Annotated in this window: 227 protein-coding genes, 5 tRNA genes and 1 pseudogene (2 of these 233 running past the window's edge); 89 read left to right on the plus strand and 144 right to left on the minus strand. The window is 70.6% G+C overall.

What is annotated here, in order from left to right; translation table 11 throughout:
- Nucleotides 1-919 carry the 5' portion of a sugar ABC transporter ATP-binding protein gene (locus tag KV097_RS14920; RefSeq protein WP_220366310.1) on the minus strand. 632 nt of this gene lie to the left of the window's left edge, so 919 of the gene's 1,551 nt are visible here — the first part of the coding sequence; the start codon lies at nt 917-919; its stop codon lies off the left edge, out of view.
- A gap of 110 nt (nt 920-1,029) precedes the next feature.
- Here KV097_RS14920 and KV097_RS14925 point away from each other — a divergent pair, with 110 nt between their 5' ends.
- Nucleotides 1,030-2,235, plus strand: a complete 1,206-nt coding sequence (locus tag KV097_RS14925) for an ROK family protein (protein ID WP_220346009.1) — start codon at nt 1,030-1,032, stop codon at nt 2,233-2,235.
- A gap of 27 nt (nt 2,236-2,262) precedes the next feature.
- Here the strand turns inward: KV097_RS14925 and KV097_RS14930 are convergent, their stop codons facing one another.
- The 3 genes from KV097_RS14930 to xylB are packed head-to-tail and all read right to left on the minus strand — an operon-like array spanning nt 2,263 to nt 5,994.
- Entirely contained in the window at nt 2,263-3,420 is a 1,158-nt protein-coding gene (locus KV097_RS14930; RefSeq protein ID WP_220366311.1) for an ROK family transcriptional regulator, read from the minus strand.
- Nucleotides 3,417-4,580 carry a xylose isomerase gene (gene xylA, locus KV097_RS14935; RefSeq protein WP_220366312.1) on the minus strand — a complete coding sequence of 388 codons (1,164 nt, stop codon included), beginning with the start codon at nt 4,578-4,580 and terminating at the stop codon, nt 3,417-3,419. Before xylA ends, KV097_RS14930 begins: the two co-directional genes overlap by 4 nt.
- 28 nt (nt 4,581-4,608) lie before the next feature.
- Entirely contained in the window at nt 4,609-5,994 is a 1,386-nt protein-coding gene (gene xylB / locus KV097_RS14940) for a xylulokinase (protein WP_220366313.1), read from the minus strand.
- A 105-nt stretch (nt 5,995-6,099) separates the two neighbouring features.
- Between xylB and menB the strand changes: the two genes are divergently transcribed.
- Together menB and KV097_RS14950 are read left to right on the plus strand one after the other, a co-directional pair.
- Nucleotides 6,100-6,936: a 1,4-dihydroxy-2-naphthoyl-CoA synthase gene (menB, locus tag KV097_RS14945; RefSeq protein ID WP_220346006.1), complete on the plus strand. Its 837-nt coding sequence runs from the start codon at nt 6,100-6,102 to the stop codon at nt 6,934-6,936.
- Entirely contained in the window at nt 6,933-7,427 is a 495-nt protein-coding gene (locus KV097_RS14950; RefSeq protein ID WP_220366314.1) for a thioesterase family protein, read from the plus strand. Before menB ends, KV097_RS14950 begins: the two co-directional genes overlap by 4 nt.
- A gap of 17 nt (nt 7,428-7,444) precedes the next feature.
- On the opposite strand, the gene KV097_RS14955 is transcribed toward KV097_RS14950, so the two are convergent.
- Together KV097_RS14955 and KV097_RS14960 are read right to left on the minus strand one after the other, a co-directional pair.
- On the minus strand, nt 7,445-8,839 hold the full coding sequence (locus tag KV097_RS14955) for an NAD-dependent malic enzyme (protein WP_220366315.1): 1,395 nt from the start codon (nt 8,837-8,839) through the stop codon (nt 7,445-7,447).
- A 69-nt stretch (nt 8,840-8,908) separates the two neighbouring features.
- Complete coding sequence (locus KV097_RS14960) at nt 8,909-9,301, minus strand: pyridoxamine 5'-phosphate oxidase family protein (protein ID WP_220343303.1); 393 nt, start codon at nt 9,299-9,301, stop codon at nt 8,909-8,911.
- Nucleotides 9,302-9,494: 193 nt separating this feature from the next.
- Between KV097_RS14960 and KV097_RS14965 the strand changes: the two genes are divergently transcribed.
- Nucleotides 9,495-10,340 carry an alpha/beta fold hydrolase gene (locus KV097_RS14965; RefSeq protein WP_220366316.1) on the plus strand — a complete coding sequence of 282 codons (846 nt, stop codon included), beginning with the start codon at nt 9,495-9,497 and terminating at the stop codon, nt 10,338-10,340.
- A gap of 9 nt (nt 10,341-10,349) precedes the next feature.
- On the opposite strand, the gene KV097_RS14970 is transcribed toward KV097_RS14965, so the two are convergent.
- Entirely contained in the window at nt 10,350-10,967 is a 618-nt protein-coding gene (locus tag KV097_RS14970; protein ID WP_220366317.1) for a hypothetical protein, read from the minus strand.
- 124 nt (nt 10,968-11,091) lie between these two features.
- On the opposite strand from KV097_RS14970, the gene KV097_RS14975 reads away from it, so the two are divergent.
- Nucleotides 11,092-12,195 carry an alpha/beta hydrolase gene (locus tag KV097_RS14975; protein ID WP_220366318.1) on the plus strand — a complete coding sequence of 368 codons (1,104 nt, stop codon included), beginning with the start codon at nt 11,092-11,094 and terminating at the stop codon, nt 12,193-12,195.
- On the opposite strand, the gene KV097_RS14980 is transcribed toward KV097_RS14975, so the two are convergent.
- The 5 genes from KV097_RS14980 to KV097_RS15000 all read right to left on the minus strand — a co-directional run bounded on the left by KV097_RS14980 (nt 12,184) and on the right by KV097_RS15000 (nt 18,146).
- Complete coding sequence (locus KV097_RS14980) at nt 12,184-12,717, minus strand: hypothetical protein (protein WP_220366319.1); 534 nt, start codon at nt 12,715-12,717, stop codon at nt 12,184-12,186. The genes KV097_RS14975 and KV097_RS14980 overlap by 12 nt on opposite strands.
- A 44-nt stretch (nt 12,718-12,761) precedes the next feature.
- On the minus strand, nt 12,762-14,648 hold the full coding sequence (locus tag KV097_RS19540; protein ID WP_220366320.1) for a glycosyltransferase family 39 protein: 1,887 nt from the start codon (nt 14,646-14,648) through the stop codon (nt 12,762-12,764).
- Nucleotides 14,645-15,904 carry a bifunctional glycosyltransferase family 2/GtrA family protein gene (locus KV097_RS14990; protein ID WP_220366321.1) on the minus strand — a complete coding sequence of 420 codons (1,260 nt, stop codon included), beginning with the start codon at nt 15,902-15,904 and terminating at the stop codon, nt 14,645-14,647. Before KV097_RS14990 ends, KV097_RS19540 begins: the two co-directional genes overlap by 4 nt.
- Nucleotides 15,905-15,990: 86 nt before the next feature.
- Complete coding sequence (locus KV097_RS14995; protein ID WP_220366322.1) at nt 15,991-17,448, minus strand: HAMP domain-containing sensor histidine kinase; 1,458 nt, start codon at nt 17,446-17,448, stop codon at nt 15,991-15,993.
- Complete coding sequence (locus tag KV097_RS15000; protein WP_220366323.1) at nt 17,445-18,146, minus strand: response regulator transcription factor; 702 nt, start codon at nt 18,144-18,146, stop codon at nt 17,445-17,447. Before KV097_RS15000 ends, KV097_RS14995 begins: the two co-directional genes overlap by 4 nt.
- Before the next feature lie 132 nt (nt 18,147-18,278).
- Here KV097_RS15000 and KV097_RS15005 point away from each other — a divergent pair, with 132 nt between their 5' ends.
- The 7 genes from KV097_RS15005 to mnhG are packed head-to-tail and all read left to right on the plus strand — an operon-like array spanning nt 18,279 to nt 24,808.
- Nucleotides 18,279-18,557, plus strand: coding sequence for a GlsB/YeaQ/YmgE family stress response membrane protein (locus KV097_RS15005; protein ID WP_220343294.1), 279 nt, complete (start codon nt 18,279-18,281; stop codon nt 18,555-18,557).
- A gap of 10 nt (nt 18,558-18,567) precedes the next feature.
- Complete coding sequence (locus tag KV097_RS15010) at nt 18,568-21,465, plus strand: Na+/H+ antiporter subunit A (RefSeq protein WP_220366324.1); 2,898 nt, start codon at nt 18,568-18,570, stop codon at nt 21,463-21,465.
- Nucleotides 21,462-21,902 (plus strand): Na(+)/H(+) antiporter subunit C, encoded by a 441-nt coding sequence (locus KV097_RS15015; protein ID WP_220343292.1) that lies wholly within the window; start codon nt 21,462-21,464, stop codon nt 21,900-21,902. Before KV097_RS15010 ends, KV097_RS15015 begins: the two co-directional genes overlap by 4 nt.
- A complete protein-coding gene (locus KV097_RS15020) occupies nt 21,899-23,518 on the plus strand; it encodes a Na+/H+ antiporter subunit D (protein ID WP_255559659.1) in 1,620 nt (539 codons plus the stop codon). The genes KV097_RS15015 and KV097_RS15020 overlap by 4 nt, the downstream gene beginning before the upstream one ends.
- Nucleotides 23,515-24,123 (plus strand): Na+/H+ antiporter subunit E, encoded by a 609-nt coding sequence (locus KV097_RS15025; protein ID WP_220343291.1) that lies wholly within the window; start codon nt 23,515-23,517, stop codon nt 24,121-24,123. The genes KV097_RS15020 and KV097_RS15025 overlap by 4 nt, the downstream gene beginning before the upstream one ends.
- Entirely contained in the window at nt 24,120-24,473 is a 354-nt protein-coding gene (locus KV097_RS15030) for a monovalent cation/H+ antiporter complex subunit F (RefSeq protein ID WP_220343290.1), read from the plus strand. The genes KV097_RS15025 and KV097_RS15030 overlap by 4 nt, the downstream gene beginning before the upstream one ends.
- The gene (gene mnhG, locus KV097_RS15035; RefSeq protein ID WP_220343289.1) at nt 24,470-24,808 is read left to right on the plus strand and encodes a monovalent cation/H(+) antiporter subunit G; all 339 of its coding nucleotides are present in this window, start codon (nt 24,470-24,472) and stop codon (nt 24,806-24,808) included. The genes KV097_RS15030 and mnhG overlap by 4 nt, the downstream gene beginning before the upstream one ends.
- A gap of 27 nt (nt 24,809-24,835) precedes the next feature.
- On the opposite strand, the gene KV097_RS15040 is transcribed toward mnhG, so the two are convergent.
- Nucleotides 24,836-25,189: a VOC family protein gene (locus KV097_RS15040; protein ID WP_220343288.1), complete on the minus strand. Its 354-nt coding sequence runs from the start codon at nt 25,187-25,189 to the stop codon at nt 24,836-24,838.
- 39 nt (nt 25,190-25,228) lie between these two features.
- Nucleotides 25,229-27,538, minus strand: coding sequence for an Orn/Lys/Arg decarboxylase N-terminal domain-containing protein (locus tag KV097_RS15045; RefSeq protein WP_220366325.1), 2,310 nt, complete (start codon nt 27,536-27,538; stop codon nt 25,229-25,231).
- Between the two features lie 145 nt (nt 27,539-27,683).
- On the opposite strand from KV097_RS15045, the gene KV097_RS15050 reads away from it, so the two are divergent.
- Nucleotides 27,684-28,472, plus strand: a complete 789-nt coding sequence (locus tag KV097_RS15050; protein ID WP_220343286.1) for an exodeoxyribonuclease III — start codon at nt 27,684-27,686, stop codon at nt 28,470-28,472.
- Nucleotides 28,473-28,568: 96 nt separating this feature from the next.
- On the opposite strand, the gene KV097_RS15055 is transcribed toward KV097_RS15050, so the two are convergent.
- From KV097_RS15055 to KV097_RS15065, 3 genes are all read right to left on the minus strand, one after another.
- Nucleotides 28,569-28,889 carry a DUF2812 domain-containing protein gene (locus KV097_RS15055; protein ID WP_220343285.1) on the minus strand — a complete coding sequence of 107 codons (321 nt, stop codon included), beginning with the start codon at nt 28,887-28,889 and terminating at the stop codon, nt 28,569-28,571.
- A gap of 99 nt (nt 28,890-28,988) precedes the next feature.
- A complete protein-coding gene (locus KV097_RS15060) occupies nt 28,989-29,633 on the minus strand; it encodes a response regulator transcription factor (protein ID WP_220366326.1) in 645 nt (214 codons plus the stop codon).
- Nucleotides 29,585-30,889: a sensor domain-containing protein gene (locus KV097_RS15065; RefSeq protein ID WP_220366327.1), complete on the minus strand. Its 1,305-nt coding sequence runs from the start codon at nt 30,887-30,889 to the stop codon at nt 29,585-29,587. The genes KV097_RS15060 and KV097_RS15065 overlap by 49 nt, the downstream gene beginning before the upstream one ends.
- A 167-nt stretch (nt 30,890-31,056) precedes the next feature.
- Between KV097_RS15065 and KV097_RS15070 the strand changes: the two genes are divergently transcribed.
- Nucleotides 31,057-33,243 carry an MMPL family transporter gene (locus KV097_RS15070; protein ID WP_220366328.1) on the plus strand — a complete coding sequence of 729 codons (2,187 nt, stop codon included), beginning with the start codon at nt 31,057-31,059 and terminating at the stop codon, nt 33,241-33,243.
- A 74-nt stretch (nt 33,244-33,317) separates the two neighbouring features.
- Here the strand turns inward: KV097_RS15070 and KV097_RS15075 are convergent, their stop codons facing one another.
- The 5 genes from KV097_RS15075 to KV097_RS15095 all read right to left on the minus strand — a co-directional run bounded on the left by KV097_RS15075 (nt 33,318) and on the right by KV097_RS15095 (nt 37,604).
- Entirely contained in the window at nt 33,318-34,610 is a 1,293-nt protein-coding gene (locus KV097_RS15075; RefSeq protein ID WP_220366329.1) for a cyclopropane-fatty-acyl-phospholipid synthase family protein, read from the minus strand.
- Nucleotides 34,607-36,013 carry an FAD-binding oxidoreductase gene (locus tag KV097_RS15080; protein ID WP_308289448.1) on the minus strand — a complete coding sequence of 469 codons (1,407 nt, stop codon included), beginning with the start codon at nt 36,011-36,013 and terminating at the stop codon, nt 34,607-34,609. Before KV097_RS15080 ends, KV097_RS15075 begins: the two co-directional genes overlap by 4 nt.
- A gap of 84 nt (nt 36,014-36,097) precedes the next feature.
- Entirely contained in the window at nt 36,098-36,520 is a 423-nt protein-coding gene (aroQ, locus tag KV097_RS15085; RefSeq protein ID WP_255559660.1) for a type II 3-dehydroquinate dehydratase, read from the minus strand.
- The gene (locus KV097_RS15090; RefSeq protein WP_220366330.1) at nt 36,520-37,260 is read right to left on the minus strand and encodes a pirin family protein; all 741 of its coding nucleotides are present in this window, start codon (nt 37,258-37,260) and stop codon (nt 36,520-36,522) included. The genes aroQ and KV097_RS15090 overlap by 1 nt, the downstream gene beginning before the upstream one ends.
- 2 nt (nt 37,261-37,262) lie before the next feature.
- Nucleotides 37,263-37,604 carry a metallopeptidase family protein gene (locus KV097_RS15095; protein ID WP_255559746.1) on the minus strand — a complete coding sequence of 114 codons (342 nt, stop codon included), beginning with the start codon at nt 37,602-37,604 and terminating at the stop codon, nt 37,263-37,265.
- Between the two features lie 108 nt (nt 37,605-37,712).
- On the opposite strand from KV097_RS15095, the gene KV097_RS15100 reads away from it, so the two are divergent.
- Both KV097_RS15100 and KV097_RS15105 read left to right on the plus strand, forming a co-directional pair.
- A tRNA-Glu gene (locus KV097_RS15100) sits at nt 37,713-37,788 on the plus strand.
- Between the two features lie 109 nt (nt 37,789-37,897).
- Nucleotides 37,898-37,974, plus strand: a tRNA-Asp gene (locus KV097_RS15105).
- A gap of 40 nt (nt 37,975-38,014) precedes the next feature.
- Here the strand turns inward: KV097_RS15105 and KV097_RS15110 are convergent.
- Nucleotides 38,015-38,878: an SDR family NAD(P)-dependent oxidoreductase gene (locus KV097_RS15110; protein WP_220343277.1), complete on the minus strand. Its 864-nt coding sequence runs from the start codon at nt 38,876-38,878 to the stop codon at nt 38,015-38,017.
- Between the two features lie 86 nt (nt 38,879-38,964).
- Between KV097_RS15110 and KV097_RS15115 the strand changes: the two genes are divergently transcribed.
- The 3 genes from KV097_RS15115 (at nt 38,965) to KV097_RS15125 (ending at nt 41,059) form a co-directional block, all read left to right on the plus strand.
- Entirely contained in the window at nt 38,965-39,573 is a 609-nt protein-coding gene (locus KV097_RS15115) for a malonic semialdehyde reductase (protein WP_220343276.1), read from the plus strand.
- A gap of 99 nt (nt 39,574-39,672) precedes the next feature.
- Nucleotides 39,673-39,746: transfer RNA gene (locus KV097_RS15120), tRNA-Phe, on the plus strand.
- A gap of 410 nt (nt 39,747-40,156) precedes the next feature.
- Nucleotides 40,157-41,059, plus strand: coding sequence for a universal stress protein (locus KV097_RS15125; RefSeq protein WP_220366331.1), 903 nt, complete (start codon nt 40,157-40,159; stop codon nt 41,057-41,059).
- A gap of 27 nt (nt 41,060-41,086) precedes the next feature.
- Here the strand turns inward: KV097_RS15125 and KV097_RS15130 are convergent, their stop codons facing one another.
- Together KV097_RS15130 and KV097_RS15135 are read right to left on the minus strand one after the other, a co-directional pair.
- Complete coding sequence (locus KV097_RS15130) at nt 41,087-41,539, minus strand: hypothetical protein (RefSeq protein ID WP_220366332.1); 453 nt, start codon at nt 41,537-41,539, stop codon at nt 41,087-41,089.
- 82 nt (nt 41,540-41,621) lie between these two features.
- Nucleotides 41,622-41,837, minus strand: a complete 216-nt coding sequence (locus tag KV097_RS15135) for a BldC family transcriptional regulator (protein WP_220343273.1) — start codon at nt 41,835-41,837, stop codon at nt 41,622-41,624.
- A gap of 157 nt (nt 41,838-41,994) precedes the next feature.
- Between KV097_RS15135 and KV097_RS15140 the strand changes: the two genes are divergently transcribed.
- Nucleotides 41,995-43,074: a Glu/Leu/Phe/Val dehydrogenase dimerization domain-containing protein gene (locus tag KV097_RS15140; RefSeq protein ID WP_308289449.1), complete on the plus strand. Its 1,080-nt coding sequence runs from the start codon at nt 41,995-41,997 to the stop codon at nt 43,072-43,074.
- Between the two features lie 12 nt (nt 43,075-43,086).
- Here KV097_RS15140 and KV097_RS15145 read toward each other — a convergent pair whose 3' ends face one another.
- Together KV097_RS15145 and KV097_RS15150 are read right to left on the minus strand one after the other, a co-directional pair.
- Entirely contained in the window at nt 43,087-43,959 is an 873-nt protein-coding gene (locus KV097_RS15145; protein ID WP_220366333.1) for a siderophore-interacting protein, read from the minus strand.
- Nucleotides 43,943-44,914: an ABC transporter substrate-binding protein gene (locus tag KV097_RS15150; protein ID WP_220366334.1), complete on the minus strand. Its 972-nt coding sequence runs from the start codon at nt 44,912-44,914 to the stop codon at nt 43,943-43,945. Before KV097_RS15150 ends, KV097_RS15145 begins: the two co-directional genes overlap by 17 nt.
- 74 nt (nt 44,915-44,988) lie before the next feature.
- Between KV097_RS15150 and KV097_RS15155 the strand changes: the two genes are divergently transcribed.
- The 5 genes from KV097_RS15155 to KV097_RS15175 are packed head-to-tail and all read left to right on the plus strand — an operon-like array spanning nt 44,989 to nt 51,342.
- Nucleotides 44,989-46,002 carry an iron ABC transporter permease gene (locus tag KV097_RS15155; protein WP_308289450.1) on the plus strand — a complete coding sequence of 338 codons (1,014 nt, stop codon included), beginning with the start codon at nt 44,989-44,991 and terminating at the stop codon, nt 46,000-46,002.
- A gap of 44 nt (nt 46,003-46,046) precedes the next feature.
- Entirely contained in the window at nt 46,047-47,105 is a 1,059-nt protein-coding gene (locus KV097_RS15160) for an iron chelate uptake ABC transporter family permease subunit (protein WP_220345986.1), read from the plus strand.
- Complete coding sequence (locus tag KV097_RS15165) at nt 47,098-47,883, plus strand: ABC transporter ATP-binding protein (protein ID WP_220366335.1); 786 nt, start codon at nt 47,098-47,100, stop codon at nt 47,881-47,883. The genes KV097_RS15160 and KV097_RS15165 overlap by 8 nt, the downstream gene beginning before the upstream one ends.
- Nucleotides 47,876-49,573: an ABC transporter ATP-binding protein gene (locus KV097_RS15170; RefSeq protein ID WP_220366336.1), complete on the plus strand. Its 1,698-nt coding sequence runs from the start codon at nt 47,876-47,878 to the stop codon at nt 49,571-49,573. The genes KV097_RS15165 and KV097_RS15170 overlap by 8 nt, the downstream gene beginning before the upstream one ends.
- Nucleotides 49,570-51,342: an ABC transporter ATP-binding protein gene (locus KV097_RS15175; protein ID WP_220366337.1), complete on the plus strand. Its 1,773-nt coding sequence runs from the start codon at nt 49,570-49,572 to the stop codon at nt 51,340-51,342. The genes KV097_RS15170 and KV097_RS15175 overlap by 4 nt, the downstream gene beginning before the upstream one ends.
- Nucleotides 51,343-51,391: 49 nt before the next feature.
- Here KV097_RS15175 and KV097_RS15180 read toward each other — a convergent pair whose 3' ends face one another.
- The 3 genes from KV097_RS15180 to purF form a co-directional block, all read right to left on the minus strand.
- On the minus strand, nt 51,392-51,586 hold the full coding sequence (locus KV097_RS15180) for a DUF3073 domain-containing protein (RefSeq protein WP_220343266.1): 195 nt from the start codon (nt 51,584-51,586) through the stop codon (nt 51,392-51,394).
- Between the two features lie 138 nt (nt 51,587-51,724).
- On the minus strand, nt 51,725-52,774 hold the full coding sequence (purM, locus tag KV097_RS15185) for a phosphoribosylformylglycinamidine cyclo-ligase (RefSeq protein WP_220343265.1): 1,050 nt from the start codon (nt 52,772-52,774) through the stop codon (nt 51,725-51,727).
- Between the two features lie 16 nt (nt 52,775-52,790).
- Complete coding sequence (gene purF / locus KV097_RS15190; RefSeq protein WP_220343264.1) at nt 52,791-54,302, minus strand: amidophosphoribosyltransferase; 1,512 nt, start codon at nt 54,300-54,302, stop codon at nt 52,791-52,793.
- Between the two features lie 61 nt (nt 54,303-54,363).
- Between purF and KV097_RS15195 the strand changes: the two genes are divergently transcribed.
- Nucleotides 54,364-54,822, plus strand: coding sequence for an SRPBCC family protein (locus KV097_RS15195; protein ID WP_220345981.1), 459 nt, complete (start codon nt 54,364-54,366; stop codon nt 54,820-54,822).
- 6 nt (nt 54,823-54,828) lie between these two features.
- Here KV097_RS15195 and KV097_RS19415 read toward each other — a convergent pair whose 3' ends face one another.
- Nucleotides 54,829-54,957: a hypothetical protein gene (locus KV097_RS19415; protein ID WP_255559662.1), complete on the minus strand. Its 129-nt coding sequence runs from the start codon at nt 54,955-54,957 to the stop codon at nt 54,829-54,831.
- Between the two features lie 122 nt (nt 54,958-55,079).
- On the opposite strand from KV097_RS19415, the gene KV097_RS15200 reads away from it, so the two are divergent.
- Nucleotides 55,080-56,651 (plus strand): long-chain-fatty-acid--CoA ligase, encoded by a 1,572-nt coding sequence (locus KV097_RS15200; protein WP_220366338.1) that lies wholly within the window; start codon nt 55,080-55,082, stop codon nt 56,649-56,651.
- 166 nt (nt 56,652-56,817) lie between these two features.
- Here the strand turns inward: KV097_RS15200 and KV097_RS15205 are convergent, their stop codons facing one another.
- Together KV097_RS15205 and KV097_RS15210 are read right to left on the minus strand one after the other, a co-directional pair.
- Nucleotides 56,818-57,936 carry a hypothetical protein gene (locus tag KV097_RS15205; protein ID WP_220366339.1) on the minus strand — a complete coding sequence of 373 codons (1,119 nt, stop codon included), beginning with the start codon at nt 57,934-57,936 and terminating at the stop codon, nt 56,818-56,820.
- Between the two features lie 92 nt (nt 57,937-58,028).
- Entirely contained in the window at nt 58,029-59,384 is a 1,356-nt protein-coding gene (locus KV097_RS15210; protein ID WP_220366340.1) for a dipeptidase, read from the minus strand.
- A gap of 21 nt (nt 59,385-59,405) precedes the next feature.
- Here KV097_RS15210 and KV097_RS15215 point away from each other — a divergent pair, with 21 nt between their 5' ends.
- Nucleotides 59,406-60,731 (plus strand): glycoside hydrolase domain-containing protein, encoded by a 1,326-nt coding sequence (locus tag KV097_RS15215; protein ID WP_220345973.1) that lies wholly within the window; start codon nt 59,406-59,408, stop codon nt 60,729-60,731.
- A gap of 3 nt (nt 60,732-60,734) precedes the next feature.
- Here KV097_RS15215 and KV097_RS15220 read toward each other — a convergent pair whose 3' ends face one another.
- Entirely contained in the window at nt 60,735-61,109 is a 375-nt protein-coding gene (locus KV097_RS15220; protein WP_220343258.1) for a sterol carrier family protein, read from the minus strand.
- A 4-nt stretch (nt 61,110-61,113) separates the two neighbouring features.
- Complete coding sequence (locus tag KV097_RS15225) at nt 61,114-61,965, minus strand: patatin-like phospholipase family protein (RefSeq protein ID WP_220366341.1); 852 nt, start codon at nt 61,963-61,965, stop codon at nt 61,114-61,116.
- Between the two features lie 73 nt (nt 61,966-62,038).
- Here KV097_RS15225 and KV097_RS15230 point away from each other — a divergent pair, with 73 nt between their 5' ends.
- Nucleotides 62,039-63,079 carry an NAD(P)-dependent alcohol dehydrogenase gene (locus KV097_RS15230; protein WP_220366342.1) on the plus strand — a complete coding sequence of 347 codons (1,041 nt, stop codon included), beginning with the start codon at nt 62,039-62,041 and terminating at the stop codon, nt 63,077-63,079.
- 5 nt (nt 63,080-63,084) lie between these two features.
- On the opposite strand, the gene KV097_RS19825 is transcribed toward KV097_RS15230, so the two are convergent.
- The 4 genes from KV097_RS19825 to KV097_RS15250 all read right to left on the minus strand — a co-directional run bounded on the left by KV097_RS19825 (nt 63,085) and on the right by KV097_RS15250 (nt 67,792).
- Entirely contained in the window at nt 63,085-64,008 is a 924-nt protein-coding gene (locus KV097_RS19825; RefSeq protein WP_220366343.1) for an AEC family transporter, read from the minus strand.
- Nucleotides 64,009-64,129: 121 nt separating this feature from the next.
- Nucleotides 64,130-65,782, minus strand: coding sequence for a cation acetate symporter (locus tag KV097_RS15240; protein WP_220343254.1), 1,653 nt, complete (start codon nt 65,780-65,782; stop codon nt 64,130-64,132).
- The gene (locus KV097_RS15245; protein ID WP_220343253.1) at nt 65,779-66,117 is read right to left on the minus strand and encodes a DUF485 domain-containing protein; all 339 of its coding nucleotides are present in this window, start codon (nt 66,115-66,117) and stop codon (nt 65,779-65,781) included. The genes KV097_RS15240 and KV097_RS15245 overlap by 4 nt, the downstream gene beginning before the upstream one ends.
- A gap of 169 nt (nt 66,118-66,286) precedes the next feature.
- A complete protein-coding gene (locus KV097_RS15250) occupies nt 66,287-67,792 on the minus strand; it encodes a glycosyltransferase family 39 protein (RefSeq protein ID WP_255559663.1) in 1,506 nt (501 codons plus the stop codon).
- Between the two features lie 207 nt (nt 67,793-67,999).
- Here KV097_RS15250 and KV097_RS15255 point away from each other — a divergent pair, with 207 nt between their 5' ends.
- Nucleotides 68,000-69,436: a DEAD/DEAH box helicase gene (locus tag KV097_RS15255; RefSeq protein WP_301021490.1), complete on the plus strand. Its 1,437-nt coding sequence runs from the start codon at nt 68,000-68,002 to the stop codon at nt 69,434-69,436.
- Nucleotides 69,437-69,560: 124 nt separating this feature from the next.
- Nucleotides 69,561-70,202: a TMEM175 family protein gene (locus tag KV097_RS15260; RefSeq protein ID WP_220343250.1), complete on the plus strand. Its 642-nt coding sequence runs from the start codon at nt 69,561-69,563 to the stop codon at nt 70,200-70,202.
- On the opposite strand, the gene KV097_RS15265 is transcribed toward KV097_RS15260, so the two are convergent.
- The 4 genes from KV097_RS15265 to KV097_RS15280 are packed head-to-tail and all read right to left on the minus strand — an operon-like array spanning nt 70,199 to nt 74,016.
- Entirely contained in the window at nt 70,199-71,713 is a 1,515-nt protein-coding gene (locus KV097_RS15265) for a cation acetate symporter (RefSeq protein WP_220366346.1), read from the minus strand. The two genes, KV097_RS15260 and KV097_RS15265, sit on opposite strands and share 4 nt — an antisense overlap.
- Nucleotides 71,714-71,734: 21 nt before the next feature.
- Nucleotides 71,735-72,112, minus strand: coding sequence for a hypothetical protein (locus KV097_RS15270; RefSeq protein WP_220343248.1), 378 nt, complete (start codon nt 72,110-72,112; stop codon nt 71,735-71,737).
- Complete coding sequence (locus KV097_RS15275) at nt 72,109-72,867, minus strand: LytTR family DNA-binding domain-containing protein (protein WP_220343247.1); 759 nt, start codon at nt 72,865-72,867, stop codon at nt 72,109-72,111. The genes KV097_RS15270 and KV097_RS15275 overlap by 4 nt, the downstream gene beginning before the upstream one ends.
- A gap of 57 nt (nt 72,868-72,924) precedes the next feature.
- Nucleotides 72,925-74,016, minus strand: coding sequence for a sensor histidine kinase (locus KV097_RS15280; protein WP_220343246.1), 1,092 nt, complete (start codon nt 74,014-74,016; stop codon nt 72,925-72,927).
- Nucleotides 74,017-74,080: 64 nt separating this feature from the next.
- On the opposite strand from KV097_RS15280, the gene KV097_RS15285 reads away from it, so the two are divergent.
- Complete coding sequence (locus KV097_RS15285; RefSeq protein WP_220343245.1) at nt 74,081-74,470, plus strand: nuclear transport factor 2 family protein; 390 nt, start codon at nt 74,081-74,083, stop codon at nt 74,468-74,470.
- Nucleotides 74,471-74,474: 4 nt separating this feature from the next.
- On the opposite strand, the gene KV097_RS15290 is transcribed toward KV097_RS15285, so the two are convergent.
- From KV097_RS15290 to KV097_RS15300, 3 genes are read right to left on the minus strand one after another with little or no spacing between them, the layout of a single operon-like run.
- Nucleotides 74,475-74,975 (minus strand): GNAT family N-acetyltransferase, encoded by a 501-nt coding sequence (locus tag KV097_RS15290; RefSeq protein WP_220343244.1) that lies wholly within the window; start codon nt 74,973-74,975, stop codon nt 74,475-74,477.
- A gap of 6 nt (nt 74,976-74,981) precedes the next feature.
- The gene (purL, locus tag KV097_RS15295) at nt 74,982-77,288 is read right to left on the minus strand and encodes a phosphoribosylformylglycinamidine synthase subunit PurL (protein ID WP_220366347.1); all 2,307 of its coding nucleotides are present in this window, start codon (nt 77,286-77,288) and stop codon (nt 74,982-74,984) included.
- Nucleotides 77,289-77,318: 30 nt separating this feature from the next.
- A complete protein-coding gene (locus tag KV097_RS15300; RefSeq protein WP_220345962.1) occupies nt 77,319-77,633 on the minus strand; it encodes a cupin domain-containing protein in 315 nt (104 codons plus the stop codon).
- A gap of 82 nt (nt 77,634-77,715) precedes the next feature.
- On the opposite strand from KV097_RS15300, the gene eis reads away from it, so the two are divergent.
- On the plus strand, nt 77,716-78,867 hold the full coding sequence (gene eis, locus KV097_RS15305; protein WP_220366348.1) for an enhanced intracellular survival protein Eis: 1,152 nt from the start codon (nt 77,716-77,718) through the stop codon (nt 78,865-78,867).
- A 25-nt stretch (nt 78,868-78,892) separates the two neighbouring features.
- On the opposite strand, the gene KV097_RS15310 is transcribed toward eis, so the two are convergent.
- The 11 genes from KV097_RS15310 to KV097_RS15360 all read right to left on the minus strand — a co-directional run bounded on the left by KV097_RS15310 (nt 78,893) and on the right by KV097_RS15360 (nt 87,007).
- Entirely contained in the window at nt 78,893-79,738 is an 846-nt protein-coding gene (locus tag KV097_RS15310) for a siderophore-interacting protein (protein WP_220366349.1), read from the minus strand.
- A gap of 35 nt (nt 79,739-79,773) precedes the next feature.
- Nucleotides 79,774-80,190 carry a VOC family protein gene (locus KV097_RS15315; RefSeq protein ID WP_220343239.1) on the minus strand — a complete coding sequence of 139 codons (417 nt, stop codon included), beginning with the start codon at nt 80,188-80,190 and terminating at the stop codon, nt 79,774-79,776.
- Between the two features lie 61 nt (nt 80,191-80,251).
- The gene (locus KV097_RS15320) at nt 80,252-81,472 is read right to left on the minus strand and encodes an Nramp family divalent metal transporter (RefSeq protein WP_220343238.1); all 1,221 of its coding nucleotides are present in this window, start codon (nt 81,470-81,472) and stop codon (nt 80,252-80,254) included.
- Between the two features lie 63 nt (nt 81,473-81,535).
- Nucleotides 81,536-82,024 (minus strand): hypothetical protein, encoded by a 489-nt coding sequence (locus KV097_RS15325; RefSeq protein ID WP_220345958.1) that lies wholly within the window; start codon nt 82,022-82,024, stop codon nt 81,536-81,538.
- Between the two features lies 1 nt (nt 82,025).
- Nucleotides 82,026-82,439 carry a hypothetical protein gene (locus tag KV097_RS15330; RefSeq protein ID WP_220366350.1) on the minus strand — a complete coding sequence of 138 codons (414 nt, stop codon included), beginning with the start codon at nt 82,437-82,439 and terminating at the stop codon, nt 82,026-82,028.
- Between the two features lie 109 nt (nt 82,440-82,548).
- Entirely contained in the window at nt 82,549-82,851 is a 303-nt protein-coding gene (locus tag KV097_RS15335) for a GNAT family N-acetyltransferase (RefSeq protein WP_220366351.1), read from the minus strand.
- 31 nt (nt 82,852-82,882) lie between these two features.
- The gene (gene purQ, locus KV097_RS15340; RefSeq protein WP_220343234.1) at nt 82,883-83,551 is read right to left on the minus strand and encodes a phosphoribosylformylglycinamidine synthase subunit PurQ; all 669 of its coding nucleotides are present in this window, start codon (nt 83,549-83,551) and stop codon (nt 82,883-82,885) included.
- Nucleotides 83,548-83,820 carry a phosphoribosylformylglycinamidine synthase subunit PurS gene (purS, locus tag KV097_RS15345; protein ID WP_220343233.1) on the minus strand — a complete coding sequence of 91 codons (273 nt, stop codon included), beginning with the start codon at nt 83,818-83,820 and terminating at the stop codon, nt 83,548-83,550. Before purS ends, purQ begins: the two co-directional genes overlap by 4 nt.
- A 164-nt stretch (nt 83,821-83,984) precedes the next feature.
- Nucleotides 83,985-85,535, minus strand: coding sequence for a long-chain fatty acid--CoA ligase (locus tag KV097_RS15350; RefSeq protein WP_220366352.1), 1,551 nt, complete (start codon nt 85,533-85,535; stop codon nt 83,985-83,987).
- 138 nt (nt 85,536-85,673) lie between these two features.
- Nucleotides 85,674-86,543, minus strand: coding sequence for a phosphoribosylaminoimidazolesuccinocarboxamide synthase (locus KV097_RS15355; RefSeq protein ID WP_220366353.1), 870 nt, complete (start codon nt 86,541-86,543; stop codon nt 85,674-85,676).
- Nucleotides 86,544-86,569: 26 nt separating this feature from the next.
- Complete coding sequence (locus tag KV097_RS15360; RefSeq protein WP_220366354.1) at nt 86,570-87,007, minus strand: nuclear transport factor 2 family protein; 438 nt, start codon at nt 87,005-87,007, stop codon at nt 86,570-86,572.
- An 85-nt stretch (nt 87,008-87,092) separates the two neighbouring features.
- On the opposite strand from KV097_RS15360, the gene KV097_RS15365 reads away from it, so the two are divergent.
- Complete coding sequence (locus tag KV097_RS15365) at nt 87,093-87,527, plus strand: MarR family winged helix-turn-helix transcriptional regulator (RefSeq protein ID WP_220366355.1); 435 nt, start codon at nt 87,093-87,095, stop codon at nt 87,525-87,527.
- 3 nt (nt 87,528-87,530) lie between these two features.
- Here the strand turns inward: KV097_RS15365 and KV097_RS15370 are convergent, their stop codons facing one another.
- Nucleotides 87,531-88,673, minus strand: a complete 1,143-nt coding sequence (locus tag KV097_RS15370; RefSeq protein WP_255559665.1) for a serine hydrolase — start codon at nt 88,671-88,673, stop codon at nt 87,531-87,533.
- A gap of 123 nt (nt 88,674-88,796) precedes the next feature.
- Here KV097_RS15370 and KV097_RS15375 point away from each other — a divergent pair, with 123 nt between their 5' ends.
- Together KV097_RS15375 and KV097_RS15380 are read left to right on the plus strand one after the other, a co-directional pair.
- Nucleotides 88,797-89,438, plus strand: coding sequence for an ABC transporter ATP-binding protein (locus KV097_RS15375; RefSeq protein WP_301021499.1), 642 nt, complete (start codon nt 88,797-88,799; stop codon nt 89,436-89,438).
- On the plus strand, nt 89,435-90,970 hold the full coding sequence (locus KV097_RS15380) for a DUF6297 family protein (protein ID WP_220366356.1): 1,536 nt from the start codon (nt 89,435-89,437) through the stop codon (nt 90,968-90,970). The genes KV097_RS15375 and KV097_RS15380 overlap by 4 nt, the downstream gene beginning before the upstream one ends.
- A 16-nt stretch (nt 90,971-90,986) precedes the next feature.
- On the opposite strand, the gene KV097_RS15385 is transcribed toward KV097_RS15380, so the two are convergent.
- The gene (locus tag KV097_RS15385; protein ID WP_220366357.1) at nt 90,987-91,934 is read right to left on the minus strand and encodes a YafY family protein; all 948 of its coding nucleotides are present in this window, start codon (nt 91,932-91,934) and stop codon (nt 90,987-90,989) included.
- A 63-nt stretch (nt 91,935-91,997) separates the two neighbouring features.
- On the opposite strand from KV097_RS15385, the gene KV097_RS15390 reads away from it, so the two are divergent.
- Both KV097_RS15390 and KV097_RS15395 read left to right on the plus strand, forming a co-directional pair.
- A complete protein-coding gene (locus KV097_RS15390; protein WP_308289451.1) occupies nt 91,998-93,011 on the plus strand; it encodes an ABC transporter ATP-binding protein in 1,014 nt (337 codons plus the stop codon).
- Nucleotides 93,008-93,817 (plus strand): ABC transporter permease, encoded by an 810-nt coding sequence (locus tag KV097_RS15395; protein WP_220366358.1) that lies wholly within the window; start codon nt 93,008-93,010, stop codon nt 93,815-93,817. The genes KV097_RS15390 and KV097_RS15395 overlap by 4 nt, the downstream gene beginning before the upstream one ends.
- A gap of 95 nt (nt 93,818-93,912) precedes the next feature.
- Here the strand turns inward: KV097_RS15395 and purB are convergent, their stop codons facing one another.
- The gene (gene purB, locus KV097_RS15400) at nt 93,913-95,334 is read right to left on the minus strand and encodes an adenylosuccinate lyase (protein ID WP_220366359.1); all 1,422 of its coding nucleotides are present in this window, start codon (nt 95,332-95,334) and stop codon (nt 93,913-93,915) included.
- 108 nt (nt 95,335-95,442) lie between these two features.
- Between purB and KV097_RS15405 the strand changes: the two genes are divergently transcribed.
- Nucleotides 95,443-95,919 carry a hypothetical protein gene (locus KV097_RS15405; RefSeq protein WP_220343222.1) on the plus strand — a complete coding sequence of 159 codons (477 nt, stop codon included), beginning with the start codon at nt 95,443-95,445 and terminating at the stop codon, nt 95,917-95,919.
- Entirely contained in the window at nt 95,916-96,203 is a 288-nt protein-coding gene (locus tag KV097_RS15410; RefSeq protein ID WP_308289452.1) for a transcriptional regulator, read from the plus strand. The genes KV097_RS15405 and KV097_RS15410 overlap by 4 nt, the downstream gene beginning before the upstream one ends.
- A 13-nt stretch (nt 96,204-96,216) precedes the next feature.
- Here the strand turns inward: KV097_RS15410 and KV097_RS15415 are convergent, their stop codons facing one another.
- Genes KV097_RS15415 through KV097_RS15425 form a run of 3 tightly spaced genes read right to left on the minus strand, consistent with a single transcriptional unit; the run spans nt 96,217 to nt 99,295 of the window.
- Nucleotides 96,217-96,654 (minus strand): nitroreductase family deazaflavin-dependent oxidoreductase, encoded by a 438-nt coding sequence (locus tag KV097_RS15415; RefSeq protein ID WP_220343221.1) that lies wholly within the window; start codon nt 96,652-96,654, stop codon nt 96,217-96,219.
- A gap of 46 nt (nt 96,655-96,700) precedes the next feature.
- Nucleotides 96,701-97,963: a phosphoribosylamine--glycine ligase gene (gene purD, locus KV097_RS15420; protein ID WP_220343220.1), complete on the minus strand. Its 1,263-nt coding sequence runs from the start codon at nt 97,961-97,963 to the stop codon at nt 96,701-96,703.
- A gap of 48 nt (nt 97,964-98,011) precedes the next feature.
- Complete coding sequence (locus KV097_RS15425; protein ID WP_220343219.1) at nt 98,012-99,295, minus strand: adenylosuccinate synthase; 1,284 nt, start codon at nt 99,293-99,295, stop codon at nt 98,012-98,014.
- A 114-nt stretch (nt 99,296-99,409) separates the two neighbouring features.
- Here KV097_RS15425 and KV097_RS15430 point away from each other — a divergent pair, with 114 nt between their 5' ends.
- Complete coding sequence (locus tag KV097_RS15430; protein ID WP_220366360.1) at nt 99,410-100,321, plus strand: diacylglycerol kinase family protein; 912 nt, start codon at nt 99,410-99,412, stop codon at nt 100,319-100,321.
- A 129-nt stretch (nt 100,322-100,450) separates the two neighbouring features.
- Here the strand turns inward: KV097_RS15430 and KV097_RS15435 are convergent, their stop codons facing one another.
- The 4 genes from KV097_RS15435 to KV097_RS15450 form a co-directional block, all read right to left on the minus strand.
- A complete protein-coding gene (locus KV097_RS15435; protein ID WP_220345950.1) occupies nt 100,451-100,867 on the minus strand; it encodes a DUF3151 domain-containing protein in 417 nt (138 codons plus the stop codon).
- Nucleotides 100,868-100,908: 41 nt separating this feature from the next.
- Nucleotides 100,909-101,931, minus strand: a complete 1,023-nt coding sequence (fbaA, locus tag KV097_RS15440; RefSeq protein WP_220343216.1) for a class II fructose-bisphosphate aldolase — start codon at nt 101,929-101,931, stop codon at nt 100,909-100,911.
- Nucleotides 101,932-102,009: 78 nt separating this feature from the next.
- Nucleotides 102,010-103,371 carry an FAD-dependent oxidoreductase gene (locus KV097_RS15445; protein WP_220366361.1) on the minus strand — a complete coding sequence of 454 codons (1,362 nt, stop codon included), beginning with the start codon at nt 103,369-103,371 and terminating at the stop codon, nt 102,010-102,012.
- A 48-nt stretch (nt 103,372-103,419) separates the two neighbouring features.
- Entirely contained in the window at nt 103,420-104,049 is a 630-nt protein-coding gene (locus KV097_RS15450) for a TrmH family RNA methyltransferase (RefSeq protein WP_308289453.1), read from the minus strand.
- 86 nt (nt 104,050-104,135) lie between these two features.
- Here KV097_RS15450 and KV097_RS15455 point away from each other — a divergent pair, with 86 nt between their 5' ends.
- Nucleotides 104,136-105,176, plus strand: a complete 1,041-nt coding sequence (locus KV097_RS15455) for a glycerophosphodiester phosphodiesterase (protein WP_220366363.1) — start codon at nt 104,136-104,138, stop codon at nt 105,174-105,176.
- On the opposite strand, the gene pyrE is transcribed toward KV097_RS15455, so the two are convergent.
- Together pyrE and KV097_RS15465 are read right to left on the minus strand one after the other, a co-directional pair.
- Nucleotides 105,137-105,676 (minus strand): orotate phosphoribosyltransferase, encoded by a 540-nt coding sequence (gene pyrE / locus KV097_RS15460; RefSeq protein WP_220343212.1) that lies wholly within the window; start codon nt 105,674-105,676, stop codon nt 105,137-105,139. The two genes, KV097_RS15455 and pyrE, sit on opposite strands and share 40 nt — an antisense overlap.
- Nucleotides 105,673-106,368, minus strand: a complete 696-nt coding sequence (locus tag KV097_RS15465; protein WP_308289454.1) for a class E sortase — start codon at nt 106,366-106,368, stop codon at nt 105,673-105,675. Before KV097_RS15465 ends, pyrE begins: the two co-directional genes overlap by 4 nt.
- 56 nt (nt 106,369-106,424) lie before the next feature.
- Between KV097_RS15465 and KV097_RS15470 the strand changes: the two genes are divergently transcribed.
- The 3 genes from KV097_RS15470 to KV097_RS15480 all read left to right on the plus strand — a co-directional run bounded on the left by KV097_RS15470 (nt 106,425) and on the right by KV097_RS15480 (nt 109,168).
- The gene (locus KV097_RS15470; RefSeq protein WP_220343211.1) at nt 106,425-107,591 is read left to right on the plus strand and encodes a pyridoxal phosphate-dependent aminotransferase; all 1,167 of its coding nucleotides are present in this window, start codon (nt 106,425-106,427) and stop codon (nt 107,589-107,591) included.
- On the plus strand, nt 107,588-108,097 hold the full coding sequence (locus tag KV097_RS15475) for a hypothetical protein (RefSeq protein WP_220366364.1): 510 nt from the start codon (nt 107,588-107,590) through the stop codon (nt 108,095-108,097). The genes KV097_RS15470 and KV097_RS15475 overlap by 4 nt, the downstream gene beginning before the upstream one ends.
- A 423-nt stretch (nt 108,098-108,520) precedes the next feature.
- Nucleotides 108,521-109,168, plus strand: a complete 648-nt coding sequence (locus tag KV097_RS15480; RefSeq protein ID WP_220343209.1) for a LysE family translocator — start codon at nt 108,521-108,523, stop codon at nt 109,166-109,168.
- 364 nt (nt 109,169-109,532) lie between these two features.
- Here the strand turns inward: KV097_RS15480 and KV097_RS15485 are convergent, their stop codons facing one another.
- The gene (locus tag KV097_RS15485; protein WP_374106994.1) at nt 109,533-110,747 is read right to left on the minus strand and encodes an MFS transporter; all 1,215 of its coding nucleotides are present in this window, start codon (nt 110,745-110,747) and stop codon (nt 109,533-109,535) included.
- A gap of 11 nt (nt 110,748-110,758) precedes the next feature.
- Between KV097_RS15485 and KV097_RS15490 the strand changes: the two genes are divergently transcribed.
- On the plus strand, nt 110,759-112,111 hold the full coding sequence (locus KV097_RS15490) for a GH1 family beta-glucosidase (RefSeq protein WP_220366366.1): 1,353 nt from the start codon (nt 110,759-110,761) through the stop codon (nt 112,109-112,111).
- A 7-nt stretch (nt 112,112-112,118) separates the two neighbouring features.
- On the opposite strand, the gene KV097_RS15495 is transcribed toward KV097_RS15490, so the two are convergent.
- The 4 genes from KV097_RS15495 to KV097_RS15510 all read right to left on the minus strand — a co-directional run bounded on the left by KV097_RS15495 (nt 112,119) and on the right by KV097_RS15510 (nt 115,019).
- Entirely contained in the window at nt 112,119-112,724 is a 606-nt protein-coding gene (locus KV097_RS15495) for a response regulator transcription factor (RefSeq protein ID WP_220343206.1), read from the minus strand.
- Nucleotides 112,721-113,785, minus strand: coding sequence for a sensor histidine kinase (locus KV097_RS15500; protein ID WP_220343205.1), 1,065 nt, complete (start codon nt 113,783-113,785; stop codon nt 112,721-112,723). The genes KV097_RS15495 and KV097_RS15500 overlap by 4 nt, the downstream gene beginning before the upstream one ends.
- Nucleotides 113,786-113,790: 5 nt before the next feature.
- Nucleotides 113,791-114,270 (minus strand): DUF6069 family protein, encoded by a 480-nt coding sequence (locus KV097_RS15505; protein ID WP_220343204.1) that lies wholly within the window; start codon nt 114,268-114,270, stop codon nt 113,791-113,793.
- A gap of 125 nt (nt 114,271-114,395) precedes the next feature.
- Nucleotides 114,396-115,019, minus strand: a complete 624-nt coding sequence (locus KV097_RS15510) for a vitamin K epoxide reductase family protein (protein WP_220343203.1) — start codon at nt 115,017-115,019, stop codon at nt 114,396-114,398.
- A gap of 146 nt (nt 115,020-115,165) precedes the next feature.
- Here KV097_RS15510 and KV097_RS15515 point away from each other — a divergent pair, with 146 nt between their 5' ends.
- Entirely contained in the window at nt 115,166-116,176 is a 1,011-nt protein-coding gene (locus KV097_RS15515) for a hypothetical protein (protein WP_220366367.1), read from the plus strand.
- A gap of 5 nt (nt 116,177-116,181) precedes the next feature.
- Here the strand turns inward: KV097_RS15515 and KV097_RS15520 are convergent, their stop codons facing one another.
- The 3 genes from KV097_RS15520 to KV097_RS15530 all read right to left on the minus strand — a co-directional run bounded on the left by KV097_RS15520 (nt 116,182) and on the right by KV097_RS15530 (nt 118,044).
- Entirely contained in the window at nt 116,182-116,637 is a 456-nt protein-coding gene (locus KV097_RS15520) for a hypothetical protein (protein ID WP_220343201.1), read from the minus strand.
- 73 nt (nt 116,638-116,710) lie between these two features.
- On the minus strand, nt 116,711-117,424 hold the full coding sequence (locus KV097_RS15525) for a ferredoxin reductase (protein ID WP_220366562.1): 714 nt from the start codon (nt 117,422-117,424) through the stop codon (nt 116,711-116,713).
- A 20-nt stretch (nt 117,425-117,444) separates the two neighbouring features.
- Nucleotides 117,445-118,044, minus strand: coding sequence for a sulfite oxidase-like oxidoreductase (locus KV097_RS15530; RefSeq protein ID WP_220366368.1), 600 nt, complete (start codon nt 118,042-118,044; stop codon nt 117,445-117,447).
- Between the two features lie 85 nt (nt 118,045-118,129).
- On the opposite strand from KV097_RS15530, the gene KV097_RS15535 reads away from it, so the two are divergent.
- The gene (locus KV097_RS15535) at nt 118,130-118,759 is read left to right on the plus strand and encodes a nucleoside/nucleotide kinase family protein (RefSeq protein WP_308289456.1); all 630 of its coding nucleotides are present in this window, start codon (nt 118,130-118,132) and stop codon (nt 118,757-118,759) included.
- On the opposite strand, the gene KV097_RS15540 is transcribed toward KV097_RS15535, so the two are convergent.
- From KV097_RS15540 to KV097_RS15550, 3 genes are read right to left on the minus strand one after another with little or no spacing between them, the layout of a single operon-like run.
- A complete protein-coding gene (locus KV097_RS15540) occupies nt 118,760-119,920 on the minus strand; it encodes an acyl-CoA dehydrogenase family protein (RefSeq protein ID WP_220366369.1) in 1,161 nt (386 codons plus the stop codon).
- A gap of 42 nt (nt 119,921-119,962) precedes the next feature.
- Complete coding sequence (locus KV097_RS15545) at nt 119,963-120,391, minus strand: pyridoxamine 5'-phosphate oxidase family protein (RefSeq protein WP_220345932.1); 429 nt, start codon at nt 120,389-120,391, stop codon at nt 119,963-119,965.
- 14 nt (nt 120,392-120,405) lie between these two features.
- Nucleotides 120,406-121,416, minus strand: a complete 1,011-nt coding sequence (locus KV097_RS15550) for an aldo/keto reductase family protein (RefSeq protein WP_220343197.1) — start codon at nt 121,414-121,416, stop codon at nt 120,406-120,408.
- Between the two features lie 69 nt (nt 121,417-121,485).
- Between KV097_RS15550 and KV097_RS15555 the strand changes: the two genes are divergently transcribed.
- Both KV097_RS15555 and KV097_RS15560 read left to right on the plus strand, forming a co-directional pair.
- Nucleotides 121,486-121,998, plus strand: a complete 513-nt coding sequence (locus KV097_RS15555; protein WP_220366370.1) for a hypothetical protein — start codon at nt 121,486-121,488, stop codon at nt 121,996-121,998.
- A gap of 43 nt (nt 121,999-122,041) precedes the next feature.
- Entirely contained in the window at nt 122,042-122,497 is a 456-nt protein-coding gene (locus KV097_RS15560) for a DUF421 domain-containing protein (RefSeq protein WP_220343195.1), read from the plus strand.
- A 6-nt stretch (nt 122,498-122,503) separates the two neighbouring features.
- Here the strand turns inward: KV097_RS15560 and ppgK are convergent, their stop codons facing one another.
- The 5 genes from ppgK to hppD form a co-directional block, all read right to left on the minus strand.
- Complete coding sequence (gene ppgK / locus KV097_RS15565) at nt 122,504-123,265, minus strand: polyphosphate--glucose phosphotransferase (RefSeq protein WP_220366371.1); 762 nt, start codon at nt 123,263-123,265, stop codon at nt 122,504-122,506.
- 38 nt (nt 123,266-123,303) lie between these two features.
- Entirely contained in the window at nt 123,304-124,560 is a 1,257-nt protein-coding gene (gene efeB, locus KV097_RS15570) for an iron uptake transporter deferrochelatase/peroxidase subunit (RefSeq protein WP_220366372.1), read from the minus strand.
- A gap of 31 nt (nt 124,561-124,591) precedes the next feature.
- Entirely contained in the window at nt 124,592-125,755 is a 1,164-nt protein-coding gene (gene efeO / locus KV097_RS15575) for an iron uptake system protein EfeO (protein ID WP_220366373.1), read from the minus strand.
- A 41-nt stretch (nt 125,756-125,796) separates the two neighbouring features.
- The gene (gene efeU / locus KV097_RS15580; protein WP_220366374.1) at nt 125,797-126,654 is read right to left on the minus strand and encodes an iron uptake transporter permease EfeU; all 858 of its coding nucleotides are present in this window, start codon (nt 126,652-126,654) and stop codon (nt 125,797-125,799) included.
- A 97-nt stretch (nt 126,655-126,751) separates the two neighbouring features.
- Nucleotides 126,752-127,957: a 4-hydroxyphenylpyruvate dioxygenase gene (hppD, locus tag KV097_RS15585; protein ID WP_220343190.1), complete on the minus strand. Its 1,206-nt coding sequence runs from the start codon at nt 127,955-127,957 to the stop codon at nt 126,752-126,754.
- A gap of 177 nt (nt 127,958-128,134) precedes the next feature.
- On the opposite strand from hppD, the gene KV097_RS15590 reads away from it, so the two are divergent.
- The 4 genes from KV097_RS15590 to KV097_RS15605 all read left to right on the plus strand — a co-directional run bounded on the left by KV097_RS15590 (nt 128,135) and on the right by KV097_RS15605 (nt 131,265).
- Nucleotides 128,135-128,638, plus strand: coding sequence for an Lrp/AsnC family transcriptional regulator (locus KV097_RS15590; protein ID WP_255559667.1), 504 nt, complete (start codon nt 128,135-128,137; stop codon nt 128,636-128,638).
- A 153-nt stretch (nt 128,639-128,791) separates the two neighbouring features.
- Nucleotides 128,792-129,883, plus strand: coding sequence for a Glu/Leu/Phe/Val dehydrogenase (locus KV097_RS15595; RefSeq protein ID WP_220343188.1), 1,092 nt, complete (start codon nt 128,792-128,794; stop codon nt 129,881-129,883).
- Between the two features lie 34 nt (nt 129,884-129,917).
- Nucleotides 129,918-130,847: an acetamidase/formamidase family protein gene (locus tag KV097_RS15600; RefSeq protein WP_220343187.1), complete on the plus strand. Its 930-nt coding sequence runs from the start codon at nt 129,918-129,920 to the stop codon at nt 130,845-130,847.
- Nucleotides 130,848-130,977: 130 nt separating this feature from the next.
- Entirely contained in the window at nt 130,978-131,265 is a 288-nt protein-coding gene (locus KV097_RS15605) for a hypothetical protein (protein WP_220343186.1), read from the plus strand.
- 81 nt (nt 131,266-131,346) lie between these two features.
- On the opposite strand, the gene KV097_RS15610 is transcribed toward KV097_RS15605, so the two are convergent.
- The gene (locus KV097_RS15610) at nt 131,347-132,546 is read right to left on the minus strand and encodes a homogentisate 1,2-dioxygenase domain-containing protein (protein ID WP_220366375.1); all 1,200 of its coding nucleotides are present in this window, start codon (nt 132,544-132,546) and stop codon (nt 131,347-131,349) included.
- Nucleotides 132,547-132,639: 93 nt separating this feature from the next.
- Between KV097_RS15610 and KV097_RS15615 the strand changes: the two genes are divergently transcribed.
- Genes KV097_RS15615 through KV097_RS15630 form a run of 4 tightly spaced genes read left to right on the plus strand, consistent with a single transcriptional unit; the run spans nt 132,640 to nt 135,696 of the window.
- On the plus strand, nt 132,640-133,494 hold the full coding sequence (locus KV097_RS15615) for a hypothetical protein (protein WP_220366376.1): 855 nt from the start codon (nt 132,640-132,642) through the stop codon (nt 133,492-133,494).
- On the plus strand, nt 133,491-134,798 hold the full coding sequence (fahA, locus tag KV097_RS15620; protein WP_220366377.1) for a fumarylacetoacetase: 1,308 nt from the start codon (nt 133,491-133,493) through the stop codon (nt 134,796-134,798). The genes KV097_RS15615 and fahA overlap by 4 nt, the downstream gene beginning before the upstream one ends.
- Entirely contained in the window at nt 134,795-135,496 is a 702-nt protein-coding gene (locus KV097_RS15625; RefSeq protein WP_220366378.1) for an IclR family transcriptional regulator, read from the plus strand. The genes fahA and KV097_RS15625 overlap by 4 nt, the downstream gene beginning before the upstream one ends.
- 38 nt (nt 135,497-135,534) lie before the next feature.
- Nucleotides 135,535-135,696, plus strand: coding sequence for a hypothetical protein (locus KV097_RS15630; RefSeq protein ID WP_220343181.1), 162 nt, complete (start codon nt 135,535-135,537; stop codon nt 135,694-135,696).
- A gap of 23 nt (nt 135,697-135,719) precedes the next feature.
- On the opposite strand, the gene KV097_RS15635 is transcribed toward KV097_RS15630, so the two are convergent.
- The 3 genes from KV097_RS15635 to KV097_RS15645 all read right to left on the minus strand — a co-directional run bounded on the left by KV097_RS15635 (nt 135,720) and on the right by KV097_RS15645 (nt 139,109).
- Nucleotides 135,720-136,565 (minus strand): 3-hydroxybutyryl-CoA dehydrogenase, encoded by an 846-nt coding sequence (locus KV097_RS15635; protein WP_255559668.1) that lies wholly within the window; start codon nt 136,563-136,565, stop codon nt 135,720-135,722.
- A 104-nt stretch (nt 136,566-136,669) separates the two neighbouring features.
- Nucleotides 136,670-138,301 carry a catalase gene (locus tag KV097_RS15640; protein WP_220343179.1) on the minus strand — a complete coding sequence of 544 codons (1,632 nt, stop codon included), beginning with the start codon at nt 138,299-138,301 and terminating at the stop codon, nt 136,670-136,672.
- Between the two features lie 88 nt (nt 138,302-138,389).
- On the minus strand, nt 138,390-139,109 hold the full coding sequence (locus KV097_RS15645; protein ID WP_220366380.1) for a YqjF family protein: 720 nt from the start codon (nt 139,107-139,109) through the stop codon (nt 138,390-138,392).
- 192 nt (nt 139,110-139,301) lie between these two features.
- Here KV097_RS15645 and KV097_RS15650 point away from each other — a divergent pair, with 192 nt between their 5' ends.
- Nucleotides 139,302-139,901 (plus strand): superoxide dismutase family protein, encoded by a 600-nt coding sequence (locus KV097_RS15650; protein WP_220343177.1) that lies wholly within the window; start codon nt 139,302-139,304, stop codon nt 139,899-139,901.
- 28 nt (nt 139,902-139,929) lie between these two features.
- Here the strand turns inward: KV097_RS15650 and KV097_RS15655 are convergent, their stop codons facing one another.
- Both KV097_RS15655 and KV097_RS15660 read right to left on the minus strand, forming a co-directional pair.
- Nucleotides 139,930-140,370, minus strand: a complete 441-nt coding sequence (locus tag KV097_RS15655) for a DUF4259 domain-containing protein (RefSeq protein ID WP_220366381.1) — start codon at nt 140,368-140,370, stop codon at nt 139,930-139,932.
- 3 nt (nt 140,371-140,373) lie between these two features.
- Nucleotides 140,374-141,624 carry a hypothetical protein gene (locus tag KV097_RS15660; protein WP_220366382.1) on the minus strand — a complete coding sequence of 417 codons (1,251 nt, stop codon included), beginning with the start codon at nt 141,622-141,624 and terminating at the stop codon, nt 140,374-140,376.
- Nucleotides 141,625-143,032: 1,408 nt separating this feature from the next.
- Between KV097_RS15660 and KV097_RS15665 the strand changes: the two genes are divergently transcribed.
- Nucleotides 143,033-143,809 (plus strand): DJ-1/PfpI family protein, encoded by a 777-nt coding sequence (locus tag KV097_RS15665; RefSeq protein ID WP_220366383.1) that lies wholly within the window; start codon nt 143,033-143,035, stop codon nt 143,807-143,809.
- A gap of 99 nt (nt 143,810-143,908) precedes the next feature.
- Here the strand turns inward: KV097_RS15665 and KV097_RS15670 are convergent.
- The 3 genes and pseudogenes from KV097_RS15670 to KV097_RS15680 all read right to left on the minus strand — a co-directional run bounded on the left by KV097_RS15670 (nt 143,909) and on the right by KV097_RS15680 (nt 146,800).
- Nucleotides 143,909-145,217 (minus strand): annotated as a pseudogene (locus KV097_RS15670) (ISL3 family transposase).
- A gap of 125 nt (nt 145,218-145,342) precedes the next feature.
- Nucleotides 145,343-146,476: a hypothetical protein gene (locus tag KV097_RS15675; RefSeq protein ID WP_220366384.1), complete on the minus strand. Its 1,134-nt coding sequence runs from the start codon at nt 146,474-146,476 to the stop codon at nt 145,343-145,345.
- 248 nt (nt 146,477-146,724) lie between these two features.
- Nucleotides 146,725-146,800, minus strand: a tRNA-Thr gene (locus KV097_RS15680).
- Nucleotides 146,801-146,942: 142 nt separating this feature from the next.
- Between KV097_RS15680 and KV097_RS15685 the strand changes: the two genes are divergently transcribed.
- Together KV097_RS15685 and KV097_RS15690 are read left to right on the plus strand one after the other, a co-directional pair.
- The gene (locus tag KV097_RS15685) at nt 146,943-147,215 is read left to right on the plus strand and encodes a chorismate mutase (protein ID WP_308289477.1); all 273 of its coding nucleotides are present in this window, start codon (nt 146,943-146,945) and stop codon (nt 147,213-147,215) included.
- A complete protein-coding gene (locus KV097_RS15690; protein WP_220343174.1) occupies nt 147,215-147,619 on the plus strand; it encodes a pyridoxamine 5'-phosphate oxidase family protein in 405 nt (134 codons plus the stop codon). Before KV097_RS15685 ends, KV097_RS15690 begins: the two co-directional genes overlap by 1 nt.
- 121 nt (nt 147,620-147,740) lie before the next feature.
- Here KV097_RS15690 and KV097_RS15695 read toward each other — a convergent pair whose 3' ends face one another.
- From KV097_RS15695 to KV097_RS15725, 7 genes are all read right to left on the minus strand, one after another.
- Nucleotides 147,741-149,276, minus strand: a complete 1,536-nt coding sequence (locus tag KV097_RS15695) for an alpha/beta hydrolase (RefSeq protein WP_308289457.1) — start codon at nt 149,274-149,276, stop codon at nt 147,741-147,743.
- A gap of 115 nt (nt 149,277-149,391) precedes the next feature.
- Nucleotides 149,392-150,549 (minus strand): DNA polymerase III subunit delta', encoded by a 1,158-nt coding sequence (locus tag KV097_RS15700; RefSeq protein WP_220366386.1) that lies wholly within the window; start codon nt 150,547-150,549, stop codon nt 149,392-149,394.
- Nucleotides 150,546-152,783, minus strand: a complete 2,238-nt coding sequence (gene tmk / locus KV097_RS15705; protein WP_308289458.1) for a dTMP kinase — start codon at nt 152,781-152,783, stop codon at nt 150,546-150,548. Before tmk ends, KV097_RS15700 begins: the two co-directional genes overlap by 4 nt.
- A gap of 25 nt (nt 152,784-152,808) precedes the next feature.
- Nucleotides 152,809-154,008: a low temperature requirement protein A gene (locus KV097_RS15710; protein WP_301022777.1), complete on the minus strand. Its 1,200-nt coding sequence runs from the start codon at nt 154,006-154,008 to the stop codon at nt 152,809-152,811.
- 3 nt (nt 154,009-154,011) lie between these two features.
- Nucleotides 154,012-155,271 carry an FAD-binding oxidoreductase gene (locus KV097_RS15715; RefSeq protein WP_220366387.1) on the minus strand — a complete coding sequence of 420 codons (1,260 nt, stop codon included), beginning with the start codon at nt 155,269-155,271 and terminating at the stop codon, nt 154,012-154,014.
- Nucleotides 155,268-156,092: an ABC transporter permease gene (locus KV097_RS15720; protein WP_220366388.1), complete on the minus strand. Its 825-nt coding sequence runs from the start codon at nt 156,090-156,092 to the stop codon at nt 155,268-155,270. Before KV097_RS15720 ends, KV097_RS15715 begins: the two co-directional genes overlap by 4 nt.
- Entirely contained in the window at nt 156,089-157,054 is a 966-nt protein-coding gene (locus KV097_RS15725; RefSeq protein ID WP_220366389.1) for an ATP-binding cassette domain-containing protein, read from the minus strand. The genes KV097_RS15720 and KV097_RS15725 overlap by 4 nt, the downstream gene beginning before the upstream one ends.
- A gap of 190 nt (nt 157,055-157,244) precedes the next feature.
- Between KV097_RS15725 and KV097_RS15730 the strand changes: the two genes are divergently transcribed.
- The 4 genes from KV097_RS15730 (at nt 157,245) to KV097_RS15745 (ending at nt 161,343) form a co-directional block, all read left to right on the plus strand.
- A complete protein-coding gene (locus tag KV097_RS15730; RefSeq protein WP_220366390.1) occupies nt 157,245-158,030 on the plus strand; it encodes a sensor histidine kinase in 786 nt (261 codons plus the stop codon).
- On the plus strand, nt 158,027-158,695 hold the full coding sequence (locus tag KV097_RS15735) for a response regulator transcription factor (RefSeq protein ID WP_220366391.1): 669 nt from the start codon (nt 158,027-158,029) through the stop codon (nt 158,693-158,695). Before KV097_RS15730 ends, KV097_RS15735 begins: the two co-directional genes overlap by 4 nt.
- Before the next feature lie 702 nt (nt 158,696-159,397).
- Entirely contained in the window at nt 159,398-159,802 is a 405-nt protein-coding gene (locus KV097_RS15740; protein ID WP_220366392.1) for a hypothetical protein, read from the plus strand.
- Between the two features lie 167 nt (nt 159,803-159,969).
- Nucleotides 159,970-161,343, plus strand: coding sequence for an FAD-dependent oxidoreductase (locus KV097_RS15745; protein WP_220343170.1), 1,374 nt, complete (start codon nt 159,970-159,972; stop codon nt 161,341-161,343).
- 28 nt (nt 161,344-161,371) lie between these two features.
- Here KV097_RS15745 and KV097_RS15750 read toward each other — a convergent pair whose 3' ends face one another.
- The 5 genes from KV097_RS15750 to KV097_RS15770 all read right to left on the minus strand — a co-directional run bounded on the left by KV097_RS15750 (nt 161,372) and on the right by KV097_RS15770 (nt 169,495).
- Nucleotides 161,372-162,037, minus strand: coding sequence for a hypothetical protein (locus tag KV097_RS15750; protein WP_220343169.1), 666 nt, complete (start codon nt 162,035-162,037; stop codon nt 161,372-161,374).
- 3 nt (nt 162,038-162,040) lie between these two features.
- Nucleotides 162,041-164,743: a type I DNA topoisomerase gene (gene topA / locus KV097_RS15755; protein WP_220366393.1), complete on the minus strand. Its 2,703-nt coding sequence runs from the start codon at nt 164,741-164,743 to the stop codon at nt 162,041-162,043.
- 146 nt (nt 164,744-164,889) lie between these two features.
- Nucleotides 164,890-166,386, minus strand: coding sequence for a methyltransferase (locus KV097_RS15760; RefSeq protein WP_220366394.1), 1,497 nt, complete (start codon nt 166,384-166,386; stop codon nt 164,890-164,892).
- 78 nt (nt 166,387-166,464) lie between these two features.
- Nucleotides 166,465-168,978, minus strand: a complete 2,514-nt coding sequence (locus KV097_RS15765; RefSeq protein WP_220366395.1) for a sodium-translocating pyrophosphatase — start codon at nt 168,976-168,978, stop codon at nt 166,465-166,467.
- A gap of 166 nt (nt 168,979-169,144) precedes the next feature.
- Entirely contained in the window at nt 169,145-169,495 is a 351-nt protein-coding gene (locus KV097_RS15770) for an STAS domain-containing protein (RefSeq protein WP_220345907.1), read from the minus strand.
- Between the two features lie 136 nt (nt 169,496-169,631).
- On the opposite strand from KV097_RS15770, the gene KV097_RS15775 reads away from it, so the two are divergent.
- Together KV097_RS15775 and KV097_RS15780 are read left to right on the plus strand one after the other, a co-directional pair.
- Entirely contained in the window at nt 169,632-171,995 is a 2,364-nt protein-coding gene (locus tag KV097_RS15775) for a DEAD/DEAH box helicase (RefSeq protein WP_301021794.1), read from the plus strand.
- Between the two features lie 75 nt (nt 171,996-172,070).
- Complete coding sequence (locus KV097_RS15780; RefSeq protein ID WP_220366396.1) at nt 172,071-172,607, plus strand: hypothetical protein; 537 nt, start codon at nt 172,071-172,073, stop codon at nt 172,605-172,607.
- Here the strand turns inward: KV097_RS15780 and KV097_RS15785 are convergent.
- From KV097_RS15785 to ssd, 7 genes are all read right to left on the minus strand, one after another.
- On the minus strand, nt 172,577-172,951 hold the full coding sequence (locus tag KV097_RS15785) for an Rv3654c family TadE-like protein (RefSeq protein WP_220343162.1): 375 nt from the start codon (nt 172,949-172,951) through the stop codon (nt 172,577-172,579). The two genes, KV097_RS15780 and KV097_RS15785, sit on opposite strands and share 31 nt — an antisense overlap.
- Nucleotides 172,951-173,286 carry a TadE/TadG family type IV pilus assembly protein gene (locus tag KV097_RS15790; protein ID WP_220343161.1) on the minus strand — a complete coding sequence of 112 codons (336 nt, stop codon included), beginning with the start codon at nt 173,284-173,286 and terminating at the stop codon, nt 172,951-172,953. The genes KV097_RS15785 and KV097_RS15790 overlap by 1 nt, the downstream gene beginning before the upstream one ends.
- Nucleotides 173,287-173,387: 101 nt before the next feature.
- Nucleotides 173,388-173,576 (minus strand): DUF4244 domain-containing protein, encoded by a 189-nt coding sequence (locus tag KV097_RS15795; RefSeq protein ID WP_220343160.1) that lies wholly within the window; start codon nt 173,574-173,576, stop codon nt 173,388-173,390.
- A gap of 142 nt (nt 173,577-173,718) precedes the next feature.
- Entirely contained in the window at nt 173,719-174,444 is a 726-nt protein-coding gene (locus KV097_RS15800; RefSeq protein WP_220343159.1) for a type II secretion system F family protein, read from the minus strand.
- Entirely contained in the window at nt 174,441-175,265 is an 825-nt protein-coding gene (locus KV097_RS19830; RefSeq protein WP_220366397.1) for a type II secretion system F family protein, read from the minus strand. Before KV097_RS19830 ends, KV097_RS15800 begins: the two co-directional genes overlap by 4 nt.
- 5 nt (nt 175,266-175,270) lie before the next feature.
- Nucleotides 175,271-176,467 carry a TadA family conjugal transfer-associated ATPase gene (locus KV097_RS15810; RefSeq protein WP_220366398.1) on the minus strand — a complete coding sequence of 399 codons (1,197 nt, stop codon included), beginning with the start codon at nt 176,465-176,467 and terminating at the stop codon, nt 175,271-175,273.
- 29 nt (nt 176,468-176,496) lie between these two features.
- Nucleotides 176,497-177,585 (minus strand): septum site-determining protein Ssd, encoded by a 1,089-nt coding sequence (ssd, locus tag KV097_RS15815; RefSeq protein ID WP_220366399.1) that lies wholly within the window; start codon nt 177,583-177,585, stop codon nt 176,497-176,499.
- A gap of 146 nt (nt 177,586-177,731) precedes the next feature.
- On the opposite strand from ssd, the gene KV097_RS15820 reads away from it, so the two are divergent.
- Nucleotides 177,732-178,565, plus strand: a complete 834-nt coding sequence (locus tag KV097_RS15820; protein WP_301021798.1) for an HAD family phosphatase — start codon at nt 177,732-177,734, stop codon at nt 178,563-178,565.
- A 288-nt stretch (nt 178,566-178,853) separates the two neighbouring features.
- On the opposite strand, the gene KV097_RS15825 is transcribed toward KV097_RS15820, so the two are convergent.
- A complete protein-coding gene (locus KV097_RS15825; protein WP_308289459.1) occupies nt 178,854-179,594 on the minus strand; it encodes an oxidoreductase in 741 nt (246 codons plus the stop codon).
- Between the two features lie 49 nt (nt 179,595-179,643).
- Between KV097_RS15825 and KV097_RS15830 the strand changes: the two genes are divergently transcribed.
- The 3 genes from KV097_RS15830 to KV097_RS15840 all read left to right on the plus strand — a co-directional run bounded on the left by KV097_RS15830 (nt 179,644) and on the right by KV097_RS15840 (nt 181,421).
- Nucleotides 179,644-180,426 (plus strand): class I SAM-dependent methyltransferase, encoded by a 783-nt coding sequence (locus tag KV097_RS15830; protein ID WP_220366401.1) that lies wholly within the window; start codon nt 179,644-179,646, stop codon nt 180,424-180,426.
- An 80-nt stretch (nt 180,427-180,506) separates the two neighbouring features.
- Nucleotides 180,507-180,839 (plus strand): helix-turn-helix domain-containing protein, encoded by a 333-nt coding sequence (locus KV097_RS15835; RefSeq protein ID WP_374106995.1) that lies wholly within the window; start codon nt 180,507-180,509, stop codon nt 180,837-180,839.
- A 72-nt stretch (nt 180,840-180,911) separates the two neighbouring features.
- Entirely contained in the window at nt 180,912-181,421 is a 510-nt protein-coding gene (locus KV097_RS15840) for a DUF402 domain-containing protein (protein WP_220343154.1), read from the plus strand.
- Between the two features lie 4 nt (nt 181,422-181,425).
- Here the strand turns inward: KV097_RS15840 and KV097_RS15845 are convergent, their stop codons facing one another.
- On the minus strand, nt 181,426-181,800 hold the full coding sequence (locus KV097_RS15845; protein WP_220366402.1) for a VOC family protein: 375 nt from the start codon (nt 181,798-181,800) through the stop codon (nt 181,426-181,428).
- A gap of 75 nt (nt 181,801-181,875) precedes the next feature.
- Between KV097_RS15845 and KV097_RS15850 the strand changes: the two genes are divergently transcribed.
- Nucleotides 181,876-183,336: a GuaB1 family IMP dehydrogenase-related protein gene (locus KV097_RS15850; protein WP_220366403.1), complete on the plus strand. Its 1,461-nt coding sequence runs from the start codon at nt 181,876-181,878 to the stop codon at nt 183,334-183,336.
- 3 nt (nt 183,337-183,339) lie between these two features.
- Here KV097_RS15850 and KV097_RS15855 read toward each other — a convergent pair whose 3' ends face one another.
- Genes KV097_RS15855 through KV097_RS15865 form a run of 3 tightly spaced genes read right to left on the minus strand, consistent with a single transcriptional unit; the run spans nt 183,340 to nt 185,314 of the window.
- The gene (locus KV097_RS15855) at nt 183,340-183,954 is read right to left on the minus strand and encodes a CbiQ family ECF transporter T component (protein ID WP_301021800.1); all 615 of its coding nucleotides are present in this window, start codon (nt 183,952-183,954) and stop codon (nt 183,340-183,342) included.
- On the minus strand, nt 183,951-184,664 hold the full coding sequence (locus KV097_RS15860) for an energy-coupling factor ABC transporter ATP-binding protein (RefSeq protein ID WP_220366404.1): 714 nt from the start codon (nt 184,662-184,664) through the stop codon (nt 183,951-183,953). Before KV097_RS15860 ends, KV097_RS15855 begins: the two co-directional genes overlap by 4 nt.
- Before the next feature lie 2 nt (nt 184,665-184,666).
- Complete coding sequence (locus KV097_RS15865) at nt 184,667-185,314, minus strand: biotin transporter BioY (RefSeq protein ID WP_308289460.1); 648 nt, start codon at nt 185,312-185,314, stop codon at nt 184,667-184,669.
- A 36-nt stretch (nt 185,315-185,350) separates the two neighbouring features.
- Between KV097_RS15865 and KV097_RS15870 the strand changes: the two genes are divergently transcribed.
- A complete protein-coding gene (locus KV097_RS15870) occupies nt 185,351-185,941 on the plus strand; it encodes a TetR/AcrR family transcriptional regulator C-terminal domain-containing protein (protein WP_220345898.1) in 591 nt (196 codons plus the stop codon).
- Here the strand turns inward: KV097_RS15870 and KV097_RS15875 are convergent.
- Nucleotides 185,922-186,275 carry a hypothetical protein gene (locus KV097_RS15875; RefSeq protein ID WP_220343149.1) on the minus strand — a complete coding sequence of 118 codons (354 nt, stop codon included), beginning with the start codon at nt 186,273-186,275 and terminating at the stop codon, nt 185,922-185,924. The two genes, KV097_RS15870 and KV097_RS15875, sit on opposite strands and share 20 nt — an antisense overlap.
- A gap of 390 nt (nt 186,276-186,665) precedes the next feature.
- On the opposite strand from KV097_RS15875, the gene acs reads away from it, so the two are divergent.
- The gene (gene acs, locus KV097_RS15880; RefSeq protein ID WP_220366567.1) at nt 186,666-188,612 is read left to right on the plus strand and encodes an acetate--CoA ligase; all 1,947 of its coding nucleotides are present in this window, start codon (nt 186,666-186,668) and stop codon (nt 188,610-188,612) included.
- 141 nt (nt 188,613-188,753) lie between these two features.
- Nucleotides 188,754-189,284 (plus strand): phage holin family protein, encoded by a 531-nt coding sequence (locus KV097_RS15885; RefSeq protein WP_220343148.1) that lies wholly within the window; start codon nt 188,754-188,756, stop codon nt 189,282-189,284.
- A gap of 12 nt (nt 189,285-189,296) precedes the next feature.
- Here KV097_RS15885 and KV097_RS15890 read toward each other — a convergent pair whose 3' ends face one another.
- The 6 genes from KV097_RS15890 to nth all read right to left on the minus strand — a co-directional run bounded on the left by KV097_RS15890 (nt 189,297) and on the right by nth (nt 194,102).
- The gene (locus KV097_RS15890; RefSeq protein WP_220366405.1) at nt 189,297-190,130 is read right to left on the minus strand and encodes a hypothetical protein; all 834 of its coding nucleotides are present in this window, start codon (nt 190,128-190,130) and stop codon (nt 189,297-189,299) included.
- 61 nt (nt 190,131-190,191) lie between these two features.
- Nucleotides 190,192-190,638: a hypothetical protein gene (locus KV097_RS15895; RefSeq protein WP_220343146.1), complete on the minus strand. Its 447-nt coding sequence runs from the start codon at nt 190,636-190,638 to the stop codon at nt 190,192-190,194.
- Between the two features lie 106 nt (nt 190,639-190,744).
- Entirely contained in the window at nt 190,745-191,917 is a 1,173-nt protein-coding gene (locus KV097_RS15900; protein ID WP_220366406.1) for a MarP family serine protease, read from the minus strand.
- Nucleotides 191,914-192,636 (minus strand): CoA pyrophosphatase, encoded by a 723-nt coding sequence (locus KV097_RS15905; RefSeq protein ID WP_220345895.1) that lies wholly within the window; start codon nt 192,634-192,636, stop codon nt 191,914-191,916. Before KV097_RS15905 ends, KV097_RS15900 begins: the two co-directional genes overlap by 4 nt.
- 9 nt (nt 192,637-192,645) lie before the next feature.
- Nucleotides 192,646-193,335, minus strand: a complete 690-nt coding sequence (locus tag KV097_RS15910) for a TlpA disulfide reductase family protein (protein ID WP_220366407.1) — start codon at nt 193,333-193,335, stop codon at nt 192,646-192,648.
- Complete coding sequence (gene nth, locus KV097_RS15915; protein WP_220366408.1) at nt 193,332-194,102, minus strand: endonuclease III; 771 nt, start codon at nt 194,100-194,102, stop codon at nt 193,332-193,334. Before nth ends, KV097_RS15910 begins: the two co-directional genes overlap by 4 nt.
- A 112-nt stretch (nt 194,103-194,214) precedes the next feature.
- Here nth and KV097_RS15920 point away from each other — a divergent pair, with 112 nt between their 5' ends.
- Together KV097_RS15920 and KV097_RS15925 are read left to right on the plus strand one after the other, a co-directional pair.
- Nucleotides 194,215-194,892: a Crp/Fnr family transcriptional regulator gene (locus KV097_RS15920; RefSeq protein ID WP_301022906.1), complete on the plus strand. Its 678-nt coding sequence runs from the start codon at nt 194,215-194,217 to the stop codon at nt 194,890-194,892.
- A 156-nt stretch (nt 194,893-195,048) separates the two neighbouring features.
- Nucleotides 195,049-195,966, plus strand: a complete 918-nt coding sequence (locus KV097_RS15925) for a hypothetical protein (protein ID WP_220366409.1) — start codon at nt 195,049-195,051, stop codon at nt 195,964-195,966.
- 128 nt (nt 195,967-196,094) lie between these two features.
- Here KV097_RS15925 and KV097_RS15930 read toward each other — a convergent pair whose 3' ends face one another.
- The 4 genes from KV097_RS15930 to KV097_RS15945 are packed head-to-tail and all read right to left on the minus strand — an operon-like array spanning nt 196,095 to nt 198,338.
- Nucleotides 196,095-196,898, minus strand: coding sequence for an MBL fold metallo-hydrolase (locus tag KV097_RS15930; RefSeq protein ID WP_308289463.1), 804 nt, complete (start codon nt 196,896-196,898; stop codon nt 196,095-196,097).
- Nucleotides 196,895-197,713, minus strand: a complete 819-nt coding sequence (locus KV097_RS15935; RefSeq protein WP_220345891.1) for an NUDIX domain-containing protein — start codon at nt 197,711-197,713, stop codon at nt 196,895-196,897. The genes KV097_RS15930 and KV097_RS15935 overlap by 4 nt, the downstream gene beginning before the upstream one ends.
- Nucleotides 197,710-198,177 (minus strand): RidA family protein, encoded by a 468-nt coding sequence (locus KV097_RS15940; protein ID WP_220343139.1) that lies wholly within the window; start codon nt 198,175-198,177, stop codon nt 197,710-197,712. Before KV097_RS15940 ends, KV097_RS15935 begins: the two co-directional genes overlap by 4 nt.
- Complete coding sequence (locus KV097_RS15945) at nt 198,177-198,338, minus strand: DUF4177 domain-containing protein (RefSeq protein ID WP_220343138.1); 162 nt, start codon at nt 198,336-198,338, stop codon at nt 198,177-198,179. The genes KV097_RS15940 and KV097_RS15945 overlap by 1 nt, the downstream gene beginning before the upstream one ends.
- A 51-nt stretch (nt 198,339-198,389) precedes the next feature.
- Here KV097_RS15945 and KV097_RS15950 point away from each other — a divergent pair, with 51 nt between their 5' ends.
- Both KV097_RS15950 and KV097_RS15955 read left to right on the plus strand, forming a co-directional pair.
- Nucleotides 198,390-199,361 (plus strand): ArsA-related P-loop ATPase, encoded by a 972-nt coding sequence (locus KV097_RS15950; RefSeq protein ID WP_220366410.1) that lies wholly within the window; start codon nt 198,390-198,392, stop codon nt 199,359-199,361.
- 122 nt (nt 199,362-199,483) lie between these two features.
- The gene (locus KV097_RS15955; RefSeq protein WP_220366568.1) at nt 199,484-200,680 is read left to right on the plus strand and encodes an ArsA-related P-loop ATPase; all 1,197 of its coding nucleotides are present in this window, start codon (nt 199,484-199,486) and stop codon (nt 200,678-200,680) included.
- A 45-nt stretch (nt 200,681-200,725) separates the two neighbouring features.
- On the opposite strand, the gene KV097_RS15960 is transcribed toward KV097_RS15955, so the two are convergent.
- Complete coding sequence (locus KV097_RS15960) at nt 200,726-201,019, minus strand: WhiB family transcriptional regulator (RefSeq protein WP_220345889.1); 294 nt, start codon at nt 201,017-201,019, stop codon at nt 200,726-200,728.
- Nucleotides 201,020-201,241: 222 nt separating this feature from the next.
- On the opposite strand from KV097_RS15960, the gene KV097_RS15965 reads away from it, so the two are divergent.
- On the plus strand, nt 201,242-203,368 hold the full coding sequence (locus KV097_RS15965; protein WP_220366411.1) for a transglycosylase domain-containing protein: 2,127 nt from the start codon (nt 201,242-201,244) through the stop codon (nt 203,366-203,368).
- Nucleotides 203,369-203,389: 21 nt separating this feature from the next.
- Here KV097_RS15965 and KV097_RS15970 read toward each other — a convergent pair whose 3' ends face one another.
- Nucleotides 203,390-203,851, minus strand: coding sequence for a GatB/YqeY domain-containing protein (locus KV097_RS15970; RefSeq protein ID WP_220366412.1), 462 nt, complete (start codon nt 203,849-203,851; stop codon nt 203,390-203,392).
- A 74-nt stretch (nt 203,852-203,925) separates the two neighbouring features.
- Between KV097_RS15970 and KV097_RS15975 the strand changes: the two genes are divergently transcribed.
- From KV097_RS15975 to KV097_RS15990, 4 genes are all read left to right on the plus strand, one after another.
- The gene (locus KV097_RS15975; RefSeq protein ID WP_220343133.1) at nt 203,926-204,840 is read left to right on the plus strand and encodes a metallophosphoesterase; all 915 of its coding nucleotides are present in this window, start codon (nt 203,926-203,928) and stop codon (nt 204,838-204,840) included.
- 51 nt (nt 204,841-204,891) lie between these two features.
- Nucleotides 204,892-204,965: transfer RNA gene (locus tag KV097_RS15980), tRNA-Pro, on the plus strand.
- Nucleotides 204,966-205,097: 132 nt separating this feature from the next.
- On the plus strand, nt 205,098-206,897 hold the full coding sequence (locus KV097_RS15985; RefSeq protein ID WP_220366413.1) for an alkyl/aryl-sulfatase: 1,800 nt from the start codon (nt 205,098-205,100) through the stop codon (nt 206,895-206,897).
- Between the two features lie 42 nt (nt 206,898-206,939).
- Nucleotides 206,940-208,946, plus strand: coding sequence for an acetoacetate--CoA ligase (locus KV097_RS15990; RefSeq protein WP_220366414.1), 2,007 nt, complete (start codon nt 206,940-206,942; stop codon nt 208,944-208,946).
- A 289-nt stretch (nt 208,947-209,235) separates the two neighbouring features.
- Here KV097_RS15990 and dinB read toward each other — a convergent pair whose 3' ends face one another.
- Nucleotides 209,236-210,426 (minus strand): DNA polymerase IV, encoded by a 1,191-nt coding sequence (dinB, locus tag KV097_RS15995; protein WP_220366415.1) that lies wholly within the window; start codon nt 210,424-210,426, stop codon nt 209,236-209,238.
- Nucleotides 210,427-210,562: 136 nt separating this feature from the next.
- Here dinB and KV097_RS16000 point away from each other — a divergent pair, with 136 nt between their 5' ends.
- The gene (locus KV097_RS16000; protein ID WP_220366416.1) at nt 210,563-211,348 is read left to right on the plus strand and encodes a glycerophosphodiester phosphodiesterase family protein; all 786 of its coding nucleotides are present in this window, start codon (nt 210,563-210,565) and stop codon (nt 211,346-211,348) included.
- Nucleotides 211,349-211,363: 15 nt separating this feature from the next.
- Here KV097_RS16000 and KV097_RS16005 read toward each other — a convergent pair whose 3' ends face one another.
- The 5 genes from KV097_RS16005 to KV097_RS16025 all read right to left on the minus strand — a co-directional run bounded on the left by KV097_RS16005 (nt 211,364) and on the right by KV097_RS16025 (nt 215,730).
- Nucleotides 211,364-211,927: a DUF1707 domain-containing protein gene (locus KV097_RS16005; RefSeq protein WP_220366417.1), complete on the minus strand. Its 564-nt coding sequence runs from the start codon at nt 211,925-211,927 to the stop codon at nt 211,364-211,366.
- The gene (locus KV097_RS16010) at nt 211,924-212,463 is read right to left on the minus strand and encodes a GNAT family N-acetyltransferase (protein ID WP_220366418.1); all 540 of its coding nucleotides are present in this window, start codon (nt 212,461-212,463) and stop codon (nt 211,924-211,926) included. Before KV097_RS16010 ends, KV097_RS16005 begins: the two co-directional genes overlap by 4 nt.
- A 1-nt stretch (nt 212,464) precedes the next feature.
- On the minus strand, nt 212,465-213,502 hold the full coding sequence (locus KV097_RS16015; RefSeq protein ID WP_220366419.1) for an aspartate-semialdehyde dehydrogenase: 1,038 nt from the start codon (nt 213,500-213,502) through the stop codon (nt 212,465-212,467).
- Between the two features lie 19 nt (nt 213,503-213,521).
- Nucleotides 213,522-214,838 (minus strand): aspartate kinase, encoded by a 1,317-nt coding sequence (locus KV097_RS16020; protein ID WP_220343125.1) that lies wholly within the window; start codon nt 214,836-214,838, stop codon nt 213,522-213,524.
- A gap of 109 nt (nt 214,839-214,947) precedes the next feature.
- Nucleotides 214,948-215,730: a TetR/AcrR family transcriptional regulator gene (locus tag KV097_RS16025; protein WP_220366420.1), complete on the minus strand. Its 783-nt coding sequence runs from the start codon at nt 215,728-215,730 to the stop codon at nt 214,948-214,950.
- Nucleotides 215,731-215,797: 67 nt separating this feature from the next.
- Between KV097_RS16025 and KV097_RS16030 the strand changes: the two genes are divergently transcribed.
- On the plus strand, nt 215,798-216,739 hold the full coding sequence (locus tag KV097_RS16030; protein ID WP_220366421.1) for an ATP-binding cassette domain-containing protein: 942 nt from the start codon (nt 215,798-215,800) through the stop codon (nt 216,737-216,739).
- The gene (locus KV097_RS16035; RefSeq protein ID WP_220345876.1) at nt 216,736-217,512 is read left to right on the plus strand and encodes an ABC transporter permease; all 777 of its coding nucleotides are present in this window, start codon (nt 216,736-216,738) and stop codon (nt 217,510-217,512) included. The genes KV097_RS16030 and KV097_RS16035 overlap by 4 nt, the downstream gene beginning before the upstream one ends.
- 20 nt (nt 217,513-217,532) lie before the next feature.
- On the opposite strand, the gene KV097_RS16040 is transcribed toward KV097_RS16035, so the two are convergent.
- From KV097_RS16040 to KV097_RS16055, 4 genes are read right to left on the minus strand one after another with little or no spacing between them, the layout of a single operon-like run.
- Nucleotides 217,533-218,153, minus strand: a complete 621-nt coding sequence (locus tag KV097_RS16040) for a TetR/AcrR family transcriptional regulator (RefSeq protein WP_220343121.1) — start codon at nt 218,151-218,153, stop codon at nt 217,533-217,535.
- Nucleotides 218,150-218,776, minus strand: a complete 627-nt coding sequence (locus KV097_RS16045) for a DUF2867 domain-containing protein (RefSeq protein WP_220366422.1) — start codon at nt 218,774-218,776, stop codon at nt 218,150-218,152. Before KV097_RS16045 ends, KV097_RS16040 begins: the two co-directional genes overlap by 4 nt.
- A 28-nt stretch (nt 218,777-218,804) precedes the next feature.
- Nucleotides 218,805-220,814 carry an MDR family MFS transporter gene (locus KV097_RS16050; RefSeq protein WP_220366423.1) on the minus strand — a complete coding sequence of 670 codons (2,010 nt, stop codon included), beginning with the start codon at nt 220,812-220,814 and terminating at the stop codon, nt 218,805-218,807.
- Between the two features lie 34 nt (nt 220,815-220,848).
- A complete protein-coding gene (locus KV097_RS16055; RefSeq protein WP_220366424.1) occupies nt 220,849-221,274 on the minus strand; it encodes a MerR family transcriptional regulator in 426 nt (141 codons plus the stop codon).
- Between the two features lie 193 nt (nt 221,275-221,467).
- Here KV097_RS16055 and KV097_RS16060 point away from each other — a divergent pair, with 193 nt between their 5' ends.
- Entirely contained in the window at nt 221,468-222,415 is a 948-nt protein-coding gene (locus tag KV097_RS16060) for an aldo/keto reductase (RefSeq protein WP_255559670.1), read from the plus strand.
- 11 nt (nt 222,416-222,426) lie between these two features.
- Here KV097_RS16060 and KV097_RS16065 read toward each other — a convergent pair whose 3' ends face one another.
- The 3 genes from KV097_RS16065 to recR form a co-directional block, all read right to left on the minus strand.
- On the minus strand, nt 222,427-224,487 hold the full coding sequence (locus KV097_RS16065; RefSeq protein WP_220366425.1) for a prolyl oligopeptidase family protein: 2,061 nt from the start codon (nt 224,485-224,487) through the stop codon (nt 222,427-222,429).
- A 90-nt stretch (nt 224,488-224,577) separates the two neighbouring features.
- Nucleotides 224,578-225,147 (minus strand): DUF5063 domain-containing protein, encoded by a 570-nt coding sequence (locus KV097_RS16070; protein ID WP_220345872.1) that lies wholly within the window; start codon nt 225,145-225,147, stop codon nt 224,578-224,580.
- 21 nt (nt 225,148-225,168) lie between these two features.
- On the minus strand, nt 225,169-225,593 hold the 3' portion of the coding sequence (gene recR / locus KV097_RS16075; RefSeq protein WP_220366426.1) for a recombination mediator RecR. It continues 172 nt past the right edge of the window; 425 of the gene's 597 nt are visible here — the last part of the coding sequence; its start codon lies beyond the right edge, outside the window; its stop codon occupies nt 225,169-225,171.

A 225,593-nucleotide genomic window follows, 5' to 3' on the forward strand; every position in this document is an offset into this window, starting at 1 on the left:
GTGCGCCGTACACGGTCTCGACGATCTCGCTGCGTCCCGCACCGACGAGCCCGGCGAAGCCGAGGATCTCGCCGGGCCGGACCTCGAACGAGACGTCCTCGAACTCACCCTCGCGACCGAGCCCTTCGACGACGAGCAGCGGGTCGGCGTCGGGCAACGGCGTCGTACGGCGGGGGAACTCGGCCGAGACGTCGCGGCCGGTCATCAGGGTGATCAGCTCGGCGGTCGGGGTCTCGCCTGCCGGCAGGTCGGAGGCGACCGTACGTCCGTCCTTCAGCACGGTGAGCCGGTCGCCGATGCGGCGGATCTCCTCGAGGCGGTGGGAGATGTAGATGATGGCCTGGCCGGACGCACGGAGCTCCTCGATGACCCGGAACAGCCCGTCGACCTCGTCGGGGTCGAGGACAGCGGACGGCTCGTCCATGACGATCACGCGCGCCTGACGTGAGAGCGCGCGTGCCATCGACACGATCTGCTTGCCTGCTGCCGACAGGCTGCCTGTCTCGCGGGACGGCCGGATCTCGGGGTGACCGAGTGAGGTCAGCAGGTCGCGTGCGGCCCGGTGCGAGTCACCGACGCGGGAGAAGCCGAGACGCGTCTTCTCGTGGCCGAGGAAGATGTTGTCGGCCACGCTCAGGCCGTCGACGAGGTCGAGCTCCTGATAGATCGTCGCGATGCCGGCCGCGAGCGCGGCTTGCGGGTCCCCGAAGGTGACGGCGTCCCCGTCCATCACGATCTCGCCCTCGTCGGGCGTGTAAGCACCCGCCAGGACCTTGATCAGCGTGGACTTGCCCGCGCCGTTCTGCCCGAGGAGGCAGTGGACCTCTCCCGCACGCACCACCAGGTCGACGCCGTCCAACGCGCGAACGCCAGGGAACTCCTTGACGATCCCGGTCAGCTGGAGCAGAGGCTGCGACATGCGCGTGATGCTAGTCACACCTAATGACGGCCGTCAACCAAAAGTCAGGGTTTTGCCGACAGGCTTCTGTCGGGCTTGACTACATAAGTCGACGTGGGAGACTACGGCCCATGGATTCGTTCGCGCCTCAGACGGGCTCGGCGTCTGCCGCCAGCGCGGTCTTCCAGCTCATGCGCGACGGGCAGGCACGGACGAAGGCCGAGATCGCGGAGGCCACCTCGTTGGCGCGCTCCACCGTCTCGGCGCGGCTCGACCTCCTCCTCGCGGCTGGGCTCCTGATGCCCGTCGGGGAGGCAGCCTCCACCGGAGGGCGTCCGCCGGCGCGCTTCGCCATGAACACCGACTCGTACGCCGTGCTGGCGGTCGATCTCGGCGCCAGCCACGCGACGGTCGCGCTGTCCGACCTCGCGGGCACGGTGCTGGGTGAGGCCACCGTCACCAGCGACATCACCGAAGGCCCCACGGTCGTGCTCGACAGGGTCGTCGAGCTCGCGAACGAGCTGCTCTCGACGCTCGGCATGAGGTCGTCCGCCCTCGCGGGCATCGGGGTCGGCGTCCCCGGCCCCGTCGAGCACTCGACCGGCCGACCCGCGAACCCGCCGATCATGCCGGGCTGGCACGGCTTCGACATCCCCGGCTACCTGGCCGCGGCCTTCCCCGTCCGTGTCCGGGTGGACAACGACGTCAACGTGATGGCGCTCGGCGAGCACACCGCTCACTGGCCGGAGACCGACGACCTCCTCTACGTCAAGGTCGCCACCGGCATCGGATCGGGCATCATCTCCAACCGTCGACTCGTCCGCGGCGCCCTGGGCACCGCGGGCGACCTGGGGCACGTCCAGGTCAGCGGCAGGGGTGAGGACGTCAGCTGCCGCTGCGGCAACCTCGGATGTCTCGAGGCAGTCGCCGCCGGCCCTGCGATCGCCAAGCAGCTCGCCGAGCTCGACATCGGGGTCGAGACCCCGCGTGACGTGGTCGCGGCCGTCGAGCGCGGCGAGATGGAGGCGGTGCGGGCCGTCCGCGAGGCCGGGCGCGCGATCGGCAGCGTCCTCGCCACCTGCGTGAGCCTGCTCAATCCCGCCGTGGTCGTGGTGGGCGGTTCCCTGTCGGCGACCGGGGAGTATCTCCTCGCCGGGATCCGCGAGGTCGTCTACCAGCGCTCCCTGCCGCTGGCCACGCACCAGCTGCGCATCGTCAGCTCGTCGCTGCACGGGCGGGAGGCCGTGCTGGGCGCAGCCGCCATGGTGCTCGAGGACGTGCTGTCACCGCAGTCGGTCGACGGGCTGGTCGAGCAGCGCAGCCGAGCCAGCGCCTGACCCGGCACCCGCCCGCGGGTGCTGGGGTCAGAGCGCGGTCGCGCCGCTGAAGACACCGGTGAGCGCATCCTCCGCGGCACCGGTCGCGGCGGCACGCAGCCCCAACGCGCTCAGCAGAAGGTCGAGAGACGCGTACGGCGCTGCCGTCACGCGCTCCTCGACCTCGCGCACCGCAGCAGGGAGCAGGTACGGCGCGAGCGGGACGAAGTAGCCACCGAGCACCACAGCATCGGGGTCGAGGATGTTCGCCACGGCGGCCACGCCCCTGCCGAGGACCGCACCCACGCCTTCGAGCGCCGCGGCCGTCGTCACGTCCGACTCGGCACGCCGCGAGATCAGCTCCGCCACCTGGAGCGGTGTCCCCTCGAAGGCGAGGCCGGTGGCCGACAGCACGGCGCGCAGCCCGACCGAGGCCTCCCAGCACCCCCGACGGCCACAGCCACAGCGTGCCGTCGGGTCGCCGAGCGGGATGTGGCCGACCTCGCCCGCGAACCCCGACGTCCCCCGTACGATCGCGCCGTCCCTGATCACGCCCGCGCCGATGCCGACGGTGCCGGTGACGTACACCGACTGCCCCAGCCCGACCGTCGCCCCGCGTCGCGCCTCGGCGAGGGCCGCACAGTTCGCGTCGTTCTCGACCACCACGGGAAGCCCGGTCACCGCCGCCATGTCGGCCGCGACCGAGCGGCCGCGCCACCCGAGGTTCGGCGCCATCGCGACGACGCCGGCGCGCCGGTCGACCAGACCGGGCACGGCGACCGTCGCGCCGACGACCCGAGCTCCAGAGCCGCCGAGCTCCGACGCTGCCTCGCGGGCGAGCGCGACAACGACGTCGTAGGGGTCGCTCGTGCCGACGGGGACGGTGCGCTCGAGACGGACGGCGCCGCCGAGGTCGATGGCGACGGCGGACACGTAGTCGACGTTCGCCTCGAGGCCGAGCCCGACGATCGTGGAACCGGTCAGCGCGACCGGTCGACCGGGTCTCCCTCGGGAGACCGAGACGGCCTCGGACTCGCTGACGTAGCCGCCGTCGACGAGCCCGCCCACGATCGCCCCGACCGTCGCCTTGGCCAACCCGGTCCTGCGCGCCAGCTCGGTCCGCGTCGCGACACCGTCGTGCCGCAGCGAGCGGAGCACGGCCGCGGTGTTCTGCCTCCGCAGATCCTCGGTCGCGACGAGGGTCACCCGCGGATCCCGTAGAGGTGCTCGAGGGCGAGCTGGTCGAGGTGCTCGAACGCTGCTCCACGCACGGCGAGCGCGTCCGGGTCGGCCAGCTCGGCCTGCTCGAGCTCGCGCCAGCCCTCGCCCTCCTCCAAGGTCGGGACCGCCAGCTCGGGCAGCCGCGCGGCTGCCAGGGCCTCGTGCACGTCGGGGTCGGCGCGGAAGGCGCGGACCTTGTCACGCAGCACGAGGTAGTTCGTCATGCATGCGGCCGCAGCGACCCAGACTCCGTCCTCGTCCTCGGTCCGTGGCGTCTTGAAGTCGAAGTGCACCGGCCCGTCGTACCCGCCGGTCTCCAGCGCGTCGACGACCCAGAACGCCCCGCGGGCGTTCCCCGCGCCGAAACGCAGGTCCTGGTCGTAGCGCGGCCCGTGCTGACCGTTGAGGTCGATGTGAAAGAGCTTGCCGTGCCACATCGCCTGGGCGTAGCCGTGGGCGGCGTTCATGCCCGCCATCTCCTCGTGGCCCACCTCCGGGTTCACACCGACGTTCTCGGACCGGTCGAGCGTCTCGATGAACGCGAGCGCGTGCCCGATGGTCGGGAGGAGGATGTCGCCGCGCGGCTCGTTCGGCTTGGGCTCGATCGCGAAGCGCAGGTCGTACCCGCGGTCGTGCACGAACTCGCCGAGCAGGTTGAACGCCTCGCGATAACGATCGAGCGCTGCGGCGACGTCCTTGGAGGCGCCCGACTCGGCACCCTCGCGGCCGCCCCAGCAGACGTAGACCTCGGCTCCGAGCTCGGCCGCGAGATCGATGTTGCGCATCACCTTGCGGATCGCGAAGCGACGGACGTCGCGGTCGTTGGAGGTGAAGGCGCCGTCCTTGAAGACCGGGTGGGAGAAGAGGTTGGTGGTGGCGGTGGTGACGGCCAGCCCTGTGTCGGCCAGGCCCTTCTTCCAGCGCTCGACGATGCGTGACCGGGTGTCGTCGTCGGACCCGAACGGGATCAGGTCGTCGTCGTGGAAGTTCACGCCGTACGCACCGAGTCCGGCCAGCTTCTCGAGGGCGTGCACCGGGTCCATCTCGGCTCGGGTGGGATCGCCGAACGGGTCGCGGCCCGGATAGGCGACGGTCCACAGGCCGAAGGAGAACTTGTCCGCTGGGGTGGGTGTCGGGATCGTCATGATGGCCTCTCGGGTCGGTCGGGATCGGTCAGGTCCACGCGGCCGTTCGGTCGCGCAGGAGGGCATACGTCTCGCGGACATGGGGGGTCGGGTCTGCTTCGAGCACGGCGGTCGTCCCGGGCTTCCAGTCCGGCGGCTGCGCGGCACCGCTGAGGGCCCAGGCCGCCTGTCGTGCGGCTCCGAGGGCGACGTACTCCGCGGGAGCGAGGACGTGCACCGGCCTGCCGAGGATCGCGGGGGCGAGCGCCTGGACCGCGGGGTTGCGCGCCGCGCCTCCGACGAGCAGGAGCCGACCGTCACCGCCACCCACGCGGGCGCAGAGGAGGTCGACGGCGTCGGCGAGCGAGCACAGCAGCGCCTCGACCGCCGCGCGTGCCAGGTCCTCGCGGGTCGTGTCCGGGCGCAGCCCGGCCCAGAGCCCTGTCGCGCGCGGGCGGTCGGGCGTGCGTTCTCCGCCGTAGTACGGCGAGAGCGTGACGCCGTGCGCGCCGGACGGCGCAGCGAGCGCGAGCCGGGCGAGCTCGGCGTGGTCGACGGCAAGGAGCCGCGTCTGAAGGTCGAGGATCCCGGCCGCGTTCATCGTGGTCGCCATCGGGAGGTAGCGGCCCGTCGCGTCCGCGAACCCGGTCACCGCACCGGTGCCGTCACCGACCGGAGTCTCGGTGACCGCCGACGCCACGCCGGACGTGCCGATCGAGACGACGACGTCTCCGGGCAGGAGACCGAGACCGAGCGCGGCACCCATGTTGTCGCCCGTCCCCCCGGCCACCACGGTCCCGTCCTCGTACGCCGCCGTTCCGTCGGGGACGACTGTCGGCAGGGCCACGTCGTGCCCGAGCGCCGCCGCCGCGAGGTCATGACGCCACCTGCTCGTCCGCGCGTCGAAGTAGCCCGTGCCCGAGGCGTCACCGCGGTCGGTGAAAGGTTCCGTACGCCGCCCGGTGAGGTGCCAGGAGACGTAGTCGTGCGGCAGCAGCACCGACTCGACCCGCGCAGCGTCGTCCGGCCGCTCGTCACGGAGCCAGCGCAGCTTGGTGGCGGTGAACGACGCGACGAGCACGCTGCCGACGGCGTCCGCGCACGCCTGCGCGCCGCCCATCTCCGCCACGAGCTCCGTCGCAGCGTCGGCGGACCGGGTGTCGTTCCACAGGAGGGCGTCATGGACGGGTGCACCCTCGGCGTCGAGCGCGACCATGCCGTGCTGCTGGCCGGCGACCGCCACCGCGGCAGCCGTTCCGAGCCAATCCCCGACCGCGTCGTCGCACGCCTCAAGCCAGAGGCGCGGGTCGACGGCGGTCCCGGCCGGGTGCGGCACGGAACGTTCCGCGAGGACCGCGCCGTCGTGGGCGTCGACGAGGACGGCCTTGGTGGACTGGGTCGAGGAGTCGACGCCGACGACGGTGCTGTGAGCCACGTCACCCTGTTTAGTATGAGTCGTGAACTAATGTCAAGGATCGCGTCCCCGGCTCCTTGTCGCGGGCGGAGACCAGGCCGGTCGGGCGTCGGTGAGAATGGAGCCATGACTGACTCGACCCCCACCGTCTGGAACACAGCCGGCGACTACACCGACATCCGGTACGAGACCACCGACGACGGCATCGCCAAGATCACGATCAACCGGCCCGAGGTCCACAACGCCTTCCGGCCGCAGACGATCATCGAGATCTCGGACGCCCTGACGGTGGCCCGGGAGGACGAGTCGGTCGGCGTCATCATCCTCACCGGCGCGGGCGACAAGGCGTTCTGCTCCGGAGGTGACCAGCGCGTCCGCGGCGACTCCGGCTACAAGTCCGACGCCGGCGCGACCGGCCGCTTCCACGTCACCGACCTGCACGTGCAGATGCGCCGGTGCCCCAAGCCGATCGTCGCGATGGTGGCCGGGTGGGCCATCGGTGGCGGACACGTGCTCCACGTCGTCGCCGACCTCACCATCGCCGCCGACAACGCCCGCTTCGGCCAGGTCGGCCCGAAGGTCGGCTCGTTCGACGGCGGCTTCGGCGCGAGCTCGCTCTCGCAGCTGGTCGGCATGAAGAAGGCCAAGGAGATCTGGTTCCTGTGCCGCCAGTACGACGCCCAGCAGGCCCTCGAGATGGGCATGATCAACACGGTCGTGCCGCTCGCCGACCTCGAGGCCGAGACCGTCCGCTGGTGCCGCGAGATGCTCGCACTCTCGCCGTACGCGCTGCGGCTGATGAAGGCCAGCTTCCACGCGGCCGAGGACGGCTACGCCGGCATCCAGCAGCTCGCCCACGACACCAACCTGCTCTTCTACGGCAACGACGAGGCCAAGGAGGGCCGCGAGGCGTACAAGGAGAAGCGCACGCCCGACTTCACCCAGTTCCCTCGCCGCGCATGAGCCCCTCAGTGCGCGTCGAGGACATGGCCGGTATCGAGCCCGCCGTCGCCCTCACCGTCCCGCCGGAGTTCGAGGACGAGAACGGTCACGTCAACATCCGCCACTACTTCGACCTGCACGTACGGGCTGCCGATCGCACGTTCGCGGCGTTCGGTGTCGACGACGGCTATCGGGCCGCGCGCGGCATGAGCGTGTTCAGCATCGACCACCGCGTCCGCTACCTGGACGAGGTGCTCGTGGGTCAGGACGTCGCGGTGTACGTCCTGTTCCTCGCACGCGCAGCCAAGACCGTGCACGGGGTCCAGGCCCTCTTCAACGCCAGCACGGGCGCGCTGGCCAACACCTTCGAGTTCGTGGAGGGCCATGTCGACCTCGCGCACCGCCGTACGGCGCCGTGGCCCGCCGACGTGGCCGCGCGCATCGACGCCGCGATCGCCGACGGCAAGGCGTGGCCGGCGCTCCCACACGAGCCGGGGCTCGGTCTGCGCTGAGGTCGGCGCGGAACCGCTCAGTCCGCGGTCTGCACAGCCGCCACGCGCACAGCCTCGGCGACCCGGGTGTGGACCTCGGGATGGAACACGCTCGGGATGATGTAGTTGGCGTTGAGCTCGTCGTCGGAGACGGTCGCGGCGATCGCCTCCGAGGCCGCGAGCAGCACGTCGGTGCCGATGCCATGGCTCTGCGCGTCGAGGAGCCCGCGGAACACCCCGGGGAACGCCAGCACGTTGTTGATCTGGTTGGGGTAGTCGGACCGACCGGTGGCGACGACCGTCGCGTGCGCCCGCGCGAGGGCCGGGTCGATCTCCGGCCTCGGGTTGGCCAGCGCGAACACGATCGCGCCGTCGGCCATCGACTCGACGTCGTGCACGGAGAGGACGTCGGCCGCCGAGACACCGATGAAGACGTCGGCGCCGCCGACGACGTCGCAGAGGGAGCCCGTCACCCCGCGAGGGTTCGTGTGAGAGCTGATCCAGCCCAGCTGTCCCACGAGCCCGGGGCGCCCGCGGTGCACGACGCCGTCGATGTCGCACACCACCACGTCCTCGGCACCGGCCTCCAGGACGAGCTTGAGGATCGCCGTCCCTGCGGCACCCGCCCCCGACATGACGATGCGGACCTGCGAGAGGTCCTTGTCGACCACGCGCAGCGCGTTGCGCAGCGCCGCCAGCACGACGATCGCCGTCCCGTGCTGGTCGTCGTGGAAGACGGGGATGTCGAGCCGCGCCCGCAGACGGTTCTCGATCTCGAAGCACTTCGGCGCGGCGATGTCCTCGAGATTGATTCCCGCGAACCCGGGGGCGATCGCGGCGACAGTCTCGACGATGGAGTCCACGTCGTGGGTGTCGAGGCACAACGGCCAGGCGTCGATGTCGGCGAACGTCTTGAAGAGCGCCGCCTTGCCCTCCATCACGGGCAGCGCGGCGTACGGGCCGATGTTGCCGAGGCCGAGCACCGCGGACCCGTCGGTCACGACCGCGACCGCGTTGCGCTTGACCGTGAGCCGCCGTGCGTCCTCCTTGTCGCGGGCGATCGCCTCGCTGATCCGCGCGACGCCGGGCGTGTAGATCATCGAGAGGTCGTCGCGGGTCCGCAGCGGGTGCTTCGTGGCGACCTCGATGACTCCGCCGAGGTGCATCAGGAACGTGCGGTCGGAGACCTTCTTGACATCGGCGTCACCGATCGACTCGAGGGCGGCGACGACCCGGTCGGCATGGTCGGTGTCCGACGTCGCGATCGTGAGATCGATGCGGAGGACCTCGGTATGGGAGCCCGTGACGTCCAGTGCTGTGACGACGCCGCCCGCCTTCTCGACGACGGTGGTGAGGTCACTGACCGCGGATCCCCCGGCCGGGACCTCGAGACGGACGGTGATCGAGTAGGAGACGCTCGGTGTGGATGCCACAGATCAAGATTCGCACACCGCCTCAGGAACCTGAGGAGCACCTCATGTTCGAGGCGGCTCGCCCGACGCTCAACCCACGCGACGACCCGTCATCTCCTCGATCGCCAGCCCTAACAGCACCGACTGGTGGATGCCGACCCACGGGTCCAGCTCCATCTCCGGCGGCATCGAGGCCTCGTCGACGCGCCACAGCGGCCCCCGCACCTTCACGCTCCAGCCCGTCTGCGACAGGCGGTCGAGGTACGTCACGAGGAACGCGACTCCCTGCGACCCGACCCCTCCCTCGGCCAGCGTGCCCTCCTCGCCCGTGCGGATGAAGATGGTGTCGCCGAGCAGCCGGTAGTTCACGGGAGTCATGTCGAGGCTGCCACGCGAGTGGTACGCGATGTGGCCAACCCGTGCCGTCCCGAGCAGCTCCCGCGTCTCTTCGGCGCCGAGCGTCGTGAGCGGTCCGTTGGTCATCAGGCCACCTCCTGGGAGTTGCCTCAGTCTACATCCGCGGGCGCGTCCAGAGGCCGGGCCGTACGCCGACCACCGACGCGACGGAAGGGGTCGGTCAGGCCGGAGTCGTGCGCATCGACATGGCGTCCAGCAGCGGCGCGGAGGCGTAGCCGTCACCTTCCACCACCGGCGCCGCGTCGGTAGTGTGCGAGACATGAGCGACCTGTGGGCAGAGCGGCGTCCGGTCGAGGTCGGCGGACTGACCTTCGACGTCGCGTTGACAGGCCCCGAAGACGGTGTGCCGGTGGTGCTCCTCCACGGCTTCCCGCAGACGGCCGACTCGTGGCGCTCGGTCGCTCCACGGCTCGCCCGGGCCGGCCTGCGCCTGATCGCCCCCGACCAGCGGGGATACTCCCCTGGCGCGAGACCCTCAGAGGTCGCGGCGTACGCCGTCCCTCACCTCGTCGACGACGTCATCGGCCTGATGGGCGAGCTTGGGTACGACTCCGCGCACGTGGTCGGCCACGACTGGGGAGCAGCGGTGGCGTGGTCGCTCACCGCGCACCATCCGGAGCGGGTGCGGAGCCTCGTCGCCCTGTCGGTCCCTCACCTCGCCGCCTACGGGTGGGCGCTGGTGAACGACGACGACCAGCGGGAGCGCGCGTCCTACATCGGGCTCTTCCGGCAGCCCGGCAAGGCCGAGGACCTGCTGCTGGAAGACGACGGGCGACGGTTGCGTGCGATGTTCGGCGACGCCATGCCGGAGGAGCACATCGCGACGTACGTCGGCGTGCTGAGCGAGCCGGCGGCCCTCACGGCCGCGCTCTCGTGGTACCGCGCGATGGGGCGCGATCTCGGCGCGACGCCTCCGGTCACGGTGCCCACCACCTACGTGTGGGGCGACGACGACTGGGCCCTCGGAGCGGCAGGGGCCCGGCGGTGCGGGGAGCACATCCACGCAGAGTACCGCTTCGTCCCGGTCGCGGGCGGCTCGCACTGGCTGCCCGAGGAGCAGCCCGAGCTGGTCGCCGACGAGATCGTGGCGCGCGTGCGGGCCTGACGCTCCGGATCAGGTCCGCTCGTCGCGGGCACGCTCGGCCGCGTCACGGTGGTCGATCTCGGACTTGAGGTCGCGGACGCGCCGGCCGCGCGTTCGGTTCTCGCGCGTCAACCAGGCCAGGCCGACGAACACGAGTGCGGCGATGATGGCGCCCCACAACGACGCCGCGCGGAACCCGGGACCGTCCACGTCCAGGATGCGTTCGCCGGCGTGGGCGCCGCTGCTGGTGCCCAGCACGATCGAGAGCGTCATGAGGTTGGGAAGCGCGAGCACGAGGGCGACCGCGATCACGACGGCCTTCCAGTAGCCCTTGATCCACCTCCGCGTGATCGCCTGCCAGGCGACGAGCAGGGGCACCAACGTGAACACGATCCCGAGGAAGAGGCCCCAGACCGTGCCGGCGGTCAGGCTGCCGTCGACCCGCCGTCCGATCCACTGCGCCCACCACCGCGGCACGAAGGCCGCGAGACCGTAGCCGACCGCGACCGCCAGCACCGCGACCGCAAGCACCAGGAGGACGTTGCGCAGGGTCTGCTGGCCGTATGACTTCCAGCCGTCGGTGCCCGTGCCTCGGCGGTCGGCCGATGCCTGAGTCGCCGAGGTCTCTCCGTCTCGCGAGGTCGCCACGTCTCCAGGATGGCACCGATCGACCCGGTCGGCCGGACGCTCGAACCAACCCGCGAGTAACATGACGTCACACGTGTGACGTACGGCACATCCTCGGGCGAGGTGCGTCACCGGGAAGGACACGATGAGCGCGCACGACACCGTCCCGGCCGCCCAGGTGGTCCCGCTGGGACGGGACGGCCTCACGGTGGTCGAGAAGCCCCGCCGCAGCAAGCGCGCACTCTTGCTCTCGAGTGCCCTGCGGGTCACCGTCAAGCCGGCGCTCTCGGTGTGGGCCCACGCGCCGGGTGCGCCGTGGCCGACGGGCCTTCTCGAGAGAGCCGCAGCGCTCCTGCCGAGCCCGCGGCACACGACTGTGGAGGAGGTACGGCTGCCGCGGTGCGACGCGGAGCTGATCCGGGCGGACGGCGCCGAGGACGACGAGCACGCGATCCTCTACCTCCACGGCGGCGCCTTCCTGGTGGGCGGACTCAACACCCACCGCGGACTGGCGGCCCGCCTCGCCGCCACGAGCGGCGGCGCCGTGCTCAACGTGGGCTACCGGATGATGCCGAAGCACCCAGTCAGCCACGCCGTGGAGGACGGGCTCGCCGGCTACACCTGGCTGCTCGACCAGGGCTACGCGCCCGAGCGGATCGTGATCGCCGGGGACTCGGCCGGCGGATACCTCGCCTTCGCCGTGGCGCTGGCCATCCTCGAGTCGGGCCTGGAGTCCCCCGCCGGCCTGGTCGCGATGTCACCCGTGACCGATCTCGACCCCGAACGCACGCTCGACCAGCCCGGCCGCCCGTCGTGCGCGCTGTTCTCGCAGTCGACGTGGCGGGGGTTCCTCCGGCTGGTCGACATGGTCGAGAACGCGCTGGTGTCGGACCTGCTGAAGCCGGCATCCTCCTTGGTCGACGCCGACCTGCGTGGACTCCCGTGCACTCTCATCCAGGTCGGGTCGGACGAGCTCGTGCTCCCCGACGCCCAGCTGATGGCGATCCGGCTCGCCGACTCCGACGTGGAGGTGGAGCTGCAGCTGTGGGAGGAGCAGGTCCACGTCTTCCAGGTCGCCGTGGGGCTGGTGCCTGAGGCCCGCGACGCCACCCGCGAGGTCGGTCGGTTCGTGCGGTCGGCCTGTCGGCAGGCTGAGGCCGCCACCACACCGGGGCGGCCGTCCGCACGGCGAAGCGGCGGCACCGCCGCAGGGCGGGCCGCCGCTGAACGCCAGCCGTCAGGCGCCTGAGTCGGCCGGCCCCGGAGTGGCGTCGTCGCCACCAGGAGCGGTCGGGCCACCCTCCGGAGCAGTGCCGCGGGGCGCGCCCCGGTCACCACGGGAGCCGCCGCCGTCGCGGTCCCCGTCGATGCAGCCTCCCTTCCCCGGGCCGTCCTCTCCATCAGGACGGGCTCCGTCAGGAGCGGTGCCGTCAGGAGCCGTGCCGTCAGGGCGGGCTCCGTCAGGAGCGGTGCCGGCCTGACCGTGGCCCTGGGGGCCGCCGTCACCGCGGAAGTCACCACGGTCCTGGTGCATCCCGTAGCCGTTGGCGACGCCCGGGTCGGCCTGGCCACCGTCGTCGGCGGACGCGCTCCCGATGGCCATCCCGCCGAGGAATCCGAAGCCGCACAGCGCAACCCCGGCGATCACCGCACCGATGCGCGTGCGGTTGTCCAGCTTCTTCCACCCGGTGGGCTTCGAGGTCGGGGTCGCGGCGGCCGTGGATCCCTCCTGGGGCTCCTCGGGGCCGAGTCGACGCGTGTCGTCGTTCATCGTTCTTCTCTCCTTCGTTCTCTATGAGGCCTGGACCGACTCGTTCAGTCCTGGCCGGTGGTGAGGTCGTAGACGGTCGTCCCGTCCACGCTCTGGGCGGCGAAGTTCTCGCTCACCCACGTCTCGATCTCCGTGTTCGCGCCACCGCCGTGGCCGGTGCCTGCGACGTAGTAGTGGATCTGTCCGTCGGCGACCCACTCCTGGAACTGGGCGAGCGTCGGGAAGCCGTCGGTCCCGTTGAACCCGCCGATCGCGAGCACCGGTTCGCCGGAGGCGAGCTGGAGCGGCGCGGCGCCGTTGGCGGTCTGCGCCGCGGCGGCCCACCGGTAGTCGCCGTCCTGCAGGAGCTCGACCAGCTCGTCGCTGACACCGGAGGTGCCCCCGCCACCCAGGAAGCTCGCGCCGCCCCCGCCGGGTCCACCGGGTGCACCGCCCGGTGGTGCACCGCCCGGCGCACCACCAGGCCCGCCACCAGGCCCGCCACCAGGTCCTCCGACGGTCGACGGCCCCGCTGCCACGATCGAGCCGGTGTGCGCGCTGCCGATGGTGGCGGCAGCCGACGCGGCGGGTGCCGCGAGAGAGGCCACCGCGACGAGGACCGCCGTGGTGAGGGCAAGCCGCCGCGCGGCGTCACTGGTGAGTGTGAGCTCGTACCCGACGAGGAGCAGCGTCGCGCCGAGCACCGCGGCTCCGACGACGACCCACCGCAGCCACGGCAGGAACGTCGGGGTGTCGACGAGCAGACGCCACTGCCAGAGACCGGTGAGGAGGACAGTCCCGGCGAGAACCGTGCGCGGCAGCAGCTCGGTACGGCGCCGCCACAGCAGGACGGTCCCGGCACCGACCAGCGCGGCGACGGCGGGCGCGAGCGCCACGGTGTAGTAGCTGTGGATGATGCCCTGCATGAGGCTGAACGTCAGCCCCGTGACGAGGAGCCAGCCGCCCCACACGGTGGCGAAGGCGCGGGTCCGATCGGTCCGGGCCGCCCGCCACGACACCGCCAGCAGGACGACCAGCGCCACGAGCGCAGCCGGAAGCAGCCAGCTCGCCTGGGTCTGCATCTCGGGGCTGAACAGCCGCCCGAGGCCAGGCGTGCCCCACATGGAGCCGACCGAGCCGGCTTCGTCACCGCTGAGCCGGCCGAGGCCGTTGTAGCCCAGCGTCAGCTCGAGGATGCTGTTGGTGGTCGACCCGCCGATGTACGGGCGTGCGGCCGCGGGCCAGAGCTCGACGGCGAGCACCCACCACCCGGCACCCACGACGACCGAGCCTGCTGCGGCGACGAGGTGGAGCAGCCGGGTGCGCAGCTGCGCCGACCCCGCGACGCCGTACGCGAGCGCGAGCCCCGGCAGGACGAGGAACGCCTGCAGCATCTTGGTCAAGAAGGCGAAGCCGATCAGCAGACCGGCGAGCACCAGCCAGCGCAGCGCCTTGTCGGCGTCGATCGCCCGCGTCACCGCCCAGGCGGCGGCGACCATCAGGAAGACGAGCAGGGCGTCGGGGTTGTTGAACCGGAACATCAGCGCCGCCACCGGCGTCGTCGCCAGCACGGCACCGGCGAGCAGGGCCGCCGAGGCACCGAACCAGCGCTTCACCGACGCGTACAGGACGGCGACGCTCGCAACGCCCAGCAGCGCCTGCGGGAGCAGCATGCTGAACGAGCTGAACCCGAGGAGGCGCACCGAGAGCCCCATCAACCACAGCGAGGCCGGCGTCTTGTCGACGGTGATGCCACCGGCGGCGTCGAGCGCGCCGAAGAACCACGCCTTCCAGCTCTCGGAGGCCGCCTGCACCGCCATCGAGTAGTACTCGTTGGCGTAGCCGTTGACCGAGAGGTTCCAGCAGTACGCCACCGCGGTCGCGACGAGCAGCAGGACCAGCAGCGCTCGGTCGCGGGTCCACCAGCGGCCCGGTCGGACGACCGTGCTCATGCGACGCTCCTCTCGTTCGTGAGGACGGCGCTCCCCGGACGCACCGGGGTGGGAGCCGTGTCGGGGTGAAGGTCGGACAGGTGCGTCGCCTCGGCCCGGCGACCGGTGCCGAAGACCCAGCGGTCCAGGAGGACGAAGCGCAGCACGGTCGCGCAGACGTTCGCGAGCGTGAGCACGCAGACCTCCATCAGCGGGGTGTGTGCCAGCCCTGCGGTCAGCGCGAGGGCCGACGCCGTGAGCGCCCATCCGCACGCGAAGGCGACCAGACCTTGGAGGTGGTGGCGAGCGAGCCCCACCGCGCCGACCACCTCGTACGTGAAGCGACGGTTGAGCGCCGTGTTGCCGATCGCCGTGGTGACGAGGGCGACGAGGTTCGCGACCTGCGCGGTGGTGATCTCGCGTGCCAGCAGGAAGAGGACCGCGTAGGCGATCGTGCTGATCACGCCCACGATGCCGAACCGGATCATGCGGATCCCGACCGGCGTGCCGACAGGCGGACGGGCGAAGCGGCGGCGGACCGGTTCGAGATCGAGCGCACCGGTCGTCAGGCCGCGGACCATGCGTCCGACGCCGAGGAGGTCGTCGCGGACGGTGGAACCGATCGCGACCCTGCTGTCGGAGTCGTCGACCCAGTCGACCGGCACCTCGGCGATCCGGAGACCGGCGCGCTCGGCGAGGACCAGCAGCTCGGTGTCGAAGAACCAGCCGGTGTCCTCGACGTACGGGAGCAGCGCCTGCGCCACGTCGGTGCGCACGGCCTTGAAGCCGCACTGCGCGTCGCTGAAACGGGCGCCCAGAACCGTCCGGAGGATCACGTTGTAGCCGCGCGAGAGCACCTCGCGCTTGACTCCGCGGACGACCCTCGCGCCGCGCCTGAGCCTCGTCCCGATGGCCACGTCGGAGTGGCCGGACAGCAGCGGCGCGACCAGCGGCATGAGCGCACCGAGATCGGTTGACAGGTCCACGTCCATGTACGCGACCACCGTCGCGCGACTCTGCGACCAGACCGTGGCCAGTGCCCGTCCACGACCCCGCTCGGGGATCCGGACGAGGTCGACGTCGTGGACCGTCGCCGCGAGGCGCTCGGCAACCTCCGCCGTACCGTCGGTGCTGCCGTTGTCGGCGATCACGACCCGGCTGGCGTACGGCACCTCCGCGTCGAGGTAGGTGCGCAGCCTGCGGACGCTCCGCTCGAGGACGTGGGCCTCGTTCAGCACCGGGACGACGATGTCGATCACGGGAGAGGTCTCGTTCATGTCTTCGACGATCGCGCCGCGACCTCACGATCGGCTGCGACCAGCCTGGGAGGTTCCTGTGAGACGAACGCTGAGCGGACGAGCGCTCAGCCAGCGAGCGGGATGCGGACGGTGAACGTCGCGCCCTCGCCCGGCGCGGTGTCGAGGCTGACCGTTCCGCCGTGCCCCGCGACCAGGGCGGAGACGATGGCGAGGCCGAGCCCTGAGCCGCCGGCTGCGCGACTGCGCGTCTCGTCGGCACGGTAGAAGCGGTCGAAGACGTGCGCCGCCTGGTCGGCGGTCAGTCCGGGCCCGTCGTCGGACACCGTGACGACGCCGTCGTCACCGTCCACCGCCGCGCCCAGGCGGAGGCCGGCCTCGGGAGGCGTGTGGACGAGCACGTTGCTGACGAGGTTGCCGACGACCTGACGGAGCCTGGCCTCGTCGCCCTCGACCACCACCGGCGGGCCGGGAGCGGGACCGGCGACGGCCCGGTCGGGCTGCACGGCCCGGGCGTCGACGGCCGCGTCGCGCACCAGCTCGCGCAGGTCGACCGGGTCGTGCCGCAACGGCCGTTCCTGGTCGAGCCTCGCCAGCAGCAGCAGGTCCTCGACGAGCACGCCCATCCGGTCCGCCTCCTGACGGATCCGGCTCATGAACCGGTCGGTCGTGGCCTGGTCGGCCGCCGCGCCCTGGCCGTACAGCTCGGCGAACCCGCGGATCGAGGTGAGCGGCGTCCGCAGCTCGTGGCTCGCGTCGGCGACGAAGCGTCGCATGCGTCGCTCGGACTCCTCGGCCCGCCGTGCCTCCTCCTCGCGGCTGCGTACGGCTGCCTCGATGTGGCCCAGCATGGTGTCCAGCGACGCCGAAAGAGCGCCCACCTCGGTGCGTGGGTCGAGTCCCGTGTCGACCCGGGCGGCCAGGTCTCCCGCGGCGATGGCCTGCGCGGTCGCCTCGACCTCGGCGAGCGGCCTCAGGCTGCGGCGTACGACCCACGAGCTGACGACGGCGAGCGCGAGGAGCACGACCCCTGCGATCGCGGCCTCGATCCAGCGCAGCTCCCTCAACGTCGCCGTCACCTCGTCCAGCCCCATAGCCACGGCCACGTAGCCGCCGTCGTCGGTGTCCTCGTACAGCACCCGCCACCGGTCCTTGCTCCCCCGCGACCCGACCGTCGTGGGCTCACCGGTCGTCACGTCACCGGGATCGGCGAGGTCCGGATAGTCGTCGGTGTCGAGACGCGGGTCGGCCAGGACCGTCACCGTTCCGTCGGCGTCCCACCGAGCCACGAAGAACTGCGACGGGAGGTTCCGTTCGACGCCGCCCTGAGGTGGCCGTCCGCCGGGGTCGCGGACATCGCTCATCCGCCGCGCCTCGCTCGTCAGCTGTTGGTCGACGCGGTCGGTGAGGGAGCGCTCGAGCACCAGGTTCGTCGCGAGCGCGCTGAGCGCCAGTGCCAGCAGCACCATCACGACCACCACGGCGACGAGCTGGACGCGCAGAGGCTGGTCGCGCCAGCGCAACGGGTTGCGCGCGCGGCGCTCGCGAGCCGAGACGGCCGTCATCTCGGGCGCCGCAGGACGTACCCCACCCCGCGGACCGTGTGGATCAGATGGGGCTCGGTGGTGTCGAGCTTGCGTCGCAGGTACGAGATGTAGGTCTCGACCACGTTGCCGTCACCACCGAAGTCGTAGTTCCAGACGTGGTCGAGGATCTGCTGCTTGCTGAGCACACGCCCCGGGTTCATGAGCAGGTAGCGCAGCAGCTTGAACTCGGTCGGGGACAGCTCGACGAGCTCCCCACCCTTGCGGACCTCGTGGCTGTCGGTGTCCATCTCGAGGTCGGCCATCCGGAGCAGCGAGTCCGGCGTCTGCCGACGGCGCGTACGGCGCAGCACCGCGCGGACCCGCGCCACGAGCTCGTCGAGGCTGAACGGCTTGGCGAGGTAGTCGTCGCCGCCTGCGGTCAGGCCGTTGACGCGGTCAGCGGGCGTGTCCCGTGCGGTGAGGAAGATCACCGGGACCTCGCGCCGGTCGGCCCGCAGCCGCCTGATGACCTCGAAACCGTCGACGTGCGGCATCATCACGTCGAGCACCACGAGGTCGATCGTCGGGTCGGCGGCCACCATCTCGAGCGCCTTCTGGCCGTCGGTCGCGGTGTCCACCGTGAAGCCCGCGAACCGCAGGCTGGAGGCGAGCAGGTCCAGGATGCTCTCGTCGTCATCGACGACGAGGAGCCGCGCCGGGGTCTCGTCTGGGGTCATCCCTCCCGAGTGTGACCCGACTCTCTTGGGCGTGCCTGGTGAGCCGCTGTGAGATCTCTGTGAGCGGCGCGCCGAGCCGGGACCTGGGACCGACCCTTAGAATTGGCCCCGAGGCGAAAGGAGGCGGGTCGGATGGGATTCATCGTGAGCATCATCGGGTTCTTGGTGATCGGCCTGGTCGCAGGCTTCCTGGCCCGGGCCATCGTCCCCGGCAAAGACTCCATGTCTCTCCTCCAGACGCTCCTGCTCGGCGTGGTCGGTTCCGTCGTGTTCGGCGTCATCCTCGGGCTCATCCCTCTCTGGGACCGCGACAAGGGCTTCGGCCCCGCCGGGTGGATCGGGTCGATCATCGGCGCCGTCCTGACGCTCATGGTCTACAACCGCGTCGTCAAGAAGAACGCGGCGAGCTGATCTCGTCCTGATGCTCGTCGTTCTCCTGGTCCACCTGGTCGCCGCGGCGTTGGCGCCTGCCCTCGTCCAGAGGACGGACCGCTACGCCTTCCCGGTTCTCGCCCTCGCGCCCGGGGGGACGTTCGTCTGGCTCCTCTTCCAGGCCCCCGAGGTCACCGGACCCGACCCGACGACGCTCACCGAGACCTACGAGTGGGTTCCGACGATGGGGCTCGAGATCGCCCTGCGCCTCGACACCCTCAGCTGGACCCTCGCCCTGCTGGTCACCGGCATCGGCGCGCTCGTCCTCGTCTACTGCACGTGGTACTTCAAGGCGTACGACCCGGCGCTGTGGCGGTTCTCCGGCGCGTTCACCGCCTTCGCCGGCTCGATGCTCGGCCTGGTGCTCTCCCGGGACGTCCTGCTCCTCTACGTGTTCTGGGAGCTCACGACCGTCTTCTCCTACATCCTCATCGGGCACAACCCCGAGCGCGTGGCCAACCGGCGTGCCGCGATGACCGCGTTGCTGGTCACGACCTTCGGCGGCCTGGCGATGCTCGTCGGCTTCATCATGCTCGGCCAGAGCGCCGACTCCTACCGCATCGACGAGATCATGACGCTCGCTCCCTCGGGAGCAGCCACGACGACTGCAATCGGGCTCGTTCTCGCCGGCGCCCTCAGCAAGTCCGCGCTCATCCCGTTCCACTTCTGGCTCCCCGGCGCGATGGCGGCCCCCACCCCGGTGAGCGCCTATCTGCACGCGGCCGCGATGGTCAAGGCCGGCGTCTTCCTGGTGGCCGTGATGGCACCGACCTTCGCCGACACGTCGTTGTGGCGGCCGACCCTTCTCGCCCTCGGCGTGCTGACGATGATCGTCGGCGGTGTCCGGGCGCTCGGGCAGCACGACGTCAAGCTGCTCCTCGCCTACGGCACCGTCAGTCAGCTGGGCTTCCTGGTCGCCGTCGTCGGACTCGGCACCCGCGCCGCGGCGCTCGCCGGAATCGCGATGGTCGTCGCCCACGCCCTCTTCAAGGCAGCGTTGTTCATGGTCGTCGGCATCGTCGACCACTCCGCGCACACCCGCGACCTGCGCAAGCTCTCTCAGCTGCGCTCGGCGATGCCGTGGCTCTTCGGCTTCACCGTGATCGCTGCGGCATCGATGGCGGGCATTCCGCCCATGCTCGGCTTCGTCGCCAAGGAGTCGATCTACGCGGCGTTCGTCGACGTGGTCGCGACCGGGGACGGCACCGGCATCGGGCCGTTCGCCGGCTCGGTCGTGCTCGCCGGACTCGTCGGCGGCTCCCTCCTGACGATGGCCTACTCCCTGCGGTTCGTCTGGGGTGTCTTCGGCGACAAGCCGGGCGTGGACCGGCCGGCCGACCTCGTACGCGTCCCAGTGGGCTTCGCGGCGCCGACCGCCCTGCTGGCCGTCGCCTCCGTCGTCCTCGCGTTCTTCGGACACCGCCTCACCGAGCTCTGGTCGGGCTACGACCACCTCTTTCCCGCCGGCGAGCACCACGCCGAGCTCGCACTGTGGCACGGCCTCAACCCCGCGCTCGGGCTCTCGGCAGTCGCCGTGCTCGGAGGTATCGCGCTCTTCGTGTGGCAGCAGCGCACCAGCGTCGTCCCCCGCGCGGCCTGGATGCCGTCGGCCGAACGCGCGTACGAGGCCGTCATGCGCGGCACCGACCGGCTGGCGGTCGAGGTCACGGGCCGTACGCAGCGAGGCTCGCTGCCGTTCTACCTGGGCTCCATCCTGGTGATCGTGCTTCTCGTGCCTGGGAGCCAGCTCCTCCTCAACCGCACCTGGACCGACGATCTCGTCTGGTTCGACTCCGCGGCCCAGGCGGTCGCCGCGGTCCTGATGGCCACGGCAGCGGTGCTCACGGTCCGGTCTCGCCGTCGGCTCAAGGCGGTCCTCCTCGCCGGGGTCTCCGGCTACTGCACGGCGATGCTCTTCCTTCTGCACGGAGCCCCGGACCTCGCTCTGACGCAGGTGCTCGTCGAGACGGTCACGCTCGTGGTGTTCGTCCTGGTGCTGCGGCGGATGGCGCCGTACTTCTCCGACCGTCCCTTCACGCGCGCGCGCTGGCTGCGTGTCAGCATCGGCGCTCTCTCGGGGATCTTCGCCTCCGCGATCGCACTCGCGGCAGCGGGAGTGCGGGTCGGCGCACCGGTCTCGGTGACGTTCCCGGAGGAGGCGGTGACCTACGGAGGCGGCAAGAACATCGTCAACGTCACCCTCGTCGACATCCGCGCCTGGGACACGATGGGCGAGCTGTCGGTCCTCGTGGTCGCCGCGACCGGCGTAGCGTCGCTGATCTTCCTCATCACCGGTCGCGGTGGCGCACAGAGCCCCGCCAACCCGCTGCCGTCGGACGAGTCCACCGGACGGTGGCTGCGCGCCGGCAAGACCCTGTCGGACGAGCGCCGCTCGGTCATCTTCGAGATCGTCACCCGGCTGGTGTTCCACACGATCATCCTGTTCTCGATCTGGCTCGTGTTCGCCGGCCACAACGGCCCTGGTGGTGGGTTCGCCGGTGGACTCATGGCCGGGCTGGCGCTGATGGTCCGCTACCTCGCCGGCGGCCGCTTCGAGCTGGACGAGGCGGCGCCCGTCGACGCCGGACGCGTCCTCGGGCTCGGACTCTCGACCGCGACCGCCGCCGCGCTCGCTCCCCTCCTCTTCGGTGGCCAGGTGCTCCAGAGCGCGATCGTCAAGTTCCACGTCTTCGCGATCGGCGACATCAAGCTGGTGACGTCCCTCTTCTTCGACATCGGCGTCTACCTCGTCGTGTTCGGTCTGATGCTCGACATCCTGCGCAGCCTCGGCGGCGGCGTCGACGCGGACGCGGAGGACGACCTCCCCGAGCTGCCCGGTTCGTACGCCGACAACGAGACCGCTCCGATGACGGGAGGTGTCCGATGACCGTCAACATCGTCCTCATCGTGGTCATCGGAGTGACCTTCGCGTGCGGTGTCACCCTGCTCCTCGAGCGGAGCCTCACCCGGATCGTCGTCGGCACGCTGCTCGTCGGCAACGCCGTCAACCTGATCTTCATCGTCGCCTCCGGGGCGCCCGGGCGGGCCCCGATCGTCGACGAGAGCGACCCCTCTCCGATGAGCGACCCGCTCCCGCAGGCCATGGTGCTGACGGCGATCGTGATCACGCTCGGGGTGGCGGCATTCCTGCTCGCGATGGCCTACAGGTCGTGGCAGCTCGAGGGCCACGACGAGGTGCAGGACGACGTGGAGGACCGCCTCATCATGCGGTTGGCCGACCTCGACGAGGCGTCGCAGTCGTACGAGGAAGGCACCGGCGACCCGGACGAGGAAGGCGCCGACACCGAGGGGGCGCAGCGATGACCGCCGACTCCGCGATGTCCTTCCTCATCCCGCTGCCCGTCGTGCTGGCGCTCTTCGGCGCCGGCCTCTGCCTCGCCCTCGGCCAGAACGCCCGCGCGCAGCGGGTGATCAGCTTCGTCGTCCTCTCGGCGATCGTCGTGATCGCCGGGACGCTGCTGTGGGCGGCCGACCGTGACGGCCCGCAGGTCGTGTACGTCGGGGGTTGGCCGGCACGGATGGGCATCGTCCTCGTCGCGGACCGGTTGTCGGCGCTGCTCCTGCTCGTCTCGGCGATCGTGACGCTGTCGGTCCTCGCGTACTCCGTCGGTCAGGGCATCATCGAGTTCGGGCGCGAGACTCCGCTCTCCGTCTTCTACCCCACCTACCTGGTCCTCGTCGCAGGCGTCTCCAACGCGTTCCTCTCCGGCGACCTCTTCAACCTCTACGTCGGCTTCGAGGTGCTGCTGGCGGCCAGCTACGTGCTCATCACGCTCGGGGGCACGGGTCCACGAGTGCGCGCCGGGACCACGTACGTCGTCGTGTCCGTGCTGTCGTCGATGCTCTTCCTCATCGCCATCGCCGGGGTCTACGCGGCGACGGGCACCGTCAACATGGCCGACCTCGCCGTCAAGCTCCAGCAGGTCCCGGAGGGTGTGCGGATCGTGCTGCAGCTGATGCTGCTCACGGCGTTCGCGATCAAGGCGGCGGTCTTCCCGCTGTCGGCGTGGCTTCCCGACTCCTACCCGACCGCTCCCGCTCCCGTCACGGCGGTGTTCGCCGGCCTGCTGACCAAGGTGGGCGTCTACGCGATCATGCGCGTGCAGACGCTGCTCTTCCCTGACAGCCCGCTGTCGGACCTGCTGCTGTGGGCGGCCCTGCTCACGATGCTGATCGGCATCCTCGGCGCGATCGCCCAGTCCGACATCAAACGTATGCTCTCGTTCACCTTGGTCAGCCACATCGGCTACATGGTGTTCGGTGTCGCGATCGCCTCCGACCTCGGGCTCGCCGGCGCGATCTTCTACATCGTCCACCACATCACCATCCAGACGACGCTCTTCCTCGTCACCGGTCTCATCGAGATCCGCGGAGGCTCGACGTCCCTCGAGCATCTCGGCGGGCTGGCCAAGGCGGCGCCGGTGCTCGCGCTGATGTTCTTCCTGCCCGCGATGAACCTCTCGGGGATACCTCCGTTCTCCGGGTTCCTCGGCAAGGTCGCACTCGTGCAGGCAGGCGTCGACCGCGCCGGCTGGCTGGCCTACCTGGTGGTCGCCGCGTCCATCGTGACGAGCCTGCTCACGCTGTACGCGATCGCCAAGACCTGGAACCGCGCCTTCTGGCGACCCCGCGCCGAGGAGCCCGACGACGTCGGCGAGTGGGTTCCCAGCACGGGCACGAAGTCGGGCGAGCCGTGGGGTGACACCGTCACCGTCACCTCCGTACGCTCCCTCCCGCGCGCCATGGTCGCGCCCACCCTGACGCTCGTCGCGCTCGGGACGGCGCTGACGCTGGTCGCCGGACCACTCTTCGGGATCACCGAGCGCGCGGCCTCCGAGCTGCGGGACCGGACGCCGTACATCCAGACGGTCCTCGACGACGGCAGCACCCCCGACGACGCGGCGGCGGTGACGCCGTGAGTCCTGACACCTCCCGTCGTCGGCAGGCCCGGATGGCGCTCGAGTGGCCGGTCATCTCGTGGTTGACCCTCGTCTGGGTCCTGCTGTGGGGCGAGTTCAGCGTCGGCAACATCCTCGCCGGGCTCGCGATCTCCGTGGCGATCATCCGGGTGTTCCCGCTGCCGCCCATCGACTTCGCCGGCCGGGTGCATCCCTGGCGTCTCGCCGTGCTGATCTATGCGTTCTTCCGAGATCTCGTGCTGTCGAGCATCCAGGTCGCGAGGGTCGTGCTGCGGTTCGGCCACCAACCGGTCAACTCCGTCCTCGTCGTGCCGATGCGTACCCGCAGCGAGCTCGCGCTCATGCTCACGTCCGAGATCGTGTCGCTGGTCCCCGGAAGCCTTCTCATCGAGATCGCCCGCGAGGACTGGACGATCCAGATCCACGTCCTCGAGACCCTGAGCCTCGACGACGTCGAGGCCGCACGCCAGCGGGTGTGGGCCGAGGAGGAGCGTGTCGTCCGGGCGCTGGGCAGCGCCGAGGACATCGCCCGCATCGAGCAGCCGCCGCCGGCTCTGCCCGCCCACATTCGCCGTGCCACGACTAACGGAGCTGAGCCGACATGACGTGGATGACCGTGGTCGCCTGGATCGCCGGCGGCATGCTCGGGCTCGCCGCGCTGCTCTGCGTCGTCCGCGCCGCACTCGGGCCGTCGATGCCCAACCGTGCGGTCGCGATCGACGTGCTCGTGGCCGTCCTCGTCGGAGGGCTCGGCGTGGAGGCTGCCTACAACCGTCACACCGACACGCTGCCGATCCTGGTCGTTCTCTCGCTCGTCGGCATGGTCGGCTCCGTGAGCATCGCGCGATTCGCCACCGGCGACGAGCCCGACGAATCTGACGACTCCGAGCGTTCGGACGGCACCGGCGGCGGAAGCGGCGGCGGTTTCGCCGGAGGGATGCCGGTGTCGCGATGAACCTCGATCTGATCCGCGACATTGCCTCGGCGTTCTGCCTGCTCGTCGGCGCCTTCATGGCACTCATCGCCGCGATCGGCATCATCCGCTTCAACAACCTGTTCAGCCGGATGCACGCCGCCACCAAGCCGCAGGTGCTCGGCCTGCTCCTCATCCTGATCGGCATCGCGCTGCGGATGGAGCACTGGAGCGACCTCGGCCTGCTCGTCCTCGTCGCGGCCTTCCAGCTGCTCACCGCCCCCGTCGCCGCGCACATGCTCGGCCGAGCCGTGTATCGCACCGGTGACAAGGAGCCCGACGAGCGGCTCGTCGACGAGCGCCTCTCCGAGGACTAGCCCGCGGCCAAGGGCTGAGGCGAGTCGTCAGCCCTCCGAGCGCGCGACGTCGAAGTAGTTGCCGTCCGGATCGGCCATCGTCACCCAGCCGAAGTCACCCATCGTGTGGGTGTCGACCTTCTCCGCACCGGCGGCCTCCAGTCGCGCCACCTCGGCGTCGACATCGTCGGCGACCAGGTCGAGGTGAAGCTTGTTCTGGCCGGGTGTCGGGCGCTCGACCTTCTGGAAGCCGAGCCGGGAGGGGTTGCCGGGCGCCGCCACGACCACGAACGAGCCGTCGTTGTCGGCTTCGATCTCTCCCCCGAGCTGCTCTGCCCACCAGCCTCCGAGGGCGAGGGCATCGGTCGTGTCGACGGTGATCATGGCCAGGTTCAGTGTCATGCACCCACGCTAGTGGGCGGCAGGGACATCGGCCGACGGTCAGGACGCGCGGACGCAGCGAGCGACGTACCGTCCGTCGACGATCTCGATCCCGTGGGTCTCGTGCTCGAACCCGGGGAATCGGCGGTCGAACTCCTCCAGCGCGCGCAGGTACGCGAGGAACGGACTGTCGTCGTGGCCTGCGGACTCACCCGGCATCACCAACGGGATCCCGGGCGGGTACGGGACGAGCCCGATGGCCAGCGTCCGTCCGGCCAACTGGTCGAGCGGGACGGCGTCCACCGTCCCGCGGACCACGTGGGCGTACGCCTGCGCGGGCGTCATCACCGGATCCGGGTGGGTGCCGAAGGCCTCGGACTGCACCGACAGCATCCCCGTCTGGACGATCGTGGCGTGCTGCTCCCTGGCCAGGTCGCTCAATCCCATGCCGGCGTAGCGGCGCGGGTCCTGGGCGTACGTCGCGGGCAGCACCTGCTCCAGCGGCCGGTTCGCGTCGAGATCCCGTTTGAAGGACATCAGCGTCGTGACGAGGGAGCCCCACTTGCCGCGCGTCACTCCGATCGAGAACAGCAGGAGGATCGAGTAGGACTGGGTCTTCTCGACCACGATCGACGCCTGCTGCTCGAGGTAGGCCGCCAGGATCGGCGCCGGGACCCCGAAGTCCGCCATGGTCCCGTCGGGCCGGACACCGGGCGTCACCACGGTGACCTTGATCGGGTCGAGCATCGCGTAGCGGTCGGGGAGGTCGAAGCCGTGCCAGTCCTCGCCCGCACGCAGCAGCCACGGCTCCGCCGATCCGCACAGCCACTCCTCGTCGGCGTCCTCGAAGCGGGCCTTCGACCCGTCCGACAACGTCACCGTCTCGGGCTGCCACGGCACCAGCGCCCAGTCGTCCTCCGGCGTCTCGGCGGCGACGCGCGCGAGCGTACGCCGGAACGAGACCGCCTCCTGGATCGAGATCCCGGTCAGCAACGGGCCGCCACGACCCGACATCATCGCTGCGGACACGTCGTTCGACGCGATGATCGCGTACAGCGGCGACGTGGAGGCGTGCATCATGTAGGCCTCGTTGAAGAGGTCGTGGTCCACCGGGTTGCGGCCGTTGCGGACGTGCAGGTACGACGCCTGCGACAGTGCGGCCAGGAGCTTGTGCGTGGACTGCGTCGCGAAGGTCGTCGGCGCGTCCGCGGCGCGCTCCCCGGTGTGCATCGCGAAGCGCTCGGCATAGATCGGGTGGAACGCCGCGTAGCCGTACCACGCCTCGTCGAAGTGGAGCCGGTCGATGTGCTCGCCGAGCGTCTGCTCGACGGTCGGCACGTGGTAGAGCAGGCCGTCGTACGTCGAGTTGGTGATCATCGCGATCGCCGGCCGCACCGACGCGTCCGCGACCAAGGGCGACTCCGCCAGCTTGGCGGCGACCGCCTCGCGGGTGAGCTCGCTCGGCGGAACGGGCCCGATGATGCCGAGGTGGTTGCGGGTGGTCGTGAGATAGACCGGCACGCCGTGGGTGAGCGTCGCGGCCTGCTCGATCGACTTGTGCGCGTTGCGGTCGAGGACCATCACGTCGCCAGCCACGACCGACGCCTGGTGCAGGACCCGGTTGGAGGTGGAGGTGCCGTTGGTGACGAAGTAGGTCATGTCCGCGCCGAAGATCGTGGCGGCCCGGCGCTCGGCCTCGCCGATCGGACCGGTGTGGTGGAGCAGCGACCCCAGCTCGTGGACGGACACCGAGAGGTCGGAACGGAACGTCTGCTCGCCGAAGAACTCCCAGAACGCCCGGCCCGCGGGCGAGCGGAGGAACGCGGCGCCGCCCTCGTGCCCCGGGGTGTGCCAGGAGTACTCGTGCTTGCGCGAGAACGCGACGAGCGCACCGAACATCGGAGGAAGGACGTCCTGCCGGTAGCGCTCGGCGGCGTTGCGGATGCGCCCGGCGATCCACGAGGGGGTGTCGTCGAGGAGATAGATCAGCTGGTCGACCTCGCGCAGGACGGCGGTGTCGAGCGAGTCGGCGCCGCGGGTCCCTGTCATCACGAACACGGGAAGGTCGCTGTTGCGTGCCCGGACCCCGGCCAGGAACGAGGTCAGGTGGTCGGGGTCGACGTGGGCCTCGTGCTGGTCGGAGTCACCGCCGGCGTCGGCGATCACGGCGCAGAGCGAGGCATCGGAGGCGATGCGGAGGACGGCGTCGTCGGGGCTCGGCGCGAACTCGGTCCGTACGTCGATCCGCTCGAGCTCCTGCACCACGCGGCGGAGCATCTCCTCGTGGGCGGTGGAGGTCTGGGGGCGTTCGTCCACGATGAGGACCTTCAGGGTCCGCGCGGTCATCGACCCCTCAGCCAGTTCCCTCACCGAAAATCCTCCCGCTCTGTGCCGTACCTCCGCAAAATACTACGTTCCGACCACGACAAATCGAACGACAGGGTCTCATATCCGTACGCGTCCAGACCGGGGCTCCGGCGTCGGCCTGTCCTCGCCGCCGGGTACGGTCGTCCTCATGCGGATCGCCACGTGGAACGTCAACTCCATCCGTTCGCGCATCGACCGCGTCACTGCGTGGCTCGAGCGCAGCGACGTGGACGTGCTGGCGATCCAGGAGACCAAGTGCCGTGACGACCAGTTCCCCGAGCTGCCGCTGCTGGCGGCCGGCTACGAGGTCGCGCACCACGGCCTGTCGCAGTGGAACGGCGTCGCGATCATCTCGCGCGTCGGCCTCGAGGACGTGCAGACCGGCTTCGCCGACATGCCGACGTGGGGTGACCCCGCTGCCGCCGAGGCGCGCGCGATCTCCGCGGTCTGCGGCGGCGTACGCGTGTGGTCGCTCTATGTGCCCAACGGTCGCAAGCTCGATGATCCCCACTACGTCTACAAGCTCGAGTGGCTCCGCCAGCTCCGCGACGACGCCGCCGGCTGGCTCGCGGACGATCCGCAGGCGCAGATCGCCCTGACCGGCGACTGGAACATCGCCCCCCACGACGACGACGTGTGGGACATGGCCAAGTTCGAGGGCAGCACGCACGTCTCCAAGCTCGAGCGAGAGGCGTTCGCCGCGATCGAGGACGCGGGCTACTCCGACGTCGTCCGCCCGCACACGCCCGGGCCTGGCGTCTACACCTACTGGGACTACACCCAGCTGCGCTTCCCCCGACGCGAAGGCATGCGGATCGACTTCGCCCTGTGCTCCCCGGCGCTCGCGGCTCGGGTCACCGGCGCGTCGATCGATCGGCAGGAGCGCAAGGGCAAGGGCGCGTCCGACCACGCCCCCGTGGTCGTCGACCTCGCCTGACCCGCCCACGGGTCACTCTCTTGCGCTCGCGGGTCACCCTCTGGGGCTCGCGGGTCACTATCTTGCGCCCGCGGGTCACTATCTTGCGCCCGCGGGTCAGTGTCCAAGCAGGTCGGGCCGCGCACCTTCGTACGGAGCACGCCAGACATCCTTGCCACCCAGGGTCCCGACCTCCTCCCAGCCAGCCGCACGGAGCAGGTCGTCTTCGACCACGTCGGGGAAGCGACGGGGGTCGATGACATAGCGGTAGCGCGGCGGATCCACGCGATGGTGCAGCACCAGGCGTACGGCGCTCAAGAATCCGAGGTGCTCGGCGACCCAACCGCGACTGGCCTGGTCCTCGAACCAGACCTCCAGCCGCTCAGTCCCGCGTACACGGAGGGGGACGAGCCACCATGCTCGCGTGTCACCAGTCATGGCTCCATGGTGACTCGCGAGCGCCAGACAGTGACCCGCGAGCGCCAGACAGTGACCCGCGAGCGCCAGGGAGTGACCCGCGGCCGCCCGAGGGGTCTGTCAGTCCTGCAGGTAGGCGAGGACGGCGAGGATGCGGCGGTTGTCGTCGGCGGAGACCGGGAGGTCGAGCTTGGCAAAAATGCTGTTGGTGTGCTTCGCGATCGCCTTCTCGGTCACGAACAGGCGCGCCGCGATCGCCGCGTTGGAGCGGCCCTCCGCCATCAGGCCCAGCACCTCGCGCTCCCGGTCGGTCAGACGGTCCACCGGCCGGTTGGCGGCGGCCTTGGACAGCAGGGTCGACACGACCTCCGGGTCGAGCACCGTGCCGCCGCCGGCCACCTGACGGACGGCGTCGACGAACCGATCGACATCGGCGATCCGGTCCTTCAGCAGATAACCCACGGCCCCCTCGCCCGACGACAGGAGCTCACGCGCGTACAGCTGCTCGACGTACTGCGACAGCACGAGCACCGGCAGCCCCGGCCGCGCCGCGCGCGCCTCGATCGCCGTCCGCAGCCCCTCGTCGGTGAACGTCGGAGGCATCCGTACGTCCACGACCGCGACGTCCACGTCGACCTCGCGCAGCGCCTTCGCCAGCGACGGGGCGTTGTCGACCGCGGCGACGACCGTGAAGTCGTTGGCCTCGAGCAGGCGCGTCAGGCCGTCCCTGAGGAGGGCGAGGTCTTCGGCGATGACAACGCGCACGGCAGCTCCATGGTGACGACGGTGGGTCCCCCGGCGGGGCTCTCGACCACCATGGTGCCGTCGAAGGCGGCCAAACGGCGAGCGATTCCGTCAAGCCCCGTGCCGCCGGCCGGGTCAGCACCGCCTCGGCCGTTGTCGGCCACGACCGTCCGCAGCCGCTCGCCGTCGTGCGCCAGGTCCACCGAAGCCGCGGTGGCACCGGAGTGCTTGACGACGTTGGCGAGCGCCTCGGCGATCGCGAAGTACATCGCCGACTCCACCGGCTCGGGCGCCCTTCCGGGCACCACCGCGGAGAACGACGTCGGGACCGCCAGATCGAGCATCAGCGCCTGCGCCGCTCCGACGAGCCCGCGGTCGGCCAGCACCGGCGGGTGGATCCCGCGGACGACCGAGCGCAGGTCACCGAGAGCCGACGTCGTGGTCAGCCGCGCCTCCTCGATCAGCCGGGAAGCCGCCTCCGGGTCGGTACGCATCAGCTGCTCGGCCAGCCCCAGGCTCATCCCGAGCGACACCAGCCGCGCCTGTGCACCGTCGTGCAGGTCGCGCTCGATGCGCCGCAGCTCGGCAGCGGAGTGGTCGATCGTCTCCGTACGAGACGCCGACACCTCGGCCAGCCTCTTCTCGAGCTCGGCGCGCGTCGGCGACAGCAGCGCGAGGTCCATCCGCACACGCAGGCGGCTCACCGGCGGCGTGACGAACCACCAGGCCAGGACGCACAGCGCAGCGGGCACCCACATCGCGAAGGACGACGCCACGTCGTGGACCTGCACGAGACGCCAGTCCATGTCGAAGACGCCAGCGGGAGTCACCGCGTAGATGAAGGGGAAGATCAGGAACCACACCACACCCAGCAGCAGCAGCACCGGGACCCACGAGAGGACCCATCCCACCGTCACCGAGGCGTACGACCAGCCGAGGTCACGCCATCGCGCGGGGTCTCGCGCCCAGTCCTTCACGACGACGTTGACGCCGTGCGACTCGCGCTGGTGGTACGGGCTGAGCACCGAGGTCCGGAGGACCTGGGTCGCGAAGTAGCGGTGCACGTTGGCGAGCTGTCGCAGGAACGGCACGAACGCGGCGAGGGCCGCGAGCCCGATGCCCAGGACGCCGAGCGGGATCGCGACGGTGATCACGATCAGCGTGATCAGCGTCGGGATCCCGAGCACCAGGTAGACGAGGGCGAGCCCGGTCAGCGCGAACCGTGACGTGCGCCGCGATCCGGCGTCCGACTCGGGTGCACCCGTGGGCAAGCTCATCATGACTCCTGGGTCCGCTGTCGTGGCCATGCTCCCACTGTCGGTCAGAGGGGCGCCGCAGACAGTGGACCTAGCACCACCATGGTCCGGGGTCTCGCACCCGTGATCGGGAGCACGCGAGGCGGAATCGTCGTCGACGAACGATCCGGACGATCCGAGAGGCCATCATGACGACCACCGCACCTCTTCCGCACAGGCGAGCAAGCAGCCCCACACGCCGCTCGCCGGTCGTGCGGGTCGCCCGTTGGAGCGCGACCCACCCGTGGCGCGCGCTCACCCTCTGGTTGACGCTGGTCGTCGGCGCGATGGCGCTGATGGCCGTCGTGCCGACGCAGAGCATGTCCGACGACGACTACGGCGTCGGGGAGTCGGGGCGTGCGGCGGAGATGATCCGCGACGCGAACCTGGAGAGCGCCCCGGGCGAGGTTGTCCTGATCACTGCCGAGAGCGGGGTGCTGGAGCGTACGGCCGCCGATCAGGCGTACGAGTCGCTGCGCGCCGGTGCCGAGGGCATCGCGCACGTCGACGCCGTCGGGCCACCGACGTGGTCCGAGGACCGCTCCGCGATGCTCGTGCCGCTGACGTTGGAGAAGGGTGTCGACGACCTCGACGCGACGGTGGAGGCGTTGCAGGCCTCCACCGCCGAGGTCGCGGAAGGCAACCCCGGGGTCGACATCGCCCAGACCGGTGGGGAGTCGATCGGCACCCAGATCGACGAGCGCGTCGGCGAGGATCTCGGGTCGGGCGAGGCACGCAGCCTCCCGATCACGCTGCTGATCATGATCGTGGCCTTCGGCGCCCTGACCGCTGCCCTGATCCCCGTGGCACTCGCGTTCTCGTGCGTGCTGACCGCGATGGGCCTGTACGCCGTAGCCTCCGCCCTGATCCCCGACTCAGGGACCGTCGCCAGCGTGATCCTCATGATCGGGATGGCGGTCGGCGTGGACTACTCGTTGTTCTACCTCAAGCGCGAGCGTGAGGAGCGTCGCAAGGGTGCGAGCACGATCGACGCGATCGAGATCGCTGCTGCGACCTCGGGGCGTGCCGTCGTGGTCGCCGGAGTCGCGGTGATCGTCGCGATGTCGGGTCTCTTCCTGACCCGTGACACCGTCTTCGCTGGACTCGCGGTCGGGGCCATCCTCGTGGTGGCTGTCGCGATGGTCGGCTCGGTGACGGTCCTGCCGGCGCTGCTGGCCAAGCTCGGCCGGTGGGTCGACCGACCACGGATCCCCCTGCTGTGGCGGCTGAACCGCCGTATCGGCGAAGGCGGGATCAGCAAGCGCCTCATCCGTCCCGTCCTCGCCCGCCCCAAGACCTCCCTGCTGGTCTCGGTCGGTCTTCTGCTCGCACTCTCCGCACCGGCGCTGGGGATGAAGCTGCACGAGGGGACGATCGACACCCTGCCTCAGGAGCTCCCTGCCGTGGCCACCTATCACGACGTGCAGCGCCACTTCCCTGCGGAACGGCCGACGATCGAGGTGGTGGCGCGGGCCGACGGGAACGCCACGGAGGTCGGCCGGGCACTCGACGATCTCGCGACTCGCGCCCAGGCGGAGGGGCTCGCCTCGGACGCCGAGCCGGTGGCGGTGGCCGCGGACGGACGGACCTCGGTCCTCCGACTGACCGCCGCCGGGGCCGACGGAGAGCAGGCGAACGAGGACGCGGTCTCTGAGCTCCGCGACACGGCCGGTCCCGCAGCCTTCGACGACCTCGGCCGGGTGGAGTGGGCGCTCGGGGGTGACGTGGCCGCCACGATGGACAGCCAGGACAACCAGCGTGGCGCCTTGCCGCTCGTGGTCGGGTTCGTGCTCCTGCTGACGCTGGTGATGATGGCTGTCGTGTTCCGCAGCGGGGCGGTCGCACTGCTCACGACGGGGCTCAACCTGTTGTCGGTGGGCGCTGCCTTCGGCGTGATGACGCTCGTCTTCCAGAACACGTGGGCCGAGGGCCTGCTCGACTTCACGTCACCGGGCTTCGTGGTGGACTGGGTGCCGCTCTTCTGCTTCGTGGTCCTGATCGGACTCTCGATGGACTACCACGTGTTCGTGATGAGCCGGGTCCGTGAAGGGATGCGGCGGGGACTGTCGACACGGCTCGCCGTCGAGTACGGCGTGCGCGAGACCGCGAGCGTCGTCACGAGTGCGGCGGCCGTGATGGTGTCGGTCTTCGCGGTGTTCGCGACGCTGTCGATGCTGGAGATGAAGCAGATGGGCGTCGGGCTCTCGGTGGCGATCCTGGTCGACGCCACGATCGTCCGGCTGGTCCTGCTCCCTGCGGCGCTCGTGCTGCTGGACAAGCACCTGGGCTCGCTGCGCCGCCCTGAGCGGACGCGGGAGGTGGTGCCCGCTGCATGACCCGATCGGCTGACACGCATCGACATCGCGACCATCGGGGGTCGCGATGTCGTTGCGTACGGCGTGGGTGCCGGTCAGCTCCCCCAGGTCGGCCGGAGCGGGAAGTCGATCTGCCCGGTCGGGGAGGTCTTGGTCGCGAGCACGTGGTGCAGCTGGATCGAGTTGCGGTCGAACCCGAGCCGGGATCCGGCCATGTAGAGACCCCACACCTTGGCGGTCGCGACACCGACCTCGGCGACCGCCTCGTCCCAGTTGTCGCGGAGGTTGTGGTTCCACTCACGCAGGGTCATCGCGTAGTGCAGCCGGAGGTTCTCCTCGTGCTGGACCTCGAGCCCGGCATCTTGCACCTCGGTGATGATGCGGCCGGACCCCGTCAGCTCGCCGTCGGGGAAGACGTAGCGGTCGATGAACTGCCCCGCCGTCGCTCGTGTGCGGTTGTCCGGTCGCGTGATGCAGTGGTTGAGCATCCGCCCGCCGACCTTGAGGTGGTCGCGGATGAAGCCGAAGTAGGAGGCGTAGTTGTGGACGCCGATGTGCTCGGTGAGACCGATCGAGCTGATCGCGTCGAAGCCGCCCTCGGGCACGTCGCGATAGTCGGAGAACCGCACCTCCGCGAGGTCGGAGAGGCCTTCACGGGCGATGGCCTGCTGCGCCCAGATCGCCTGCTGCTCCGACAGGGTCGCGCCGATGACCTTCACGCCGTAGTGCTTCGCCGCATGGCGCACCATGCCGCCCCACCCGCAGCCGATGTCGAGCAGACGCTGGCCCGGCCGGAGGTCGAGCTTGCGGCAGACCAGGTCGTACTTCTCGAACTGAGCCTCCTCGAGCGTCGAGTCGGGCTTGGGGAACACCGCGCACGTGTAGGTCATCGACGGGCCGAGCACCAGCTCGTAGAACCGGTTGGACACGTCGTAGTGGTGGTGGATCGCCGCCGCGTCGCGGCTCTTGGTGTGCCGCAGGCCCTCGACCGCTCGGCGCCACCGGGGCAGGTGCTCCTGGGGCGGCGCCGGCGGCGGGACCAGGTGCGAGAGGCCGAGCGCCTTGACGACGCGGAACGTCTCCGCGGCCGACGGTGCCCGCAGGCGCGTCTTGTTCTGCAGGTGGACCAGGGCGTCGTACGGGTCACCCGGGTGCACACCGTCGAGCTCGAGGTCACCGCTGACGTAGGCGCGCGCGAAGCCGAGGTCGCCGGGCGCGCTCATGATGTAGGACAGGCCCCGCTCGTTGACGATGCGGACGGTGATCGGCGCGTCTGCCGGGCCCGCGCTGCTGTCGTCGTAGCCTTCGAACCGGAACGAGAGCTCGCCGGGCACGAGGCGCTCCACGGCCTCGCCCAGTGTGATCGAGGACTTGGCAAGAGTGGTCATCGACGTTTCACCGCTTTCTCGTACAGGCCGGTCAACCGGTCCTTGGGGTCGTACACCGCCTTCACCTCGGTGAGATGGGGCACGTTGTAGAGGTCTGCGAAGGTCTCGGCGTCGTAGAACGCCTCCGAGTAGAGCGACTTGTGACCGCCGAGCGCGTGGACCTTCTCCTCGACGCGACGGTTGACCATGCCCGCCGGCGCGTCCGCGGGCACGGCGACGGTGCCCCAGAACCCGACGTTGACGTAGGTCGTGCCGGGCTCGAGCGGATAGAGCGGCCAGCGGGTCGCGCTGCCCGGGCCGTCTGGCTCACGGAGCCGCAGCGGGCACAACCAGACCGGGCGCATCCCCACCTCGGCGTCGAACCACGCGAGGAACTCCGCCAGCCGGTCCACGGGGACCTCGATGTCCTGGATGACCCGCTCTCGCTTCTCGACGCCGTTGCGCTTGAGACGGTCGAGCCGGTGCGCGAGGCCGTAGCGCGTGTCGAGCCCGACCATCTTCTGGTAGACGTCACTGCGCCGGCGATTGCGGGGCCACAGGCGCCGCAGCGTCGGGTTCTGGGCACCGAACGCGCCGCTGCACCAGAACCAGTCGGTGTCCCACCGCCACAGGTAGTCGTGGGCCGTGAGCGCGTCGCTGCTGCGCTCACGCACCGAGCGGTAGTAGATCTGCTGCCCGGTGTAGTCGCTGACCGCCTGCGGCTCGTCGGTCATCTCGGCCAGCGTCAGATAGATCTCGCCAGGGCTGAACGCGGTGCCGTCTATCGCGTCGACACGCACGCCGTCGTGGCTGCGCTCGCCGACGATGCGGCTGATCGCGGCCGCGGCCGACGTCGGGTCGTCGAAGCGGAGGTGCCGGAGCCGGACCCAGCCCGGGGCCTTCTCCAGCGGGATGCGGATGCGGGTGGCGTAGCCGAGCGTGCCGTAGGAGTTGGGGAAGGCGAGGAACAGGTCGCTGTGCTCCTCGCGGCTGCACGTGACGACCTCCCCCGCCCCGGTGAAGACGTCCATCTCCAGCACGGACTCGTGCGGGAGTCCGTGGCGGAACGACGTCGCCTCGATCCCGAGTCCGGTGACGGCACCGCCGAGGGTGATCGTGCGCAGCTGCGGCACGACGTACGGCATGAAGCCGCGCGCGAGCGTCACCGCGACGAGGTCCTCGTAGGTGCACATGCCCTGTACGTCGGCGGTTGCGACTCCCGTGGCGGCGTCGATGTCGACGCTGATCACCCCGCCGAGCCCGCTGACGTCGAGCCCGGGTGCGTCGGAGGCGTCACGAGGTCGGAAGAGGTTGGTCGTGCGCTTGGCCAGCCGGACGGGCGAACCGTCGGGGATGGAGCCGTATGAGGCCCTGAGCCTGCGCACCGCGTCGTCGTGGGCATGTTGTCCGACCAGATCGCTCACGGTGATCACCCTAGGCACGACCACGGACGGTCGCCACGTAAATGTCCGTAACGTCCGACCGGTGACACCGGCGGCGCCGTGCGCCTACGCGAGGAACCGCAGCGCGGCGACGTACCCCTCGAACCCGAGCCCGACGATGACGCCCGTCGCGACCGCGGAGAGGTACGAGTGGTGCCGGAACTCCTCGCGGGCGTGCACGTTCGTGATGTGCACCTCGACCATCGGGGCTGTGAGCATCGCCGCCGCGTCGCGGATCGCGACCGACGTGTGCGTCCAGGCGCCGGCGTTGATCACGACGGGGTGGCCGGCGTCGGCAGCGTCGTGCAACCACCCGATCATCTCGGCCTCGCTGGCGGTCTGGCGTACGTCGACGGTGAGGTCGAGCTCGGCCCCCGCCGCGTGGCACAGCGCGACGAGGTCGTCGTACGTGCGGTCGCCGTAGACGGCGGGCTCCCGCGTCCCGAGCCGGTCGAGGTTGGGGCCGTTGAGTACGAGGACGGTGGCCATCACGCTGCTCCTGGGTCGGTGCTGGGACGGAGGTGCCACGCCAGTATCTCCGACGGCGTGATCCCCTTCACACGCAGCGGCCCCTCGCCCGTCGCCCGGAGCACGTCACCGTGCTCCAACGTCTCGCCGTCCGCCTCGACCCGGCCACGGGTCACGTGCAGGTGGACGAGGCCGTCCTCGGGCAGGTCGACGACGTCACCGGCGTCCAGCAGCGCCGCGTGCAGCATCACGCCGTCACGCACCCAGAGCACGTCGAGGAGATACCCTCGCGCCCCCTGGAGGTCCCACTGCCGGTACGCCGGCGGTCCCGGACGAGGGTCGGCGAGCTCGGCGTCGGACGGGGCGAGCATCATCTGGAGGAAGTGCAGCGGCTCGGTCGTCGAGTGGTTGCGCTCGGTGTGCTCGACCCCGGCACGAGCGCTGATGTGCTGGACCTCGCCCGGTCGCAGCACGCCGCGGGCACCCGTGGAGTCCTCGTGGGCGAGGGCGCCGGCCAGGACCCAGGTCACGATCTCGACGTCGCTGTGGCGGTGGCTGTCGTAGCCGGCCCCGGGCTCGAGCCACTCCTCGTTCACCGCACGCAGCGGTCCGAACGCGACGTTGTCGGCGTCGTAGTGGTCTCCGTACGAGAAGCTGTGGCGTGTCGTGATGCCGTCGCGACGCGACGTGTAGCGCTCGTCGCAGCGGATCACACGCACGTCCCGTCCCGCCGCGCCACGGCGGCCGCGGCGGCGGAACATCCTCACGCGTACCCCAGCTCGTGCAGCCGGTCGTCGTCGATCCCGAAGTAGTGCGCGATCTCGTGCGCGACCGTGATGCCGACCTCCTCGACGACGTCCTGCTCGGTGTCGCAGATCGCGAGCGTCGGGTTCCGGTAGATCGTGATGCGGTCGGGCAGGACACCGCCGTATGCGCTGGTCCGCTCGGTGACCGGGATGCCGTCGTAGAGGCCGAGCAAGGTCGGGTCGTCGTCGGGCGCGTCGTCCTCGATGAGGAGCACGACGTTCTCGAGGAGCCCGGTGAGGTCCGGTGGCAGCTCGTCGAACGCCCGCTCGACGAGCTCGGCGAAGCGGTCCGGCGACATGTCGATCACGGGTCCAGTCTGCCTGAGGGCCCCAGGTCGACGTCACCGGCTTTGGCGGCCGGAGGACGCTGCCCGTACGATGAACCGTCCGCGCCGTCGTGCGCGTACGCCCTCATCGTCTAGTGGCCTAGGACGTCGCCCTTTCAAGGCGGTAGCACGGGTTCGAATCCCGTTGGGGGCACCATCGCTCGGAGTTCAGGCGGTGCGTGCGGGGAGTCCGACCCCGGTTTTGGAGTCGTCCGAACCGTCCGCTAAAGTGGTGCTCGCACCGCTGAGCGGTGACAACTGAAGATGGCCCTGTAGCGCAGTTGGTTAGCGCGCCGCCCTGTCACGGCGGAGGTCGCGAGTTCGAGTCTCGTCAGGGTCGCCAGCACGAAGGGTCCGAGCCGTCAGGTTCGGGCCCTTCGTCGTTATTCCGCGAGCGTACGGACCGTGATCGGCATGCGGCGGCTGCGGCGCAGGTTGCCCCGCAGCACAGAACGCAGCCCTCGGCCGAGGATCGTCGGGACCGTCAGGTCGACGTGGTCGTCGCGGTCCCCGACCACCAACGGCACGATCGGCGCCGCCGCCAGCTCCGGCACCTGCCCCCACAGGCCCACGACCCAGGGCAGTGCGGCGACTCGCTGTTCCATGCCCGGGGTGACGGTCACCTCGCTCAGCATCTCCGTCCTCACCAGACCGGGGTCGAACCCGTGCACCCGCACCCCGGCGCCCGCGATCTCCGAGCGCACCGTCCGGGTGTACTGACGGTTCCACGCCTTCGACGTGGCGTAGGCGTTCTGCCACGGCACCGGCTTGGTCGAGCCTTTGCCCCACACGTTGACCACGTGGCCGCGGCCCTGTTCGAGCATCGTGGTCACGGCCGTCCGGGTGCCGTGGTGGACCGCACGGATGTTGACGTCGACGATCCGGTCGAAGACGTCGACCGGCGTCAGGTGGGTCGGACCGTAGATCCCTGAGACACCTGCGTTGTTGACCCAGACGTCCAGGCCACCCCACTCCAGCGCTCGGTCGCGGATGCCCTCGACCGCGGCGAGATCGGTGACGTCGGCCTCGACGCCGACGGCCTCGACGCCGCTCTGTGCCAGACGGCTCACGGCTTCGGGGACACCGCTGCCCGGCAGGGACGCCACGACGACGCGAGCACCCGCCCGACCGAGGGCGTCGGCGAACCCGAACCCGAGACCGCGCGAACCGCCGGTCACGACCGCCACCTGACCACTGAGCGGCCGACCTGCGGACGCGCCCACGCTCTCCGTACGACGTCGTGGCATCTGACCTTCCTCACGCTTCAGCCGATGGTGGCACGAACCACACTGGTTTGAGGATGAAACTGAAAATGCCACTCGTTTCACGACACATGACCGTGACCCTCCCCGAGCTCGCGCTGCCCCGAGCCGCGCAGGACCTCCTCTTCCGCGAGGCCCGCACTGCCAACGCCTTCACCGACGAACCCGTCACCGTCGACGAGATCCGCGCCGTGTACGACCTGGTGAAGTTCGGGCCGACGGCGATGAACTGCCAGCCGCTGCGGATCACTCTGGTGACCGACGGCGAGGCCCGCCAGCGCCTGCTGCCGCACATGTCGGAGGGCAACCGAGCCAAGACCGGCGCCGCGCCTCTGGTCGCGATCCTCGCGGCCGACGTCGACTTCCACGAGACCCTTCCCGAGGTCTTCCCGCACGCGCCCGGCATGCGCGACGCGCTCGAGCCGGTCGCCGACCAGCGGGAGTCGATGGCCAGGCTGAGCGCCGGCCTCCAGATCGGCTACTTCATCGTGGGCGTGCGCGCCGCCGGCCTCTATGCCGGCCCGATGACAGGCTTCGACGCCGCGGGGGTCGACAAGGAGTTCTTCGACGGCACCGGTCTCAGGTCGCTCGTGATCGTCAACATCGGTCATCCCGCCGAGGACGCCTACCGCGATCGCCTGCCCCGCCTCGACGCGGCCAGCGTGGTCACTGTCGCGTGACCTGACCGGGTGATCCGGACCGCGCCTCGCCTTGTATAGTGGTGCGCGCCCGGGTCACGCCGGGCTGCTTCTTGAGGCGAGAGCCCCGAGGAGACAGACGGCCAGGTAGCTCAGTTGGTACGAGCGTCCGCCTGAAAAGCGGAAGGTCGCCGGTTCGACCCCGGCCCTGGCCACCCACGACCGCAGATCTCGCCCAGCGAGCTGCGGTCTTCTGTTTATCCGGGTGCGCGCACCGCTGCCTCGACGAGGATCCGCGCAGTGGCCTTCGCGTCGTCGGCCGTGGCTGGGGAGCCCGTGATGGGTGCCATCACCATCGCGCCGTTCGCGACGAGGGCGAGAAGGACCAGGCTCGTCTCGACCGCCCCGGGATCGACCAGATCCCGAGATCCATCTGCTCGACGCCGGCCACTTCGCGCTCGAGACGCATCTCGAGGAGATCGTGATGTTGACCCGTCCGTTCCTGCAGGAGGCGGCCGCGCGCGAGCGCTGAGCGTTCGTGGCGGTGGCAGGGCAGTCCTTCCGGGCGGACGATGGCGTCATCGGTGACATCCGCGCCGGTGCCGACCTTCGGGAGGACGAGACGATGACCACCACCACAGCGCCTGTCGTCGTAGGCGTCGCTGCGAGCACCATGGACGACGACGTGCTCCGCTTCGCCGTCGACGCCGCCGAGCGACGGGGCGTGCCGATCCTCCTCGTCCACGCGTACAACCCGGACTACCACGCCGCCAGCCCGGTGATCCCGGAGAACGATCGGCGCGAGGTCGCCAACCAGCTTCTCGCCGAGACCTTCGACCGGTTCAGCAAGATCGCCGGCGACCGGGTGGAGATCCTCACCCTGCTCGCCGAGGGCGGGACCGTGGGCGTGCTGCTGAGGGCGTCGTCGGATGCCTCGCTCCTCGTCCTCCGACGACGTGACATATCGGCGCTCGGCCGGGTCTTCACCGGCTCGATCATCAGCGGGGTCGCTGCCCGAGCCGCATGTCCCGTCGCGATGGTGCCGGCGGGCTGGCACGCGGGCGAGGCGCGCGGCCGGATCGTGGTCGGGATCGACGAGACCGCCATCTCCGCGGAGGCCCTCGACCTCGGGTTCGATCTTGCGCACGTGCGCGGCGCGAGGCTCACCGTGCTGCACGCCTGGCGGGCGCCGACGTTCTACGACGACGTGATCTTCGCCCGGACCAGCGAGCAGTCGTGGCGCGAGGCGGCACGGCTCCGACTGGAGGAGACGGTGGCGCCCTGGGTCCAACGCCACGGCGACGTCACGGTCGACGTGGTGGTCGAGTACGAGCGGCCCGCGACGGCACTGGCACGGGCGAGCGCCGAGAGCGACGTGCTCGTCGTCGGACGCCGGACCCGGCCTCTGCCTCGGGGGGTCGCCCTCGGATCGGTGACGGGGGCGCTGATCCGTACCACCGCATGCCCGCTCGTCGTGGCACCGCTCGCGGCAGACGCCGAGCCGACTGCCGCCGAGGGGACGTCCTGATCCCCGGCCCTGTGACAGCCCTCGCGATCAGGAAGGAGAGACGACGCGGGACGCGGCGTACGCCAGCCCGATGGACGCGGCGTCCTCGGCGAGCGCCGCCGGCAGGTCCGGCTTGCCGGTCCGCGCCCAGGCCTGGCGCCAGGCGTTGCCCGCGTACGACCCGGCGAGCGCCGCCGCGGCACCGGCCACGGTGGACGCGACTACAGGAGCCTTGCCGAGGCGTGCGATCTGGAATCCGGCGAGTCCGCCCGCCGCGACTCGGCCGGCCAACGGAGCGAGCCGGAGCCTGCTCGGTGTCTGCGGCAGCTTGTCGACGACCAGCTCGCTGGCGATGCCCGCCAGGACCAACCCGCGTGACCGTGCCGAGTGCTTGCTCGACAGGCGTGTCACGGCAGGGCCGAGCGTCGATCGCCCTCCGCTGGCCAATCCGGCGATACCGCTCGCGAGCAGCAGTGCACGGGAACTGGGTTGCTGAGACACGTCGGTTCTCCTCGCTCCTGCGGCAGCGGGTCCCCCGACCCCTCTGCCGCAACGGTGTGGCGCGGCTCTCCGGCCGCCCCGGCTAGCTGGCTTGGCTCTCGTCGTCGGGACCGAACCCCTCGGCGAGGAGGCGCCGAACCTCCGCCTCGCGGAAGCGGCGGTGTCCGCCTAGGGTACGGATTGAACTGATCTTGCCTGCTTGTGCCCAGCGGGTCACGGTCTTCGGGACCACGCGGAACAGCGCGGCAACTTCGGACGGCGTGAGAAGGCGTTCCGCATCGGGGGAGTGCGAATCCATGGCTGAATGATGCCAAAATGCACCCATCCATGCCGAGGGGTGTCGCCGAATCCGTACCGAGGTGTAACCGAACGGGCAACATCGGGACGTTTCGCACCCGCCCGGACGTCAACTCCGCGCCCTCCTACAGTGGAGAGCACAGCACGAGGAGGTTGGCGTGGACGGTCCACAGGTGATGTCCCCCTTCGGCGGTGGCCACGAGCAGGTCGTGTTCTGCCAGGACGAGGCGAGCGGGCTCCGCGCGATCGTGGCGCTGTCCTCGACCGCGCTCGGACCCGGACTCGGTGGCACCCGCTTCTACCCGTATGCCGATGAGCAGGCGGCGCTCGCCGACGTGCTCGCGCTCTCCAAGGCCATGGCGTACAAGGCCTCGTTGGCCGGGCTCGACCTCGGCGGCGGCAAGGCCGTGATCATCGGCGACCCGCACCGTGACAAGTCCGAGGCGCGACTCCGGGCGTACGGCCGGTTCGTCGAGTCGCTCAACGGCCGCTACTACACGGCCTGCGACGTGGGCACCTACCCCGAGGACATGGACGTCATCGCCCGCGAGACGTCGTACGTGACCGGACGGACCACCGAGCACGGCGGAGCGGGCGACTCGTCCGTGCTGACCGCCTTCGGCGTCTTCCAAGGCATGCGCGCGGGCGCCGAGTTCGTGTGGGACACGCCGTCGTTGTCGGGTCGCCGCGTCGGCGTCGCCGGTGTGGGCAAGGTCGGCCGACACCTCGTCGCTCACCTCGTCGAGGACGGCGCAGACGTCGTCGTCACCGACGTCGATCCGGCCGCCATCGAGGCCGTACGGTCGGCGCACCCGTCCGTGCGGGTGGCGGCGGACACCGCAGCGCTGGTCCGCGAGCCGCTCGACGTCTATGCCCCGTGCGCGCTCGGAGGAGCCCTCGACGACGAGACGGTCGCGACGCTCAGTGCGCGGCTCGTCTGCGGCGGCGCCAACAACCAGCTGGCCCACGCCGGGACCGAGGAGCTGCTCGCGCAGCGCGACATCGTGTACGCGCCGGACTACCTCGTCAACGCCGGCGGGCTGATCCAGGTCGCCGACGAGCTCGAGGGCTTCTCGTTCGACCGGGCCAGGGCACGAGCGGCCCGGATCTACGCGACCACGCTCGACGTCCTGCACCGGGCGAAGGCCGAGAGCGTCGCGCCGTCCACAGCGGCCGACCGCATCGCGGAGCAACGCATGCGCGAGATCTCCCGCCTGCGGGGCGTCTGGCTGCCCTGACGCCCCGCAGTCTCAGGCGTCGTCGTCGATGCGCAGGGCGTGCTTCACGCGGTGCGCCAGCCTCCGGCGGGGCGTGACCGCGTTGGAGCGACCGCGCTTCCAGTAGCCCGAGATGTCGGCCGTGGAGCCGTTGACCAACCCGTGCTCCTTCGCCCAGCGGCGTACCGGCTTGAGCAGTCCGGCCTCGCCTCCGGCCCACAACGTCCAGGGCTCGTCGGCAGGAAGGTCCAGCCCGGCGAGGAACGGCTCGAACCCCCGGTCGGACACCTCCGGGTCGTCCTCGTGCAGCCAGGTGACCTCGACGCCCTCACGGACAACGAGGTCCTGCTCCTCGGCGGCGTCGGGGACGAGGAGCGCCACCCGTGCGCGGACACCGTGCGGAAGCTCCTCCACGATGCGGGCCGCGGCCGGCAGCGCCGTGTGGTCGGCCAGCACGACTCGGTAGGCGAAGGCGGGCGGCGCCACGTAGCCGGCTCGCGGTCCAGCGACCCACAACCGGTCGCCGGGCTGGACGGACTCAGCCCAGTCGGAGGCCAGCCCGCCGGGGTGGACGACGAAGTCCATCCAGACCTCGCCGCGCTCGCGATCGAAGCGGCGGACGGTGTACTCGCGCGTCGGCGGGAAGGGCTTCGGCCAGTGCAGGTGGTCGCCGTCGGCCACGGGTGCACGGGTCATCCCGGTCTCGGGGTCGGGGAACACGAGCTTCACGTGCTCGTCGGGTGCCCGGGCCTCCCACCGCGCGAGATCGCCGCCGAGAACCAGGCGCACCATCCGTGGCGTGAGCTGGTCACGTCGAAGGACCTCGAGCTCCTGGATCCCGATCGGGTGGTCCAGCAGCGTCAGGGTCGGGCCGGCGAGCGTCGGGGTGTCACCGTGACGCGGCATAGGCCTTAGCCGCCTTCTCGATGTCCTCGGCCTGACGCTGGGCCGCCTCGAACGTGTAGATGGTGCCCGAGGTCAGCGGGTACGCGTGCCCTGCGCGGGCAGCCGGCAACCGGGTGAACGAGGGCATCGCGATCAGCTTCTGGTTCTCCGGGTTCAACGAGCCGTCGAGGTTCGCGTCGTAGAGCAGGACCTTGGACTCGGCAAGACTCGGCAGGTTCTCGGTCGCGAGCTCGGTGACGTAGCGGTCGGGGTTCTCGGTGTAGTCGGCGTTGTAGCCGAACCCGGCGGCCTGGAGACGTTCGTACGTCAGCGACTTGCTGGTCTCGACGAAGAGGACACCCTCGGAGAAGCCGAGCGACGTCGCGTTCGCGTCGGCGAGCGCGTCACCGTACTGCGTCTTCACGTCGGCGAGCGTGGCGTCGAGCTCCTTCTCACGCGCGTCGTAGTCGGACGACTTCCCGACGAGGTCGGCGACGGTGGGGTAGTTGTCCCAGACGTCGGTCGGCTCCGCGATCTCGAGGATCACCGTCGGTGCGATCTCCTCGAGGTCGCCGTAGTCGACGCCGAGTCCCCCGTTGTCCATGCCGATGATCAGGTCGGGATCGGCTTCGATGACCTTCTCGATGTCGATCCCGTCGAAGCTGCCGACGGCCGGGGTGTCCTTGACCTCGGCGAACTGCTCGGCCGGGATCTCCTCGGCCACCAGCTCGCCCTCGAGCTGTCCGACGGGCTTCACGCCGAGCTCGGCGAGCATCGCGCCGGTGCGCCACAGCGCGACGACCCTCTTGGGCTCGACCGGGATCTCGACCTTCTTGCCGGTGAAGGTCGACTCGACCGTCCGGGTCTCGCCCTCGTCCCCGCTGGCTTCCTCGTCGCTGCCACCACAGCCCGAGACGGTCAGGGCGGTAGCCGCCACCATCACGGCTGCTGTCCTGAGGGAAGACCTGACGCGCATGTTGCTCCTTCTGTCGACCAGCACGGCCCCGCCTCCTGACGAGGTGTTGGTGAGGCTAACCTAAGCATGTGGTCGTGCTCACTCCCGGGTCGGACGTCGGACGGCGTACGGCAGTGATGCTGGCGCTGGTCGCGGCGACCGTCGCGGTGGCGGCCCTCAGCCTCGCGGTCGGCAGTCGCAGCATCGGGATCGGCGAGGTCCTGGGGGCGCTCCTCGGCCGCATGGACTCCGACAACGCCACCGTCATCACCTCCCAGCGACTGCCCCGTACCCTGCTCGCCCTGGTGGCCGGAGCCGCCCTCGGCGTGGCCGGCGCACTGATGCAGGGCCACACCCGCAACCCGCTCGCCGAGCCCGGGCTCTTCGGGGTGAACGCCGGCGCGACGTTCGGTGTGGCCGTGCTCGTCTTCGCGCTGGGCGTCCAGTCCTCGGTGGCCACGGTCGTCGCGGCGTTGATCGGCGCGGGCGCGGTGTCCACGATCGTCTTCCTGCTGGGGCTCGGCAGCCTCCGCAGGGGCGCGATGGTGATGCTCGCGGTGCTGGGGACCACCATGGCCGCACTGCTGAGCGCGCTGACTGCAGCGCTCATCCTGCTCGACAGACAGACGCTCGACGTCCTGCGCTTCTGGGAGGTGGGCGCCGTCTCGAACCGCGACCTCGAGCTCGCCGGTCCACTGGTCGTGGTGGTCTGTGCCGGGTTCGTGCTGGCGACGGCGAACGCCTTCTCGCTCAACGCCCTCACGCTCGGCGAGGACGTCGCGCAGGCGCTCGGCACGCGGGTACGGCGGAGCCGCGTGGTCGGCATCGTGGCGGTGACCCTCCTGGCCGGGGCTGCGACGGCGGTGTGCGGTCCCCTCGCGTTCGTCGGGCTCGTCGCGCCGCACGCCGCGCGGTTCCTCAGCGGCCACGACTACCGCTGGCTCGTCCCGTACGCGGGGCTGGTCGGGGCCGTCGTGCTGACCGCCGCCGACACCGTGGGCCGCGTCGCGGCGCCGCCCGGTGAGCTGCAGGCGGGTGTCGTCGTGGTCCTCGTGGGGGCGCCGTTGTTGATCGCGATCACGCGGCGTCGAAGGTTGGTCGCGCTGTGAGCGCGCGTCAGGACAGCGCTGTGAGCGCGCGTCAGGACAGCGCTGTGAGCGCGCGTCGGGGTGTGGGTGTCCGGATCGGGCCGTTCGGCGTCCTGGTCCGCCGACGTGCCGTCGTCTGGACCACGATCGTCACCATCACCCTTCTCGCGGTCACCGTCCTGGCGGTCCTCACCGGCACGCTCGACCTGCCTGCGTCCCGGGTCTGGGCGGCGCTGACGGGACGCGGATCGTCGGTCGATCACCTCGTCGTGGTCGACCGGCGGCTGGTCCGCGCCGTCACCGCGATCCTGGTGGGCTTCGTGCTCGGCCTGAGCGGTGCCCTCACGCAGTCGGTCACACGCAACCCGATCGCGACGCCGGACCTGCTCGGGGTCACGGCCGGGGCGAGTGCGGCCGCCGTCCTGCTGATCACACAACCCTGGCTGGTCACGAGCGTCACGGGCACCGCCTCCGCGACGCTGGTCGCGCCGGCCGCGGTCGTCGGCGGCCTGCTCACCACGGCGATCATCGTGGCGCTCGCCTGGAGGGGCGGGTTCGACGGGATGCGGCTGATCCTCGTCGGGCTCGGCGTCAACGCGATCGCGCTGGCGATCGTCTCGTGGGCGTTGATGCGTGCCGATCTGCACAGCGCGGCCGTCGCGTCGCGCTGGCTCACCGGGTCGCTGGCAGGCGTCCGGGTCGAGGACGTCTGGATGCTGCTCACCGTGGTCGCGGTGGCGACGGCCTGCAGCACCGTGCTCTCCCAGGACCTGTCCGCGCTGCGCCTCGGCCGCGACGTCGCTGCGTCGCTCGGCACCCGCACCGCCCGGTCCGAGGCGTACGCGATCGCGTTGGCGGTCGTCGCGGTCTCGGCGGCCACCGCGGTCGCCGGCCCGATCGGGTTCGTCGCGTTCGTCGCCCCCCAGGCGGCGCTGCGCGTGTTCGGGACGGCAGGCCCGACGCCGTTGACGAGCGGGATGGTCGGCGCTCTCGTCGTCCTGGTGGCCGACCAGACGGCCCAGCGCCTCCCCGTCGAGCTTCCCGTCGGCGTCCTCACCGCGGTGATCGGGGCGCCGGCGCTCATGTTCCTGCTCGTCCGCTACGTACGGAGATCCAGTGTCTAACCCCCTGCGCGCCGAGGGCGTGGTCGCCGGGTACGGCAGCCGTGACGTCCTCCACGGGATCACCTTCGACGTGCCCCAGGGGCAGGTGACGACGGTGATCGGGCCGAACGGGTGCGGCAAGTCGACCTTGCTGCGCACCCTCGCCGGCCTGCTTCGCCCGACGCGCGGCCGGGTCCTGCTCGATGGCGCACCGGTCTCGTCGATCCGTCCTCGCCACCTGGCGCGTCGGTTGGCGGTGCTCCCCCAGAGCCCGACCGCCCCCGAAGGCATGACGGTGGCCGACCTGGTCGCGCGAGGACGACAGCCGCACCAGCCGTGGTACAGGCAGTGGTCGGCCGAGGACGACAGCATCGTGGCGGCGGCGATGTCCGCCACGGGCGTCGACGACCTCGGCGACCGTCCGCTCGACGAGCTGTCGGGAGGCCAGCGCCAGCGCGCGTGGATCGCGATGGCGCTGGCTCAGGACACCGACGTGCTCCTGCTGGACGAACCGACCACCCACCTCGACCTCGCGCACGCCGTGGAGGTGCTCGACCTCGTGGTGCGGCTGCGCCGAGACACCGGACGAACGATCGTCGTCGTCCTGCACGACCTCAACCTCGCGGCTCGCTACAGCGACCACCTCGTCGTCGTCGACGATGGGCGCATCGTCGCCCAGGGTCCCCCGTCCGACGTCGTCGACCCGGCGCTGCTCGCCAAGGTCTTCGGCCTGGAGGCGCACGTCTTCTCCGACCCGTACGACGCCCTCCCGACCGTCGTCCCGGTCCGGCGTGGCTAGCCCGGGGGTGCCGCCGACCGGTGCTCGGCTGATCCGACGGATGCTGCGGCGCCACCGTGGCCGCCTCGTCCTCTCCTACACGCTGCTCAGCATCTGGCAGGTCTGCGAGGCCCTGGTCCCCGTCGCGATCGGCCTCATCATCGATCGAGCGATCGCCCCGGGCGACCTGACCGCGTTCGTCGTCGGAGCGATCGCGCTCACCGTGCTGATGGGTGTGCTGAGCCTGTCGTACCGATTCGGTGCGCGACTCGGGTTCGGAGCGGTGCAGCGCGAGCAGCACGCGCTGCGGCTGGAGATCTTCGACCACGTCCTCGATCCCGACGGCGCCCGCACGGGCCTGCTGGCCGGCGAGACGGTGTCCGTCGCGACCGGCGATGCGTTGGCGGTGTCGACCGTCGTACGCCAGCTCGGGTATGCGGTGTCGGCGCTCGTCGCCACCGCTGCGTCGGCGATCTATCTCCTGTGGCTGGACGTGGCGCTCGGGCTCCTGGTCCTCGTCGGCGTGCCGCTGATCGTCGCGGCGTCCCAGCTGCTCAGCCCGGTGATCGCGCGACGCTTCGGTGCCGAGCAGGCCGCCGTCGCCGGCGCGTCCGGGATGGCGACCGACCTGATCCAGGGGATGCGACCGCTGAAGGGCGTCGGCGCCGAACGGGTCGCAGCGGAGCGTTATCGACGGTCCAGCCGGTCCGCGGAGCGGGCCGCGCTGCGGACCGTCCGCGGCTGGGGCGCCCTGTCGGCGGCGACCACCGGACTGAGCGGTCTGCTGCTCGCGGCCGTCGCGCTGCTGGCCGGCAGCCGCGCTCTCTCAGGAGAGCTGTCGCTCGGTGAGTTCGTGGCGATCGTCGGCCTGACGCAGTTCCTCGCCGAGCCGGTCTCCCAGCTGGGATGGCTCGGCGCCGACGCGGCACGTTCGTACGCCTCAGCACGACGCATCGCCGACGTCCTCGCGACACCTCGGCTCGTCGGCGAGGGCGGCAACGCTCCCGAGCCGCCGTACGCCCTGGAGCTCGACCACGTCTCCGCCGGCCCGTTGCGCGACCTCGTGCTCAAGGCGGCACCCGGAGACCTTGTGGGAGTCGTGGTGGACGACCCCGCCGCCTCTGACGCGATGGTGTCGGTGCTCACCGGCGAGCGCGTGCCGGACTCGGGGGCGGCCCTGCTCGGCGGAACGCCGGTCTCCAGCCTGGGGACCCGTGAGCGCCGGTCGGTGCTGCTCGTCGCCGCCCACCGCGTCGACCTCTTCGACGGCTCCGTACGGTTCAACGTCGACCCGCACGGGCGCCACGACGACGACGCCCTCACGAGGATCCTCACCGCCTCGGCCGCCGAGGACCTCGTGACCGCCCACCCGGACGGGCTCGAGCGACGGGTCCGGGCCAGCGGCTCACTCTCGGGTGGGCAACGGCAACGCATCGCCTTCGCGCGTGCCCTCGCCCACGACACACCGGTCCTGCTCCTCCAGGACCCGACGAGCGCGGTCGACTCGGTCACCGAGGAGGCCATCGCGCGCGGCCTGCGCGCCACTCGTCACGGCAGTGCACCCCGGACGACGGTGGTCATCACGTCGAGTCCGTCGTTGCTGGCACAGGCCGACCACGTCGTCCTCGTCCTCGACGGGCGCACCGTCGCCACCGGTCCCCACACCCAGCTGCTCGAGCGCGCTGACTACGTCGAGGCGGTGCTGCGATGACCTCACCACGTCGAGGCGGTGCTGCGACTCGGCACCTGCTCCCCGTCGCCGACCGCGCCGACACCGCACGGCTCGCGTGGAGCCTGCTGCGACGACGACGGCTGCCTCTGACCGCGGCCGCAGCAGGCTTCGCACTCGCAGGGCTGCTGGGCCTCGCGGCCCCGTGGGTGCTCGGCGACCTCGTCGACGTGATCCGCAACGGCGGCGAGGTGACGGACGTGGTGCGCGCGGCCGTTGTCGTCGCGGGCGCGGCAGTGCTCGGCGGGGCGGCGTCCGGGCTGGCGATCATCGGTCTCGGGCACGCGGCCGTGCCGGCGTTGGCGCGGCTGCGTGAAGACGTGGTCGCGCGCGCTCTCGAGCTCGACCCGGAGCACGTGGAGGAGGCCGGCGCCGGGGACCTCCTCGCGCGGGTCAACGACGACGTCCGCTCGGTGACCCAGTCCTTGGACGAGGCGCTGCCCATCACGATCGAGTCCGCCGTCGCGATCGGCTTCACCACGGTCGGTCTCGCCGCGCTGGACTGGCGCCTCGGGTTCGCCGGCCTCTGTGCGATGCCGTTCTACGTGATGGGCCTGCGCTGGTACCTCCCGCGCTCCGCGCCGCGCTACGCCGAGGAGCGGGTGGCCCAGAGCGAGCGCGCCGAGGCGCTGCTGTCGGGCCTGCACGGCTCGCGCACGCTCCGGGAGATCGGGTACGAGCGGGCCTGGGCAGGTCACGTCGCCGACCGCTCTCAGCGCGCGATGAGTGTGTCGATCGGCGTCTTCGGGATGCTCACACGGTTCTTCGGGCGGACCAATCGCGCCGAGCTCGTCGGCCTGCTCCTCGTCCTCGGGACCTCGTTCGTGCTGGTCCGGTCCGGTCAGGTCACCGTGGGCGCGGCGACCACGGCAGCGTTGTTCTTCCACCGACTCTTCAATCCGATCGGCGGGCTCCTCCTGACCTTCGACCAGGTGCAGGCCGCGGGGGCGTCGCTCGCCCGCCTGGCCGGGCTGGCGCGGCTCGCCCCGGCCCCGACCGCGGACGTTGCCCCGAGCACGACGCTGCCCGGTCTGCGGCTCGAGGCGATCCGTCACCGATACCCAGACGGTGACGACGTCCTCCACGACGTCGACCTCCGCGTCGAGCCGGGCGAACGCGTCGCCCTCGTCGGAGCGACCGGGGCGGGCAAGAGCACCCTCGCACTCATCGCCGCAGGACATCTGGCCCCGACCTCGGGCTCACGTGCGCTCGGCGGCACGGCGTACGAGGAGCTGGGATCCGACGGCGTCCGTGCTCGCGCCGCGCTCGTGACCCAGCAGGTGCACGTGTTCGCCGGCACCTTGCGGGACAACCTCAGCCTCGCCGCACCGGATGCCGACGACGACCGCCTCCGCGACGCGCTGACGCGCACCGGCGACTCGGGCTGGGTCGACGCACTCGAGGACGGGCTCGACACGGCCGTGGGCGGCGACGGCCACGCCCTCACCCCGTCACAGGCTCAGCAGGTCGCGCTCGCGCGCGTCGTGCTCGCCGACCGACCCGTGGTCGTCCTCGACGAGGCGACCGCCGAGGCCGGGTCATCAGGCGCACGACTCCTGGACCGCGCGGCCGACGTTGCCCTCGCGGGACGGACGGCGCTCGTCGTGGCGCACCGCCTCAGCCAGGCCGCGGCCGCCGACCGGATCGTGGTCCTCGACCGCGGGAAGGTGGCCGAGGAGGGAACCCACGCCGAGCTGCTCGCCCGCGCAGGGACCTACGCGACGCTGTGGGCGTCGTGGTCGCAGTCTTGACACAGACGACGCAGCCCACGGAACTGGCCGCGGGCTGCGTCGACGACGATCAGGTCGTGGGGCGAGGCTCGCTGTCTGCGAAGTCGGCGTACTTCTCGAGAAGCTCGGGGTCCGGCTCTTCGGTGGGCCCGTCCGGCTCGCCGTGGAGCTCGCGCTGCAGCTGGTCGAAGTCGGTTTCGAGCGTCTGATACTTCAGGTTGCGTGCAACCTTCGTCTGCTTGGCTTTTGCACGGCCGCGCCCCATAGGGTCCGACCCCCTCGCGAAGTCTCGGAATGTGGTCTCTCGTAGCGCTAAGGCTACCTGTTCAGGACAAGGATGCGCGAACCGACCCGGCGGCTCGGCACCGGCATTCCGGGTGCGGCGAGTCGAGGGTGATGTAGATCACACTACGCGGTAGTCACCGACCAGCTCGACCTCTCCGCCGGCTTCGTCCAGCACCTCTCCGCACTGCCAGGCCTCGACCCCCTGCTCGGCCAGGACCTCGAGGGCGCGCTCTGCCACGTCCTGCGCGACCAGGGCCACCATCCCGACGCCCATGTTGAGCGCCGACTCGAGGTCGGGGCGCGTGACGTCGCCCAGTCGACCGACCAGGTCGAAGATCGGCGCCGGGCTCCAGGTCCCCCGGTCGACCCGTACGGAGAGATCTTCGGGCACCACCCGGGCCAGGTTGGCCGCGAAGCCGCCGCCGGTGATGTGCGACATCGCGTGCACCTCCACCGACGCCGCCAGCTCCAGGCACGGCTTGGCGTACAGGCGCGTCGGCGTCAGCAGCGTCTCGCCGAGCGTCCCGCCGAGCTCGGGCACCTCGCGCTCGAGGTCCCAGCCGGCGACGTCGAAGAAGACCTTGCGCACCAGCGAGTAGCCGTTGGAGTGCAGCCCCGACGAGGCCATCGCGATCACGGCGTCTCCTGCCGCGACCTTGTGAGCGCCGAGCAGCGACTCGGCCTCGACCACGCCGGTCGTCGAGCCCGCGACGTCGTACTCGTCGGGCCCCAGGAGCCCGGGGTGCTCGGCAGTCTCGCCGCCGAGGAGCGCGCAGCCTGCCTCCTCGCACGCCTGGGCGATGCCCTTCACGATGGCGGCCACCCGCTCCGGCACCACCTTGCCGGTCGCGATGTAGTCGGTGAGGAACAGCGGCTCCGCGCCGCAGACGACGAGGTCGTCGACGAGCATGCCGACGAGGTCGTACCCGATCGTGTCGTGGACGTCCATGCGCTGAGCGATGACCACCTTGGTGCCGACGCCGTCGGCGGAGGTCGCCAGCAGCGGGCGGTCGTAGCGCTTGAGCTGTGAGGCGTCGAAGAGCCCGGCGAACCCGCCGATGCCTCCGAGCACCTCAGGGCGGCGGGCCTTCTCGACCCACTCCTTCATCAGCTCGACCGCGCGGTCGCCGGCCTCGATCGAGACTCCGGCGCTGGCGTACGACGTCACGTGCGACCCTCCGTCGCTAGGGGTTGACCATGGTGACGGAGACGCGGTCGTCCGCGCGCTCCGGCTCGAGCAGGTTCTTGCCGACCAGGCTGCCCTCGGGCAGCGGCACGGGGTACTCGCCGTCGAAGCACGCGCGGCACAGGTCGTTCTTGGGCACGTTGGTCGCGTCGACCATCGCCTCGAGCGAGATGTAGGAGAGCGAGTCGGCGCCGATCGAGCGTCGGATCTCCTCCACCGAGATGCCGTTCGCGATCAGCTCGGCACGCGTGGCGAAGTCGATGCCGTAGAAGCACGGCCACTTGACCGGCGGGCTCGAGATGCGGACGTGGACCTCGGCGGCACCGGCCTCGCGCAGCATCCGCACCAGCTGACGCTGCGTGTTGCCGCGAACGATCGAGTCGTCGACCACCACGAGCCGCTTGCCCGCGATCACGTCGCGCAGCGGGTTGAGCTTGAGGCGGATGCCGAGCTGGCGCAGGCTCTGGCTCGGCTGGATGAAGGTGCGCCCCACGTAGGAGTTCTTGACGAGCCCGTGCCCGAACGGGATGCCGGAGGCCTCCGCGTAGCCGATCGCCGCCGGCGTGCCGGACTCCGGCACCGGGATGACCAGGTCGGCCTCGACCGGTGACTCCGCAGCGAGGCGGCGGCCGATCTCCGCGCGCACCGAGAACACCCGCTGCTCGGAGATCTGGGTGTCGGGTCGGGCGAGGTAGACGAACTCGAAGACGCAGCCCTTGGGCTTGGCCTCGGCGAAGCGGTGCACCCGCAGACCGTCGGCGTCGATCGCGACGAACTCGCCCGGCTCGATCTCCCGGACGAACGACGCGCCGACGATGTCGAGCGCGGCGGTCTCCGACGCGGCCACCCAGCCCCGGTCGAGCCGGCCGAGGACCAGCGGCCGGATCCCCTGGGGATCCCGCGCGGCGTACAAGGCGTCGTTGTCCATGAAGACCATCGAGAACGCGCCCCGCAGCATCGGCAGCACCTCGAGTGCCGCCTGCTCGAGCGAGAGGTCCTCGTACGAGGCGAGCAGCGAGGCCATCACGGCGGTGTCGCTGCTCGCAAACTCACGGACGCGTCCGACGAGCTCGCTGCCGGACTCCGCCGTGCGCTTCTCGAGGAGGTCGGCGAGCTCGGCGGTGTTGGTGAGGTTGCCGTTGTGCGCGAGGGCGACAGAGCCGTGCGCGGTGGGCCGGAACGTCGGCTGGGCGTTCTGCCAGACGCTCGCGCCCGTCGTCGAGTAGCGGGTGTGGCCGACGGCGAGGCTGCCCTGCAGCGACTCGAGCGTCGCCTCGTCGAAGACCTGGGACACCAGCCCCATGTCCTTGTAGACGAGGATCTGCGAGCCGTTGCTGACCGCGATGCCCGCCGACTCCTGCCCTCGGTGCTGGAGGGCGTAGAGCCCGAAGTAGGACAGCTTGGCGACTTCTTCACCTGGAGCCCAGACTCCGAAGACACCGCAGGCGTCCTGGGGGCCGACGTCGTGGGGGTCCAGGTCGTGGGTCAGACGACCGTCTCCGCGAGGCACGGCACCAGTGTAGGCGCCAGCCGCCAATGCGCCGCATCCGCGACCCCGGCATTCTCGTGGCATGAACTCAGACCGCGTCCACGCCGTACGCACCATCGATGCCTCAGCCGCACGGATCTTCGCCCTCCTCGCCGACCCGCACTCCCACCCGTCGCTGGCCGGCGCCGAGGACGTGGTGGAGGTCGTCGACGTCACCGACGTCCCGCTGCGCCTCGGGTCGGAGTTCACGATGCGGATGCGACGCGGCGGTGTGCCGTACACGACCACCAGCGTGGTCGTCGCCTACGTGGAGAACCAGACCATCGCCTGGCGGACGACCATGCTCGGGGGCCTGCTCGGCGGGCGGGTCTGGCGCTACGACCTCGAGGTCGTCCCGGCCGGGACGATCGTCACCGAGACGTGGGACGTGTCCGAGGACCGGCAGAGGTGGCTCCTGCGCCGGGGCAGCCTCGCGGAGACGACCCAGCGCCAGATGACGCGGTCCCTCGACCGCCTGGCCGGGCTGCTGGCCCGAGACTGAGGGCCGTCAGCGCTTCTTCGGGCGGTCCCAGTAGACGAAGAACAGCGCGATGATCAGGAGGGGGATGCCGACGGCGATCGCTCCCACGAGCGGCTGGGGGAGCATTCCGGCGGCAGAGATCTGGGCGAGGGACACGTCTTCCAGGGTACGAGGCGCCAACGAAGCCCTGTCAGGTGGGCCTTGCCCTCGCCTGTGACCCGTGTCACAGTCATGCCACTGTCCGCCGACGCGCACTGCGCCGCACCGAGGAGTCAGCCATGACTGCGTCCCCTCCGCCCCCGACCTTCTTGGACGACCGGGTCGCCTACTGGGCTGAGACCACACCGGACGCCGACTGCATGGCGTACGGGGAGCGCTCGTGGACCTTTGCCGAGTTCGACGAGCGCATCCGCCGTGCCGCCGGCGGTCTGCGCGACCTGGGCCTCGGACGCGGGGACGTGGTGGCCTTCCTCGACAAGAACCACCCGGCGTGCGTCGAGGTCACCCTCGCGGCGGCGTCTCGCGGCATGGCGACCGCGGTCGTCAACTGGCGGCTGGCCGGCGACGAGCTCGACTACACGATCAACGACTCCGGCGCCCGGGTGCTGTTCGTCGGGACAGAGCTGGTGCCGACGATCGAGCTGATCCGAGACAGGCTCCCGATGGTCGAGCAGATCATCCAGGTCACTCCCGACGGCGCGGAGGCGGACGAGTACGAGGGGTGGTTGGCCGCGTCGCAGCCGGCTGGCCCCGCCCCCGACCGCGGTCCGGAGGACACGTCTCTGATCATGTACAGCTCGGGCACGACCGGCCGACCCAAGGGCGTCATGCTCAGCCACCGCGCGATGGTGGCCCACACGATCAACTCCCACGACGGCTGGGAGTTGGACCCGGGCGACATCAGCCTCGTCGCGATGCCGCTCTTCCACGTCGGCGGCACCTCGTACGTGCAGTTCGCGCTGCACGACGGCTTCCCGAGCATCATGACCCGTGAGCCCGACCCTGTGTCGCTGGCGACCGCCATCATGAAGGGCGCCAACTCCGCCTTCCTCGTCCCCGCCCTCGCGCAGATGGCGCTGGCGGGCGGGCCCGAGGCGATCGCGCTGTTCGGCAAGCTCACGTTCTTCACGTACGGCGCCGCGCCGATGCCGCTGCCGCTCCTGCGGCGAGCGATGGAGGCGTGGCCGGACACGAAGTTCATGCAGGTGTACGGCCTCACCGAGGTGTGCGGCGTGATCACGCACCTGCTCCCGGAGGCGCACCTCGATGCCGAGCACCCGGAGCGGCTGCTTTCGGCCGGTGTCCCGATCCCCGAGGTCGAGACGCGGGTGGTCGACCCGTTCACGCTCGAGGACGTCCCGGAGGGCGAGCCGGGTGAGCTGTGGTTCAGGACCCCGCAGCTGATGAAGGGGTTCCACAACCAGCCGGAGGCCACGGCCGAGGTGATCACGGAGGACGGATGGTTCCGGACCGGTGACGTGGGCCGCTTCGTCGACGGCTACGTCTATGTCGAGGACCGGATCAAGGACATGATCGTGAGCGGCGGCGAGAACGTCTACTCCCCGGAGGTCGAGCGGGTCCTGACCGCGCACCCGGCCGTGGCCGAGGTGGCGGTGATCGGCGTCCCGGACGAGCGGTGGGGCGAGACGGTGAAGGCGGTCGTCGCGTTCCGCGAAGGCGAGTCGGTGACGCCAGACGAGCTGATCGCGTTCACCCGCGAACAGCTCGCAGGCTTCAAGTGCCCGACCTCGATCGATGTCGTGGACGTGCTGCCGCGCAACCCCTCGGGCAAGATCCTCAAGCGCGACCTGCGCAAGTCGTACTGGCCGGAGGCGGGCCGCCAGATCTGATCGAGCGCGAGGCGGGCGCACCTCCCGACAGAAGGATCCGACGTTTCACCCCAAGGAGGGCGAAACGTCGGATCCTTTGTGAGGTCGAGCGGGGGCCGAGAACGCAAAAGGTCCCGACATCGCGGTGCGGGGGCAACCGCGATGCCGGGACCTGGTCAGGCGGAGACTACTTCTTGACCTTGACGGCCTTCGTCTTCTGCGTGACCGTCTTGTAGCCGACCTTGGTGTAGGTGACCTTCACCGAGATCTTCTTGCCCTTGAAGGACTTCTTGAGCTTGAGGGTCTTGCCCTTCGCGCCCTTGATCCTCTTGCCGTTCTTGAGCCACTGGTACTTGACCCGCGCTCCGGCAGCCTTGCCCGGCTTGACCTTGAGCTTCTTGCCGACCTTGGCCTTGCCGGTGATCTTGGCCTTGCCCTTGACGGCGAGGGTGCCCGCGGCGACCTTGCCGACGTTGACGGTCGTCACGCGAGTGACGTAACCCACCCTCTTCGCCGTCGAACGGACGGCGACAGCCTTGCCGAGGTCAGCAGGCTTCACGACGTACGCGGAGCCCGCGCCGGCGGCCCTGCCACCGACCAGCCACTGGTACGAGACGCTGCTCGCCGGGTTGGTGGTGCCACCGCTGGCGGTCAGACGCTGTCCGACGGCGACCTTGCCGGCGGCCTTCAGCGCCGCGACGGGCGCGAGCGTGCCGGGCGGGGTGACGTCGACCGATGCGATCGTCGGAGCAGCGCCGCTCACCGCGCAAGGAATCGCGGCATCGGTCGGCTTATGTCCGCTGTAAACAAGGGACACGTTCATCGCGAAGTCGGCCTTGCCGAGCTTGACCTCGACATCACCACCGGAGGTTGTCGGAATGGCGGGGAGGGTGATCGTGCCCGGCCAAACGAGGGGCCCTGTAGCCGGCACGACGAGGCTCGCAGCAGGGAAGGTGATCTTCGCCGGCGTTGCGAGCGGGACGCCGTTGACCAAGACCGGAGCGGTAGCACTCGCGGTGTGGAACTTCACAGCCGCAGGGCCTCGGACGAAGTTTGTCCAGGTGTCCCCCCAGGCCACCTCCACCGGACCGTTGAGGCTAAGCGGAATCCCGGTGTTGATGGTCGCAGGTGCGGTGATGTCGACGGCCAGCTTCGCGTCCATCGACTGCCCATAGGCGGTGCACATGTAGTTGGTCGTGCTCGGAGCAGCGTGTGCCGCGGTCGCGGGAAGCGCAGCGAGCGCCCCTGCGACAAGTGCACCTGCCGCGATCATGCCCGCCCCTCGGCGAGCCGGAGTCGTCTTCATGTCTTCTCCTTCCGCGGCCACCTCTTGCAGCGACCGTTAAGAAGAACGTAGAGCGAAAACGGCGAAAGATATATAGTTACGGATATATCTTCTCAAAGGGTGGGCGGGCGTCGAGCCTCCGCAAGCTTCCCCAGCAGCAACGTCTCCGCCACGCAGACCCGCGTGAACTCGCCCAGGTGCAGGCCTTCGTCGATGCCGTGCGCGCGGGTGTCGGGGTCCTCCACCCCGGTGACGAGCACCGCCGCCCCGGGGTAGCGCTCGGCGAACTCCGCGATGAACGGGATCGACCCACCGACGCCCATGTCGATCGGCTCCACGCCGTCCCACGCCTCGCGGAACGCATCCCGAGCCGCGTCATAGGCGGGTCCGGTCGCGTCGACCTCGTACGCGTCGCCGCGGTCGTTCGGCGTCACCGTGACCCGAGCACCCCACGGCGCGTGCGACTCCAGATGTGCGACGAGCGCGTCCATCGACGCGTCGGGGTCCGAGCCGGGCGCGATGCGCATCGACACCTTCGCCCGGGCTCGCGGCACGAGCGTGTTCGACGAGTCCGCCACGGTCGGCGCATCGATGCCGATCACGCTGATCGCCGGCTTCGCCCAGAGCCGGTCCACCACCGATCCCGTGCCGATCTGCTCCACCCCGGGCAGCACGCCCGACTCGGCGGCGAGCCGGTCTGCCGGATACTCCACCTCGGCCGCGGTGGTCGCGTGCAGTCCCGCGACGGCGACCTCGCCGGCGTCGTCGTGCAGCGTGGACAGCAGCCGCGTCAGCACCATCAGCGCGTCCGGGAAGACGCCGCCCCACATCCCCGAGTGGACGGAGTGCTTCAGCGTCTCCACCTCGACGACGCAGTCGACCAGGCCACGCAGCGTCGTCGTGAGCGCCGGCGTACCGATGTCCCAGTTGCTGGAGTCGGCGATGACGATGACGTCCGCGGCGAGGCGGTCGCGGTACGTGTCGAGCAGCGCGCCGAGGCTCGCAGACCCGGACTCCTCCTCGCCCTCGACGAACACGGTGACCCCGACGGGCGGCTTGCCGTCCCAGGCCCGGAAGGCCGCCAGGTGCGCAGCGATCCCCGCCTTGTCGTCGGCCGCGCCCCGGCCGTACAGGCGCTCGCCACGCTCGGTCGGCTCGAACGGCGGTGACGTCCACGCGTCGGGGTCGCCGGTGGGCTGGACGTCGTGGTGCGCATAGAGGAGCACCGTCGGAGCGCCCTCAGGGGCGGGATGGTTGGCGATGACCGCCGGCCCGCCACCCGCCTCCACGACGTCGACCTCCGCGAACCCCGCGTCGCGCAGCAGTGCCGCCACGGCGTCGGCGCTGCGCCGTACGTCCCCCGCCCGCGCCGGATCGGCGCCGACCGAAGGAATCCGCACGAGATCCCCCAGATGCGCGAGGACCGAAGGCATGATGCTGTGAAGTCGTTGCACCGCTGCAGGGCTCATGCCCGCACCATACGGGGGATCATGTCTACACTCGCCAGCCGTCTCCGTGGCGCCTCCACGCGCCGGATCGGCGCTGCCGCCACAGGTCTCGCTCTCGCCGCAGGACTGCTCGCGCCGGCCCTCGCTGCCGCCCCAGCCTCAGCGGTCGAGGCTCCAGGAAGCTTCACCGGATTCGCGTTCGACGCCTGCACGGCGCCGACGCAGGCCCAGATGGACGCGTGGTGGGTCTCGTCCCCGTACGCCGCCGTCGGCGTCTACATCTCCGGCTCGTCACGTGCCTGCGCCCAACCCGCGCTGACCCGCAGCTGGGTCACGACGCAGGCCCGCCGGGGCTGGCGCCTTCTCCCGCTCCACGTCGGGAGGCAGGCTCCCTGCTACAGCGGCAGGAAGCAGAAGATGTCGATCAACCCGACGACCGCGCGGGCCCAGGGCGTCGCGGCCGCCAACGAGAGCGTGGCGTCGGCCAAGGCACTCGGCATCGGCCGGAAGCGGGTCCTCTACCTCGACATCGAGGCGTACTCCATCGCGAACTCCGCGTGCAACACCGCCGTCGTCAGCTTCGTCGACGGGTGGGGCTCACGACTCGCTCAGCACGGCTACCGCTCGGGCCTCTACTCGAGCGCCTCGGCGGCCATCGCCGCGATGAACCGGCTCCGCGTGGCCCAGGTCGACAACTACCACTACCCCAACCACCTGTGGTTCGGCTGGTACAACGGCAAGGCCAACCTGGCCGCGGAGCCGTACCTCGACGACCGCTACTGGGCCAGGGGCAAGCGGATCCACCAGTACGTCGGCAACCGGGTGAGTCGCTACAACGGTGTCGCCATCAACATCGACCGCAACTACCTCGACGTCGGCGCGGGGTCGCGGGCGACCAAGCCCCGGGCACAGTGCGGCACGCACAAGATCCAGAGGTACCGGGCACTGCGGCCCCAGCAGCGCCGCCCCACCCTGACGCCTGCCGCGAAGTGCCTGCTCCGTCAGAACGGCTACTTCAAGGGATCCACACGCGGACCGGTCCACGGCGCCAAGTCGCAGCGTGCCGTCAAACGGTTCCAGGCCGCCCGGGGATGGAAGCAGACCGGCGTGGTGTCGCGTCGGACGTGGGTCGCGCTGCTGTCGAACGGGAAGGCCGCGCCGGTCCTCAAGCGCGGCTCGAACGGCAAGCACGTCTATCGGCTGCAGCGCTCGCTGACAGCGGCCCTCGGACGCCCCGTCCCCCGCAACGGACTGTTCGACGCGACCACCCAACGGGCCGTCGTCGCCTACCGCACGAAGGTCAAGCTCCCGAGGTGGGCGACCGCGGAGCCCCGGCTGTGGGCCTCCCTGCGCGCCGGCAGACGCTAGCGCTCAGACCAGCGGGAGGTAGGGCGAGAGGTTGCTGCGCTCGCCCGAGGCGCGGACCTTGCCCGCGGAGACCGCCTCCGCCCACGTCGTACGCCCAGTGGCGAGGGCGATCCACGTCGGCGCGTCGGTCTCCACGACCGCCGGAGGCGTGCCGCGGGTGTGCCGAGCGCCCGGGATCACCTGCACGGCGGCGTACGGAGGGACCCGCACCTCGACGCTGTTGCCGGGCGCCCGCTGGTCCAGGACGGCGAGCAGGTGCTTCGTCGCCGCGCGTAGGTCGTCCGGCGACACCTGCTGGCTGCCGGTGGTCGCGAGGTCCAGCCGCGCCGCCACGGCGTCCCAGGCCGCCGGGTCGAGGGGCTTCAGTCGTCGCGCCACCCCGTCAGCCCCAGACCTCGGAGACGGCGCGGGCGATGGTCGCGGCCTGGTCGCGTCCTGCCCGCGCGGTGCGGGCCCGGGACGCGGGGTCGAGGACGTTGCGCCCGATCGCCCGACGCGAGGCGAGGTCCGGCGCGATGATCGTGTGGACGGCGTCCGATCCGGAGAGCTGCGACGCCGCTCGCCTCCAGGTCGGGAGCTCGACCGCGACCGGTGTCAGCGCCACCACGCGGTCGTAGCGAGCAGCCAGGTCGGCGTTCGACGACGACCTCGTGCCTCCGTCGATGTAGCGGTGGCCGTCGATCGTCACCGGCGCGAAGACACCGGGGACGGCACAGCTCGCCGCGATCGCGCGGGCCAGCGGGACCCCGTCCTCGCGGCTGAACGTCCGGAAGGCGCCGGTGTCGGCGTCCACCGCGGTCACCCGCAGCTCGCGCGCCGGCCACTCCTGCGACACGAGCCGGTCGCGGATCACGGCGACGCGCTCCTCCTCCGTCGCGACGCGACCGGCAGCGGCCTCGCTCACCGCGTACGCGCCGAGGCGCCGACCGAGCGCCTCGGCGTCGCGTCCGCTGCGCAGTCCGAGCACCACCCACCGTGCCGTCACGCCCCAGCCGATCGACGACGCGGGCTCGGGGCCGTACGTGCCGAGCGGGGAGAGCTGGCGTTCGTACATCGCCTCGGTCGTCGCACCGTTGGTCACCTGCGCCCCGACCACCGATCCCGCCGAGGTGCCGAGGACGAGGTCGGCGCCGGTGAGGTCGACACCGGCCTCGATGAGGCCGTGCAGCAGTCCGATCTCCCAGGCGATGCCGGTGATCCCGCCGCCACCGAGAACGAGCGCGCGTGTGGTCACCGCGCCATTGTGCAGGAGAGGGCCTCGACGCGCTGCGCTCGCTGAACCTGCAGGGCGGATCTAGCGTGAACAGATGCGAGCACTCCAGTACGTCGAGATCGGCAGTCCTCCTCGGGTCGTCGAGGTGGAGACCCCGGAGCCAGGGCCCGGCGAGGTCCGGCTGAAGGTGTCGGCCGCCGGGGTCTGCCACTCCGACGAGTTCGTGATGAGCCTGCCGGCGGAGGCCTACACCTTCGGGCTGCCGCTCACACTCGGCCACGAGGGCGCCGGCACCGTCGACGCGCTCGGGGACGGAGTGACGAACGTGGCGCTCGGCGACTCGGTCGCGGTGTACGGCCCCTGGGGCTGCGGACGCTGCCACGCCTGCTCGCGCGGTGCGGAGAACTCCTGCCCGTACGCCGTCGAGCTCGGCATCGCGCCGCCGGGGCTCGGAGCGCCCGGCGCGATCGCGGAGTACATGATCGTCGACGACGTACGACACCTCGTCCCTCTGGGCGACCTCGACCCTGTGCGCAACGTGTCGCTGACCGACGCGGGCCTGACGCCGTACCACGCGATCCGCACCGCCATGCCGAAGCTCGTCGGGGGCAGCACGGCCGTGGTGATCGGCGCCGGCGGCCTCGGACACGTCGCGATCCAGATCCTGCGTGCGCTCACCGGCGCCCGCGTGATCGCGCTCGACGTCAACGACGAGAAGCTCGCCCTCGCCAAGGAGGTCGGGGCCCACGAGGCGGTCCTCTCGAACGATGAGGCACCGGAGGCGATCAAGCGGCTCACCGGCGGTCTCGGCGCCGAGGCCGTCTTCGACTTCGTCGGCGCTCCGGCCACCGGCGCGATCGCGGCGGCGTCGGTCGCACTCGAGGGCGACGTGCAGCTCGTCGGTATCGGTGGAGGCGCCGTGCCGGTCGGATTCGGGGTCACCCCGTACGACGCCGCGTTCCGGGCGCCGTACTGGGGCACCCGGTTCGAGCTCATCGAGGTCTTCGAGATGGCACGCCGCGACCAGCTCCACGTCGAGGTCGAGACCTACTCGCTCGACGAAGCACCCCAGGCGTACGAGCGTCTGCACGCCGGAGAGATCCGAGGGCGTGCCGTGGTCCTGCCGAACGACTGAGGCCGCTATGCCAGCAGGGCCGCGATCGCCAGGATCGTGAGGAACGAGAGCACGGTGGTCGCGAACACGACATCCCGCACGACCGCCACCGACCGGTCGTAGCGCACCGCGGTGACGAACACGTTCTGCGCCGTGGGAAGACCCGCGACCACCACCACGGCGAGCAGGGCGCTGCCGTCGAGACCGAGGGCGAAGCGCGCGACGAGGTAGGCGACGAGCGGCTGGACGGCCAGCTTGACGACCGTCAGGATCGCCACCTGGGTGCCGGCGCCGCTCGCGCCGGGTTTCGGCCCCAGCCGCAGCGAGATGCCGAACGCGATCAGCATCCCGGGGATGGCGAGCCCGGCAAGCAGGTCGATCGGGTCGGCCACCCACCTCGGGACCGGCACGCCGGTGAGCGCGACCACCACCCCGACGACCGCGCCGACCGTGAGCGGGTTGCGGAAGGGACGCGACAGCACCGTCAGCACCGTCGGTCGCTCCATCGACTCCGACTGGTCGAGGACGACGAACGCCAGCGGCGCGAGGACGAGCAGCTGGAGGAGCAGCGCACCGGCGACCGCGGACGCGTCACCCAGCACGTAGATCGCGATCGGGAGGCCGAGGTTGCCGGCGTTGACGTAACCCGCACAGAGGGCGGCCAGCGTGGTGTCGGCCCACCCGCGACGCCACCGCCACCGCGCGAGCACGAGAGCGACCAGCGCCACCGCCGCGACGCTCGCCGCATTCGCGACCAGCGCCTTCGACAGTGCGCCGCCGACGTCGGTGTCGGCGAGGACCGAGAACAGCAACGCGGGGCTGCCGACGAAGAACACCAGGCGCGAGAGCATCCACTGGTAGTCCAGCGTCACCACCCCGAGGTGCGCGAGGACGAAGCCGACCGCGATCACGACGGTGATGACGCCGAACCCCTCGAGCACTCCCGTCACGGGTCCATCCTCACCGACGCGACCCTGCGGACGCACGAATCCCCCGCTCTGCCGCCAGGAGGAGCGTCAGAGCGGGGGAATCGTGTGTCTCGTGGTTGGTCAGGGTTGGTCGGTCAGCCCGTCACTCGGCGCCCGCGCCGGTCATCGACCGGACCTCGAGCTCCTCGTACTTCACGGGGTCGGCCTTCTCCTTGGTCGTGACCGTGCCCAGCCACCCGAGGAAGAACCCGATCGGGATCGAGACCAGGCCGGGGTTCTCCAGCGGGAACCAGCTGAAGTCCACGCCGGTCCCGAACAGCGACAGGCTCTCCCCCGTCTCCGGGTCGACCTTGCCCGAGACCACCGGCGAGAAGAACACCAGGCCGACGGCCGAGATCAGACCGCCGTAGATGCTCCACACCGCCCCGCGCGTGTTGAAGTCCTTCCAGAACAGGTTGTAGAGGAGGGCCGGGAGGTTCGCCGACGCCGCCACGGCGAACGCCAGGGCGACCAGGAACGCGACGTTCAGCGACTGCCCGGGGATCGCCAGCGCGATCGCCACGCCGCCGATCACGAACGCCGCGATCCGCGCGACCTTGACCTCGTCCTTGCCGGAGACCTCACCCTTCTTGAACACGTTGGCGTAGAGGTCGTGCGCGACCGACGACGCCGACGCGAGCGTGAGGCCCGCGACCACGGCGAGGATGGTGGCGAACGCCACCGCCGCGATCAGTGCGAGCAGGATCGCGCCTCCGGTCGAGCCCGCGCCGCCACCGACGGCTTCGGCGAGCAACGGTGAGGCCAGGTTGCCGCCGGACTCGGCGACCTTGGCGTACTGGTCGTCGCTGAGCAGCGCCGCGGCACCGAACCCGAGGATCAGCGTCATCAGGTAGAACGTGCCGATCAGACCGATCGCCCAGTTCACCGACACGCGCGCTTGACGGGCCGTCGGCACCGTGTAGAAGCGGATGAGGATGTGCGGCAGACCCGCCGTGCCGAGCACCAGGGCGATGCCGAGCGACAGGAAGTCGAGCTTGCTGGTGAAGTCGGCGCCGTACTTGAGCCCGGGCTCGAGGAACGCCTGCCCCTTGCCGGAGTTCGAGGCGGCCGTGCCGAGCAGCTCGGACAGGTTGAAATTGAACTTCGCCAGCACCAGGATGCTGATCAGCAGCGTGCCGGCCATGAGCAGCACCGCCTTGACGATCTGCACCCAGGTCGTCCCCTTCATGCCGCCGACCACGACATAGAAGATCATCAGCACGCCGACGGCGACGATCGTCAGGTTCTTCAGCGTGTCGCCCTCGACGCCGAGCAGCAGCGACACGAGCGCGCCGGCACCGACCATCTGCGCGAGGAGATAGAAGATCGACACGACGACGGTGGAGACTGACGCAGCGGTACGGACAGGACGCTGCCGCATCCGGTACGCCAGCTGGTCGGCCATCGTGAAGCGGCCGGAGTTGCGCAGCAGCTCGGCGACGAGGAGCAGCGCGACCAGCCAGGCGACGAGGAACCCGATGGAGTAGAGGAAGCCGTCGTAGCCGGACAGCGCGATGGCGCCGGAGATGCCGAGGAACGACGCCGCCGACATGTAGTCGCCGCCGATCGCGAGGCCGTTCTGGAAGCCGGTGAACGACCGGCCGCCGGCGTAGTAGTCGGCCGCCGTCTTGTTGTTGCGGCTCGCCCAGAACGTGATGGCGACCGTGAGCAGCACGACACCGACGAAGAGGACGGTGGTCAGAGTCTGGTGGTCACCCTCGGCACTGGCTGCGAGGACCACGTCGCGTCCGCTCATCGGGTGATCTCCTCGTCGTACTCGGCGCGCAGTGAGTCAGCGAGCGGGTCGAGGTTCTTGACGGAGAACTTCGAGTACCAGATCGCGATGGCGAAGGTGGAGACGAACTGGAGCAGTCCGAAGATCAGGGCGACGTTGATGTTGCCGACGACCTTGGCGTTCATCAGGTCGGGCGCCCAGTTGGAGCAGATGACGTACAGCAGGTACCAGGCCATGAAGCCGATCGTCACGGGGACGACGAAGCCTATGTACTTGCGTTTGAGGGTGTGGAACTCCTCGGTGGAGCGGATGCGTGCGTAGGCCGCATCCTCCGCCGCTGTGGTTCTCTCGATCACGGCTTCGCCTCTCGGGACGCACGGGCATGGGTGTTCTCGCGTGAGGCTAGGGGCGGCCGCAGGGTGTGTGCCAGGTCACACCCGAGAGGTTCGGTGGACGTGCGCGACCGGTCGCCGTACGGCATCGCGCGCGCGCCGAGCGGTCGCGCTCACGCGACGAACGGCGGGGTCAGTCCAGGTGCCGCAGGTCGTCCCAGAGCTCGGCCCACGGCCGCAGCGGACCGCGACACACGGCCACGGGGACGCCCTCCTCCTCGTTGTCGACACCGACCCCGTTGCGGAGCACGTCCACGGCCTCGCACTCCTCGAAGATCGTGACCGCGAACCCGTACTGGCCGCCGACGAAGACGACCGTCTCGGTTCCGTCGGGCGGCCGGGCCTGGTCGTGGAGGGCGTTCTGCCCGCTGTACGGCGTGGGCAGGCCGAGCGCGGGACCGTACCGGTCGATCGCCCCGGCCTCGCCGTAGTTGCTGGTGATGATCGCTGCCTCGGCCCGCTCATCCGCCGACAACCCGTCCCACACGGCGGCGATCTGACGGACGTACGTCGGCCACCCGACCTGGTCGGCGGCAGCCTGGTTGATCCCCGGGACAGGGGTGCTCCCGAGCGTGCCGACGCCGATCACCGGCAGCGACACGACGACGGACACCGCGGCGTACAGCACCAGCAGCGCCCCGACCCCTGCGCGCACGGCGTTCGACGAGCGGGTGAGCCACGACGCCGTCGGGACCCAGCCGGCGGCAAACAGCACGGCGAGCACACCGACCGGGTAGTAGAACTGCGCTCCCCCCACGAAGGTCAGCACAAGGACGACCACGAAGGCGACGTCGAAGGCACGGAGGGCTCGCCACTGCGGCCGTCGCCACAGCGCGACCGCACCCACGACCCACACGGCGGGCAGCATGATGAAGAGGAACGGCCACATCATCACCCGAACCTCGTCGGCGTTGTTGTCAGCCAGCGCCGCGCCCATGTCGAGCTGCGGGAAGCCGTTCACGACCTGGTAGGCGAGGTTCGGGAGGGCGACGACCGCGGCGAGCGCGCCGCCGGACCAGAACCAGCCCGACCGCAGCACCCGCCGGGGACCGACCAGCACCACGCCGACGAGCAGGCCGAGGATCAACCACGGGATCAGCAGGCGGCCGTAGGTCGCGAGACCCACCACGAGACCGACGGCGAGCCACCACCGGCCGTCGTCGCGGAGCAGGGCGCGGATCACGAACCACGACGCCAGCACCCACGCCAGGAGATCCGGCGAGGTCGTGATCAGCACGTGCCCGGCCACGAGCGGGAACGTCGCGAACGCGAACGTCCAGGCGCACAGCCCTTGGGCGAGAGCGCCGCCTCCGAGCTCGCGGACGATCGCGGCGACCACCAGCGTGGAGGCCACCACGGCCGCGATCGCCGGCAGCCGCAGCGCCCACGGCTCATCGGCGACCAGGTCGGTCATCGCGCGGGCGATCAGCGGGATCAGCGGCGGCTGGTCGACGTAGCCCCACGACGGGTCCAGCATCCGGAAGTAGAGCTCGTCGCGATGGAAGCCGTAGCGGCCGGCCGTCGCGAGCAGCACGACCGCGAGCGCCGCGGCGGCAGAGAGCACGGGCACCCGTGCGTACGCAGGCACGGGCGACGTCTCACGTTGGTGTCCACCGACCATCGGGGCCGTGGTGCCCATCCCCGCAATGTAGGGGTCCCCAGGGTCAGGACGTGTGTGATCAGCACCACTCGATTCGTCGTCACGGCCGCATCCCGGGTACTGTCGACGAAGGACGCATCCGGCGTCCGCGGTCGTCTGCTCGAGCGGCGCGCACCCCGCGCCCTCCCGTCCTCATTCGTGAGTGGCTGCAATCACGGCCACCCCCACGACTTGAAGGACACCCCTGTGCCCACCTTCGCCGATCTCGGCGTACCTGCACCTCTCGTCGCCTCCCTCGCGGAGCGCGGCATCACCACCCCCTTCCCCATCCAGGCGGCCTCCCTGCCCGACTCGCTCGCGGGTCGTGACGTGCTCGGTCGAGGCCGTACCGGCTCCGGCAAGACCGTCGCCTTCAGCCTGCCGACACTCGCCGTCCTCGCCGCCAGCGGTCGCCGCCGGCGCGCCAAGAACCCCCGCGCGCTGGTCCTCGTCCCGACGCGCGAGCTCGCGACCCAGGTCCACGAGACGCTCCAGCCGCTCGCCCAGGCGATGCAGATGCGCACCATGACGATCTTCGGCGGTGTCGGCCAGAACCCACAGGTGACCAAGCTCCGCAACGGTGTCGACGTCGTCGTCGCCACCCCGGGTCGGCTCGAGGACCTGATGGCTCAGGGTCACTGCGACCTGAGCGACATCGAGGTCACCGTGCTCGACGAGGCCGACCACATGGCCGACCTCGGGTTCCTCCCCGGCGTCAAGCGGATCCTCGACCGGACCCCGCGGGACGCGCAGCGCCTGCTCTTCTCGGCGACGCTCGACAACGGGATCGACACCCTCGTCAAGCGCTACCTCCACAACCCGGTCACCCACTCGGTGGACGAGGCGACGTCGCACGTCCCGGACATGGAGCACCACGTGCTCTCCGTGACCCACGACGGCAAGCAGTCGCTCATCAACCAGCTGGTCGGCGGCGAGGGCAAGACGCTCGCCTTCACCCGTACCAAGCACGCGGCCAAGAAGCTCGCGAAGAAGCTCACGGACTCCGGGATCCCGGCCGTCGACCTTCACGGCAACCTGAGCCAGAATGCACGCCAGCGCAATCTCTCGGCGTTCTCCGACGGCACCGTCCGAGTCCTGGTCGCCACCGACATCGCGGCCCGCGGCATCCACGTCGACGACGTCTCGCTCGTCGTGCACGTCGACCCGCCGACCGAGCACAAGGCGTACCTCCACCGCTCGGGCCGTACGGCACGTGCCGGCGCCTCGGGCGTCGTCGTCACCATCGCGACACCCGAGCAGCGCCGCGACGTCCGTACGCTGATGCGCGCGGCCTCGATCAAGCCGACCGACCACGAGGTCGCCGCCGGTTCCGAGATCATCGGCTCGCTCGTCGGCCCGCAGGCCGAGCGCGTCTCGCCGCCCCCGGCGCTCGTCGCTGCCGCGGCGGCCAGCGCTCGCGGCAACGGTGGCCGTAGCGGCGGTCGCGGGAGTGGTGGCCGGGGCAACAACGGCGGGGGCCAGCGCTCCGGCGAGGGCGCCCGCAGCAGCAGCGGTTCGCGTCGACGTCGCTCCGGTGGCGGGACGGCCACACGAAGCGGCAGCGGCTCGGCCTCGAGCTCGAGCTCCTCGCGCTCCGGTGGGGCTGCCTCGTTCTCGTCCCAGGCCGGGCGCCGCGGTCGCTGACGCGACTCCCCACGACCTCTCGGCCAGCAGCCGCGGCCGTCCTCGGCACCCCTCGGTGCCGGGTACGCGTCCGCGGCTGCTGCTTGCCCGCGCCGCATCGTCCGGCTCTTCCTACAGTGGACGGATGGCGGGAACTCACACGGACCGCGGCCTGGACCGGCTCGTCAACTTCACCGACGCCGCGGTCGCGATCGCGATCACCCTCCTCGTGCTTCCCCTCATGGACCTCGTCACGGACGGACGGTCCCACTCGGTCGCGTCCGTGCTGGCCGACGAACGCTGGACGTTCGTCGCGTTCGCGCTCAGCTTCGCGGTCATCGCGCACTTCTGGGTCGGTCACCACCGACTGTTCGAGCATCTGCGCGACTACTCCAACGCCATCCTCTGGACCAACTTCGTCTGGTTGGCCAGCATCGTCTTCATCCCCTTCACGACCCAGCTCCTCGGTGAGCTGAGCAGCGACACCAGAGGGGGAAACTCGCTCTACATCGGCGTGCTGATCGTCGCGAGCGCGTGCCTGGCCGTCATCCAGTGGCTCACCGTGCGCCACCCCGATCTCCAACGGAGCGATGTACGGGGACAGCTCGACGTCCGCGGAGGGCTCGTCGCCCTGGGCCTGCTGCTGCTCGCGTTCCTCCTCGACCTGGTGGCGCCGAGCGTCGGGATGTTCTGGCTTCTTCTGCTCTTCCTCGCCGGGCCGGTGGCGCGGCTGGTGGGTGTCCGCAAGCTGCCCCGCGACCGCGACATCATCGAGCGGCCGAGCTAGGGACCGTCCGCCCGATCCAGCAGCAGCCGCTCGGGGGTGTGCAGCCGGACCATGGTCCGCGCGACGTTGGAGGGTCGCCGGTTCTGGGTCGCCAGCGAGACGGCCACCATGGTGGCGAAGGCGATCGGCACCGACCAGGCGGCGGGTCGCGACAAGAGAAGGTCGAGCCAGCCGTCGTCACTCCCGCGCACGATCGTCGCGACGACCGCACCTCCGGCGCCGATCCCGCCGGCGAGCATCCCCGCGACGGCGCCCGCTGCGGTCAGGCGTCGCCACCAGATGCCCAGGACGAGGAGCGGGCAGAACGTGGACGCGGCTACCGCGAAGGCGAAGCCGACCGAGCTCGCGACCGCGATCTGGTCCGAGGCCAGCGCGAGCACGAGCGGGAACACCGTGCCCACCACGGCGCCGGCGCGCAGTCCGGCGACCGGTCCGAGGACGCGCCGACCCACCGATCCCTGGGCGAGCACCCCGGCGACCGACATCGTCAGGCCGGAGGACGTCGACAAGAAGGCGGCGAACGCACCCGCGGTGAGCAGCGCGCCCAGCAGGTCACCGAGCGACCCGCCGATCATCCGCATCGGCAGCTCCAGCACCACGATGTCGGTGTTGCCGGTGGCGACCAGGTCGGCGGCGTAGACCCTGCCGATGACGCCGTACGCCGTCGGAAGGAGGTAGAAGACGCCGAGCAGCGCCAGCACGAGCAGGGTCGTCCGGCGTGCCGCGCGCCCGTCAGGATTGGTGTAGAACCGCACCACGACGTGCGGAAGGCCCATGGTTCCGAGGAACGTCGCCACGATCAGCGAGTACGTCGCATAGAGCGCCAGACCGGGCGCGTCCGCGGCCATCGGCGACAACCAGGCTGCCGAGGCCCCGGCGTCGGCAGGGGTCGGCCTCCCGTCGTCGGTCCAGGCGTGCAGCAGGAACACCAGCGGCACCAGCAGCGCGGTGAGCTTGAGCCAGTACTGGAAGGCCTGCACGAAGGTGATGCTGCGCATGCCGCCGGAGATCACGTTGACGACGACGATCACGGCGACCATCACCGACCCGACCCACGTCGGTGCTCCCGTCACGGTGTGCAGGACGAGCCCGGCGCCTTGGAACTGCGGCATGAGATAGAGCCAGCCGATGACCACCACCAGCATCGACGCGACCGCGCGCGCGGTCGTCGACTGCACACGCATCTGCGTGAAGTCGGGAAGCGTGTAGGCGCCCGACCGCCGCAGCGGGGCGGCGACGAACGCGAGGAGGACCAGATAACCGGCCGTCCACCCGACCGGGAACCACACCATGTCCGCGCCGTAGGTCAGGATCAATCCGGCGATGCCCAGGTACGACGCCGCAGAGAGATATTCGCCGCCGATCGCCGACGAGTTCCAGAGCGGGCTCACCGATCTCGACGCGACGTAGAAGTCGGAGGTGGTCCTGCTGAACCGCAGCCCGAACAGGCCGATGCCGAGGGTCGCGAGCGCGACCACCGCCACGGCGACCGCGGCGTACGTGCTGCTCACGGGGGATGCTCCTTGCCCCGGTCAGGGGCGTTCGACGAGATCGCTGAACGCACGCTCGTTGCGCTCCGAGGCCACCACGAACGCCCAGCCGATCAGGAACAGCACCGGATAGACCCCGACGCCGAGGACCCACCACGGCAACGGGAGGGGTCCGACCTGGACGGCCTCGAGATCGGCGACCATGAAAAGGATCGGCAGTCCCCCGATCGCGGCGGCGACCACGGCCGCGACGACCAGCGCAAGGCGCAGCTGCGAGCGCACCAGCGACCGCACGTAGACCTCGCCGATGGCAGTCTCCTCGTCGATCTCCTGCACGACCGTGCGGCGCCGGCGAGGACGAGCGGTCGTGTGAGGGCTGGTGATGCGGACCCGGTCGACCGCCGGGTCGGTGCCCGTCACGACACCCCACCACCGGAGCGGGACCGCTGCTGGACGAGCTCCCGCAGGTCGCGTGTGTGGCGGCGAGCGACCTGCAGCTCGGTGTACGGCGGGCCCCCGGCGTCGACGAGGACGGAGCATCGGCCGGCGATCATCCGCACCTCCCGCACCCGCGACGACGCCACCAGCAGACTGCGGTGGATCCGGACGAACCCGGCGGACGCCCACTCGTGCTCCAAGGTCACCAACGCCGTACGGAGCAGGTGGCTGTCGCCCTCGACGGTGTGGAGCCGGACGTAGTCGCCCTGCGCCTCCACGTAGGCCACGCTGCTGCGCGCGACGAAGCGTGTGACGCCGGCGAGCTCGACCGCGACGACGTCGTCGTCCGCCGTCACCGACGACGTCAGCGGCGACCGGGCACCGCAGATCCGGCGCACGGACTCGCGGAGACGATCCTCCGCGACCGGCTTGAGCACGTAGTCGACCGCGTCGAGGTCCCAGGCGTCGACGGCGTGGTCCTCGTGCGCGGTCACGAACACGACCTTGGGCTGGCTGCGGAAGCGGGCGAGGACCCGCGCCACCTCCAGGCCCGACAGGGCCGGCATCGCGATGTCGAGGAAGACGGCGTCGACAGGGTCGGCCTCCAGCGCTCGCAGGACGTCGGCGCCGGAGCCGACGGCCCGGACGTGGTCGATCCGCTCGTCGCGCTCGAGGAGATAGACGAGCTCGTCGAGGACCGGCTGCTCGTCGTCGGCGACGAGAACGTTCAGACCCATGGCGCACGAGTGTAGGTGTGCGGTGTGGCCTGCGTCACGTCTGGTGCGGCCGGACCCTCATCTCTCGGCGCCCGGCGCGTACTTGGGCACCCGGACGGTGACCTTCGTGCCGGCGCTCGGCGCGGTCTCGATGACGATCCCGTACGCGTTGCCGTAGACGGTGCGCATCCGCTCGTCGACGTTGCCCAGGCCCACCGAGTCCCCCGCGCTGTCGCCGGCGAGGGCACGGCGTACGCGGTCCGGGTCCTCCCCGACCCCGTCGTCCTCGACGGTGATCACCGCCTCGTTGCCCGCGTCGCGGGCGATCACGACGACCGTGCCGCCGTCGGCCTTGCGTTCCAGCCCGTGACGTACGGCGTTCTCGACCAGCGGCTGGATCGAGAGGAAGGGGAGCCGGACGGAGAGGACCTCGGGAGCCACCTGCACGGTGACGTGGAGGCGGTCGCCGAAGCGGGCCTTCTCGAGCACGAGGTAGCGCTCGATCGACTGCAGCTCGTCGGCCAGGGTGGTGAACTCCCCGTGGCGCCGGAACGAGTAGCGGGTGAAGTCGGCGAACTCGAGCAGCAGCTCGCGCGCCCGCTCGGGGTCGGTCCGGACGAACGACGCGATCGCGCCGAGGGAGTTGTAGACGAAGTGCGGTGAGATCTGGGCTCTCAGCGCCCGCAGCTCGGCCTCCATCAGCGCGGTACGGGACTTGTCGAGCTCGGCCAGCTCGAGCTGGCTGGACATCCAGCGCGCGACCTCCGTCGTCGCGCGGGCCAGACCGGCCGAGCTGGTCGGTGACCTCACCACGAGGGCACCGACGACGGTGTCCTCGACGGTCAGCGGTGCCACGATCGCGTGCGGGTAGTGCGCGTGCGGGGTGCTGAACGCCTGCGTGGCGCCAGCCGCGATCGCCTGTCTCGCGAGCTCCATCGCGTCCGAGCGCCGCTCGCGGGAGCCCTCGACCGCGAGGACCTGCTCGGTGTCGGTGAGCGCGACCGACGGTGCGCCGAGGAGCGTCCGCAGGTGCTTGAGCGAGGCGGAGGCGCTGTCCTCGTCGAGGCCCCGGCGCAGCGCCGGCGCGGCCAGCGAGGCCGTGTGCAGCGTCTCGTACGTCGCCCGGTCCTCGGCCGACCCGAGCGAGCGACGGGACCACGGTGTCCACATGGGTGGAGAGTGTGCCACGCGTCGGCAGTGGAGCGCTGTCCGTCGGCCGCTCTACGGTGGACTGATGGAGCCGTCACACCCACGCGCCTTCGCCGACCAGTGGTGCGCCGCCTGGAACGCCCACGACGTCGAGGCCGTTCTCGCCCACTTCGCCGACGACGTCGTCTTCAGCTCCCCCGTCGCCGCTGCGCTCCTCCCCGACAGCGCCGGTGTGCTGCGCGGCAAGGGGGCCCTGCGGCACTACTGGACCGAAGGCCTCCGTCACGTGCCGGACCTGCGGTTCGAGGTGCTCGGCGCGTACGCCGGGCTGGACACCCTCGTCATCCACTACCGCAACCAGAAGGGCGGGCTCGTGTGCGAGGTGCTGCGGCTCCGCGACGGGCTGGTCGTCGAGGGACACGGGACCTACCTCGCGTCAGAGAGCGACACCGACCTCGCCGGCACCGGGCGCTGAGGGGTCAGCCAACCGGCTTCTCGAACCGTGCCAGGGTCTTGCACCGCCCTGGGAACTCACGATCGCCGCGCTCGACGAACCCGAGGTCGGCGTAGTACGCACGAAGCCCGGCGTTGGCCGCCGCGCAGTCGAGCCGAACGCTGGTACGCCCCGCGTCGCGGGCGCGACCGGCCACCCAGTCCAGCAGCGCTCCACCGAGCCCGCGTCCACGGTGGGCCCTCCGCACCATCAGCCCGTGCACGTACAGCGCGTCGTCGGCCGCAGGATCGACGAGATCGTCCCAGATGGCGGGGTCGGCCTCGAGCACCCGGACCGTCGCGCTGATCGCTCCGTCGTCGCGGACGACCCACCACTGCTGCCGGGCGATCTGGTCGCGCACCTCGTCCGCCGTAATCTCACCGGGCTGCCACTGGGTGATGCCTGACCCGAGCTGCCACCGTGCGAGGTCGTCGCGCAGCGACACGACCGCCTCGGCGTCCGCCCGGTAGGCGCGGGTGGGGAACACCGGCGCTCAGGCCCCCATGGCGGCCGGGATGGTGGTCGACCAGCGGTCTCGAAGCTCCGCCACCGGGACGGAGAACGCCCCCTCGACCGTCAGCGCCTCTCCTCCGGTCTCACCGATCCGCGTGACCGGGACGCCGTACGACGCGGCAAGGTCGGTGAACCCCTCGACGTGGTCGGGCGCGACCGCCACCAGGGCCCGGGCCGTGGACTCGGAGAACAGCGGCACGAAGTCGTCCCCACCGAAGGACCCTCCGTCGAGCGACACCGTCGCGCCGACACCGTGGCGGATCGCCGCCTCAGCGAGGGCGATGGCCAGACCGCCGTCGGAGAGGTCGTGCGCGGCGGTGGCGAGCTCACGCCGCGCCACCTCCACCATCAGGTCCGCGAGCGCCTTCTCGGCCGCAAGGTCGACCTGGGGCGGACGTCCACCCAGGTGGCCGTGCGCCACCTGCGACCACGCCGAACCGTCGAGCTCTTCGCGCGTGGTGCCGAGCAGGAGGACCACGTCACCCTCGGCGGCGAAGCCCTGCCTCACCCGCTTGGTGACGTCGGTCATCACGCCGAGCACACCCACGACCGGGGTGGGCAGGATCGCCGTCTCGCCGGTCTGGTTGTAGAACGACACGTTGCCGCCGGTGACCGGGATGCCGAGCGCGGCGCAGGCGTCCTTGAGGCCCGACGTGGCCTGCTCGAACTGCCACATCACGGCCGGGTCCTCCGGAGAGCCGAAGTTGAGGCAGTCGGTCACCGCCAGCGGCAGGGCACCCGCGACCCCGACGTTGCGGTACGACTCCGCGAGGGCGAGCTGCGCGCCGGCGTACGGGTCGAGCTTGGCGAAGCGTCCGTTGCAGTCGGTTGAGAGCGCGACGCCGAGGTTGGTCTCCTCGTCGATCCGGACCACACCGGCGTCCTCGGGCTGCGCCAGGACGGTGTTGCCCCGGACGTAGCGGTCGTACTGGTCGGTGACCCACGACTTGTCGGCCTGGTTCGGAGAGCCGAGGACGTCGAGGAGTGCGGCCCGCAGCTCGTCGCCGCTCGACGGACGTGCCAGCGTGGCGGCGGTGTCGGCCTGCAGCGCGTCCTGCCAGGCGGGCCGGGCGTACGGGCGCTCGTAGGTCGGACCGTCGTGCGCGACCGAGCGCGGCGGCACGTCGACGACGGTCTCGCCGTGCCAGTCGATGACCAGGCGCCCTGTCGTGGTGACCTCACCGACGACGGTGGCCTCGACGTCCCACTTCGCGCAGATCTCCATGAAGGCGTCGAGGTGGTCGGGCTCCACGACCGCCATCATCCGCTCCTGCGACTCGCTCATGAGGATCTCCTCCGGAGAGAGCGTGGAGTCGCGCAGCGGGACCGTGTCGAGCTCGACGTGCATCCCGCCGTCACCGGCACTGGCGAGCTCGCTCGTCGCGCACGACAGACCGGCGCCGCCGAGGTCCTGGATGCCGGCCACCACGCCGGCGTCGAAGAGCTCGAGCGTGCACTCGATGAGCAGCTTCTCCATGAAGGGGTCGCCGACCTGGACGCTCGGGCGCTTCGTCGGCCCTGAGTCGCTGAAGGTCTCCGACGCGAGCACCGAGACACCGCCGATGCCGTCGCCGCCGGTGCGAGCGCCGTACAGGACGACCTTGTTGCCCTCGCCCGACGCGTGAGCGGTGTGCAGCTGCTCGTGGCGCAGGACGCCGACGCAGAGGGCGTTGACGAGCGGGTTGCCCAGATAGGTCTCGTCGAAGACGACCTCGCCCCCGATGTTCGGCAGACCGAGGCAGTTGCCGTAGCCGCCGACGCCGGCGACGATCCCCGGCATCACGCGCCTGGTGTCCGGGGCGTCGAGGGGGCCGAAGCGCAGGGGATCCATCACCGCAACTGGGCGGGCGCCCATCGCGAGGATGTCGCGGACGATGCCGCCGACACCGGTGGCGGCGCCCTGGTACGGCTCGACGTAGCTGGGGTGGTTGTGGGACTCGACCTTGCAGGTGACCGCGTAGCCCTGGCCGACGTCGATCACGCCGGCGTTCTCACCGATCCCGGCGAGCGTCTTGCCGAGCGGCGTCTCCTGGGGGAGCTCGCCGAACTTCTTGAGGTGCACCTTGCTCGACTTGTAGGAGCAGTGCTCGCTCCACATCACGGAGTACATCGCGAGCTCGGCGCCGGTCGGGCGGCGCCCCAGGATCTCGACGATCTGCTCGTACTCATCGGGCTTCAGTCCCAGCTCCGCCCACGGCAGCTCCCGGTCTGGGGTGGCGGCGGCGTTCTCGACGGTGTCGAGGCGGGGCTTCGCGGAGGAAACGGTGGCGGCAGGCGCGTCGGTCACGGCACCAGCGTAGTCGTCGCTGCCAGGCGCCTACTCCAGCCAGTCCGTCACGAAGGTGTCGTTGGCGTGGATGTGCGTCGCGCGGTAGCCGCCCGGCAGCACGCGGAACTTGTGCGGGGTGTCGGGCGGGACGACGATCACGTGGCCTGCACGCCCCACGAGCTCCTCACCGTCGACGGTGAACAGTGCGCTCCCGGCATGGATCAGGAACGTCTCGGCGTACGGATGGGTGTGCAGCCGCGGGCCGCTGCCCTCGACCTGGGTGTCCGACTGGATGATCGAGACGCCCGCCCCGTACGCGGCTCCCTCGATGTTGTCGGTCGTGCCGACCTCGATGATGTGCATGCCACGACGCTAACCACCGGCAGCCTCCCGGATCTCGCGTATTTCCATCGCTCGCGGCTCAGGCAGCCACTACGGTCGTGCGGTGGAGATTCGTGACCTCGGCCTCGACGACCTCGATGCGGCGCTCGACGTCCGTTCGCGGTCCTTCGGTCCGCTCTCGTCGACCGACGTCGACCAGTGGAAGGGCATGGTCGCGCGAGCCGTCGACGCCGGTCGACAGCTGGCGGCCTACGACGGCAGCACGGTCGTCGCGACAGCGCGCATCAACGCCTTCGGGCAGTGGTGGGGAGGGCGTCGCCTGCCGATGGCGGGGATCGGCGGCGTCGTGGTGGCGCCCGAGCACCGTGGGAGCGGCGTCGGCTCAGCACTCATGCGCGCGGTGCTCGAGCGCTCCCGCGAGCTCGGGTTCCTGGTCTCTGCGCTCTATCCGGCGACGACTGCTCCGTACCGCGCGGTCGGTTACGAGATCACCGGCACCCGGCGGGTCGTCGAGGTCTCGACCGAGGCGCTGAGGCGGTTCTCCGGAGAGCCGGTCCGGCTCCGCCGCGGCGGGCCTGAGGACGCCGCCGAGCTGACCCGCCTCCTCGCGGCCGGATACCAGGCGCGTCGCCAGAGCGGCCCCTTCGACTGGGATCCCCTCGAGGTGGCCGTCGACCTGGCCGACGACGAGATCCTGACCTACCTCGCCGACGACGGGGTCGTCTCGTACGCCTTCGCCGGTGACCACCTGGACGTCCAGACTCTGGGTGCCGCATCGACCTCGACGCTGCGGGCGTTGTGGCGACTCGTCGGGTCCGGGTCGTCCACACGGTCCTCGGTACGGGTCGCTCTGGGGCCGCACGACCCGCTGTTCTGGATGCTGCCCGACAACGAGGTGGCCGTGCACCAGACGCAGTGGTGGATGCTGCGGCTGGTCGACGCCCCCGGCGCCGTCGCCGCCCGCGGCTTCCCGGCCGCGATCGACGTCGAGGTGCCCCTGGTCCTCACCGATCCGCTCCACGAAGGCTCGTCGGGTCGACACCTGCTCGTGGTGTCCGGTGGTCAGGGGGTGCTGCGCCGTACCGAAGGGGCGGGCGGCGTGGCGCTCGGGCCGCGCGGGGCCGCGGCGCTCTTCGGTGGGACGCCGCTCGCCACCCTGCGCGCTTCGGGGCTCGCCGACGGAGGCGACCCGGAGGACGACCCGCTGCTCGATGCTGCCTTCGCGGCAACGCCGTACATGACCGACTACTTCTGAGCCGCGGCACGGCCCAGGCGCCGTGTCAGACCTTGGGCTGGGCGCTCTTCCAGGCCCGAAAGCCCTCCTCGGTCTCGCCGCAGCGCCAGTAGCCCGACAGCGAGAGTCGCTCGCGCGGCACGCCCCGCTCATGGAGAAGGTAGGAGCGGAGCTGCTTGAGAAGACCGCACTCGCCGTGCACGAACACGTGCGGCTCACCGGCCGCCCAGTCATGGGCGCGGACGGCGTCGGCAAGGAGCGTGGTGGTGCCGGCGGGCGCTCCGTCACGGTGCAACCACGTCAGCGTCACGTCGGCCTCGGAGACCACCGGCTGCTCGTCCTCGGGACCGTCGACCTCGACGTAGGCGTGGACCCGGGCGCCGGCAGGCATCGCCTCGAGCGCGGCCTGGATCGCGGGCAGCGCCGCCTCGTCACCCGCAAGCAGGTGCCACGCGGCGGACGGGTCCGGGGCGTACGCGCCTCCAGGGCCCGTCAGGTGCAGCACGTCGCCAGGCACGGCTCGGACTGCCCAGGGGCCGGCGACACCGGAGTCACCGTGGACGACGAAGTCGATGGTGATGCGGCAGTGCTCGACGTCGATCCTGCGGAGGGTGTAGGTCCGGACGACGGGCTGGGCTTCGGGCGGGTAGGAGCCACGGACGACGTCGAGGTCAAGCGGATCGGGGTAGTCCACACCGTCGACGAGGAACACGAGCTTGACGTAGGAGTCGGTGAATCCACCGAACCTGCGGGCGAACTCGTCGAACTGACGGCTGCCGAGCACGACACGCTGGATGTGCCGGGTGAGCCGGTCGCTGGAGACGACCTCGAACGCGAGAGGGGCGCGCCGGCCCTTGGTGGCGGACGACTCCGGCTGCGCCACGATGCTCATGTCAGGCACCCTAACTGCGGGGCCAAGAGACCGTCTCAGGGCAGGAGGTCGCGCCCGATCTCGCCCGGGTTGTAGGCGACCTCCCACGCGTAGCCGTCAGGGTCGAGGAAGTATCCGCTGTAGCCGCCCCACTCCCGCCGGGTGCCGGGCGAGCGGAGAGCTGCTCCGGCGGCGACGGCCTCCTCCAGGACCTCGTCGACCTCGGCGGGGGTGGCGACGTTGTGCGCGAGCGTCATCGGCGCGAAGCCGCCGCCTGTCGCGATCGGCCCGACCTCCTCCTCGAACGCACGGCGGTCCCACAGTGACAGGACGACCCGGTCGGCGACCTTGATCATCAGCACCTCCCCGGGGACGAAGAGGCTCGCCGTCCAGCCCAGACCGTCGACGAAGAACGTGCGGCTCGCAGCGACGTCGGCCACGGCCAGAGTGAGGAAGCTGACCCGTTGATCCATGGCGGGGAGCCTAGTGCGGACCGCCGACAACCGGTGCTGTCTCCCCGACGCCGGTGTGGTCTCAGGCGAAGGTCAGCACCAGGAGCGCCACGTTGAGCACGATCACCAACGTCGCGACCAGGGCAGCGAGCGCCGTCGTGATCCGCCGGTTGACCGCCTCTCCCATCACCGCGGGTCGTGCGGTGAGCCACAGCAAGGGCACCAGCGCGAACGGGATGCCCATCGAGAGCACGACCTGTGAGCCCACCAGCGCCCACGACGGCTCGACCCCGAGCACGAGGATCACCAGCGCGGGGATCACCGTGACGATCCGCCGGGCGACCACCGGCACGCGGATGCGGAGCAGCCCGTGCATCACCTCCGCGCCCGCCGCACACCCCACCGAGGTCGAGGCGAGGCCAGAACCCAGGAGCGCCACGGCGAAGAGCAGCGCGACACCCGACCCGAGCTCGGAGGTCATCAGGGCGTGCACCCCCTCGAGCGTGTCCGTCCCCTCCAGGCCGGACAGGCTCGACGCGGCCATCAGGAGCAACGCGAGATTCAGCGAGCCGGCGATGACGAGGGCGACCACCACGTCGATCCGCGTCACAGCGAGCAGCTCGGAGACCGTCCGGCGCTCGCCACGCCGCCCGAGCCGCCCGGCGGTGAGTCCGGAGTGCAGATAGATCACGTGCGGCATCACCGTGGCCCCGATGATCGCGGACGCGAGCAGCACGCTCTCCGTCCCGGCGAAGGTGGGCACGAGCCCTTCGGCGACGGCGGCGGGCTCCGGCGGGGCGACCACGAGACCGGCGGTGAACCCGACCGCGATGAGCAGCAGGAACGCCATCACGACGCGTTCGAGCGCGCTCTGCCCGAACCGGTCGCCGACCCGCAGGACCACCATCGAGACGGCGACGGTCACGAGGGCGCCGGAGACCAGCGGGAGGTCGAAGAGAAGGTAGAGCGCGAGCGCGCCGCCGACCACCTCCGCGACGTCGGTGGCGATCGCGACGGCCTCCGCCTGCAGCCAGTAGGCGATCCGCGCCGGGCGCGGGAGCGTCTCACCCATGTGCGTCGCGAGAGACCGCCCGGTGACCAGGCCCAGCTTGGCGGACAGGTACTGGACCACGACCGCCATCGCGTTCGCGAGGACGACCACCCACACCAGCGTGTACCCGAATGTCGCCCCCGCGGTGACGTTCGTGGCCACGTTGCCCGGATCGACGTACGCGACCGCGGCGACGAACGCCGGCCCGAGGAGCGCGACGTTCTTCGGGAGGCGGGGAGTGCGGAGGAACATCCTTTCAGGATGGCCCATGTTGCCGCCCCTCATGTCGCCGATCCCGATCGACGGACCACCGCCTCAGACGATCACGTACCAGACCCCGCCGGCCTCGACGAGGGCGAACACCGCGTTGCCCATGCTGACCGGAGCACCGGCGATCTGGCGCGGGTGCACCGTCGCGCTGTTGCCGTCCACGCGCGCGCCCCGCACCTCGATCCCGCGGTATGCCGCGAGGAGGCGACGATCGAGGTCGTCGAGCTGGTCGCGCAGCTGACCTTCGCACCGTGCGAGCGCCTCCCGCGACCTGATCGGGAAGCCGTCCGGCGCCGCGACCTCGCACGCCGCACGCACGTCCTCGCGGCCCAACGCGGTGAGCATCTGCTCGAGGGCGGCCGTGGGTGACCTCGGCGGAGGGGCCACCGACGCGGAAGCCGCACCGTGCCCGTCGACTCCGACCGAGCCGAGCCCGATAGCGAGCGTGATCAGGGCGACCCCGGTCGCCGCGAAGACGAGCGCGGCCAGGACCACCAGGGGTCTCGGGACGGAGCGCTCGGGGGAAGCTCGCACGTCAGCCCGCCACCACGTACCACTTGTCCTCGACACGGACCAGCTCGTAGACGTCCTCGCTGAAGGGAGCCGGAGCACCGACGATGTCGGCGCCGGGGATCTCGACCCGCGAGCCGTGAGCCGGGACCTCCGACACCTCCACGTCGCGCAGCCGGCGTACGGCGCCGGGCCTGATCCCCTCGGCGTAGACCCGCATCGTCTCGGCGCACTCGGAGCGAGCATCGTCGGCGAGCGGGCCCTGACGGTGGGCCATCATCTCGCACGCGGCCTCGTAGTCAGCGCTGCCCATCGCGACGAGCATGCGCTCCAGGCTCTCCGCAGGATCACCGGTCGGCCCCTTCCCTGCACCTCCCACGAGGCTCAGCGTGGCGACCACCGATGCGGTGACCGTCCACAGGACGAGCTTCGTGATCATGGACAAGACCCCCGAGTGCGGCTCTTCGACGTCGTTCGGGGGCTCTCCGATCCTCACCCGATCGGGGACGCTCCGCGAATCGAACGCCGGGATCCACGTCCGGGACGGGTCAGCGGGGTTCGACCAGGTCCTCGTACTCGGGGTGCTTGCCGACGTAGGAGGCGATGTAGGGGCAGGTCGCGACGACCTTCCAGCCCTTGGCGCGGATGTCGTCGAGAGCGGCCTTCGCGACCACCGCGGCGAGGCCACGCCCGCTCAGCTCGGGCTTCACCTCGGTGTGCACGAGCTGGCGCACACCGCGACGCGGGTCCCGGTAGACGATGGTCCCGCCGAGCTCGCCGTCGACCAGGAGGTCGTACCGGCTGTCGTCGGCGTTGTCCACGACCTCGACGTTGGCTTCTGCCTGCACCATGATGCTCCTTCGTACGACGCTGGTCGCCCGGCTACCTGACGAGCGCGGTCAGCACCGACGTGAAGAAGCCCAGCCCGTCGGTGCCCGGGCCGCACAGGTCTTCGACCGCGTGCTCGGGGTGCGGCATGAGGCCCACCACGTTGCCGCGCTCGTTGGTGATCCCGGCGATGCCTCGCATCGAGCCGTTGGGGTTGTCGCCGACGTAGCGCGCGACCACACGCCCCTCGCCCTCCAGGACGTCGAGCACCAGGTCGTCGGCGACGAAGCCACCCTCACCATTCTTGAGCGGGATGACGACCTCGTCGCCCGCCTCGTACGCGCTGGTCCAGGCGGTGGCGGCGTTGTCGATGCGGAGCCGCTGGTCGCGGCAGACGAACTTGCGGTGGTCGTTGCGGATCAGGGCTCCGGGGAGGAGGTGCGACTCGCACAGGATCTGGAAGCCGTTGCAGATGCCGAGAACCGGCATGCCCTCGTGCGCCGCCGCGACGACCTCGGTCATCACCGGCGCGAAGCGGGCGATGGCGCCGCAGCGGAGGTAGTCGCCGTACGAGAACCCGCCGGGGAGCACGACCGCGTCGACGGACCGCAGGTCGTGGTCGCCGTGCCAGAGCGCGACGGGCTCGGCACCGGCGAGGCGTACGGCACGCTGGGCGTCGATGTCGTCCAGCGAGCCGGGGAAGGTGACGACGCCGACTCTCATGCGGCCGGGCCCTCGGGCACGATCGACTCCTCGATCCGGACCGCGAAGTCCTCGATCACGGGGTTGGAGAGGAGAGTCTCGGCGATGTTGCGGATCTCCGCGAGGCGTTCCTCGGTGATCTCGCCCTCCACCTCCAGCTCGAACCGCTTGCCCTGACGGACGTCGGCGACCCCGGCGAATCCGAGGCGGTCGAGCGCACCGTGCACCGCCTTGCCCTGGGGGTCGAGGATCTCGGGCTTGGGCATGACGTCGACGACGACACGAGCCACGGTGGCACTCCTTGGGAGGCGGTACGGGTTTCCGGCCCCGAGTCTAGCGGGGCCGCCGTCGCCGCCCCGTCCCCGTTGTGAGGGGTTGCGGTCGGTTTCTCACCGGGAGAGCGACCGGAACCCATCGAAACGCGGACGGGGCGTGCGGGGACGGGGCGTACGGGTCAGAGCTCGCGCTTGAGGATCTTGCCGGTGCTCGTCATCGGGAGCTGGTCACGGAACTCGACGATGCGGGGGTACTTGTAGGCCGCCATCTGCTCCTTGGCCCACGCGATCAGCTCCTCCTCGGTCGTCTCGTCGCCGGGGTTCTTGATGACGACGGCCTTGACCTCCTCGCCGTGGCTGTCGTGCGGCACACCGACGACCGCGACCAGCGAGACCGACGGGTGCGACATCAGCACCTCCTCCAGCTCGCGCGGGTACACGTTGAAGCCGCCGCGGATGATCATGTCCTTGGCGCGGTCGACGATGTAGTAGTAGCCGTCCTCGTCCTTCTTCGCGAGGTCGCCCGACCGGAACCACCCGTCCTTGATCACCTCGGCGGTCGCCTCGGGGCGGTTGTAGTAGCCCTTCATGACGTTCGGGCCCTTGATCGCGATCTCACCGATCTCGCCGACCTCGGTGATCTCCTTCCACTCCGGGTCGATGAGCTTCATCTCGACGTCGGGGATCGGGGTGCCGATCGACCCGGCACGCGGGGGCTGGCCCAGCGGAGCGAAGCTGGCGACCGGAGAGGTCTCGGAGAGGCCGTACCCCTCCAGGATGTCGATGCCGAAGCGTGCCGTGAACTCCTTGATGATCTCCACCGGGAGCGACGACCCGCCGGCGGCAGCCGTCTTCAACGTACGGGCGACCTGCTCGGCGGTGACGTCGCTCCCCTCGAGTGCGCCGAGGAGCCCCCAGTACATCGTGGGGACGCCGGCGAAGAAGGTCACGCCCTCCTTGACCATGAGCTGGAGCGCCGCCTCCGCCTCGAAGCGCGGGAGCATCACGATGGTGCCGCCATAGGCGAAGCCCGAGTTCTGGATCACCGTCTGCCCGAACGAGTGGAACAGCGGGAGCACGCAGAGGTAGACGTGCGGGTCGTCCGCGTCGGCCCCGAAGAGCCGGTCACCGATGAGGGCGTTGCTGATCATGTTGGAGTGCGAGAGCTCCGCACCCTTGGGCTGACCGGTCGTCCCGCTGGTGTAGAGGATCACCGCGGTGTCGGAGTCGGCGGTCTCGACCGTGTCGAACGTCGGCGGCTGGTTGCCGACCGCGGCACCGAAGGTCTCCGCGCCCTCGATCGGCGACGGAGCAGTCGGGTCGGCCGTGATCAGGAAGAAGTGCTCGCACCCCTCGGTCGCGTTGAAGCCGTCCCACGCCTCCTGACCGATCGGCAGCTCGGGCGTCCCCTGGAAGGCGAAGTACGCCCGCGCGTCGGAGTCGCCGAGGTGGTACGCGACCTCGCGCCCCTTGAGCAGGACGTTGAGAGGCACGACCGTCGCACCGGCCTTGAGGATGCCGTAGTAGACGACCGAGAAGTACGGGAGGTTCGGGCAGGACAGCGCGACCTTGTCGCCGCGGCCGATGCCACGCGACGCCAGCAGGTTGGCGACCTGGTTCGCGGCCGCGTCGACCTGGGGGTAGGTCAGGCGCATGTCACCGAAGACGATCGCGGCCCGCTCGGGGTACGACGTCGCCGAGCGTTCGAGAAGGGAGGCCAGGTTGCTCACCGCAGTGCTCCTGTTCGTGGTGTCCGTCAGGGGTTGCACCGGGGAGCCGCGGGGCTACCGGCCGGTGCGGGTGCCCCAAGAGTGACATGGAACACGTCGAGCCGGTCCGAGAGGGCGGCAGACGTGACGGGAACGCAACTAGAAGGTCTCGCCCGTGAGGGTCTCGTACGCCTCGACGTAGCGGGCGCGCGTCTTCTCGACGACGTCGTCGGGGAGCCGCGGCGGGGCCGAGTCTCCCGCGCGGTCCCACCCCGACTCGGACGAGGTCAGCCAGTCGCGGACGAACTGCTTGTCGTACGACGGCTGGACGTGGCCGGGCTCCCACCGGTCGGCCGGCCAGAACCGGGAGGAGTCCGAGGTGAGGAGCTCGTCGGCGAGGACCAGCGTGCCGTCGGACCGCAGGCCGATCTCGATCTTGGTGTCGGCGACGATGATCCCGCGCTCACGGGCGATCGCCTCACCGCGGCGGTAGACCTCGAGCGTGAGGTCACGCAGCTGCGCCGCGAGGTCCTCCCCGACGAGACCGGCAACCTGCTCGTACGAGATGGGCTCGTCGTGGCCGCCGTAGGCCGCCTTCGTGCTGGGCGTGAAGATCGGCTCGGGCAGCGGGGAGCCGTCGGTGAGCCCGTCGGGCAGCACGATGCCCGACACGACACCCGTGGCGCGGTAGTCGCTGAGCCCCGAGCCCGTCAGATAGCCCCGGGCGATGCACTCGACCTGCACCATGTCGAGCCGCTCGACCTCGATCGCGCGGCCGGCGACGACGTCGGGCACGTCGGTCGAGATGACGTGGTTGGGCGCGACGTCGCGGAGCTGGTCGAACCACCACAGCGACATCCGCGTGAGGATCTCGCCCTTGTCGGGGATCGGCGGGTCGAGCGCGTGGTCGTACGCCGAGATCCGGTCGCTGGCGACCATGAGCAGGTTGCCGTTGTCGAGCTCGTAGAGGTCGCGGACCTTGCCGGAGTAGACGTGCGTGGCTCCGGGGACGGCGTACGGGGCGGTCACGGTGCCAGCCTAGGGCTCGCTCGACCTCAGGCCGCGGGCAACCGGTTGTTGAGCGACCAGACCGGTGTCGCGCTCATGCGTGTGAGCCGCCAGCCCCGGTCGCCGCGCTGTGCCTCCATGTCGTAGACCTCCCCGAGCAGGAACGGCGCCGGGTCTGCGACGCCCTCGGCGAAGGCGACCAGCAGGTTCGCCCGGATCGTCGCAGTGTCGCCGTCGAGGTCGATCACGTGCCCGGTCACGCTGTGCCAGACGTTGCCCTGCGAGTGCTTCCGCGCAGCCTGCGCGACGAGGGCGTCGTGCCCCTCCGCGGTGCCGCCGAGCGTGACGACGCGCCCGTCCGGTGCGAAGACGTCTCGCAGGCCGTCGAAGTCACGCGTGTCGAGACACCGGCCGAGGCGCGAGACGAGGTCGACGAGATCAACGCGGTCGGTGTGGGAGTCACGGGTGGTCGGAGTGGTGGTCATGGGCGGCCCTGTCATTCGTTGGGATATCCAACGATAGGCCATACCCATGATTCGTTCAACCCATGACTCCGAGTACCCTGCTGCCATGGATCTCGCCCATGCCCCTCGACGGATGACCGCACTCCCGAGCTGGCTCCTCGCACAGGCGGCGTCGGCGAGCGGCCGCATCGTCGCTGCAGCACTCGGCGAAGCCGGCGCGCACCGCAGCCACTACGCCGTCCTCGTCGCTCTCGACGAGCGCGGACCGATGAGCCAGTCGGCGCTCAGCGACAGCATCGGGGTCGACCGCAGCGACATGGTGCGCCTGCTCGACATCCTCGGCAACGAGGGGCTGGTCGTGCGCGAGCCCGACTCGGAGGACCGGCGCCGCAACCTCATCGCACTGACCCCCACCGGCCGCACGCGGCTCGGGGCGCTGGACCGGATCCTCGCCGCCGCGCAGGCCGACGCGACGGCACGCCTCACCAGCGACGAGCGAGACCGCCTGGTCGACCTGCTCCGCAAGCTCCTCGGCGCGTGAACGTCACGCGTCCAGGCAGGCGTACACCGCGCGGAGGTAGCCCTCGCCGCGGCGCGACCCGAGCAGGCCGTTGCTCATCCGGTTCATCGCGTACGTCGCCGTGACCCGGCGGTCGAGATCGTTCACGACGTACGAGCCGCCCCACCCTCCCCAGTGGCAGATCCGACCGTCAGGAAGGTACGGCTGTGTCGCCCGGTCCACGAGGGCATAGCCGATGCCCCATCGGAGCGGCGCGCCCAGCACGAGGTCGCGACCCTCGACCTGCTCGTCGAAGACCAGCTCGATCGTCTCCGGACCGAGGAGCTTGTGCCCGCCGACGGCGATGCCGTCGTGGCTCACCGCCGACTGGATCGTCGCGAGGGACCGAGCGTTGCCGTGGCCGTTCGCCCCACCGATGTCGGCGCTGCGCCAGGCATCGGTGAGCGCGACGTTCGCGTGCAGCGGCGGGCCGCCGAGCGTCTGCATCGCGAGCGGACCGGGCTGCACGCCGGGAGGCAACTCCACACCTGTCGGGGCGATGATGTCGCTCACGCGGTCGTACGCGTCGCGCGGCAACCCGATGGTGAAGTCGGCACCGAGCGGGCCGGCGATCTCCGCGGCGACGAACTCCTTGAGCGTCTGGCCGGTGACCCGGCGTACGACCTCACCGACGAGGTGGCCGTAGTTCATCGCGTGGTAGCCGGACGCCGTCCCCGGCTCCCACCAGGGTGCCTGTGCGGCGAACCTCTCCGCCGCGCGCCGAGAGTCGAAGAGGTCCTCGACGACGCACGGCGGGTCCATGGCCGCGACGCCGGAGGTGTGGGCGAGCAGGTGACGCACCTCGACGTCGGCCTTGCCGTTCGCAGCGAACTCCGGCCAGTACGTCGCCACCTTCTCGTGCACGTCGAGCAGCCCGCGGTCGTGCAGCACGAGGGCGGCGAGCGCGGTCACCGTCTTGGTGCACGACCAGACGTTGGTGACGGTGTCCTCGACCCACGGCGTGGTCCGTCCGGCGTCGGCATGGCCTCCCCAGACGTCGACCACCAGGCGGCCGTCCTGCACGACGGCGAGAGAGGCTCCCACCTCCTCGCCGGCGTCCACGCGTCGGGCGAGCTCATCGACCAGCGGCTGGAAACGGTCGTCGTACGTGCCGTGGATCTCGGCCATGCGGGCTCCTGGAGCAGGGGGCGTGAGCGACTGAGCGCCCGCTCACCTTCCCATTCTGGCCGACGGCTGTCGAGCGTCGACGGCGTCGCCGGGCGCCTCGGAAGCCGGTGGCAGACTGACGCGGTGAGCCGCAAGTCGAAGAAGACACCTCCCCCGCTGGTCTCGGTCGACGATCTCCAGCACGCCTACGGGCACCGCGTCGTCTTCGACCACGTGACGTTCCACGTCCGGGCCGGTCGTTGCCTGGTGCTGCGTGGCCCGAACGGGTCGGGCAAGACCACGCTCCTGCGCTGCCTCGTCGGCGACCCGCCGACGTCGGGCACGGTGTCGTACGACGGCCGCCGCGTGGACGAGTCCGACCCGCGGTTCCGTGCGGACGTGGCCACCGTCCTCGGTGACCTGGACTTCTTCCCCGACCTCACCGTCCTCGAGCATCTCGACCTCCTTGCTCGCGCCCACGGCCAGCCGCCGGATCGGGCGGAGGCGGTGCTGGAGGCGGTCGGCATCGCCGCCGTGCGCGACCAGTTCCCCGGCACGCTGTCGTCCGGCCAGCGGCAGCGCCTCGCCCTGGCGACGGCCTTCGTCCGGCCGTACCGGCTGCTGGTGCTCGACGAGCCGGAGCAGCGCCTCGACACCGACGGCCAGGAGTGGTTGGCCAACCGCCTGCTCGACGACAAGCGCGGGGGTGCCGCGATCGTGATGGCGACCCACGACCCGGACCTCGCCGCAGCCGTGGGAGACGACGTGCTCGAGCTCGGCGCGTGACCACCTCGGTCGCCCCGGCGCAGCCCGTCCCGTCGCCGCGCGCGATGCGTCGGCGGCTGACGCGTGTGCGCCGAGCCCACGCCAACCGCACGTGGTTGCAGGTCGCGGAGGACGCGTACGTCGCGATCTTCTCGCTCCTCATGCTCGGGGTCGTCGTCGGTGCGGCGATCGCCCAGGTCCACCACGAGCTGCTCGGCTGCCCCACCGCGGGGTGCGGGGTCGTCCGCGAGGAGCTGCCGGTGGTGGCCGCCGTCGGCACGGTCGGCGTCGTCCTCCGGGCGCTCGCCTCGATCGGTCCGGTGGTGAGCGACGCCGCGTTCGGCCAGTGGGTGCTCGCGACCCCGGTGGCCCGTGGCGGCCTCCTCCGCCGCGCGTTCGCCGCCGCCGTGGGCGTGGCGGTCGTGACGACCGTGGCGCTGCCAGGCCTCGCGATGACGGGGACGACCGCCTCGGCGGCGACGGTCGTGACGGTCCTGGTCGGGGCAGCGGGGGTGGGCCTGCTCGCCACCGCCGCCGCGACCGCCGCTCAGCCGCACCCCGGCGCCCGTCGCACGGTCGCGGTGGTGGGTGACCTGCTGCTCGCCGTGGCCGTCGTGCTCGCGGCGGCAGTGGCGCTCGGGTGGTCCTGGCAGGTGTCGGTCGAGCGGTCGTCCGCCAGCCTGGTCGCCGGCGGCCTGGTGGTCCTGGGCCTCGTGGCCGTCGTGCTCGCATCGACGCGGGTGAGCCGGCTGACTCGCGCGGACGTCCAGCCCGGTGGTGCGCTGGTCGCCGGGCTGTCCGGTGCGGCGTACGGGCTCGATCCGTCGTTGGTGGGAGAGGTGCTCACCGCGCGCCGCTACCGTCTGCTCGGCGCGCGCCGCTCGTGGCGCGGGATCGGTCGAGGCTTCGGCGCCGTCGTCGCGCGCGAGGCGATGCGGCTCGGCCGCTCGCCCCGGCGGGTTCTCGCGTTGGCGGCAGCCGCGGTCGTCGTGGAGCTCGGCGCGGCGACCGGTCTTGGTTCGGTGACGACCCTGCTGGCGGTTGTCGTCGGCTATGCGGCGACCCGGTGGACCACCGCGTCCCTGCGGATCGTCTGGCGCTCGCCCGGTCTGCGGCGGGCACTCGGGATCGACGACATGGCGCTCCTGGTCGGGCTCGCCGTGCCGGGCGTCGTCGTGTGCGCCCTGTGGGCAGCGGGCGTCACCGCACTCCTCCCTGACGCCTCCGTGGTGACGGGGATCGTGCTGACGGTGGCGATCGGCAGCGGCATCGTCCGTTCGGCCGCGTCGGCGCCACCGCGCTTCGACGGGCCGTTGGTGACCAGCCCGATGGGCGCCTTGCCTCCCGGGGCGGTCGGGGCGGTCGTCCGTGGACCCGACGCCACCGTCCTCGCGGCCATCGCGCCGACGCTCGGCGCACCGACCGGATGGTCCCTCGCCCTGGCGGCGCTCGTCGCGGCGTGGGTCCTGTGGCGGGCGCTCGCGGCGGTCGGAGACACCCGCCCGTACAGCGAGCGCGTGCTCGAGGCCGCCCGCGAGAAGCGGGAGTCCTGACCCGACCTGACGACCGTCAGCGGGGGCCAGCGAGCATCTCCCCCGTACGGCGCAGGTGCTCGGCGAGAGCGGCGGGCTCGGCCTGCTCGTACGGGGCACCCACCGCCGCGAGCACGAACACCACCCAGTCCAGGGTGTCCACGCTCATCGTGACGCGGCACCGCTCGTCGCCGTCGGGCTCGACCGTGCCCCACCAGCGGACGACGTCGGCCACCTTCTCGGCCGGCGCGCGCACCACGAACGACACGTCGCTGGTCGGTCGGAGTGCAGCGATCTTCTCGCTGACGAACGTCGCCGCGTCCGGAGCGGGCAGCTCGCGCTGACGGAACCGGACACCCGTCGCACGCGGCTCGGACATCCGGTCGACCCGGAAGGTGCGCCAGTCGCCACGCTGGAGGTCGTACGCGACCAGATACCAACGGCGACCACGAGAGACCAGGCGGTGCGGCTCGACCGTACGACGGCTCCGCTCACCGTCGGCGCGGTGGTAGACGATCTCGAGACGCTCGTCGTCGCGGCACGTCTGCGCGAGGACGGAGAGCAGCACCGCATCGGTCGACGGGCCGTACATCGGGCCCCGGTCGGTGTAGTCCTGCAGAGCCTTCACCCGCCGGCGCAGCCGCGGTGGCATGACCTGCACGATCTTGCTCAGCGCGCGGACGGCCGCGTCGTCGAACGCGCTCGTCCCCGTGCCGGCCGACGCCTGCAGCCCCACCGCGATCGCGACCGCCTCGTCGTCGGCGACCAGCAGCGGTGGGAGCGACGCGCCGGCCTGCAGCTGGTAGCCCCCGGCGGCGCCACGCGTGGCGTCCACCGGGTAGCCGAGCCCGCGCAGCCGCTCGACGTCGCGTCGCAGCGTGCGTTCGCTGACCTCGAGCCGACCTGCCAGCTCGGGGCCCGTCCAGTAGCGATGGGTCTGCAGCAGAGACAGCAGCCGCAGCATGCGTTCACTCGATCCCGCCATGTTTCTCAGCCTAGAGGCTGAATCAGGACAAAACCTGTCCGGAAGCCACGAGACGGTAGGTCCATGGACACGATGATCGACACCCGGGGACTCACCAAGGAGTTCCGTTCCGGCAAGAAGACCGTCACCGCGGTCAAGGACCTCGACCTCCACATCGCCGACGGCGAGATGGTCGCGCTGCTCGGACCGAACGGCGCGGGCAAGTCGACGACGCTTCGGATGCTGACCACGTTGCTCGCACCGACGTCCGGCTCGGCCCGCGTGGCCGGGCTCGACGTGACGACGGACCAGCACGCCGTCCGCCGTGCGATCGGCTACATCGGCCAGGGCAACAGCGCCGGCCACTCGCAGCGCGTGATCGACGAGCTCGTCGTCAGCGGCAGGGCGTACGGGATGTCGCGGGGCGAGGCGCGCAGCCGCGCCGGCGAGCTGCTCGAGTCACTGGCCCTGAGCGAGCAGGCGACAAGGAAGGTCATGACACTGTCAGGCGGACAGCGGCGCAGGCTCGACATCGCGATGGGCCTCATCCACTCGCCCGGACTCCTGTTCCTCGACGAGCCGTCGACCGGGCTCGACCCGCAGAACCGTGCGAACCTCCAGCAGCACGTCGTCGACCTGCGACGCAAGCACGGGGCGACGGTCGTCCTCACGACGCACTACCTCGACGAGGCTGACGCCCTGGCCGAGCGGATCGTCGTGATCGACCACGGGCAGGTCGTCGCGGACGACACGCCCGACTCTCTCAAGGCCGAGCACGCCGGGGACCGGATCGCCATGACGTTCCCCCGCGTGGAGGACGCGGTTCGCGCGTCCGAGCGGGCGGCGGCGGCGTTCCCGGGAGCGCAGCTCGCCCACGACGGCACCTCGGTCGACCTCGAGGTCGCCGGGGGCGCCGGCCACGTCAGCGCGTTGATCACCGACCTCACGGGCGCAGGCATCGCGCCGGCGACCGTCGAGGTGGCGCGACCGACGCTCGACGACGTGTTCCTCGCCCTCACCGGCCGCAGCCTGCGCGAGGGCCGCACCGACCTCCGTACCGACCCGATCACCCAGACCACCGAGGAGGTGGCGGCATGACCGCCCTCGACACCCACCCCCGTACGACGTCCGCCCCGGCGGCGACCAGCCGGCCGCCCAGCCAGCTCCACAACATCGGGCTCGTCTTCGGCCGCGAGCTGCGTCCCGTCGCCCACGACCCGTTCTCGATCGTCTTCGGGATCATCCAGCCGCTGTTCTTCCTCGGGCTGTTCACACCGCTGCTCGTGGCCTCGTCGGGGCAGTCGACGGCCGACACCCTCCAGTGGTTCGTGCCGGGCGTGATCGTGATGCTGGCGTTGTTCGGCACCTCCACGACCGGCTCCAACCTTCAGGTCGAGATGCAGACCGGTTCGCACGAGCGCACTCTCGTCAGCCCGCTGTCCCGCTCGTCGCTCATGATCGGACGCGCCCTGAAGGAGATCGTCCCGACGATCGTGCAGGCGCTGGTCATCGTCGGCGTCGCGGTGCCGTTCGGTTTCCGTCCCGACGTCGCCGGACTCGTCGTCGGGCTCGCGGTGCTGTCGGTGTTCTGCGTCGGGCTCGGCGCGCTGTCGTACGCGTTGGCGCTCGCGGTCAAGGAGAACCAGTGGGCGTTCTGGGGCGTCCAGCAGACACTGCTGTTCCCGCTGATGCTGCTCGCCGGGATCCTGCTCCCGCTCACCGGCGCACCGGGATGGCTCGAGGTCGCCTCCAAGGTCAACCCGTTGACGTACGTCGTCGACGCGGAGCGTGCCCTGATCGCGGGCACCTGGGACGGCGACGCGGTCGCCGGCGCAGTCGCTGCGACGATCACGTGCGCGTTTGGCCTGGTCGTCGGCGCGAAGGCGATGCGCGCCAGCAGCTGACCGCGACGAGAGAATCGGCGAAAGGATGAGGCATCGCGACCACCGGGGTGGTCGCGATGCCTCAGCCTTTCGCCTCAGTTCACGTTCGCCGCAGGTCAGAGGATGTCACCGGGGGCGTACGAGGCAGCGTCGGGATAGCGCTCCACGAGCTGCGCCACCTGCGCGACGACCGACTCCACCTGCGGAACGGCCGCGCCGGTGAAGGACAGCGGCTCGGCGACGAGGGCGCGGAGGTCGGACTCGGTGAGTCCGAGCCGGGGGTCCGCGGCGAGCCGGCCGAACAGGTCGTTCTCGCTCGCACCCTTCTCCCGCATCTCCAGCGCGACGGCCACCGCGTGCTCCTTGATCGCCTCGTGCGCCACCTCGCGCCCGACGCCGTGCCGGACCGCGGCCATCAGCACCTTGGTGGTCGCGAGGAACGGGAGATAGCGGTCGAGCTCGCGCTGCACCACCGCCGGGAACGCTCCGAACTCGTCGAGCACGGTCAGGAACGTCTCGAACAACCCGTCCGCGGCATAGAACGCATCCGGCAGCGCGACGCGGCGTACGACCGAGTCCGAGACGTCGCCCTCGTTCCACTGGTCACCGGCGAGCTCACCGATCATCGACAGGTAGCCGCGGAGGACCACGGCGAGACCGTTGACCCGCTCGCACGAGCGGGAGTTCATCTTGTGCGGCATCGCCGAGGAGCCGACCTGACCCGGCTTGAACCCCTCGGTGACGAGCTCGTTGCCGGCCATCAGTCGCACGGTGGTGGCGAGGTTCGACGGGCCTGCGACGAGCTGGACGAGGGCGCTGACCGCGTCGAAGTCGAGCGAGCGCGGATAGACCTGCCCGACGCTGGTCAGGACGTTCTCGAAGCCCAGGTGGTCGGCGACCCGCTGCTCGAGTGCGGCCAGCGCGTCACGGTCGCCGCCGAGGAGGTCGAGCTGGTCCTGGGCGGTGCCGACGGGGCCCTTGATCCCACGCATCGGATAGCGCGCGATCAGCTCCTCGATCCGGCGGGTGCCGACGAGCATCTCGTCGGCGACGGTCGCGAAGCGCTTGCCGAGGGTCGTGGTCTGCGCGGGGACGTTGTGGCTGCGTCCCGCCATCACGAGCGCCTCGTACTCCGCGGCTCGCTCAGCCAGCCGCGAGAGGACGGCCACGGCGCGGTCGCGGACGAGCGCGAGCGACGAGCGGACCTGGAGCTGCTCGACGTTCTCGGTGAGGTCGCGCGAGGTCATGCCCTTGTGGATGTGCTCATGGCCGGCGAGGGCGTTGAACTCCTCGATCCGCGCCTTGACGTCGTGCCGGGTCACCCGCTCGCGGGCGGCGATCGACGCGAGATCGACCTGGTCGACGACGGCCTCGTACGCCTCGATCACGCCGTCGGGCGTCTCGATGCCGAGGTCGCGCTGCGCCTCGAGGACCGCGATCCAGAGTCGGCGCTCGAGCACGATCTTGTGCTCGGGCGACCAGAGGCGAACCATCTCGGGCGAGGCGTAGCGCAGGGCAAGCACGTTGGGAGTCGTCACGCCTCCCAGTGTCCCAGGTAGGCCGTGCGAGTCCGAACCGCTCCGAGAGAGACTGCCTCCCTTGCTTTCTAGTTGCACAAGTGGAAAGTAACCTGATAGGTTTCCGATATGGAAAGTGACGACGAGATCCGCGCCCAGCTCCGGACCCTCGAGCGCGCCGAGGCCGCGCCCTACACCGACTTCCGACCGACCCCTCGGTGGTTCCTCCCCGCAGCCGCCCTCTGGGGCGGTTCACTCGCGGCGTTGGTCCGCCTGGGCCGGAGCGACAGCCGGCCCGCCGAGATCGTGGCCGTCGTCGGCATCATCGGGCTCTCGGCACTCCTCGGTGTCTACGTCGCCTGGTACCAGAGCTACCACGGCGCGACGCCCTCGCTGTTCCGCAAGAAGCCGCCCGAGATCCGGCGCGTCATGGGGTTCTATGCCGTGGGTGCGGCGGTCGTGCTGGCCCTCAACGCACTCACGGTCGCAGTCGCGCCCTGGTGGGTGTGCGCGGTGGTCGGGTTCGTCACCACAGCCGCCGGCCTGTGGTGGTACGAGCGCGCCTACGTGGCAGCCGCAGCGGCGACCAAGAAGCGTCTCGCGTGAGCCTCGCCGACCTCGACCCCGTCATCCACGCCCCCAAGCGACTGGCGGCGATGGCCGTCCTCACCGCTTCCGACCAGGTGACGTTCCGGTTCCTCGTCGAGCACCTCACGCTCACGGAGTCGGACCTGTCGAAGCAGATGTCCGCGCTCGAGGGGGCCGGCTACATCAAGGTGCACAAGAGTGGGCGCGGGCGAGGCTCAGGGACGTCCTACTCGCTCACCTCGAGCGGACGGTCGGCCTACCGTCGCTACCGTACGGCCCTCCAGGAGCTGCTCGGCGAATGAGCGGGGCGGACCGCTAACGAGCGACGGGCTCGGCCAGCAGGACCGGGATCTCGCGATCGGTCTTGCGCTGGTAGTCCGCGTACGGCGGGTACGCCTCCACCGCCCGCTCCCACCACTGCGCGCGCTCGTCGCCGTGGAGCTCGCGCACCCGCATCGCGTACTTCTCCGTGCCGTCCTGCAGGTCGAGGTCGGGATGCAGCGTCAGCGCGTGGTACCACTGCGGGTGCTGAGGAGCACCGCCCTTCGACGCCACGAGCGCGTACGACCCGTCGTGCTCGACCTTCATCACCGCCGTCTTGTGGACCTTGTGGGACCGGCGGCTCTGGAACGTCATCACGACGATGGGGAGACCCAGCGGCGTTTCCGTGGGCCGTCCCGTCGTCTCCATCTCCTCGACGTGCTTGCGGACACGCGCGGAAGGGCTGGGTTCATACTCTCCGGTGACTGACATCTCCCCAGTCAAGCACCGACCGCGGCCCCTGGCACGGCACCCGAAGTCAGGCTCCGGCGGCCCTCGCGGCGATGTCGCGGCGGGAGAAAGCGCCGTCGATCGTGATCAGGTCGACGGCCTCGTACGCCCGTCGCCGCGCCGCGTCCAGATCGGGGCCGGAGGCGGTGACGGCGAGCACGCGCCCGCCCGCGGTCACCAGCTGCCCGGCGGCGTCCAGCGCCGTACCCGCGTGGATGACGTCGACTCCCTCGAGCGCGTCGGCCTCCTCGACCCCGCGGATCCTGTCGCCCTTGCGCGGCGACACGGGATAGCCCTCGGCGGCCACGACGACCGTGACCGCCGCACCGTCACGCCACCGTGGCGCCGGGACCTCGTCGAGGGTGCCCGTCGCGGCGGCGTGGAGCAGCGGACCGATCGGCGACACGAGCAGTGCCATCAGGGCCTGGGTCTCAGGATCACCGAAGCGCGCGTTGAACTCGACGACCTTCAGTCCGCGAGAGGTCAGCGCCAGTCCTGCGTACAGGAGCCCGGAGAAGGGGGTGCCGCGCCGCGCCATCTCGTCCACCGTGGGCTGGAGGACGCGACGGGTGACCTCGTCCACCAGCCCGGCAGGCGCCCACGGGAGCGGCGTGTAGGCCCCCATGCCCCCGGTGTTGGGGCCGGCGTCGTCGTCGTAGGCGCGCTTGAAGTCCTGCGCCGGCTGGAGCGGCACAACCGTGGCGCCTTCGGCCTCGCTGTAGCCGCACAGCGCGAAGAGCGAGACCTCCGGCCCGTCGAGGTACTCCTCGACGACCACCCGCCCGCACCCGGCCGCGTGCTCGACCGCCTCCTGCCGGTCGTCGGTGACCACGACGCCCTTGCCCGCGGCCAGGCCGTCGTCCTTCACCACGTACGGCGGACCGAACGCGTCCAGCGCCGCGGCGACCTGGTCGGCGTCGGTGCACACGTGCGCGACCGCGGTCGGGACCTCGGCAGCGGCCATCACCTGCTTCGCGAACGCCTTCGATCCCTCGAGCTGCGCAGCCTCCCCCGACGGACCGAACACCGCGATGCCCCGCGCGCGGACGGCGTCGGCGACGCCGGCCACCAACGGAGCCTCCGGACCGACGACGACGAGGTCCGCGCCGACCGAGACCGCGAGCTCGGCGACCGCCTCGCCGTCCATCGGGTCGACGTCGTGCAGCGTCGCGATCCGCGCGATGCCGGGGTTGCCCGGCGCGGCGTGCACCTCGGCGACCGATGGATCACGGGAGAGTGCGAGGGCGAGGGCGTGCTCACGGCCGCCGGTCCCGATCACGAGGGTCTTCACGGGCCCCCACCCTAGTGGCCGCCGGCCCGGAGCCAGGCGGCGCCTGACTCAGATCAGGTCGTGGCAGACGATGGCCTGGTCGCGACCGGGACCGACGCCGATCACCGACATCCGGGCTCCCGAGAGCTCCTCCACACGGCGGACGTACGCCTGAGCGGTGGGCGGAAGGTCCTCGAACGAGCGCGCGCCGGAGATGTCCTCGCTCCAGCCGGGCAGTTCCTCGTACACCGGGACGGCGTGGTGGAAGTCAGTCTGGTTGACCGGCATCTCCTCGTGCCGCACTCCATCGACGTCGTAGGCGACGCACACAGGGATCGTCTCCAGGCCGGTCAGGACGTCGAGCTTGGTGAGGACGAAGTCGGTCACCCCGTTGATGCGCGCCGCATAACGCGCGATCACCGCGTCGTACCAGCCGCAACGACGCGGGCGTCCCGTCGTCGTGCCGAACTCGGCACCCTGCTCCCGGAGGAACTCGCCGGACTCGTCGAAGAGCTCGGTCGGGAACGGCCCCTCGCCGACACGCGTCGTGTAGGCCTTGACGATCCCGATCACGCGCTCGATCCTGGTCGGCGCGATCCCGGACCCGGTCGCCGCACCTCCGGACGTGGCCGAGGAGGACGTGACGAACGGGTACGTCCCGTGGTCGACGTCGAGCATCGTCGCCTGGCCCGCCTCGAGCAGGACGATCTTGCCGTCGACGATGGCCGAGTCGAGGAGCAGCGTGGTGTCGGCGACGTACGGCGCGAGCCGGTCGGCGTACGAGCGAAGGTCTTCGACAACCTCCTCGACGGTGACGGCGCGACGGTTGTAGACCTTGGTGAGGATCTGGTTCTTGAGCTCGAGCGCGCCCTCGACCTTCTGGGTGAGGATCTTCTCGTCGAAGATGTCCTGGACGCGGATGCCCTGGCGGTTCATCTTGTCGGCGTAGGTGGGGCCGATGCCCCGCCCGGTGGTGCCGATCTTGCGGGAGCCGAGGAATCGCTCGGTGACCTTGTCGAGCACCTTGTTGTATTCGGGGATGACGTGCGCGCTCGCGCTGACCTTGAGCTGCGACGTGTCCACGCCGCGGGCCTCGAGCCCGTCGATCTCCTCGAAGAGGACACCGATGTCCACCACGACGCCGTTGCCGATCACGGGGATGCAGCCGGGGGTGAGGATGCCACTGGGGAGGAGGTGGAGCGCGTACTTCTCGTCGCCGATCACGACCGTGTGCCCGGCGTTGTTGCCACCGTTGAACTTCACGACGTAGTCGACGCGGCTGCCGAGCAGGTCGGTCGCCTTGCCCTTCCCTTCGTCACCCCACTGGGCTCCGACGATCACGACTGCGGGCATGGGAGGCGCACCACCTGACAACATACGACAAGCCCCACGGGAGGGGCTCTTACGGTGGGAGTCTATCGGCCTCGCCCTCGGACGGAGTTTCCCCACGGTGATAGACCTCGTTCCATGACCGCCGCACTGCTGATCGCGAACGCCGACGCCGGGAGTTCCGACGACGAGGTGCTCGAGCGCATCCTGGAGACGCTCCGCCGTTCCTGGACCGTCGAGGTGGCCCGCACCAGCGACGCCGAGGACCTGGCGGAGGCGCTCGTCTCGCACCCCGACGTCGATGTCGTGGTGGTCGCCGGTGGTGACGGGTCGCTCCACGCGACGGTCCAGGGGTTGTGGACGCTCGACCGGCTCTCGACCGCCACGCTGGCGCTGGTCCCGATGGGAACCGGCAACGACTTCGCCCGCACGGTCGGTCTCGACGAGGACCCCGAGAAGGTGGCTCAGGGCCTCCTCGGGGCGACGCCGACTCCGCACGACATCGCCATCGACGACGACGACCACGTGGTCGTCAACGCCGTCCACGTGGGCGTCGGCGCTCAGGCGGGCAAGGACGCCGAGCCCTGGAAGCGACGGCTGGGCCCCGCGGGATACGTGGTCGGCGCACTCAAGGCCGGGCTCCTCGGCTCTCCGGCGCGGCTGAGCGTCGTCGTCGACGGCAGGTCGTTGGTGCGCCACGACGACGTGGTGCAGGTCGCGGTGGGGGTGGGCCGATACGTCGGAGGCGGGGCGCCGCTGCTCCCCGAGGCCGACCCCACGGACGGGATCTTGGACGTGACCGTGTCGCGGGCCAACCCCATGCACCGCCGGATCGCCTACGGCGTGAGGCTCATGAGGGGCTCGCACACCGACCGCGACGACGTCGTGACCACGCGGGGAAGGTCGGTCACCATCTCGGGCAAGGCGATGTCGTGGAATGCCGACGGGGAGACGGGTGACGGGCTGCGGGAGCGCACCTGGACGGTCGTCCCGGGCGCCTACCGGATGTTGCTCCCAGCCGGGATCAAGCGGGGCGCTGAGACCGACTAGAACTGTCCGAATCAGACATATTGCGGTGTGACCCCTTGAGGGTGACAATGGTCGGGTAGCAGTGGCCGCGACGGAGTCTACCGGGGGATGGCTCTAGTCCGCGGCCACTGTTGCCTCGTCCGGGGTCTCCTACTCCTCGCCGGCGCGCCCGCCGAGCACGAGCACGTCGTACGCCTCCTGGCTCGACTCCCGGAGGAACTCCCGGCACCGGTGGGCCTCGTCGAGGTCGCCGATCCGCTCGGAGGCCTCCGCGAGGTCGGCGAGCGCCCGGAGGAAGCCCTGGTTGCCCGGGTGTCCCCACGGGATGGGGCCGTGGCCCTTCCAGCCGTTGCGTCGCAGCGCGTCCAGGCCCCGGTGGTAGCCGGTGCGCGCGAACGCGTACGCCGTCACGTCCTCGCCGTCGGCGAGGGCCTCCTCCGCACAGAGCGCCCAGGCGAGGCTCGACGACGGGTTGTCGCGGGCCAGCTCCTGGGGGGTCCCGTCGGCGTCGGCCACCGGGTCGGCGGGCAGCAGGGTCTCCGGCGGCTCTCCCAAGAGGTTCGTCATGGGCTCACCGTAGCGCTGCGCCCGCCGCCGGCTCCGGTCGGTCAGGCGATCCTGGTGCCCGTCGACGACAGGTGCTGGCAGGCCTCGACGACCCGGGCAGCCATGCCGGCCTCGCCGGCCTTGCCCCAGGCACGCGGGTCGTACTGCTTCTTGCTGCCGACCTCGCCGTCGACCTTGAGGACGCCGTCGTAGTTGCGGAACATGTGGTCGGCCACGGGACGCGTGAACGCGTACTGGGTGTCGGTGTCGATGTTCATCTTGACGACGCCGTACGAGACCGCCTCCGCGATCTCCTCGGCGGTCGAGCCGGAGCCTCCGTGGAAGACGAAGTCGAATGCGCGCTCGATGCCGTACTTCTCCTGGACGGCCTTCTGAGCGGCGTCGAGGACCTCCGGGCGGAGCTTGACGTTGCCGGGCTTGTAGACGCCGTGCACGTTGCCGAACGTCAGGGCGGTGAGGTAGCGGCCCTTCTCGCCGGTGCCGAGCGCCTCGACGGTGGCGAGCGCGTCGGACGGCGTGGTGTAGAGCTTGTCGTCGATCGCGCCGACGACGCCGTCCTCCTCGCCGCCCACGACACCCACCTCGATCTCCAGGATCACGTGGGCTGCGGCGCACGCCGCGAGCAGCTCCTCCGCGATCTGGAGGTTCTCGTCGAGCAGCACCGCCGAGCCGTCCCACATGTGCGACTGGAAATAGGGAAGGCCGCCCTGCTGGACCCGCTCGGTCGACGCCGCCAGCAGCGGGCGGACGAACCCGTCGAGCTTGTCCTTCGGGCAGTGGTCGGTGTGGAGGGCGACGTTGACGGGATAGTTCTTGGCGACCTCCTGCGCATACGCGGCGAAGGCCAGCGAGCCGGCGACCATGTCCTTGACGGTCGGTCCCGAGAGGTAGTCGGCGCCGCCGGTCGAGATCTGGATGATGCCGTCGCTCTCGGCCTCCGCGAACCCGGCGAGAGCCGCGTTGAGGGTCTGGGACGAGCTGACGTTGATCGCCGGGTAGGCGAACGACTCACGCTTCGCCTTGTCGAGCATCTCGGCGTAGACGTCGGGCGTTGCGACAGGCATGCTGACTCCTCATCGACCAGTGCTGGTTTGCCACCATCAGGCGGTGTGGTCATTATCGCCCACCACCCGCCCGCCGTGTCAGGCCCGTGGCCCGAGCCGGCTGACCAGCGCGCGCGCGGCCTGCTGGACCGGGTCCCAGACCGACGCGAACGGGGGCGCGTAGCCGAGGTCGGTCATCATCAGCTCGTCGACGGTCATCTCGTTCCACAGCGCGAGCGCGAAGGAGTCGATCCGGAGTGCCGCGCCCTCCCTCCCGACGATCTGGGCGCCGAGGAGCCGGTGGGTGGAGCGCTCGGCGACGACCTTGACCGTCATCGAGCGCGCGTTGGGCATGTATCCCGCACTCGTCGTCGCGTCGATCCGGACGGCCAGCGCGTCGAACCCGGCGTCTGCGGCCTCCTGCTCACCCAGGCCCGTCCGCGCGATCTCCAGCGTCACGACCTTGGTCATCGCCGTCCCGAGCACACCGGGGAAGGCGACGTCGACGCCGGCCAGGTTGCGTCCGACGACCCACCCCTGCTTGTTGGCATGGGTGCCGAGGGGGACGTACGCCGCGCGGCCGCTGACCCGGTTGCGGGTCTCGACGCAGTCACCGGCCGCCCAGACGTGGCGTTCGGCGTCGACGCGGCCGCGCGGGTCGACCGGGAGAGCGCCCTTGATCCCTGTCGGGAGCCCAGCCCCGGCCGCGAGCTCGGTGCGCGCGCGCACGCCGGCGCCGAGGATCACGAGGTCGGTCGGGATCGCACCCTGGTCGGTGACGACGGCGCGCACCCGCCCCTCGGCGTCGTCCTCGAAGCCGGTCACGGTGACGGAGGTGCGTACGTCGATCCCGTCGGCGCGCATCTCCGCGGCGATGAGCTCGCCCAGGTCGTCGTCGATCGTCGGCATCGGTGTCGGGTGCTTGCCGACGACCACCGTCTCCAGGCCGCGGCGCACGCATGCCTCGGCCATCTCCACCCCGATGTAGCCCGCCCCGACGATGACGACGTGCTTGGGGTCGGTCTCGAGCGCGTCGAGCACCCGGCGCCCGTCGGTCAGGGTCTGGACCCCGTGGATCCCTCGCGACTCGACGCCGGGCACGTCGGGACGGATCGGCTCCGCGCCGGTGGCGATCAGGAGCTCGTCGTAGCCGAAGGACTGCGTGCCGTCCGGCGTGAGGGCGACGACCTTGCCGGCATCGAGGTCGAGCTCGGTGACCGTCGAGCCGGTGCGCACATCGATGCCGTTGGCGCGGTGCTCCTCGGGGGTTCGGGCCACCAGGTCGTCGGCCGTCGCGACGTCGCCGGCCACCCAGTAGGGGATGCCGCACGCCGAGTACGACGTCCACCGCTGCCGCTCGAGGACGAGCACGTCGATCGCGTCGCCGAGCGCGCGCTTTGCGGTGGACGCCGCGGACATGCCCGCAGCGTCCCCTCCGACCACGACCAGTCTGCGGGGCATGGGCCCGAGCCTAGGACCCGTCGAGGACGCCCGCCGACGCCCGAGCGGTCAATCGCCGATCTCGGCGTGCTGGAGGATCCAGGCGTGCATCGCGACCGCGGCAGCCGCGCCGACGTTGATGGAGCGCGTCGAGCCGAACTGCGAGATTGCGAGGACAGCCTCGGCAGCGGCGAGAAGGTCCGGCGACAGCCCCGGCCCCTCCTGGCCGAACACCAGCGCGCACTCCCGTGGCAGCAGCGCCCGCTCGATGGGCCGCGATCCCTCCACGTTGTCGATCGCGACCAGCGGCACGCCCGCACCCTGCGACCACGCGACCAGGTCGTCGACGTCGGGGTGGTGGCGTACGTGCTGGTAGCGGTCGGTGACCATCGCGCCGCGCCGGTTCCACCGCCTCCGCCCGACCACGTGCACCTCTGCGGCCCCGAAGGCGTTGGCCGTCCGCACGATCGAGCCGATGTTGTGGTCGTGCTGCCAGTTCTCGACGACGACATGGAACGGGTGCCGGCGGGTGTCCAGGTCGGCGACGATCGCCTCCACCGTCCAGTAGCGGTAGCCATCGACCACGTTGCGCCGGTCGCCCTCGCGCAGCAGGTCAGGGTCGAGCCGCGGGTCGTCGGGCCACGGGCCTTCCCAGTGCCCCACGCCGACCACCGGTGCCTGCTCGTCCTCCGGGTCCACGCGCCGAGCGTACGGTGTCACGCCGCCGACGTCGTACGGCGCGGCTCTCCTGCGAGGCTTGACCCGACCGCCTACGATCGGCCGGGATGCCCGACGTACCCACGCCGATCGTCATCGCACACCGCGGTGCCTGCGGATATCGGCCGGAGCACACCCTCGCCGCCTACCGGCTGGCCGTGGGGCTCGGCGCCGACGCCATCGAGCCCGACCTCGTCAGCACGTCCGACGGTGTCCTCGTCGCTCGGCACGAGAACGAGATCGGCGGCACCACCGACGTGTCGGAGCATCCGGAGTTCGCGGCGCGCAGGACGACGAAGGTGGTCGACGCCCGCCGGGTGACCGGGTGGTTCACGGAGGACTTCACCCTCGACGAGCTCAAGACGCTGCGGGCCAAGGAGCGGATCTCGCACCTGCGCCCGGGCTGCACCGCCTACGACGGCTGGTACGAGGTGCCGACCCTCGACGAGATCCTCGACCTCGCGGAAGTCGCCGCCACCCAGTACGGGCGACGCGTCGATGTCTACCCCGAGCTCAAGAGCTCGACGTACTTCCGCGATCGCGGTCTGCCGCTCGAGGAGCCGTTGCTCCGGACGCTGAGGGAGCGCGGCCTCGACGACCCGCCGTCAGGGCTGCTGGTCCAGTCGCTCGAGGTGTCCAACCTGAAGGCTCTCGCCGCCGGGTCACAGCTCCGCCTGCTCCAGCTGGTCCTGCCCAACGGGGCACCGTACGACCGCGGCCAGGCCGGCGACCCGCTGACGTACGCCGACATGGTCACCCCTGAAGGCCTCGGCACCGTCGCCGAGTACGCGCAGGTCCTCGGAGTCCCGAAGGACCTGCTCTTGCCCCGCTCCGCCGACGGGTCGCGGGGCGTCCCGAGCACGCTGACGGCGCAGGCGCACGCGGCCGGGCTGCAGGTGTACGCGTGGACGGTGCGGCAGGAGAACGCGTTCCTCGCGTGCGACCTGCGCAGCAGCGATCTCGAGCAGGAGGGCGGCGACGTGGGCGCGGAGCTGGCCGCGCTCTTCGACCTGGGCGTCGACGGCGTGTTCGCCGACCAGCCGGACGTCGCCGTCGCGGCCCGGGAGGCCTACAGGCCCAGGTCGCTCTTGGACACCGCGAAGCGGTAGTCGAGCCCTTCGCCGCGGACCCGGTCGGCGGCGTCGGTCTCCCGGTCGACGATGACCGCGACGGCAACCACCTCAGCACCGGCCTCCCGCAGGGCCTGGACCGCTGTGAGAACCGAGCCACCGGTGGTCGAGGTGTCCTCGACCGCCACCACGCGACGCCCGGCGACGTCCGGCCCCTCGATCCGCCGCTGGAGGCCGTGCGCCTTCTCGGCCTTTCGCACGACGAACGCGTCGAGGGCCCGGCCCTGCGCGGCGGCCTGGTGCAGCATCGCCGCCGCCACCGGGTCGGCCCCCATCGTCAGCCCCCCGACGGCGTCGTAGTCGAGGTCGTCGAGGAGGTCGAGCATGACGCGCCCCACCAGCGGCGCCGCCTCGTGGTCGAGGGTGACCCGCCGGAGGTCGACGTAGTAGTCGGCCTCCTTGCCGGAGGACAGTGTCACCGTGCCGTGGATGACGGACTTGTCCTTGATCTGGTCGATGAGGGCGTCGCGATCGCTCATGGCGTCAGCGTATCGGCGGGCTGCTTCTCCACCGACGAGACCAGCTCCCCGAAGACGACCGACCGCTTGTCGGTGTGGAACAGCTCGGAGCAGGTCACCATCGTGAGGAGCCGCTCGGTCGGCTTCGAACCCGGACGTTCGGGCACCGGGTCGAGAACCCAGCTCTCCGAGAAGTCGAGCTCGCGGTCGGTCCCGTCGTCGCGCAGCCGGTAGGTGAAGATGTGCGTCCGCGTCTCGATCTCGACCTTGTCGCCCTTCCTCAGCTCGAGGAAGTCGCGGAACGGCTCACCGTGGGTGACCCGGTGCCCGGCGATCGCGACGTTGCCGATCTCTCCCGGGCGCGCCGAGTCGGGGAACCATCCGACGCCCCGAGCCAGCGAGCGGTCGTCCACGCCCCTCACGATGGGCACCTCGTCGTCGCCGAAGCGCGGGACCCGCAGGAGGCCGATCGCGCGCCCCGGGATGTCCGCCTCCTCGGCGTCCGGAGACGCCCACGACTTGACGAGGTCGTCGCGGATCTCGGCCTGCTGCTGCTTGGAGACGATGTTGGTCCCGAAGTACTGCCATCCGACGTAGCCCAGCATGCCGACGCCGACGAGCACCAGCACGACCCCCAACGCGGTCAGCGCCCGCCCCAGCGGCGTACGGCGCCGGCTCGGGCGTCGCGGTGGCGACACGGTCGCGGTTGACACCCGTCCAGTCTCGCACCGGGAGACCGACGGCACCGTCGACACCTAGAGTCAGGGCGATGAAGACCAGCAGCATGCGCGTCGCCGGCCTCGGGACCACGATCTTCGCCGAGATGTCGGCGCTCGCCGTACGCACCGGAGCGGTGAACCTCGGGCAGGGGTTCCCCGACACCGACGGCCCGCAGGACGTGATCGACGTGGCGGTCGAGGCGATGCGGTCAGGGGCGAACCAGTACGCGCCCGGGATCGGCGTCCCGGCGCTCCGGCAGGCGGTCGCCGACCACCAGCACCGCTGGTACGGGATCGAGCTCGACCCGAACACCGAGGTCGCCGCGACCACCGGCGCCACGGAGGCGATCGCCGCGGCGATCCTCGGTCTGGTCGATCCCGGCGACGAGGTCGTCGTCCTGGAGCCGTACTACGACTCCTACGTGGCGGTGCTCGAGTTCGCCGGCGGCGTGCGCAGGCCGGTGACGCTGCGTGCGCCGGACTTCCGCCTGGACCTCGACGCGCTGAGGGCGGCGGTCGGACCGAGGACCACGATGATGCTGATCAACAGCCCGCACAACCCCACCGGGATGGTGCTGAACCCCGAGGAGCGCGAGGCGATCCGCGACCTGGCCGTCGAGCACGACCTCGTCGTGGTGACCGACGAGGTGTACGAGCACCTCGTCTTCGACGGCCATGCGCACGTGCCCCTCGCGACCCTCCCCGGGATGCGGGAGAGGACGCTCACCATCTCCAGCGGCGGGAAGTCGTTCTCGTTCACCGGCTGGAAGGTGGGCTGGCTGAGCGGTCCGCCCGAGCTCGTCCGCGCGGCCGTGGGCGCCAAGCAGTTCCTCACCTACACCTCCGGTGCTCCGCTCCAGCCGGCGATCGCTCACGCGCTCGGGCACGACGCGGCGTACTTCGAGGGATTCGCCGCGACGCTGCAGGCGCGTCGCGACCAGCTCTGCGCGGGCCTCGACGAGGTCGGCTTCACCACGTACGTGCCCGAGGGCACCTACTTCGCGACGACCGACATCCGACCCCTCGGCTATGAGGACGGCATCGAGTTCTGCCGAGCGCTGCCGGAGATCGCGGGGGTCGTCGCCGTCCCGACGCAGGTGTTCTACGACGACGAGGATGCCGGGCGACCGCTCGTACGCTGGGCGTTCTGCAAGCAGGAGCCGGTGATCGCGGAGGCCCTGCGGCGCCTGCGCGTGGTGTCGGGCTCCCGGCAGTGAGCGGAGTCGCGGTCCCGGGGGCCATCGCGCGCCGAGCAAGCCTGGTCTGGATGTGTTCGGCCGCCGTACTCCTTGGCACGGGCTGCTCGTCGAGCGATGACGGGCCTACCGCGCGCGACGTCCAGCTCTCCGGCGTCGAAGAAATCGCGTGCTCTCGATACATCTTCGAGGGCGTCCTGACCGAGGTGGGCGCTACTAACAAGGACCACCTCGCGCCGATGACGTTCACCGTGACGAGATGGCTCAAACCCCGCACCAACCAGACGGCAACCGTCACCGTGCTCGCCACCGCTCCCGAGTATCTCGGATTCAAACTCGAGGGCACGTTGCTCGTGACGAGCTACCTACGCGACGACGTCGCCGCGACGGTGCTACCGGTGTCCCAGATCCCCGCAGCTGAGCGCCAACAGCGAGATGTCCAGGTCGCCAAATCTGAGGACATCTCCTGTCCAGTTGTCTGGCTCAACGCTGATTTCGACACGATCGAGTGGCGCGACGACTGGTGACCCGCGACCACGAGCGACAGCGTCATTCACCTTCGGGAGCTCGCGGGCGTGGCAGCAGGGGCGCGGCCCGGGTACGAGGACGGCATCACGTTCTGCCGACCGCTGCCAGAGACCGCCAGAGTTCACTGGGCCGCTGCTACCAGCGGCATCCCGAAAGCGGTCTACGGGAAGTTTCGGGTCGTTTGGTTTCGGTCCAGCGTTCTGGGACCGCCTGCCCGAGCGTGTCGTCGACATCGAGGAGGCCGGCGCTCATCGTTCAGAAACGATCAGTTTCGGTCCGTTGTGGATTCCTACAAGAGGGGCAAACCCCGGCACACCCGCCCAAGAAGGGGGCGCGCTGTCGCCGGCAGCGAGTGGGAGACTTGGTGGAGTTCGGCATCGAGGGGGATGCTCACCGCAACCCTCCTCACGAAAGAAGCTTGCATGGTCTCGCTGTCCGCCGCCGTCGGTATCGCGCTCATCGAGCTCGGGCTCGCCCTCACCCCGGGGCCGAACATGATGTATCTCGTCTCCCGCAGCATCAGTCAGGGATGGCGCGCCGGAATGATGTCACTGTCCGGGACGGCCGTGGGGTTCGTCGTGTACATGGCGATGGCAAACCTCGGGTTGGCGGCAGTGTTTCTCGTCGTCCCGTGGTTGTTCATCGCCCTGAAGGTCGCGGGTGCCGTCTACCTTCTCTGGCTCGCCTACAAGACGCTCCGCCCGGGCGGGAAATCGCTGTTCGAAACCAACGATCTTCCGCGGGACTCGTTCGGCAAGCTTTTTCGCATGGGGCTCCTGACGAACCTCCTCAACCCGAAGGTCGCGATCCTCTACCTCGCGCTTATCCCGCAGTTCATCGACCCCGCAGCCGGCAGCATCGTGGCCCAAGGATTTCAGCTCGGCGCGATCCAGATCCTCGTCGGCGTTGCCGTGAACGGCGCGATCATCCTCGCCGCCGGATCAGTCGCCACGTTCCTACAACGCAAGCCGGCCTGGATGCGGTGGCAGAAGTGGGTCACTGGCACGCTCCTCGGTGCAATCGGCGTGAAGCTCGCGATCGACGCCCCCGCCCCCGCCGTCGCGCCATAGCCGACAGGAGCACTTCGCGTCGCGTTGCCGGAAACTCAGCCGCACCGAAAATCAGGACCGAAACTCCGAGGACCCATAACTGGTTTCGATCCGGGAGGGGTTTACGGCACCCCATTCTCGGGGAATCCCCTTTCTGTCCGGAAACGGTCGTTTCCGGGCTTAATATCGTGACGCTCGAACTCCTGCGGAGACGCGCTGGCGCACCCGCAGTGAAGAACTCGCGACGCTCACCGCTCGCCGAACCAGTCCGGCTGGCCAAGCGAGTGATCGCGCTCAACGAGGAGTGCCCGCATGCGTCACCGGGTCGTGGGCCTGGCGGCGTAGCCGGGAACCGCTGGGCTCCGCCTCGGCGCACCCCCGAGCGTCAGGGGCGGGCTCGGGCGACGGCCTCGATCTCGCGCTCGGGCGCGAACGTCCGCGCCACGAGCAGGATCAGCGGGACGAGGACCAGCGGCACGACGTAGATCCACCGCAGCTGACCACCGGTCGCCAACGCGCCGATCAGCGCCGCGCCGACGATGTTGCCGACGTAGTTGAAGAGGTTGAGACGCGCGATGGCAACGTCGGCATCGGTGCCGGGGATGCTGCCCGCGGCAGCGAACGCGAGCGGGATGACGATCGGCAGCCCCAACCCCATCAGGCCGAAGGCGGCGATCGCCATCCACGGCACCGGCGCGGCCACGACCAGGAAGAGCGCGACCAGCCCCACCACGGTGCCGGCGCGGACGACCGGCACGGCGCCGTGCCGGATGACGAACCGGTCGCCGGCGAGCCGCGAGATCACGGCACCAAGTTGGTAGGCCGCATATCCGAGCGGGGCGACGGTCTCGCTCGAGTCGAGCGCCTTGTGCAGATAGAGCGAGCTCCAGCTCATCACCGACGTGTCGGCGAGATAGAAGACGATCACCACGAGTCCCAGGGCCAGCAGAGGCCGCCACGGGACGTGAAGGGACGCGGCGGAGCCCTCGGAGTCGTGGGTGACCTCCTGCTCGACGCCCGGGCCCACGAGGGACGGCGAGACGACGACGGTGACCACGATCCCGACCAGTCCCAGCGCGACGAGCGAGGGCATGAGTCCGATCCCGAGCTCGGCGCTGCCGGCGGCGTACAAGGCGCCGACGATCGCGCCGATGCTCCACATGGCGTGGAACCGGGTCATGATGCTGCGGCCGTAGAGCCGTTGGACGGTCACGCCCTGCATGTTCGTCGCCGCGTCGGCCGCCCCGACGCCGATCCCGTAGACGGCGAAGGCGACGTACATGCCCGGCAGCGACTCCACCAGGCCGACCACGACGACCATCGCGCTGATGATCAGCAGGGCCAGCCGGAGAGCCAGCGCGCTCGAGTGCCGCACCGCGATCCGCTCGGCGAGCAAGGAGCCCGCCCCCGCGATGACCGACGTGAGGAGCAGCATGATCGTGACGTCGGCCTCGGTCACGCCCCGCTCGTCCTCGAACGTCGGCAGCCGCGACAAGATGGTGACCAGGATCGCGGCCTGGAGGAAGAACCCGACCGACGTCGCCAACCGTGCGCGACGCAGCGCGGCCGACGGCGCTTGCGTGATCTTGGACACGCGCACAGTATGTGCCCATGGCAGCTGGCGTGACCAGGGTCGCGAGTCACTCGTCGTTCTGGTGGGGCGCGGCGACCGCGGCGTACCAGATCGAGGGCGCCGCCGACGAGGACGGACGTGGCCCGAGCATCTGGGACACCTTCTGCGCCGAGCCCGGCCGGGTCACCGACGGCTCGTCCGGTGCGGTCGCGTGCGACTCCTACCACCGGTGGCCCGAGGACCTCGACCTCCTGGCCGATCTCGGCGCGAACGCGTACCGGTTCTCCCTCGCCTGGCCACGGGTGCAGCCCCGCGGCCAGGGACCCGTGAACCAGGCAGGGATCGGCTATTACGACCGACTCCTCGATGGCCTCCTGGAGCGGGGGATCGCGCCGGTCCCGACCCTCTTCCACTGGGACCTTCCCCAAGCCCTGCAGGACGCCGGTGGCTGGATGGCGCGCGAGACCGCCGAGAGGTTCGCCGAGTACGCCTCGGTGGTCGCCGAGGCGCTCGGCGACCGGGTCGCGGCCTGGGGCACCCTCAACGAGCCGTTCGTGCACATGGCGTTGGGATACGCCTTCGGCACCCACGCACCGGGAGAGACTCTGCTCCTCGACGCCTTCGCGGCGGGGCACCACCAGCTGCTCGCGCACGGGCTCGCGACGCAGGCGCTACGAGCAGGGCCGGGTGACGCGCCGGTGATGCTCGTCAACAACCTGACACCCGTACGCGCGGCGTCGACCTCGGCGACGGACACCGCCGCGGCGCGCGCGTACGACGCCTTCCACAACAGGATGTTCCTCGACAGCGTGCTCCGTGGCGCCTACCCCGACGAGCTCGGTGCCGCCGTGGCCGGTGCCGGCGCGGTGGTGCGAGACGGCGATCTGTCGGTGATCGGGCAGCCACTGGACCTGCTGGGCGTCAACTACTACAACCCCACGCAGGTGAAGGCGCCCGGTCCGGGCAGTCCGCTCCCGTTCGAGCTTGTGCCGATCGAGGGTCCGGCGCAGACCGGCTTCGGCTGGCCGGTCGTCCCCGACGGGCTCACCGAGCTCCTGGTCGGGTTGCGCGACACCTACGGGGCCGGGCTCCCGCCGATCGTGGTCACCGAGAACGGCTGCTCGTACCCCGACGAGCTCTCGCCCGACGGGACGGTCGACGACTCCGACCGCATCGCCTTCCTCGACGCCCACATCGGTGCGGTCGGCGAGGCGCGCGCGGCCGGCGTCGACGTCCGCGGCTACCTCGTGTGGTCGCTGCTCGACAACTTCGAGTGGGCCGAGGGCTACACCCAACGGTTCGGGCTCACCTACGTCGACTTCTCGACAGGCCGGCGCACCCCGAAGGCCTCGTACGGGTGGCTCCGTGACCGGATCGCCCGGGGCTGGTGAGGACGGGTCACAGCCAGCCGTTGTCGCGGGCCAGCAGCGCCGCCTCGGTCTTGTTGCGGGTGCCGGTCTTGCTGATCGCGACCGAGAGGTAGTTGCGGACGGTGGCCGGCGAGAGGTGGACGCGGCCGGCGATGTCGACGATCGACGAGCCGTCCTCGGCTGCCGCGAGGACCTCCTTCTCGCGCGGCGTCAACGGGTTCGCGGGTGCCCGCAGCGCCGCACCGGCGAGCTCGGGGTCGACGACGGTGCCGCCGGCGGCGACCCGCCGGATGGCATCGGCGAGGCCCTCCACGGGCGCGTCCTTGACCAGATAGCCCCGAGCGCCGGCGGCCATCGCCCGCTGGAGGTACCCGGTGCGCGCGAAGGTGGTGACGATGACGACACGGCACTCCGGAAGCACGGTCGCGAGCTGCTCTGCCGCCTCCAGACCGCTCACGTGCGGCAGCTCGATGTCGAGGAGTGCCACGTCCGGCCGCTCGCGGAGAGCAGTCGGCACGATGTCGTCGCCGTCGTCGACCTGGGCGACCACCTCGAGGTCGTCCTCGAGGTCGAGGAGCACCGCGAGCGCGCCCCGCATCATCGCCTGGTCCTCGGCGAGAAGGAGCCGGATCACGTCACCGGCACCCGCGCGACCAGACGGAAACCCTCGTCCGCCGGCTCGTACGTCAGCAAACCCCCCACCGCCGCGACCCGCCGACGAAGCCCTTCGAGCCCACCGTCACGTCTGCTCACCTCGAGAGGCCCCCCGACCCCGTCGTCGGCGACGGTCAGCTCCACCTCTCCGTCGACGCCGGTCAGCGCAAACGTCGCCTGCGTCGCGCCAGAGTGCCGGATGACGTTCGTCGCGCCCTCGCGCACCACCCAGGCGAGCGTCTCGTCGACCGGTTCGGGGAGCTCACCACCGAAGGGAACCACCTCGCTCCGGATCCCCGCCGCGTACAAGGCGTGACGTGCGCCCTCGAGCTCCTCCGACAGCCGCGGCGCCCGCATCGCGTCCACCGCGCGCCGTACGTCGACGAGCGCGTCGCGGCCGATCCGCTCGATGTCGGCGGCGTGCACGGCCGCAGCCGCCGGGTCGCGCTCCGCGAGCCTCCGTACCGCCTGCGCCTTGACCACCATCACGCTCAGGGTGTGTCCCAGGAGGTCGTGGAGGTCGCGTGAGAACCGCTCACGCTCCTCCGCCACGGCCACCCGGGCGAGCTCGGCGCGCGTGCACCGCAACGCCGCGTTCGCCTCGAGCAGCCGAAGGTAGGCCGTCGTCGCTCCGCCAGCGAGCAGCACCCCCGCGACGCCGATCCAGAACGTTTCGCCGACGTCGTCGACCCTCCACATCGCCGTCGCCGAACCGGCAGCCGCGGCGACGACGGTCACCGCCAACGGCCACCCCCTCAAGACGACGGGCGCGGTGATCGCGAGCAGGGTCCACGGAGTCATCCAGCCTTCGCCCTGCGTGGACGCGACGACCGTCGCCACACCGAGGACGACCAGTGCCGCGACGCGTCCGGTCAGCACGGTGGCGACCGAGGCTGCCGCCACCGTTGACAGGATCGCGATCTGACCGAGGACCTGCGCCGACCCGCCGTGCAGGGCGAACAACGGGACACCCGCGAGCAACGGGACCCAGACGAGGACAGCGGCGTACCGTCGCGCCTGGCAGCCCCACGTCTCGGCCATGAGGTTCAACCTACTGCTCGTCCGCGTGCGGCGACGCGCTCGCGTGGACCGTCGACGGGCCGGTGAACATGCCGCAACCACAGGATGGCCACCGCCGCGACGACCACGTGAATGCTCACCAGCGCGACCACCGCACGCGCCGACAGCGCCGAGGTCGGCGACATCAGCGAGACGACCGCGAAAGCCGTCGCGATCCAGGTCCACCACCGCAGCCCCGCCTCCGAGCGCCGCTGCATCCATCTCAACAACGCCGCACCGACCAGGACGAAGGCGACCGTGCTGAGCACGACCGACACCACGCCCACCTCCTGGACGCCGCCGCCGAACCCCTTCACCTCGAGCTCCACGCCGATGACCTGGCTCCACAGCAACCAGACGAACGCAGCGGCTGCAGCGCTCACCACCGCCGCTGCCAGGTCGTCGAGGAAGGTGCCCCGCCGGTCCGCGGTCTCCGACGTACCGTCCCGGCTCAGCTGCTCTGTCATGTCGCTCCTCCGTCCAGGGCCCGACCTGGGCCGTACGGACGACGCTACGGAGCGACGTGGGGCGGCTCCCAGAGCGAAAAGTGGGCAGTCGGGGATGACATCTGTCCTCCCGCAGGCCCGTCCCCTCAGGAGGCGAAGAGGCGCTCAGGCCCGAACTGGAACCAGATCGCCGAGACGACGGCGACGTACCAGAGGAGGACGATCAGCAGCGTCCAGTTGGAGACGAAGCGGGTCACCGCCGACGTCGGGGCCCAGGATCGCAGGTTGCGCGCGGTCACGGCCACGAACAGCGGGATCGTCACCGTCCACACCACCATGCAGTAGGGGCACAGCTTCACGAGGTTGTAGATGCTCGTGTACTGCAGGAAGGTGATCAGGGCGACCGCGAGGACCGCGCCGACCTGGAGCCCCACCCAGAACCACTCAGGCAGCCGCGTGCCCGAGAGCAGCAGCACGCCGAGCGTGGTCACCACGGAGAAGCCGGCGAGGCCCAGGAACGTGTTGGGGAAGCCGAAGAGTGAGGCCTGCCAGCTCGAGACGACGCCGCCGCAGTCGACCCAGGGGTTGATCGAGCAGGCGAGGCTGGCGCCAGGGGTCTCGAGGAGCTTGATCTTGTCGTAGGTGAGCATCGCCGAGGCGACCAGTCCGATCACGCCGCCGATCGCCATCAGCCACGCCAGAGGGCTCGCTGTCCCGGTGGCGTCCACGGCACCGTCGCGCGCCGTCACCTCGTCCTCGATGTCGATCACCTGCCCATCCTAGACAGTGCGGCCGCCGGCGCGCCGAGCAGTCGGGTGACACGTCTCACCGCGTACGAGGAACTTGGAGTGGTCGAGACCACGTTGTCCTGTTGGACTGATTACGTATCCCCGGAGGGGCGTCAAGGGAGGAGAGCATGGACTCGGGACGTACTCGAACACCGCGGCGGATGTGGATCGGGCTGGTCACGACGACGGCCGCTGCCGCACTGACGCTGCTGCTCTGCGTCACGGGGTTGCCGGACGCTCTCGTGGTGCCGGTCCTGGTCGTGCTGCTGTCCGTGATGACCGGTGGCCTGGTCGCCGACGTGCTCGTACGGCGCGACTGGCGCCGGACCGTCCGGGCCCAGCGCCGATGGCTCAACGGGCTGCCGACGGACCTCCCCGACTATCGCGGCTCGGTCGAAGAGCGTGAACGCGTGCTGTTCGGCTGGGAGAGCCGATGGTGGCGCCCGCTCGGGACCCTGTTCCTGGTGGCCCTCAGCGCTGCACTCGTCCCCTTCAACCTCCTGCTCCCCCTCGCGCCCGACGCCCCGGTCGATCAGCTGGTGGCCGGGTGGGTCACCGCGACGCTGGCGCTCACGGCGGTCCTCGTCGTCCGTACGGTCCACGCGGCCCGACTGGACAGCACCGGCCTCGTCTTCCCCACGCCTCGCCCGGCCTCGGTCGAGAGCTCGGCCGCCGAGCCGACCCGCAGCGCCGCCGCGATCGCACGCGAGGAGAGCATCGCGAAGTACCTCGTCGTCGAGGAGGAGGTCGCCCCGGAGATCCAGCTCGCCCGCGAGCTGGACCGGCTGACGTCGCTGCTCAACGACCCCGGAGTGCCTCGGCCGTATCTGCCGGTGCCGGCGGGGTGGATGCCGACCGCGGAGGCCGAAGCCACACCGGAGGAGCCGGTGGCCGAGGCTGGCCCTGAGGATGAGGCTGGTCCTGAGGATGAGGCTGGTCCTGAGGCCGAGGCCGGCCCTGAGGCCGAGGCCGGCCCTGAGGCTGAGGAGCCCGCGGCCGAGGAGCCCACGGTCGAGCGGCCGGTGGTCGAAGATCCCGCAGCGGACGAGCCCGCGGACGCTGACGAGTCCGGCGAGTCCGACCGCCCCAGCTCCGAGGGCGAGCTCGACAAGCTCGCCAAGTGGTTCCGCGCCGCCTGAGGCCGTCAGCCCTTGGGCTCTTCGGAGTCCTCCGCCCCCTGCTCCTGCTCGTAGTCACGCTCCCACTCCGACCGGGCCTCGGCGGCGGCGGCGTCCCGCTCGTCCTGGGCGGCACGGAGTGCGACGAGCGCCGAGGCGACGGCTCCGGACTCGGCCACCTCGTACGGGGTCCCTCCGATCGTGACCACGGGGACCACCGGCTCGAGGCGTCGGGCGCAGTCGGCGAGCGCGTCTCCGAGCCCGGCACCGCCCTGCCCGAGGTGGAACGAGCCGACGGCGAGGACGGTGCCCCCAGGGAGGGACTCGACGCGCTTGTCGAGCACGTCGTGGCCGATGTCGTGCTCGTCGAGGGCCGCGAGGAGCTCAGCGGTCCCCTTCTCCGAGACCGCCACCTCCACGGTCTGCGTCCCCGCGAGACCCTCGCCGATGTGAATCTCCACGTCGCTGCTGCTGCCCGTCATCAGGCGCCCCCTCTGGTGGTGGTGATCCCGGCCATCATGGCGTCCGGGACGATGGTCCGCATCCGTCGTGCGGTCAGCTCGTCGGGCCGAAGCGCTCGGTGCGGATCCGGCGCGCGTCGTGACCGAGAGCGAGAAGCATGTCCGCGGCACTCTCGACGAAGCCCGTCGGCCCGCAGATGTAGGCGGTCGGCGCGAAGTCGGGCGGCCACCCGCCCGTGTTCACGTCGGCGACGGTGAGCCGTCCGGCCGGACGGCGAGACCCCTCGGGCGCCTCTCGGGTGTAGACCTCGGTGACGTCGACACCCGGGTCGGGCATGCGCAGCTCCGAGCGGTAGAACATCTCCTCGCGCGAGCGTACGGAGTAGACGAGCCGGAAGGGGGCCTTGCTGCCGGCCTCCCTGCGCGCACGAACCATCGCCATGAGCGGGACGATGCCCGAGCCGCCGGCGACCAGGAGCACGGGCTCGGTCTGGTCCGGCCGCCACACGAACCATCCGCCGATCGGTCCGCGCACCTGCAGCTCGGAGCCGATCTCGAGCTCGTCGACCAGGAAGGGCGACACCTCGCCGCCGTCGATCGCCTGGACCGTGATCTCGGCCCGGTCCGGCTCTCCTGCCCGCGCGAGCGAGTATTCGCGGTCGGCGGTGTATCCGTCCTCGGCGGTGAGGCGGATCTCCACCCGCTGCCCGGCGGTCGCCGCCGGCTGCCCCTCGACGTGCAGGAGAAGCGTCACGGCAGTCGCCGTCTCGGTGCGACGGGCGAGCACCACGGCTCGCCTCCACGGCATCCCGGTCACGTGCCGGGGCCTCAGTCGCCCGCGTAGCGCTGCTCGCGCCAGGGGTCGCCGTAGTCGTGGTAGCCCGCGCGTTCCCAGAACCCTTGCCGGTCCGTGGTCATCAGCTCGAGCCCGGTGACCCACTTTGCGGACTTCCAGAAGTAGAGGTGGGGCACGAGGAGCCGTGCCGGTCCGCCGTGCTCGGGACGGAGCGGCTGCCCGTCGTAGCCGTACGCGACCCACGCCTGTCCGTCGCGCAGGTCCGCGAGCGGGAGGTTGGTGGTGTAGCCGCCGTACGAGTGCGCCATCGCGTACGAAGCGCCGGTGTCGATGAACGACAGCAGGACGTCGAGGCTGACTCCCGTCCACCGGGTGCCGAGCTTGCTCCACTTGGTGACGCAGTGGATGTCGACGGTGATGTCCTCGCGCGGGAGCGCCTGCAGCTCCATCCAGCTCCAGTGGTGCTTCTCGCCGCCCTCGGTGGTGATCGTGAAGGACCAGGCCCCCGGGGCGACCTGCGGGGTGGGTCCGGCCGACAGCACCGGGAAGCCACGCTCGAGGTACTGCCCCGGGGGAAGGGTGACGTCGTCGTCACCGCGCCGGCCGCGGAACCCTCGCGTGATGATGTTCATCGCGTCCTCCGTCGGGTGGCCAGAGCACGAGCGTAGAGGGTCCGACCGCCTGCCCGCACGGCTCGTGCACGACACACTGGTGTGCGTGACGATCGTCGTGGACGACCTCGACCGGGCTGCCGACCGCGCTCACCGACTCGTACGAGACGGTGGACGCCTCCTCGGGATCACCGGCGCACCGGGGGTGGGCAAGTCGTGGCTCGTCGGGGAGCTCCTTGTGAGGGCGACCGATCTGGACGTCGCGCACCTCCCGATGGACGGGTTCCACCTGGCCGACGTCACTCTGGACCGGCTGGGGCTGCGCGACGTGAAGGGGGCGCCCACGACCTTCGACGTCGGCGGGTACGCCGCCACGCTCCGCCGGATCGCCCGCCGCGAGGAGGAGGTCGTCTACGGCCCGGCGTTCGAGCGCGAGCTGGAGCAGCCCGTGGCCGGGGCGATCGCGGTTCCGCGTGCCGCCCAGCTCGTGCTCACCGAGGGCAACTACCTCCTGCTCGAGGAGCCCGGCTGGCAGGCGGTGAGAGCGCTGCTCGACGAGGTGTGGTTCCTCGCCGAGGACGAGGAGCTCCGCGTACGCCGGCTCGTGGCGCGGCACGTCGCCTTCGGGAAGTCGCCGGCCGCGGCCGAGGCGTGGGTGGCGCGCAGCGACCAGGCCAACGCGCGGCTGGTCGAGGCCACGCGAGCACGGGCCGACGTCGTCGTCCGGCTGACCTGATCAGGCGTTGCGTCGATGCTCCCGCAGGAGGTTCGAGCCGATGATCAGGCGCTGGATCTCGCTCGTGCCTTCATAGAGGCGGAGGAGTCGGACGTCGCGATAGATGCGCTCGACGGTCGAGTCCCTCATGTAGCCGGAGCCGCCGTGGACCTGGACCGCGAGGTCGGCGACGCGGCCGGCCATCTCCGTGCAGTACAGCTTCGCCGCGGACGGGCCGATCCGGCGGTCCTCTCCGCTGACGAAGCGGCGGGCGGTGTCACGGACGAGGCTACGGCCGGCGAGGACACCGACCTGCTGGTCGGCCAGCATCGCCTGGACGAGCTGGAAGTCACCGATGGGCGTGCCTCCCTGGGTGGCCGTCGCTGCGTACGCGACCGACTCGTCGAGGGCCCGCTGCGCCTGGCCCACCGCGAGCGCGGCGATGTGGACGCGGCCTTTGGCCAGCGACGTCATCGCGGCGCGGTAGCCGACGTCGACCGCGCCGCCGACCAGCGCGTCGTCCGGGACGCGGACGTCGTCGAGGTGCACGTCGGCCGTCCAGGCGCCTTCCTGGCCCATCTTGCGGTCGTGCGGTCCGACGGTGACCCCCGCCGTGCCGCCCGGCACGAGGAAGACCGCGATCTGGTCGCCCTCCTCCGCGTCGACGCGGGCGAACACCATGAAGAGGGCGGCGAGCGGAGCGTTGGTGATGAACCGCTTCTCCCCGGTGATCGACCACCCGTCGTCGACGCGCACCGCCCTGGTGCGCAGCCCCGCGGGGTTGGACCCCGCACCCGACTCGGTGAGGGCGAACGACGCCACGACGTCACCGCTGGCGATCCGTTCGAGCCAGGTCGCCTTCTGGACGTCGGTGCCGAAGTTCACCAGCACCTGCCCGGCGATGCCGTTGTTGGTGCCGAACATCGACCGGAACGCGAGCGACGTGTATCCCAGCTCCATCGCCAGCTCGACCTCCTGGACGAGGTCGAGCCCGAGCCCGCCCCACTCCTGGTCGATGGCGTACCCGAACAGGCCCATCGCCTTCGCCTTGGCGAGCAGGTCGGCGGGGATCGCGTCCGCGTCGGCGATCTCTCGCTCGCGCGGCACGACGTCTCGGCGGACGAGCTGGCGCACCTGCTCGAGCATGTCCGCGAGCTCGTCTGGGCTCACCGTCGGGTTCATGGCGCGATCATGCCGGGTGGGCCGCACCGTGTCTCGTGAGGGTCAGCTCCAGGCGATCCGACGCCCGCTGACCGCGGTGGGCGTGAGCGAGATCCAGAGCACCCGGGCACCGTCCGCCCACGGCGTCGCACGGTTCGGCCCCCACAGGTCGTTGAGGACCTTGGGGTCGGTCTCGTGCTGACCGATGCCGGTGAGCAGGACCGACCACCCGGTCTGGTTGGCGCCGTCGATCGTGTCGACCTCGAAGGCGATCGGCGTGTCGGTGACGGCCTGGGCGACCGCGCCGTACGGCGTGGTGCGGAACAGGATCCGGTGCTCGTGGACCATGAAGTTCACCGGGAAGATCTGCGGCGACCCCTCGGCCACGAACCCGATCCGGCCGACCTCCTGGGTGCCGACGAGCTCCCAGCACTCGCTCTCCGACAGCTGCATGAGACGGCGGTTCGGCCCTGTCTCCCCCAACGTGCTCATCGTGTCCCTCTCCGTCAGCTCGGGCGCGTGTCAGGCGCGTTGCGTGCGGTCATCGCCGGATCGCGCACGACGACGTCACCGAGGACCTCGTCGATCGTCTTGAGCACCTCGGCATCGAGGCGCACACCGCTCGCCTTGACGTTGTCGGTGACCTGCTCCGGTCGCGAGGCGCCGATGATCGCCGCGGCGACGTTCGGGTTCTGCAGGACCCACGCGACCGCGAGCTGCGCCATCGACAGCCCGAGGTCGTCGGCGATCGGCTCGAGCCGCGCGACGCGCTCGAGCACATCGTCCTGGAGGAAGCGAGCGACCATGTCGGCCCCGCCCTTGGTGTCGGTGGCGCGCGAGCCCTCGGGCGCCGGCTGACCGGGCTTGTACTTGCCGGTGAGCACGCCCTGCGCGATGGGGGACCACACGATCTGGCTGATCCCGAGCTCCTCGCTCGTCGGCACGACCTCGCCCTCGATGACCCGCCACAGCATCGAGTACTGCGGCTGGCTCGAGATCAGCTGGACGCCGAGGTCCTGCGCGAGCGCGTGCCCGGCGCGGATCTGGTCGGCCGTCCACTCGGAGACACCGATGTAGAGCGCCTTGCCGGAGCGTACGACGTCGGCGAAGGCCTGCATCGTCTCCTCGAGCGGCGTCTCCACGTCGTAGCGGTGCGCCTGGTAGAGGTCGACGTAGTCGGTCTGCAGACGGCGCAGCGACGCGTCGATCGACTCGCGGATGTGCTTGCGGGACAAGCCCGAGTCGTTGTGCCCCCGCGGACCGGTCGGCCAGTAGACCTTCGTGAAGATCTCCAGCGACTCGCGCCGCTCGCCCTTGAGCGCGTCGCCGAGCACCTCCTCCGCGACGGTGTTGGCGTAGACGTCGGCGGTGTCGAAGGTCGTGATGCCCTCGTCGAGGGCCTGGCGCACGCATGCCTGCGCGACGTCGGCCTCCACCTGGGAGCCGTGGGTGAGCCAGTTGCCGTACGCGATCTCGCTGATCTTGAGGCCGCTGTTGCCGAGGTAACGGAAGTCCATGTCACCCACGTTAGTGCGAGGTGCCCGACAGGGTCGGTCAGCGACCGCTGAGCAGGGCAGGATGACCCCGTGACGACGACGTACGAGGACGTGCCCGAGGACACGACGACCGGCACGGCCCGGTGGACGACGCGGGTCGTCCTCATCGCCCTGTTCCTCTTCGTCGTCGCGGGAGCGGCGGGTCTGCTCGGCGTCCGCAACCTCACCGCGACCGCCGAGGACGGTGGATTCACGCTCTCGGTGAACTATCCGCGACTCGCGCGCGCCGGACTCGACACCCCGCTCTCGATCACCGTGTCGAACCCCGACGGCGTCGGTGAGGAGGTCGTGGTGGGGATCTCCCAGGAGTACCTCGAGATCTTCGAGACCCAGGGCATCTTCCCGGAGCCGACCGACAGCAGCACCGACGGCACGTACCTCTATCTCACGATCGCCGCTGAGCCCGGGGCGACCACGGTCCGGCTCGACTTCGACATCTACGTCCAGCCGTCGAGCCAGGAGGGCAAGCAGGCGACGGTCTTCGTCGCCGACGGCAGCACCCGGCTCGCCGAGACCACCATCCAGACGACGCTCCTGCCCTGACCTGGAGCAGGACGACTCGACTACCGCAGAACGGAGGCCGGCGATGGAGATCGTCGTCCGCGCCATCATCATCTTCGCCTTCCTGTGGCTCATCACCCGAGCCGTCGGACGCTCGACCCTGGGGGAGCTCAGCACGTTCGAGCTGATCCTGTTCATCGTGATGGGCGACCTCGTCCAGGGCGCCGTCACGCAGCAGGACAGCTCGATCACCGGCGCCGTGCTGGCCGTCGGCACCTTCACGCTCCTGACCGTGTCGCTGTCGTGGCTGGCGTGGCGCTTCCCTGACCGGCTGCGCTTCATCAAGGGCTCGCCGGTCGTGGTGATGCGCGACGGGGAGCCACGCATGAAGGTGCTGCGGGACCAGCGGCTCGCGCTGGAGGACCTCATCACCTCCGCCCGCGAGCAGGGCGTACGTCGCCTGTCCGACGTGGAGATCGCCGTCCTCGAGATCGACGGTCGGATCTCGTTCTTCACCTACGAGCCCGAGACGACCGCCTGATACACCTCAGTCCTGCGCTCGTGACGCCCTCAGAGCAGCGCCGATGATGCCGGCGGAGTTGCCGAGCCGCGCGGCGACGATGGGCGCGCGCAGGTGCAGGAGGGGGAGGAACTTGTCGGCGTGCTTCGCGACTCCTCCCCCGACGATGAACAGGTCGGGCCAGAGCAGGTCCTCGAGCCGGGCGTAGTAGCGCTGGAGACGCTCGGCCCACTCCTCCCACGAGAGGTCCTCGTTCTCACGCGCGGCAGACGAGGTGGACTTCTCGGCGTCCTCGCCGTCGATGCGCAGGTGGCCGAGCTCGCTGTTGGGGACGAGGTGTCCCTCGTTGAGGATCGCCGTCCCGATGCCGGTGCCGAGGGTGGTCATGATGACGAGACCGGACGTGTCGCGCCCCGCGCCGTACTCACGCTCGCCGATCCCGGCGGCGTCGGCGTCGTTCAGGACGACCACCTGCCGCCCGAGTCGCTCGGTGAGCAGGCGGACGGCGTCGGTGCCGATCCAGCTGCGGTCGATGTTGGCGGCCGTACGGACCAGGCCGCGTGTCACGACGGCCGGCAACGCGACGCCGACCGGGGCCTTGCGGTCATGGTCGCCGAAGTGGTCGACGATCTCGGCGATGACGTCGACGACCGCGTCCGGTGTCGACTCCTTCGGGGTCTCGATCCGGAGCCGCTCAGCGGCGAACTCGCCCTTCTTCAGGTCGACCGGCGCGCCCTTGATGCCGCTGCCGCCGACGTCGATCCCGATCGGACGGGTCTCTTTTGCCATGGTCACCAACGTGCCACTCCGACCGGCGTCGCGCAGGCTCAGGCGGAGAAGAGGCCCTGCCCGACGTACTCGCCGCGCCGGACACCCGGAGGGATTGCGAACAGCCCGGAGCCGGTGTGCTGGACGTATTCCTGCATGTCGTCGAGGGTGGACAGCCGCATCTGCACCGGCACGAAGTGCGTCGTGGGGTCGACGACGTAGGCGAGGAAGAAGAGACCGGCATCCATCCGGCCGATGTCGGAGCTGCCGTCGACGAGGTTGTAGCCACGGCGCAGCATCTGCACGCCGCCGTTGTGGTCGGGGTGCGCGATGCGGACGTGGGCGGCGGGGTCGACCAAGGGCTTCCCCTCGCGGCCGGCCCGCTCGAAGTCGGGCTGGTCGCGCTCGACGCCGCCGGACAGCGGCGCCCCCTCAGACTTGGTCCGGCCGACCACGCGCTCCTGCTCACGCAGCGACTGCCGGTCCCAGGTCTCGATCGTCATCGTGATGCGCCGCGCGACCAGGTAGCTGCCCCCGGCCATCCACGGCTGGTCGGCGTCCTCGCCGACCCACACGTGGTCGGCCAGAGCGTCACGGTCGTCGGACTTGACGTTCATCGTCCCGTCCTTGAAGCCGAACAGGTTGCGAGGCGTCGCCTCGTCTCGGATCGTGGTCGACGTCTTGCCGAACCCGAGCTGTGACCACCGCATGCCGACGGTGCCGAAGCCGATCCGGGCAAGGTTGCGGATCGCGTGCACGGCGACCTGCGGGTCGTCGGCGCACGCCTGCACGCAGAGGTCACCCTCGCTGCGCTCGGGGCGCAGGTTGTCACCGGGGAAGTGCGGAAGGGGATCGAGCGCGGCCGGCCGCCTGCCGGACAGGCCGAACCGGTCGTCGAAGAGCGAGGCCCCGAAGCCGAACGTCAGCGTGAGCCGCGACGGAGGAAGGTCGATCGCCTCGCCGGTGTCGTCCGGCGGGGCGTCGTAGTCTCCGGACGTCGGCCCGGAGGGTCCTGCGCCGTCACCATGCATCATGCGGGCGGCGGCGTCGGTCCACGCGCGCAGCATGTCGACCAGTGCCGCGCGCGAGTCGGTGGTGACGTCGAACGTCGCGAAGTGGAGGCGATCCTGCACGGGCGTGACGATGCCCGGCTGGTGCGCGCCGTAGAGGGAGTACGCCGCCGCGGCACCGGCGCGCTCGGTCTCGACGGCCGTCGCCCGCCCCGCACCGAACCCGACCGCAGCCGCGCCGACCCCGAGAGCGGCCCCACCGCCGATCAGGCCGCGCCTGCTGATCCCTCGTCGCTCCTCGCCCATGTCCTCACCTCCGATGCCTGATGCCCCTGTCTCAGACCGTCGCGGCGGCGAGCCGGGACAGCGGCTCGCTCAGCGCGTTGACGGCGTCGGACAGCGCCTTGACCTGCTCGGTCGTCAACTGGTCGTAGGCGACGAAGCCGTCACCGTCCTTGTGCTCGTCGAGGAGCGCCTGGAGCGCGTCGAAGCGCTCTGCGATCTGCGTGGCGAGCACCTCGTCGTTCTTCTCGACGATCGGCTGCACGCCCTCGAACGCGACGCGCGCGCCGTCGACGTTGGCCTGGAAGTCCCAGAGGTCGGTCCGCGACCAGTACTCCTCCTCGCCGGTCACCTTGCCTGTGGCGACCTCGTCGAGCAGGCCACGGGAGCCGTTCGCGATCTGGTCGACGGAGTACGTGAGGTCCTGGACCCGGTCGTCGAGGGTCTGGGTGTTGGCCAGCAGGTCGTCGGCGTACGTCGACCGCTCCGCGCGGGTCAGCGGCTCGTAGCCCTTGGCCCGCTGCGGCCAGAGGTCCTTCTCGATCAGGTGCCACCCGGTCCAGCGCTGGCCCGGCTCGAGGTCGGCCTCGCGCGCGTCCATCTTGGGATCGAGGTCACCGAACGACTCGGCCACCGTCTCGATGCGCTCCCAGTGCTGGCGCGCGACCGGATAGAGCTCGCGGGCCTCGTCGTCCTTGCCGGCCGTGTAGAGCGCGACGAACCGCGTCGTCTGGTCGAGCAGCTGGGCGCTCTGGTCCTGCACGTACGCGGCGTAGTTCTTGTTGGCCTGGTCGACCAGCACCTTGTCGTCCCCGCTGGCCGTGACGTCCTCGTCGGAGGGAGTCACCGCGAAGTCGTCGCGGATGCCCTCCCCCTTCATGCCCGGCTTGCAGGCGGTCACGTAGTCGCCCTCGGGCGCCGTCACCACGAGGTCACGAGTCAGGCCCGGGCCGATGTTCTCGATCTCGGCGACGATCCGCAGGCCGTCGGAGGCCAGCAGGTAGAACTCGGTGACCTCCGAGCCGTCGTTGCGGACGCTGAACCTCAGGTTGCCCGCGGGAGCCTTGGTGGCCGACAGCTCACAGCCGTCGGCGGTCGAGACCACGTCGAGGCTGCGGGCGTCACCTGCGTCGGCGGGTCGGTTGTCGGTGCACCCGGCGAGGACGCCGACCGACAGGGTGACGAGCCCGACGACGGCGGGGAGGGAGGTACGACGCATGTGAGCGGATCCTTCGTGGGGTGATGCGGTGTGGCGGTCGGTCAGGCGGAGACGCGCTGCTCGACCGGTCGGTCGGACCGGTCGCGGCGTCGCATCGTGAGGAGGAAGAGGGTCATCGTCGGGACGAGGTACAGCAGCCAGGCGAGGCCCTCGAGGACGGTGGTGGCGGGCGAGAAGTTGAAGACACCCTTGAGAAGGGTGGCGTACCAGGTGGCCGGGTCGATGACGTCGGAGACGTCGAAGAGCACGTTGCCCAGCCCCGGGAGGATCCCCGCCTCCTGGAGGTCGTGCACCCCGTACGAGAGCACTCCCGCGGCCACGACGACGAGGAACGCTCCGGTCCAGAGGAAGAAACGCGAGAGGTTGATCCGGATCGCGCCCCGGTAGAAGAGGTAGCCGAGCACGACGGCGGTCGCGAGCCCGAGGGCGGCGCCGAGCAGCGGCTCCCACGTCGCGGTCTGGCCGTCGGCGGTGGCGGTCTGGGTCGCTGCCCAGAGGAACAGCGCCGTCTCGAGTCCCTCGCGGCCGACGGCGAGGAGGGCGACGACCACCAGGGACCAGCGTCCGGCGTCGGCGGCGACGTCGATCTTGCCGCGGAGCTCGCCGCTGATCGTGCGGGCCGCGCCCGCCATCCAGAAGACCATCCAGGTCACGAATGCCACGGCGATGATGCTCAGCGTGCCGCCGATCGCCTCCTGCGCCTCGAACGTCAGGCCGCGCGGACCGAAGGTCAGCAGGGCACCGAAGGCCGCGCTGATCCCGACGGCGAGTGCCACTCCTGCCCAGATCTGCGGCAGGAGGTGGCGTCGCTCGGTCTTCACGAGGTAGGCGACGAGGATGCTGATGACCAGCGCCGCCTCGAGCCCCTCGCGCAGGCCGATGAGATAGTTCGCGAACACGCTTCCCCCTTGGCTTCTGTAAGCCTTTCCTAACTTAACCACGTTCGGCCGGGAGTCGCGCAAGGGCCGGCCCGTACGGCCGGCCCCTCCGCACTGATCAGAAGTTGCCGCGCCGCTCCTGCTCGCGCTCGATCGCCTCGAAGAGCGCCTTGAAGTTGCCCTTGCCGAAGCCGAGCGAGCCGTGGCGCTCGATCAGCTCGAAGAAGACGGTCGGCCGGTCACCGACCGGCTTGGTGAAGATCTGGAGGAGATAGCCGTCCTCGTCGCGGTCGACGAGGATCCCTCGGGCCTGGAGCTCCTCGATCGGCACCCGGACCTCGCCGATCCTCGCCCGCAGCTCGGGGTCGGTGTAGTAGGAGTCGGGCGTCGCGAGGAACTCCACCCCCTCCGAACGCAGGACGTCGACGGCGTTGACGATGTCGTTGGTCGCCAGGGCGAGGTGCTGGGCGCCCGGGCCGCCGTAGAACTCGAGGTACTCGTCGATCTGTGACTTCTTCTTGCCCGCCGCCGGCTCGTTGAGGGGGAACTTGACCCGGTGGTTGCCGCTGGCCACGACCTTGCTCATCAGCGCCGAGTAGTCGGTCGCGATGTCGTCGCCGATGAACTCGGCCATGTTCGTGAACCCCATCACGCGGTGGTAGAAGTCCACCCAGGCGTCCATGCGGCCGAGCTCGACGTTGCCGACGACGTGGTCGAGCGCCTGGAAGATGCGCTTCGGCGCTCCCGCCCGCTTCTCGTACGCGCTGGTGCGCTCGACGAAGCCGGGCAGGTACGGACCGGAGTACGCCGACCGGTCGACGAGGGTGTGCCGGGTCTCGCCGTAGGTGGCGATGGCCCCGGTGCGGATGGTGCCGTGCTCGTCGGTGACGTCGTGCGGCTCCTCGAGCACCGTCGCGCCCTGCTCACGCGCGTGGGCGATGCAGCGGTCGACGTCGGGCACCTCGAGCGCGATGTCGACGATGCCGTCTCCGTGCGCCGCGTGGTGGGCGATCAGAGGACTGTCCGGTGCGACGGCGCCCTTGAGGACGAAGCGCACGCCGCCGCTGCGCAGGACGTACGCGCAGTGGTCACGGTTGCCGGTCTCCGGGCCGGAGTAGGCGACGAGCTCCATGCCGTACGCCGACTGGTAGTAGTGCGCGGCCTGCGTCGCGTTGCCGACCACCCACACCACGGCGTCCCAGCCGGTGACCGGGAAGGGGTCGTTGGCCTCGTCGTACTCCACCAGTCCGACGAGCTTCTTGAGCTGGTCGACGTCGAGTCCGGCGAGAGCCTCCTCGCTGGTCAGCGTGTGCTCGATGGTCATCGTGTCCTCCGGTTTGTTGCGCGAGCGAGCGGGTCGAGCCTCGTGTCCCAGATCACATCGCGCGGACGATCGACTGTGCAACCGGCACCTCCTCACCTGGCCGCAACGTGCAGATCGCCCACCGGAAGGCAGGTTTGACTGGACGGATCGTCTACTTCGTACGAGAGTGGCGTCGTGATGCTCGACCAGCTTGACCTCGCCCTGATCGCGGTGATGCACGACCACCCCCGCGCGGGGGTGCTGGAGCTCTCGCGCACCACCTCCGTCGCCCGCGGCACCGTCCAGGCCCGTCTGCGGCGGCTGGAGGAGGCAGGCGTGATCACCGGGTACGGCCCTGACGTCGACCTGCGGGCGGCCGGCTTCCCCGTCCAGGCCTACGTCACGCTCGAGATCGCGCAGGGCGCCCTGGACGAGGTCCGGGAGGCGCTCGACGCGATCCCGCAGGTGGTGGAGGCCGTCGTGACGACGGGGTCGTTCGACGTCCTGTGCCTGGTCGCAACGGCCTCGCACGAAGAGCTCCAGGGCACCCTGCTTCGGCTCGACCAGTCGCCGAGCATCGTCCGGTCCACGAGCATCGTCGTGCTGTCGGTGCTGATCCCGCGTCGCGTCCAGCCGCTGCTGGAGTCGGCTCCTCGCCCTGGGACCACCCGCGCCCCGGCATACCGCTCGCACGGCAGCTGATGAGCAGACTGCGCAGCAGAGCCAGCGTTTCTCGGCACGAAGTGATCAGGACACTGAGTTCGAGCACGTGATGTTGACCACATCCGTGGGCGCTCCGAGCATGGGTGCCGACCCCTGGCGCCGACCGCGCCCCTCGGACTCGGAAGGACGCGCATGACCACCACCGCACGCGACACCGTCGACGGCATCTTCGACGGACTCGAGGGGCTGACGATCGACTCCCACGAGCGCGTCCACTTCCACCACGACGAGGCCACCGGGCTGAGCGCGATCATCGCCGTGCACGACACCCGGCTCGGTCCGGCACTCGGCGGCACGCGGTTCTACCCGTACGCGTCCGGGAGCGATGCCCTCACCGATGTGCTCCGTCTCTCGGAGGGCATGACGTACAAGGCAGCGGCCGCGGGGCTCGACCTCGGCGGCGGCAAGGCCGTGATCGTCGGGGACCCGGCGACACTCAGGTCGCGGGCGCTGCTCCGCGCGTACGGTCGGTTCGTCGGGTCGCTGGGGGGCCGATACATCACCGCGGGTGACGTGGGTGTCACGGCGGAGGACCTCGACGTGGTCGGCGAGGAGACCCCGTACGTCGTCGGTCGCACGGTCGCGGCGGGCGGCTCGGGTGACAGCGGGTTCGCGACGGCGTTGGGCGTGTTCTCCGCGATGCGCGCGGCCGCCGCGCACACGTTCGGGAGCGCCGACCTCGGCGCTCTGACCGTCGGCGTCGAGGGGGCGGGCAAGGTCGGTCTCCGGCTGATCGGACTGCTGCGCGACCAGGGAGCGCGTGTGGTGCTCGCCGAGCCCGACGCCGGCGCACGTCGCCGGGCCGGGGAGACCCATCTCGGGCTGGAGCTCGTGGACTCGGTGGTCGACGCCGAGGTGGACGTCTATGCCCCGTGCGCCCTCGGCGGCACGCTCACGCCGGCCTCGGTCGGGACGGTGCGCGCCGGTCTCGTCTGCGGCGCCGCCAACAATCAGCTCTCGACTCCGGACGTCGAGGAGATGCTCGTCGAGCGTGGGACGGTCTGGGTGCCGGACTACGTCGCGAACGCAGGAGGCCTCGTCCAGGTCGGCGGCGAGCGCGACGGCAGCACGCCCGACCAGGTCCGGGTGAGGGTCGCCGCGCTGGAGGACCGCGTCCGCGACATCTTCGCGACGGCGAGCGCGGAGAGGACGACGGCCGGTGCCGCAGCCCGTGCTCTGGCCCGCCGACGTCTGGACGCCGCCGAGGCGCCGCCCGGCAGGTGACGGCGAGACCTCCACGTGCGCGAGGATCGTCGGCATGACCCACCACGACCTCGCCGGCGATCCTCAGCACCTCTGGACGACGACCCACGAGCCCCGGCTGGAGGTCGCGTCCGGCGACACGGTGTCGTTCGACTGCGAGGATGCCGTGAACGGGCGGTACGACGAGGTGCCGACGGGCGGAGCGCTGCCTGCGTCCGACCCGACACGGCCGATGTACCCGCTCGCCGGCCCCGTCGTGGTCGCCGGCGCAAGGCCCGGTGACGTGCTCGAGGTGGAGATCCTCGAGGCGGAAGGGACCAAGGGATTCGGCTGGACCGTGCTGGGGCCGGACGAAGGACTGCTCGCCGCCGACTTCAGCGAGAGGTACCTGTTCCGCTGGGAGATCGACGGCGACCACACCGACATGGGCGACGTGGCGCGCGTGCCGGTCCGTCCGTTCTTCGGCGTCGTCGGCGTCTGCCCGGACACCGTCGAGCCGCTGCCGGTCATGCCGCCAGGCACGTTCGGCGGCAACCTCGACTGCCGCGACCTCGTCGTCGGCTCGTCGGTGTTCCTGCCGGTCCAGGTGCCGGGCGCTCGGCTCGCGATCGGCGACCCGCACGCGGCGCAGGGTGACGGCGAGGTGTGCGTGAGCGCGGTCGAATGGGCGGCCCGCGGTTCCGTACGCGTTCGCCTGCACCAGGGGCGATCGATCCCCGGGCCGCAGTTCCGGACTCCCGGTGCGCTGCGCACGGGGCTCGAGGATGCCGGCTGGTATGCGACGACCGGGGTGGCGCCGTCCTTGATGCGGGCCGCTCAGGACGCCGTGCGGGCGATGATCGACCACCTCGGCCACACCTACGGGCTCGACCCGCGCGACGCCTACGTGCTGTGCAGCGTCGTGGTCGACCTCAAGATCAGCGAGGTGGTCGACGCACCGAACTGGGTGGTCAGCGCGTACCTGCCGTTGAGCGTCATGCGCTGACGCGCACGCCGCGGTCGGGGAGGTTTGGAGATGTTACCGCCGGGTACCTGAGTTTGATCGCGTTTTCGCGGCCCGGGAGAGGCCGAGCCGATCCGGCTAGAGCCTCCTGATCTCACACAAGGAATTCACAATGTCGACCACGCATGCCACCCACCAGAACCACGACCGCTCGACCGCCCGACTGAGCACCGAGACCAAGGCGTCCTTCAAGACGAGCGAGCTCATCGCCTACGTCGTCGTCGCGCTCGGCGTCCTGATCGCCTCGGCCTTCGTCGACGGCAGCGACTTCGGTCCTCAGGAGGCATGGTTCTACGTGACCCTCCTGACGATCGGCTACATGGTCAGCCGCGGCCTGGCGAAGTCCGGAAGCCGTGACTTCTACGACGCCGGCGACCGGGCTGAGTCCGACCGCCACTGATCTCGTACCGAGACACCGAACCGCCTCAGCGTCTGACGCTGGGGCGGTTCGTGCGTGGTGACGGCACCAACGCTGCCGGGGTCAGTCGGAGCCGAGGGCCCTGGCGGCGGCGGTGCCGTACGCGTGGTCGTCGGTTGCGGTGCCACCCTCGCCGAGCTCCAGCGGCCGGAAGGTGTCGACCATGACCGCGACCTCGTCGAACTCCTGGGCCCCGAGCGAGGCTTCGACCGCGCCCGGCTGCGGCCCGTGCGCGATGCCTCCCGGATGCAGCGAGATGGAGCCGACGCCGATGCCGGTGCCCTTGCGCGCCTCGTAGTCGCCGGCGACGTAGAACATGACCTCGTCGGAGTCCACGTTGGAGTGGTAGTACGGCACGGGGATCGACAGCGGGTGGTAGTCGACCTTGCGGGGCAGGAAGTTGCAGACCACGAAATTGTGCCCCTCGAAAACCTGGTGCACCGGCGGCGGCTGGTGCACCTTGCCGGTGATGGGCATGTAGTCCTCGATGTTGAACGTGTAGGGATAGAGGCAGCCGTCCCAGCCCACGACGTCGAACGGGTGCGTGGCGTACGTCAGCCGTGTCCCCACCACTCCCGACGGACCCGATCCGCGGTGCTTGACCAGCACCTCGACGTCCGTGCCGTCCACGACGAAGGGCTCGTCCGGGCCGTGGAGGTCACGCTCGCAGTACGGCGCGTGCTCGAGCAGCTGGCCGTACCGCGACAGGTAGCGCTTCGGCGGCGCGACGTGACTGTTGCTCTCGATCGCATAGAGGCGGCTCAGCTCCGCGGGCACCCACCGGTGCGTCGTCGCCCGCGGGATGACGACGTAGTCGCCCGGCCGGTACGGCACGACGCCGAACACCGTCTCGACGACACCGGTCCCCGCCTCGACGAAGACGCACTCATCCCCCACCGCGTTGCGGTAGTACGGCGAGGTCTCGCCCGCCACGACGTACGAGATCCGCACGTCACTGTTGCCCAGGACGAGTCGTCGTCCGGTCACCGGATCGAGCGCCTTCGCCTCGGCCTCGTCGAACAGCTCGTGCAGCCTGAGGTGGATCAGCCGGATGGGGTGGTTCGCGGTCGTGGCCAGATCGGGCAGGTCCCAGACCTCGCTCGCGCTGATCGCGTGGGGCACGCCGCGGTGGTAGAGCAGCGACGAGTCCGACGAGAAGCCCTCCTCGCCCATGAGCTCCTCGTAGCGGAGCGCACCGCCCTCGTCGCGCAGCTGCGTGTGGCGCTGGCGCGGGACGTCACCGACCTTGCGGTAGTAGACCACCGTGGGCTCCCCCTCGCGTGCCGCCCGCCGGACCTTTCCGATAATCGGTCCGCGCGGTTCCCTTTCAGAACATCCTGGGTTTAGGGTTCCGGTATGTCAACCGTCCCCCCGATGCTCCGCGCCCTGATCGACGACGCGGCCGTCTTCCCTCCCGGCAACGCGGCGCTGGCCGACGCCGTACGCGCCCACCGCGGTCACCGGTCGTCGCCCTTGACCGACCTCGTCGGGCCGCTGGTCGTCCCCGCCGCGTCGCTCGACGACCTTGTCTCCATCGCCGCGACCGACGCGGACGCCGCTCCGCTCGACGTCGCCCTGGTCGGGACCGCCGAGGAGCTCGCGGTCGCGGCTCCCCAGGCTGGGGCCACGTCGACTCTGCTGCTCGAGTCGCTCGAGACCCGCCTCCCTGCCGCGACGCCCGGGGCCGTCGACCTCGCCGTCGAGACGCTGCGGACGACCAGCGAGAACGCGACGCCGACCGCGCTGGAGCTGGCGCTCCCGAGCCACCCCCTCGACGCGGCATGGCTCGCCGCCGCGGACGCTGCCGCCGCCCGCGGCGTGCGGGTCAAGCTGCGCACCGGCGGCGCGACCGCCGAGGCGTTCCCGACGCCCGACACCCTGGCGACGGCGATCGTCGCGCTGGTCGAGCGAGGGATCGCCTTCAAGTGCACGGCCGGCCTGCACCACGCCGTACGCGCCGAGGATCCCGCGACCGGACTCGTGCATCACGGCTTCCTCAACGTGCTGCTGGCGACCCGCGCGAGCCTGGACCGTGCTGACCTGCGCACCGTCGCCGTCGTCCTGGAGGAGCAGTCGGCGGAGGTGCTCATGGAGGACGCGGGGGCGGTCGGCCCGGAGGCGCTCGCCGAGGCCCGCACGTGGTTCACGTCCTTCGGGTCCTGCAGCATCGACGAACCGGTGCAGGACCTGCGCTCGCTGGGGCTCCTGTGACGGCCGCGACGACGTGGGTCCCGGGCGGCGCCGGGTCCGGGTACGACGTCGACCACCTGCCGTACGGCGTGTTCGGGCTCCGCTCGGAGGGACCGTCGAGCCAGCACCGGATCGGCGTACGGATCGGCGACCACGTGCTCGACCTCGCGGGCGCCGCGGGCGGTGAAGGCGGTGAAGGGTTCGGCCGGCACCTGGGCGGCCCGACGCTCAACACGCTCATGGCCGCAGGGCGGACCACGTGGGACGAGATCAGGCGATGGCTCCAGGCCACGCTCCTCGACCACGACGCCGGGCCCGAGCGCCTGTCCGGGCATCTGCACCGTCTCGACGAGGTGACGCTGCACCTGCCGTTCGAGGTGGCCGACTACATCGACTTCTACTGCTCGCTGGACCACGCGACCAACGTGGGGCGGATCTTCCGCCCCGACGCCGAGCCGCTGCTGCCCAACTGGCGCCACCTGCCGGTCGGCTACCACGGGCGCGCCGGCACGGTCGTCGTCTCGGGCACCGACGTCGTACGCCCGCTGGGCCAGCGCAAGGGTCCAGATGCGGCAGAGCCCGACTTCGGCCCGAGCGCGCGTCTCGACATCGAGGCCGAGGTCGGTTTTGTCGTCGGGACCCCGAGCCGCCTCGGTGACTCCGTCCCGACGAGCGGCTTCGCCGAGCACGTCTTCGGGGTGGTCCTCCTCAACGACTGGTCGGCCCGCGACATCCAGGCGTGGGAGTACGTGCCGCTCGGGCCCTTCCTCGGCAAGTCCTTCGCGACCTCGGTCTCACCGTGGGTGACACCGCTGGCCGCGCTCGAGCCGTCCCGCGTTCCCCTGCCGAGCCAGGATCCGCCGCCGCTGCCGTACCTCCAGGTCGCGGAGCCGGCCGGGTACGACCTCGCGCTCGAGGTCGAGCTCAACGGTGAGGTCGTGAGCCGCCCGCCGTACCGGACGATGTACTGGAGTCCCGCCCAGATGCTCGCGCACCTGACGAGCAACGGCGCGTCGCTGCGGACCGGCGACCTCTTCGCCTCCGGCACCGTGTCGGGTCCGGAGCGCGGGGAGCGCGGGTCGTTCCTCGAGCTCTCGTGGGGCGGACGCGAGCCGTGGACCGCCGGCGGGGAGGAGCGTACGTTCCTGCGCGACGGCGACGAGGTGGTGCTGCGCGCGAGTGCCGGCACCGTGACTCTCGGCGAGGTCCGCGGCCGCATCCTCCCCGCCCCCTCCCGTCCCTCCCGTCCCTCCCGCCCGTCCCGCCCGTCCCGTCCGTCCCGTCCGTCCCGTCCGCGATTTGTGCAGTTGGACCAGGAATCATGACGGCGAGACCTGGACGAACTGCACAAACCGGGGACGGGGGCGGGTCCCAGACGCTCGAGCGCGGGCTGCTCGTGCTCGAGGTGGTGGCCGACGCGCCGGGTGCGACGGGTTCGGAGGTCGCCGTGCGCGCTGGCCTGCACCGGTCGATCGTCCATCGCCTGCTGGTGAGCCTGGAACGGAACGGGTACGTCGAGCGTGACGCGGGCGGTCGCTATCAGGTGGGCAGGACGCTCACGACCCTCGCCGACCGCACCCGCCCACGCCTCCACACTGCGGCGGAGCCCGTGCTCCAGGATCTGGCCACGGAGCTCGATGCCACCGCGAGCCTCGTCGAGGTGGTTGCCGGTGCCGCCGTGAGCACCGTCGTCGCCGAGCCGCCCACCGACGGACCGCGGTTCTCCTACCGCCTCGGCAACCGGGACCCGCTCGACCGTGGCGCCGGCGGGTTGGCCGCGCTCGCCTCGGGCCCACCCGCACCGGACGAGCCCGCCCGCGTCGCCGACGCCCGGTCGGCGGGCGTCGTCACCACGCACGCCGAGCTGAACCCGGGTGCGTACGGCATCGCCGCGCCCGTGCCCGGCCTGCGCGGCGGACGCGCGGCGGTCGCGGTGATCACCAGCCGACCCGAGGTCGCCGAACGCGCTGAACAGCTGGTCCGAGACGCCGCCCGTCGGATCGGCTCGGCCGCCTACGGGTGACGGTTGCCCGGACCGCAGCGCGGGTGTTCGATGGGGTGATGAGCACACCGAGCATCGACCCGAACGGCCCCGGCGACCCCGTGGACCCGGTGGACCCGGACACGATCGAGCCGGACGTCGTCCCCAGCCTGGACCCCGACCCGGGTGACCCCACTCCCGTCGCGCCGCCGCCTCAGACGGAGCCGCGCATCCCGGAGTGACCGGTCAGAGTGACCGGTCGCGGTCACTCGTACGTGTAGAACCCGCGCCCGGTCTTGCGTCCGAGGAGACCGGCATCGACCATCCGCGCGAGCAGCGGCGGGGGCGCGTACAGGGGCTCCTTGAACTCCTCGTACAGCGACTCCGCCACGGCCTTCGTCGTGTCGAGACCGATGAGGTCGGCGAGAGCGAGGGGTCCCTGGGGGTGCGCCGCACCGCGGACGAGACCCTCGTCGATGTCCTCGGCCGTGGCGAAGCCGGACTCCAGCATCCGGATCGCGGACAGCACGAACGGGATCAGGAGTGCGTTGACGACGAAGCCCGCGCGGTCCTGGCTGAGGATCGCGTGCTTGCCGAGCTGGCCCTCGACGAACGAGCGGGCCCGGAGCGTGGTCTTCTCGTTGGTCAGCAGGCTCGGCACCAGCTCGACGAGCGAGAGCACCGGCACCGGGTTGAAGAAGTGGATCCCGAGGACCTGGCCCGGGCGGGACGTCACGACGGCGAGCTTCATGATCGGGATGGACGACGTGTTCGACGCCAGGATCGCCTCGGGAGACTCGACGATCGCGTCGAGCTCCTTGAAGAGCGCGACCTTGGTCGCCTCGTCCTCGACGATCGCCTCGATGACGAGGTCACGGTCACGCAGCGCCTCGAGATCCTCGACGACGCTGATCCTCGCGAGCACGTCGGCGGCACTGTCGATGCGTCCGCGTGACTCGGCGCGCTCCAGCGACTTCGTGATCCTCGCGCGACCGGCCGCGGCAGCCTCGGGGCTCGACTCGACCGCCACCACCTGGGCGCCCGCCCGCGCGCACACCTCCGCGATCCCCGCACCCATCAGGCCGCAGCCGACCACACCGATCTTGTCCATCTGAAATGACACTCCTCGTCCGTGGCGCGCGGTCACGCGCCACGGACGACCGTACGCAGTACCGTCCGGTAACCCCAAAAGGCCACCCGGCCTGAAGGAGTCGCTCAGCTCCGCTCGACGACGACGTGCTCGTTGGGGACGCAGTGCGTCATCGTGTGGCCCTCGACGTCGCGGGGGCCGTTCTTGCCAAGGTTCTCCAGGCGACGCCGCTCCTCCTCGTTGAGCGTCTGCGTCTCGAGCGGCGCTAGACCACGAACATCGTCGACCGTGATGCCCAGGCCTTCACCGACCCGCTCGCCGAGCTCGTCCTCGCAGAGGAAGAAGTGCCACACCATCCGCTCCTGCACCTCGCGGGTGGCCTCGGAGATGTTCGCGACGAAGTTCTTCACCAGGTCGTCACGCTCCCAGTCCTCCATCAGCCGGAACCGTTCGCCCGCCTGCGCGTAGTCGTTCGTACGAGGGATCCGCTCGCGGGTGAGCCGACCGACGATCTCAGGACCGTATGCCTGGCTCGAGGCCGGCTTGGCCGCCTCGTGCAGCCCGCCCATGGTGGACGGCTCGTAGTTGACGTGCGGGTTCTGGCCGTCGGCGAGGTCGATGTGATAACTCATCTCACCGCCGCGCTGGTTCGTCTGCGGACGCGCGTGCTTCGGCGAGTTCACCGGGAGCTGCAGGTAGTTCGGACCGACGCGGTAGCGCTGCGTGTCGCTGTAGGAGAACGTCCGCCCGACGAGCATCTTGTCGTCGGAGAAGTCGAGCCCGTCGACGAGGACACCGGTGCCGAACGCGATCTGCTCGTTCTGGTTGTGGTGGTCGTCGACGTTGCGGTTGAGCGTCATCGTCCCGACGTGCTTGGGCTCGAAGACCTCCTCCGGCCAGACCTTCGTGTCGTCGAGCGGGTCGAAGTCGAGCTCAGGGTGGTCGTGGTCGTCCATCATCTGGACGTAAAGGTCCCACTTGGGGTAGTCGCCGCTCTCGATCGCGTCGTAGAGGTCCTTCGAGGCGTGCCCGAGGTCGCCCGCCTGGATGTTGGCCGCGTCCTCCTCGGTCATCGACTTCACACCCTGCTGGGGCAGCCAGTGGTACTTGACGAGCTTGGTCTCGCCCTCGGAGTTGACCCACTTGTACGTGTTCACCCCGAAGCCCTGCATGTGCCGGTAGTCCGCGGGGATCCCGCGTGGGCTGAACAGGTTGACCAGCATGTGCATCGACTCGGGCGTCTGCGACATGAAGTCGAAGATCCGTGCCGGCTCCTGCCGGAAGGTGACCGGGTCGGGCTTGAGCGAGTGGATGACGTCGGGGAACTTGATCGCGTCCCGGATGAAGAAGATGCCGAGGTTGTTGCCGACCAGGTCCCAGTTGCCGTCCTCGGTGTAGAACTTCACGGCGAAACCGCGCGGGTCGCGCGCCGTCTCGCTGGAGTCGCGACCGCCGATGACGGTCGAGAGGCGGATCGCCAGGTCAGTGACCTTGCCGGTCTTGAAGACCTTGGCCCGCGTGAATCGCTCGATCGGCTCGTCGCCCCATCGCCCCGTCGCCTCGAAGGTGCCGAACGCCACGGCGCCTCGGGCGTGGACGACACGCTCCGGGATGCGCTCGCGGTCGAAGTGGCTGACCTTCTCGAGGAAGTGGTAGTTCTCCAGGGTCGCCGGACCCCGTGCTCCCACGGTCCTCTGGTTCTGGTTGTCGTAGACCGGGTGGCCCTGTCGGGTGGTGAGCCTGCGCTCGTCGGTCATAGGAGACGTCCTCTCCGATCGTTCGTTCGGTGGCAGGGAATCAACACCCAGTGCCCTGAACCGCTCCGATCATTCTCGTCCAGTGGACTCAGGCGCGCCCGGCGAGCGACGGCACACCGAGCCGTACGTTTCTCACGCCGTCAGAGAAGTGGACCGTGTCAGGTTCGGCCAGGTCCCCGAGCCCGGCTGCACGGGTGAGGTCCTGGTCGAGTCGCCGGACCTGTGCCGCGCGCAGCGGCCAGGGCTCGTGCTCCACCGGCGTGACCACGATCTGTCCCAGATGGCGGGTGTAGGCGCGCCACCGGCTGGTCAGCCAAATCTCGAGATCGGCGGGTTCGGCGGGGGCACCTGCCTGGACCTCGAGCCGGTACGACGGCCCGCCACCGTGCCGGGATCCGGTCGAGACCACCGTGTCGCTGCGGCGCTCGACGCTGAGGTCGGCACCGTGGTACGGCGCCCCGACAGCTGTCCTCAGGAGGGCAGCGAGCACCCGGGTGCCGATGTCGAGGGACAGGAACCAGAGCCCGTCCCGGCCGTCCGGTCCGCGCACGTACGTCCGGAGGTTGGTCTCCGGACTGGTGCGCGCGGTGCCCGGCATGGCGGGCAGTCCGAGCGGTCGCATGTCGGCCATCCGGAACGGGGTCAGACCGACCCACGCCGCGCCGTCGTACTCGTCGACGGTGAGGGATGGCGGCAGCACCGCCTGGACGCGCTCCGGCGCGACGCGCCAGTGGACGAAGGTGAGGTCCAGCCATGAGGTGCACAGCGCGGGAACGCGTACTCGCTGCTCTGCGGTGCGGCTTGCCACGCCCCTCGGGTTCCCCGGGCTTTGCTCGGCAAACCGGTACGGCGCAACCGACCGCTGTCCACCGCCCGACCACCGCCCGACCACCGCCCGACCACCGCCCGACCACCGCCCGACGACCTTGACAGTGCGCAGTCGTCGGGGGGAGCGTCGTGGGACGAGGATTCGGAACAACTCACGGATGAGGTGAGGAAGATGCCCGATTGGATGAACCGACGCCGGTTGGCCGTGGCGGGGACGACGGCTCTCGTGGTGGCGACCGGCGCGCTCGCCGTCAACGCCACCACCGCGAGCGCGGACCGCGGCCACGCACGGGCGAAGATCGCCCGGGCAACCCTGCACAGCGCCGACGGCAGCACGGTCGGCCGGGTGACGCTGAGACAGACTCGCGGCAAGGTCGTGGTGAAGGCCACCGCTCGAGGCCTGGCGCCCGGCTTCCACGGGTTCCACATCCACGCGGTCGGCCGGTGTGATGCGAACGCACCGGACGGACCGTTCACCTCGGCGGGCGGGCACTACACCGGCGGTCGACCGAACCACGGCGACCACGCCGGCGACCTGCCGTCGCTGCTGGTCACCGACAACGGCCGCGCACGCCTGAAGTTCGTCACCGACCGGTTCACCCTGCGGGAGCTGCGTGACGCAGACGGCTCGGCCGTGATGGTCCACGCCGGACGCGACAACTTCGCGAACATCCCCGACCGCTATTCGGCCGCGGGCCAGGGTGGCCCGGACGCGACGACACTGGCCACCGGCGACGCCGGCGCGCGGGCAGCGTGCGGGGTGCTCCGCTAGCCTCTGACCCGCGGAAAGACCAGGCCGCCTATTGCTGTGCCGCCAACGTGTCCCGGATGGCCGACACCTCGCGCAGGTAGGCTGCGTGGTCCTCTGCGGAATCCCACAAGGGCTCCTCACCGTTCCATGGCTGTTCCGCGAGCGGCAAGCACACAAGCCCTACGACTTCGCGCGCTGATGCAATAAGACGTGGGTCGGCACCGAGGGAGACCGGATCCCAGGTCTGGGGACCGTACTCGTCGATCCCCTCCAAGCTGAGGTCACCGCCGACGGACAAAGCGACGAGGGCCGCAGCCGCCACCGCGACGAGGACATCGCTTCGCTCTGCGTGCATCGGATCGCTAAGCACAGCGTTCATGGCCTCAGTCAGTACCCCCTTCACGTCGTCAGGGGACTCCGCATCATCCACCTCGAAGCCAAGGTCCGCGGCATCGTCACTCTCGAACACTCCGAATGCCCATACACCCATAACTCACCCCTTGCTTCCAGCAAGCGCACGCTCCAACGCGGTCCGCAAGCCTTCCAAAGCCGCGTTCACCCAGAAGCAGCCATACGGATCATCCAAGAGATTCGCCCACTCGTCAGGATCATTCGCCCGGACGACGTAGGCGATCACCTCATGCGAACGCGAGAGCAGTTCACGGGACGGTGACCACGAAGCTTGTCCCCAACGCGACGGACCTCGGTATGTGGTTTCCAGAGGGGTTCCGAACGCACCGTTCCGAGTGACTGGCTCCTCGAACACCGCGCCGACCGCCGCAGCCACGACCGCTGCAGCCGCGATGGAAGATCGCACAGTAGAGGGATCAGCGCTGACGAGTTCGAATCGTGTCAGGGCCGCATCGACGATTGACGACACCTCCTCTGGTGTCGCGGCTCGTTCAACCCTTCCGACAACCTCCATCGCGACGGCATTACCGAACGGACCGAAACTCCAAAAGCTCTCCAGCGGTTCACCGTCAAACTCCCTGCGGAGCATCGGGAAGACGCGCTCCACCGCGTCACGGTCGATGTTCGTGCGACCAATGACGGACAGATGGTCGGCGTTAACCTGGGTCGCCAACTCCGGCTCGTCCACGCGTGGGCAGTCCTCGAAGGAAACCGTCTCGAGGCGGTGTATGCGATCAACGAGATGGCGGAGCCCGCGCAGGTGCGCGACTCGCCATACCTCGACCTTCTGCAAGTCGACCGCCCGGTCGATCCACCCAAAGTCGAAGGCCGGCATGCGGTAGAGCTGGATCGACGTCAACGAACGCTGAGGCATCGAAGCCGGAACACCGGTGATTCCCGTCGTCGAGCGCCACACATGCAGTTGCTCGAGCGGCGCTTGCACGAGGTCGAGGTCCCCCTCGGCCAAGTCCTGAATCTCGAGAGCCCGGAGGTGGGGATTCGCAAGCGCTGAGGCGACGTAGTGACCTCGTTGCCGCGGTGGAGGAAGCATAAACGTCCGGAGCCGGGGCAACTCCGAGAGCCCGACCTCCGCCGCCGGCCACGCACCCGATAGATCCAACAACTCCAAGCTCGCGGCGGCTTCCAGCACCGAAAAATCTGCCCGGAGACGACTCCCCTCCGGGACTCGGAACTCCTCGATCTGCCCTACCACCGGAGCAAGGAAATCCATCGAACGCTCGCCACGGGGTAGACGGAGGACCTCGACGGTGCGGGCACCGCTCAACTCGCCCGCGGTCGGCAGCTCACCATTAACCGTCAGCATTCTCGCCACCTTGCATCGATGCCACAGATCCGATCCCGACCCATACTCGGTCTGAAGTGGGACGCGATCGACTTCGATTCCGACACGATCCACATCAGCAAGAGCTCTCCAACACCTGGCCAGCAACTCCAACCTGGTCTTCACAACCCAGGTGGGGACAACGATCCACCGCTCAACGACTACCTACGTCGCTTCATCGCCGCGTGGACCGCGATGGCACTGTCAACAAGCCCCCACGCCAACAGCGCTGTCGCCATCGCGGCGAGGACCAGCAGAAACGCTCTATTTCCTCCGTCGCTCTCGTCGCCCGACCATAGCAACGGGACGGCTGCCAGAAGGCCGAAAAGCAAGATACGAAAACAGGCTCGTGCCAACTCAAACGTTGGCGTCGTCTCACGCTCGCCGGGCCTTCCAGCATTCATCGTGACGGTCCTTCCCGGAAGCGTTGAAACTCAGGTGTAGAAACGAAGGCCTGTCCGAGCAGGACCAGGCTGTGCGCTGAACGCAGGACCGCCGCTGACGAGGCGGAAGCTGAACGCCCAGGTAGGGCGACAGCGGGATCGTTCGGATTAACTTCCAGTGCGCCATTCGCGAAGATCCGTCGTGACTGGAGACTCCGTAACTCGCGCCATACATCGGTTGAAACTCGCGTCGAACCGACTCTTTGACGCCCGAGTACGACCGCACATTCATCCAGTTGACCCGCTATCGGGTCGAGCCAGATCGCGAAAGCATGAGACATTTCACCTTCGTCGAGTTCATACTCAGCACAAGCTCGCTCGAGCCAGCGATACTCCTCGTCACCAAAAGAATACGGCAGTTCAGTCACTGGCACTCCAGTATTGCGAGTCTTGACCAAGCAACTCGACGTCGGACGGCTCCTTCATCCAGCGCGGCTCTCGCGGGCTCGAGCGCCAAACCCTGAAGGTCTGCCCAACCACATCGCGCAGCGACCGAAGGCCCGCTCGGCGTAGTTCCTTCGCCAGCTTCGAAGGAGGAACTCGTTTCTCCCAAAGTGGGGGAATAGAGCTTCCACTCCTCCTCGTCGACACGTTCCCGGCTACCGACTTCAGACTGAAACAACTCCAAGGAGTTGACGTCTGCCTCCGTGCGCCGTCTCCACGCGCGCCTATAGGGGTCGATGATGTGCTCGCTTTCCCGAGCTCCGCCACTCACGTCACTGCCTCCCATAACGACGGTCGCATAGAGGGAAGCCTTTTGAACTTGAGACGGAACTTTCAGAACTTCAGACCACAAGTTCTCATGCCGATCTGACCCTGATGTGATTCAAGCATTGCCTCCGCGTCGGGGCTGTGCGGCCCAGACGATATTAAGTTCGACATCCCACGCGCCTGGATATTCGCACACAATCGCCAAACAACCCCGAGCAGGCGATCGCTGATGAGCGGATCGATCCGTGAAGGTTCCGCGCGACATTCTTCAATGCGCCAGCGTATCGTGGGTCACGCGAAATCACCTAGGGAGCGACGTGGAACTGACAACCGAGCAGTCGTCAACTGAGCACTTCGACGTAGTGGTCCTACTCTTTCCCGGCGTCACGCAACTGGACTATGTCGGGCCTGTGGAAGTCTTCGGTCGCTGTCCCGGAGCGAGGATCCATCTGGCTGCGCGAGAGCCCCAGGTTGTCACTGACCTGGGCGCGGTCGTGGTGCCTTCCTGCAATCTGGCCGAGGCGCCGTCGGCGTCTGTTTTGTTGATCCCGGGCGGGCCCGGCATCGTCGATGCCATGGCCGACTCAGAATTGCTCGCTTTCGTCGAGGCGCAAGCTGCGGGTGCCTCGTGGGTCTGCTCGGTCTGCACGGGGTCGTTCGTTCTTGGTGCGGCTGGTCTGCTGAAAGGTCGCCGCGCCACCACACACTGGGCCTCTCATCCGATGCTGGCCGACCTCGGGTGCATTCCTGTGGAGGAACGGGTCGTGGTCGACCGCCCCTTCGCGACTGCGGCGGGCGTGAGCGCGGGCATTGACCTGGCTCTGTGGGTAGCGGGCGAGGTCTTCGGTGCCCGTAAGGGATCGTGGATCGAGATGTCTCTCGAGTATGCACCGCAACCTCCCTTCGGCACGGGTGCCGCCGTCACGGCTCCCCCTCATTGGGTGGCGATGGGACGCGAGGCCATGAGGGCAGAGCGTCTCAACGCCGTACAGGATGCGGCCCGCCGGATGCACGAAAACTAGCGCATCGAAGATTTCTCGAACAACTTTGTTTGTTCGGACAAACTTGCTTGTCGTTCACCCGACGCCCTCCACATGCTGACACTGCCCTTTCCAGGCTCATCACAATCCAGGGTGTAGCAGTCGAGGTCTGAAGCCTCCGGTCTCGAGCAGGCTTCTGGCGATGTAGTTGGTGAGGTTGCGGAAGCCGAGGGCTGATCCGCGGAGGTGCTCGAGCCTGCCGTTGATGGCCTCCGTGGGTCCGTTGCTGGTGCCGGGCGGTCGAAGTAGGCGAGCACATCGACGGCGCGTCTGGTCAGGGTCTTGCCCAGCGTGGTGACCTCGATGAGCGCTTTCGGGACACCGGTGCTGATCGAGGCGATCAACTTCTCCATCAGTTCGCGACCCAGGACGCGGTCGGGCTCGCGGTACGCGGCGATCACGCGCTGGTAGATCCCCCAAGTCGCCTCGACCTCGACGTGGACATCGGCCACGAACAGGTCGACCAGCCGTTAACACTGTCTGTCGGTCAGCAGGTCGGCGCCGGTATGCAGGGTCCGCCGTGCGCGGTAGAGCGGTTCGTCCCTGCGACCGCGGTGGCCGTGCAGATCTTGTTGGACCCGACGCCGGCACCGGTCCAGTGCGTCACCAGCCAGCCGGACGACGTGGAAGGGATCCATCACCGTCACCGCGTCGGCCAGTTCTTCGGTGGTGGCGGTCTTGAAGCCGGTGAACCCGTCCATCGCGACCACCTCCACCCCGTCGCGCGACGCCGGGGGACGGTTCGCGAGCCAGGTCATGAACGCCTGCTTCGAGCGGCCCTCGACCATGTCCAGCAGGCATGCCGGACCTGTCTTGTCGCGGATCGGGGTCGGGTCGATGATCACCGTCACGTACTTGTCGCCGCGCCTGGTATGGCGCCACACGTGCTCATCGACGCCGCGGACCGCCACGCTGTCGAAGCGGTGCTCGTCGTTGATCAGGATCCGAAGACCTTCGGCCAGGACGGCGTCGTTGGCGGTGTTCCACGCGACGCCGAGCCCTTCGGCGACCCGGGCCACGGTCAGGTGCTGAACCACGATCGCTTCGAGTGCCCACCGCAGCCCACGACGCGACAACTTCGCCCGGGGTTCGGCTGCGGCGGTGGTGTCTTGGCGCCACACGTGCCCACAGCCCGAGCACCGGGGCGGCGGATCGTCACGACCAGGGTGGTCGGGCGCCAGCCGAGTGGTTCGTGGGCCAGTTGGCGGGTGACGGTGTCATGAACGGTGCCTTCGCAGCCGCAGGGTCGGCACCACTGGTCGGGATCGAGAACCCTGCATGCAAGGACCGCACGGTCGGGTTCAAGGCGTTCGCCGGTGGCAACGAGACCGAGCTCGTCGAGGCGGCAGAACTTGGTCAGGTCAGGGCGCGCGAAGGTAGCGTCTGGCATGTCGAGGTCTTCCGGATGAGGCGTGTAGGAACCTTCATCCTTGGGAGACCTCGACCCCTATCCAGTCATCGACGCGCCGCCAGGTCGATCGGCTGCCTCCACACCCTCAACTGTGATGAGCCGAATTACCGTAAGCGAACGATGACGTACTCGATGTCCTCCGGTCGGGCTTGGGGTGTTTCGCTCTCCTGCCACCCAAGCAGGTCGCCACCTCCTTCGATTCCGTAGAGACCGAGTGTGTTTCCGATGGAATTAAGCTTCTTGGACTCGAGGTCGTACAGGTATCCCCCCAGTTCACCTGGAGCGTTGCCGGAAGTCTCGGCCCACGCGACGAACCGATCGGTCATCACGGGATAGCCGAACCCACCGTTGGCGCTCGAACCGAATGTGGTCTCGTTACCGTCTTCGGTAACGGTGAGATACATGCGTTGCTCTTCGGGACTCTTCTTGCGGCCGACGATCCATGCGAGCCCAGCGTCACTCGCGGCGAATCCTGTGAAGGTGTCCTGTTCTCCGAGTGGGACTTGCTTCACGGCGGCCGGCTCACCGCCGCCGAAACGAACCTTGGATATCGTGGCAGAGGTGATCCGCCTGGAGTCCCTGACTCCCTCGTACCGCGCCGACCTGACGCCGTAGAGTTCCGTCGAGGTGACCGCGGGAAATGCTGCGCCGCGCATCACGACCTTGGGGAGGCAATTCCCGATCTCGCATCCCCATATGTCAACCGCCTCCGCACCGAACTTCCCGCCGACCTGAGCCCAGAAGACCCTCCCACCGGCGACGACCGGCCCGGTGTAACCGGGAGGTGGAGGAGGGGTTCTGCCGTCGACCTTTGGCGCTTCCGTGAGCTTTCGTGTCATGCCGGTCTTTCGGTCGTAAGCGAAGAGGACCCAAGGAGAGACTCCGAGGTCAACCGATTCGATCTCCGTCCACACCACGTAACGGGTATTCAAATCCGACCCGTTGATCTGCCTTGGCCTACGACCGGGCGGTGAGGCAATCTTCTCCACGGATCCCTTCACGCCGATCGGGCGCACCTCGATCCTGCCCTGCTTGATGGCTGCCTCGCCGTCGAAAGACGTCGCATCAGCTTTCACGATCAGAATCGTTGCGGGAGTTTCAAGCGCATCAACGCCGACCGCCTCACCACCCTGACGAATCCATACGCCGGCCAAACGCGTGTAACTTGCCCGAGGAAGCGGATCTACCTCTTCGAGGCTGATGGGAATCGCCGGGGCGGACGCAGAGTGCGCGGCCACCGACGGATCGTTGCTAGGCGAGCGAGCTGCCGAGCATCCGCCGACAAGGATCGCCATCAACCCGATGGCGACCGCGCAGCGCATGCCCGTTCTTACCACGTGATCTCGTTGCTCTGCAGGATGTACTTGCGAAGCTCGCGGTGCCTAGGGAGACGACGGGTGACTTGGGCGGCTGCTCGGGGCTCGACTCGCCCTCTGGAAAACGATGAGAGGCGGCCCGAAGACCGCCTCTGACCTGCAAGAACTAGTGGAGCCGCTTGTCGGAATCGAACCGACGACCTTCTCATTACGAGTGAGACGCTCTGCCGACTGAGCTAAAGCGGCGATGGCCTCGCGAGGATCGCCCGCTGGCCGAGGATGAGTCTAGCCGAGACGGTCAGGGCGACCCAAAAGGGGGGCCGTAGACTCAGGTCGCGTGAGCGAACCCCGTGACCTGAGCGCCGACAAGGCCGGACTTCCCGTCGTCATCGCGGAGCTGGAGGAGATGCGCGCGAGCATCGACAACATCGATGCGGCGCTGATCCACATCCTCGCTGAGCGGTTCAAGTGCACCAAGCGCGTGGGGCGGCTCAAGGCCGATCACAACCTGCCGGCCGCCGATCCCGCACGTGAGGCGCGTCAGATCGCGCGGCTTCGCGCCCTCGCCGTCGATGCCGACCTCGACCCCGCGTTTGCGGAGAAGTTTTTGAACTTCATCATCTCCGAGGTCATCCGCCACCACGAAGCGTTCCGCGACTGATGCCCCGCATCGCGTTCGACGACCCCTCGCTCATCGCGTTCATGAGCGACTACCACCTCGCCACGCTGACCACGTTGCGTCCCGACGGGACGCCACACGTCGTCCCCGTCGGCGTGACATACGACGCCGCGACCAGGACCGCCCGCTCCATCACCCGCGAGGGGTCGGTGAAGGTGCGCAACATCGAGGCCGCCGACGGAGCCGCTCGGGTCGCGTTCGGCCACATCGACGGTGGGCACTGGCTCACGCTCGAAGGCGTCGCGCGTGTCACGCGTGACCCCGACGAGGTCGCCGAGGCCGTGCGGCGTTATGCGCTGCGATACCGGCAACCGAGCGTGAACCCCGAGCGCGTCGCGATCATCGTCGACGTCGATCGGATCATGGGCCGTCTCCCCTCAGCCTGAGGCTCAGCCTGACCCCGAGCAAGAACGAGCCAGGCCGGGTGCGGACGGGGGAATCGCACACCCGGCCTGGCGATCGGGGGTTGAGCTCGCTCCGCCCTCACACAGCGGGGTGGACGGACCCTCAGCACTTCACGCCATCCTTGGGCGCCGTGCCGGTAAGGAGGAAGTTGTTGACCGCGTCGTCGACGCACTCGTTGCCCATCGAGTAGCCGGTGTGACCGTCGCCCTCGCGACTGACCAGCACACCGGACTCGAGCTGCTCGGCCATCGCCACCGACCAGCGATAGGGAGTGGCCGGATCACGTGTCGTGCCGACGACGACGATCGGCGGCGCCCCTGCTCCGTCGATCGTGGGAGCAGGCTGGGCCGGCTTGATCGGCCACGCCGTGCAGGTGACCGGCGACCACGCGAAGCTCTGGCCGAAGACGGGTGACACCTTCTCGAAGTCGGGCACCGTCTCCCGAGCCTGCTCGAGGGTGAGCGTCGACGGGTCGTCGAGGCAGTTGACGGCGTTGAGCGCGACGACGGAGTTGTCGGTGTAGCCCTTCTCGTCGCGCGAGAGGTATTGGTCGGCGAGGAACAGCAGCTGGGTCCCGTTGCCCTTGAGAGCCTGGCGCAGCGCGCGGGTCAAGAGCTCCCAGTAGTCCTCGTTGTAGAGCGTGACCGCGATGCCGTAGAACCCGAGCGCCTCGGTCAGCGGACGGCCGGCGGTCGACGTGCGGAGCGGGTCCTGGTCGAGGTCGGAGAGGAAGCCGGACAGGCGCCGCTCGGCCGCGTCGGGATTGTCGCCCAGCGGGCAGTCGCTCTCCTTGGCACAGGCCTCGAGGTAGGCACGGAGCGCCGTCTGGAAACCCTCGGCCTGCCCTCGGTTGAGCCCCTCGGAGTCGATCGAGGGGTCGATCGCTCCGTCGAGGACGAGACGGCCGGCTCGCTTGGGGAACAGCTCGGCATAGGTCGCGCCGATCATCGTGCCGTACGAGGCGCCGAGGTAGGTCAACGACGGATCGCCGACCGCGGCGCGGAGGATGTCGAGGTCCTTGGCGACCTCCACGGTCGACATGTGAGCGGCGAGGGGCCCTGAGTCGGTCTCGCAGCGCTTGCCCAGCGTCTGAGCCGCGTTGTAGAACGCCTTCTCCTCCGCGGCGTCGTCGGGCGTCGGGTCGGTGTTGACGTAGGCGTCGAGCTGCGCGGTGGTGGCACACTCCAGCGGCGTGCTGGTCCCGACGCCGCGCGGATCGAACCCCACGACGTCGTAGGCGTCGAGGATGTCGTCGCTGGCCATGGACGTGAAGGCGGCGACGTAGTCGACACCGGACCCACCCGGTCCGCCCGGGTTGATGAACAACGATCCGCGTCGTGCGCTCGGGTCACCGGCCGGCAGCCGGCGGAGCTTCAGCGTGATCCGCTCACCGCCAGGGTCGTCGTAGTCGAGCGGCACCTGGGCGCTGGTGCACTCGTAGCGTCCGCACGAGGCCCAGTCGAGTCGCTGCTCGTAGAACGGTGCGAGCTCCGGATCGATCGTGTCGTCGGCGCTCGGCGACGACGTGGTCGAGGGCCCGTCGGTGCGGTCGGTGCCACGCGAGTCCTCGGCGCTGCCGCACGCGCTGAGTGCGAGAAGACCCGCAACGATGACGGCGGCGATCCTGCGACGACGCACTGGTGATCTCCCTCGGACGGCGTGGAATCGGGCGTGCAGCCACCGTACGTGACGATCCCCCGAGCCGGCTGACGTCATCCACAGCGCTCACGCCTCGTGCGTGTGACGGGTCAGCTCACAGGCGCAGCTGGAGGAGGAGGTTCTCCAACGCCAGCTGTGGCGCCGCGTTGGCCTCGAGTGCCTCCCGGCAGGCGAGGATCGCCTCGATCCGCGCGAGGGTCTGCTCGGGGGTGCCCGCACCGGCGAGACGACGGACCGTGTCGGTCACGTCGGCGTTGACGAGCTCCGCGCCGGGGGCGGTCTGGGCGGCGAGGACGTCGCGGTAGAACGACAGCAGGTCGATGAGGACACCGTCGATCGAGTCACGCGCGATGCGGGTACGGCGACGCTTCTGGTCCTTCTCCAGGGCCGCGAGCCGACCCGCGTAGCCTGCGGGGCGACGGCCGCGGTCCTCGACACCGAACTCCATCTTGAGCCCGTCACGCTCGGCGTCCTCCAGCCGCTCGGCGACCTCGTCGGCCTGAGCCTGCGCGGTCCGCGTGATGGTCGCGGCAGCATCGAGGCACGCCCCCAGCGACGTCAGCGAACCTGGGATGGCGAGCACAGCGCGGCGACGCTCGCGCACGGCTTCCTTGGTCGCCAGTGCACGGGCCCGTCCGACGTGACCCTGCGAGGCACGGGCTGCCTGCATCGCGAGCTCCGGGGCGACCTGCTCCCGTGCGGCCAGCATCGCAGCGACCGCGGCCACCGGTGGCGTACGAAGCACGACCTGGCGCGACCGGGACCGGATCGTCACGATCACGTCCTCGGCCGTCGGCGCGCACAGCATCCACACCGTGCGTGGCGGAGGCTCCTCGAGACTCTTGAGGAGGGCGTCGGCCGCCTTCTCGGTCAACCGGTCGGCGTCCTCGACCACCACGACCTGCCAACGACCGTCGGACGGGCGCATCGCGGCGAGGCGGACCTGCTCTCGCACCTCGGCGACGTCGATGCTCAGCCCGTCGGTGCTCACCAGCGAGACGTCCGGGTGCGACCCGGCCAGCGCCGTACGGCACGCCCGGCAGTGGCCGCAGCCACCGTCCTCGCACTGCAGCGCGGCGGCGAACGCGCGCGCCGCGTTGGAGCGACCGGAGCCCGGTGGTCCGGTGAACAGCCAGGCGTGGGTCATCGCGGGGCCTGGCCCGCCGGCGAGGCGCTCCTGCGCCGACGCGGTCGCGGCCTTCAGCATCACCACCACGTCGTCCTGCCCGACCAGGTCGTCCCAGACGCTCACCGCTGACCGCCGCGGTCGTCGGCCCGGATCTCGTCGGCGTCGGCGTACGACGGGTCACCGCCCTCGGAGACCGTGTCGTATGGAGTGAACGCCTCGTCGATCGTCTCGACGCGCTCCTCGAGGTCGACGGGGTCCACCGGGTCGACGCGTGACGCCTCAGCGGCGCTGTCGGCGCCGTCGGTCTGAGCGCGGCTCTCGAACGGTGACCCGTGCGGCGGTGGCCGCATCGGAGCGATCGCCCGCTCGACGTGGCCGAGCAACGGCTGCACCCGCTCGAGGACCACGTCGGCGATGTCGACAATGTCCCGGTCGGCCCGCAGGACCATGTAGTGGTCGCGGTTCTTGGAGGCCAGCTGGAGGAACGTCTCCCGCACGCGGACGTGGAACTCCGTCGGCTCCGCCTCGAGCCGGTCGGCCTGGTCGAAACGCGATCGACCGAGCTCTGGGTCGACGTCGAGCAGCACGGTGAGGTGCGGGCGCAGGCGCGAGGTCGCCCACCGGGCCACGGACTCCACCTCGTGGAGGTCGAGCCCGCGACCTCCAGCCTGATAGGCCAGGGTCGAGTCGACGTACCGGTCGGTGATGACGATGTCACCCCTCGCCAGCGCCGGGTTGACGACCTGCTCGAGGTGCTCGGCCTTGTCGGCGGCGTAGAGCAGCATCTCGGTCCGTGGGGAGAGCTCTCCGGTCGCCGGGTCGAGCAGGATCTCCCGTACGGTCTGGCCGACCGGGGTCGCTCCGGGCTCGCGGGTCAGCAGCACGCGGTAGCCGTCGGCCCGCAGCGCCTCGGCCAGCATCCACGCCTGCGTCGACTTGCCGGCGCCCTCGCCGCCCTCGAAGGCGATGAAGAGCCCGCTCGTGGAGTACGAGGGGGCGGTCGACGGGTCCTGCTTGAGCTCGGAGATGAGCGAGAGGCCGTGCCGGTCGTTCATCTGGCGGAAGGAGATCAGCCCGAACCCCGTCGCGAGGACCGCCGCCACCAGGATCGCGATCTGCGTGCCGGTGTAGGTGTAGTCGCCGAGGTCGCGCAGCGCGATCGTGTGGGTGCCGATCAGACCGGCGACCAGCGGGGCGATCGCGAGCACCGCCGACAGCACCAGACGGACGAGCGACTGGACGAAGGCGAACGTCCGGCCGCGCATCTCCTCGTCGACCTCGAGGCCGAGCAACGTATAGCCGGTGATCCAGGCGATGCCGGCGCAGAAGCCGACCAGCATGACCAGGATCGCCACGAGGGCCATGTTGTGGACGATGGCGACGACGAGCAGCCCGACTCCCGCACCGACCAGCGCGACACCGAACATGCGGCGCCGGCTGACCTGCGGCAGGACCTTGGGTCCACGCCACATGCCGAGGCCGAGACCGAGGAAGACCGCGCCGAACAGGGTGCCGTAGCCCGGGTCGCCGGCTCCGAGGTCTCCGACGAACACGCGACCCAGGCCGATCACCACGCCGCCGCAGCCGAACGCGCCCACGATGCCGAGCACCAGGCCGCGCACCAGCGGGGTGCGGAAGACGTACGCCCAACCGTCGGCGATCGTGCGCCAGACACCGACCTGCTGGTCGACGGCGGCGCCCTCGGGGATGTCGCGCGCGCCGAGGAAGACCAGGCCGCCGAGCGCGAACAGCACCGCGACGAGATAGAGCGCCGGGTCGACATCGGGGACCGAGATGGCGAACAGCCCGTCGACCGCCTTGGTGATGCCGGTGACGACGATGAACAGGACCGCCGCGGGCAGGGCGGAGCCGTACGTGGTCGCGAGGTTGAGGCGGTTGGCGTCCTCGAGGTGCTCACGCGGCACGAGGGTCGGGACCGTCGCGTCCTTGGTCGGCATCCAGACCGCGTTGACCGCCTCGATCAGCACGGTCGCGACGATCAACCACCACAGCGTGCCGACGAGCGGGATGCTCGCGAAGATGCCCGCCCGCAGGAAGAGGCCGGTCGTGAGCGTGATGCGGCGATCCATGCGGTCGGCGACGTAACCGCCGAAGGGGCCAATCACCAGCGCTGGGGCCAGGCGGGCGAAGAGGACCGCGGCGATCGCGAAGTTCTTGCCGGCGTAACCCTCGCCGATCGAGTTGGCGAACGCCGTGATGGCCAGCAGCCCGATCCAGTCGGCGAGCGAGGCGAGCCCGAGGGCAGCCCAGAAGCGCCGGAAGACCGGAATCCGCATCACCAGGCGGATGCCGTTCGCGTCGTCGTCGGCTGCTGTGCCTGCCGGATCGTATGCCACCGACTCAGGGTATCCACCAGCACAGTCATTCCGGCTCCGGCGCAGCCCTGACCCGACCCCGAGGTGACCCGGCGTACAGCTCGGTGACGAGCAGGATGACGCAGACGAGGCCCACTCCGACCTCCGGGAGCGGGGCGAGGACGAGCAGCAGGACCGCGGTGATCGCCGCACCCCACCGCGCCGCCGTGCCCGCAGAACGGTCCTCCGGGCGGACCTTGACGACCCAGCACGCCGCGAGAAGAACGGCCACGGACCCGCAGAGCAGCGCGGCGCTCGGCCAGGACTCGACGACGTGCCCGTGCACCACCTCGTGCTGCCAGAAGTCCACGCGCGCGGCCAGCGCCGCCCCGATCGCGGCCGCCGATGCGAACACCGCGTAGTGGCCGAACCCCCACACGTACTCCGCCCCGGTGCCCCGCGCACGCTCCAGCGCCGCGGCCGAGTCACGAGCGAAGTAGATCCACCACACCGAGAACACGATCAGCACCCCACCCACGGAGACGTACGCCAGCCCGCGCTGGACGTCATGGGCATCGACCGACTCCTGGATGGCGAGGGTGACCGACAGGATGGTCTCGCCCAGCACGATGATGAAGAACAGGCCGTACCGCTCGGCGATGTGGTGCGCGTGCCAGCTGGTCTGGTTCGGCCGCTCGGCCCACACCGGCACCACGAGCTCGCAGACGACGAACACCGCGAACTCCGGGATCGCGATGTCGCGCGGGCTGACGAGGTAGACGACCCAGAGCAGCTGTACGGCGGTGATCCCGGCCGCGAAGCGGAGGCAGCTGGCTCGGTGCTGCGGGTCGCCCGCCGCGGCGCGGAGCCACTGGACGACCAGGCCGACCCGCATGATGACGTAGCCGACGACGATGAGGCCGAGGTCGCCGTCGAACATCCGTGGGATGCCGGCGGCCAGGACCAGCGCTCCGACGATCTGCAGGATGGTGAGCAGCCGGTACGCGACGCCGTCGTCGTCGTACGCGGAGGCGAACCACGCGAAGTTGAGCCACGTCCACCAGATCGCGAAGAAGACCATCGCGAACCGGAGCAGCCCGTGGGCCAGGTCGCCGTCGGTCGTGGCGTGGTGCAGCTGCGTCGCCGCCTGAGCCACCGCGACCACGAAGCACAGGTCGGTGAGGAGCTCGAGCGGTGTGGCGGCCCGGTGCGGCTCGCCGGGGTCGCGGGCGCGGAGCCCGAGGACGCGACTCGAGATGGTCGGCACCCGCTACAGCGTAGGCACCACCGGCCGCTCCGGCGCGACGTTGTGGTTGCGCCGGAACAGGTTGCCGGGGTCGTAGACCCGCTTGACCGCAGCCAGACGGGCGTACGTCGCCGGCGGGTACGCGGCAGCGACGGACGCGGAGTCGTCCTGCGACAGGAACCCGACGTACGCGCCTGTGCCGTGCCGTGCGACGGCGTCCCAGTCGTCACTCGGGCCGTCGAGCGACGGCGTGGGCGCTCCGGGAGGCGCCATCCGGGCGACCACGACCATCGCCTCCGCGGCGCGGTGCGCGAACGCCGTCGCCTCCGGGGCCACCCGGTCGACGGCGCCGCCCATCCCGCGGATCGACAGCACGGTCGGTGCGCCGCTCCTCAACGCGAGGGTGTCGTCCAGGCACGCGTCGGTCAGCGACGGGACGAAGGCGTTGCGCATGGCGACCTGCATGCCCTCGGGCATCACCCGGTCGTCGAGGACGTCGGCGTACGGGACGACGCCCACCTCGTCCGCGACCACCGGCCCAAGGGTGCGGAGGCGGGACGCCGCACGCTCTGCGGCGACGCGATCCGGCTCTGCGAAGCACCACTCGACGAGCACGTGGGCCGGCCCGAGCGGTGTCTCGGGAATGAGCATCACGATGCTGGAGAGCCGCTCGTCGCTGCTCAGGAGGTGGTCGCGCCACCCCCGCAGGAGCGCCGCCGGGTCCGACAGGTCGTACGAGATGGTTCCTCTCACCACGGTCGACACCGGTGCCGCCACGACGTCGAGGCTCGTCACGACACCCACGTTGCCTCCCCCGCCGCGCAGCGCCCAGAACAGGTCGGGGTCGTCGTCGGCGTCGACCGTGCGGACCCGGCCGTCGGCGGTGACGATCTCCGCCCCCACGACGGCGTCGATCGTCAGCCCGTACCGGCGCACCATCCAACCGATCCCCCCGCCGAGAGCGAGCCCGCCGACACCGACGCTGCGGGTGTCACCGGAGCTGATCGCCAGGCCGTGCGGCGCCAGTCGGTCCGCGACGCGGCCCCAGGTGGCGCCGGCACCGAGCCGGACCAGGCCGGTGGCGGAGTCGAGGACGCGGACGTCGTCCAGGCCGCCCAGGTCGAGCAGCGGTCCGCCGTCGGCGGCGCTGTGCCGGGCCACACTGTGGCCGCCGCTGCGGACGGTCAGGGACGTGCCGCTGTCGCGGATGCGGTCGACGGCGCCGGCCACGTCGGCGGCGGTGCGGGCGTGGACGACGCCGTCGGGTGAGCCGTAGGACGTCATGCGGATCTCCTTCGATAGAGGTGGAACGTGAGTGGTGCGAAGACGGCGACCAGGGCGGCGGAGGCGACCAGCACCCACGCGACGTCCCCGAGGTCCGCGGTGCCGGCGAACAGGGTGCGCTCGGCGGTGACGAGCAGGCTGACCGGGTTGGCCTCGACCCACACCTGCAGCCAGCCGGGCATGGTGTCGGGGTCGACGAAGGCGTTGCTCGCGAAGGTGAGCGGGAACTGGATGAGGAAGCTGAGCATCGAGACCGCCTGCGGCGACCGCGCGAGCAGCCCGATCACCGCCCAGACCCACGACAGCGCGTAGGCGAAGACCACCGCGAGGCCGACGCCGGCGAGGACACCGGCCATGCCGCCGTCCGGGCGCCATCCGATGAGCAGGCCGAGCAGCACGACGAGGACGGCCGCGACGAGATAGCGCCCGACGTCGCCCGCGAGCGTCCCGACCACATGGGCCGACTGCCACACAGGCAGCGACCGGAAGCGGTCCAGGACCCCGCGGCTCACGTCGGTGTTGAGCGCGAGCCCGCCGTAGACGGTCATGAGGAGGATCGCCATGACGAGCGTCCCAGGCAGCAGGTACTGGACGTACGACCGTGGCGACCCGGCGAGCGCCCCGCCGAAGAGGTAGGTGAAGAGCACGGTGAAGAGGACCGGGATCAAGATCGCGTCCGCGGCCTGCTCGGGCGTGTGACGGAGCTTGAGGAGCGAGCGCCAGGCGAAGGCACGGACCGCGGCGGTCGCGCTCGTCGGTGGACTCTCGTCGAGCGGGTCCTCGAGGACGGAGACGGGGCTGATGTCCATGGCGGTGGTCATGCTGCGACCTCCTCGGCCGTCAGGGCGAGGAAGACCTCGTCGAGCGTCGGCCGCCGCACGTCGAAGCCCACCGGTGCGACGCCGGCGTCGTCGACGACGTCGAGGATCCGGCGGACGGGCACCGAGAGCGGGACGGACAGCAGCGCGGTCCCGTCCTCGGCGACCGTCTCGGAGAGCGAAGGGGTGCCGTCGGTCAACTCGGCGAGGGCCGCGCTCGCGCGTACGGCGTCGGCGGGACTGGACAGCCGCATCTCGAGGACGTCGCCACCGATCGATCTCTTCAACGCGTCGGGAGTGCCGGTGGCGACGACGCGTCCCCGCGCCACCACACCGATGCGATCGGCGAGCTGGTCGGCCTCGTCGAGGTACTGCGTGGTGAGCAGCACCGTCGTCCCGTGGCCCACCAGCTCGTGGACGAGGTCCCACACCTGGTGGCGGCTGCGTGGGTCGAGCCCTGTCGTCGGCTCGTCGAGGAAGAGAAGCCGAGGCGTCCGTACGACGCTCGCCGCCACGTCGAGCCGCCGCTGCATCCCACCGGAGTATGTGGCGACGAGCCGGTTGGCGGCGTCGTCGAGGCCGAAGGCGACGAGCAACCGCTCGGCACGTGCGCGGGCGCTGCGACGGGTGTGGCCGAGGAGCCGGCACTGGAGGACCAGGTTCTCGGCCCCGGTGAGGTCCCCGTCGACCGACGCAAACTGTCCCGTGAGCGCGATCTCCCGCCGTACGGCGGCGGCCTCCGACACGACGTCACTGCCCAGCACGCGCGCGCTTCCGGCGTCGGGGCGCAGCAGCGTTGCCAGCAGCCGGATCGTGGTGGTCTTGCCGGCACCGTTGGGTCCGAGCAGCCCGTAGACGCCGCCCGCAGGCACCACGAGGTCCAGCCCGTCCACCGCGCGCGTCGCGCCGAACGACCTGCTCAACCCCACCGCCTCGACGGCGTTCTGTGTGGGTGGTTGCACCATGTCTCCTCCTCGGTCGTCCCCGGATCTTCAGGGTCGGACAGAGGTGGGTCAGGTCGCGTCGTCCGGCAGACGGCAATCGAGCGGACGTCGTCGGGGGTGCCCGCGAGAGCGCCGTACTCCCTGGGGATGACGTCAGGGGTGCATCTCTCGGCGGACGCGGACGACCCGACAGGTCGCTTACAGTGCACGGGTGCGCACCGACCGAGGGTGGAAGCGGTTCTACGCGGCGGGCTGGCTCGTCTCCGGCCTCGTCGCCGTCGCGGCCGCGCACCAGTGGAAGGCGCGGATGACGGTGCTCGAGGAGCGGCTCGCCGAGGCCGAGCGGGTCCGCGAGGAGGTGCTGCGCCGTCGCGTCGCCGAGGAGCAGCTGCGCATCGCCCGCGAGCTGCACGACTCGCTCACGCACAGCATCTCGGTGGTGACGATGCAGGCCGGCGTCGCCGCCCACCTCGCTCGCAAGCGTGGTGAGGAGGTCCCGGGAGCGCTCTCGGCCATCCAGGAGGCGGCCGGTGAGGCGTCGCGGGACCTGCGCGAGACCTTGAGCGTTCTGCGACGCGACGACCAGGTCAACGGCTACGGCCTGGGCGACCTCCCCCGCCTGGTCGCCCTCAGCAGCCACGCCGGCATCCAGCCGCGCCTGACCGTGTCAGGGGACCGCCGGACGGTCCCCGTGGAGGTCGACTCCGCGGCGTACCGGATCGTGCAGGAGGCGCTGACGAACGTCGCGCGGCACGCCGGTCCCACCGAGGCGCGGGTCGTCGTGGAGTACGAGGTCGATCTGGTGACCGTCCGCATCGACGACGACGGGCGACCCGAGACGTCGCGCCCTCCTGCGCGACCCGGGCTCGGACTGATCGGGATGCGAGAGCGGACCAACGCGCTCGGCGGCAACCTGACCGCCGGCAGGCGCCCCGACGGCGGGTTCTCGGTGGTCGCCCGGCTGCCGCTGAGTGTCGACGGCCCGGTCATGCTGTGATCCGGGTCCTGCTCGTCGACGACCAGCCGCTGATCCGTGCGGGGCTGCGGGCGCTGCTCGACGCGGAGGACGACCTCGAGGTGGTCGCGGAGGCCGAGGACGGAGCGTCGGCCCTCGAGCAGGCGGTGGCGCACCGACCTGACCTCGTCATGATGGACGTCCAGATGCCCGTCGTCGACGGGATCGAGGCGACCCGACGGATCGTGGAGGACGAGCGGCTCTCGTCCGCGCGCGTCGTCGTGCTGACGAACTATGGGCTCGACGAGTACGTGTTCGACGCCCTGCGCGCCGGCGCGAGCGGGTTCCTCGTCAAGGACACCGAGCCTGCCGAGATCGTGCAGGCGCTGCGCGTGGTCGCCGACGGGGACGCGCTCCTGTCACCGGCGATCACGCGACGGCTGATCAGCGAGTTCGTCGCGCGTCCTCCGGAGGTCGTCTCCGTCTCGACGCTCGAGGCCCTGACCGCACGGGAGCGCGAGGTCGTCGCACTGGTCGGCTACGGCCTGAGCAACGACGAGATCGCCGAGCGGCTCGTCGTCAGCCCGACCACGGCCAAGACCCACGTGAGCCGGGCGATGACCAAGACCGGCGTCCGCGACCGCGCGCAGCTGGTGGTGTTCGCCTACGAGACCGGGCTCGTCCAGCCTCGCGAGCGCGAGTCCTGACCGGCGCGACCAGGCCCACAGTGAGCAGGAGACACGCGAACTGCGCTCACGCATCGAGGCCGAGCAGCGGGGAGCACGCGCCGAGCAGCACATGAGGGACCAGCTCCGCAGCCGCTATGGCGTGGACGTCAACAACACCCAAGCCGACCCTGCGGCCGTACGGGCGGCGGCCGTCGTTCGCCGAGTCAACGATCGGATCGCAACTGCGGCTAGCCAAGCAGGGGTGTGGGCGTTGCATCAGTGAGTTCGCGAGAAGTTCATGGGTCACGGCGCGTGCGGGCCGTCAGAATGGATCAATGGGCCCCCTTTCTCCGTCGCGACCTCGTTCCATCCCAACGCGGGCGGCCAGTTCGCATGCGCCTTCGCCGTCGGTGACCAACTGATCGCGGCTGGTGGATGAACACAACATCACGTGCCATCGCGGGCATCGCGGTCGTCGCAGCCCTGTGGGTAGGTGGGTGTGGTGCGGATGGCAGTGGGGGTTCGGACTCTGCAGGTCGGTCGGATTCTGCTGTCGCTAGTCCGACACCTCGGAACGAGACGACGTTCGCGCCTCTTCCCCCTGTCACCGCGGCAGGCTCCGGACCGGATGTTTCGTCCCCGCTCCAGGACAGGGCATCGAAGGCTGCGACGGTCGATGCCTCACGTTCCGGCCCGGCTCGAGCCGACGCCGAGCGATTCGCCCTGATCTTCTCTCAAGCCGTGGTCGATCTTCGAGATCCCGTAGACATCGAGGCGTTGCTCGACGAGGTGGGTGCTGATGACCTTCCTCTGTCCACGAGGTCAGGTCTGGTGGATGAGGGAGAGCAGGCGAGCGCCGGTCTCGACCGATTCTGGAAGACGGATGACCCGATGTGGATTCGCACACAGCTGGTCGGGGGAACGGAGGAACCCTCGTCAGTGATGGTCGAGATCGCAGGTTCCATCGGGGTGACTCAGTGGCCGGACTACACCGGTTGGTCGCTGCTGCGCATCGATGTTGTCCGTGCCGATGACCAGTGGGAGGTCTCTGGCTTTTCGGCGGGCGGCAGACGTGCGCGCCCGGACGACGCCGACCCTCAGCTCCGCGATCAGCTCGAGGGCAAGGGGTGGCGCCGAGTGATCTGACCGCGAGATCGTCGGGCAGCGGGTCGAGGAACGACGGCTCGCTGACGCCGCCGCCGTAGACCTTCACGTTCAATGCCGACCAGAGCCTCTTCGAGTCCTGACCGGCGCGACCAGACATGCAGGCGCGGCCGGACCCGAGAGCGGCCGCGCCTGCATAGGATCGTCGCGTGGCGAACGTGGATGTGATCGTGGTCGGGGCCGGCGTGTCCGGTCTGGTGACGGCCGACCGCGTCCGCGCGGCCGGTCGCAGCGTCGTGGTGCTCGAGGCGAGGGGCCGGGTCGGTGGCCGTACGCTCACCGAACCCGTGCCGGCCAGGGACGGCAGCGACTCGCTCGACGGTCTCGTCGTCGACTCCGGTGCCGGCTGGGTGGCTCCGGACCAGAAGCTCCTGCAGGCAGAGCTCGCACGGTTCGGCCTCGACACCACCCCCCAGGCTCGTCCGGGTGACGCTCTCGTCTCGTTGCGCGGACGCGCGCGCCGCGCCTCCGGGCACGACCGGGTGTTCGACGCGGTCACGACCGCCGACATCGCCCAGGCGATGCTGCGCTTCTCAGCCGCGGCTGACAAGGTCGACCTGTCCGCGCCGTGGCGCAGCGACAACGCCACCCGCTACGACGCGCAGACCTTCGAGAGCTGGATCCGCCGTACGTGCCTGACCAGCAAGGGACGCGACTACTTCCGCGTCGTCTGCGAGGGCGTGCTCGCGACCGAGCCGCAGAACGTATCGCTGCTGCACGTCCTCTTCTATGCCAAGTCGGGCGGAGGTTTGCTGACGCTCCTCGCGACCGGCGGCGGCGCTCAGGACGCTCGGGTCGACGGCGGGATGCAGCAGGTGGCCGAGCGACTCGCCGACGGCCTCGGCCCGTGGGTCCGGCTGCACGAGCCGGTGACGACGATCATGCACGATGCCGACGGGGTCTCCGTCCACAGCGAGTCCGGAGCGACGACCGCGCACCGCGTCGTCGTGACCGTCCCTCCGGCGCTGGCGTCGGGCATCGAGTACCTCCCCGGCCTCCCGCAGGACCGGACGCTGCTCACCCAACGGATGCCGCACGGGAGCGTCGTCAAGTGTCACGCCGTCTATCGACGCCCGTTCTGGCGCGACGAGGCGCTGTCGGGTGAGATCTTCTCCGACCAGGGACCGGCGAAGGTCGTGTTCGACACCAGTCCGTCCGACGGCGCGTACGGCGTCCTGACCGTGCTCGTCGAGGGCGAGGACGCCGTCCGCCTCGGCACGATGGACCCTGCCCGGGCCCGCGACGCGGTGCTGCGAGGGCTTGCGGGCCACATCGGGCCCAAGGCCATGGACATCGTCGGCTACCTCGCGAAGGACTGGACGGCGGCGGAGTGGACGCGCGGGTGCTACGGCGCGCACCTCCCGCCCGGCGCCTGGACACAGGTCGGCCGGGCGCTGCGTACGCCGGTGGGCCGCATCCACTGGGCCGGCACGGAGACGGCGGAGCGATGGTGCGGCTACGTCGACGGCGCGATCTCCTCCGGCGAGCGTGCCGCGAGCGAGGTGCTCGGCGCGCTGCCCTAGAGCCGCGCCGCGCCGCAGGTCGGCTCGCTCAGCCGAGAGCCATTAGGCGCTGGGCGAGCATCCCGAACTGCTCCTCGGCCGGCAGCTCGCCGATCTCGGGCCAGATCTCGGCGCGAGAGTAGGGGTCGGCGTTGACCAGCTCGCCGCTAGGTGTCTCGAGGACGACACCCTGCGGCTCTCCCCACAGGACGCTGTCGGGGTCGACGTCGCCGCCGGGCTCGATCCTCGCATCGGCCTCGCCGAAGACTCCGAACGTCGCGTCCGCACCGCCGAGGAACGCCACGTTCGACCCCGGCGGAGCGAGCTCGGCGGGGTCGGGCTCGCCCTCGTCGACACGCACCGGGACCGCGATCTGGTCGCCGGTCACGAGCTTCGTGGTGTCCTTCACGACCTGGTCGACGTCGACCAGCACCACGTCGTACGGGATGCGGTCCTTCTCCTCCCCACCCTCGGAGAGCACCAGCGTCGGGCCGTCCTCCCAGGAGGCGACGGTCCCCAGCACGACCACCGGAGACTCCTTCGCCAGCTCCTCTGGAGAGGCGTAGCCCAGGCGCTGACGGTCGCCCCCGGCCAACGGAGGGGTCGAGGACGACACCGTCGGGTCGACCGATCCCGCGGCCTCCTCCGGCGCTTCGCCACCACACCCGGCGAGGGCGAGCAGAGCCGCGGCGAGCAGCGCCGCCGTACGACGCACCGCTCAGGCCTTCTTGGTCGCCGCGGTCTTCGTGGCCGGCGCCTTCTTGGCGGTCGCCTTCTTGGCTGCCGTCTTCTTGGCCGGCGCCTTCTTGGCTGCCGTCTTCTTGGCCGGCGCCTTGCGTGCCGTCTTCTTGACCGGGCCCTTCGCGCGCTTCTCGGCGAGCAGCTCGGCGGCCCGCTCGAGCGTGATCGTCTCGACCTCGTCGCCCTTGCGCAGCGTCGCGTTGACCTGGCCGTCGGTGACGTACGGCCCGAAGCGACCGTCCTTCACCACGACCGGCTGCTTGGACTCCGGGTCGTCACCGAGCTCCTTCAGCGGGGCAGCGGCCGCCCGGCGTCCGCGCTGCTTCGGCTGGGCGTAGATCGCCAGCGCCTCGGGCAGCGTGATCGAGAAGATCTGGTCCTCGGTCTCGAGCGAGCGGGAGTCGGTGCCCTTCTTGAGGTACGGGCCGTAGCGACCGTTCTGGGCGGTGATCTCGTCGCCGCTCTCGGGGTCGGCGCCGACCACGCGCGGCAGGGACAGCAGCTTGAGCGCGTCCTCGAGCGTCACCGAGTCCAGGTCCATCGACTTGAAGAGCGAGCCGGTGCGCGCCTTCTCCTTCTTGGGCGCGTCCTCGGGGAGCACCTCGGTCACGTACGGCCCGAAGCGACCGTTCTTCGCGACGACCACCCGCCCGGTGGACGGATCCGTGCCGAGCTCACGGTCCTGCCCGGCGGGGTTGGCGAGCAGCTCCTTGGCCTTGTCGAGCGTCAGCTCGTCGGGCGGCAGGTCGTCCGGGACGTTCGCGCGCTGCATGACGCCGTCGGCGTCGGGTCCCTCGAGGTACGGGCCGTAGCGTCCGACGCGCAGCGCGATCCCGTCGCCGAGCTCGAACGTCGACAGCTCCCGTGCGTCGATCTCGCCGAGCCCGTCGACGAGGCGCTTCAGGCCGGTGTTGCCGTCGTCGTCGCCGTAGTAGAACCCGTGCAGCACGTGCGGGCGCTGCTCGCGACCGGCCGCGACGTCGTCGAGCACGTCCTCCATGGTGGCGGTGAACGCGTAGTCGACCAGGCGTCCGAAGTGACGCTCCATGAGCCGCACCGTCGAGAAGGCGATCCACGACGGCACCAGCGCGGTGCCCTTCTTGTAGACGTAGCCACGGTTGAGGATCGTCTGGATGATCGAGGCGTACGTCGACGGGCGGCCGATCTCGCGCTTCTCGAGCTCACCGATCAGCGTCTGCTCGGTGTAGCGGGACGGCGGCTTGGTGGTGTGCCCCGCTGCGTCGAGCGACTCGACGGTGACGGTGTCCCCCTCGGCGACGTCGGGCAGCCGGGTCTGCTTGTCGTCGGACTCGGCCTCCGGGTCGTCGGCGCCCTCGACGTAGGCCTTGAGGAAGCCGTAGAAGGTGATCGTGCGGCCGGAGGAGGTGAACACGCACTCCTCGCCGGACGCCGAGGTCGCCCCGGTGCGCACGGTCAGGGTGCTGCCCTTGGCGTCCTTCATCTGCGACGCGATCGTGCGCATCCAGATCAGCTCGTAGAGCCGGAACTCGTCGCCGGTGAGGCCGGTCTCGGCGGGGGTGCGGAAGGTCTCTCCGGCCGGACGGATCGCCTCGTGCGCCTCCTGGGCGTTCTTGACCTTCGACGCGTAGGTCCGCGGCGCCTCCGGGAGGTAGTCGGGGCCGTACAGCTCGCGCACCTGGGCCCTCGCCGCGTTCAGCGCGGTCTGCGAGAGGGTCGTGGAGTCCGTACGCATGTAGGTGATGTAGCCGCCCTCGTACAACCGCTGGGCGACCTGCATCGCGCGCTGCGCACCCCACGAGAGCTTGCGGCCGGCCTCCTGCTGCATGGTCACGGTGCGGAAGGGGGCGTACGGACGGCGCGTGTACGGCTTGGACTCGACGGACTGCACGGTGAAGACGCGGTCCTGGAGCCCCTCGGCGAGCGCTGCGGCGCGGGACTCGTCGAGGTGCACGATCGCGGGGCTGGTCAGCTCGCCCTCGGAGCTGAAGTCGCGACCCTGCGCCACGCGGGCACCGCCGACCGACAGCAGGCGCGCCGGGAACGAGCGCGGGTCCTTGTCCTGGCCGGCGTCGAAGCGGGCGTCGAGGTCCCAGTACGAGGCTGCACGGAAGGCGATGCGCTCGCGCTCCCGCTCGACGACCATCCGCGTCGCGACCGACTGCACACGGCCGGCGGAGAGGCCGGACATGACCTTCTTCCACAGGACCGGGCTGACCTCGTAGCCGTAGAGGCGGTCGAGGATCCGTCGGGTCTCCTGCGCGTCGACGAGGTCCTCGTTGATGGTCCGGGTGTTGGCGATCGCGTTCTGGATCGCCTGAGGGGTGATCTCGTTGAAGGTCATGCGACGCACGGGGACCTTCGGCTTGAGCTCCTCCACGAGGTGCCAGGCGATCGCCTCGCCCTCGCGGTCCTCATCGGTCGCGAGGATGAGCTCGTCGGACTCCTTGAGGAGCTTCTTGAGCTTGGTGATCTGCGCCTTCTTGTCCGCGGGCACCACGTAGACCGGCTCGAAGTCGCCGTCGACGTCGACGCCGAGGCGCGCCCAGGGCTGTCCCTTGTACTTCGCCGGGACCTCGGCCGCGCCGTTGGGCAGGTCGCGGATGTGGCCGTACGAGGCCTCGACGACGTAGCCCTTGCCGAGGTAGCCAGCGATCTGGGCGATCTTCTTCGGCGACTCGACGATGACGAGAGAGGTCACGGTGCTGGGTGCTCCTGGTCCTGTGCTGTCGGGACGCTGCCCCCGAGGGGCAGGCCGCAGTGCGTCACAAAGGCGTGACGCGGCCCAAGGTAGCGCGTGTCGGCAAGATGGCGGGTACGGGACTCCCCACCGGCGAGCCGCCCGGCTCAGTGCAGGTAGCCGTCGGCGACCAGCTCGCGCACCGTCGGCAGCGTCGCCCGGCGGAGCGCGGCGGGCTCCTCCCCGAGGATCTGGGCGAGCGCGTCGATGATCTGCCCGACAGACAGTTCACCGTCGCAGGCACCGACCAGACCGGCCTCGGCCGTGTCGAGCTGCCTGGCTCTCCGTACCCCTCGCTGCAGGCGGACCAGGATGACCTCCGGATCCGCGGCGCCGGCGGGACCGACACTCTCCTGGACGAGGTCCTCGGCCTGGACGAGATGGGCGGCGAGCAGCGCGTCGTCGGACGCGCCGGCGTACGCGTCGGTGCGCTCCGCCCAGGCTGCGACGTGCGGGCCGATGGGCTGCTCGATCTCGTACGGCCACTCCTCCAGGCGCAGCACCGGCTCGTCACGCCCGATGTTGCGCAGGCTCAGCCAGCCGAACCCGATCGCCTCGATCCGCTGCTCCTCGAACCACGCGAGCCACGTGTCGTAGCGCTGCACGTAGTCCGGCGCTCCCTGGAGACCGGCGTCGGCGAGCCACATCTCGACGTAGGTCGGGAGGTCCGCCACCTCACGCTGCAGCACCCAGGCGTCGCAACCGGTGCCCTCGAGCCACCCGGAGATCCGCTCGGTCCACGGCTGTCCCTCGACGTGCACCCAGTTGGCGAGGACCTGGCACCAGCCGCCGGGGTTGAGGTACGAGGAGGCCTCGGACACGATCCGCCGGACGACCTCGTCGCCCGGGAGGCCGGAGTCGCGGTAGACCAGCCGCTCGCCGGTCGCCGGCGACACCACGAACGGCGGGTTGGTCGCGATCAGGTCGAACCGCTCGCCGTGGACGGGTGCGAAGAGACTGCCGTCTCGCACCTCGTACGCCGGTGTCGCGGGGTCCTCGGCGTTGATCGCCGCGGTCGCCCGTGCCATCGCCAGGGCGCGAGGGTTCACGTCGGTGCCGACGACGCGGTCGGCGTGGGTCGCCAGGTGGAGCGACTGGACGCCACAACCGGTGCCCAGGTCCAGCGCGCTGCCGACAGGGGTACGGACAGTCAGCTGCGCCAGCGAGGACGAGGCCTCGCTGATGCCCAGGACGTGCTCCGGCCCGACCGTGCGCGGGCTCCCGTCGAGCCCGGGAGTCAGATCGCAGACCACCCACCAGTCGTGGTCCTCGTCCCCGTACGCCCTCAGGTCGACCCGCGCAGCGACCTCACCGACGGAACGCTCGAGGATCCCGGCGACGGTGAGCGGGTCGACGAGCCCGGGGAGAGCGCGTTCGGCGTCGTCGAGCGTGACCGGCATCTGGAGGGCGAACAGCCGCGTGAGCGTCGACAGCGGGGAGCCGTCGGTGGTCGCCCGCCGGCCGGGTGTCGTCTCGTTGCGCATGAGCGCACGGTGGGCGTCGGCTCCGAGGAGACCAGCGACACCGTCGACCGTGTAGGGGGCGGCACGCAGGGCGTCGCGCAGGGCGTCGCGCAGGGCAGCAGCGTCGGAGTCGCGGAGCATGGCCTCACCCTAGGCGCGACCCCCCGACGTGCCGGAGGGCCGCACCCCTGTGGGGTACGGCCCTCCGGGCAGCGGGCACTAGACCGGTCGCGGGTCCTGGTAGCCGGACTGGTCCCACTCGGGCGGGTCGGGCACCGGACCACGGCGTGGCTCGCGGTCCTCGTCGCTCGACGGGTCGTAGTCGACGCCGGGGGGCGTGACCTCGTCAGGCTCGCCGCCGTGCCCGCCGCCGTGGGACCCGTCGTCACCCGCACCCGGGTCGTCGGTGATCGCCGTGGTGCGGTTCCGAGCCACGACCACGGCCACCACGATGATCGCCAGGGAGACGCCGGCGATCGTGAAGCGCAACGGGTCGCTGGCGTCATCGCCGTACGACATCGTGACGATCGCCGGGGCGATGAGCAGCGCGACGAGGTTCATCACCTTGAGGAGCGGGTTGATCGACGGACCGGACGTGTCCTTGAACGGGTCACCGACGGTGTCACCGATCACGGTGGCCTCGTGCGCCGCGGACCCCTTGCCGCCGTAGTGGCCGTCCTCGACGAGCTTCTTGGCGTTGTCCCACGAGCCGCCGGCGTTGGCGAGCATGACGGCCATCAGGGTGCCCGCCGCGATAGCGCCGGCGAGGTAGGACCCGAGCGCCGTGATCCCGAGACCGAATCCGACCGTGATGGGGGCAAAGATCGCGAGGACGCCGGGTGTCGCCAGCTCACGCAGGGAGTCGCGGGTGCAGATGTCGACCACGCGGCCGTACTCCGGGCGACCCGTGCCCTCCATGATGCCGGGGATCTCGCGGAACTGACGGCGCACCTCGTAGACGACCGCCCCGGCGGCACGGCCGACGGCGGCGATCGAGAGTCCGGAGAAGAGGAACACCACGGACGCACCGATGATGAGTCCGACCAGGTTGTTCGGCTCGGCGATGTTGAGCACCCCGAGCAGACCGAGCAGCTCGCTGGCTCCCTCGTCCGTGACCCCGGCGAGGTCGTTCGCCTCACGCGTGACGATGTCGGCGAACGACCCGAACAGCGCCGTCGCCGCCAGCACAGCGGTCGCGATCGCGATGCCCTTGGTGATCGCCTTGGTGGTGTTGCCGACCGCGTCCAGCTCAGTGAGGATCTGGGCGCCCTTCTCGTCGACGTCGCCCGACATCTCTGCGATGCCCTGCGCGTTGTCGCTGACCGGCCCGAAGGTGTCCATGGCGACGATGACGCCGACCGTGGTCAGCAGGCCACAGCCGGCGAGCGCCACCGCGAACAACGACACCAGGACGACGCCGCCGCCGAGCAGGAACGCGCCGTAGACGGCGGCGGCGATCACGAGCGCGGTGTAGACGGCCGACTCGAGGCCGAGCGAGAACCCGGACAGGATGACCGTCGCCGGGCCGGTGAGCGCCGTCTTGGCGACGTCCTTGACGGGGCGGTGGTCCGTGCCGGTGAAGTAGCCGGTGAGCGCCAGGATGACCGAGGCGAGCACGATGCCGATCAGGACGGCGACGATCGCGACGACCTGCGGGTTGAAGTTGCCCGGATCCTCGACGAGACCGAGCTGTCCGAAGAAGCCCTCGATCGCCGTGCCGCCGCCGGCGCCGGTGAGATCGGCGGAGCTGGACGGCAGGTAGAGGAACGCTGCGATGGTGCAGCCGATGGCCGAGACGATCGCCGACAGGTAGAAGGAGCGGTTGATCGTGGTGAGACCGCCCTCGCCCTCGCGGGGACGGGTGAGGAAGACGCCGAGGATCGCGGTCAGCGCACCGATCGCCGGGACGATCAGCGGGTAGACGAGGCCCTCCTCGCCGAAGGTCACCGAGCCGAGGATGAGTGCGGCGACCAGCGTCACCGCGTACGACTCGAAGAGGTCCGCGGCCATGCCGGCGCAGTCTCCCACGTTGTCGCCGACGTTGTCGGCGATGGTGGCGGCGTTGCGCGGGTCGTCCTCAGGGATGCCCTGCTCGACCTTGCCGACGAGGTCGGCGCCGACGTCGGCGGCCTTGGTGAAGATGCCGCCGCCGACTCGCATGAACATCGCGAGGAGCGCGGCACCGAAGCCGAAGCCCTCGAGCACCGACGGGGCGTCGCCCTTGTAGATGAGCACGACGACCGAGGCGCCGAGCAGGCCGAGTCCGACGGTGGACATGCCCACGAAGCCGCCGGTACGGAACGCGATGCGCATCGCCGGGTCGCGGCCCTCGTTCTGCGCCGCGGCCGCAACGCGGATGTTGGCCCGCACGGCGAGCCACATCCCCAGATAGCCGATGGTCGCGGAGAAGAGAGCGCCGACGAGGAAGAAGATGGAGCGTCCGACCCGGATCTCGGCGTCGCCGGGGAGGATGAAGAGGAGGAGGAACGCCAGGACGACGAAGACCCCGAGGGTCTTGAACTGTCGCGCAAGGTAGGCCGACGCGCCCTCTTGCACCGCGCGGCCGATCTCTTGCATCCGCGGAGTGCCTTCTGAGGCGTCGAGAACCTGCTTGCGGAACAGGGCAGCCATCACCAGAGACACGACCGCAATCGCGGCGACCGCCGCGACGAGGGTGAGATTTGTCCCGGTCAGGGACAGATCTGTGGATGCTGCCAGCGGAACGTACGTCATACGGATCCTTCCTCGGCACGGCGCACGGGTGCGCTGACTCGGACGTGCCCGAACAGACAACCAGCAACGTGACCTAGGACACAACCATTTGGGTGACGCCACATCGATTTGTGACCAGAAGTCTGCGGGGTCCGCAGCGACGCCGCACCCGGAGGCCGCAGGAGGGTCAGGACCCGTCGCGGTGGGCGTCGATCGCGTCGTCGACGCTGGTGTAGATCCCGAACACCTTGGCGAGCCCGGTGATCTCGAAGATCTTGAGCAGACGCTCGCGGGTGCAGACGACATCGAGGCTGCCGTCGTGGGCGCGGACCCGCTTGAGCCCCCCGACGAGGACACCGAGGCCGGTCGAGTCGAGGAAGTCGACCTGCTCGACGTTGACGATGACACGGTGGTGGCCGCCCTCGATGAGGTCGGCCAGGGCCTCCCGCAGCCGCGGTGCCGTGTAGACGTCGATCTCGCCCGCGACGTCGACGACACGAAAGCCGTCGAGCGCTCGGGTCTCCAGCGACAGGTCCACGACGGCTGCTCCTGCACATCGGCGGGTGGGACAGACGACATTCAATCACGCGACCGGCGGCGCAAACGGCCTGCCGCGGGAACGCTGCGGGCCCGATGAGGCCGGATCCGCTTGCCGTCCTTGGGAGACTTTGGATGTGCCCGATCCGATCGAGACCCTGCTGCGACTGCCGGGTGCCACGGACGGTCGTCTGCTGCACCTCGCTCGCGAGGATGCGCGCGACGCCGTCTATGCGCCGTGGCCGTCGTGGGTGAGCGACGCGCTGCGCGCGCGCTATCGCGCCGTAGGCGTCGAGACGCTGTGGGCACACCAGGCGGAGGCCGCCGAGCTGGCTCACGCCGGGCATCACGTGGTGGTCGCGACGGGGACCGCGTCGGGGAAGTCGGCGGCCTACCAGCTGCCGGCGCTGGCTGCTCTCGAGGCCGGGCGAGCGGCCGACCTCCGTCGGGGCAGGGGTCCGACTGTCCTGTATCTGGCGCCGACGAAGGCGTTGGCGCACGACCAGCTCCAGGGGCTGTGCCGCATCACCTCGGGGTGGGAGGAGGTCCGCGCCGCCGCGGTGGACGGAGACAACACCCGCGAGGAGCGGAAGTGGGCGCGGGACCACGCGAACTATGTCGTCACGAACCCCGACCTCCTGCACCGCACGCTGCTGCCCTCGCACGCGCGGTGGGCACGGTTCTTGTCCGGCCTCCAGTACGTCGTGGTCGACGAGTGCCACCACTATCGCGGCGTCTTCGGCTCGCACGTGTCGCACGTGCTGCGGCGGCTCCGCCGGATCGCGGCGCACTACGGCGCAAATCCCGTCGTCGTGCTGGCCTCGGCGACGGTGGCCGACCCGGCACGGTCGGCGTCGCGGCTTGCCGGGGCGCCGGTGCGGGCGGTGACCGACGACTCCGCCCCGCGCGGCGAGGTCGCGTACGCCCTGTGGGAGCCGCCGCTCGTGGAGTCTGCCGGCGGCGAGAACGGCGCGCCGGTGCGACGCCCCGCGACGGTCGAGGCGGCGGGGCTGCTCGCGGACCTCGTGGCCGCGGGCGTGCGCACCCTGGCCTTCGTCAGGTCGCGACGCGGCGCGGAGGCGGTCGCGATGTCGACGCGTCGGATGCTCGCCGAGGCGGATGCCGAGCTCGCCGAACGGGTCGCCACCTATCGCGGCGGCTACCTGCCTGAGGAGCGGAGGGCGATCGAGCGGGATCTCCGCAGCGGCGCCCTGCTGGGGCTCGCGAGCACCAACGCGCTCGAGCTGGGGATCGACATCGCGGGCTTGGACGCCGTGGTGACGACCGGCTTCCCCGGGACCCGAGCGGCGTTGCGGCAGCAGTTCGGGCGGGCGGGTCGTGACGGGTCTCGGGCAGCGGGCGTGTTCATCGCGAGGGACGACCCGCTCGACACGTATCTCGTGCACCACCCGGAGGCGCTGCTCGGGGCGCCGGTCGAAGGCACCGTCTTTGATCCGTCCAACCCGCACGTCATCGGCCCACACCTGGCTGCGGCCGCCCAGGAGCTGCCGCTGACGGTCGCCGACCTCGAGCTCTTCGGTGAGGGGGCAGCCGAAGGTGTCGACGCGCTCGCCGAGGCCGGGTGGCTCCGGCGTCGGCCGCAGGGGTGGTTCTGGACGCGCCGGGAGCGGGCCGCCGACCTCGTCGACATCAGATCGGTCGGTGGCCCCGCCGTCCAGATCGCCGACGACGCGACAGGGCGTGTGCTCGGCACGGTCGACGGTGGACGGGCCGACTCCACCGTCCACGAGGGCGCGGTCTACGTGCACCGGGGCGAGACCTACGTCGTCGAGCACTACGAGCCCGCCGACCAGATCGCTCTCGTCCGCCCGGACCGTCCCGACCACACCACCACGGCACGGTCGGTGACCGACATCGCGATCGTCGCCGAGCGGGCGGCGGTGCCGTGGGAGCGTGCCACGGTCGCCTTCGGTGACGTCGACGTCACCAGCCGAGTCGTCTCGTACGTGAAACGCCGGTCGGGATCGGCCCAGATCCTCGCCGAGATCCCCCTCGACCTCCCGGAGCACACGCTGCGGACGACCGCGGTCTGGTGGACGTTGCCCGGCCGCGTCGTCGAGAGCCTCGACCTCGACGCGGCCGACGTCCCCGGGGCGGCCCACGCCGCCGAGCATGCGTCGATCGGCCTGCTGCCGCTCCTCGCGACGTGCGACCGGTGGGACATCGGCGGCGTGTCGACCGCCCTGCACCCCGACACCGGCATGCTCACGGTCTTCGTCCACGACGGGATCCCGGGCGGGGCCGGCTTCGCCCGTCGCGGGTACGACATGGCTCGCACGTGGCTCGCGACGACACGTGACGCGATCGCCTCGTGCGCCTGCGACACAGGGTGCCCGTCGTGCGTGCAGTCGCCGAAGTGCGGGAACGGCAACAACCCCCTCTCCAAGCGGGGCGCCGTGGTGCTTCTCGACGCGCTTCTCGCCGGCGCACCCGGGCACGACGACGCGGCCCAGCCGGTCGGAGGCACACGCTCCGGGTGACCGGACGGCGCGGGATCCGGGTCGAACCCCCCGGATGCGGTTATCGTGGCGACACGATCGGAAGGTGGGGGACCGATGATCGCTGTCGGAGTGCTGCTGCTCGCGCTCGCCGTCTTGGTGGGCGTCGTCGTGACCATCGAGGCGACCGACCCCGTGAGGATGGACGTCCTCGGCTGGGACGTCGCGACGGACGGGATGGGCGTGTTCTGGGCCGGTGCGGCGACGATGCTCGTCGCGGTCGTCGGGCTCGCGCTGGTCGTCCGGGGAGCCCGCCGTGGCTACCGCGTGCGCAAGGAGAACCGGCAGCTCCGCAAGGAGCAGCGCCGCCGGGAGAAGGAACAGGCGCAGGGAAGCCCGCAGGGTCCCGCCGGAGTGCCTGGAGATCGCCCTGACGACAGCGCTGCCGCCCCACGGGATCAGGCGTACGACCCCGAGAGCGAGCGGGCCTACGACCCCGCGTACGACGCTCCAGCGGATCCGACGATGGCGGACCCGTACGAGACCCCGACGGCCGACGAAGGTCGCGTCGAGGCGCCGCACGAGAGCACGACCCAGGAGGGGTATCCGCCCGAGGACCCCCGTCACGGCCCTTCCGCTCCCCCGGGGCGGTAGTCCGACGGCGCGGCACGAGCGGTCCGGTGGACGGAGATCGACCGTCCCCACAGACGCGCCGACCGCTCGACGACGACGGTGGCCACCGCCTCCTCGACGGTGCAGCGGTGCAGGACCGTCAGATTGGCGGACGCGACGCGGCGCGCCGCCTCGCAGCCGTCGTCGCCACGGAGCACCGCCTGGCTCGCGGCCAGCGCGGCGAGGTCGGCGCTCGCGGTGACGTGGTGCTGCAGGCGCGCGACGGCGGCAACGTGGAGCGTCACGGCGCATGCCGTGGTGGCCACGACGGCGAGGACGGCGGCGTACACCGTCGCGGCCCCCCGCTCGGCCGGCTGCCGGTCCATCACGAGCCGTCCTCGTCGGCGCTCACCGCGGTCGCCTGCAGCGACAGCGCGAATCCCCTCACGATCGGGAGATCGACCCGCGCCTCGTGAGCCACCGTCACCACGGTGGTCGACTCGCGGCCCTCGTCGATCTCGACGACCGATCCCTGAGGTGCCATGGCTCGGACACCCTCCCGGACGGCGTCCGAGTCGTCGCCTCGCGCCGCCATCCGTGCGCCCTCTCGCGCGGCATCGACCAGCCGCACCTGGGTGATCCCCATCGTCGTCGCCCACACCAGCGCGAACGCCAGGGCCACGAGGAAGGGCAGGATCATCGCCGTCTCCGCGGTGACCATCCCCTGGTCCTCGGTGTCTGCTCTGCCCAGCCGCACTCGTCGTCCTCCCTCTGTCGGCCAGGTGCGGGCCTGCGCCAGTCGCAGGCCCACACCCGGCTGCCTCACATGAACGGCAGGAGCTCGATGCCCTTCTCGAAGACGTTCTTGATGAAGTCGTTGAACCAGTCCGAGGTCGCGATGCTGTAGATGGCGCCGCCCACGGTGCATGCGCCGACCGTGCCGACGGCGTACTCCGAGGTGGTCATGCCCCGCTCGTCGGCACGGGCACGCAAGGTCTTCAGGAATGTCATGGGATCTCCTCAGTGGGTGTGTCACGGACGCGGACGCGATCTGGCCGCATCTTCAAGGTGGGTCCGCGACCTCTGCCGGGCCCGTGGCGGTGACCGGGCTGGGGACGCCGCCGGGCTGTGGACGCGGCATCGTGCAGCGGGGTCACAGCTGCAACGACGTGAAGGTCGACACGATCGTCGGCACGACCCCGAGGAGCAGGAACGCAGGCAGGAAGCACGCCCCCAGCGGCGCGGCCGTCCGGACGCCGACCGACCGCGCTCTCTCCAGCGCCTGGGCGGCGGCGGAGGCCCGGAGGTCGTCGGCGCTGCGGACGAGCGAGCGCCCGACCGGCGTGCCGCTGCGTGAGGCTCGGGCGAAGGCGCGGGCGAGCGGTGCCAGGACCGGATCGTCGACGAGCTCGCGCCAGACGGTCACCGGATCGGAGCCGATCTCGAGCCGTACCGCGACGCCCGCCAGCCGCTCGCCCAGTGGACCTCCAACCGCGCCACCGACCAGCTCGAGCGCGTGGTTCGAGGGCCGTCCCGACTCGATGGCGGCAACCACGAGGTCCAGCGCCACGGGCAGCGCCGCGATCTCCGCCTCGCGTCGCCGGCGGACGGCCGCGGGCTCCAGCCGCCGGATCCACCAGGTGACGCCACCCCCTGTCACCGCCCCGGCGACGAGACCGAGCGTGCCCCCGACCACCAGGAGAACCGCGGCGGTCGCGAGCATCCCGGCGAACCAGGGAGCCGTCACCCATCCCGGGCGGACACGCGCGGAGGAACCGGCGTCGGTCTGAAGAGGCAACGCGCGCAGTCGCCCGGTCCGTGGGGTGTCGCAGGCCAGTGAGACCGCCCACCAGGCGAGGAGACCGGCGACCACGCTCATCGCGCGACACCGTCGGTGATCCGCTCGACCCACAGGACCCCGAGGGCTGCGAGTGCGACACCAGCCACGAGGCACCACGAGCCTGCGCCACCGCCGAGCAGGAAGGCCACCGGGTTGCCACCCAGGGCAGCGCCGAGCGCGAGGGCGAGCACTGGGAGGACGGCGAGGAGTCGAGCGGTCGCCCTGGGCGGCCCGAGCGTCGCGTCGACCTCCCTCACCAGGTCGTCGCGCGCGCGGAGGTCGTCGACGACACGATCGAGGACCGACGCCAGGGCACCGCCGGCGCGGGCGCTCACCGTCCACGCCGCCGCCACGTCGGCGAGGCCCTCGGCGCCGGGACGCTCCGCCGCCGTTCGGAACGCCGCGCCCGCGTCGCCACCCAGCCGCACGTGGGCGGCGACCGCCCGGAGAACCGGGTAGTCGCCGGCGACCCGTTCGATCGCCATCGCCGCCGGAAGTCCGGCGGCGAGCTCGGCTCCCAGAGCCTCACAGGCCGCGGTTGTCCCCGTATGGGTGGCCCGGCGATCACGACGGGCTCGCGACCGGGCACGCAGACCCGCGACCAGCCACGCGATGCATCCGGCCACGACAACGACGGCAGGCGTGACACCGGTCGTCGCGAGGACGGCGACGGTCGCCGCCGCGACGAGGGCAGGTCGCGTCGCGGCAGCTCTCGCCGATCGCCGCTCAGGTGCGGAGACGAGCTGACGCCTGCTCGAGGTGACGGCTGCGGAGACGCGGCGGCTGCTCGCGGGCCCCCAGCCCAGCAGGACCGTCGCCGCCCCGAGGCACGCCGCCCCTGCGACGTCCCATCCCGCCACGGCCGTCACTCGATGCCCTCGAGACCGTCCGTCCGGAGCTCGCCGAGGCTGGGGAGGAGCTCCCTCAACCGGTCACGGCCGGGACCCTCCTCGACCCGCCCGTGACCGATCACGGTCAGTGCGGCCGTGCACTCGACCGTGCGGTCGGCCGTCGGCCGGAAGACGGCCACCTCGGCGACCCGTCGTCGACCGCCGCTGTCCCTGACGAGATGGACGACGAGGTCGAGCGCCGCCGCGAGCTGACTGTGGAGCGCGGCGCGAGGAAGCCCTGCCGCCATCGCCAACGCCTCGAGCCGTGCCGGCACGTCCCGCGACGTGTTGGCGTGGAGCGTCCCGCAGCCTCCCTCGTGACCGGTGTTGAGCGCGCCGAGGAGGTCGACCACCTCGGCGCCTCGCACCTCCCCGACGACGAGACGGTCCGGGCGCATCCGCAGTGCCTGGCGGACGAGGTCTCGGAGGACGACGCTCCCCGCGCCCTCGACGTTGGCCGGCCGTGATTCGAGCGCAACCACGTGGGGGTGGTCCGGCCGGAGCTCGCTCGCATCCTCCACGAGCACGAGGCGTTCGAGCGGGTCGACCGCACCGAGCATGGCCGACAGGAGCGTCGTCTTGCCCGTGCCGGTGCCGCCGGTGACGAGGAAGGCGGTCCGATGACGGACGACCGCGTGCAGCACCCGGCCCACGGCGGAGGCGAAGGCGCCCAGCTCGGCCAGCTCGTCGAGGGAGTAGCCGACGCGCGCGGGCACACGCAGCGACAGCGCGGTGCCTGGTCTGGCGAGGGGAGCGAGCACGGCGTGCAGACGCGTCCCGTCCGGGAGCCGTACGTCGACGAACGGCGAGGCGTCGTCCAGCCGACGCCCTGCGGCAGCAGCGAGCCGCTGGGCCAGCCGCCGCACCGCGTCGTCGTCCTCGAAGACGACGTCGGTGCGCTCGAGGCCCGCACCACGATCGACGTACACCGCCTCGGGGCCGTTCACGAGGACGTCGGTCACCCCGACGGTGCGCAAGAGGCCCTCGAGAGGTCCGGCACCCACCGTCTCCCGGTGAAGCGCGTCGACCACAGCGAGGACCGTCGTGTCACCGTGGACATGCCCTCCGACGCGCAGTGCCTCGGCCACGCGCTCCGGCGTAGGCCGCACACCGGCGGCGGCGATGCGGTCCCGCACCTCGACGACGAGACCTCGCTCCGGAGCCCTGGGCACGACGTGCTGGCCCCCTGCCCGCGTCGGCCTCACGCGGCGATCTCCGGGCCGAGCGACGCCCAGACCGAACGGGCGGCGGCGCGGACCGAGGAGTGGCGAGCGACCGGCCCCACTCCCTCCTCGACCGCCCGCCGGAAGCGGGGGTCCTCGCCGACTGTCGCGAGGAGGGGAAGATCGAGCGCGTCGGCGACGACGTCCGAGGGCAGGGCTCCACGGCGCCGTCGCACCACGACCCGGACGTCGGTCGCCCATGCCGACACGCGGCGCACGACGCCGGTCGCCGCACCGACCGCGCGGACATCGGCGGGGACGACGACCACCAGCACGGCAGCACGGGTCACGATCTCGGCAGCGGCGTCATCGAGGTGGCGAGGCAGGTCGACGACCACGAGGTCGTGCACCCGCCGCACCGCAGTGAGCACCGACCGGACGACCTCGTCGCGCGCCGGGTCGGTGAGTCCGCGCTCCCACGACAGGACGGCGAGCCCGCCCGAGCGGGGCAACGATCGACGCAAGGCCGCGCCGCTGAGCCGACCGTGGGTCGAGGCGAGGTCGCCCCACCGAAGGCCGGCGGCGTCCTCGTCACCGAGCAGAAGGTCGAGACCGCCTCCGAAGGGGTCACCGTCGACCAGGAGCACCTCCCCACCGTCGCCCCTGCGGTCAGCAGCGGCACACAGCGCGACGGCGGCCGCGAGCGACGAGGCACCTGCGCCACCGCACCCGCCGACGAACGCGAGCACGGGCGCATCACCGGCACCGCCGTCTGCCCGGTCGACGAGCACCTCGGCCAGCGTGTCGTCGTCGCGCGGGAGCACGAGCACCGCCTCGGCACCCACGGCGAGAGCGGTGCTCCAGGTGGCCGGCAGCGGATCGGCGACGGCGACCACCCAGACGTCCGGGCGTCGCTCGGGCGCCGGCGCCGCCCGGGGGCCGAGGACGTCGTCGCCGAGCACGACCACCGAGGCCGTGCTCCACAGCGACCGCGCGGCACCGAGCTCCCTGCAGACGACCGGCTCCACACCGGCTCCGGCGCACAGCCGGAGGACGGCGTCGAGGATCTGCTCGGAAGCGGTGACCAGCAGGGGTCGTGACGGCGCGGTGGCGTACGAGGCAGGCATGCCCCAAGGGTGTGTCCCGCCACCCGGTCACGGACGCACCGCTCGTCGGCCTGTGGACACCGCCGCCCTGGGGACGGGCGTTGTCGCCGCACCTTGTCTGGAGTTATTCGTCGGTGCTCGTCCCAACGGCTGTCTATGCTGATCGGGTGACCACGTCCGAGGCGACGCCCGTGCCCCGTGCGCGCACGCGCTCAGCGGCGTTCTTCGACCTCGACAAGACGATCATCGCCCGGTCGAGCACGCTCGCGTTCTCCAAGCACTTCTACGACTCCGGGCTCATCAACCGGCGATCGGCGCTACGCAGCGCCTACGCGCAGTTCGTCTTCGCACTCCAGGGGGCCGACCAGGCCCAGATGGAGAAGATGCGCGCCTATCTCACCCAGCTCGTCAAGGGGTGGGACGTCGAGACCGTGCGTCAGGTGGTCGCCGAGACGTTGCACACCGTCGTCGACCCGCTGGTCTACGCGGAGGCGGTCGAGCTGATCGGTGCTCACCACCAGGCGGGGCGCGACGTCGTGATCGTGTCCGCGTCCGGCTCGGAGGTGGTCGAGCCGATCGGCGCCCTGCTCGGTGCGGACCGCGTGATCGCGACCCGGCTGGTCGAGGAGGAAGGGCTCTACACCGGCGAGATCCGGATGTACGCCTACGGCGAGAACAAGGCCGTCGCCATCCGTGAGCTGGCCGAGGCCGAGGGCTACGACCTCAGCGACTCCTACGCCTACTCCGACTCCGAGACGGACATCCCCATGCTCGTCGAGGTCGGCCATCCCTCGGCGGTCAATCCCGACAAGGGTTTGCGCCGCGTCGCCGTCGAGGAGGGTTGGCCGATCCTCGAGTTCGCCGAGCCGGTGGCGCTGAAGACCCGTATCTCGCTCGACTCGACCGGCAGCAAGGTCGCTGCGGCCGGTCTGGCTGCCGCGGCCGTCTCCGCCGCGGCAGGAGTCGCTCTGCATCAGATCAAGAGGCGCCGGACCGACTGACGACCCGACCTGGTCGGATTCTGTCGCCCCGGAGGGGTAGCCGTAACCCGCTGAAGCGGGTACAAAGGAGACAGGAAAGCGGCAGACCGGATACTCGGTACCCACGCGGCGATCATCCCGTCCTAGAGGGAGACCGCTCACGGGAGAACCCATCGAGGCCCCGGAGTGGTGCTACGGAGTTCAGGACGCTTGGTAGCCGAGGTCAAGGCCAGCCGAAGACGCGCCATCTCAAGCAGATGGCGCGTCTGCTGTCTGCTGTCTGCTCCGGCCGTACGGCGCCGCGACGGGTCATCCCCGCCGTCGCGGACCCTTCGGGGGCTCGACCGGGGCAGCCTCCGCCCCGTCGGCGTAGGCCTGCGCGGCGTACAGCAGCCACCGGTGGACGCTGGCCGTGCCGCCTTCCTCGTACTCGCCCAGAAGCTTCGCGTATCCCGCTCCGGCCAGCCTGTGCCCCGCCTCCGGCACCGTCAGGCTGGCAGGGTCGACGCCCTTCGCAACGAGGACCAGCCGCTCCGCCGCCCGCGCGACGATCCTGTTGTCGGAGACGAAGGCACCGGCGGTCGCGATCTCGGCGTGGACCACCGCGGCGACGAGCAGCCCGGGCGCCTGGGTCGGCGCCACGACGGCCTGTGCGAGGGTCCCCAGACGGCGCGCACCCTCGGGCGAGACCGGTCGACCCAGCTCGTCGTCGGCGACCCGGCCGCGGGCTACGAGCGCGTGCAGACGCGCGATCGCCTGCAGGGGCGCGGTGTTCCAGGTGGGCACCAGACCGAGAAGCTCGGTCGTCATCCGCGCCACCGCCAGAGCGAGCGGGTCCGCCTCGCCGGCCCGCAGCCCGTCGGGATCGTACGGCGCGCCCTCGATGGCGGCGCTCGACGCGGCACCGAGCAGGAGCGAGTCGGCCGTCATCTCGGGAGTGCTGCGGCGAAGGCCGCGGTCACGGAGCAGGGAGTCGATGCCGTCGCGGGTAGCGGCGAAGGCAGACGGCACACCGTCCATCGCGACCAGCGAGGAAAAGGGGTCAGGCACGCCCTGCAGAGTACCCGGACCGACAGGAGCCACTTGGTAGCCTCGGCCTGTGGACAGGTCCTGGGAGCGCACGCGCGGGTTCGACGCGTACGCCAGCGACTACGCGCTCGCCCGGCCCTCCTATCCCGAGCGGGCGGTCCGGTGGCTCGTCGGAGAAGCACCCGTACGCGTGCTCGAGGTCGGCGCCGGCTCCGGGCAGATGACGGGAGCACTTCTCCAGGCGGGTCACGAGGTGGTCGCGCTCGACCGCTCGTCGGAGATCCTGGGGCAGCTCGCCTCGCGCCTGGACGTGCCGGTGGTTCGCGGCGTCGCCGAACGGCTGCCCTTCCACGCCGGGGCGTTCGACGTCGTGGTCGCCGCCGAGTCGTTCCACTGGTTCGATCCGCTGCGCACCCTCCCGGAGCTCGCCCGCGTGCTGCGGACAGGCGGCCGGCTGTCGCTGGTCTGGAACACCCGGGACGAGTCCGTCCCGTGGGTCCGCCGACTCACCTCGATCATCGACGCCGAGCCCGACGACCTCGAGGAAATCACGGCGTCGCTGCCCCTGTCGGGCCTGTTCGGGCTGCCTGAGTCGTCCGAGTACGGCTTCTGGCAACAGCTCGACCTCGACGCGCTCCTGGCCCTCGTCGCGTCACGCTCGTCGATCGCCGCGCGCCGGGCGGCCGAGCGCGATCACATCCTCGCGCAGGTGGCCGGGCTGTACGAGAGCCACGCGAGCGGTCACAACGGCCTGCGGATGCGCTACGCGACGCGATGCTTCCGCGCCGAGGTCCACAAGGACGCGCTCAACCCCGGCACCGTGGCGCGCGAGCTCCGCGTCGACCTCGGCTGAGGGCCGCCGACACGTCTGCTGAGAGCGAACGCGGTCGATTCCGATGGCGCCGACTTGGGTCACCGGCCTAGCGTGAAGGGGTGACCACGTCGCTCGTCCCCGTCCAGCCCGCACCGGAGCCCACGCCGCTGCTGCGGCACGCGCTGGGTGACGCGCTGCGAGACGAGCGCCAGGCGCGCGGACGGACGCTCCGCGACGTGGCGAAGTCGTCGCAGGTCTCGCTGGCCTATCTCTCTGAGATCGAGCGTGGTCAGAAGGAAGCATCCTCGGAGATCATCGCCGCCGTGTCCACGGCTCTCGGGATCACCATGCTCGACCTGGTCGCCTCGGTGGCCCGCACGTACGCGGTGCACGAGGGCCACGGCGCGATGCGTGCCGCCGGCGGGCCGTGCCCGGTCGCGATCGCTGCCTGACCGGTGCACGCGGCGGGCTCAGGGGGGCGTGCCGCCGTCACGCCTGCCTCGCCCGGCTCGAGGGTACGGCAGGTGACCACGAAGTACGGCGGACACCCGCACTGGGAGTTCGACACGGTCCTCACCGTGACCGACGACCTGGGCAGCTGGTTGTTCATGCCCGCGGGCTCGCAGATGGTGCGTCCCGGACGGGTGATCGCGACCAGGGTCGCGAGCATCACCCTCGTGCCTCACACCGATCCGTACGTGGCGACGTTCCACGCCGTCGAGGACGACCCGACTCAGCTCCTCCGATGGAGGCTCTATGTCGACATGACGACGCCGGCCGTCTGGGAGCGCCCTGATCTGGTCACGATGCTCGACCTCGACCTGGACGTCGTGCAGACGGTCGACGGGACCGTCGAGCTGCTCGACGAGGACGAGCTCGCGGAGCACCGCGTGACCCTCGGCTATCCCGACGACGTGGTGGCCCTCGCCGAGCGGTCGGCCGCTGACGTCGTGCGGGCGGTGAGCGCCGGCACGGAGCCGTTCGGGACCCTCGGCCGGCGCCGCCTGCGCGACGCCGTCCGCGCGTACGGGTAGGCGCTCAGGCCCGCGACCAGGCCCCGAGCTCGTTGCCGCTCGGGTCGAGGAAGTGGAACCGGCGGCCACCCGGGAACCCGTACGGCCCCTGGACGACACGCCCACCCGCGGCGGTGACGGTCTCAGCGCACGCCTCCAGGTCGGGGGCGTACACCTGGACCAGCGTGCTGCCGCGCACCACCTCGTCAGCGAGCCGGAGACCACCCGCCTCGTGCCCCTCCGGCTCGGCGGGCGTGCGGAATCCGGCGTACTCGTCGCCGTACGGGACGATCTCCCACCCGAAGGCCTCGCGATAGAACGCGGAGGCCGCGGGCAGGTCGGTGACGGCGATCTCGACGTAGTCGACCGACAGCGGGATGAGGTGCTCATGAACAGGCATGGCGCCACGGTGCCATCGGGGTCGGACAAGTTCGTGTGACGCGAGCGGCGTGACGGCAGCGATCAGTACGCTGGAATGGTGCGCTTCCTCAACGATCTGCAGCCGACCGGCGATCTGACCTACAGCGACGTGTTCATGGTGCCGTCGCGCTCCGACGTGACCTCACGGTTCGACGTCGACCTCACGACTCCCGACGGCGTCGGCACGACGATCCCGATCGTCGCCTCCAACATGACGGCGGTCTCCGGTCGCCGCATGGCCGAGACCCTCGCGCGGCGGGGCGGGCTCGCCGTCATCCCGCAGGACATCCCGCTCGACGTCGTCGGGCGGTCGGTCGCCCAGGTCAAGGCCGCGCACCCCGTCTACGACACCCCGGTGTCGGTCTCGCCGGACACGACCGTCGGGGAGGCCCTCAGCCTCCTGAGCAAGCGGGCGCACGGCGCCGTTCTGGTGGTCGACGGCGACAAGCCTCTCGGCGTGGTCACCCACCACGACGGGGCGGAGGTCGACCGCTTCGCCCAGGTGCACGAGGTGATGAGCACCGACGTCCTCACGGTCCAGGCGTCCGACGAGCCGCGCGCGATCTTCGACGCTCTCAGCGAGCGCCACGTGTCGTACGCGCCGGTGCTCGACGGTGGCGACCTCGTCGGCGTGACGACCAAGAAGAGCTCGCTCCGCTCCACCCTCTACACCCCGGCGCTCGACCCGGAGGGCCGTCTCGAGGTCGGTGCCGCGATCGGGATCAACGGCGACGTCCGGAGCAAGGCCGCGGCGCTGCTGGCGATGGGCGTCGACGTGCTGGTCGTCGACACCGCCCACGGCCACCAGGACAAGATGCTGCGCGCCCTGCCGGAGGTCGTCGCCGAGCGGGACGCGTACGCCGACCAGACAGGGCGTCGCATCCCTGTCGTCGCCGGCAACGTGGTCTCCGCAGAGGGCACCCGTGACCTCGTCGCCGCCGGAGCCGACATCGTCAAGGTCGGGGTCGGTCCGGGCGCGATGTGCACGACGCGCATGATGACCGGAGTCGGCCGGCCGCAGTTCTCGGCGGTGCTGGAGTGCGCAGCCGCGGCCGCCGAGCTGGGCGCGCACGTCTGGGCCGACGGTGGCGTCCGCTACCCGCGCGACGTCGCCCTCGCCCTCGCCGCAGGAGGCTCGAGCGTGATGATCGGCTCCTGGCTCGCCGCCACGTACGAGAGCCCCGGCGACCTCCGCACCGGTTCCGACGGTCGCGACTACAAGGAGTCGTTCGGCATGGCGTCGGCCCGCGCCGTCTCCAACCGGACCCGCGACGCCGCCGGCTTCGAGCGGGCCCGCATGGCGTTGTTCGAGGAGGGCATCAGCACCTCGCGGATGTACGTCGACCCGGAGCGCCCAGGCGTCGAGGACCTCGTCGACGAGATCATCGCCGGTGTCCGCTCGTCGGCCACCTACGCCGGCGCCCGCACCATCGGGGAGTTCGCGGAGCGCGCGGTCGTGGGGCTGCAGAGCACCGCCGGGTACGAGGAGGGTCGCCCGCTGCACGTGAGCTGGTGACGCTCAGTCGTCGCCGAGGCCTCGGGCCGCGAGCGCGTCACCGGTCTCCTGAGCACGGGCGACGACGCGGATGACGAACGGTGACAGGTACGCGCGCGGTCGACGCTCGAGCCCGCGCGCACGCGCGGCGTCGCGGGTCTCGACGGCGATCGCGATCGTCCCCGGGAGCGCCTGGATCGCGAGTCCCAGGGTCAGGGCGACGCGCTCGGGATCGGCTCCGAACCGCCGGAACGGCCGGATCCAGCCCACGACGGCGTCGAGCATCGCGTTGACGGGCGTCGTGGTCGTGAGCACGACCGCGGCGAGGGCGAGCGCGACGAGGTCCACCACCGTCTCGATCGCCCGGTCCGGTCCCTTCAGCCACCACTGGAACCCGGCGACGACGACCGCGATCAGCAGCACGCTGCGCGCCGCCCGCAGCACCGACCCGAGCGCGACCTGGGCGAGCACGGCCGCGGCCACCGCCAGCGCGAGGAACACCCACGACGCCGGCATGCTGCGTACGGCGACGACCGCGATGCTGAACGCCGCGAGCGCGCTCACCTTGGCTCCCACCGGCATCCGGTGCACGACGGAGTCGCCGGGCTGGTGAAGGCCGACGAGGACCGGGGTGCTCACCTCACCGCTCCCGACCGCGCCTCCACCGACGCGACGTAGTCGTCCACCGCGGCGTCGGCCGCACCGTCGTAGCGGAGGCGACCGTCCTCGATCACGAGCACGCGGTCACAACGCCGGGCGAGCGCGAGGTCGTGGGTGACCAGGAGCAGCTGCTGGTCGAGCCCCAGGAGGACATCGCCCACGGTGCGGGTGTTGGCGAGGTCGAGCAGCGTCGTCGGCTCGTCGGCGACGACGACCGCGGGCTGCACCGCCAGCACCCCCGCGAGGGCGAGCATCTGGCGCTGGCCTCCCGACAGCGCGTGCACGCTCGTGTCGGCGAGATCGGCCAGGTCGAAGGAGTCGAGGACCTCCAGCGCGCGGGCACGCCGTGCGGCAGCCCTCTTGACGTGCCTGCGCAGCGACAGCTCGACGTCCTCGACGCACGTCGGCATCACGACCTGTGCCGCCGGGTCGGTGAACACGAACCCGACGCGGCGGCGTACGCGGGAGGCGTCCCGCGCGACGTCCACCCCGTCGACCAGGACCCGACCGGTCGTGGCCGTCACCAGACCGTTCACGAGACGCGCAAGGGTGGACTTGCCGGACCCGTTGGCTCCGACGACGCCGATGCGGCGCTCGGTGAGCTCGAGCGTGATGGGCTCGAGCACGACCTTGAGGCCGTGCGGGGTGTCGACCGTGACGCCGGCGGCATCGAAGCTGAGCGTGGGCACGGTCAGGGGTGGAGCAGCTTGGGGAAGGCGCGGTGCACCTCGGCGGCGATGATGGCGACCAACGTCGTCTTGAGCAGGTCGCCGACCCAGAAGGGCGCGTCCCACGTGGCCGCGGTCCACAGCGAGACGTCCTGGTGGATCGCCATGCCGACGATGCCCATCGGGTGGATGACGAGGATGCTCGCAGCCATCGAGCAGCAGAACACCCACGCCGCGCGAGTCTTGCGTCGCGGGCCGGCGACGTAGGCCACCAGGAACCCGCCCAGTGCGGCGGCGAACGGGAAGCTGATCAGGTAGCCCGCGCTGACGCTGGTGAAGGCCCCGAGGCCGGCGCTGTGCTCGGCGAAGACGGGGAGCCCGATGGCACCGAGGGTGAGGTAGAGGGCCACGGCAGCGAACCCTCGGACGGGCCCGAGCAGACAACCCGTGAGCATCACGGCGAAGGTCTGGAGCGTGATCGGGACGCCGGCCGAGCCGACCGGGATCGCACCGATGTAGGCGCAGGCGGAGATGAGTGCGGCGAACGCCGCGATCAGGGCGAGGTCGGTGGTCGAGAACCTGCGGGAGCTCGCCCGCGCAGTCGGCGTGGCGTCGGGCGTGGTGTCTGGGGTGGCGTCGAGCGACATGAGCATCTCCTGAACGGTGTTCACCTGAACAGTGTTCAGGCTAGTCGATAGGGTGGGCTCATGGCCAACAGCCTCCAAGACGTCGTGGACGCGGCACTCACCGTGCTCGACACCCACGGTCTCGAGTTCCTCTCGATGCGACGGGTCGCGGCCGCCCTCGACGTTCAGCCCAGCGCGCTCTACCACCACGTCCCCAACAAGCAGACGCTGTTGGCGCTGATGGCGGACGAGATCCTCGCCCGAGGCCGGCGAGACGAGCCGGCGGGCAGCTGGGACGAGCGGGCGAAGGCGCTCTGCCACGAGTTCCGCAGCGCGATGCTGGCGGTCCGCGACGGCGCCGAGGTGGTCGCGACAGCGTCAGCGTTCGGCCTCGGTGCGCGCGAGCCCGAGGAGAGGCTCGTCGCGGCGCTCGAGGACTTCGACGACGACGTCGCCGTCTCGGGCGCGAGGACGATCATGCTCTTCGTGCTCGGGCATGCCTCAGCACGTCAGATGCACGAGCAGGCGAGCGCCACCGGGGCGATCGCGCGCGACGACTCGATCGGGTCGGCGGCGTCCTTCGACCTCGGGCTGGGACTGATCCTGTCCGGGCTCCGAACCGTGTCGCCCGTGGCGGCGCGAGCGCCCCGCCTCAGCGCATCATCTCGCTGAACGAGGACGTCGGCGTCGACACTCCCTGCGGGCCGACGACGATCTGGCTCGCCAGCCGGAACACCTCGATCAGAAGCCGGTCGAGGGTGTCCACGAGCGCTGCCTCGTTGGGCGTGCTGCTCCGGAACAGCTGGGTGTCGACGTTGCGGTGCGCCTCCACCCAACCGATCGAGGACCACGACTCTGCGACGGTCGTCGCGACGTCGCCGCGATAGTCGCTGGTGAGCCGCAGCCGAGACCCTGCTCGGTGACTGAAGATCACGATGCGCCGCATGGACGACGGGCCCTTGGTGGTGGCTTCATGAATGATCTGCCAACCGGGATACGCGGTCACTTTGCTCTCTTCTTCGTTTCTTGCGGTCGCCGAACCAACCGTCCTGTACCGCCCCCGTGCGCGTCATCCTAGCCCCTCCGAGCACGCGTACACACCCACTCCCCGCAGAATGATCTCCACCACAGTGGATTCGGCGAATCGTTGGTATTTCAGCCATGTGTCGACCGGCGACGACCTGCCGGCCCGTGAGACCGGTCACGCGCCGGGCCGGCCGGCAGCGAGTCCGATCCGCAGGTCGTACGGCGCCTGCCGCCGACCGCACGGACCACGCCGTTGATCGATCCGGCGCGGTCCCGCACCCCGTACAGCATGTGACCGGGGGCACAATGGTCGGCGGAACGTGCCGCCGAGACCTGAGGAAGTGCCGTGGGAGAGTCGCTGTCCAACCTGATGCAGGAGAACCGCCGTTTCGAGCCCCCCGCCGAGCTGGCAGCCGACGCCAACGTCACGGCCCAGACGTACGACCTCGCCGCCGAGGATCGCCTGGCGTTCTGGGCCGACGCGGCACGACGCCTGGACTGGGAGAAGCCGTTCACCGAGGTTCTCGACTGGTCCAACCCCCCGTTCGCGAAGTGGTTCGCCGACGGCACGCTCAACGCGTCGTACAACTGCGTCGACCGGCACGTCGAGGCCGGCCGCGGGGACAAGGTCGCCTTCCACTGGGTCGGCGAGCCCGAGGGTGACTCGCGCACCCTCACGTACGCGGACCTCAAGGACGAGGTGAGCAAGGCCGCGAACGCGATCGAGGAGCTGGGCGTGGAGGCCGGCGACCGGGTCGCCATCTACATGCCGATGATCCCCGAGGCGGTCGTCGCCATGCTCGCCTGCGCGCGCATCGGCGCGGTGCACACGGTCGTGTTCGGCGGCTTCTCCGCCGACGCCCTCGCCAGCCGCGTGGTGGACTGCGGCGCCAAGCTCGTCATCACCGCGGACGGCGGCTACCGCCGTGGCGCCCCCTCCGCTCTCAAGCCGGCCGTCGACGAGGCGGTGGCCAAGGTGTCGGCGGAGCAGCCGGGACTCGTCGAGAACGTCCTCGTCGTCCGCCGCACCGGTCAGGACGTCGCATGGAACGGCGATCTCGACGTCTGGTGGCACGAGGTCGTCGACGCGTCGTCGACCGAGCACCGCCCCAAGGCCTTCCCCGCCGAGCACCCGCTCTACGTCATGTACACGTCGGGTACGACCGGCAAGCCCAAGGGCATCCTGCACACCACCGGGGGCTACCTCGCCCAGGCCGCGTGGACGCACTGGGCGGTCTTCGACCTGAAGACCGAGACCGACGTCTACTGGTGCACCGCCGACATCGGCTGGGTCACCGGGCACAGCTACATCGTGTACGGCCCGCTGGCCAACGGCGCGACGCAGGTGCTGTACGAGGGCACGCCGGAGACCCCGCACAAGGGCCGGTGGTGGGAGATCATCCAGGAGTACGGCGTCACCATCCTCTACACCGCCCCGACGGCGATCCGCACCTTCATGAAGTGGGGCGCCGAGATCCCTGCGGAGTTCGACCTCTCCTCGCTGCGTGTGCTCGGGTCGGTGGGCGAGCCGATCAACCCCGAGGCGTACGTCTGGTACCGCGAGACCATCGGAGGCGGCCGCACACCGGTCGTCGACACGTGGTGGCAGACCGAGACCGGCGCGATCATGATCTCGCCGCTCCCGGGCGTCACCGCGGCGAAGCCCGGCTCGGCGATGCGGCCGATCCCCGGCATCGCCGCCGACGTGGTGAACGACGACGCCGAGTCGGTCCCCAACGGCTCCGGCGGATACCTCGTGCTCACCGAGCCGTGGCCGTCGATGCTGCGCACCCTGTGGGGCGACGACCAGCGGTTCATCGACACGTACTGGTCGCGCTTCGCGAACCTGTACTTCGCCGGTGACGGGGCCAAGAAGGACGACGACGGAGACCTCTGGCTCCTCGGCCGGGTCGACGACGTGATGAACGTGTCCGGCCACCGGTTGTCGACCACCGAGATCGAGTCCGCGCTGGTGTCGCACCCGAAGGTCGCCGAGGCCGCCGTCGTCGGCGCCACGGACGACACCACGGGGCAGTCGGTCGTCGCGTTCGTGATCCTGCGCGAGTCCGCCGGAGACGGCGGCACCGAGATCGTCGCGGACCTGCGCGCCCACGTCGCGAAGGAGATCGGCGCGATCGCGAAGCCGAAGTCGATCATGGTCGTCGCCGAGCTGCCCAAGACGCGCTCGGGCAAGATCATGCGCCGACTCCTCCGCGACGTCGCGGAGAACCGTCAGGTCGGGGACGTCACCACCCTGGCCGACTCCGGCGTGATGGATCAGATCAAGACCGGGATGTCGTCGTCCTCGGAGGACTGAGCACACCGGAAGCACCGGGCGTCGTACGGGTCGGGCCGCTCCCGACCCGTACGACGTCGGTCGGGGAGCGGCGGGGCAATGCCCCGAAAACGCGCTGATCCCCTAGGCTCGACTCGACCGAACTGCCTACGAGGAGTCGTGATGTCTCAGCCTGGAGCCCCCGGATCCGTGGACGACGCCGAGCCCACCATCGGGAGGCTCGTCTCGGACATCAGCAGCGACCTCTCCACGTTGGTGCGGGGAGAGATCGCGCTGGCGAAGTCTGAGCTCCGGGTCAGCGCCAAGGCGGGCGGGGTCGGCGCAGGCCTCCTCGTCGCGGTCGGCGTCCTGCTGCTCTTCGTGATCACGATGCTCTCGATGGCAGGCGGGTTCTTCTTCGCATGGCTCTTCGACCGCGACATCCCGCTCGGCTTCACGTGGGGCTTCCTCGTGATGACCGGTGTGTGGCTCCTCGTCGTGCTCATCTTCGCGCTGGTCGGCATCCGGTTCCTCAAGAAGGTCAAGGCGCCCAAGCGGACGATCGCGACCGTGCAGGAGATCCCCTCCGCCCTCAAGGGAAAGACCGATCCCCGCATCACCATCGATCTCCCGGCGGCCACGCCGTCCCCCGCGGGGGCCGACGCCGCTGCGGCTGCTGCGGAGCGCTCGAGGTCCGGCAAGCGCGCTCGCTGACCCCGCGTGCGCCTAGGGGCGCGCCTCAGGTCTCGAACGCACCACGAGACCGCTGACCACCGAGACCGCACCGGCGATCGCGAGCGCGGCCATCCAGACGGCGTACGAGCGCACCGCCTCGTCGTGGACCTGCTCCATCAGGGAGCGCCCGAACCCTGCTCCGGCGGCCACCTCGTCGACCACGCGGTCGCCCCCGGCGACGACCAGGATCATCTCCACGGCGGCGATCGCGACGAGCCCTAGTCCGAGCAGCACGAGCGCGCTGCCGCGACGCCGGGCAGCCGCGACGGCGCCCGCCAAGAGCAGGACCGCGGCGCCGCCCAGCGCCCACGACCACGGTGCCAGCTCGCGGAGGCGGTCGACGACGTCACGCTGCTCGGGAGTGCCGACGGCGACCACGAGGTCGCTCGGTCCCTGCAGCTGGGTGCCGAGCCGTCGGTTCGCCGCGTCGACGACCAGGTCCACCATCGGGGAGAGATCGACACCGAGGCGACCGTCGAGCTCCGCCGGAGGCATGTCGGTCACGTTGAGGCGGTGCGACAGCGTGTTGACCTCGGTCCAGGCGGCGTCGAATCCGCTGAGCTCCGTCATGCCGTCCGCAACCCTGCGCACGACCCCGTCGGCGGCGCGACCCGCGACACCGTCGAGACCGGTGTCGCTGACCACGGCGTCGGCGACGGTGTCGGCCAGCGCCGTACGAAACTCCGGGTCGTCGCCCAGCGGGGCGACGAGGGACACGTAGCCGGACTCGTCGACGATGGTGCGCTCGAACCACAGACCCGGCGCGGCTCCCGCGACGGCAACCAGCGCGAGCAGACCCAGCAGGAACGACGCCACGGTGCGCATAGCCGCAGCCTAGAGCGCCCGGGGAGCGCCCGGCAGCGTCATGACGGGCGGCCCCCCGCCCTCAGGGAGAGTCGACGCGGTCGACGAGCCAGTTGGTCCCGTCGGTGTCTCGGCTCATCGTCACGCGGTAGGGCCCGGCCGTGGTCGGCACCTCGACCCTCACCCGCGTCTTCGACCCGGCCATTATACGAGGCTTGCCCTCCGGCTTGGCGGGATCGAGCGACGCCGGGTCCGTGAAGGACAGGACGGACATCGCCACAGCGGAGAGCTGAGGCCGGAGCTCGGAGGTCCACTGCGCGATCGGGACGTCAGGGCGGGCCCAGAGCGTGACGACGCGGGTGGCCGACTCCATGGCGAGCTCGTCGGCCTCCTTCGACCCGAGGCTGCCGGTCTCGACAGAGTGGGAAGGACCCCCGCCGGTGTCTGCACCGGCAGACTCGTCATCACCACTGCAGGCCGAGACGGTCAACATCGTGAGCACGGCTACTGCCGCCAGTCGGGTCTTCACAGATCTCCTTCGATTGCGGACAACGCCGAACATCTTCCACGCACCCACCCCCTGAAGCGAATACGTGACGCGCAGGGAGTGCTCAAGAGTGACGGACGCCACATCATCACGCACACGGTCCTGTGTCCAGTCCTCGGGTCGCGCGCACGCCCTTGCGGGCGGCCTCGCCGACCTGACCCGCCGTGAGAGCGTAGCCGGTCGACGAGTCCGAGATCGACGCGGCAAAGATCACGCCCAGCACGCGACCGTCCTCGGAGATCATCGGGCCCCCGGAGTTGCCTGACCGGACCAGGCCGCGCAGGGAGTAGACCTCTCGCACGACCTGCGCCGACCCGTAGATGTCGGGACTGCGCAACCGCTGCTCGGACCGGATCCGCGCCGCGCGAGCGTCGAACGGACCGTTCTCGGGGAAGCCCAGGACCGCGGCGCTCTGTCCCTGCCGCGCGTCCTCGTCGAACGGGATCGCCGGCGCTCTCAGCCCTCGTGCGCGAAGCACGGCGACGTCGAGGCTCGGGTCGTAGTAGACGACGTCGGCGTCGTAGGTCTTGTCGCCCACCGTGACCGCGGGATCGTCGACCCCGGCGACCACGTGGGCGTTGGTCATCACGCGCTCCTTGGCGTACACGAACCCGGAGCCCTCGAGCCCGCGGTTGCACTCCGCACGACCGGTGACCCGGGCGACGCTGCGACGAGCGGACTGGACCTCCGGACGCTGCAGGACCGCGGGGTCGGGGGCTGCCGCGGGCTTGATCGTCTCCGGGGCGAACGGCTCGAGATAGCGCGGGAACAGCGTGGCGTCGACGACGCTGTCGAACGAGTGCAGCGCCGTACGGACGCCCTGCGGCATCACGGAGTCCACCTTGCCGAGCACCTGCGACCCGCGGACCGCAGTTGAGGCCCCCGGGATCTGCGAGCCCGAGACCGCGTAGCCGAGGGCCCAGCACACGACCACGCACGCGACCGCACTCAGTGCCACGCCGCCGGCCGCGTCCAGCGCCCGGGCCGGAGGATGCGTCATGCGGCCGCGCAGGCGCGTGCCGACCTGCGAGCCGATCGCCTGGCCGGCGGAGGCCAGGACCAGCACGAGGATCACGGCCACGAGTGAACGCACAGTCCCGTGCTCCAGCCGGGTCAGCAGCAGCGGCGACACCACCAGCCCGACCACACCACCGGCGATGAGACCGACCATCGCGACGGCACCGGCGACGAATCCACGAAGGTAGCCGAGGACGGCGTACGAGACGACGATCAGCAGGACGACGGCGTCGACGGGATTCATCGACGCCGTCCACGTGCCGCGTCGGTCTCGATCTCCTCGACCAACGGGTCGCGGGCCGTGCCGGGATAGGGGACGACGCGGCCGGCGTCCCACGGGCGCTCCCAGCCGACGGCGCCGAACAGCCGCGAGACGATCCCTGCGGTGAATCCCCAGAGCGTGAGCCCGCCGTTGACCGCGAACCCGGGACCCACCCAACCGGAGGGGTGGGAGACGGAGAAGCGGTTGACCGGATCGGTCAACTCGGCGACAGGGCTCCGGAAGACGGACTCGACCTCCACCGGGTCGACAGGCCGCACGGGACACGGGCGACGCCACCAGCCCAGCACGGGCGTGACGGCGAAGTTGCTCGGCGGCAGCCACAGGCGCGGCAGGGTCGCGAAGACGTCGACGCCGTCGGGGTCGAGCCCGACCTCCTCCTCGGCCTCGCGGAGAGCGGTGGCGACCGGACCGGCGTCCTCGGGGTCGGTCGCGCCGCCCGGGAACGCGATCTGGCCGGCGTGCGACCGCATCGAGTGCGCGCGCTCGGTGAGCAGCAGGTCGGGACCGGAGTCTCCCTCACCGAAGAGCACGAGCACGGCCGCCGGACGGGCCTTCGGCGGCGCCTCCGGCATCGAGGGCGACAGGAAGCGCGGGCTGTCGATGCTCCGCCCGACCTCGGCGAGGGGCCGCAGCCAGTCGGGCAGGGCGTCGTCGTCGACCAGCTCACGGGCGTACGTCATGGGTTCTCCTCATGCCACGTCGACGCCGAGGTGCTCCCGGACGAGCGATCGCAGCTGATCGTACGACGTGATCGGCGTCCGTTCGGTGGCGACGACGACTCCGGCGGCGTCGACGAAGACCGTCTGCGGCAGGCCGACGACACCGAGGCCCTTCGCGACCGACTGGTCGGGGTCGGAGACGAGCGGATAGGTGACCCCTGAATCCTTGGCGAGGCGCAGGGCGGCCTCCGGATCAGGGTCGCGGTAGTCGATGCCGAGCACGGCCACGGAGCCGTCCGCCTCGTCGTGAAGCCGCGCCAGGTAGGGCAGCTCTTCGCGACAGGGGCCGCACCAGGTCGCCCAGACGTTGACGACGGTCGGTCGAGCCGGCAGGCCGGGGAGGCTCACAGGCGCGCCGCCGCCCAGACAGTCGAGGACCACACCCGGCAGACCGCCCTCGACGGCCCCGCGGCGACTCGTACGGGGACACGCCTCGATCCCTGCGTCGGCCTTCAGCGCACGCAGGGTGGGGGTGTCGACCACGCTCGCCCCGATGTCGTCGGAGGTCTGGGCGCCGTCGTCGGCAGGTCGGAGGTCGTCTCCGCCGCAGGCTGTCAGGGCGAGCAGCGCCGCCACCGCCGCGAGCGCAGGCGCCGACCGCGGGGAGCGTACGCGCGCGGAGCGCACGCGACGACGCCGCGCCACGGTCGTACCCCTCATGCACGCCCCTCGGTCCGGAGAAGCTTGGCAGCCACCTCCGGGTCGGTCGGCCCCTCGCCGAACGACGGGCACCAGCGCGCGATCGAGCAGGCACCGCACGCCGGCTTGGCGGCATGGCAGCAGCGCCGCCCGTGCCAGATCAGTCGTTGACTCGCCATCGTCCAGTCCTTCTTGGCGATCAACCGGTCGAGGACCATCTCGGCGCGGACGGGATCCTTGAGCGCGGCCGCGTCGAGGAGCCCGAGCCGGCGCCCGACGCGCTGGACGTGCGTGTCGACCGGGAATCCGGGGATGCCGAAGCCGTTGCCGAGGACGACGTTGGCCGTCTTGCGACCGACACCGGGCAACGTCGTGAGGTCGTCCATCCGCGGTGGCACCTCGCCGCCGAAGCGGTCGACCAGCGCAGTGGCGAGGGCGATGATGCGCTCGGACTTGGCGCGGAAGAAGCCGGTCGGCTTGATGATCTCCTCGACGTCGGCGCGATCGGCCTCGGCGAGGGCCCGCGCGTCCGGAAAACGACCGAACAGCGCAGGGCGTACGGAGTTGACGCGCCGGTCGGTCGTCTGCGCCGAGAGCACCGTGACGACGAGGAGCTGGAAGGGGTCGTCGAAGTCGAGCTCGATGTCGGCGTCGGGATAGGTCTCGGCGAGCACGCGGTCGATCTTGCGTGCGCGGCGGACGTCGGACGTCGCGGGCGCAGGAACCTCGGGGAGCTTGGCCTTGGCGCTGCGGCGGGCCGCGGCAGGCCCTGCGGTGGTCTTCGGCACGGTGCCAGCGTACGGTGCGAGGGCGACACGTATGACCGTGTCGGTGGCGCCGAGTTGTCCGAATGAGGGACACTGAGAAGTGCGTGACAATTTCTTCGGTCAAGGAGAACCCGTGGACAACGACGTACTTCGACAGGCACCTCTCTTCTCGGGCCTCGACGACGAAGCCGCCGAGTCGCTCGGCTCTCAGATGTCGTCGGCACGCCTGCGTCGCGGCGAGGTGCTCTTCCACGAAGGCGACGAGGGCGACCGGCTCTACATCGTCACCGACGGCAAGATCAAGCTCGGGCGCAGCTCGGCGGACGGCCGCGAGAACCTCCTCGCGATCCTCGGCCCCGGGCAGATGTTCGGAGAGCTCTCCCTGTTCGACCCGGGCCCGCGCTCGGCGACGGCGACCGCGGTGACCGACTCCGAGCTCACGAGCCTGAGCCACGACGAGCTCACCAAGTGGCTCAACGACCACCCCAACGTCGCCCGCGCCCTCCTCGGTCAGCTCGCCTCGCGTCTGCGTCGGACCAACGACGTCGTGGCAGACCTGGTGTTCTCCGACGTCCCGGGCCGTGTCGCCAAGGCGCTCATCGACCTCTCGCAGCGCTTCGGGCGCAAGGCCGACGACGGAATCCACGTCCACCACGACCTCACGCAGGAGGAGCTCGCCCAGCTCGTCGGCGCCTCCCGCGAGACGGTCAACAAGGCGCTGGCCGACTTCGCGATGCGCGGATGGCTGCGGCTCGAGCCGCGCTCGGTCGTGATCATCGACCCCGAGCGGCTCTCGAAGCGCGCCCGCTGACCCCTGGAGCCCGCGGGTCACCCTCTTGCGCTCGCGGGTCACCCTCTTGCGCTCGCGGGTCACTCCCTGCCGCTCGCGGGTCAGTCTCTGCGGTCCGCGGGTCACCCCTGTGGATAGCGCCGACCAACCGCCGTGCGACCGCTGTTCGATGTGGCGATGCGCAACCTCATCAACGACGGGCTGCCGTTTCGTGGTCGTGACCATGCCGCCGCGGGCCTCGCGAGCGAGTCGGACCTCCGCCGATCGATCGCTCAGAAGCAGATCCGCGGCGTCTTCAAGTCGGTCTACGTGGATGCACGGGTGCCGGACACGAGACTGCTCCGCGTCCGAGCCACTCGCCTCGTCACCCCGCCGCACGCGATCCTCAGCGACTGCTTCGCGGCGTGGTTGTTCGGGGTCGACACCTTCCGGCCGAGCGAGCGCCACCTCCTGACACCGACCTTGGTGACGCCGCACGGTGTGGGCAGGGTCCGCGCCGACGGGGTGACGTGCCGACAGGCGTTCCTTGCCGATCCCGACGTCACCGAGGTCGACGGCATCCGTGTGACCAGCCCGCTACGGACCACGTCCGATCTTCTTCGGCGGCAACGACGGCCGTACGCCCTCGCCTCCGCCGACGGGATGGCTCGCGCCGAGCTCGTCGACATCGAGCAGCTCGTGGACTACGTCGACGAGCTCAAGGGCTATCGCGGAGGCCCGCAGGCGCGCGAGCTCGCGCGCTTCGTCGATCCAGGCGCGGAGTCCCCCGGGGAGTCGTGGCAGCGGCTCCGCATGCTCGACGCCGGCTTCCCGCGCCCGCAGACGCAGATCCTCGTGACCGACGCGTGGGGCCGGGACAGGCGGTTCGACATGGGCTATCTGCACCTCCTCCTTGCCGCCGAGTACGACGGCCGCGAGTTCCATACGGGCGCGGACTCAGCTCGGCACGACGAGGAGCGCCGAACCTACTTCGAGCGCCGGTACGGGTGGCGGTTCGTGATCGGAACGCGGGAGACGATCTTCGGCACAGACCCCGCGTTCGAGCTCGCGATCGGAGAGCTGCTCGGGATCACTCCGCTCGCGCGCCGCTGGTAATGACCCGCGAGCGCAAGAGGGTGACCCGCGAGCGCAAGAGGGTGACCCGCGAGCGCCAGACAGTGACCCGCGAGCGCCAGACAGTGACCCGCGAGCGCCAGAGGGTGACCCGCGGGCGAAAGGGGGTGTCAGGGGCGGGCGCGGAGATAGTCCAGCTGCGCCCGCACCGAGAGGGTCGCCGCGGGCCAGAGGACGGGGTCCACGTCCGCGTACACCGTACGGACGACGTCGTCGGCTGTCTCCGACCCGGCCTCCAGCGCTGCGCGGACCTGCTCGAGACGCTCCTCGCGGTGGGCACGGTATGCGTCGATCACCGCGCCGGCGTCCGGCAGGACGGGGCCGTGCCCCGGATAGAGCCGGACCGCACCGTCGACCGAGTCGACCGAGTCCACCGCCCGGCGCAGCGTCCACAGGGAGTCGAGATAGGGGCCCAGCGCCCCGTCGGGGTGGGCGACGACCGTCGTGCCGCGTCCGAGGACCGTGTCGCCCGACAGCAGTGCGGCATCGTCGCGCAGCAGGAACGACACGGAGTCGGTGGTGTGTCCAGGAGTGGCGACGACCTCGAGCCGTACACCGTCGACCTCGACGACCTCCCCGTCGACCAGCGGGTCGGCGGCCAGGCACAGCGTCGGGTCGATCGCACGTACCGGAGCCCCCGACAGGTCGGCGAACCGCGCCGCACCCTCGGTGTGGTCGTGGTGGCGGTGCGTCAGCAGCACGACACCGACCGGCGCGGCGACCTCCAGCACGCGGCGCAGGTGCGGCTCGTCCAGCTCGCCCGGGTCGATGACGACCGACCGCGTCTCCGCGGTCGCCTCCGGGGACCGCAGCACCCAGGTGTTGGTGCCGTCCAGCGTCATGTGCCCCGGGTTGTCCTCACGGACGCAGGTCGCCCACGCGCTCACGACTCCGCCGTCGAACCTCTCGCTCACGGCAGCTCCGTCTCCAGATAGAGGTCGCCGTCGACCTCCACGAGGCGCGGCAGCACCGGGACGATCCGACGGTGTGCCGCCACATCGAGGGCATCGGCCGCCGCCGACAGCTCCGACAGCTCGCGGCACGTGATGGCGGTCGGCGGCAGCATCGCCATGTCACCGGCGTCGACCGAGGCGAGGGCCGCGCCCAGCGGCATCCACGAGGCGTGGTCAGCCTCCCCGGTGAGGGTGCCGACCCGCTGCCCCTGCGGCATGACCGCGACGAAGAAACGTGTGTCGAACCGCTTGGGCTCGAAGTCGGGGGTGATCCAGTGCGTCCAGGCGGCGAGCAGATCGGTCCGCAGGACCAGGGCGCGGCGCTCCAAGAAGTCGGAGAACGCCAGCGTGTGGGCCTCCAGCGCCTCGCGGTCAGCCTGCCAGTCGGCACCGCTCGTGTCGTCCACGACCGTGTCCGCGTCGGGGCCTGCGAGCAGGACGCCCGCTTCCTCGTACGTCTCGCGCACCGCCGCGCACACCAGCGCGCGCGCCAGCTCGGTCGAGCACCCGAGACGCTCGGCCCAGGCCTCCGGCTCCGGACCGGCCCAGGCCACATCGGTGTCGGAGTCGCGCGGGTCGACGCCGCCACCGGGGAACACGTACATCCCCGCGGCGAAGGACATCGACCGCTGCCGGCGCATGAGGTACGCCTCGACACCGTCAGCACCGTCGCGCAGCAGCACGACGGTGGCGGCGTCACGCGGCACCGCGGGGTCAGCAGACCCGCGGTGCGCGTGCTCGGCGATGGACGAGGGCAGCGGCACGCGCATCGTCATGCCGACAGCTCGACGACGAGCTCGACCTCCACCGGCGCGTCGAGGGGCAGGACAGAGACGCCGACGGCGCTGCGCGCATGCACGCCGGCGTCGCCGAACACGGCACCGAAGAGCTCGCTGGCACCGTTGGCCACGACCGGCTGGCCGATGAAGTCAGGCGTGCTCGCGACGAACACGACCGTCTTGACGACCCGCTTCACGCGCGACAGGTCGCCACCGGCCACGGCGGCGATCGCGGCCAGCGCGTTGAGCGCGCACTGCCGTGCGCAGTCGTACGCCTCGTCGGCCGTGACGTCGGCGCCGACCTTGCCGGTCGTCAGGAGGGAGCCGTCGCGCATCGGCAGCTGACCCGAGGTGTAGACGTAGGATCCCGTCACGACCGCAGGCACGTACGCCGCGAGCGGCGGGACGACCTCGGGCAGCCTCAGGCCCAGCTCGGCGAGACGCTCCTCGGGAGACGTCATCACGCGCCCTCGACGGGTCGCTTGAAGTAGGCCACGAGGTTCTCCGGGTTCATGCCCGGCACGATCTGCACGAGCTCCCAGCCGTCGCGACCGAAGTTGTCGAGGATGGCCTTCGTCGAGTGCACGAGGACGGGCGCTGTCATGTACTCCCACTGCGTCATGCGTCGACTGTATCCGTACCCGGCTTCGGGCCACCCTTTACGCTCGACACCGTGGCAGGCGAGAAGCGGCTTCACGTCGTGACAGGCAAGGGCGGGACGGGCAAGAGCACCGTCGCCGCCGCTCTCGCGCTGGGTCTCGCGGCAGAGGGCAAGACCGTGCTGCTGTGCGAGGTCGAGGGTCGTCAGGGGATCGCGCAGCTCTTCGACGTGCCCCCGCTGCCGTACGAGGAGCGCCAGGTCGCCGCCACCGACGACGGCGCCGTGTACGCCCTCGCGATCGACGCCGAGTCGGCGCTCCTGGAGTACCTCGCGATGTTCTACCGGCTCGGCCGTGCCGGCAAGGCGCTCGACCGGTTCGGGGTCATCGACTTCGCGACCACCATCGCGCCCGGCGTCCGCGACGTGCTGCTCACCGGCAAGGTGTACGAGGCGGTCCGCCGTCGCGAGGACGACGACTCCTACACCTACGACGCGGTCGTGCTGGACGCTCCGCCGACCGGGCGGATCACGCGCTTCCTCAACGTGAACGAGGAGGTCGCAGGGCTCGCCAAGGCCGGCCCCGTCCGACGGCAGGCCGACTCGATCATGACGATGATGCGGTCCCGCCGCACCGCCGTGCATCTCGTCACGCTGCTGGAGGAGATGCCGGTGCAGGAGACGATGGACGCGATCAACGAGCTCACGGACGCAGGCCTCGGGGTCGGGCACGTCGTCGTCAACCAGGTGCTGCCCTCCCCGCTGTCCGACGCGGCTGCCGAGCGGATCGCCTCCGGTGCGCTGACGTCCACGGCGGTGGCGAAGAGCCTGGCCCGCGTCGACGTGGAGGTCGAGCCACAGGCCGCAGAGGCCCTCCTCAGTGAAGGCCGCGAGCACGTCGCGCGTCAGCGGCTGCAGGCCCACCAGCGCGCGGTGCTGCTGGAGGCCGGCAGCCCTGTGGTGGAGCTCCCGCACCTCGAGGACGGGGTCGACCTCGGCGGCCTCTACGCACTGGGGCGGCGGCTGGTCGAAGGAGGTGTCCGGTGAGTCCGAGCACGTCGAGGGGAGGCTCGCGTACGGGTGCCCGCACCGCCTCGCGGTCCCGTCCCGCGGCCCGCAGCCGGACACTCGATGCCGGACGCGGCCCCGCATCGGCGACCGCGCTCGACATGGACGCGATCATCGACGACCCGACGATCGAGATCGTGGTGTGCTGCGGCTCGGGCGGGGTGGGCAAGACGACGACGTCGGCCGCTCTCGCCCTGCGCGCCGCCGAGCGCGGTCGCCGCGTCTGCGTGCTCACCATCGATCCCGCACGACGGCTCGCACAGTCGCTCGGCCTGACCGCGCTCGACAACGTTCCTCGCCCCGTCGCGGGCGCCGGCGCCCGGGGCGGATCGCTCGACGCCATGATGCTGGACATGAAGCGGACCTTCGACGAGGTCGTCGAAGCCCACGCGTCGCCGGAGAAGGCGCAGCAGATCCTCGCGAACCCCTTCTATGCGGCGCTGTCGAGCTCGTTCGCGGGCACGCAGGAGTACATGGCGATGGAGAAGCTCGGCCAGCTCCACGCCGAGGCAGTGGCCCAGCGCGAGGAGACCGACGCCGCCGAGGGCGACCGGCGCCGCTGGGACCTGATCGTCGTCGACACCCCGCCGTCACGATCTGCGCTCGACTTCCTCGACGCCCCGGAGCGGCTGTCGTCGCTGCTCGACGGCCGGCTGATCCGTCTCCTGCTGGCCCCCGCGCGTGGTCCCGCCCGCATCTTCTCGGCGGGGTTCGGGATGGTGACGTCAGCGCTCAACAAGGTCCTCGGCGCGCAGGTCCTCACCGACGTGCAGACCTTCGTCGCCGCCTTCGACACGCTCTTCGGCGGGTTCCGTCAGCGCGCGGAGGCGACGTACGCGCTCCTCCAGGACCGTGGCACCGCCTTCCTCGTCGTGGCGTCGCCCGAGCCGGACGCGATGCGCGAGGCGTCCTACTTCGTCGAGCGCCTCAGCCAGGAGGACATGCCGCTGGCCGGTCTGATCGTGAACCGCATGACGGTGCCGCTCTTCTCGCTCGACGGCGACGACGCCCACGCCGCCGCGCGGCGGCTCGACGGTCGCTCACGGCCGACGGTCGACGACAAGGTGGTCGCCGGGCTGCTGGCGGTGCACGCACGCGGCGAGCGGGTGGCGGCACGCGAGCGGCGCGTGGTCACGGGATTCGCTGCCGCGCACCCGCGCGTGCCCCGCGTGGAGGTCGCCGGTCTCGCGACCGACGTCCACGACGTGGAGGGGCTGACGACGATCGGCGAGCTGCTCGCGGGTCGCCGCCTCTCGGCGACCGACCAGGTCGACGCAGACGCGGCCCCGACGGACTGAGCCAGGCGGACTGAGCCAGACGGACCGGACCCGGAGGGGCCGGCGTCAGACCGCGACGGCGGCGCCAGCCGGCTTGCTGGCGCGGGCGGCCTCGAGAAGCGTGCGCCACGACGTCACGTTAGGACGACGGCGCAGCAGGGCGCGGCGCTCACGCTCGGTCATGCCGCCCCAGATCCCCCACTCGATGTCGTTGTCGAGGGCCTCGGCGAGACACTCAAGCTTGACCGGGCACGACCGGCACATCTGCTTGGCGCGGTTCTGCTCGGCGCCCCGGACGAACAGCGCGTCCTGCGACTCCTTGCACGCTGCCACCGTGGCCCAAGACTCGTTCCAGCTCATGATCCGACACCTTCCCCGAGAGGATCACCGAGAAGTCCTGTGGTGATACACACACACTCGCAGTGTCGCAGGCCACATAACAGACACCCCGGGATGGTTTGCCATAGTCCTTTCGGGCCATTAGTTGGTGACTGACCTGGGCTCCCGTAACCTAGGCCCATGAATCTGGGCCCCAGTCGACACGGCGACGAAGGCGTGGGGGCGGCTCGTGTGATCGGCTCCATGGCGCTTCTCAGCCTCTTTGCCGGCGTACTCGTCGCCGGACTCGCGATCCCTGTCGCCGCGTTCGTCGGGGTGACCTCCAACAGCATGGCGCGCGGCTTCGAAGAGCTGCCGCTGGAGCTGCGCGAGACCCCCATCCCGCAGCGCTCGAAGGTCCTCGCGGCCGACGGGTCCCTCCTCACCTACTTCTACTCCCAGAACCGGCAGGACGTCCCGCTGTCGAAGATCGCGCCGGTGATGCAGCAGGCCGTGGTCTCCATCGAGGACGCGCGGTTCTTCGAGCACGGCGCCCTCGACTTCGAGGGCACGCTCCGCGCGCTGGTCAACAACGCCACCGACGGCCGGACCCAGGGCGGCTCGTCCCTGACCCAGCAGCTCGTCAAGAACATCCTGGTGCAGCAGGCCACGACGCTCGAGGAGCGCCGCGCCGCCACCGAGAAGTCGCCGGCCCGCAAGGTCCGCGAGCTCAAGTACGCGATGTCGTACGAGGAGAAGCACAGCAAGCAGCAGATCCTCGAGAACTACCTCAACATCTCCTACTTCGGAGACGGCGCGTACGGCGTGAGCGCCGCCGCCAAGCACTACTTCTCCGTCGACGCCGCCGACCTCACCCTCACGCAGGCCGCGACGCTCGCCGGTCTGGTCAAGAACCCGGTGGAGTACGACCCGGTGACCTACCCCGAGAACGCCATGCGTCGACGCAACATCGTGCTGTCGGCGATGGAGGCCCAGGGGCTCCTGACACGTTCGGTCGTCCAGAAGGCCATCGCGCAGCCGCTCGGGCTCAAGATCACCCGCTTCTCCAACGGCTGCGTGAGCACCAAGGCGCCGTTCTTCTGCGACTACGTGCGCACCTACCTGCTCCAGGACAAGTCGCTGGGCAAGACCAAGGACGAGCGTCTCCACACACTCGAGACCGGCGGCCTGGTCATCAAGACGACGCTCGAGCCCACGTTCCAGCGCGCCGCCGACAAGGCCGTCGGCAACCGCGTGGCGCCCACCGACAACGCGATCGGCGCCCAGGCGCTCGTGGTCCCGGGCACCGGTGCGGTGCGCGCGCTCGCCCAGTCGCGACCGATGGGCAAGAACCAGAAGGCTGGCGAGACCTACATCAACTACACAGTGTCCAAGTCGCTCGGCGGCGCCAACGGCTTCCAAGCCGGGTCGACGTTCAAGGCGTTCACCGCGGCTGCGGCGCTCGAGAAGGGTTACCCGCCCTCCACCTACTTCAACTCGCCGCAGACGATGACGCTCAGCGGCTACCGCAACTGCTCCGGCGACGGCTTCGGGCCGTGGAACCCGCAGAACTCGACGGGCGCAGGCGGCTTCGACATGACGCGCGGCCTCCGGCAGTCCGTCAACACCTATTTCGGTCAGCTCGAGCGGCTGGTCGGCCTGTGCTCCGTCACGAAGATGGCGCGCAAGATGGGCATCCAGTTCGAGAGGACTCAGGAAGTCCCCGCGTTCACGCTCGGCGTCGTCGACGTGAGCGTGCTCGACATGGCGGCGGCCTACGCGACCTTCCCCGCACGTGGCAAGTACTGCACGCCGCTGCCGGTCACGCTGATCACCAACAACAAGGGCGAGACCGTCAAGGACTACCAGCCCGCGTGCGAGAAGGTCATGAAGCAGGCGACCGCCGACTCGGTCAACCAGATTCTCCGCGGCGTGCAGTCGCCCGGCGGCTTCGGCGCCGCGCTGCAGCTCGACAAACCATCGGCCGCAAAGACCGGCACGACGAACGACAACAAGGCGGTGTGGTTCATGGGCTACACCCCCAAGCTCGTGAACGCGTCGATGATTGCCGGCGCCAACCGCGATGGCCACTGGAAGTCGCTGGAGAACCAGCAGCTCAACGGTGAGTACATCGGCTTCAGCGCCGTCGGTGGCTCCTCGCTCGCCGGTCCGATGTGGGCCGACACCATGCGCGCGATCCAGGACGACCTGCCGTACGCCAACTTCGAGTCGCCGGGCAGCCTCGGCGCAGCGCCCTCGGACACGCCGCGGGCCCCTGCCAAGCCCGACAAGAAGGACAAGAAGGGCGACCGTGGCGGTGGCGGTGGCGGCGGCGACGACCGCCCGGGGCGCGGCAACGGCGGCGGCGGAGGCCGCGGGAACGACGACTGACCAAGCGCGACGAGCGCTCGGTCAGGCGCCCAGCTGCGTCCGGACCTCCGCGGCCAGCGCGGCGCCGTCGACCCGGCCCTCCGTACGCGGCTTGAGCAGCCCCATGACCTTGCCCATGCCGCGCATCCCCTCGCCGGCGACGCCGGCCTCGGTGATCGCCTCGGAGACGAGCGCGCTCACCTCGTCGGCGCCGAGCGGCTCGGGCAGGTAGTCGGCAAGGATCGCGGCCTCGTCCTGCTCCTTCTGCGCCAGCTCGGGACGGTTCCCGGACTCGTAGGCCTCGGCGGCCTCCCGCCGCTTCTTGGACTCCGACGTGATCACGGACTGGACCTCGGCGTCGGAGAGCTCCTTGGCCTGCTTGCCGGCGGTCTCGGCCCGGCTGATGGCCGACAGCACCATGCGCAGCGTCGACGCCCGGAGCGAGTCACGCTCCTTCATCGCCGCGGTCAGGTCGGTGCGCAGTCGGTCCTTGAGATCGCTCATGAGGTCATCATCGCTCAGGGCTTCACACCCCGGCACGCCGATTCCCCAGCCGTCCCTGTGGCACGCTTGCAGGCGTGCATCCCCTGACGAAGACCCTCCTGGCCACGACGGCTGCCGGCACCGGCGCCCTCGCGTACGCGTCCCTCTACGAGCGCAACGCCTTCGTGGTCCGCGAGATCGACCTGCCCGTCCTGCCGGCTGAGGCGCGTCCGCTCACGGTGCTCCAGATCTCCGACGTCCACATGACCCCAGGACAGTCGCGCAAGCAGCGGTGGCTGCGCAGCCTGGTCGAGTACGAGCCCGACCTCGTCGTCAACACCGGCGACAACCTCGCACACCTCGAGGCGCTGCCCGCCGTCCTCCAGGCCTACAACGACCTGCTCGGTGTCCCAGGAGTGTTCGTCTTCGGCTCCAACGACTACTACTCGCCGACGCTCAAGAACCCGGCGGGCTATCTCATGGGGCCGTCAGGCGTACGCCGCCGCACCGCCGACCTCCCGTACGAGGAGATGCGGACCGCCTTCAGCGAGGCCGGGTGGATCGACCTCAACAACGCGACCGGCAAGCTCGACGTCCGCGGGCTCTCGCTGTCGTTCGCGGGGCTCGACGACCCCCACGTCGACCGTGACGACCTGGAGGCGATCCCGACGACGGCCGACCCGTCGGCGGACCTCGCGATCGCCGTCGTCCACGCCCCGTACCTGCGGGCCATCGACGCGTTCAATGTCCAGGGATACCCGCTGATCCTCGCCGGGCACACCCACGGTGGCCAGCTCCGTGTGCCCGGCTTCGGCGCGCTCGTGACCAACTGCGACATCGACCGTCGGCGTGCCCGCGGCCTCCACCAGCACCGGACCGCAGGCCACGACTCCTCGTGGCTCCACGTCTCGGCCGGCTGCGGCACATCGCCGTACGCGCCCGTGCGCTTCGCGTGCCGACCCGAGGCGACGGTGCTCCGGATGCGTCCGGTAGACTCTCCGAGGAACTGAGCGCGGGCCCACTCGCGGAGAGGTTCTGCTCGTACCACGTACGAGGAGCCACGGGGTGTGGCGCAGCTTGGTAGCGCGCGTCGTTCGGGACGACGAGGCCGCAGGTTCAAATCCTGTCACCCCGACAGCATGAGCCCCAGATCCCCGCCGGATCTGGGGTTTCGTCGTCTCCCGGCCCGTCGGCCGGGAGATGCGCACGACCAGGGCACCGACGATGGTGGAGAGGTCGCTGACCGCGCCACCAGACGGAGACTCCCATGGCCGTGTCGTACTCCGAGGACCACCCAGACTTCGCCAACGCCGACCGGGGATTCGTCGGAACGATCTCGCCGGCGACGATCACCTCCGCCACCGGGACGGTCGTCTTCGACGCCGACGCGCTGGCATTCGTGTCGGGAGACGCGCCGGACGACGTTCACCCGAGCCTGTGGCGCCAGGCGAAGCTGACGTCGCGCCACGGCCTGTACGAGGTCGCCCCAGGCTTCTTTCAGGTCCGCGGGTTCGACATCTCGAACATGACGTTGGTGGAGGGGAACGCGGGCGTCATCGTCATCGACCCTCTCGTCAGCGCCGAGACCGCCGCCGCTGCACTCGCCCTCTACCGGGAGCACCGAGGTGACCGCGCGGTGACGGCGGTGATCTACACCCATGCCCACATCGACCACTTCGGCGGCGTGCTCGGCGTCGTCGACGCGTCCACCGACGTCCCGATCCTCGCGCCGGAGCACTTCCTCGAGCACGCGGTGTCGGAGAACGTGTACGCCGGGGTTGCCATGCTGCGGCGTGGCTACTACTACGACGGACACCCGCTCGACGCCTCGGTGACCGGGGCCGTCGGCATCGGTCTCGGCCCGCGCACGTCGGCGGGGACGGTCGGGCTCCTTCCGCCGACGGTCGACATCACGCACACCGGCCAGGAGGAGACCCTCGACGGTGTCCGGATCGTCTTCCAGCTGACGCCGGGGACGGAGTCGCCGGCGGAGATGAACGTCTTCTTCCCCGACGAGCGGGTGCTCTGCATGGCGGAGAACGCGTGCCACACGATGCACAACCTGCTCACACTGCGCGGCGCCCAGGTCCGCGACTCGCGTATCTGGTCGCGTTACCTCGCGGAGTCGATCGAGCTGTTCGCGCACGACTCCGACGTGGTGTTCTCGTCGCACCACTGGCCCACGTGGGGGACCGACGAGGTCATCGCCTTCCTGACCGAGCAGCGGGACCTCTACGCGTACATGCACGACCAGACGCTGCGCCTCATGAACCAGGGCTACGTCGGCAGCGAGATCGCCGAGATGCTCGACCTTCCCGACTCCCTGGCACAACGGTGGAGCACGCGCGGCTACTACGGGTCACTGAGCCACAACGTCAAGGCGGTCCTCCAGCGCTACCTCGGCTGGTACGACGGCAATCCCGCACACCTGTGGGAGCACACGCCGGAGAACCGGGCCGACCGCTACGTCGAGCTCCTCGGCGGTGTCGACGCCGTGGTGGACGCGGTCCGACGCTACGCGGATGCGGGAGACCTCCGCTTCGCCGCCGAGCTGGGCAGTCACGCCGTCTTCGCCGAGCCGGGCAACGCGCGGGCCCGCGAGGCGTTGGCGGAGGTCCTCGAGTCGCTGGGTCTCGGTGCCGAGAACGCGACGTGGCGCAACTGCTTCCTCACCGGCGCGCACGAGCTCCGCGGAGGTAGCCCGACCGCCTCCTTCGCGGCCTCGGGGATGGTGAGCGCGTTGACGACGACCCAGCTGTTCGACACCATCGCCATCCGGCTCGACGGGGCGAAGGCTGCGGGCGTGACCGGGAGCATCACGTGGCTTTTCACCGACTCGGGCGAGGCGTACCGGATGGAGCTCTCGAACGGTGCGCGCGTCCACATCCCGACCACCCGCGACGCCGCCGCCGACCTGACCCTCCGCCTCACCCGTCCGCAGCTGCTCGGCCTGCTGGGGTCGGGCTCGCTCGACGGCGTCGGTGCGGACGGTGACATGTCGGTGCTCACCACGATCATCGGGCTGACCGACGAGCCCGACCCGAGGTTCGCCGTCGTCGAGCCGTGACACGCATGGGAGGCCGTGCTCCACGCCGTCTAGGGTGTCGCCATGTTCACACCGCAGGTGACGCACGAGGTCCTCTGGGAGCCCGCGCCCGACGCACGCCGTACGACGCGCATCGGCGCCTTCATGGACTGGGCCGAGTCCCACGGAGGTCCGCCGCTCGCCGACGCCCGCGCCCTGCACGCCTGGTCGGTCGACGACCAGGACGCGTTCTGGCGTTCGATCTGGACGTACTTCGCGATCCCCGGGACGGTCGACGGCGCGGAGGATGACCCGGCCGTCGCGCTCGTGCCCGCCGACGGCGGCGCGCCGCCGGTGCCTGGCCGTACGTGGTTCCCCGGCGTCGCGCTGAACTACGCCGAGGCCATGCTGCAGATGCCCGGACGGGCCGACGACGATGTCGTCGTGGTCGCACGGTCGCAGTCGCGCGACGACGTGACGTACACGGCGGCCGAGCTGAGAGACGCGGTCGCTCGGGCACGAGCGGGCCTCGTACGCCTCGGGATCACCCGCGGCGACAGGGTGGTGGCGTACGCCCCCAACGTGCCCGAGACGCTCGTCCTGCTGCTCGCCGCAGCGAGCCTCGGCGCGATCTTCTCGTCGTGCGCACCCGAGTTCGGGACGCGGAGCGTGATCGACCGCTGGGGGCAGATCGAGCCGACCGTGATGCTCGCGGTCGACGGCTACCGCTACGGCACGAAGGCGGTCGACCGGCGCGACGAGGTCGCCGCGATCCGGGCGGCGCTGCCGTCGTTGCGCGCTACGGTGTGGCTGCCGTACCTCGACCCGGAGGCGGCGGCACCCGCCGACTCCGTGACGTGGGCGGACCTGGTGGCGGAGCCCGCCGAGCTCGCGTTCGACCGCGTGCCGTTCGACCACCCGCTCTATCTGCTGTTCTCGTCCGGCACGACCGGACTGCCCAAGCCGATCGTCCACGGCCACGGCGGCATCACCGTCGAGCACACGAAGTCCGTGGCGCTCGAGCTCGGCCTCGGCCCGGAGGACGTCTTCTTCTGGTTCTCCACCACCGGCTGGATGATGTGGAACCTGCTCGTCTCGGGGCTGCTGTCGGGCGCGACCGTCGTGATGTACGACGGCAACCTCGCGCACCCCGACCTCGGGTCGTTGTGGCGGATGAGCGACGAGCTCGGCATCACCTACTTCGGGACGAGCGCGCCGTTCCTGCTCCAGTGCCGCAAGGAGGGGCTGGTGCCGAAGGACGTCGCCGACCTGTCGCGTCTGCGCGGTGTCGGGTCGACGGGCGCGCCTCTTCCAGTCGAGGGGTTCCGGTGGGTGTACGAGGCGGTCGGGGGCGACGTCCACCTCGGCTCGCTCTCCGGCGGCACGGACGTGTGCACCGGGTTCGTGGGCGCCAACCCGATGCTCCCCGTGTATGCCGGCGAGATCTCCGGGCCCAACCTTGGCGTCGCCATCGCCGCGTACGACATCGACGGCCGCCCGGTCGTCGACGAGCTCGGGGAGCTCGTGATCACCGAGCCGATGCCGTCCATGCCCCTCGGGTTCTGGGGTGACGACGACGGGTCGCGCTACCACGCCGCGTACTTCGAGGACTTCCCCGGCGTCTGGCGTCACGGTGACTGGATCACGATCCGCGCCGACGGCTCGTGCACGATCACGGGGCGCAGCGACGCGACCCTCAACCGCGGCGGGGTGCGCCTCGGGACGGCCGAGTTCTACTCCGTGGTCGAGGGCTTGGACGAGGTCACCGACAGTCTCGTCGTACACCTGGAGGACGCCGAGGGTGGTGCCGGGGAGCTGCTGCTCTTCGTCGTACTGGCCGAGGGATTGGAGCTGGACGAGGCGATGCAGCGCACCATCGCCGGCGCCCTGCGTTCGCAGCTGTCGCCGCGGCACGTGCCGGACGTGATCCACCAGGTGCCCGGGGTGCCGCGCACGCTGTCGGGCAAGAAGCTCGAGGTGCCGGTCAAGAAGATCCTGCGCGGGACGGCGATCGACGACGCGGCCGCCCGCGGTGCCCTGCAGAACCCGGAGACCCTCGAGGCGTACGAAGGCCTGCGCGGCGACGCCTGACCCCGCCCTTCCGCTCGCGGGTCACTCTCGTCCGCCCGCGGGTCAGTCCCTGGCGCCCGCGGGTCAGTCCCTGGCGCCCGCGGGTCAGTCCCTGGCGCCCGCGGGTCAGTCGCTGGCGCCCGCGGGTCGATCCCTGGCGGTCGCGGGTCAGTCCCGGTGACCCGCGAGCGCACGACAGTGACCCGCGAGCGCACGACGGTGACCCGGGAACACCCGACGGTGACCCGCGAGCGCATGAGAGTGACCCGCGAGCGGAAGAAGGTGACCCGCGAGCGGAGGAAGGGAGGGGTCAGTCGGGGAGGGTCGGCATCGCGAGGCCTTCGCCGCGCCGTACGAGCGAGCCCCGCAGGACCGCCGACGAGCCGTACCGCTCCCGCACGTCGTCGAGCGCCAGATCGAGCGTCGCCGTGTCGGGCTCCCCGAACGGCAGCTCGAGCTGGACGCCCGTGTCGGCATCGAACCCGCTCACGGCCACGCCGACCAGCGTGCACCCACGCTCGGCGATCATCGGCGCAGCCACGTCGAGCAGCGACCGCGCCACGAGCAGCAGCCGCTCGGTCCGCGCGGTCGGTCGAGGAAGCGTGTGCGAGCGGGTCGCGCGCGTGAAGTCGTCGAAGCGAAGCCGCAACGTGACCGTCCGCCCCTCTCGCTCCGCTTTGCGCATCCGTCGCGCTACGCGGTCGACGAGACCCGCGAGCGCCGCGTCGATGTCGGACATGGACTTCGGCCGCCGTCCCAGCGCACGCTGCGCCCCGACTGATCGTCGTCGTCTCCCTGTCTCGACGGGACGCGGGTCCTGCCCGTTGGCGAGGGCGTGCAGATGGTACGCCGCCGCCCGACCGACGTACGCCGACAGCGCGTGCGGCGGCACTGCCGCGAGCTCTCCGATCCGCTCGATGCCGCGGGCCCGCAGCTTCGCGCCGGTCTTGGCCCCGACCCCCCACATCCGCTCGACCGGCAGCGGATGCAGGAACGCCTGCTCACCGTCGACCGGCACGACGAGCAAGCCGTCGGGCTTGGCGTGGGCGCTGGCGATCTTGGCGAGGAACTTGGTGCGCGCGATCCCGACCGTGATCGGCAGCCCGACCTCGTCGCGGACCCGTGCGCGCAGCCGAGCCCCGATCGACTCCGGTGACCCGACGAGCCGCGCCAGCCCACCGACCTCGAGGAACGCCTCGTCGATCGAGATCGGGTCGACCAGCGGGGTGGTGTCGCGGAACAGCTCGAAGACGGCCTTGCTGGCGGCCGAGTACGCCTCGAAGCGTGGCGACGCCACGATCGCGCCCGGGCACAGGGACTTGGCCTCGACGATGCCCATCGGTGTCCGCACGCCGTACGCCTTGGCCTCGTAGCTCGCGGCGACCACCACACCCCCGCCGACGAGGACCGGCCGGCCGCGGAGGGAAGGGTCGTCGCGCTGCTCGACCGACGCGAAGAACGAGTCGAGGTCGGCGTGGAGGATGGTGGCGTCGCCGTTCACTGCCCTCCCACCACAGCATCGATCGAACGCATGTTCGTATCCTACGCCGCCAACTCGGACAACACCTCAGCGTCCGTTCACCCCGTGTCCACCTCGTTCTCGCTCGCGCTCCATCGGTCCGGACGACGCTCGCAGCATGAACGAGCAGATCACCACGATGCGTCGCCCGCGCGTGGTCGCCCACCGGGGCGCCCACGCCGTCGCGCCGGAGAACACGCTCGCCGCTGTCGCCGCAGCAGTGGCGATCGGCGTCGACGCGGTCGAGATCGACGTCCAGTCCACCCGGGACGGCACGCCCGTCGTCGTCCACGACCCGACGCTCGCGCGCACCACCGACGTCGCTCGGCGCCACCCCGGTCGCGCCCACGACCCCGTCTGGACCTTCACCGACGACGAGGTAGGGCGCCTCGACGCAGGCTCCGGGCGCGGTGCCGCGTTCGCCGGAGAGCCGGTCCCGACGCTGGAGCAGGCGCTCGACGCGCTCCGCGCCACCGGCGTCGCGCTCCTCGTCGAGATCAAGAACCCCGAGACGCAACCCCGGCTCGTCGGCGCGGTCGCGGAGGTCCTGCGCTGCTTCTCGCCCGGGGTGTCGGTGACGGCGCAGAGCTTCCACGCACCAGCGCTCCGGGAGCTCGGGCGCCTGCTTCCGGAGGTCCCGCGCGGGCTCCTGGTCCACTCCACGCCCCGTCAGCCCAGGCTCGAGGCCTGGGCTGACGCGGTCAACCCCTGGCACGGAGCGGTCAACTCGGCGTACGTCCGTCGTGCCCAGCTCGCGGGGCTCGAGACCTACGTCTGGACGGCCAACGCGCCGGCGGCGATCCTGCGGGCGGCCGATGCCGGGGTCGAGGGCATCATCACCGACCGTCCGCAGCGGGCGCTGGACCTGCTCCGTACGCGGGTCGACGCGTCAGCGTCGGTGTGAGGCACAGGCACCCGATCAGGAGCCCGGAAGCTCCTTGCGCTCCTGCTTGCGCGCCTTGCGCTCGAGCTTCGCGCGCTCCTTCTCGATGTATTTCTCCCGGCTCGCCGTCGTCTCGATGGAGTCGGCGAACGCGATCACCGCGACGATGATCGGCCACGGGAAGTGCGGATCGAACCCACCGCCGGCGAGGCTGATCGCCAGCCAGATGCCGGTGCAGATCAAGGTGATCGTCACGGACTCGACCCACGAGTCACGACGCTTGCGCTCGTACGCGTTCACGGCGGCACGCTGGAGGTCCGGGCTGTCGCCGCGGCGCACCGGTGGTGCCGCCGCTCCGCTGGTGGGAACGAGGTCCTGCATCAGCGGGAGGAAGTCACCGTACGTACGCGCCCGGACTGCCTCGTCCGCACGCTCGTCGTACTCCTCACGGGTGAGCCGTCCGTCGGAGAAGGCCTCGCCGAGGACGTCGGTCAGGACGGCGCGGTCGACGTCACCGGTGCGCAGGGCCGAGACCGCAGGGTCACGCGGATCTCGGGAGAAGCGGCTCCAGGGATCTCCGGTCGGACTGATCTCGCTCACGTGCCCGATCGTTCCACATCGCCGGGCCGCGGTGCGCCCACAGTCGGAAGGACGAACCGGTGGGCCTCGAATGCCGGCCCGTCGTCGCCGAACCAGCGGGCCGCGTACGACCCGAGAGGGGTCCAGCCCCGGCCGGCGTAGAGCGTCCGCGCCGCCTCGTTGTGCGCGACGACCTCGAGGGCCAGCGGCCGTCCAGCCCCGCGGGCGTACGACTCGACGGCGTCCAGCAACGAGCGAGCAGCACCAGTGCCTCTCGCGGCGGGGGCCACGAAGAACCTGGCGAGCGTCAACGCCTCGGCCGGACCGACCCCGAGCGCCGAGGCCGCCACCTGGTCGACGCCGGACTGCAGGGCCGCCTGACCGATCACCGCTCCGTCGAGCTCGGCCACCCAGGCAGGGCCGTCGGGCTCGAGGATCCACCCGGCCTCGACGTGCGCTCCGACGATGGGATAGCGGTCGTGCTCGTGCACGACCGCCAGCACCGCCACGAGCGCGTCGACGTCCCTGGGGTCGCGAGGCCGGACGACGACCGGCACGTCAGCGTGCCGCGATCAGCTCAGCGATTTGGATGGTGTTGAGCGCCGCACCCTTGCGCAGGTTGTCGTTGCTGACGAAGAGCACGAGACCGCGCTCACCGTCGACGCTGGAGTCCTGGCGGATCCGTCCGACGAGGCTCGGGTCGGCACCGGCGGCCTGCAGCGGTGTCGGCACGTCGACGAGCTGAACCCCGGGCGCCTCGGCGAGAAGCGCCCGCGCCCGGCCGGGGGTGATCGCGTCGGCGAACTCCACGTTGAGCGACAGGGAGTGCCCGGTGAAGACCGGCACACGCACGCACGTGCCGGACACGCGCAGGTCGGGGAGGCCCAGGATCTTGCGCGACTCGTTGCGCAGCTTCTGCTCCTCGTCTGTCTCCTCGCTGCCGTCGTCCACGACCGAGCCGGCCATCGGCAGCACGTTGAACGCGATCGGAGCGACGTACTTCTGCGGCTCGGGGAAGTCCAGCGCCGAGCCGTCGTAGGTCAGCGCGCGAGCACCGGCGACGACCTTCTCGGCCTGCGTCGCGAGCTCCTCGACGCCACCGAGCCCTGAGCCCGACACGGCCTGGTAGGTGCTGGCCACGAGGCGCACCAGTCCCGCCTCGTCGTGCAGCGGCTTCAGCACCGGCATCGCGGCCATCGTGGTGCAGTTGGGGTTGGCGATGATGCCCTTGACCGCCTGGTCGATGGCCTCCGGGTTGACCTCGGAGACGACCAGCGGAACCTCGGGGTCCTTGCGCCAGGCCGACGAGTTGTCGATGACCGTCACCCCGGCCGCGGCGAAGCGCGGGGCCTGGACCCGCGACATGGTGGCACCGGCCGAGAACACGGCCACGTCGAGGCCCGTCGGGTCGGCGGTCGCGGTGTCCTCGACGACGACGTCGCGTCCGGCGAAGGACAGTGTCGTGCCCGCCGAGCGCGCCGAGGCGAAGAAGCGGATCTCGTCGATCGGGAACGCGCGCTCCTGGAGCAGCGTGCGCATCACGCCGCCGACCTGGCCGGTCGCGCCGACGACGCCGATCTTCAGTCCGTGGGCCATGGTGGTGTGCTCCTCGTGCCTAGCGACCGGTGCCGCCGTAGACGACGGCCTCGACCTCGTGGGAGTCCAGGTCGAACGCGCGGTGCGCGGCGGTGACCGCGTCGTCGATCTGCTGCTCGTTGACGACGACCGAGATCCGGATCTCAGAGGTCGAGATCATCTCGATGTTGACGCCGGCATCGGCGATCGCCTTGAAGAACCGCGCCGAGATGCCGGGGTTGGTGCGCATCCCCGCGCCGACGAGCGAGATCTTGCCGACCCCGTCGTCGTACTGCAGCTGGGCGTAGCCGACCTCGTCCTTGAGCCGTGCCAGCGCCGTCATCGCGGTCTGACCGTCGGCGCGCGGCAGCGTGAAGGAGATGTCGGTCAGGCCCGTCGAGGCGGCGGAGACGTTCTGGACGATCATGTCCAGGTTGATCTGCGCCTCCGCGAGCACCTCGAAGATGCGCGCCGCCTCGCCCACCTTGTCGGGGACCCCGACGACGGTGATCTTGGCCTCGCTGCGATCGTGCGCAACGCCGGAGATGATCGCTTGCTCCATCACGGGAGCCTCCCCATCGACTTCGTTCGTGAGTTCCGTGGACAACAGCTCCGCCATCCGCTCCGCGCTGACCACCCAGGTCCCCTGCTTGGTGGAGAAGGACGAGCGGACGTGGATGGGCATGTTGTTGCGGCGCGCGTACTCGACGCAGCGCAGGTGCAGGATCTTGGCGCCGTTGGCCGTCATCTCCAGCGTCTCCTCGTACGAGATGACCGGGATGCGGCGGGCTGCGGGGACGATGCGCGGGTCGGCGGTGAAGATGCCGTCGACGTCGGTGTAGATCTCGCAGACGTCCGCCTCGAGCGCGGCGGCGAGGGCGACCGCGGTGGTGTCGGACCCGCCGCGGCCGAGGGTCGTGATGTTCTTGCTGTCGTGCGAGACGCCCTGGAAGCCCGCGACGATCGCGACGGCGTCCTCCTCGATCGCCCGGCGGATCCTCCCGGGCGTGACGTCGATGATCTTGGCCCTGCCGTGCGCCGAGTCGGTGATCACGCCGGCCTGGGACCCCGTGAAGGACTGCGCCTGCTGGCCGAGGTTGCCGATCGCCATCGCGAGCAGCGCCATCGAGATCCGCTCGCCCGCGGTGAGCAGCATGTCGAGCTCGCGGCCGTCGGGCAGGGGCGAGACCTCGTGGGCGAGGTCGAGGAGCTCGTCGGTCGTGTCGCCCATCGCGGAGACGACCACGACGACGTCGTTGCCCGCCTTCTTGGTGGCGACGATGCGCTGCGCGACGCGCTTGATGCTGGCGGCGTCGGACACCGACGAGCCGCCGTACTTCTGGACGACAATGCCCACGGACGTTCCTCGTCTGCCTCGGAGTCTGGTGGTTGGACGCCACGCTGCGTCCTCGTCAGTCTAACCGGGCACGTCACCGGGTTTTCCCGCGTCTCGGGGACGGGGCGCCTCACGGCGCGGGGCGCTGACCTTCGCGGCGCTCGATGAGGGCGGCGATCCCGTCGAGGAGGAGGTCGAGACCGAAGCCGAAGCTCGCCTCGCCGTACTCCTCATAGCCGGCCTCGCCGACGGCAGGCATCGGCGAGAGGGTCGCGGCGAGACGGGCGAGGTTCGGGAAGGTCTCCGGGTCGGCGAGGACGGCGATCACGTTCTCGAACGCCACGACGGGCTTGCCTGCGGCGCGTCGACGGGCCGCCGCGGTCGCCTCCTCGTACGCCATCCGCGCCTCGGCGAGGGAGTACGCGCTGATCGCGCCGACCGCCTGCAGCTTCTCCCCGTCGGACAGCGGGGTGCCGGACAGCGCGTCGAGGCCGCGCTCGAGCCACGCGAAGGCGCTCGGCCCCATCGGCGGGTTGCTCATCGGCATCTGCGCGAGCCACGGGTGGTCTGCCAGCATCTGCTGCTGGAGGGTGGCCCACGACTGCATGCGCTCCCGCCACCCGTCACCGGTCAGCTCGACCCGCTGCGCCACGGACGCGCTCTCGTTCCACATGAGCGAGAGCAGCTCGTCCTTGTTGGCGACGTGGCGATAGAGCGCCATCGTCGAGAATCCGAGCTGCTTGGCGACGCGCGCCATCGACACGGCGTTGAGGCCGTCGGTGTCGGCGATCTCGACGGCCGCGGCGACGATCGCGCTCGCGTCGAGCTCCGGACGTGGTCCTCGACGACCGCCGGAGCGCCTGCCCCAGAGCAGGGCGAGCTCGTCCGGGAGCTGCATCTCGTCCTGGGCCATCCGACCTCCTCGTCGGCCTTACGATAAGGCCTTGCCCCTTCTGTGTATCACGTATACCGTTTTGCGTATGACATACACAGTGGAGGTCGAAGGCCTCACCAAGAGCTACGGCTCCACCGACGTCCTGCGCGGTGTCGACCTGGCTGTCGAGACCGGGACGGTGCTCGCCCTGCTCGGCACGAACGGCGCCGGGAAGACCACGCTGGTGCGGGTCCTTGCGACGCTCATCGGGTACGACGGCGGCAGCGCCCGCGTCGCCGGCCGCGACGTCGCGCGGGAGGCGCACGCCGTCCGCAACGCCATCAGCCTCACAGGCCAGTACGCCGCCGTGGACGAGGTCCTCACCGCCCGGGAGAACCTCACGATGGTGGCGCGCCTGCGGCGCTTGCCCCGTCCAGGCAGCGCCGCGCGCGTCGACGACGTGGTCGAGCGCTTCGACCTCACCGCGATCGCCGACCGCCGCGCGTCGACCTACTCCGGCGGCCAGCGGCGTCGGCTCGACCTCGCGATGAGCATGGTCGTGCCCCCGACGCTGCTCTTCCTCGACGAGCCGACGACCGGGCTCGACCCGCGCAGCCGCGACCAGGTCTGGGCGACGGTGCGGGAGCTGGCCGACACGGGTGTGACGGTCCTGCTCACCACGCAGCACCTCGAGGAAGCCGACCGGCTCGCTGACCGCGTCGCCGTCCTGGACGGTGGTCGGGTCGTGGCCGACGGCACACCGGAGGAGCTGAAGGCCCAGGTCTCCGGCGAGATCCTGCGACTCTCCTACGGCGATGCCCGGACCTACGAGACCGCGCTCGCCAGTGTGCGTACGCCCGAGGTCACCGCCGACCCCGTCCTCCTCACCGTCGACGTCCCCACCGACGCCGCCCCAGAGTCGGTGTGCCGGGTGCTCGCCGAGCTCGCGGCCGCGGGCGCACCCCCACGCCGGGTCGACATGCACGCACCGAGCCTCGACGACGTCTTCCGTACCCTCACCGCACCGAGCCTGGAGGCCCGCCCATGAGCACCGCCACGACCCCCCGCGCCAGCCTCGTTCTCGACTCGCAGGTGATGGTCCGCCGAAGCCTGGTGACGACCCTGCGCAACCCCGAGGCGTTCTTCACCGCACTGGCTCTGCCGGTTGCGCTGATGCTGCTGTTCGTCTACGTGTTCGGGGGCGCCCTGTCGACCGACGGTGCGTACGTCGACTACGTCGTGCCCGGGATCATCCTGCTCTGCGCCGGGTTCGGGGCGGGAACGACGGCCGCTGCGGTCGCGCACGACATGACCAACGGCATCATCGACCGGTTCCGTTCGATGCCGATCGCCGCCGGGTCGGTGATCGTGGGTCACGTCGTCGCCAGCGTGGCCCGCAACGCCGTCGCGACCACCCTCGTCATCGGGGTCGCGCTGCTCGTCGGGTGGCGGCCGAGTGGCGGACCCGTCGCATGGCTGGCAGCGATCGGCGCTCTCACGGTCTTCGTCCTCGCGATCTCGTGGCTCGCCGCGACAGTCGGGCTGATCGCGCGGACTCCAGAGTCCGCGAACGCTTTCACGATGGTCCTCGCGTTCCTGCCCTACGTCAGCACGGCGTTCGTGCCCGCGGACACGCTGCCGCCCGCGCTGCGCGGGTTTGCCGAGAACCAGCCGATGACGCCGATGATCGAGACGCTGCGTGGGCTGTGGATGGGAACGCCGATCGGCGACCACGGCTGGTGGGCTCTCGGGTGGTGCGGCGTGATCCTCGTCGGGGCGGCGGTGTGCTCCGCGCGCCTGTTCCGACGCCGTACGGCGTGACGCGGACGTGCGCGGCAGCCTCAGTCCACGGGTGGGGACGGGACTCCGAGGACGCCCTGCACGGCGCGTTCAACCAACTCGACGTCGTGCGGCGCGCTCCTGGCGAGCTCGATGCCGACCGACTCCAAGATCGCCAGGAAGGCCCGGGCCGTCAGCCGGGGTGGGGGTCCGGCCGGGATCGAGCCGTCTCGGCGCCCTGCCCGCACCAGATCGGCGCACTCGGCCTCGAGCCGGTCGTAGGTCGTCTCCATCGCGCGCCCGACGGGGTGGTCCTGACCGGTGAGCTCGACTCGCAGCGTGAGCATGACTCGTGCACGGTCGTGACCGCGACAGTACGCGGCGTGGCGCCGGGCCATCGTGAGCAGAACCGCGAGGGGGTCGCCCTCGTCGAGACTCGGTCGTCGCACCTCCGCGTCCCACGTCTCGGCGACCCACTCCACAACGGCGAGGGCGAGCTCCTCCTTGTTGGCGAAGAGGTGGTAGAGCGCGCCGCGGGTGTAGCCCGCGTCCTTGGCCACCTGCTCCAGGACCAGGTTGGCGTAGCCGTACGTGGACAGGCCCCGCGCCGCCGCGACGAGCAGGGACCACCGAGTCCGCTCACGACGGTCGGCCTGCGTACGCCGCGCGACGGACCCGCTCACGACGCCGCAGGAGTCGGGCCGACGAGGCGCTCCCGCTCCAGCCACGCGCGCTCCCACTTGCGGGTCAGGGCGGGATAGACGATCAGGTAGCGGAACGGCTTGATCGCCACCATGTAGATCCGCCCGAAGACACCGTTGGGCTTGACGAGGGCTGCCATCCTCAGCTCGTACTCGCCGTCGCCGTTCGGCACCCAGCCAAGGTGACACAGGTCGTGGACGGTCTTGTTGGCCAGCTCGATGACGCACTCGTCGGGGAGCTCGTAGACCATCGTGAACGGCGTGTTGGGGACCGGGTCGCCGGCCGCCTCCTGGATCAGGTCCGACGGGAGCCGGTCACGGAGCGTGTCGACCCGAGAGGCGAGTCCCTGGTCGGACGAGTCCCAACCGAGCATCGCGCCGAGCCGCCAGCGGACCGCGAAGAGGAAGCGGACGAGCGGAGGGTTCTCGTTGAGCCCGCCGGCGGCACGCAAGGCGGCGAGCATGACCGGAAAGTCGTCTGGTCCGGCGCCGGGAGTGCGGTAGGACCAGACGTCCTCGAGCCGGAAGTCGGGCGCGATGTCGTGGATCCTCCACGGCCGCCCGGTGTGCTCGACGTCGGCGACCCTGCCGTTGCGTATCCCCATGCGCGCAACATACATACACGTACGTATGTTAGTCAACCGTCGACCGGTCCTCCGAGAGCAGGTCCTCCGTCAGCTGGTCGACCAGCTGATCGATCTCCGGCTCCCGGTCCCATCCCTTGATGTAGTGCTGCAGACGCTCCCGCTCGCTGGCCCGGATCGCCTCTGCCGCGGCGTCTCCCGCGGCGGTCGAGGTGACCGTGCCGGCGTCGACGGTCACGAACCCGCGTCGCGCGAGGGAGTCGGCGACCCGTTGCACCGCCTCGGGAGGACGCCCGGACCGCTCGGCCATGGTCGCGATGGACCGAGGTCCCTTGAGAGACGCACGCGTCACCATCCAGCACTCCTCCGGCGTGAGCCCGAGATCGAGGTCGCCGACGAGCGCCTGGTAGATCCGCAGCGGGTCCTGGCGACCGACGCGCCGCCAGAGGTGGAGCCGGAGCTCTTCGAGCGAGGTCCGGCTCGACGGCAGCGCGAACGACTGACCTGCGGAGCCGCCCACGTCCTGGGCCCCGGTCGTGCGCCGCAGCGGGAGCTCGGGGATCAGCCAGGCGAGGAGGAACGCGAGCAGCGCCACCGGTACGGCGGCGAGGAAGACGACGTGGATCGCGTCCGCGTAGCCGTCGAGGAACCAGTTCTGCACCTGCGGTGGGCACTCCCTGAGCCCGAGAGCCGACTCCTTGAGCACGTCGCCCGAGCAGCGTCCGGTGGCGTCGGCAGGGGTGTCGCGCCCGAGGGCGTCGGCCAGGGAGCGGGTGAGAACCGCACCGAACGCGGCGACACCCACGGAGCTGCCGATCGTACGGAAGAACGTGGCTCCCGAGGTCGCGGTCCCGAGGTCGCGGTAGGCGACGGCGTTCTGCACCGCGAGCACCAGCACCTGGGTGACCATGCCGAGACCGAGACCCAGGACGAACATGCTGCCCGAGGACTCGAGCGTGGTCGTGTCCCGGCCCATCAGAGAGAGCAGGAACAGTCCCAGCGCGGTGATCGCCGTCCCGAGGATGGGGAACACCTTGTAGCGACCCGTCTTGGTGATGAGGTGGCCGCTGCCGATCGAGGTCAGGAGGAGCCCGACCATCATCGGCAGCATCTCCAGCCCGGACTCGGTCGGTGACGAGCCCTTGATCTGCTGCAGGTAGAGCGGAAGGTAGGTGATCGCTCCGAACATCGCGAAGCCGATGACGAACCCGACCAGCGACGTCGTCGTGAACGTGCGGTTCGCGAAGAGCCGCAGCGGCAGGACCGGCTCCGGCGCTCGACGCTCCACGAGCACGAATGCCCCCAGGGCCACGACGCCGATCACCCCCGTGGTCCACACCTCCACCGAGCTCCAGGCCCAGGTCGACCCGCCGAGGCTGGTGATCAGCACGATCGCCGTGGCCACCGTCCCCAGCAGGACCACCCCGGCATAGTCGACGCTCGCGGCGCGATCTGGGCGGATGCGCGGCAGGACGGCCGTCACGACCACCAGCGCGACGGCGCCGAGCGGAAGGTTGATGTAGAAGACCCACTCCCAGGAGAGGTTGTCGACGAAGAACCCACCGAGCAGCGGACCAGCCACGCTGGCCACCCCGAACACCGCCCCGAACGCGCCCTGGTAGCGGCCGCGCTCCCGCGGGGGCACGACGTCGCCGATGATCGCCTGCGACAGCACCATCAGCCCGCCGCCGCCCGCACCCTGCACGGCCCGCCACGCGACGAGCTGTCCCATCGTCTGCGACGTCCCGGCGAGGGCCGACCCGACCAGGAAGATCACGATGCAGGTGATGAAGAGGCTCTTGCGGCCGTACAGGTCCCCGAGCTTGCCCCACAGCATCGTGGTCACCGTCGACGCGAGCATGTACGCCGTCACGACCCAGGACAGGTGCTCGGCACCACCGAGATCCTGGACGATCGTGGGGAGCGCGGTCGACACGATCGTCTGGTCCAGGGCGGCGAGCAACATCGCGAGCATCAGCCCGCCGAAGATCGCCCAGACCTTCGCTGACGAAAGACTGTCGCCTTCTACCGCCACGTCCGGCTGCTGCTGCTGCGCCATGACACCCCCGGGTCCGCCCTCCCGCGATTGTCAGTCAGGAGGACGGCTCGCGCGCGGCGGAGCGTACGAGCTCCGAGCGGTACCAGGCGATCTTCTCCGCAAGCTGGCGTTCTCTCTGGCGCAGCTCTTCGATCTCCTGCCTGACGGCCGTCGCGTGGTCCTCGAGCAGGGCCGCGCGCTCGGCGAGGGTGGAGTCGTCGACCGAGAGCTCGCCGTACCGTTTCAGCAGCGCGATCGGCATGCCTGTGTCGCGCAGGCAACGCAAGAAGCCCAACCGCGCGAGGTCCACGTCGGTGTAGGTGCGCCGCCCGCCCGCCGAGCGGGCGACAGGTGGCAGGATGCCTTCGCGCTCGTAGTAGCGCAGGGTGTCGAGCGAGAAGCCGGAACGTTCAGCCGCCTCCGCCGGAGTGTAAGTCTCCGCGGCGGGTGCGCCCAGAGTCTGGGAGGTGTGCTCAGGCATCGCCTGATGCCGTCCGGCTGTCGACGTTCGCCTTGCTCCTGGCGACTGCTTCGCAGATCTCGGGGTTGATGTGTTGACCAGGCACTTGCATCTACTTCCACTTCCCATTGGATGGCCGCCGATAACTGATCTTGCTCGTTGTCTTCACCTAGGGGGTTGACCTGGAGCGAGCTCCAGGTTGCACGGTGGTCGCATGACCGACGACATGACCATCTCATCCCTCGTTCTCGGAACCATGATGTTCGGGACCCGGATCGACGAGGACACCTCGTACGCCCTGCTCGACCGCTTCGTCGAGCGCGGCGGCGTCTGGCTCGACACCGCCGACTGCTACGCATACTGGGCGAGCCGCTCAGGACACGGCGGTGACAGCGAGTCGGTCCTCGGGCGATGGCTCGCCGCCAGACCGGGCGTCCGGGACCGGGTCAAGATCGCGACCAAGGTCGGCGCGGAACCACGCTGGCCCGGCGCACCGGCGTGGCAGCACGACGGTCTCTCGCGGCGAGCGGTCCGCGACGCGTTCGAAGGAAGCCTGAGTCGCCTCGGCGTCGACCGCGTCGACATGCTTTGGCTGCACAAGGAGGACCGCACGGTCCCGATCGAGGAGACCGTCGATGCCCTCGCCGAGCTCACCGCCGACGGCTCGGTCGCCCGGGTGGGGGCGTCCAACCACCCCGCGTGGCGCGTCGAGCGCGCTCGAGCGCACGCGCGGAGCAGCGGCGCCGTACCCATCGACGCCCTCCAGCAGAGCGCGACCTTCCTCCGTCCCCGCCCAGGGACCCGCCCGAACGCGATGCACGCCTTCGGCGTGCTCGACGACGAGCTGTCCGACTACGCCACCTCCCACGGCCTGGAGGTGTGGGCCTACACACCGTTGCTCGAGGGCGCGTACGACAACCCCGACAAGACCGTCCCCGATATCTTCGAGCACCCTGGCAGCTCCGCGCGCCTCGACGTGCTCACGAAGGTCGCGGGCGAGGTCGGTGTGCAGAAGGGGCAGGTGGTGCTCGCCTGGCTGGTGGCCCACGGCATCCGACCGATGCTCGGCGGCAGCAAGCTGGACCAGCTCGACGCAGCGTTGGACGGCGTGCGGCTGACTCTCAGCCCTGACCAGCTCGCACGTCTCGACGCGCCGCTCTGACGCAACGGGCACTAGGCCAGGCGGCTCCAGAGGAACCGGTACGCCAGCGCCGACATGTGCGCGGCCTGCGCGTTGTTGGCGGCGCCGCCGTGCCCGCCCTCGATGTTCTCGTAGTACGTGACGTCTTTGCCGGCCTCCAGCATCTTCGCGGCCATCTTGCGCGCGTGGCCGGGATGGACCCGGTCGTCACGCGTGGAGGTCGTGAAGAGCACCGGCGGATAGGCCCGGTCGGCGTCGAAGAGGTGGTAGGGCGAGAACGTGGCGAGGAACTCCCAGTCGGCGGAGTCGGGGTCGCCGTACTCCGCGATCCACGACGCCCCCGCGAGCAGCAGGTGGTAGCGCTGCATGTCCAGCAGCGGCACCTGGATGACGACCGCGCCGAACAGCTCGGGGTACTGCGTGAGCATGTTGCCGGCGAGCAGGCCGCCGTTGGATCCGCCCATCGCGCCGAGGTGCTGCGGCGAGGTGATCCTCCGCTCCACCAGGTCTCGCGCCACCGCAGCGAAGTCCTCGTACGCCCGGTGGCGCTGGTCGCGGAGCGCCGCCTGGTGCCACGTCGGGCCGTACTCCCCGCCTCCGCGGATGTTCGCCACGACATACACGCCGCCGTGCTCGAGCCACGCGCGGCCGAGACCACCGGAGTACGAGGGAGTCAGCGAGATCTCGAAGCCGCCGTAGCCGTAGAGCAGCGTCGGGGCGGAGCCGTCGTCCGGGAGGTCGTGCGGGCGGACCACGAAGTAGGGCACGCGCGTGCCGTCGACGGACTCGGCGAAGTGCTGCTCGACGACGAGGCCGTCGGCGTCGAAGAACGATGGCATCGCCTTCAGCGGGACCGGGCGGGCGTTGACGCCCCGTGGGCCGAGGTCGAGCAGCGAGAGCGTGGTAGGCGTCAGATAGTCGGTCGTGTAGAGCCACACCGCGTCGTCCTCGTCGGCATCGACCGGTGCGACCTGCAGCGTGCCGAGCTCGGGGACGTGCCGCGCGGCGACCCGGTCCCACTCACCACCCGGCTCGGCGGGCGGGGTGAGGATCTCGAGGCGGCTTCGTACGTCGGTCATCAGCTCGAGCACCAGCCGGTGGGCGGTGAACACATAACCCGCGAGTGCACTGTCACCGGTCGGCTCGTAGAGGACGGTGAAGTCGCGTGCTCCGTCGAGGAAGCTGCTGAAACCCAGGGCGAGCAGCGATCCAGCGACGTACGTGCGTCCGTCGACGGTCCAGTCGTCGCGGAGCTCGACGAGCATCTGGTCGCGCTTGACGCTGGTCTCGGCGGAGTCGGGCACGTCGAGCTTGGTCAGCACGACCTCACCGTCATCTTCGGTGAGCAGGTAGCGCTCGGCGGTGTAGAACGACGTCGCGCGGACGACCCAGTCGCGCTCGAAACCGGGCGTGCGGTCGTGGAAGGCGCCGATCGAGAGATCCTCGTGGGCGCCCTCGAAGACCACCTCGGACTCCGCGAGCGGTTCTCCGCGACGCCAGCGCCGCGCGATCCGCGGATAGCCGGACGCCGTCATCGAGCCCGGCCCCGTGTCGGTCTCGACGAAGACCGTGTCCTCGTCGATCCAGCTCACGTCACCCTTGGCCTCGGGGCGCACGAAGCCGTCGGTGACCCACGTACGCGACGCGAGGTCGTACTCCCGCGTCACGTCGGCGTCGGAGCCGCCGCGCGACAGCGAGACCAGCGCGCGCATGAAGGCGAGCGGCCCGGTCCGCAGGACGGCGGCGCCGTGCCAGACCCAGTTCTCGTCCTCGGCGTCGGCGAGCGCGTCGAGGTCGAGGACGACATCCCACTCCGGGTCGTCGGTCCGGTACGACGCGAGGGTCGTACGGCGCCAGACCCCGCGGACGTGCTGCGCGTCCCGCCAGAAGTTGTAGTACCAGTCGCCCGCCTTCGCGATCGGCGGGATCTTGGCGTCGGAGTCGAGGACCTCGAGGATCTGCTTCTCCGTCGTACGGAAGTCGTCACTGGTCTCGAGGCGCTCGGCGGTCTCGGCGTTGCGGGCGCGGACCCAGTCGAGCGCCTTCTCGCCGTCGACGTCTTCGAGCCACAGGTACGGGTCGGTCTGCGTCATGGTTTCGAGCCTAGGCGTACGCCCCAGCGGTCGACCGTGCGGCTCGCTCCGCCTTCTACGAGCCGTCGAGCACGCGTCCGCCGCGGTGGCTCAGAGCGGGTCGAGCGGGGGCTCCTCGGGCGACATCGCGGGGGTGGCGCCGACGATCCGGTCGCGAGCGACGACCGACTGCAGTGCCCGCAGCGCCGAGGTCGTCTCGCCGCCCCACGAGGTGAAGAACGAGAACTGCCACCACCACAGCGCCTCGACCAGACGGCCCGCGCGGGCGTGCTGCATCCCGTGCGCGAGCGCGGCGACCAGGGAGATGACGTCGTCGGAGATCCGGTACGCCGAGGGTTCGGCGGGATCGTCGTAGGGGTCGAAGACCTCGACGTAGGTGTCGAAGCCGTCGAGCACCGTGGCCAGCTCGACCCGGACGTCGTCGAGATCGATGTCGGGGCCGCTGTCGGGCTCGTAGCGGTCCGGCGGAACCATCCTCGGCATCGCGGCCATCCGGGCACCGACGGTGAGCGCCCGGCTGAGCTCGACGAGCAGACCGGCCACCATCTCGTCGCCGTCGGTGATGCCGATCAGGCTGCGAAAGCCCTCCAGCACCACATCGACGTCCTCGGCGAACCCGTGAGCGACCGCGGCCAGCTCGTCGTCTCTCGTCGTGCTCACGTCGCCCCTCCGGTGCCGGTGTCAGTCGACCGAGCGACGCCCTTCGAAGGCACGCCCGAGCGTGACCTCGTCGGCGTACTCGAGGTCACCGCCTACGGGTAGTCCACTGGCCAGACGCGTCACCCGCAACCCCAGGGGCTTGAGGAGCCGCGTGAGGTAGGTCGCGGTCGCCTCGCCCTCGAGGTTGGGGTCGGTCGCCAGGATGATCTCCTGGATCGCGCCGTCGGACAGCCGCTGCATGAGCTCCTTGAGGCGCAGGTCGTCGGGACCGACACCCTCGATCGGGGAGATCGCACCGCCGAGGACGTGGTAGCGGCCGCGGAACTCGCGGGTGCGCTCGATCGCGACGACGTCCTTGGACTCCTCCACGACGCACAAGATGGCGGGATCGCGACGTGGATCGGCGCAGATCCGGCAGGTCTCGGACTCCGCGACGTTGCCGCAGG

The organism is Mumia sp. zg.B17, assembly GCF_019550915.1.
Taxonomy (GTDB): domain Bacteria; phylum Actinomycetota; class Actinomycetes; order Propionibacteriales; family Nocardioidaceae; genus Mumia.

Coding starts and splice junctions, on each gene's coding strand:
- KV097_RS14925 (WP_220346009.1), top strand. CDS start 1,030: ATGGATTCGTTCGCGCCTCAGACGGGCTCGGCGTCTGCCGCCAGCGCG.
- xylA (WP_220366312.1), bottom strand. CDS start 4,580: ATGACGATCCCGACACCCACCCCAGCGGACAAGTTCTCCTTCGGCCTG.
- menB (WP_220346006.1), top strand. CDS start 6,100: ATGACTGACTCGACCCCCACCGTCTGGAACACAGCCGGCGACTACACC.
- KV097_RS14950 (WP_220366314.1), top strand. CDS start 6,933: ATGAGCCCCTCAGTGCGCGTCGAGGACATGGCCGGTATCGAGCCCGCC.
- KV097_RS14960 (WP_220343303.1), bottom strand. CDS start 9,301: ATGACCAACGGACCGCTCACGACGCTCGGCGCCGAAGAGACGCGGGAG.
- KV097_RS14965 (WP_220366316.1), top strand. CDS start 9,495: ATGAGCGACCTGTGGGCAGAGCGGCGTCCGGTCGAGGTCGGCGGACTG.
- KV097_RS14975 (WP_220366318.1), top strand. CDS start 11,092: ATGAGCGCGCACGACACCGTCCCGGCCGCCCAGGTGGTCCCGCTGGGA.
- KV097_RS14980 (WP_220366319.1), bottom strand. CDS start 12,717: ATGAACGACGACACGCGTCGACTCGGCCCCGAGGAGCCCCAGGAGGGA.
- KV097_RS19540 (WP_220366320.1), bottom strand. CDS start 14,648: ATGAGCACGGTCGTCCGACCGGGCCGCTGGTGGACCCGCGACCGAGCG.
- KV097_RS14990 (WP_220366321.1), bottom strand. CDS start 15,904: ATGAACGAGACCTCTCCCGTGATCGACATCGTCGTCCCGGTGCTGAAC.
- KV097_RS14995 (WP_220366322.1), bottom strand. CDS start 17,448: ATGACGGCCGTCTCGGCTCGCGAGCGCCGCGCGCGCAACCCGTTGCGC.
- KV097_RS15000 (WP_220366323.1), bottom strand. CDS start 18,146: ATGACCCCAGACGAGACCCCGGCGCGGCTCCTCGTCGTCGATGACGAC.
- KV097_RS15005 (WP_220343294.1), top strand. CDS start 18,279: ATGGGATTCATCGTGAGCATCATCGGGTTCTTGGTGATCGGCCTGGTC.
- KV097_RS15010 (WP_220366324.1), top strand. CDS start 18,568: ATGCTCGTCGTTCTCCTGGTCCACCTGGTCGCCGCGGCGTTGGCGCCT.
- KV097_RS15015 (WP_220343292.1), top strand. CDS start 21,462: ATGACCGTCAACATCGTCCTCATCGTGGTCATCGGAGTGACCTTCGCG.
- KV097_RS15020 (WP_255559659.1), top strand. CDS start 21,899: ATGACCGCCGACTCCGCGATGTCCTTCCTCATCCCGCTGCCCGTCGTG.
- KV097_RS15030 (WP_220343290.1), top strand. CDS start 24,120: ATGACGTGGATGACCGTGGTCGCCTGGATCGCCGGCGGCATGCTCGGG.
- mnhG (WP_220343289.1), top strand. CDS start 24,470: ATGAACCTCGATCTGATCCGCGACATTGCCTCGGCGTTCTGCCTGCTC.
- KV097_RS15040 (WP_220343288.1), bottom strand. CDS start 25,189: ATGACACTGAACCTGGCCATGATCACCGTCGACACGACCGATGCCCTC.
- KV097_RS15050 (WP_220343286.1), top strand. CDS start 27,684: ATGCGGATCGCCACGTGGAACGTCAACTCCATCCGTTCGCGCATCGAC.
- KV097_RS15055 (WP_220343285.1), bottom strand. CDS start 28,889: ATGACTGGTGACACGCGAGCATGGTGGCTCGTCCCCCTCCGTGTACGC.
- KV097_RS15065 (WP_220366327.1), bottom strand. CDS start 30,889: ATGAGCTTGCCCACGGGTGCACCCGAGTCGGACGCCGGATCGCGGCGC.
- KV097_RS15070 (WP_220366328.1), top strand. CDS start 31,057: ATGACGACCACCGCACCTCTTCCGCACAGGCGAGCAAGCAGCCCCACA.
- KV097_RS15075 (WP_220366329.1), bottom strand. CDS start 34,610: ATGACCACTCTTGCCAAGTCCTCGATCACACTGGGCGAGGCCGTGGAG.
- aroQ (WP_255559660.1), bottom strand. CDS start 36,520: ATGGCCACCGTCCTCGTACTCAACGGCCCCAACCTCGACCGGCTCGGG.
- KV097_RS15090 (WP_220366330.1), bottom strand. CDS start 37,260: ATGTTCCGCCGCCGCGGCCGCCGTGGCGCGGCGGGACGGGACGTGCGT.
- KV097_RS15095 (WP_255559746.1), bottom strand. CDS start 37,604: ATGTCGCCGGACCGCTTCGCCGAGCTCGTCGAGCGGGCGTTCGACGAG.
- KV097_RS15110 (WP_220343277.1), bottom strand. CDS start 38,878: ATGCCACGACGTCGTACGGAGAGCGTGGGCGCGTCCGCAGGTCGGCCG.
- KV097_RS15115 (WP_220343276.1), top strand. CDS start 38,965: ATGACCGTGACCCTCCCCGAGCTCGCGCTGCCCCGAGCCGCGCAGGAC.
- KV097_RS15125 (WP_220366331.1), top strand. CDS start 40,157: ATGACCACCACCACAGCGCCTGTCGTCGTAGGCGTCGCTGCGAGCACC.
- KV097_RS15135 (WP_220343273.1), bottom strand. CDS start 41,837: ATGGATTCGCACTCCCCCGATGCGGAACGCCTTCTCACGCCGTCCGAA.
- KV097_RS15145 (WP_220366333.1), bottom strand. CDS start 43,959: ATGCCGCGTCACGGTGACACCCCGACGCTCGCCGGCCCGACCCTGACG.
- KV097_RS15150 (WP_220366334.1), bottom strand. CDS start 44,914: ATGCGCGTCAGGTCTTCCCTCAGGACAGCAGCCGTGATGGTGGCGGCT.
- KV097_RS15175 (WP_220366337.1), top strand. CDS start 49,570: ATGACCTCACCACGTCGAGGCGGTGCTGCGACTCGGCACCTGCTCCCC.
- KV097_RS15180 (WP_220343266.1), bottom strand. CDS start 51,586: ATGGGGCGCGGCCGTGCAAAAGCCAAGCAGACGAAGGTTGCACGCAAC.
- KV097_RS15195 (WP_220345981.1), top strand. CDS start 54,364: ATGAACTCAGACCGCGTCCACGCCGTACGCACCATCGATGCCTCAGCC.
- KV097_RS15200 (WP_220366338.1), top strand. CDS start 55,080: ATGACTGCGTCCCCTCCGCCCCCGACCTTCTTGGACGACCGGGTCGCC.
- KV097_RS15205 (WP_220366339.1), bottom strand. CDS start 57,936: ATGAAGACGACTCCGGCTCGCCGAGGGGCGGGCATGATCGCGGCAGGT.
- KV097_RS15210 (WP_220366340.1), bottom strand. CDS start 59,384: ATGAGCCCTGCAGCGGTGCAACGACTTCACAGCATCATGCCTTCGGTC.
- KV097_RS15215 (WP_220345973.1), top strand. CDS start 59,406: ATGTCTACACTCGCCAGCCGTCTCCGTGGCGCCTCCACGCGCCGGATC.
- KV097_RS15230 (WP_220366342.1), top strand. CDS start 62,039: ATGCGAGCACTCCAGTACGTCGAGATCGGCAGTCCTCCTCGGGTCGTC.
- KV097_RS15240 (WP_220343254.1), bottom strand. CDS start 65,782: ATGAGCGGACGCGACGTGGTCCTCGCAGCCAGTGCCGAGGGTGACCAC.
- KV097_RS15250 (WP_255559663.1), bottom strand. CDS start 67,792: ATGGGCACCACGGCCCCGATGGTCGGTGGACACCAACGTGAGACGTCG.
- KV097_RS15260 (WP_220343250.1), top strand. CDS start 69,561: ATGGCGGGAACTCACACGGACCGCGGCCTGGACCGGCTCGTCAACTTC.
- KV097_RS15275 (WP_220343247.1), bottom strand. CDS start 72,867: ATGGGTCTGAACGTTCTCGTCGCCGACGACGAGCAGCCGGTCCTCGAC.
- KV097_RS15280 (WP_220343246.1), bottom strand. CDS start 74,016: ATGTGGACACCGTGGTCCCGTCGCTCGCTCGGGTCGGCCGAGGACCGG.
- KV097_RS15285 (WP_220343245.1), top strand. CDS start 74,081: ATGGAGCCGTCACACCCACGCGCCTTCGCCGACCAGTGGTGCGCCGCC.
- KV097_RS15300 (WP_220345962.1), bottom strand. CDS start 77,633: ATGCACATCATCGAGGTCGGCACGACCGACAACATCGAGGGAGCCGCG.
- KV097_RS15310 (WP_220366349.1), bottom strand. CDS start 79,738: ATGAGCATCGTGGCGCAGCCGGAGTCGTCCGCCACCAAGGGCCGGCGC.
- KV097_RS15315 (WP_220343239.1), bottom strand. CDS start 80,190: ATGGATCAACGGGTCAGCTTCCTCACTCTGGCCGTGGCCGACGTCGCT.
- KV097_RS15320 (WP_220343238.1), bottom strand. CDS start 81,472: ATGTTCCTCCGCACTCCCCGCCTCCCGAAGAACGTCGCGCTCCTCGGG.
- KV097_RS15330 (WP_220366350.1), bottom strand. CDS start 82,439: ATGATCACGAAGCTCGTCCTGTGGACGGTCACCGCATCGGTGGTCGCC.
- KV097_RS15335 (WP_220366351.1), bottom strand. CDS start 82,851: ATGGTGCAGGCAGAAGCCAACGTCGAGGTCGTGGACAACGCCGACGAC.
- purQ (WP_220343234.1), bottom strand. CDS start 83,551: ATGAGAGTCGGCGTCGTCACCTTCCCCGGCTCGCTGGACGACATCGAC.
- KV097_RS15360 (WP_220366354.1), bottom strand. CDS start 87,007: ATGACCACCACTCCGACCACCCGTGACTCCCACACCGACCGCGTTGAT.
- KV097_RS15365 (WP_220366355.1), top strand. CDS start 87,093: ATGGATCTCGCCCATGCCCCTCGACGGATGACCGCACTCCCGAGCTGG.
- KV097_RS15370 (WP_255559665.1), bottom strand. CDS start 88,673: ATGGCCGAGATCCACGGCACGTACGACGACCGTTTCCAGCCGCTGGTC.
- KV097_RS15385 (WP_220366357.1), bottom strand. CDS start 91,934: ATGGCGGGATCGAGTGAACGCATGCTGCGGCTGCTGTCTCTGCTGCAG.
- KV097_RS15390 (WP_308289451.1), top strand. CDS start 91,998: ATGGACACGATGATCGACACCCGGGGACTCACCAAGGAGTTCCGTTCC.
- KV097_RS15395 (WP_220366358.1), top strand. CDS start 93,008: ATGACCGCCCTCGACACCCACCCCCGTACGACGTCCGCCCCGGCGGCG.
- KV097_RS15405 (WP_220343222.1), top strand. CDS start 95,443: ATGGAAAGTGACGACGAGATCCGCGCCCAGCTCCGGACCCTCGAGCGC.
- KV097_RS15415 (WP_220343221.1), bottom strand. CDS start 96,654: ATGTCAGTCACCGGAGAGTATGAACCCAGCCCTTCCGCGCGTGTCCGC.
- KV097_RS15425 (WP_220343219.1), bottom strand. CDS start 99,295: ATGCCCGCAGTCGTGATCGTCGGAGCCCAGTGGGGTGACGAAGGGAAG.
- KV097_RS15430 (WP_220366360.1), top strand. CDS start 99,410: ATGACCGCCGCACTGCTGATCGCGAACGCCGACGCCGGGAGTTCCGAC.
- KV097_RS15435 (WP_220345950.1), bottom strand. CDS start 100,867: ATGACGAACCTCTTGGGAGAGCCGCCGGAGACCCTGCTGCCCGCCGAC.
- fbaA (WP_220343216.1), bottom strand. CDS start 101,931: ATGCCTGTCGCAACGCCCGACGTCTACGCCGAGATGCTCGACAAGGCG.
- KV097_RS15445 (WP_220366361.1), bottom strand. CDS start 103,371: ATGCCCCGCAGACTGGTCGTGGTCGGAGGGGACGCTGCGGGCATGTCC.
- KV097_RS15455 (WP_220366363.1), top strand. CDS start 104,136: ATGCCCGACGTACCCACGCCGATCGTCATCGCACACCGCGGTGCCTGC.
- pyrE (WP_220343212.1), bottom strand. CDS start 105,676: ATGAGCGATCGCGACGCCCTCATCGACCAGATCAAGGACAAGTCCGTC.
- KV097_RS15470 (WP_220343211.1), top strand. CDS start 106,425: ATGAAGACCAGCAGCATGCGCGTCGCCGGCCTCGGGACCACGATCTTC.
- KV097_RS15480 (WP_220343209.1), top strand. CDS start 108,521: ATGGTCTCGCTGTCCGCCGCCGTCGGTATCGCGCTCATCGAGCTCGGG.
- KV097_RS15490 (WP_220366366.1), top strand. CDS start 110,759: ATGGCAGCTGGCGTGACCAGGGTCGCGAGTCACTCGTCGTTCTGGTGG.
- KV097_RS15500 (WP_220343205.1), bottom strand. CDS start 113,785: ATGGCCGAGACGTGGGGCTGCCAGGCGCGACGGTACGCCGCTGTCCTC.
- KV097_RS15505 (WP_220343204.1), bottom strand. CDS start 114,270: ATGACAGAGCAGCTGAGCCGGGACGGTACGTCGGAGACCGCGGACCGG.
- KV097_RS15515 (WP_220366367.1), top strand. CDS start 115,166: ATGGACTCGGGACGTACTCGAACACCGCGGCGGATGTGGATCGGGCTG.
- KV097_RS15520 (WP_220343201.1), bottom strand. CDS start 116,637: ATGACGGGCAGCAGCAGCGACGTGGAGATTCACATCGGCGAGGGTCTC.
- KV097_RS15525 (WP_220366562.1), bottom strand. CDS start 117,424: ATGCCGTGGAGGCGAGCCGTGGTGCTCGCCCGTCGCACCGAGACGGCG.
- KV097_RS15530 (WP_220366368.1), bottom strand. CDS start 118,044: ATGAACATCATCACGCGAGGGTTCCGCGGCCGGCGCGGTGACGACGAC.
- KV097_RS15540 (WP_220366369.1), bottom strand. CDS start 119,920: ATGAACCCGACGGTGAGCCCAGACGAGCTCGCGGACATGCTCGAGCAG.
- KV097_RS15545 (WP_220345932.1), bottom strand. CDS start 120,391: ATGAGCACGTTGGGGGAGACAGGGCCGAACCGCCGTCTCATGCAGCTG.
- KV097_RS15550 (WP_220343197.1), bottom strand. CDS start 121,416: ATGGACTTCCGTTACCTCGGCAACAGCGGCCTCAAGATCAGCGAGATC.
- KV097_RS15560 (WP_220343195.1), top strand. CDS start 122,042: ATGGAGATCGTCGTCCGCGCCATCATCATCTTCGCCTTCCTGTGGCTC.
- ppgK (WP_220366371.1), bottom strand. CDS start 123,265: ATGGCAAAAGAGACCCGTCCGATCGGGATCGACGTCGGCGGCAGCGGC.
- efeB (WP_220366372.1), bottom strand. CDS start 124,560: ATGGGCGAGGAGCGACGAGGGATCAGCAGGCGCGGCCTGATCGGCGGT.
- efeO (WP_220366373.1), bottom strand. CDS start 125,755: ATGCGTCGTACCTCCCTCCCCGCCGTCGTCGGGCTCGTCACCCTGTCG.
- hppD (WP_220343190.1), bottom strand. CDS start 127,957: ATGACCATCGAGCACACGCTGACCAGCGAGGAGGCTCTCGCCGGACTC.
- KV097_RS15590 (WP_255559667.1), top strand. CDS start 128,135: ATGCTCGACCAGCTTGACCTCGCCCTGATCGCGGTGATGCACGACCAC.
- KV097_RS15595 (WP_220343188.1), top strand. CDS start 128,792: ATGACCACCACCGCACGCGACACCGTCGACGGCATCTTCGACGGACTC.
- KV097_RS15600 (WP_220343187.1), top strand. CDS start 129,918: ATGACCCACCACGACCTCGCCGGCGATCCTCAGCACCTCTGGACGACG.
- KV097_RS15605 (WP_220343186.1), top strand. CDS start 130,978: ATGTCGACCACGCATGCCACCCACCAGAACCACGACCGCTCGACCGCC.
- KV097_RS15615 (WP_220366376.1), top strand. CDS start 132,640: ATGTCAACCGTCCCCCCGATGCTCCGCGCCCTGATCGACGACGCGGCC.
- KV097_RS15625 (WP_220366378.1), top strand. CDS start 134,795: ATGACGGCGAGACCTGGACGAACTGCACAAACCGGGGACGGGGGCGGG.
- KV097_RS15630 (WP_220343181.1), top strand. CDS start 135,535: ATGAGCACACCGAGCATCGACCCGAACGGCCCCGGCGACCCCGTGGAC.
- KV097_RS15635 (WP_255559668.1), bottom strand. CDS start 136,565: ATGGACAAGATCGGTGTGGTCGGCTGCGGCCTGATGGGTGCGGGGATC.
- KV097_RS15640 (WP_220343179.1), bottom strand. CDS start 138,301: ATGACCGACGAGCGCAGGCTCACCACCCGACAGGGCCACCCGGTCTAC.
- KV097_RS15650 (WP_220343177.1), top strand. CDS start 139,302: ATGCCCGATTGGATGAACCGACGCCGGTTGGCCGTGGCGGGGACGACG.
- KV097_RS15655 (WP_220366381.1), bottom strand. CDS start 140,370: ATGGGTGTATGGGCATTCGGAGTGTTCGAGAGTGACGATGCCGCGGAC.
- KV097_RS15690 (WP_220343174.1), top strand. CDS start 147,215: ATGCCCCGCATCGCGTTCGACGACCCCTCGCTCATCGCGTTCATGAGC.
- KV097_RS15715 (WP_220366387.1), bottom strand. CDS start 155,271: ATGACGTCCTACGGCTCACCCGACGGCGTCGTCCACGCCCGCACCGCC.
- KV097_RS15720 (WP_220366388.1), bottom strand. CDS start 156,092: ATGACCACCGCCATGGACATCAGCCCCGTCTCCGTCCTCGAGGACCCG.
- KV097_RS15725 (WP_220366389.1), bottom strand. CDS start 157,054: ATGGTGCAACCACCCACACAGAACGCCGTCGAGGCGGTGGGGTTGAGC.
- KV097_RS15760 (WP_220366394.1), bottom strand. CDS start 166,386: ATGCTCCGCGACTCCGACGCTGCTGCCCTGCGCGACGCCCTGCGCGAC.
- KV097_RS15765 (WP_220366395.1), bottom strand. CDS start 168,978: ATGACGTACGTTCCGCTGGCAGCATCCACAGATCTGTCCCTGACCGGG.
- KV097_RS15780 (WP_220366396.1), top strand. CDS start 172,071: ATGATCGCTGTCGGAGTGCTGCTGCTCGCGCTCGCCGTCTTGGTGGGC.
- KV097_RS15785 (WP_220343162.1), bottom strand. CDS start 172,951: ATGGACCGGCAGCCGGCCGAGCGGGGGGCCGCGACGGTGTACGCCGCC.
- KV097_RS15790 (WP_220343161.1), bottom strand. CDS start 173,286: ATGGTCACCGCGGAGACGGCGATGATCCTGCCCTTCCTCGTGGCCCTG.
- KV097_RS15795 (WP_220343160.1), bottom strand. CDS start 173,576: ATGACATTCCTGAAGACCTTGCGTGCCCGTGCCGACGAGCGGGGCATG.
- KV097_RS15800 (WP_220343159.1), bottom strand. CDS start 174,444: ATGAGCGTGGTCGCCGGTCTCCTCGCCTGGTGGGCGGTCTCACTGGCC.
- ssd (WP_220366399.1), bottom strand. CDS start 177,585: ATGCCTGCCTCGTACGCCACCGCGCCGTCACGACCCCTGCTGGTCACC.
- KV097_RS15845 (WP_220366402.1), bottom strand. CDS start 181,800: ATGCCTGTTCATGAGCACCTCATCCCGCTGTCGGTCGACTACGTCGAG.
- KV097_RS15850 (WP_220366403.1), top strand. CDS start 181,876: ATGGTGCGCTTCCTCAACGATCTGCAGCCGACCGGCGATCTGACCTAC.
- KV097_RS15870 (WP_220345898.1), top strand. CDS start 185,351: ATGGCCAACAGCCTCCAAGACGTCGTGGACGCGGCACTCACCGTGCTC.
- acs (WP_220366567.1), top strand. CDS start 186,666: ATGCAGGAGAACCGCCGTTTCGAGCCCCCCGCCGAGCTGGCAGCCGAC.
- KV097_RS15885 (WP_220343148.1), top strand. CDS start 188,754: ATGTCTCAGCCTGGAGCCCCCGGATCCGTGGACGACGCCGAGCCCACC.
- KV097_RS15890 (WP_220366405.1), bottom strand. CDS start 190,130: ATGCGCACCGTGGCGTCGTTCCTGCTGGGTCTGCTCGCGCTGGTTGCC.
- KV097_RS15900 (WP_220366406.1), bottom strand. CDS start 191,917: ATGAATCCCGTCGACGCCGTCGTCCTGCTGATCGTCGTCTCGTACGCC.
- KV097_RS15905 (WP_220345895.1), bottom strand. CDS start 192,636: ATGACGTACGCCCGTGAGCTGGTCGACGACGACGCCCTGCCCGACTGG.
- KV097_RS15910 (WP_220366407.1), bottom strand. CDS start 193,335: ATGAGGGGTACGACCGTGGCGCGGCGTCGTCGCGTGCGCTCCGCGCGC.
- KV097_RS15925 (WP_220366409.1), top strand. CDS start 195,049: ATGCGCAACCTCATCAACGACGGGCTGCCGTTTCGTGGTCGTGACCAT.
- KV097_RS15935 (WP_220345891.1), bottom strand. CDS start 197,713: ATGACGATGCGCGTGCCGCTGCCCTCGTCCATCGCCGAGCACGCGCAC.
- KV097_RS15940 (WP_220343139.1), bottom strand. CDS start 198,177: ATGACGTCTCCCGAGGAGCGTCTCGCCGAGCTGGGCCTGAGGCTGCCC.
- KV097_RS15945 (WP_220343138.1), bottom strand. CDS start 198,338: ATGACGCAGTGGGAGTACATGACAGCGCCCGTCCTCGTGCACTCGACG.
- KV097_RS15955 (WP_220366568.1), top strand. CDS start 199,484: ATGGACGCGATCATCGACGACCCGACGATCGAGATCGTGGTGTGCTGC.
- KV097_RS15960 (WP_220345889.1), bottom strand. CDS start 201,019: ATGAGCTGGAACGAGTCTTGGGCCACGGTGGCAGCGTGCAAGGAGTCG.
- KV097_RS15965 (WP_220366411.1), top strand. CDS start 201,242: ATGGCGCTTCTCAGCCTCTTTGCCGGCGTACTCGTCGCCGGACTCGCG.
- KV097_RS15970 (WP_220366412.1), bottom strand. CDS start 203,851: ATGAGCGATCTCAAGGACCGACTGCGCACCGACCTGACCGCGGCGATG.
- KV097_RS15985 (WP_220366413.1), top strand. CDS start 205,098: ATGGCCGTGTCGTACTCCGAGGACCACCCAGACTTCGCCAACGCCGAC.
- KV097_RS15990 (WP_220366414.1), top strand. CDS start 206,940: ATGTTCACACCGCAGGTGACGCACGAGGTCCTCTGGGAGCCCGCGCCC.
- KV097_RS16000 (WP_220366416.1), top strand. CDS start 210,563: ATGAACGAGCAGATCACCACGATGCGTCGCCCGCGCGTGGTCGCCCAC.
- KV097_RS16015 (WP_220366419.1), bottom strand. CDS start 213,502: ATGGCCCACGGACTGAAGATCGGCGTCGTCGGCGCGACCGGCCAGGTC.
- KV097_RS16025 (WP_220366420.1), bottom strand. CDS start 215,730: ATGGCCCAGGACGAGATGCAGCTCCCGGACGAGCTCGCCCTGCTCTGG.
- KV097_RS16030 (WP_220366421.1), top strand. CDS start 215,798: ATGACATACACAGTGGAGGTCGAAGGCCTCACCAAGAGCTACGGCTCC.
- KV097_RS16035 (WP_220345876.1), top strand. CDS start 216,736: ATGAGCACCGCCACGACCCCCCGCGCCAGCCTCGTTCTCGACTCGCAG.
- KV097_RS16045 (WP_220366422.1), bottom strand. CDS start 218,776: ATGGGGATACGCAACGGCAGGGTCGCCGACGTCGAGCACACCGGGCGG.
- KV097_RS16050 (WP_220366423.1), bottom strand. CDS start 220,814: ATGGCGCAGCAGCAGCAGCCGGACGTGGCGGTAGAAGGCGACAGTCTT.
- KV097_RS16055 (WP_220366424.1), bottom strand. CDS start 221,274: ATGCCTGAGCACACCTCCCAGACTCTGGGCGCACCCGCCGCGGAGACT.
- KV097_RS16060 (WP_255559670.1), top strand. CDS start 221,468: ATGACCGACGACATGACCATCTCATCCCTCGTTCTCGGAACCATGATG.
- KV097_RS16065 (WP_220366425.1), bottom strand. CDS start 224,487: ATGACGCAGACCGACCCGTACCTGTGGCTCGAAGACGTCGACGGCGAG.